164 protein-coding genes and 2 pseudogenes (1 of these 166 running past the window's edge) are annotated in these 186,110 nt (G+C 65.0%); 76 read left to right on the top strand and 90 right to left on the bottom strand.

The genetic code is table 11. From position 1 onward, the window contains the following. Window positions 1–274 (bottom strand): annotated as a pseudogene (locus I6F37_RS20975) (flagellin); the annotation flags it as partial. 320 nt (window positions 275–594) lie between these two features. Between I6F37_RS20975 and flbT the strand changes: the two are divergent. Then, window positions 595–1,035, top strand: a complete 441-nt coding sequence (gene flbT, locus I6F37_RS20970) for a flagellar biosynthesis repressor FlbT (RefSeq protein WP_036015664.1) — start codon at window positions 595–597, stop codon at window positions 1,033–1,035. Window positions 1,036–1,108: 73 nt separating this feature from the next. Here flbT and I6F37_RS20965 read toward each other — a convergent pair whose 3' ends face one another. From I6F37_RS20965 to I6F37_RS20925, 9 genes are all read right to left on the bottom strand, one after another. Then, complete coding sequence (locus tag I6F37_RS20965; RefSeq protein WP_225152509.1) at window positions 1,109–2,605, bottom strand: aspartate aminotransferase family protein; 1,497 nt, start codon at window positions 2,603–2,605, stop codon at window positions 1,109–1,111. Then, window positions 2,602–3,855 (bottom strand): hypothetical protein, encoded by a 1,254-nt coding sequence (locus I6F37_RS20960; RefSeq protein ID WP_225152507.1) that lies wholly within the window; start codon window positions 3,853–3,855, stop codon window positions 2,602–2,604. The genes I6F37_RS20965 and I6F37_RS20960 overlap by 4 nt, the downstream gene beginning before the upstream one ends. Window position 3,856: 1 nt before the next feature. Then, a complete protein-coding gene (locus I6F37_RS20955) occupies window positions 3,857–5,485 on the bottom strand; it encodes a hypothetical protein (RefSeq protein WP_225152506.1) in 1,629 nt (542 codons plus the stop codon). 10 nt (window positions 5,486–5,495) lie between these two features. After that, window positions 5,496–6,278, bottom strand: a complete 783-nt coding sequence (locus I6F37_RS20950) for a hypothetical protein (protein WP_057028786.1) — start codon at window positions 6,276–6,278, stop codon at window positions 5,496–5,498. A gap of 73 nt (window positions 6,279–6,351) precedes the next feature. After that, entirely contained in the window at window positions 6,352–8,235 is a 1,884-nt protein-coding gene (locus I6F37_RS20945) for a flagellar protein (protein ID WP_225152505.1), read from the bottom strand. A gap of 21 nt (window positions 8,236–8,256) precedes the next feature. Continuing rightward, the gene (flgK, locus tag I6F37_RS20940; protein ID WP_036015649.1) at window positions 8,257–10,140 is read right to left on the bottom strand and encodes a flagellar hook-associated protein FlgK; all 1,884 of its coding nucleotides are present in this window, start codon (window positions 10,138–10,140) and stop codon (window positions 8,257–8,259) included. Window positions 10,141–10,174: 34 nt separating this feature from the next. Continuing rightward, window positions 10,175–12,427: a flagellar hook-basal body complex protein gene (locus tag I6F37_RS20935; protein WP_036015646.1), complete on the bottom strand. Its 2,253-nt coding sequence runs from the start codon at window positions 12,425–12,427 to the stop codon at window positions 10,175–10,177. A 223-nt stretch (window positions 12,428–12,650) separates the two neighbouring features. Continuing rightward, a complete protein-coding gene (gene msrB / locus I6F37_RS20930) occupies window positions 12,651–13,163 on the bottom strand; it encodes a peptide-methionine (R)-S-oxide reductase MsrB (protein WP_036015643.1) in 513 nt (170 codons plus the stop codon). A gap of 87 nt (window positions 13,164–13,250) precedes the next feature. After that, a complete protein-coding gene (locus tag I6F37_RS20925) occupies window positions 13,251–14,708 on the bottom strand; it encodes an FAD-binding oxidoreductase (RefSeq protein WP_036015639.1) in 1,458 nt (485 codons plus the stop codon). A gap of 93 nt (window positions 14,709–14,801) precedes the next feature. Between I6F37_RS20925 and I6F37_RS20920 the strand changes: the two genes are divergently transcribed. Next, window positions 14,802–15,338, top strand: a complete 537-nt coding sequence (locus I6F37_RS20920) for a histidine phosphatase family protein (RefSeq protein WP_036015636.1) — start codon at window positions 14,802–14,804, stop codon at window positions 15,336–15,338. A 55-nt stretch (window positions 15,339–15,393) separates the two neighbouring features. Beyond that, window positions 15,394–15,819 carry a universal stress protein gene (locus I6F37_RS20915; protein WP_036015633.1) on the top strand — a complete coding sequence of 142 codons (426 nt, stop codon included), beginning with the start codon at window positions 15,394–15,396 and terminating at the stop codon, window positions 15,817–15,819. A gap of 258 nt (window positions 15,820–16,077) precedes the next feature. Here I6F37_RS20915 and I6F37_RS20910 read toward each other — a convergent pair whose 3' ends face one another. Then, a complete protein-coding gene (locus I6F37_RS20910) occupies window positions 16,078–16,314 on the bottom strand; it encodes a DUF1127 domain-containing protein (protein WP_036015631.1) in 237 nt (78 codons plus the stop codon). Between the two features lie 186 nt (window positions 16,315–16,500). Here I6F37_RS20910 and I6F37_RS20905 point away from each other — a divergent pair, with 186 nt between their 5' ends. Next, window positions 16,501–17,844, top strand: a complete 1,344-nt coding sequence (locus I6F37_RS20905) for a PLP-dependent aminotransferase family protein (RefSeq protein ID WP_036015627.1) — start codon at window positions 16,501–16,503, stop codon at window positions 17,842–17,844. Window positions 17,845–17,903: 59 nt separating this feature from the next. On the opposite strand, the gene I6F37_RS20900 is transcribed toward I6F37_RS20905, so the two are convergent. Further along, window positions 17,904–18,485: a hypothetical protein gene (locus tag I6F37_RS20900; protein ID WP_036015625.1), complete on the bottom strand. Its 582-nt coding sequence runs from the start codon at window positions 18,483–18,485 to the stop codon at window positions 17,904–17,906. A 76-nt stretch (window positions 18,486–18,561) separates the two neighbouring features. Between I6F37_RS20900 and I6F37_RS20895 the strand changes: the two genes are divergently transcribed. Next, window positions 18,562–18,996 carry a hypothetical protein gene (locus I6F37_RS20895; protein ID WP_036015623.1) on the top strand — a complete coding sequence of 145 codons (435 nt, stop codon included), beginning with the start codon at window positions 18,562–18,564 and terminating at the stop codon, window positions 18,994–18,996. Window positions 18,997–19,000: 4 nt separating this feature from the next. Here the strand turns inward: I6F37_RS20895 and I6F37_RS20890 are convergent, their stop codons facing one another. Then, entirely contained in the window at window positions 19,001–21,400 is a 2,400-nt protein-coding gene (locus tag I6F37_RS20890; protein ID WP_036015621.1) for an EAL domain-containing protein, read from the bottom strand. A gap of 213 nt (window positions 21,401–21,613) precedes the next feature. After that, window positions 21,614–22,120, bottom strand: a complete 507-nt coding sequence (locus tag I6F37_RS20885) for a ferritin-like domain-containing protein (RefSeq protein ID WP_225152503.1) — start codon at window positions 22,118–22,120, stop codon at window positions 21,614–21,616. 430 nt (window positions 22,121–22,550) lie between these two features. On the opposite strand from I6F37_RS20885, the gene I6F37_RS20880 reads away from it, so the two are divergent. From I6F37_RS20880 to garD, 7 genes are all read left to right on the top strand, one after another. Next, on the top strand, window positions 22,551–23,633 hold the full coding sequence (locus I6F37_RS20880; protein ID WP_036015615.1) for a YbhN family protein: 1,083 nt from the start codon (window positions 22,551–22,553) through the stop codon (window positions 23,631–23,633). A 99-nt stretch (window positions 23,634–23,732) separates the two neighbouring features. Next, a complete protein-coding gene (locus I6F37_RS20875; RefSeq protein WP_036015612.1) occupies window positions 23,733–25,679 on the top strand; it encodes a hypothetical protein in 1,947 nt (648 codons plus the stop codon). A 462-nt stretch (window positions 25,680–26,141) separates the two neighbouring features. Further along, window positions 26,142–27,047 (top strand): LysR substrate-binding domain-containing protein, encoded by a 906-nt coding sequence (locus I6F37_RS20870; protein ID WP_036015611.1) that lies wholly within the window; start codon window positions 26,142–26,144, stop codon window positions 27,045–27,047. A gap of 123 nt (window positions 27,048–27,170) precedes the next feature. Continuing rightward, complete coding sequence (kdgD, locus tag I6F37_RS20865; RefSeq protein WP_036030198.1) at window positions 27,171–28,115, top strand: 5-dehydro-4-deoxyglucarate dehydratase; 945 nt, start codon at window positions 27,171–27,173, stop codon at window positions 28,113–28,115. Between the two features lie 24 nt (window positions 28,116–28,139). Further along, on the top strand, window positions 28,140–29,498 hold the full coding sequence (gudD, locus tag I6F37_RS20860) for a glucarate dehydratase (protein WP_109143165.1): 1,359 nt from the start codon (window positions 28,140–28,142) through the stop codon (window positions 29,496–29,498). A 23-nt stretch (window positions 29,499–29,521) separates the two neighbouring features. Continuing rightward, complete coding sequence (locus I6F37_RS20855; protein ID WP_036044516.1) at window positions 29,522–30,970, top strand: aldehyde dehydrogenase family protein; 1,449 nt, start codon at window positions 29,522–29,524, stop codon at window positions 30,968–30,970. Between the two features lie 112 nt (window positions 30,971–31,082). Next, window positions 31,083–32,624 carry a galactarate dehydratase gene (gene garD, locus I6F37_RS20850; protein WP_225148302.1) on the top strand — a complete coding sequence of 514 codons (1,542 nt, stop codon included), beginning with the start codon at window positions 31,083–31,085 and terminating at the stop codon, window positions 32,622–32,624. Between the two features lie 60 nt (window positions 32,625–32,684). Here garD and I6F37_RS20845 read toward each other — a convergent pair whose 3' ends face one another. Next, complete coding sequence (locus tag I6F37_RS20845) at window positions 32,685–33,425, bottom strand: hypothetical protein (protein ID WP_225114191.1); 741 nt, start codon at window positions 33,423–33,425, stop codon at window positions 32,685–32,687. A 3-nt stretch (window positions 33,426–33,428) separates the two neighbouring features. Beyond that, the gene (locus I6F37_RS20840) at window positions 33,429–34,316 is read right to left on the bottom strand and encodes a MipA/OmpV family protein (protein ID WP_225114190.1); all 888 of its coding nucleotides are present in this window, start codon (window positions 34,314–34,316) and stop codon (window positions 33,429–33,431) included. 356 nt (window positions 34,317–34,672) lie between these two features. Between I6F37_RS20840 and I6F37_RS20835 the strand changes: the two genes are divergently transcribed. The 3 genes from I6F37_RS20835 (at window position 34,673) to I6F37_RS20825 (ending at window position 37,176) form a co-directional block, all read left to right on the top strand. Further along, window positions 34,673–35,353, top strand: a complete 681-nt coding sequence (locus I6F37_RS20835; protein WP_036015597.1) for a response regulator transcription factor — start codon at window positions 34,673–34,675, stop codon at window positions 35,351–35,353. Further along, window positions 35,350–36,714 (top strand): cell wall metabolism sensor histidine kinase WalK, encoded by a 1,365-nt coding sequence (locus tag I6F37_RS20830; protein WP_225152501.1) that lies wholly within the window; start codon window positions 35,350–35,352, stop codon window positions 36,712–36,714. The genes I6F37_RS20835 and I6F37_RS20830 overlap by 4 nt, the downstream gene beginning before the upstream one ends. Before the next feature lie 192 nt (window positions 36,715–36,906). Beyond that, window positions 36,907–37,176: a hypothetical protein gene (locus I6F37_RS20825; protein WP_225152499.1), complete on the top strand. Its 270-nt coding sequence runs from the start codon at window positions 36,907–36,909 to the stop codon at window positions 37,174–37,176. Window positions 37,177–37,233: 57 nt separating this feature from the next. Here the strand turns inward: I6F37_RS20825 and I6F37_RS20820 are convergent, their stop codons facing one another. The 3 genes from I6F37_RS20820 to I6F37_RS20810 form a co-directional block, all read right to left on the bottom strand. Beyond that, window positions 37,234–37,587: a hypothetical protein gene (locus I6F37_RS20820; RefSeq protein WP_225152498.1), complete on the bottom strand. Its 354-nt coding sequence runs from the start codon at window positions 37,585–37,587 to the stop codon at window positions 37,234–37,236. A 257-nt stretch (window positions 37,588–37,844) separates the two neighbouring features. Further along, window positions 37,845–38,438, bottom strand: a complete 594-nt coding sequence (locus I6F37_RS20815) for a DUF2147 domain-containing protein (RefSeq protein WP_036015584.1) — start codon at window positions 38,436–38,438, stop codon at window positions 37,845–37,847. A 173-nt stretch (window positions 38,439–38,611) separates the two neighbouring features. Beyond that, window positions 38,612–39,640: an NAD(P)/FAD-dependent oxidoreductase gene (locus I6F37_RS20810; protein ID WP_109143158.1), complete on the bottom strand. Its 1,029-nt coding sequence runs from the start codon at window positions 39,638–39,640 to the stop codon at window positions 38,612–38,614. A 182-nt stretch (window positions 39,641–39,822) separates the two neighbouring features. Here I6F37_RS20810 and I6F37_RS20805 point away from each other — a divergent pair, with 182 nt between their 5' ends. Further along, window positions 39,823–40,290, top strand: coding sequence for a thioesterase family protein (locus I6F37_RS20805; RefSeq protein WP_109143157.1), 468 nt, complete (start codon window positions 39,823–39,825; stop codon window positions 40,288–40,290). Window positions 40,291–40,420: 130 nt separating this feature from the next. Here I6F37_RS20805 and I6F37_RS20800 read toward each other — a convergent pair whose 3' ends face one another. Together I6F37_RS20800 and I6F37_RS20795 are read right to left on the bottom strand one after the other, a co-directional pair. Further along, window positions 40,421–40,741 carry a 2Fe-2S iron-sulfur cluster-binding protein gene (locus tag I6F37_RS20800; RefSeq protein WP_008143731.1) on the bottom strand — a complete coding sequence of 107 codons (321 nt, stop codon included), beginning with the start codon at window positions 40,739–40,741 and terminating at the stop codon, window positions 40,421–40,423. Window positions 40,742–40,906: 165 nt separating this feature from the next. Further along, the gene (locus I6F37_RS20795) at window positions 40,907–41,281 is read right to left on the bottom strand and encodes an Hpt domain-containing protein (protein WP_109143156.1); all 375 of its coding nucleotides are present in this window, start codon (window positions 41,279–41,281) and stop codon (window positions 40,907–40,909) included. A 396-nt stretch (window positions 41,282–41,677) separates the two neighbouring features. Between I6F37_RS20795 and I6F37_RS20790 the strand changes: the two genes are divergently transcribed. Continuing rightward, window positions 41,678–47,446: an apolipoprotein A1/A4/E family protein gene (locus I6F37_RS20790; protein ID WP_225152497.1), complete on the top strand. Its 5,769-nt coding sequence runs from the start codon at window positions 41,678–41,680 to the stop codon at window positions 47,444–47,446. Window positions 47,447–47,596: 150 nt separating this feature from the next. Here I6F37_RS20790 and I6F37_RS20785 read toward each other — a convergent pair whose 3' ends face one another. The 3 genes from I6F37_RS20785 to I6F37_RS20775 are packed head-to-tail and all read right to left on the bottom strand — an operon-like array spanning window position 47,597 to window position 50,398. Beyond that, entirely contained in the window at window positions 47,597–48,463 is an 867-nt protein-coding gene (locus tag I6F37_RS20785) for an MlaD family protein (protein WP_225152495.1), read from the bottom strand. Between the two features lie 28 nt (window positions 48,464–48,491). Next, on the bottom strand, window positions 48,492–49,262 hold the full coding sequence (locus tag I6F37_RS20780) for an ABC transporter ATP-binding protein (protein ID WP_036044529.1): 771 nt from the start codon (window positions 49,260–49,262) through the stop codon (window positions 48,492–48,494). A gap of 2 nt (window positions 49,263–49,264) precedes the next feature. Then, entirely contained in the window at window positions 49,265–50,398 is a 1,134-nt protein-coding gene (locus I6F37_RS20775) for an ABC transporter permease (protein WP_225152493.1), read from the bottom strand. Window positions 50,399–50,528: 130 nt separating this feature from the next. Here I6F37_RS20775 and dgcA point away from each other — a divergent pair, with 130 nt between their 5' ends. Next, the gene (gene dgcA, locus I6F37_RS20770; RefSeq protein WP_225152491.1) at window positions 50,529–51,524 is read left to right on the top strand and encodes an N-acetyl-D-Glu racemase DgcA; all 996 of its coding nucleotides are present in this window, start codon (window positions 50,529–50,531) and stop codon (window positions 51,522–51,524) included. On the opposite strand, the gene I6F37_RS20765 is transcribed toward dgcA, so the two are convergent. Next, complete coding sequence (locus I6F37_RS20765) at window positions 51,494–52,690, bottom strand: MFS transporter (RefSeq protein WP_225152490.1); 1,197 nt, start codon at window positions 52,688–52,690, stop codon at window positions 51,494–51,496. The two genes, dgcA and I6F37_RS20765, sit on opposite strands and share 31 nt — an antisense overlap. A 75-nt stretch (window positions 52,691–52,765) precedes the next feature. Here I6F37_RS20765 and I6F37_RS20760 point away from each other — a divergent pair, with 75 nt between their 5' ends. After that, a complete protein-coding gene (locus I6F37_RS20760; protein WP_225152489.1) occupies window positions 52,766–54,202 on the top strand; it encodes a hypothetical protein in 1,437 nt (478 codons plus the stop codon). 180 nt (window positions 54,203–54,382) lie between these two features. Beyond that, window positions 54,383–54,682: a hypothetical protein gene (locus tag I6F37_RS20755; RefSeq protein WP_225152528.1), complete on the top strand. Its 300-nt coding sequence runs from the start codon at window positions 54,383–54,385 to the stop codon at window positions 54,680–54,682. A gap of 11 nt (window positions 54,683–54,693) precedes the next feature. Here I6F37_RS20755 and I6F37_RS20750 read toward each other — a convergent pair whose 3' ends face one another. From I6F37_RS20750 to I6F37_RS20735, 4 genes and pseudogenes are all read right to left on the bottom strand, one after another. Next, the gene (locus I6F37_RS20750; RefSeq protein WP_036044570.1) at window positions 54,694–55,053 is read right to left on the bottom strand and encodes a hypothetical protein; all 360 of its coding nucleotides are present in this window, start codon (window positions 55,051–55,053) and stop codon (window positions 54,694–54,696) included. A gap of 209 nt (window positions 55,054–55,262) precedes the next feature. Further along, window positions 55,263–55,520 carry a hypothetical protein gene (locus tag I6F37_RS45940; RefSeq protein ID WP_225152488.1) on the bottom strand — a complete coding sequence of 86 codons (258 nt, stop codon included), beginning with the start codon at window positions 55,518–55,520 and terminating at the stop codon, window positions 55,263–55,265. Beyond that, the gene (locus I6F37_RS45935; RefSeq protein WP_225152486.1) at window positions 55,489–55,794 is read right to left on the bottom strand and encodes an AAA family ATPase; all 306 of its coding nucleotides are present in this window, start codon (window positions 55,792–55,794) and stop codon (window positions 55,489–55,491) included. The genes I6F37_RS45940 and I6F37_RS45935 overlap by 32 nt, the downstream gene beginning before the upstream one ends. Before the next feature lie 7 nt (window positions 55,795–55,801). Beyond that, window positions 55,802–56,244 (bottom strand): annotated as a pseudogene (locus tag I6F37_RS20735) (RbsD/FucU family protein). A gap of 165 nt (window positions 56,245–56,409) precedes the next feature. Between I6F37_RS20735 and I6F37_RS20730 the strand changes: the two are divergent. Then, window positions 56,410–58,221: a caspase family protein gene (locus I6F37_RS20730; protein ID WP_225152482.1), complete on the top strand. Its 1,812-nt coding sequence runs from the start codon at window positions 56,410–56,412 to the stop codon at window positions 58,219–58,221. 187 nt (window positions 58,222–58,408) lie between these two features. Here I6F37_RS20730 and I6F37_RS20725 read toward each other — a convergent pair whose 3' ends face one another. From I6F37_RS20725 to thiD, 4 genes are all read right to left on the bottom strand, one after another. Continuing rightward, entirely contained in the window at window positions 58,409–59,392 is a 984-nt protein-coding gene (locus I6F37_RS20725; protein WP_225152480.1) for a threonine/serine dehydratase, read from the bottom strand. 63 nt (window positions 59,393–59,455) lie between these two features. Further along, a complete protein-coding gene (locus tag I6F37_RS20720; protein WP_225152478.1) occupies window positions 59,456–60,499 on the bottom strand; it encodes a glycosyltransferase family 1 protein in 1,044 nt (347 codons plus the stop codon). Window positions 60,500–60,512: 13 nt separating this feature from the next. Then, window positions 60,513–61,325: a UDP-2,3-diacylglucosamine diphosphatase gene (locus I6F37_RS20715; RefSeq protein ID WP_036015542.1), complete on the bottom strand. Its 813-nt coding sequence runs from the start codon at window positions 61,323–61,325 to the stop codon at window positions 60,513–60,515. Window positions 61,326–61,664: 339 nt separating this feature from the next. After that, complete coding sequence (gene thiD, locus I6F37_RS20710; protein WP_036015562.1) at window positions 61,665–62,465, bottom strand: bifunctional hydroxymethylpyrimidine kinase/phosphomethylpyrimidine kinase; 801 nt, start codon at window positions 62,463–62,465, stop codon at window positions 61,665–61,667. Window positions 62,466–62,785: 320 nt separating this feature from the next. On the opposite strand from thiD, the gene I6F37_RS20705 reads away from it, so the two are divergent. Continuing rightward, the gene (locus I6F37_RS20705) at window positions 62,786–64,765 is read left to right on the top strand and encodes a PAS domain-containing sensor histidine kinase (RefSeq protein ID WP_225152476.1); all 1,980 of its coding nucleotides are present in this window, start codon (window positions 62,786–62,788) and stop codon (window positions 64,763–64,765) included. A 102-nt stretch (window positions 64,766–64,867) separates the two neighbouring features. Further along, window positions 64,868–65,113 carry an Lrp/AsnC family transcriptional regulator gene (locus tag I6F37_RS20700; RefSeq protein ID WP_018642903.1) on the top strand — a complete coding sequence of 82 codons (246 nt, stop codon included), beginning with the start codon at window positions 64,868–64,870 and terminating at the stop codon, window positions 65,111–65,113. A 137-nt stretch (window positions 65,114–65,250) separates the two neighbouring features. Here the strand turns inward: I6F37_RS20700 and I6F37_RS20695 are convergent, their stop codons facing one another. Beyond that, entirely contained in the window at window positions 65,251–66,174 is a 924-nt protein-coding gene (locus tag I6F37_RS20695) for a cytochrome c (protein WP_225152474.1), read from the bottom strand. 147 nt (window positions 66,175–66,321) lie between these two features. Here I6F37_RS20695 and I6F37_RS20690 point away from each other — a divergent pair, with 147 nt between their 5' ends. Then, window positions 66,322–66,741, top strand: a complete 420-nt coding sequence (locus I6F37_RS20690; protein ID WP_109143143.1) for a CHRD domain-containing protein — start codon at window positions 66,322–66,324, stop codon at window positions 66,739–66,741. 212 nt (window positions 66,742–66,953) lie between these two features. On the opposite strand, the gene I6F37_RS20685 is transcribed toward I6F37_RS20690, so the two are convergent. From I6F37_RS20685 to I6F37_RS20670, 4 genes are all read right to left on the bottom strand, one after another. Next, window positions 66,954–68,237 (bottom strand): cystathionine gamma-synthase family protein, encoded by a 1,284-nt coding sequence (locus I6F37_RS20685; RefSeq protein ID WP_109143142.1) that lies wholly within the window; start codon window positions 68,235–68,237, stop codon window positions 66,954–66,956. A 229-nt stretch (window positions 68,238–68,466) separates the two neighbouring features. Next, window positions 68,467–68,916 carry a cytochrome c gene (locus I6F37_RS20680; RefSeq protein ID WP_057028751.1) on the bottom strand — a complete coding sequence of 150 codons (450 nt, stop codon included), beginning with the start codon at window positions 68,914–68,916 and terminating at the stop codon, window positions 68,467–68,469. Window positions 68,917–69,045: 129 nt separating this feature from the next. After that, complete coding sequence (locus I6F37_RS20675; protein WP_225152472.1) at window positions 69,046–71,355, bottom strand: xanthine dehydrogenase family protein molybdopterin-binding subunit; 2,310 nt, start codon at window positions 71,353–71,355, stop codon at window positions 69,046–69,048. Between the two features lie 199 nt (window positions 71,356–71,554). After that, on the bottom strand, window positions 71,555–71,821 hold the full coding sequence (locus tag I6F37_RS20670) for a hypothetical protein (RefSeq protein ID WP_225144360.1): 267 nt from the start codon (window positions 71,819–71,821) through the stop codon (window positions 71,555–71,557). Between the two features lie 262 nt (window positions 71,822–72,083). Between I6F37_RS20670 and I6F37_RS20665 the strand changes: the two genes are divergently transcribed. Further along, window positions 72,084–72,548 carry a hypothetical protein gene (locus I6F37_RS20665; protein WP_225152470.1) on the top strand — a complete coding sequence of 155 codons (465 nt, stop codon included), beginning with the start codon at window positions 72,084–72,086 and terminating at the stop codon, window positions 72,546–72,548. A gap of 14 nt (window positions 72,549–72,562) precedes the next feature. Here the strand turns inward: I6F37_RS20665 and I6F37_RS20660 are convergent, their stop codons facing one another. From I6F37_RS20660 to I6F37_RS20635, 6 genes are all read right to left on the bottom strand, one after another. Further along, a complete protein-coding gene (locus tag I6F37_RS20660) occupies window positions 72,563–72,958 on the bottom strand; it encodes a DUF1127 domain-containing protein (protein WP_225152468.1) in 396 nt (131 codons plus the stop codon). A gap of 256 nt (window positions 72,959–73,214) precedes the next feature. Beyond that, entirely contained in the window at window positions 73,215–74,741 is a 1,527-nt protein-coding gene (gene murJ, locus I6F37_RS20655; protein WP_225152466.1) for a murein biosynthesis integral membrane protein MurJ, read from the bottom strand. 214 nt (window positions 74,742–74,955) lie between these two features. Beyond that, a complete protein-coding gene (locus tag I6F37_RS20650; RefSeq protein ID WP_225152526.1) occupies window positions 74,956–76,107 on the bottom strand; it encodes a DegT/DnrJ/EryC1/StrS aminotransferase family protein in 1,152 nt (383 codons plus the stop codon). 38 nt (window positions 76,108–76,145) lie between these two features. After that, window positions 76,146–77,150 (bottom strand): Gfo/Idh/MocA family protein, encoded by a 1,005-nt coding sequence (locus tag I6F37_RS20645; protein ID WP_036032059.1) that lies wholly within the window; start codon window positions 77,148–77,150, stop codon window positions 76,146–76,148. A gap of 182 nt (window positions 77,151–77,332) precedes the next feature. Then, window positions 77,333–78,745, bottom strand: coding sequence for a mannose-1-phosphate guanylyltransferase/mannose-6-phosphate isomerase (locus I6F37_RS20640; protein WP_057028743.1), 1,413 nt, complete (start codon window positions 78,743–78,745; stop codon window positions 77,333–77,335). Window positions 78,746–78,752: 7 nt separating this feature from the next. Then, complete coding sequence (locus I6F37_RS20635) at window positions 78,753–79,742, bottom strand: SDR family NAD(P)-dependent oxidoreductase (RefSeq protein WP_036015799.1); 990 nt, start codon at window positions 79,740–79,742, stop codon at window positions 78,753–78,755. Between the two features lie 240 nt (window positions 79,743–79,982). Between I6F37_RS20635 and I6F37_RS20630 the strand changes: the two genes are divergently transcribed. Further along, window positions 79,983–80,942, top strand: coding sequence for a lysylphosphatidylglycerol synthase transmembrane domain-containing protein (locus I6F37_RS20630; protein ID WP_036015797.1), 960 nt, complete (start codon window positions 79,983–79,985; stop codon window positions 80,940–80,942). Then, entirely contained in the window at window positions 80,939–81,958 is a 1,020-nt protein-coding gene (locus I6F37_RS20625; RefSeq protein WP_036015796.1) for a glycosyltransferase family 4 protein, read from the top strand. Before I6F37_RS20630 ends, I6F37_RS20625 begins: the two co-directional genes overlap by 4 nt. Here the strand turns inward: I6F37_RS20625 and I6F37_RS20620 are convergent. The 5 genes from I6F37_RS20620 to rfaD all read right to left on the bottom strand — a co-directional run bounded on the left by I6F37_RS20620 (window position 81,946) and on the right by rfaD (window position 88,688). Beyond that, the gene (locus tag I6F37_RS20620; RefSeq protein ID WP_036015795.1) at window positions 81,946–82,893 is read right to left on the bottom strand and encodes an NAD-dependent epimerase/dehydratase family protein; all 948 of its coding nucleotides are present in this window, start codon (window positions 82,891–82,893) and stop codon (window positions 81,946–81,948) included. The two genes, I6F37_RS20625 and I6F37_RS20620, sit on opposite strands and share 13 nt — an antisense overlap. Window positions 82,894–82,928: 35 nt before the next feature. Next, entirely contained in the window at window positions 82,929–84,842 is a 1,914-nt protein-coding gene (locus I6F37_RS20615) for an SDR family NAD(P)-dependent oxidoreductase (protein ID WP_225152465.1), read from the bottom strand. 84 nt (window positions 84,843–84,926) lie between these two features. Further along, window positions 84,927–86,213 (bottom strand): O-antigen ligase, encoded by a 1,287-nt coding sequence (locus tag I6F37_RS20610; protein WP_036015786.1) that lies wholly within the window; start codon window positions 86,211–86,213, stop codon window positions 84,927–84,929. Continuing rightward, the gene (gene rfaE1 / locus I6F37_RS20605) at window positions 86,210–87,694 is read right to left on the bottom strand and encodes a D-glycero-beta-D-manno-heptose-7-phosphate kinase (protein WP_036015791.1); all 1,485 of its coding nucleotides are present in this window, start codon (window positions 87,692–87,694) and stop codon (window positions 86,210–86,212) included. The genes I6F37_RS20610 and rfaE1 overlap by 4 nt, the downstream gene beginning before the upstream one ends. Window positions 87,695–87,707: 13 nt before the next feature. Continuing rightward, window positions 87,708–88,688 carry an ADP-glyceromanno-heptose 6-epimerase gene (gene rfaD / locus I6F37_RS20600; protein ID WP_036015784.1) on the bottom strand — a complete coding sequence of 327 codons (981 nt, stop codon included), beginning with the start codon at window positions 88,686–88,688 and terminating at the stop codon, window positions 87,708–87,710. Between the two features lie 158 nt (window positions 88,689–88,846). On the opposite strand from rfaD, the gene waaF reads away from it, so the two are divergent. Beyond that, window positions 88,847–89,908 (top strand): lipopolysaccharide heptosyltransferase II, encoded by a 1,062-nt coding sequence (gene waaF, locus I6F37_RS20595; RefSeq protein ID WP_036015783.1) that lies wholly within the window; start codon window positions 88,847–88,849, stop codon window positions 89,906–89,908. Window positions 89,909–90,093: 185 nt separating this feature from the next. On the opposite strand, the gene I6F37_RS20590 is transcribed toward waaF, so the two are convergent. Further along, window positions 90,094–91,131, bottom strand: a complete 1,038-nt coding sequence (locus tag I6F37_RS20590) for a glycosyltransferase family 4 protein (RefSeq protein ID WP_081494651.1) — start codon at window positions 91,129–91,131, stop codon at window positions 90,094–90,096. A 126-nt stretch (window positions 91,132–91,257) separates the two neighbouring features. Here I6F37_RS20590 and galE point away from each other — a divergent pair, with 126 nt between their 5' ends. The 3 genes from galE to I6F37_RS20575 all read left to right on the top strand — a co-directional run bounded on the left by galE (window position 91,258) and on the right by I6F37_RS20575 (window position 94,928). Next, a complete protein-coding gene (galE, locus tag I6F37_RS20585) occupies window positions 91,258–92,271 on the top strand; it encodes a UDP-glucose 4-epimerase GalE (protein WP_036015779.1) in 1,014 nt (337 codons plus the stop codon). Between the two features lie 119 nt (window positions 92,272–92,390). Beyond that, on the top strand, window positions 92,391–94,193 hold the full coding sequence (locus I6F37_RS20580; protein ID WP_036015777.1) for an ABC transporter ATP-binding protein: 1,803 nt from the start codon (window positions 92,391–92,393) through the stop codon (window positions 94,191–94,193). A gap of 33 nt (window positions 94,194–94,226) precedes the next feature. Next, complete coding sequence (locus I6F37_RS20575; protein WP_036015775.1) at window positions 94,227–94,928, top strand: fumarylacetoacetate hydrolase family protein; 702 nt, start codon at window positions 94,227–94,229, stop codon at window positions 94,926–94,928. Window positions 94,929–95,000: 72 nt separating this feature from the next. On the opposite strand, the gene I6F37_RS20570 is transcribed toward I6F37_RS20575, so the two are convergent. Continuing rightward, window positions 95,001–95,459 (bottom strand): nuclear transport factor 2 family protein, encoded by a 459-nt coding sequence (locus I6F37_RS20570; RefSeq protein WP_036015790.1) that lies wholly within the window; start codon window positions 95,457–95,459, stop codon window positions 95,001–95,003. 166 nt (window positions 95,460–95,625) lie between these two features. On the opposite strand from I6F37_RS20570, the gene I6F37_RS20565 reads away from it, so the two are divergent. Continuing rightward, window positions 95,626–96,174 (top strand): Spy/CpxP family protein refolding chaperone, encoded by a 549-nt coding sequence (locus tag I6F37_RS20565; protein ID WP_036015773.1) that lies wholly within the window; start codon window positions 95,626–95,628, stop codon window positions 96,172–96,174. A 93-nt stretch (window positions 96,175–96,267) separates the two neighbouring features. On the opposite strand, the gene I6F37_RS20560 is transcribed toward I6F37_RS20565, so the two are convergent. The 3 genes from I6F37_RS20560 to I6F37_RS20550 all read right to left on the bottom strand — a co-directional run bounded on the left by I6F37_RS20560 (window position 96,268) and on the right by I6F37_RS20550 (window position 98,565). Next, the gene (locus tag I6F37_RS20560; RefSeq protein WP_225152463.1) at window positions 96,268–97,197 is read right to left on the bottom strand and encodes an aspartyl/asparaginyl beta-hydroxylase domain-containing protein; all 930 of its coding nucleotides are present in this window, start codon (window positions 97,195–97,197) and stop codon (window positions 96,268–96,270) included. Window positions 97,198–97,339: 142 nt separating this feature from the next. Beyond that, window positions 97,340–97,495 carry a hypothetical protein gene (locus I6F37_RS20555; protein ID WP_007612486.1) on the bottom strand — a complete coding sequence of 52 codons (156 nt, stop codon included), beginning with the start codon at window positions 97,493–97,495 and terminating at the stop codon, window positions 97,340–97,342. Window positions 97,496–97,641: 146 nt separating this feature from the next. Continuing rightward, window positions 97,642–98,565 (bottom strand): LysR family transcriptional regulator, encoded by a 924-nt coding sequence (locus I6F37_RS20550; protein WP_036015769.1) that lies wholly within the window; start codon window positions 98,563–98,565, stop codon window positions 97,642–97,644. A gap of 212 nt (window positions 98,566–98,777) precedes the next feature. On the opposite strand from I6F37_RS20550, the gene I6F37_RS20545 reads away from it, so the two are divergent. Together I6F37_RS20545 and I6F37_RS20540 are read left to right on the top strand one after the other, a co-directional pair. After that, window positions 98,778–99,488, top strand: a complete 711-nt coding sequence (locus I6F37_RS20545) for an SDR family NAD(P)-dependent oxidoreductase (protein WP_036015767.1) — start codon at window positions 98,778–98,780, stop codon at window positions 99,486–99,488. Between the two features lie 16 nt (window positions 99,489–99,504). Then, window positions 99,505–99,741 (top strand): 4-oxalocrotonate tautomerase family protein, encoded by a 237-nt coding sequence (locus I6F37_RS20540; RefSeq protein WP_193375002.1) that lies wholly within the window; start codon window positions 99,505–99,507, stop codon window positions 99,739–99,741. Between the two features lie 121 nt (window positions 99,742–99,862). On the opposite strand, the gene I6F37_RS20535 is transcribed toward I6F37_RS20540, so the two are convergent. From I6F37_RS20535 to I6F37_RS20510, 6 genes are all read right to left on the bottom strand, one after another. Then, a complete protein-coding gene (locus tag I6F37_RS20535; RefSeq protein ID WP_225152461.1) occupies window positions 99,863–100,486 on the bottom strand; it encodes a phasin family protein in 624 nt (207 codons plus the stop codon). Beyond that, a complete protein-coding gene (locus I6F37_RS20530; RefSeq protein WP_225152459.1) occupies window positions 100,455–101,117 on the bottom strand; it encodes a ParA family protein in 663 nt (220 codons plus the stop codon). Before I6F37_RS20530 ends, I6F37_RS20535 begins: the two co-directional genes overlap by 32 nt. Before the next feature lie 142 nt (window positions 101,118–101,259). After that, entirely contained in the window at window positions 101,260–102,720 is a 1,461-nt protein-coding gene (locus I6F37_RS20525; RefSeq protein WP_036015789.1) for an NAD(P)/FAD-dependent oxidoreductase, read from the bottom strand. 160 nt (window positions 102,721–102,880) lie between these two features. Continuing rightward, the gene (gene ahcY, locus I6F37_RS20520; RefSeq protein ID WP_036015760.1) at window positions 102,881–104,302 is read right to left on the bottom strand and encodes an adenosylhomocysteinase; all 1,422 of its coding nucleotides are present in this window, start codon (window positions 104,300–104,302) and stop codon (window positions 102,881–102,883) included. A 124-nt stretch (window positions 104,303–104,426) separates the two neighbouring features. Then, window positions 104,427–105,623, bottom strand: a complete 1,197-nt coding sequence (gene metK / locus I6F37_RS20515; RefSeq protein ID WP_036015759.1) for a methionine adenosyltransferase — start codon at window positions 105,621–105,623, stop codon at window positions 104,427–104,429. Between the two features lie 60 nt (window positions 105,624–105,683). Next, window positions 105,684–107,039, bottom strand: a complete 1,356-nt coding sequence (locus I6F37_RS20510; protein ID WP_057028724.1) for a hypothetical protein — start codon at window positions 107,037–107,039, stop codon at window positions 105,684–105,686. Between the two features lie 318 nt (window positions 107,040–107,357). Between I6F37_RS20510 and I6F37_RS20505 the strand changes: the two genes are divergently transcribed. Further along, on the top strand, window positions 107,358–107,504 hold the full coding sequence (locus I6F37_RS20505; protein ID WP_157784118.1) for a hypothetical protein: 147 nt from the start codon (window positions 107,358–107,360) through the stop codon (window positions 107,502–107,504). Between the two features lie 160 nt (window positions 107,505–107,664). On the opposite strand, the gene I6F37_RS20500 is transcribed toward I6F37_RS20505, so the two are convergent. The 6 genes from I6F37_RS20500 to I6F37_RS20475 form a co-directional block, all read right to left on the bottom strand. After that, window positions 107,665–108,783 carry a cobalamin-independent methionine synthase II family protein gene (locus I6F37_RS20500; protein WP_036015736.1) on the bottom strand — a complete coding sequence of 373 codons (1,119 nt, stop codon included), beginning with the start codon at window positions 108,781–108,783 and terminating at the stop codon, window positions 107,665–107,667. A 19-nt stretch (window positions 108,784–108,802) separates the two neighbouring features. Then, entirely contained in the window at window positions 108,803–109,519 is a 717-nt protein-coding gene (locus I6F37_RS20495) for an ABC transporter ATP-binding protein (RefSeq protein ID WP_036015735.1), read from the bottom strand. Continuing rightward, a complete protein-coding gene (locus I6F37_RS20490) occupies window positions 109,512–110,267 on the bottom strand; it encodes an ABC transporter ATP-binding protein (protein WP_036015732.1) in 756 nt (251 codons plus the stop codon). The genes I6F37_RS20495 and I6F37_RS20490 overlap by 8 nt, the downstream gene beginning before the upstream one ends. Further along, a complete protein-coding gene (locus tag I6F37_RS20485; RefSeq protein WP_036015729.1) occupies window positions 110,264–111,292 on the bottom strand; it encodes a branched-chain amino acid ABC transporter permease in 1,029 nt (342 codons plus the stop codon). Before I6F37_RS20485 ends, I6F37_RS20490 begins: the two co-directional genes overlap by 4 nt. Window positions 111,293–111,300: 8 nt before the next feature. Next, window positions 111,301–112,170, bottom strand: coding sequence for a branched-chain amino acid ABC transporter permease (locus I6F37_RS20480; RefSeq protein WP_036015727.1), 870 nt, complete (start codon window positions 112,168–112,170; stop codon window positions 111,301–111,303). 203 nt (window positions 112,171–112,373) lie between these two features. Next, window positions 112,374–113,552, bottom strand: a complete 1,179-nt coding sequence (locus tag I6F37_RS20475; RefSeq protein WP_036015725.1) for an ABC transporter substrate-binding protein — start codon at window positions 113,550–113,552, stop codon at window positions 112,374–112,376. A 575-nt stretch (window positions 113,553–114,127) separates the two neighbouring features. Between I6F37_RS20475 and I6F37_RS20470 the strand changes: the two genes are divergently transcribed. Next, window positions 114,128–114,409 carry a hypothetical protein gene (locus I6F37_RS20470; protein ID WP_036015722.1) on the top strand — a complete coding sequence of 94 codons (282 nt, stop codon included), beginning with the start codon at window positions 114,128–114,130 and terminating at the stop codon, window positions 114,407–114,409. A 72-nt stretch (window positions 114,410–114,481) separates the two neighbouring features. On the opposite strand, the gene purU is transcribed toward I6F37_RS20470, so the two are convergent. Continuing rightward, window positions 114,482–115,345, bottom strand: a complete 864-nt coding sequence (gene purU / locus I6F37_RS20465; RefSeq protein ID WP_036015720.1) for a formyltetrahydrofolate deformylase — start codon at window positions 115,343–115,345, stop codon at window positions 114,482–114,484. A 141-nt stretch (window positions 115,346–115,486) separates the two neighbouring features. Here purU and I6F37_RS20460 point away from each other — a divergent pair, with 141 nt between their 5' ends. Continuing rightward, window positions 115,487–116,329, top strand: a complete 843-nt coding sequence (locus I6F37_RS20460; RefSeq protein WP_036029887.1) for a uroporphyrinogen-III synthase — start codon at window positions 115,487–115,489, stop codon at window positions 116,327–116,329. 124 nt (window positions 116,330–116,453) lie between these two features. Further along, entirely contained in the window at window positions 116,454–117,716 is a 1,263-nt protein-coding gene (locus tag I6F37_RS20455; RefSeq protein WP_036015714.1) for an MFS transporter, read from the top strand. 19 nt (window positions 117,717–117,735) lie between these two features. Here the strand turns inward: I6F37_RS20455 and I6F37_RS20450 are convergent, their stop codons facing one another. The 4 genes from I6F37_RS20450 to I6F37_RS20435 form a co-directional block, all read right to left on the bottom strand. Next, complete coding sequence (locus I6F37_RS20450) at window positions 117,736–118,143, bottom strand: DoxX family protein (protein ID WP_036015712.1); 408 nt, start codon at window positions 118,141–118,143, stop codon at window positions 117,736–117,738. 3 nt (window positions 118,144–118,146) lie between these two features. Next, window positions 118,147–118,365 carry a DUF4287 domain-containing protein gene (locus tag I6F37_RS20445; protein ID WP_036015710.1) on the bottom strand — a complete coding sequence of 73 codons (219 nt, stop codon included), beginning with the start codon at window positions 118,363–118,365 and terminating at the stop codon, window positions 118,147–118,149. Window positions 118,366–118,426: 61 nt separating this feature from the next. Beyond that, complete coding sequence (locus I6F37_RS20440) at window positions 118,427–119,041, bottom strand: helix-turn-helix transcriptional regulator (RefSeq protein ID WP_157784117.1); 615 nt, start codon at window positions 119,039–119,041, stop codon at window positions 118,427–118,429. 115 nt (window positions 119,042–119,156) lie between these two features. Next, the gene (locus tag I6F37_RS20435; RefSeq protein ID WP_036015705.1) at window positions 119,157–119,837 is read right to left on the bottom strand and encodes a Crp/Fnr family transcriptional regulator; all 681 of its coding nucleotides are present in this window, start codon (window positions 119,835–119,837) and stop codon (window positions 119,157–119,159) included. A gap of 333 nt (window positions 119,838–120,170) precedes the next feature. Here I6F37_RS20435 and I6F37_RS20430 point away from each other — a divergent pair, with 333 nt between their 5' ends. The 6 genes from I6F37_RS20430 (at window position 120,171) to I6F37_RS20405 (ending at window position 127,336) form a co-directional block, all read left to right on the top strand. After that, window positions 120,171–120,992 (top strand): ABC transporter ATP-binding protein, encoded by an 822-nt coding sequence (locus I6F37_RS20430; RefSeq protein WP_036015750.1) that lies wholly within the window; start codon window positions 120,171–120,173, stop codon window positions 120,990–120,992. Then, complete coding sequence (locus tag I6F37_RS20425) at window positions 120,989–122,920, top strand: long-chain fatty acid--CoA ligase (protein ID WP_036015702.1); 1,932 nt, start codon at window positions 120,989–120,991, stop codon at window positions 122,918–122,920. The genes I6F37_RS20430 and I6F37_RS20425 overlap by 4 nt, the downstream gene beginning before the upstream one ends. Window positions 122,921–123,038: 118 nt before the next feature. Further along, window positions 123,039–123,932 (top strand): branched-chain amino acid ABC transporter permease, encoded by an 894-nt coding sequence (locus tag I6F37_RS20420; protein ID WP_018643253.1) that lies wholly within the window; start codon window positions 123,039–123,041, stop codon window positions 123,930–123,932. 3 nt (window positions 123,933–123,935) lie between these two features. Beyond that, window positions 123,936–125,009, top strand: a complete 1,074-nt coding sequence (locus I6F37_RS20415) for a branched-chain amino acid ABC transporter permease (protein ID WP_036015700.1) — start codon at window positions 123,936–123,938, stop codon at window positions 125,007–125,009. Between the two features lie 42 nt (window positions 125,010–125,051). Then, window positions 125,052–126,335, top strand: a complete 1,284-nt coding sequence (locus I6F37_RS20410) for an ABC transporter substrate-binding protein (RefSeq protein WP_036015698.1) — start codon at window positions 125,052–125,054, stop codon at window positions 126,333–126,335. 161 nt (window positions 126,336–126,496) lie between these two features. Next, window positions 126,497–127,336: an ABC transporter ATP-binding protein gene (locus I6F37_RS20405; protein WP_036015696.1), complete on the top strand. Its 840-nt coding sequence runs from the start codon at window positions 126,497–126,499 to the stop codon at window positions 127,334–127,336. A gap of 12 nt (window positions 127,337–127,348) precedes the next feature. Here the strand turns inward: I6F37_RS20405 and I6F37_RS20400 are convergent, their stop codons facing one another. Further along, complete coding sequence (locus I6F37_RS20400; RefSeq protein WP_225152457.1) at window positions 127,349–128,500, bottom strand: AGE family epimerase/isomerase; 1,152 nt, start codon at window positions 128,498–128,500, stop codon at window positions 127,349–127,351. Between the two features lie 86 nt (window positions 128,501–128,586). Between I6F37_RS20400 and I6F37_RS20395 the strand changes: the two genes are divergently transcribed. From I6F37_RS20395 to I6F37_RS20360, 8 genes are all read left to right on the top strand, one after another. Further along, the gene (locus I6F37_RS20395) at window positions 128,587–129,810 is read left to right on the top strand and encodes a phenylacetate--CoA ligase family protein (protein ID WP_036007382.1); all 1,224 of its coding nucleotides are present in this window, start codon (window positions 128,587–128,589) and stop codon (window positions 129,808–129,810) included. 231 nt (window positions 129,811–130,041) lie between these two features. Further along, the gene (locus tag I6F37_RS20390; protein WP_051056915.1) at window positions 130,042–131,418 is read left to right on the top strand and encodes a CBS domain-containing protein; all 1,377 of its coding nucleotides are present in this window, start codon (window positions 130,042–130,044) and stop codon (window positions 131,416–131,418) included. Between the two features lie 22 nt (window positions 131,419–131,440). After that, window positions 131,441–133,360, top strand: a complete 1,920-nt coding sequence (locus I6F37_RS20385) for an N-acetylneuraminate synthase family protein (RefSeq protein ID WP_225152455.1) — start codon at window positions 131,441–131,443, stop codon at window positions 133,358–133,360. Beyond that, entirely contained in the window at window positions 133,360–134,049 is a 690-nt protein-coding gene (locus tag I6F37_RS20380) for an acylneuraminate cytidylyltransferase family protein (protein WP_036007390.1), read from the top strand. The genes I6F37_RS20385 and I6F37_RS20380 overlap by 1 nt, the downstream gene beginning before the upstream one ends. After that, entirely contained in the window at window positions 134,042–134,806 is a 765-nt protein-coding gene (locus tag I6F37_RS20375) for an SDR family oxidoreductase (RefSeq protein ID WP_036007392.1), read from the top strand. Before I6F37_RS20380 ends, I6F37_RS20375 begins: the two co-directional genes overlap by 8 nt. After that, window positions 134,803–135,651 carry a sugar phosphate isomerase/epimerase gene (locus I6F37_RS20370; protein ID WP_085968984.1) on the top strand — a complete coding sequence of 283 codons (849 nt, stop codon included), beginning with the start codon at window positions 134,803–134,805 and terminating at the stop codon, window positions 135,649–135,651. The genes I6F37_RS20375 and I6F37_RS20370 overlap by 4 nt, the downstream gene beginning before the upstream one ends. After that, complete coding sequence (locus tag I6F37_RS20365; protein ID WP_036007395.1) at window positions 135,648–136,409, top strand: SDR family NAD(P)-dependent oxidoreductase; 762 nt, start codon at window positions 135,648–135,650, stop codon at window positions 136,407–136,409. Before I6F37_RS20370 ends, I6F37_RS20365 begins: the two co-directional genes overlap by 4 nt. A 13-nt stretch (window positions 136,410–136,422) precedes the next feature. Next, the gene (locus I6F37_RS20360) at window positions 136,423–137,262 is read left to right on the top strand and encodes an SDR family oxidoreductase (RefSeq protein ID WP_036007397.1); all 840 of its coding nucleotides are present in this window, start codon (window positions 136,423–136,425) and stop codon (window positions 137,260–137,262) included. A 61-nt stretch (window positions 137,263–137,323) separates the two neighbouring features. Here I6F37_RS20360 and I6F37_RS20355 read toward each other — a convergent pair whose 3' ends face one another. Both I6F37_RS20355 and I6F37_RS20350 read right to left on the bottom strand, forming a co-directional pair. Beyond that, entirely contained in the window at window positions 137,324–138,739 is a 1,416-nt protein-coding gene (locus tag I6F37_RS20355) for a DUF6418 domain-containing protein (RefSeq protein ID WP_036007399.1), read from the bottom strand. A gap of 8 nt (window positions 138,740–138,747) precedes the next feature. Continuing rightward, window positions 138,748–139,605 carry a hypothetical protein gene (locus I6F37_RS20350; protein ID WP_157784013.1) on the bottom strand — a complete coding sequence of 286 codons (858 nt, stop codon included), beginning with the start codon at window positions 139,603–139,605 and terminating at the stop codon, window positions 138,748–138,750. A 444-nt stretch (window positions 139,606–140,049) separates the two neighbouring features. Here I6F37_RS20350 and I6F37_RS20345 point away from each other — a divergent pair, with 444 nt between their 5' ends. The 7 genes from I6F37_RS20345 (at window position 140,050) to neuB (ending at window position 147,113) form a co-directional block, all read left to right on the top strand. Continuing rightward, complete coding sequence (locus I6F37_RS20345) at window positions 140,050–140,934, top strand: class I SAM-dependent methyltransferase (RefSeq protein WP_051056913.1); 885 nt, start codon at window positions 140,050–140,052, stop codon at window positions 140,932–140,934. 51 nt (window positions 140,935–140,985) lie between these two features. Further along, window positions 140,986–141,306, top strand: coding sequence for a hypothetical protein (locus I6F37_RS20340; protein WP_036007403.1), 321 nt, complete (start codon window positions 140,986–140,988; stop codon window positions 141,304–141,306). Further along, a complete protein-coding gene (locus I6F37_RS20335; protein ID WP_036007405.1) occupies window positions 141,300–142,502 on the top strand; it encodes an HAD-IIIA family hydrolase in 1,203 nt (400 codons plus the stop codon). The genes I6F37_RS20340 and I6F37_RS20335 overlap by 7 nt, the downstream gene beginning before the upstream one ends. A 134-nt stretch (window positions 142,503–142,636) precedes the next feature. After that, window positions 142,637–143,656 (top strand): NAD-dependent 4,6-dehydratase LegB, encoded by a 1,020-nt coding sequence (locus I6F37_RS20330; protein WP_036007407.1) that lies wholly within the window; start codon window positions 142,637–142,639, stop codon window positions 143,654–143,656. Next, on the top strand, window positions 143,649–144,875 hold the full coding sequence (locus I6F37_RS20325; RefSeq protein ID WP_036007409.1) for a LegC family aminotransferase: 1,227 nt from the start codon (window positions 143,649–143,651) through the stop codon (window positions 144,873–144,875). Before I6F37_RS20330 ends, I6F37_RS20325 begins: the two co-directional genes overlap by 8 nt. Then, the gene (gene neuC, locus I6F37_RS20320) at window positions 144,868–146,046 is read left to right on the top strand and encodes a UDP-N-acetylglucosamine 2-epimerase (RefSeq protein WP_036007411.1); all 1,179 of its coding nucleotides are present in this window, start codon (window positions 144,868–144,870) and stop codon (window positions 146,044–146,046) included. Before I6F37_RS20325 ends, neuC begins: the two co-directional genes overlap by 8 nt. After that, a complete protein-coding gene (gene neuB / locus I6F37_RS20315; protein WP_036007413.1) occupies window positions 146,043–147,113 on the top strand; it encodes an N-acetylneuraminate synthase in 1,071 nt (356 codons plus the stop codon). The genes neuC and neuB overlap by 4 nt, the downstream gene beginning before the upstream one ends. On the opposite strand, the gene I6F37_RS20310 is transcribed toward neuB, so the two are convergent. Then, entirely contained in the window at window positions 147,110–147,721 is a 612-nt protein-coding gene (locus I6F37_RS20310) for an acetyltransferase (RefSeq protein WP_036029839.1), read from the bottom strand. The two genes, neuB and I6F37_RS20310, sit on opposite strands and share 4 nt — an antisense overlap. A gap of 198 nt (window positions 147,722–147,919) precedes the next feature. Here I6F37_RS20310 and I6F37_RS20305 point away from each other — a divergent pair, with 198 nt between their 5' ends. From I6F37_RS20305 to I6F37_RS20255, 11 genes are all read left to right on the top strand, one after another. Continuing rightward, window positions 147,920–148,969: a nucleotidyltransferase family protein gene (locus I6F37_RS20305; protein ID WP_036007417.1), complete on the top strand. Its 1,050-nt coding sequence runs from the start codon at window positions 147,920–147,922 to the stop codon at window positions 148,967–148,969. Further along, complete coding sequence (locus I6F37_RS20300) at window positions 148,966–149,874, top strand: Gfo/Idh/MocA family protein (RefSeq protein WP_225152453.1); 909 nt, start codon at window positions 148,966–148,968, stop codon at window positions 149,872–149,874. The genes I6F37_RS20305 and I6F37_RS20300 overlap by 4 nt, the downstream gene beginning before the upstream one ends. Then, entirely contained in the window at window positions 149,871–150,572 is a 702-nt protein-coding gene (locus tag I6F37_RS20295; protein ID WP_225152451.1) for an acylneuraminate cytidylyltransferase family protein, read from the top strand. The genes I6F37_RS20300 and I6F37_RS20295 overlap by 4 nt, the downstream gene beginning before the upstream one ends. Before the next feature lie 13 nt (window positions 150,573–150,585). Further along, window positions 150,586–151,407 (top strand): SDR family oxidoreductase, encoded by an 822-nt coding sequence (locus I6F37_RS20290; protein WP_036029832.1) that lies wholly within the window; start codon window positions 150,586–150,588, stop codon window positions 151,405–151,407. A gap of 10 nt (window positions 151,408–151,417) precedes the next feature. Further along, on the top strand, window positions 151,418–152,941 hold the full coding sequence (locus I6F37_RS20285; protein ID WP_036029831.1) for a hypothetical protein: 1,524 nt from the start codon (window positions 151,418–151,420) through the stop codon (window positions 152,939–152,941). Beyond that, window positions 152,942–153,832, top strand: a complete 891-nt coding sequence (locus I6F37_RS20280; RefSeq protein WP_036029829.1) for a class I SAM-dependent methyltransferase — start codon at window positions 152,942–152,944, stop codon at window positions 153,830–153,832. Further along, window positions 153,829–154,761, top strand: a complete 933-nt coding sequence (locus I6F37_RS20275) for a hypothetical protein (RefSeq protein ID WP_050996163.1) — start codon at window positions 153,829–153,831, stop codon at window positions 154,759–154,761. The genes I6F37_RS20280 and I6F37_RS20275 overlap by 4 nt, the downstream gene beginning before the upstream one ends. Window positions 154,762–154,784: 23 nt before the next feature. Then, window positions 154,785–156,173, top strand: a complete 1,389-nt coding sequence (locus I6F37_RS20270; protein WP_036029826.1) for a surface carbohydrate biosynthesis protein — start codon at window positions 154,785–154,787, stop codon at window positions 156,171–156,173. Window positions 156,174–156,177: 4 nt separating this feature from the next. Then, on the top strand, window positions 156,178–157,581 hold the full coding sequence (locus tag I6F37_RS20265; RefSeq protein ID WP_225152449.1) for a capsule biosynthesis protein: 1,404 nt from the start codon (window positions 156,178–156,180) through the stop codon (window positions 157,579–157,581). Between the two features lie 11 nt (window positions 157,582–157,592). Then, window positions 157,593–158,342 (top strand): glycosyltransferase family 2 protein, encoded by a 750-nt coding sequence (locus tag I6F37_RS20260; RefSeq protein WP_036007432.1) that lies wholly within the window; start codon window positions 157,593–157,595, stop codon window positions 158,340–158,342. Between the two features lie 156 nt (window positions 158,343–158,498). Then, the gene (locus I6F37_RS20255; protein ID WP_036007439.1) at window positions 158,499–159,461 is read left to right on the top strand and encodes a UDP-glucuronic acid decarboxylase family protein; all 963 of its coding nucleotides are present in this window, start codon (window positions 158,499–158,501) and stop codon (window positions 159,459–159,461) included. Window positions 159,462–159,580: 119 nt separating this feature from the next. On the opposite strand, the gene I6F37_RS20250 is transcribed toward I6F37_RS20255, so the two are convergent. Further along, complete coding sequence (locus tag I6F37_RS20250) at window positions 159,581–162,526, bottom strand: M10 family metallopeptidase C-terminal domain-containing protein (RefSeq protein WP_225152447.1); 2,946 nt, start codon at window positions 162,524–162,526, stop codon at window positions 159,581–159,583. Window positions 162,527–162,813: 287 nt separating this feature from the next. Here I6F37_RS20250 and I6F37_RS20245 point away from each other — a divergent pair, with 287 nt between their 5' ends. Together I6F37_RS20245 and I6F37_RS20240 are read left to right on the top strand one after the other, a co-directional pair. Continuing rightward, a complete protein-coding gene (locus I6F37_RS20245; RefSeq protein ID WP_306469137.1) occupies window positions 162,814–163,026 on the top strand; it encodes a hypothetical protein in 213 nt (70 codons plus the stop codon). Window positions 163,027–163,144: 118 nt separating this feature from the next. Next, window positions 163,145–164,338: a CaiB/BaiF CoA-transferase family protein gene (locus I6F37_RS20240; protein ID WP_225152443.1), complete on the top strand. Its 1,194-nt coding sequence runs from the start codon at window positions 163,145–163,147 to the stop codon at window positions 164,336–164,338. 87 nt (window positions 164,339–164,425) lie between these two features. Here the strand turns inward: I6F37_RS20240 and I6F37_RS20235 are convergent, their stop codons facing one another. The 7 genes from I6F37_RS20235 to I6F37_RS20205 form a co-directional block, all read right to left on the bottom strand. Further along, complete coding sequence (locus I6F37_RS20235) at window positions 164,426–165,292, bottom strand: outer membrane protein (RefSeq protein ID WP_036007452.1); 867 nt, start codon at window positions 165,290–165,292, stop codon at window positions 164,426–164,428. Window positions 165,293–165,461: 169 nt separating this feature from the next. After that, a complete protein-coding gene (locus tag I6F37_RS20230; protein WP_036007455.1) occupies window positions 165,462–166,979 on the bottom strand; it encodes a tripartite tricarboxylate transporter permease in 1,518 nt (505 codons plus the stop codon). Between the two features lie 15 nt (window positions 166,980–166,994). Beyond that, window positions 166,995–167,537, bottom strand: a complete 543-nt coding sequence (locus tag I6F37_RS20225) for a tripartite tricarboxylate transporter TctB family protein (protein ID WP_225152441.1) — start codon at window positions 167,535–167,537, stop codon at window positions 166,995–166,997. Window positions 167,538–167,753: 216 nt separating this feature from the next. Next, window positions 167,754–168,728, bottom strand: coding sequence for a tripartite tricarboxylate transporter substrate binding protein (locus I6F37_RS20220; RefSeq protein ID WP_225152439.1), 975 nt, complete (start codon window positions 168,726–168,728; stop codon window positions 167,754–167,756). A gap of 155 nt (window positions 168,729–168,883) precedes the next feature. Beyond that, window positions 168,884–169,681, bottom strand: coding sequence for an enoyl-CoA hydratase/isomerase family protein (locus I6F37_RS20215; RefSeq protein ID WP_225152437.1), 798 nt, complete (start codon window positions 169,679–169,681; stop codon window positions 168,884–168,886). 55 nt (window positions 169,682–169,736) lie between these two features. Next, window positions 169,737–170,936, bottom strand: a complete 1,200-nt coding sequence (locus I6F37_RS20210; RefSeq protein ID WP_225152435.1) for an alanine--glyoxylate aminotransferase family protein — start codon at window positions 170,934–170,936, stop codon at window positions 169,737–169,739. Between the two features lie 147 nt (window positions 170,937–171,083). Then, window positions 171,084–172,286, bottom strand: a complete 1,203-nt coding sequence (locus I6F37_RS20205; RefSeq protein WP_036007465.1) for an alanine--glyoxylate aminotransferase family protein — start codon at window positions 172,284–172,286, stop codon at window positions 171,084–171,086. Window positions 172,287–172,419: 133 nt separating this feature from the next. On the opposite strand from I6F37_RS20205, the gene I6F37_RS20200 reads away from it, so the two are divergent. The 3 genes from I6F37_RS20200 to I6F37_RS20190 all read left to right on the top strand — a co-directional run bounded on the left by I6F37_RS20200 (window position 172,420) and on the right by I6F37_RS20190 (window position 176,665). Beyond that, window positions 172,420–173,166 carry a GntR family transcriptional regulator gene (locus tag I6F37_RS20200; protein WP_225152434.1) on the top strand — a complete coding sequence of 249 codons (747 nt, stop codon included), beginning with the start codon at window positions 172,420–172,422 and terminating at the stop codon, window positions 173,164–173,166. Between the two features lie 102 nt (window positions 173,167–173,268). Then, window positions 173,269–176,244: an FAD-binding and (Fe-S)-binding domain-containing protein gene (locus tag I6F37_RS20195; protein ID WP_225152432.1), complete on the top strand. Its 2,976-nt coding sequence runs from the start codon at window positions 173,269–173,271 to the stop codon at window positions 176,242–176,244. Further along, window positions 176,237–176,665: a heme-binding protein gene (locus tag I6F37_RS20190; RefSeq protein WP_109143030.1), complete on the top strand. Its 429-nt coding sequence runs from the start codon at window positions 176,237–176,239 to the stop codon at window positions 176,663–176,665. The genes I6F37_RS20195 and I6F37_RS20190 overlap by 8 nt, the downstream gene beginning before the upstream one ends. A gap of 212 nt (window positions 176,666–176,877) precedes the next feature. On the opposite strand, the gene I6F37_RS20185 is transcribed toward I6F37_RS20190, so the two are convergent. Next, window positions 176,878–177,660, bottom strand: coding sequence for an enoyl-CoA hydratase/isomerase family protein (locus I6F37_RS20185; RefSeq protein ID WP_036007523.1), 783 nt, complete (start codon window positions 177,658–177,660; stop codon window positions 176,878–176,880). A 166-nt stretch (window positions 177,661–177,826) separates the two neighbouring features. Here I6F37_RS20185 and I6F37_RS20180 point away from each other — a divergent pair, with 166 nt between their 5' ends. Further along, entirely contained in the window at window positions 177,827–179,206 is a 1,380-nt protein-coding gene (locus I6F37_RS20180; protein ID WP_225152430.1) for a caspase family protein, read from the top strand. Here I6F37_RS20180 and I6F37_RS20175 read toward each other — a convergent pair. From I6F37_RS20175 to I6F37_RS20150, 6 genes are all read right to left on the bottom strand, one after another. After that, window positions 179,179–181,305, bottom strand: a complete 2,127-nt coding sequence (locus tag I6F37_RS20175) for a molybdopterin oxidoreductase family protein (protein ID WP_225152428.1) — start codon at window positions 181,303–181,305, stop codon at window positions 179,179–179,181. The two genes, I6F37_RS20180 and I6F37_RS20175, sit on opposite strands and share 28 nt — an antisense overlap. A gap of 165 nt (window positions 181,306–181,470) precedes the next feature. Next, complete coding sequence (locus I6F37_RS20170; protein WP_225142924.1) at window positions 181,471–182,277, bottom strand: SDR family oxidoreductase; 807 nt, start codon at window positions 182,275–182,277, stop codon at window positions 181,471–181,473. A gap of 22 nt (window positions 182,278–182,299) precedes the next feature. Beyond that, the gene (locus tag I6F37_RS20165; protein WP_036043893.1) at window positions 182,300–183,592 is read right to left on the bottom strand and encodes a TRAP transporter large permease; all 1,293 of its coding nucleotides are present in this window, start codon (window positions 183,590–183,592) and stop codon (window positions 182,300–182,302) included. After that, window positions 183,583–184,134 (bottom strand): TRAP transporter small permease, encoded by a 552-nt coding sequence (locus I6F37_RS20160; RefSeq protein WP_225148167.1) that lies wholly within the window; start codon window positions 184,132–184,134, stop codon window positions 183,583–183,585. The genes I6F37_RS20165 and I6F37_RS20160 overlap by 10 nt, the downstream gene beginning before the upstream one ends. Before the next feature lie 63 nt (window positions 184,135–184,197). Next, on the bottom strand, window positions 184,198–185,169 hold the full coding sequence (locus I6F37_RS20155) for a TRAP transporter substrate-binding protein (RefSeq protein WP_225152426.1): 972 nt from the start codon (window positions 185,167–185,169) through the stop codon (window positions 184,198–184,200). Window positions 185,170–185,469: 300 nt separating this feature from the next. Beyond that, window positions 185,470–186,110 carry the 3' portion of a Crp/Fnr family transcriptional regulator gene (locus I6F37_RS20150; protein WP_036007486.1) on the bottom strand. It continues 88 nt past the right edge of the window, so 641 of the gene's 729 nt are visible here — the last part of the coding sequence; the start codon falls outside the window, past its right edge — the gene reads right to left on this strand; its stop codon occupies window positions 185,470–185,472.

The raw sequence follows: 186,110 nt of genomic DNA, 5'->3' as shown, positions 1-186,110 counted from the left end.
TCGCAGAGTCGATCAGCTTCTGCAGCGAGGTGATGCCGGTGTTGGCAGCCTGCAGCACCTGCACGCCGTTGGCGATGCCGTCGAGCAGGTTGTTGATGTCGCTGGCGCGGTTGTCGAGCGACTGGGCGGTGAAGAAGTTGGTGGGATTGTCCAGGGCCGAGTTGACGCTCTTGCCGGTCGACAGACGGTTCTGCGTGGTGGCGAGAAGATCAGCGGTGGACTGGAGGGAGAGCAGGTTCTGACGAACCGATGCGGAGAGGACGATGCCTGACATGACTCTGTTACCTTTCTGGTAAACGACGCTACTGTTACACGTCTGCTTGGATCGCGATGGACCCAGCGACGGCGGACCGTGCCGCCGAGACCTCTAACGAAACATGAAATGAAACCCGCGCTTTTGCCCGGTCACACGTGATTCGGCCTCGGAAGCGACGCGCCTAGCAGCACCACCGCGCCAATCCTGTCCTTGAAAGCATTGAGCTTTTTGGCGGGGATGGCTCAAATTTACAGCTCGTTAACTAGTTGCGAGCGAGAATCAGGTCCTGATAGGCCGCAACGAACGCTCGGTTACGAAAGCGTTGATGGAGAACAGGAATGGCCCTCAAGGTCGAGCTCAAACCGCACGAACGCATCATCGTCGGCAATTCCGTGATCACCAACACGGACCAGCGGGCCCGCCTCCTGATCGATGGCGAGAACGTGCCGATCCTGCGCGAGCGCGACATCCTCACGCCGGAGACCGCCGACACACCCGCCAAGCTCGTCTATCTGGCGGTCCAGCTCATGTACATCTCCCCGGATCCGCAGACCCAGCACGGCACCTATTTCAACCTGGTGCGGGACATCGTCACCGCGGTGCCGAGCTCCTGGCCGATCATCGAAGGCATCAACAACAACATCCTGAACGGCGACCTCTATCGGGCGCTGAAGGAAGCCCGCAAGCTGATCGCCTATGAAGAGAAGCTGCGCAACCAGTTCGAGGCCACTCATCCCAAGGCGGCAGCCGACAAGGACGACGTCAGCACCGCCGCCTGATACAGGCGTTCGCGCCAACGACAACGGCCCCGGATCGCCTCCGGGGCCGTTGTCGTTTCAGACGTTCGTCAAGTTATTGCGCTACGAGCGGTGGCGCGTCGACCTCGATCACTCCGCCGCTCCGCTGTCCACCGAACTGCAGCACGGCTGCGATCAGCGCATCGATGTCCGCCTCCTCGGTGCGGTGATTGACGATCGCGGCGCGGATCGCGAACTTTCCGTCCAGTGTCGTGCTCGATGGCGCAGCGATGCCGGACTCCTGGACGTCGGCGACGATCTCGCGATTGACCGCATCGCCGCTGCGATAGCGGAAGCAGACGATGTTGAGATTGACCGGTGCCAGCAATTCCAGCCGTGGTTCGGCCAGCACACGCGCCTCCAGATATTTGGCGAGCGCGCAGCTTCGTGCGATTGCCCGGCCCAGCCGGTCGGTGCCGAACGTCTTCAGCGTGAACCACGTCTTCAGCGCACGAAAGCCGCGCGACAGATCAGGGCCGAGATCGCAGGGCCAGACCGCGCCCGTCGCAAGCCCCCTCGCCTCGCGGCTCAGATAGGCCGCCGGCTGCGCGAAGGCCTGCCGATGCTGCTCGCCGTCGCGCACCAGCAGGAAGCCAGCGTCATACGGCACCTGCCCCCATTTGTGGAAGTCGAGTGCGATTGAATCCGCAAGCTCGATGCCGCCGAGCAGCGGCGCAAGCTCCGGCGACAGGATTGCGAGCGCACCGAAAGCGCCGTCGACGTGAAACCACATTCCTTCCTCGCGGCACAACGCAGCGATCGCCCTGAGGTCGTCGATCGCCCCGATATCGACCGTACCGGCGGATGCGACCACCAGGAAAGGCTTGAAGCCGACCTCGCGATCGACGGCGATCTGTGCGCGCAATGCGGCAACGTCGATGCGATGATCGGCATCGACTGCGATCTTGCGCAGTGCATCGGTGCCGAGCCCGGCGATGTCCATCGCCCTCGAGATGCAGCCATGCGCTGCCTGCGACGTATAGGCCGTGAGCAGCGCACCGTCATTGCCGATGCCGTGCTGCCGCGCCAGCGTGCCGAGCGCGGTGGTGCGCGCCACCAGCACGGCCATCAGATTGGCCATCGACGTGCCGGTGACGAAGATGCCGCTCGCGCTCTCGGGAAAGAGGAACAGGCGGCGCATCCAGTCGACGATCTGGCGCTCCACCTCGATCGGCATGTGGTCGCGTCCGCCGAGATTGGCGTTGAGGCCGGCGGCGAGCATCTCCGCGAGCATGCCGACCGCGGTGCCGCCGCCATGCACCCAGCCCATGAAGCCGGGATGGACGTTGCCGGTCGCATAGGGCGCAACATGCTCGGAGAATTCGCGATAGACCTCGGCGAGGTCGCTCGCCTCGCGCGGCACGTCCGTCCTGAAGGCCGCGCGCACGTCATCGGGAATCGGCCGCCAGACGGGGCGCGCCCGAACGTTGGCGATGCCGTCGATCGTCTCGTCCAGCATGCGGTGGGCCAACGCGCGAAACTCGCTCCAGTCCTGCGGATCTAGCGGGGTATTCGCGACGGAGCTTTGCGTATTGCGGATGATCTCGTTCATGCTGCGCTCTCCGCGCCCGTCTTCGCATGCCGCAACAGCATCGCCGTGAACGCGGAAAAGATCTTGCGCATCTGCGGCGGCTTGTACGGAAACACGACCGGCGAATCCATGTTGTGCACGACGGCGGTGTTGTCGGCCTCGAACACAAGAAGCTCGCCGTTCGCGTTCTCGGCGCAATCGACGATGAAATAATCGAGGCCGACGCGCCGGCTCATCTCCTCGATCGCGTTTCTGTGGCGCTCGCCGAAAGCATGATCGAAGTCGCGCATGAAGACGGCTTCCTCGGCCCGCTTCTCTTCGCTGAAGGCCATGTAGGCGTTGAGATACCAGATGTCCCAACGGTCGGCGATCGCCATGTGGCACGCGTACGGTTTGCCGTCGACCATGGCGAGGCGATACTTGCGGTAGAGCCCATCGGGGCTCACATAATCGACGAAGCGTGCGACGAAGAAGTCCTGCTCTTTCCGTTCGGCGAGATAGGCCGCCAGAGCCGCCGCATCGTCGAGCTTCGCGAGCCCGACGCCGGCATGCGAACCGCGCGGCCGTGCGATCATCGGAAAGTGCAATTCGCCTGCGATGTCCTCGCATGCGATCCGCGCCTGCGCGAGGTCCGACAATTGCGCGCGCGTTGCATGGATGGTCGCGGGAATGTCGAGGCCGGGCACGTCCGTTAGCAGCCGATACAGCTTGTCGCGATCGAGATTGCCGATGCGATCGGGTCGATTAAGCAGCGGCCGCGGCCAGTGCGGCGCGGCCCCTTCGATCAGCGCGAGCGCCTCACGGCATTCCTCGGAATCGGACGCGACCACGATGGCCACGTCGTGCTCCGGCAAGGTCTCGGGCAAACCGACGCCCTTGATCACGTAGAGAGTCAACAGCTCGACATCGGAGCCCTCGAGCAGGAAATCAATCGGCGTGTTACCGCCCATGTCGATGTCGGCTGCAAGCGCGAGCAGGCGCAAGCCCGGCTTCGGGCCTGCGCCGGGCGTTCGGAACAATTGATGGAAGGCCAGCACCTCGGACTGGATCGCAAGCCCCCGATCCTTGTCACCCAGCAGCTGGGTGATCAACGACAGGTCCAGCCCCTCGCCCGCCAGCGCGGTCCCCGCCGCGATGCGCGCGACGAGCTGATCGCGCAACGGATGCAGATCGACGCCTTCGAAGGCCCGGCGCGTCAGCTGCGCAAAGCCGATGCGGTCGGCATAGTTCGCCGCGGTCAAGCCGATCGGCGCGGAAACCGGATGCTGCATCTCACACCTCGAACGCGGGCTTTACCGACACGGCCGCCGCTGCGCCACCGGCGAGCAGCAGCTCGATCTTCACCAGGACGTGGGCGATCTGGTCGAGAAGGTGCTGCACGTTGCGCTGCGCCTCCGCCCTGTCCGGCGACCAGGCCTCAGTCACGAGCCGCGCGCCGACGCAGAGGCGCAGCACGGCCTGCGGCGTCTCGTCCTGCCACTCCAGCCGCACCGGCTGGCCAATCAGGCAGCGCTGCGCGGCGACCTGACGGTCCTCCGTGCTGCCGTTGATCTCTTGGCTGACATCACGCGCCAACGCGCGATGAACAGAAGCGGTCTCGGCAACACAAACCGGCTTGCCGTCGCGCAGCAGCGTGAACGGAAAGATGGTCGGCTGCACGAATTCCTCGTCGTCGATGCCGGCCGCGTGGGTCGCGGCCGAAGCAGCGCGCAACGACGGCGACAATGCGATCATGCTGTCGATGCCGGCAGCGAGCTCGGCGAGCATCCCGGCGCGGAAGGCCCCGGGCACGCCGTAGTAGCTGCCGATCTCGGCCAGCGCCGCCTCCCAGCGCAGCCATTGACCGAAATTCGGACGGCGCTCGAAGCGCGAACGCAGCGCCGTCCAGGTCATCGGCCAATCGCAGCGGCCGGCGTAGTCACGGATTCCAGATGCGATCCCCTCGACGCGATCGAGCGACCGCGACAGGCCCTTCGGCACCAGCAGCGCACCGCTGAAGGCAGGTCCGCCGAAGAATTTGGAGCCGGTGATCAGCACCATATAGCCGCGGTCGAGATAGGAGCGCAGCCGCCGGCGGCCGAGCCGGGCCTGGCAGGCGTCGACGACGATCTGGACTTTGCGCGGCCAGCGCCGCGCGATCTCGTCGAGGCAGGCCGCGCTCGGTGCACGCCATCCGAGCTTCGAGGAATCCATGATCTGGAGCAGCACGGGCGCGCCTTGCGCGATCGTGGCCTCGACCGCATGCAGCACCGCTTCATCGGCATCCGTGCGCATCGCGATCCCGGCCCCCGGCGCGCGCAACGGCAGCGAGATGCTGGCGCCGGCCAGCCCCGCGACCTCGCCGTCCTTGCGAACCGCAAAGCCGCTCGCCGTCAGGGTGCTGAAATGATGTCCACGCGCAGTATGGGCCGTGCCGCTGCCGGTCTGGTCGGCGCCGACCACGATTGTCACCGGCCGCGCGCCGAGCATCGTGCGCGCCAGGAACAGAGCGTGGAGCTGGGAGTCCGTGCCGGACGGCGAGAACACCACGTCGACGCGCGGCGAGAGCTGGAGATGACCGCGCAGCTCGTGGCGCATGTCCTCGCAGCGTGCATCGAAAGCGAGCTCGACCTCGTCGAGCAGGCATTTGTGCATCAGCTCTTCACGCGCCAGCGCGGCGCGGTCATAGGCCGCCTGCGAGATCGTCGACGCGGTCGAGGAGGCGAAATTCCACACCTCCGGCTCCGGCGAAGCCGGGCAGCCATAGGCGTTGGCGCGGCCGGTGGGATCGAGCGCCAGGCGCGGATCTCCGCCGGAAACGAGCAGCGTGTCGAGCGGCGTGAAGAGGTCGCGCAGGCGATAACGCGAGCCGCCGTCGGCGGCGCGTTGCATCTCGGGCCGAGGGGATGGGCCGCCGCTCATCCCGAAAGGCTCACGCCGCGGCATCGGCCGCCGCAGGCGCAGCTGCGAATTGCGAGGCGATGTCGCCATGGAACACCGACGGCCCGACGTGGTCGAGCGGGCTCTGGATGTCGGCCCAGATCTCGCCGCCGATGTCGGTCCAGCGCTTGCAGAAGGCGAAGTCCTCGGACAGATAGGTGCCGGTCGCCGGATCGATCATGCATTCGAACAGCGCGAACCGGTTCCGGCTCGCCGCCAGCGCATCATGGGAATGCTCGCGGAAGAACTGGAGGTTCGCGTAGTCGGGGTGGCGGCACATCGCCTCCAACACGTGACGCCGGATCATCAGGAAGCCGGTGCCGGCATAGCGCACGCGGGTGAATCCGTTGACCACCACGATGCGGTCGGGATCCTCGATCTCGAGTACGTAGTCGAGCGAGGCGGCCGGCACGTCGGCCCGACCCGACTGGATCGCCCGCGCGGCCTTGTCCCAGTTGACCCGCTTGATCGGATAGCAGCCGGCGACGACGTCCGCGCCGCATTCGATCAGGCGGAACACCTGCTCCGGCTTGAAGCCGATATCGGCATCGATGAACAGGAAATGCGTCGCCTTCGGATCGTCCAGGAACATCGCGGCCAGGTTGGCCCGCGCACGGGTGATCAGCGCGTCGCCGTCGCGCAAGAGCACCTTGAGCTCGAGATTGGACATGCCGTGCACGGCCCGCTGCAGCGCGAAGATCGAGCTCGCATAGATGCTCGACACCTGCCCGCCGAAGCAAGGCGTCGCCACCACCAGCTGCAACTTGTCCGACATCGACCGCTCCGCCCCCGCTTGCAATCCTCACCAAGAGGTAAACAGGCATGGTTAACGGCGTGTTAACGCCTCCTTACAGGAACTTGACGAGCGAGAGCTGCGCCAGGTTCGAGGTCACCTGGTAGGACGCCTGCAGGGCGTTCTGCAACGCCAGGATCTCGCTCGCGACCTGGTCGGGCGAAGCCGATTCCGCCTGGTCAATGATGGTCTGGAGCTGCGCCTTGGCCTGGGTCTGGCGCGTGCTCGCGTCCTTCATCGTGTTCTGGGCCATCGCGATGTCGGTCTGGATGTCCTCGATGCGCTGCTGTCCGGGCTGCTGGGTCAGCGCCTGGGTCACCCGCAGGCTGAGCGCCGAGACCTGCCCGCCCGAATATTGCCCGGTCGGCGAGGTCGAGAAGGTGCCGAACACCGCGATCGCCTGCAGTTGCCGGCGGATCGCATCCTCATTCGCCTGGGCGCCGTACTGCACCGTCACGGCATCGTCGACCCGCGCCATCGCGGTCGAGCGCGCCGAGCCGGGCCCGTCATTGCCCAAATACCATTTCACCGTATTGGCCGAGCCGTTCACCAGCGTGGTCGCCGAGCTCGCAGGCGAGGAGCCGACGCGCAGCGGCGGCTGCGTGGCGGTCACCGGCGTCGAACTGAACCCGAGCGCGCTCAGCGCGCCGGTGTTCGACGTCGTGATGTTGAGGCTCGCCGCATCGTCGGTGTTGATCGTGATCGAGCCGCCATGGACCGTCGAAGGCTTCGAGGTCCCGGTGATCGCGTCGACCTTGCTCAGCAGGGTCTGGATGCTGTCGGTGACATTGAGCTGGTTGCCGGTCGCGCCCGAGGCCACGAAGGTCAGCGTAGTCCCGTTGACGGTGATGGTATCGCCTGCGACGAAGCCCGGCGAGATCGAGTCCGAGGGGCTCGCGCCCGACAGCGCCGTCGCGCCGGTGACTGGGGCCGTCGGCGCCGCCTGGTTGTTGACGGGGGTGCCGATCGCAGAGCTCGCGGTGTTGAAGAAGTTGTCGCCCGCAACGATCGCCGATGCCGCCACCAGCGAGGTGTTGGCGAGCTTCTGAATCGCGGTGTTCAGCGCCGTGTTGAGATTCGCAGCAGTATTGTTCGGGTTGACGGGCGTGCTCGCATCGATCGCGAAGCTGCCGAGCGGCGTCGGCGTTGCCGAGGACGCCGTCAGGTCGATCTGCTCGGTCGTGCCGTCCGGCAGGGTGAACTGAATGCTGAGCTTGTCGCCGTTGTTCGGATTGACGCCGTTGAGATCGACCGAGAACGACACCGGCGAGCCGCTCGGGCCGGTGACGGTCGCGCCTGTCAGCGTCGAGGACACCGCCTTGATCTTGAGGCCGAACGGCGATCCGGCGACGTCCTCCGACACCTGCACGGAGCTTGCCGTCGGCTGCGTCTGCACCAGGCGGCCCATGCCGCTGGTCCCTAGGTCCGCGGCCTGGCGCTCGGCCATGACGGTCTTGAAGCCGGCCTGTGTCGTGGTGCCGTTAATGATGTCGCCGGCATCGGCGACCGACTGGGTATTGACTGCCGTTCCGGAGAACAGATAGCGGCTGCCGGTCTGCGTGTTGAGGACACCGACCATCGAGCCGAACTGGGCGGCGGCGGTGTTCTGGGCAATCGTCTGGCCGTTGACGTTGAGGTCCTGCGCGGTAGAGGCCGAGCCGGTCTGCACCGTGCTGCGGATCTTGGTCAGCGATTGCAGCGCGGTGTTGGCGAGGTTGATGCTGACGTTGACGTTGGTGATCGTGTCGGTATAGCCGGCGATGTTGGAGAGCTGCGCGCGCCCGGCGATCGCAAAGCCCTCGTTCGTCCCCATGCCGGCATAGTTCTGCGACAGCTTGCCGGTCGAGAGCTGCGTCGAGAGGTCGGTGAGCTGCTGATTGATGTTGCGGATCTGCGCGCCGAGGATCGACGAAGAATAGTTGATGCTGCTGATCGCCATCTTTCGGAGCCCTGTTACTGTTTACAATTGAGCCTGGATCAACGTGTTCATCATGGTCTGCACCACCGACATGACATGGGCGTTGGCGGCATAGGCATTCTGAAGCTGGATCAGGTTCGACATCTCCGAGTCCAGGTTGACCTTGGAGGTCGAGTCGAACTTGGCCTGGAGCGTCGAGACCACGACGCTCTGGCCTTGCTGGAGCTGGGTCGCCTGGGTCGCGGCGTTGGCCTGCACGCTCAAGAACTGCTGGAGGAAGTTCGAGACGCTGCCGGTGAAAGGCTGGCTCGCCGAGCCGAGGCCGCTCTGCGGCGAATAGGAAAACACTGCACTGGTGAGCTGCGAGTAGAGATAGTCCGAACGCGTGGTGTCGCCTGCGGGCGTCACCGGCGAGGTATTGTAGACCGACATCCGGGTCGGATCGGTCACGAGCTGCGTGTTCACGGCGATGCGCCCGGCAAGACCGGTCATCTGCGAGCCCGACGCCGTGATTGCGCCGGTGTAGAGCGCCTGCCCGCCGTCGGTGAACAGCGGCAGCTGCGGATTGCCCGAGGTCAGCGACGAGATCGTCTTGGTGGTCGAGGCCGAACCGACCTTGGCAAGCCCGGTGTTGTCGTCGGTCACCCGCAGCGTCGTGGCGGTCGCCGGCGACGGGGCGGCGGAGAACGACAGATGCGTGCCCGACAGCGCGGTGTTCAGCGCAGAGGCGATCGCGCCCATGCCGCCGGCGAAGTCGACGCCGATCCGCATCGGGTTGGCGTTGGTCGCGTTCTGGAGCGGCAGCGCAGCGGGGTCGGTCACGTTGACGAGCGTGATCTGGCGCTGCGTGTTGGTCGCCGTGTCCGTATAGGTGATGTTGACCGTGTTGCCCGGCAGCGCACCGGCGAGCTCGAGATCGAAGCCGGCCGGCGGGCCGGTGACCGTGCTGCCCGTCGTGGTCTTATCGGACAGCGCGCTCGCCATCGTGGCGGCGAGCTGGTCGATCTGGTTCTGCGCTTGCACCAAAATGTCGTCGCGCAGCTTCAGGTCGGCCGCGATCTGGCCGGACGACACCACGTTGTTGGCGACGACGTCGACTTGCGAGCCGTTCGGGAGCTTGATGTTGAACGCGCCGACGCCGGACTTGGCAGGGTCGATGTTGTAGAGCGACGTTGCCGACAGCGCGCCGGCGGAGGCAAAGGAGAATTCCGAGGCGAGCCCGGCGCCGACCAGCTGGATGCCGGTCGTGGTGTAGATGTTGGCCTGGTTCGAATTGTCGGTGGTGACGCGGACGTCGACATATTTCGACAGCGTGTTGATGGCTTGGTCGCGCTGGTCCATCAGCGTTGCGGCCGAGGGATCGTTGGCCGATAGGCCCTGGAGCCTGGTGTTGATGTCGGCGATCTGCTTCATGGCCGCATTGGCGGCCTGCGCCGAATTGCTGAGATCCTGCTCGACGTTGGAGCGCAGCGACTGGATGCCCTTGGTGGTGACGTTGAGCTGCGTCGCGAGCGCCTGGGCCGCCCCGAGCGCGACGGTCTGCGCCGACGACGCACCCGAGCTGGTCGACAGCGCCTGCAGCGCCGTCGTGAACTTGTTCAGCGCGCTTTCGAGCGTGCCGGAATTGCCGGGCGTGCCGTAGACATTCTGAAGCTGCTTCAGGATGTTGGCCATCTGGTCGGCGTAGCCGCCGCCGCCGGTCTCGGTCCGTAGCTGGTTCTGCACATAGGTGTCGAGCAGGCGGCTGACGCCGGTCGTCATCGCCGTCGCGCCGAACTCGCCGGTGGTGACCTCGATCTGGTTCGGCGTCTGGACGACGTAACCCGGCGTCTGCGCATTGGCGACGTTCGAGGAGACGATCGAGAGCGCGGCCTGGTTGGCACGCAGACCGCTCATCGCGCTGGCGAGGGCTGAACTCAAACCCATATCACTGGCCCGCCTTTGTTACGTCACGCGCCGATCAGCGCAACACGTTGAGGAGATCCTGCACCATCGAGTTTGCCGTCGTGATCACCTTGGTGTTGGCCGAATAGGCCTGCTGGGTCACGATCAGCTTGGTGAATTCGTCGGCGATGTCGGTGTTGGATCCCTCCAGCGACGAGCCGCTGATGGTGCCCGAAGCGCCGTCGATGGCGTCACCCGATTGTTCGGTCGCGGCATAGGCGCCGCCGTCCATCGCCTTCAGATAATTGGTGCCGTTGAAATGCGACAGCTGCACCTGCGCGAGGTTGAGGTTCTGGCCGTTGGAGAAGGTGCCGACCACCACGCCGTTGTTGTTGACGGCGACCGATCGGAGCTGACCGGCGGCGTAGCCGTTCTGGGTGATGGTGTTGATCGTCACCGCGCCGCTGGTGCTGGCATATTGCGTCAGCCCTCCGGAGGAGATGTTGAAGGCGACGGAGCCGAGCGACTGGCCGCTGACGGTGACATTGTTGATGGTGATGCCCGAGCCGCTCGGCGAGGTCAGCGAGCCGTCGGCGGCAAAGGTGAAGGTCTGGCCGGTGTTGACCCAGCCGACCGTCGTGCCGGTCGCGTTCGGGTCGGTCTGGTAGAACAGGTTCCAGCTGTCGGAATGACCCGCGCCCAGCGAGGCGCTGTCGGTCTTGGCCCAACGCAGTTGCAGGTTCACCGGCGTACCGGCGGCGTTGTAGGCGGTCACCGCGCCGCCGCTGATCGATTCCTTGGTGAAGGTGGCGATGTCGTTGCCGATCACGCCGCCGGTGCCGGCCGTGCCGCCACCCTCGCGATTCCTAGTGATGGTCGAGGTGAAGCCGAGCGCGGAGAAGGCCGCGCTGTTTGAGCTCGAGACCGTCAGGTTGGAGACGGTGCCGGTGTTCAGCGTGATCACGCCGCCGCTGCTGACCGACGATCCCGAGGCGCCGGAGAGCGCGTCGATCTTGCCGAGCAGGGTCGTGATGTTGTCGGTGACGTTGATCTGGTTCGCACCCGAGGCGCCCGAGGCCATGAAGGTCAGCGTCTGGCCGTTGACGGTGATGGTGTCGCCGGGGGAAAAGCCCGACGTGAGCACCTGGGCACCGCCGGCGGTGGCCGAGCCGCTCAGCACCGTCGCGCCGGAGATTGCAGGCGAGGACAGCACGTTGCCGCCGCGCGTCACACTGCTGATGCCGAGCGCGGTGGCGGCCGTGCCGCTGCCGATCGCGACGTCGGTGCCGGTGCCGGTCGCGATCTGGATATTGCCGCTGACCGAGAGCGAAGCGGTGACGCCGGCGCCGCCGGCCGTCTGGATCGCGTTCAGGATGTCGGCCACAGTCGCCGTCGTACCCGCACCGAGACCGATCGTGGTGTTGTTGCCGACGGTCGAGACCGTGGTGCCGCCGTTGAAGGTGATGGTGTTGCCGTTGATTGTGAGCGTCTGGCCGCTTAGCGCGGTCAGAATGCTGGAGGCGAGATGCGTGCCGGCGGTATTGTCGAGCGACGTGGTCGTCGAAACCACCGCCGAGGAATTGTTCTGAAGCGCAACCGTGCCGGTGGCCGTCGTTGACGAATAGGCCGAGCGGATGTTGCCGGTTGCGGCCGCGCCTGACACGGTCGCATTGGCATAGGGTGCCGGCGGGGTGCCGACCGGCAGCGGGTTGGCGGCGAAATCGGACGGGTTGAGACCGCCGGCCGCGAGCAATGTGCCGGTCGAGGCCGTGGTTTTCGCCACTGTGTTCGGCTGGGTCGGCAGGTTCGCCGCGTACTGGATTGAGGTCGTCGCCTGCGCCGGAATGAAGTTGTTCTGGAATTGCAGCACGTTCGCCACGCTGCCGGTCGGGTTGCCGGTCTTCGGGTCGACGGTGACGCCCATCAGGTAATAGCCGGCGCCGTTGACCAGGTTGCCGTTGGCATTGAGCTGGAAGTCGCCGCGCCGCGTGTAGTAGGTCACCCCGGTGAAGACAGGCACGTTGTCGACGACGCCGCTCGCCTTCTGGATCGAGAAGAAGCCGTCGCCGGTGATCGCCATGTTGGTGGCGACGCTGGAGGACGAGATCGTGCCCTGCGTCGTGATGGTGGCCTTGGCGTTGGCCTGCACGCCGCCTGCCACCTGCTTGCTCGGGACCGAGGAGTCCGGAATGAGGTCGACGAAGCTGGTGCCGATGCCCTTGTAACCGGTGGTGGATGAGTTCGCGATGTTGCCGGAAATGTTCTGCAGCGCGAAGGACTGCGCCTGCAGGCCACCCACCGAGGTGTTCATTGCATCGAAGATACCCATAACTTTGTCTCCAAATCCGATCTCGGCGGCCGGTCGACCATGGCCGCAATCGGAAAGAGACGTCGCAAGGCCTATGCCAATGCGAGTATCTTCAGGAAATCAATGACTTAATGAAAAAGCCCCGGTCTGACGACCGGGGCACATTTGCCGGGACCGGCAACAATTGCCGGGGCATCCTGTCGTTCCGGAGCCGTCCGCAGGACCGGAATGACTCCCGCGAAACCTACGTCGCCGACGCCGCCGCGGGGTGGAAGACCAAGCCGAAACCGTCGATGCAATAGCGCAATCCGGTTGGCTTCGGGCCGTCGTCGAAGACATGGCCGAGATGGCCGCCGCAGCGCCGGCAATGCACCTCGGTGCGGACCATGCCGTAGCTGCGGTCCTCGGTCTTGCCGACATTGCCTTCGATCGGCGCATAGAAGCTCGGCCAGCCCGTGCCGCTCTCGAACTTGGTCTCCGACGTAAACAGCGGCAGGTCGCAGCCGGCGCAGGCGAAGATGCCCTTGCGCTTCTCCTTCAGCAGCGGGCTGGAGCCGGGCCGCTCGGTGCCGTGATTGCGCAGGATCTCATATTGCTGCGGCGTGAGCTGGGCGCGCCATTCGGCTTCCGTCTTCGTGATCTCGAACTTTTGCGCGGCCTTCTCGCCGGCCTCGGCAGGTGTTCCTCTCAGCCAGCGCAAGGCCGAAAGGCCGAACAGGCCGGCGACAGTCGTGAGCAGGATGCGGCGGTCAAGCATGTCATTCTCCGTGCGCGGGAAGTCCACGCCCTGAGATACGGGCTTCTGCCGGCCGAAGTTACACGTCGGAGCGGAATTTCGCTCAACTTATTGCGAGACGCGATCCTCGTGCACGACCGGTTCCGCAGCGCCGACCGCGGCTTTCGGCGGTGGCGCCGGTCGGGGTCGCACGCCGGGCGGCGCTCGGCGCGGACCGGTGCCGGCGGCGCGGTTGGCTTCGGCGAGGCGGGCCTCGCGTTGCCTGTCCTTGACCCTCGCGCGCTCGCGATAGCGGGCGAGCGCACCTGCGGCGGCGGAGCTCGCCCTGCCCCAGATCCCGACCAGCTGGCCGGCGACGCGCCCCGTGGCGCCGCCCGCCCAGACCAGTTCGAACGGCGAGAACAGCTTCCAGCGCTCATCGCCCCGCAAAATGCTGCGCGCGATCATCTGTCCGGCCATGGCGGAGGTGTTCATGCCCTGGCGGCCGAACCCGCTCGCCACCCACAAGCCTTTGCGCAGCTGGCCGATCTGCGGCATGCCGTGCACGGTCTGGCCGGTGGCGCCGCCGAAGATGTCGGTGATCTCGACATTGCCGAGCTCGGGAAAGATCGTTCGGATCCGCCGCTTGATGGCGCCGGCGAAGCGCTGCGGACGCGCGGCCCAGGTGGTCTCCGGGCTCTCCCACATCAGCCGGTCGCCGTCGACAAGCCGGAAATGATCGACACCGTCGGAATCCATCACCGATCCCTTGAAGGCGATGATCTCGTGCAGGCGCTCGCCGAGCGGCGCGGTCACGCCGGCATAGCGCCAGACCGGCAGCAACGTCTCCGACAGGCGCTTGGAGGGGGCGCCGAGATGAATGTTGCCGGCGAGCACGATGTGGCTCGCCCGCAGCCGCGCCGAGGGCGTGACGATGCGCTTGCGGATGCCGGAATGATCGATGCTGACGACCGGCGTGTCCTCGAAGATGCGGGCGCCTGCCCGCCGTGCCAGCGCCGCAAGGCCGTGCACGTATTTCCGGCCGTCGACCTGGAACGCTTTCGGATAATACACGCCGTGGAAGTAATGATCGGACTTGAGCGCCTCGCGCACGCGGTCGACCTGCCAGCCTTCGACCTCGGTATCGAAATCCTCGTTCAGCATCTGCAGCCGGCTGATCAGCCGGTCGCCGGCATCGACGTTGGAGACCTCCAGCACGCCGTCGCTGACGCCGATCCCCGGCATGCTCTCTTCGCTGGCGTTGGCCCGGACGAACTCGGCGCCCTGCTTCGACAGGGTCCACAATTCGCGGGCGTCCTCCAAGCCGATGCGCTCGATCAGGTCCGTGAGCGGCAGCGCAAAGCCCGGCATCACGGTGCCGAGCTGGTTGCCGGAGGCGTTCCAGCCGATATGCCGGCCCTCGAGCACCGCGACGCTGGCCCCGAGCCGGGCCGCCTCCAGCGCCACGGTAAGCCCGGCCAGGCCCGCCCCGATCACACAAATGTCGGCATCGAGATCGAACGACAGCCGCACGCGGTCGCGAAAGCCGGCTTCTTCCTGGGACACGCTTGTGAAAGTCTCGCTCATGCAGTTTTCTTAGAGGACTGTGCGGGCCCTTGTCACCTTGTCCTCAACCGGCGCCTGTAGATTATCCTGGACGTGGAACGATTCGAGAATGCCATGCGCCGTTTGATGCTGCTGCGTCACGCCAAGACCGAGACCGACGCACCGAGCGGCCGTGACCAGGACCGCCGGCTCGACGACCGCGGCCACAAGGATGCCGCGCGGATGGGAGACTGGATCGCGGCCCATCCGCCCTTCCCCGATACCGTATTGGTCTCCCACGCCGTGCGGGCCCGTCAGACCTGGGACATCGCCTGGGAGGCGATGAAGGACCGCGTCCCGGCGCCGCAGGTCGAGGTCCTGCCGGAACTCTATGGCGCCGATCCCGCGCAGATCCTGGACACCATTCGCACCGCAACCGCCCCGGCCGATCCGAAGCGGCTGCTGCTGATCGGCCACAATCCCGGCATGCACGAGGTCGCGCTCATGCTGATCGGCGGCGGCGATCCCGATGGCGCCAAGACCCTCGGCGACAACCTGCCCACAGCGGGGCTTGCGATCTTCGACTTTGACGTCAAGGATTGGGATGACGTGGCCTACCGCCGCGGCAAGCTGGTGCTGTTCGTCAGCCCCAAGCTGCTTCGATCGGGCTAGACGCGCGGGCGCCGTCTCGACCGGTTGGTTCAGCCTGGTTCACAGGGAGGCGCAGATGTTCAAGTCCATCCTCGTGCCCATCGACCTCGCCGACACCGATCTCGCCAAGCCGGCGATCGCGACCGCGGCGACTTTGTCGCAGACCTGGAGCGGCACCGTGCGCCTGCTCAACGTGCTGCCGATGACGCCGGTGATGCTGGCCGAGTACGTCCCGGCCGATTTCGACGAGCAGCAGCGCCAGACCTCGGAAGAGGCGCTTGCCATCGTCGCGCGCGAATCCGGCATCGAGCCGTCCCGCATCTCCAGCGTGGTGCGCCAGGGCGGCATCTATCACGAGATCCTGGAGGAAGCCGTGCACGTGAAGGCCGATTTGATTGTGATGACCTCGCATCGGCCGGCGATGCGCACCTATTTCCTCGGCTCCAATGCCGGCCACGTCGTGCGCTACGCCAAGTGCTCGGTGCTGGTGGTCAGGCATTGAGGGGCGGCAGACTCCATCATTGCGAGCGCAGCGGAGCAATCCAGAGTCTTTCCGCGGCAACAGCCTGGATTGCTTCGCTGCGCTCGCAATGACGTAGAGGCAGCTGCGTGCCACACTCGCGCTTCCGTGCCCCGGACGCTGCGCAGCACGAAGTGATGCGCTGCAGAGCCGGGGCCATGCGTCAGCGAGTGCGATCCGCTGGGTCCCGGCTCTGCGCAGCAGCGTTTCCCGCTGCAGCGCGTCCGGGACAGGCGAGTATCACAGATACCGCGACAGCTCGGTCTTGAACTGTCCGTACACGGCATCCTCGATCTGGCTGCGCGTGATGCCGATGTCGCGCAGGGCGCGGTCGTCGAGCTCGTTCAGGGTCTTGACGGCGGAGCGGCGCTCCAGGCGGTCGAACAGCGCGGTGAGGCGCAGGGCTAGGGCACTGAAAAATCCGCCCGATGAGGATGGGCGTAAGGTCCGCCCGGCAGTTTGCGAGATCGTGGTCATTCTTCTTCTCCGGCCTATCGTCCCGCGCGGCGAAGCAGGTGCCGTTGGCGTGGACGCTTGTTGGCGCCTGCACCTCATTTGCCGTCGGATTGCTCTCGCTCTCCTCGGCCCAATCGCGGAACTTGATGGAACTTAAATGCTCCAGTACACTCCTCGGAGCAAGCAAAACATTGCTCTCGGTGCAATATGTCTAAGTTCGAGTACGTGAAGCTCGCCGATGCCATTGCGGCCGATATCACTAACGGCACGTTAAGACCCGGCGACCGGCTGCCGCCGCAGCGCAATTTTGCCTATGACCGCGGCATCGCGGTCTCGACCGCGAGCCGGGTTTATACGGAATTGCTCCGCCGCGGCCTCGTGGTCGGCGAGGTCGGGCGCGGCACGTTCATCTCCGGCGACGTCAGGCGTGAAGTCGAGACCATGCGCGAGCCGGCCGACGCGCGCATCAATCTCGAGGTCAATTACCCGCTATTGCCGCAGCAATGGGCGATGATCGCCAAGAGCCTCGCGGGGCTCGAACGCATGGACGCGCTGGAATCCGCGCTGCGCGTTTCGACCAGCACCGGCACCAAGAGCGCCCGCGTTGCCGCCGCTGCCTATCTCGCACGCAAGGATTTTTCGCCGCAGCCCGAGCAGATCTTCTTCACCGCCAACGGCAAGCAATCGCTCGCGGCCGCGCTTGCCGCGCTGGTGCCCAACGGCGGCCGCTGCGGCGTCGAGGCGCTGACCTACCCTTACGTCAAGAGCATCGCCGCGCGGCTCGGTGTGACGCTGGTCCCGATCCCCATGGACGAGTTCGGCGCGCGGCCCGACGCCATCCAGAAGGCCCATCGCGAGGCGCATCTGTCGGCGCTGTATCTGCAGCCCATCATCCAGAACCCGCTCGGCGTCACCATGAACGCAACGCGGCGCGCCGACATCATGCGCGTCGCCGAGAAGCTCGATCTCACCATCATCGAGGACGCCGTCTACGGCTTCCTCGCCGACGACACGCCACTGGCGGCGCTCGGGCCTGACCGCTGCATCGTGCTCGACAGCCTGTCCAAGAAGGTCGCACCGGGGCTCGCGCTCGGCATCCTCGTCGCGCCGCCGCATCTGCGCGAGAGTGTGATGAGCGCGGTGCGGACCGGCGGCTGGATCGCCTCCGGCCATGCGCTCGCGGCCGGGCAGCGGCTGATGGCCGACGGCACCGTCGCCGAGCTGACCCGGCTGAAACGCATCGATGCCGCGCGCCGACAGCAGACCGCCGCTAGGCTGCTCTCCGGCTACCAGCTCGCCGCCGATCCGCGCTCCTATCATCTCTGGCTGACGCTGCCACCGCACTGGCGCTCGCAGACCTTCGTCGCCGCAGCAGCAAGGCGCGGCATCGCGCTGACGCCGTCCTCGACATTTGCGATCGCGCACGGTCATGCGCCGAATGCGGTGCGGCTCGCGCTGGCCCCGCCCTCGCCCGAGCAGCTCGATTCCGGCCTGCGCACCATCGCCTCGCTGCTCGGCACCAAGGAGGACGATTTCGATTCGACGGAGTAGGGCTCTCATCTGACGCGTTTTCTTCACGCGAACCGGACCCCACTTCGCTCGCAAACGCTTTAGGGCAGCAGGGCCTTCGGCACGCGATCGAAACTGTAGCTCTGCGGCCGGTTGCGCCGCACGAAGCCGCCGACCTGCCAGGCGAACAGCGCGGCGAAGCCGAGGATGAACAGCACGCCCGCGAGCTCGCCGGTCAGAAGCGCGCGGATCAACAGCCCCGCCATTGCCACAGCGAGCACGGCCAGGAACGCCAGCACCGCCGCATAGGTCTTGCGGCCGAGGCCCGCGGTCAATTCGGCGCGGCTGCCGGCTTTGGCCATCCGCGCATGCAGCTCGATCAGGAAATCGCGAAAACCGTTGTCCTGCGGCGCCATCAGCGCCGCGGTCTGCCAGCTCGTCGACAGGATCGCGATGCGGCCGCCGCCCGTGCGGCTGATATCGGCGCGGAAGCGGTGCTGCTGCATCGACACCGGGCGGAACGACAGCCGGATCGCCGAAATCTCGTCATAGCGCCACAGGCCGGAGCGGCCGGCGATGTGCCAGGACAGCCCCTGCTCCGTCAACTCGAAGCGATGCGCCGAGCCGATCAGCGAGGCCTTGTAGGCATAGCTCGTGGTCGAACCCGCTTCCGCTCCCGGCATGTCGTCAACGAACCCATGGGCGATCGCTTGGGCGATCGGCTTGCGCGATCGCCCCCGGCCATCCTACAAGCGAGGCATGGCTGAGACGACCTTTTTTCCGCGCCGCCTGATTCTCGGCGCCGCGATGATCTCCGGTGTGTTACTGGCGCTCGCGGTGCACATGCTGGGCGCGCGCTACGGTCTCGATCTCGGCCGCCTCTGGCGCTCCGACACGCATGAGTTCATTCCGGCGGGCGCCGCCATCGCCTGGTGGCTGATCGCCACCGTCGGCTTCTCCGGCGGCTATTTCACGGCGAGCCTGATGCAGAGCGCCGTCTCCGGACAGATCCCGCAGCGGATGCGGCAATTCCTGATCGCGGTCGGCGTGCTGCTGCTTGCGGGAGCGGGTCAGGCGGCGTCGGCGCCGAGCCCGATCCCGACCGTCTCGGGCGTGCTCGCCGGGCTTGCCGCCCTTTGTCTCGGCGCCGTGATGGCGTTCTGCGGCGCGCATTTTGCGCTGCGCCGAAGCTGACCTCTCAAGCCGACGCGCGCAGCCGCGGCCGTTCCAGCATGATCGCGACATCCGAGGCGGGCCGCGGCTTGCTGAACAGATAACCCTGCGCCTGGGTGCAGCCCTCGCGCCGGAGCAGCTCGAGCTGCGCGTCGTTCTCGACGCCCTCCGCCGTGGTGACGATGCCGAGGCTGCGGCCGAGGCCGGTCACGGCGCGAATGATCGCCATGGAATCCTCGCGCGTCGCCAGCTCCGACACGAAGGAACGGTCGATCTTGATTTTGTCGAACGGGAAGCTGCGCAGATAGCTCAGCGACGAATAGCCGGTGCCGAAATCATCGAGCGAGATCCGCACGCCCATGGCGCGCAGCTCGTGCAAGGTCGTCAGCGTCGCCTCGCTGTTCTGGAGCAGGACGGATTCGGTGATCTCGAGCTCGAGGCGGCGCGCACCAAGTCCCGAGGCGGCCAACGCCTCGGTCACACCCGCGATCAGGTTCGGGCTCTTGAACTGCACAGGCGACAAATTGACGGCGACATCGACATCGTCGGGCCAGGTGGCCGCGTCGGCACAGGCGGAGCGCAGCACGAACTCGCCGAGCTGAACGATGAGCCCGGTCTCCTCGGCCAGCGGGATGAAGCTGATGGGCGCGATCAGCCCGCGTTGCGGATGGTTCCAGCGCAGCAGCGCCTCGAAGGCGACGACGCGACCGCTGGCGACCTCGCGGATCGGCTGGTAATAGACCTCAAACTCGTCGCGTTGCAGCGCCGCGCGCAGATCCATTTCCAGAAGGCGCCGCGCCTGCGCACGCGCATCCATGCCGGTCTCGAAGAAGCGGTAGGTGCCGCGGCCATCCGCCTTGGCGCGATAGAGCGCAAGGTCCGCGTTCTTGAGCAGCTCGTCCGGATGGCTGCCGTCCTGCGGCGACAGCGAGATGCCGATCGAGACGCCGATCACGATCTGATGGTCGTCGATCTGGTAAGGCGCCGAGATCACCTCGACGAGGCGTCCGGCAAGCGATCGCGCGGCGATCTCCTCGGAGCGTCCGATCTGGACCACCGCGAACTCGTCGCCGCCGAGCCGCGCCACGGTGTCCTGTTCGCCGACGGTGGCCTCGAGCCGGCGGCCGACTTCCTTGAGCAGCGCATCGCCGATGGGATGGCCGAGCGAGTCGTTGATGTCCTTGAAGTGATCGAGATCGAGGCAAAGCACAGCGAGCTGGTCGCCCGACTTGGTCTGGCGCAGCCCCTGCTCGAGCTGTTCGTGGAACAGCACCCGGTTCGGCAGGCTGGTCAGCGCGTCATGTCGCGCCATGTGCGAGATCTTGGCCTGCGCCTCCAGCCATTCGGTGATGTCCTCGAAGGTCGCGACCCAGCCGCCGCCCTGCATCGGCTGGTTGACGACCCGGATGGAGCGGCCGAACCGGTTGACGACGTCGGTCGTGGTGCGGCCCTCGCGCGCATCGGCGACGAGGCGGGCGAAGAATTCATCCGCATCGCCCTGCCACTGGCCCTTGGCCTGCTCTTCCCTGAGCACGTCGACCAGCAAGCGGCCGGTGAGCGGCACGTCGGTTCGACGGAGCATCGCGGCATAGCGCTCGTTGAACAGGATGATCTTGCCGTCGGCGTCGAACATGCACAGCCCCTGCGACATGTTCTCCAGCGCGCTGTCGAGCACGATCTGCTGGCGGCCCAGTTCGCCCTTGGCGCGGCGGTCGAGCAGCGCGGCCACGAGCGCAATCGCGATGATCGCGACGGCGGCGCCGGCAGTCAGGAACGACAGCGAGGCCGGCGGGACCGAGAGCCCGCTGATCGCGATCGTCGGGTCCGGCGTCAGCAGCACCGCGCCCATCGCGGTGAAATGATGGGCAACGATCGCGAGCGTCAACAGAGCAGTCGCGCTCAGCGCATGCCGAATGCCTTCACCTCGCGCGGCGACGAACAGCGCGAGCGCTGCGAAGACGACGCCGAACAGCACCGAGGCGGCAACCGTGCTCCCGATCCAATCCAGCCGTGCCGGCATCTCCAGCGCCGCCATGCCGGTGTAATGCATCGCCGCGACACCCAGGCCGACGATGGCGCCGCCGACGACGATCCACACCGGGCGCGAGGACGCCACGGCGATGCTCAGGCCCACGAAGGTCAAGGAGATCGCAAGCATCAGCGACAGAATTGTCACCGGGATGTTGTAGGCGCCGGCGCTCCCGGGGCCATAGGCAAGCATCGCGATGAAATGCGTCGCCCAGATGCCGCATCCGCTCACGGCCGCATCCAGGGCGATCCAGGCCAGACGCCCGGCTCCGTGCGTCGCGCGTGCGCGCTGAAACAGGCTGATCGCCGCGGCGCTGGCGAGCAGGCACACCGCGCCCCCAAGGGCCACCAGTCGCCAGTCATGCTCGTCGGTGAGACAGTAGAGAACTTGATACATTGCCGGCCCCTATCGACCCGCACTTGAGCCGACAGTGGTGGACGATCGGTAACCGGCTACAAACCTGCTCCGGAAGTGGTGAATGGAAGATGAGCGAGTTCGCTCACATTGCTGATCCTCGCGACGGCGCACCGAAGCAGCACCACGGCAGCGGGAAGCGAACAAGCACAAGCGCCGCGCGGACCGTCGCGCGGCGCTCGTAGTTTCCTCTACTCAGTTCGCCGCGCGCAGATTCACCTTGCTCTCGGCGAGTGTCGTCAGCTTCTGGTCGGTCGCCTTCTCCTCCTCGAGCGTCTTGGCAAGCACCGCCGCACAATCGTTGCGGCCGAGCTGCTTGGCCCAGGCGATCAGGCTGCCGTAACGAACGATCTCGTAATGCTCCGCGGCCTGCGCCGCATTGATCAGGGCCGCGTCGAGCACCGCCTTGTCGGCGACTTCGCCGGCGGTCTCGTCGGCTTCCTCGATGATGCCATCGATCGCCGGGCAGTCGACCGCCTTCACGGGGACGCCGTGCATCTTGAAGACCTCCTCGAGCCGCGCAACGTGCTGCTTGGTTTCCTCGAGGTGCGTCAAAAAGCCCTGTTTCAGCTGCGGATCAGTGGCCTTGGTCGCCATCTTCGGCAGCGCCTTGGTGAGCTGCTGCTCCGCGTAATAGATGTCCTGGAGCTGATGTACGAACAGGTCGTTCATGGTCTTGATGTCTTTTGTGAACAGTCCCATCGTTCCGATCCTCTCGGGTCTTGGGAACACGGAGGCGCCGGCTTGCACGAAAAAGCCGCGTATTCCGCCATGTTCGATTGCTGATGAAGGCTAACGACCACGCGGCATCGACGTTCCAAAAACGCCGATACGGCTCTGCGTTGGAACAATGCGGACGGCGCCGGGATCTGAGATCGTATCGGCACGGTGAGCGCGCGGATGGAGCCTGGTTTCGCGACTCATATGCTTAACGCGCCGCCGATATGAACCGCGTATGACAAAGTTGCCCGCCGAACGCAGAACCTATTGTTGTCAAGGGCTGCACAAGCCGCTGATTTTGCCTTAAATGAGCTGGATCATGCCTAGCGATCGATGCCTGCCTTTTGGCCGTGATCGCACCCGACCGGCCAATGTCTGGCCCGGTCGGTCTTGCCCCCCGCCGGGAGGATGAATGCACGGACTGCTGCCCGCGTTGAAACGCGGCTTCAATAGATGGATCGGCTGGCGACGGCTCGGCGTCGCCGCGAGCATCTTCATCATCGCGTTTGCGATCACCACGCTGGTGCGGACGCTCAAGGGCATCGATACCGGGGTCATCCTGACCGCGTTGACGGAGATTCCCCGCGGCAACATCGGGCTGGCGGCGATCTGCGTCTTCTTCGCGTTCTGTACGCTGACCTTCTACGACTATTTTGCGCTGCGAACGATCGGCAAGAAGCACGTGCCCTATCGCATCGCGGCGCTGTCCAGCTTCACGTCCTATTCGATCGGGCACAACATCGGCGCCACGGTCTTCACCGGCGGCGCGATCCGTTTCCGGATCTATTCGGACTACGGACTGAACGCGATCGACGTCGCGAAGATCTGCTTCCTGTCGGGCCTGACCTTCTGGCTCGGTAACATCTTCGTGCTCTCGATCGGCATGGCCATCCATCCGGATGCGGCCTCCTCGATGGATCAGCTGCCCTCCTCGCTCAACCGGTTGATCGCCCTCGGCGGTCTCGCATCGATCGGCGCGTATCTGGTCTGGCTCTGCATGGGCGAGAAGCGCCGTGAGCTCGGCCAGAAGGGCTGGAAGGTGGTGCTGCCCTCGGCGCCGCTGACCTTGGTGCAGATCCTGATCGGCGTCGTCGATCTCGGCTTCTGCGCCACGGCAATGTACCTCTTGATGCCGGCCAACCCGCCGATCGACTTCATGTCGCTCGCGGTCGTGTTCATCCTGGCGACCCTGATCGGCTTTGCCAGCCACGCGCCGGGCTCGATCGGCGTGTTCGATGCCGCCATGCTCGTGGCGCTGCCCCAGTTCGGCCGCGAGGAGCTTCTGGCCACGCTGCTGGTGTTCCGTATTCTCTATTTCGTGATCCCGTTCGGCCTTGCCATCTCCATCATGGGCACGCGCGAGCTTTGGACGAATGTGGTCGCGCCGTGGCAGGAGCGGCGGCGGCTGGCGGAAGCCTGCGCGCAGGCCAACCTGCCCAAGGAGGTGACGCCGATGGAGCGCGAACGGCTGCTACGGCGGGCCAGCAAGCGCTGAGCCGCCGACGCCACCTCCGCAATCGTCGGGCAAGGGTTGCAGGCCGCGGCACAATCCTCTCTTATTTCCGCCTCAACTTTGCCGTTGAAGACGCGGGCCATGATTTCCGTATTCCTTCGCACCCTCTCGGCCGGCGCCGTGCTGCTTGCCGGCATCCTTGCTTTGCCCGAGCGCGCCGCCGCGCAGGACGCCGGCACCATGCAGATCAGCTGGGAGGTGCGTAACCGCTTCCGGCTCTTCCGCGAGGAGCGCGACTTCCTGCTCCATGTCGAGAACGCGCGTAACCGCAGCATTCTAGCCGCCGAACAGTCCCTCGAGCTCCAGAGCGAGGGCCGCGGCTGGGCCCGCAACATGGTCAACCGGCTCTGCATCGACCTGCAGGGCCGGGTCAACCAGCCCTGCACCCGCGACAACGTCAAAGAGAACTACATCACGCCGATCGACCATCCCGTGACGGTGCGCCTGACCGGCGCGGTGCCGGTCGGCGCCACCTGCGCCTGGTCGTTCGATGACGGCGATGGCCCGCAGAGCTCGACCTTCGACTGCGCCGAGCCGATCAATTTGCGTGTCCGCTACGGCAAGCCGACGGTTGCGACCGTCGATGTCTCGGCCGGCTCCGATCCGACCCAGCGGATCCAGACCGAGATCCAGGTCCGCGACATCTTCATCGCAGGTCTCGGCGACAGCATCGCCTCCGGCGAAGGCAATCCGGACCGGCCGCTGGCGCTGTCGGACGAAGGCTTCTGCTTCCGCTCCTATCTCGGCACCGCCGGCGCGCAGTACTACCGGCCGAGCCGCCACGGCTTCAAGGGCGGCCGCGCCTGCGAGGCGCCGGATACGCTCGCCAACTGGCAGCGCTACAGCGCGCTCTGGTTCAATGCGCCGTGCCATCGATCGCTCTACAGCTATCAGGCGCGCACCGCGCTGGCGCTCGCGGTGCGCTACACCCACATCGCCGTGACCTTCCTGCCGCTCGCCTGCACCGGCGCGAGCATCGGCGACGGGCTGCTCGGCTCGCAGCGCGCCCGCGAATGCCCGCCCGGCAAGACCGGCGTCTGCAACACCAGCGTGAACGCGCAGGTCGCCGAGCTGCGGGAAGCCGTCACCGCGGCGAAGAAGCGCCAGCCCGATCGCACGCTCGATCTCGTGCTGCTCTCGGTCGGTGCCAACGACGTCTATTTCTCCGGCCTCGTCGCCGACGTCATCGTCGAAACCGCGACCGAGCGCGCGCTGTTCCGCCGCTCCGGCGTGTTGGCGAGCGTCGACGATTCCCGCGATGCGCTCCAGCGCGAGCTGCCGCAGAATTTCGTCAAGCTGCGCGAGGCGCTGAAGCCGCTGGTCGGCGGCGACCTCTCGCACGTGGTCTATGTCTCCTATGCCAACCCTGCGCTCGCCGACGGCGGCGCGCCCTGCCGCGGCGGCCGGGCCGGCTTCGACATCCACCCGTCCTTCAATGCCGATCCGCAGCGCCTTTCCCGCGTCTCCGCCTTCGTCGACAGCGAATTCCTGCCGCAGCTGAAGGGGCTCGCCACCTGCACCCGCGGTGCGCTGTGCCGCGATCCCGAAGCCGACCGCATGACCTTCGTCGATGCGCACCAGGCCGCGTTCGCCGAGCACGGCTTCTGCGCCCGTTCCGGCAACGATCCCGAATTCGACCGCAGCTGCTTTGCCGCGAACGGCCAGAGCTTCGATCCCGACATCGTCAGCGCGGCGAGCCAGCCGATGCTGTGCGGCCGCGGCGCCTCGGAGTACCGCGCCTACCTGCCCCGCGCGCGCTGGATCCGCGACGCCAATGACAGCTATTTCGCCGCGATGACCTATCCGCAGGGCCTGCCGGCGGCGAGCCAGCCGACCGACATCCACGATGCGGCCTGGGGCGTGCTCTCCGCCGTCTATGGCGGCGCGGTGCATCCGAGCGCCGAGGGCCATGCCGCGATGGCCGACGCGGCGCTGCCGGCGGCGAGCGCCGTGCTCGGACTCGACGCCGTGCCGCCGAACGTGACGCGCGGACTATTGCCGCAGCTGTTGCCCAGCGCGCAGCAATAGCGTGCTGTCTCCACACACTCACTGTCATCGCCCGGCTTGACCGGGCGATCCAGTACTCCGTGACAGCAAATGATTTAATCGAGAAGCCGCGGCGTACTGGATTCCCCGCCTTCGCGGGGAATGACAGCGGTGTGGGTCGTATCGTCTCGCGCCCCAACCTGCCGTTCCATCGATCCAAAAACAGCATCGATCGATACTGCCTTAAACTTGGACACTTCGCCGCGCGCACCTCTAGGACTCGTGTCGGGCAAACGGCCGAGGCCTAAGAGTGGCGCGTGATGAGCGCAGTGGCGTCCGCAGCGGACGTGAGGCGGTCTCGCGTCAGCCTGTTCCTCCTGAGGGCTCCCATGGGAGCTTGACCAGGCAACTCAACGGCGGCCCACAAGGCCGCCGTCTTTGTTTTGGGGGTGATCGATGCTAGAAGTGCCGGGGAAACGCCTTATTCATCTAAGGCATGTATCGATGTTCGACCTCAACCAGCTCCGCTGTTTCGTCACGGTGGCGGAGGAATTGCACTTCGGCCGCGCCGCCGTGCGGCTCAACATGACGCAGCCGCCGCTGTCCCGGCAGATCCAGGTGCTCGAGCACATCATCGACGCGCCGCTCTTGGAGCGCACCAGCCGCTCGGTGCGCCTCACCCCGGCCGGGCGCAGCTTCCTGCCGGAGGCGCGACGCATCCTCAAGCTTGCCGAAAGCGCTTCGCAGGTGGCCCGCCGCATCGCGCTCGGCAAGACCGGCTCGCTGAAGGTCGGCTTCACCGCGGCCGCGGCCTATGGATTCCTGCCCGAACTCATCGCCGCCTGCCGCGCCAAGCTGCCGGAGGTCGATTTCTCTCTGAAGGAGATGGTATCGGGCGATCAGTTCGAGGCTCTGACTTCTGGCCAGATCGATGCCGGCCTGCTGCGGCCGCCGATCGCACGGCCCGAGCTTGCCAGCCGCCGCGTCGTCGCCGAGCCGCTGCTCGCGGCGATCCCGAAGAAGCATCCGCTGGCGAATGCCGACGGCATCACCATCAAGGATTTCGACGACCAGCCCTTCGTGATGTACTCGCCCTATGAGAGCCGCTACTTCCACGATCTCCTGGTGGCGCTGTTCACCCGCGCCGACGTGCTGCCGCGCTACGTCCAGCATCTCAGCCAGATCCACTCGATCCTCGCGATGGTGCGCGCCGGCCTCGGCCTCGCCATCGTACCGGCGGCAGCGGCGAGCCTGAAGATCTCCGACGTCCGCCTGCGCCCGCTGAAGCTGCGCACGCGCGTTCCGGTCGAGCTGTTCATGGTGTGGCGGCGCGAGGACGAGAACCCGCTGCTGTCGGCGCTCGTCAAGATCGCCGGCGAATTGTCCTCCGCGGAGGTGGCGGAGGATTGATGCTCAATCCGCATCGGTCGATATAGGCTTTGGCTTGGACGCGCATCGAACGGTCTCCTAAACCACGGCGCATGGACGTGCGGCCTCTGCTTGCGTCCTCCGCAACACGAGAAGGGAGCGCCCATGAGCAAGATGACCCCGCAGGAAATGGCCCAGAAGATCGGATCGGGCCTCCTGTCCTTCCCCGTCACGCCGTTCAGGGCGGACTACTCCTTCGACGAGGCGACCTATCGCGCCAACATGGACTGGCTGTGCGGTTATGACGTCGCAGGCCTGTTCGCCGCGGGCGGCACCGGCGAGTTCTTCTCGCTGACGCCATCAGAAGTTCCGCAGGTCGTGAAGGTCGCCGTCGACGAGACCAAGGGCCGCGTGCCCGTGCTCGCCGGCACCGGCTACGGCACCGCGATCGCCCGCGAGATCGCGATCGGTGCGGAAAAGGCGGGCGCCGACGGCCTCCTGCTGCTGCCGCCCTATCTCACCCATTCCGAGCAGGAAGGCCTTGCCGCCCATGTCGAGGCGGTCTGCGCCGCCGTGAAGATCGGCGTCATCGTCTACAACCGTGACAACGCCATCCTGCAGCCCGACACGCTCGCGCGCCTTGCCGAGCGCTGCCCGAACCTCGTCGGCTACAAGGACGGCATCGGCGACATCGAGCTGATGACCCGCGTCTACACCAAGCTCGGCGATCGTCTCACCTATGTCGGCGGTTTGCCGACCGCCGAGACCTTCGCGCTGCCCTATCTCGACATGGGCGTGACGACCTATTCCTCGGCCGTGTTCAACTTCGTGCCGGAATTCGCCACCAACTTCTACGCCGCGGTGCGCAAGCGCGACCACGCCACGATCCAGGCCGGCCTGAAGGATTTCATCCTGCCGCTGATCGCGATCCGCAACCGCAAGAAGGGTTACGCGGTCTCGATCATCAAGGCCGGCATGAAGGTGATCGGCCGCGATTCCGGCCCGGTCCGTCCGCCGCTGACTGATCTCACCGAGCAGGAGATGGCGGAGCTGACCGCACTGGTGCAGAAGCTGCCCGCCGCACGATCGTCACAACAGGCTGCAGAATAGCAAGACGACAGGGAGGAGCCTGCGATGGCCCAGACTGAGATTTCCGGCGCGTCAGTCGCCGGAGCACCTGTTATCACGGCGATGCAGGTGATCCCGGTCGCTGGCCGCGACAGCATGCTCCTCAACCTGAGCGGCGCGCATGCGCCGTTCTTCACCCGCAACATCGTCATCCTCACCGACAATGCCGGCCACACCGGCGTCGGCGAGGTGCCGGGCGGGCAGAAGATCTGGCAGACGCTCCAGGACGCGCGCGACCTCGTGATCGGAAAGACGGTCGGCGCGATGAACAACATCCTCGCCGATATCCGTACCGCCTTCGCCGACCGCGACGTCGGCGGACGCGGCAAGCAGACCTTTGATCTTCGCGTGATGATCCATGCGGTCACCGCGATCGAATCCGCGCTGCTCGACCTGCTCGGCCAGCATCTCGGACTGCCCGTCGCAGCACTGCTTGGCGAAGGCCAGCAGCGCACCAGCGTCGAGACGCTCGGCTATCTCTTCTTCGTTGGCGACCGCCGTAAGTCGAAGCTCGACTACGTCACTGGCGAGACCGCCAAGCCCGACTGGTTCAACCTCCGCCACCAGGAGGCGATGACGCCAGAGGCCGTGGTGCGGCTTGCGGAGGCGACCCACGACCATTACGGCTTCGCCGACTTCAAGCTCAAGGGCGGCGTGCTCCGCGGCGAGCAGGAGATCGAGGCGGTTACCGCAATCGCAAAACGCTTCCCCAGCGCGCGCGTCACGCTGGACCCCAACGGCGCCTGGTCGCTCGATGAGGCGATCAGCCTCTGCAAGGGCATGCATGGCATCCTCGCTTATGCCGAGGACCCCTGCGGCGCCGAGGCCGGCTTCTCCGGCCGCGAGATCATGGCCGAGTTCCGCCGCGCCACCGGCCTGCCGACCGCCACCAACATGATCGCCACGGACTGGCGGCAGCTCTCCCATGCGCTGCGGCTCGGGGCCGTGGACATCCCTTTGGCCGATCCCCATTTCTGGACCATGCAAGGCTCGGTGCGCGTGGCCCAGACCTGCCGTGACAACGGCCTGACCTGGGGCTCGCACTCCAACAACCATTTCGACATTTCGCTTGCCATGTTCACCCATGTCGGCGCCGCCGCCCCCGGCAAGGTCACCGCGATCGACACCCACTGGATCTGGCAGGACGGTCAAGCGCTGACGAAGGAGCCGCTCCAGATCAAGGGTGGCAAGATCGCCGTCCCGGACCGCCCGGGCCTCGGCATCGAGATCGACCGCCCCGCCATCGAGGCCGCGCACGAGCTCTACAAGAAGCATGGACTTGGGGGGCGGGATGACGCTATGGCCATGCAGGACTTGATCCCCGGCTGGACGTTTGACGACAAGCGTCCCTGCCTCGTGCGTTAGAAACGTTCCCCTGGAGGAAAAAGATGACAGCGATCCTGAAGAACTTCATCGGCGGCGAATGGGTCGACGGCTCCGGCGTCACCAGGAACATCAATCCCTCCAACACCAACGATCTCGTCGGCGAATACGCCAAGGCCGACAAGGCGCAGACCGAGAAGGCGATCGCCGCCGCGAAGGCCGCCTTCCCCGCCTGGGCGCAGTCGACCCCGCAGGCGCGCTACGACGCGCTCAACAAGATCTCGACTGAAATCCTCGCCCGTAAGGAAGAGCTCGGCCGCCTACTCGCGCGCGAGGAAGGCAAGACCCTCCCCGAAGGCATCGGCGAGGTCGCCCGCGCCGGCCAGATCTTCGCGTTCTTCGCCGGCGAAGCGCTGCGCCTGATCGGCGAGAAGGGCGCCTCGGTGCGTCCCGGCCTCGACGTCGAGCTCACCCGTGAGCCGGTCGGCGTCGTCGGCATGATCACGCCCTGGAATTTCCCGATCGCAATCCCCGCCTGGAAGATCGCGCCGGCGCTGTGCTACGGCAACACCGTGGTGTTCAAGCCGGCTGAGCTGGTGCCCGGCTCGGCGCATGCGCTGTCCGAGATCATCACCCGCTCCGGCATTCCCGCTGGCGTGTTCAACCTCGTCGTCGGCTCCGGCTCGGTGGTCGGCCAGACCCTGCTCGAGCATCCGGACGTCGCCGCGATCTCCTTCACCGGCTCGGTGCAGACGGGACGCAAGATCGCGCAGGCCTGCGTGCTCTCGAACCCCATGAAGAAGTTCCAGCTCGAGATGGGCGGCAAGAATCCACTGGTCGTGCTCGACGACGCCGACCTCAAGACTGCCGTCGAGGTCGCCGTCAACGGCGCTTATTTCTCGACCGGCCAGCGCTGCACCGCCTCGTCCCGCCTGATCGTCACCGAGGGCATCCACGACCGCTTCGTCGCCGCCATGGCCGAGCGCCTGAACAGCCTGTCGGTCGACGATGCGCTCAAGGCCGGCGTGCATATCGGCCCCGTGGTGGACCAGAACCAGCTCGACCAGGACCTCCGCTACATCAAGATCGGCCAGGACGAAGGCGCCAAGCTCGCCTTCGGCGGCGAGCTGCTAAAGCGCGAGAATCCCGGCCACTATCTCCAGCCGGCGCTGTTCACCGAAGCCAACAACAACATGCGCATCGCGCGTGAGGAGATTTTTGGCCCGGTCGCCGCCGTCATTCGTGCGAAGAATTACGAAGAGGCGCTCGCCATCTCCAACGACACCGAGTTCGGCCTCGCCTCCGGCATCTGCACCACCAGCCTGAAATACGCCTCGCACTATAAGCGCAATAGCGAGTCCGGCATGGTGATGGTCAATCTGCCGACCGCCGGCGTCGACTATCACGTGCCGTTCGGCGGCCGCAAGGGCTCGAGCTACGGCGCCCGTGAGCAGGGCTCCTACGCGCGCGAGTTCTACACCACGGTGAAGACGGCTTACACCAATCCGGGCTGAGATATCGTAGGGTGGGCAAAGCGAAGCGTGCCCACCACTTACGCTCGGTGTGAGGACGGTGGGCACGGCGCGTTGCGCCTTTGCCCACCCTACGACTTCTGAGGCAGCGCAGATGGACCAGGACGTCGCAGCGAAAGAGCAGCCCCGCTACATCAAGCTCAACGAGCGCGACAATGTCGCGATCGTGGTCAATGATTTCGGGCTCCCCGCCGGCGCGCGCTTTGCCAGCGGCCTGACGTTGCGCGCCTTCGTGCCGCAGGGACACAAGACCGCGCTGGTCGACATCGCGGAAGGCGAACCGATCGTCCGCTATGGCGAGATCATCGGCTACGCGCTGTCGCCGATCCTGGCCGGCGAATGGGTGGACGAGGCGCGCATCCGCATGCCGGAGGCCCCTGCCCTCGACAAGCTCGAAATCTCGACCGCCGTCCCCGCACCGCTGCCGCCGCTCGAAGGCTTCACCTTCGAGGGCTACCGCAATCCGGATGGTTCGGTCGGCACCAAGAACATCCTCGGCATCTCCTCCTCCGTGCAATGCGTCAAGGGCACGATGGAATATGCGGTGAAGCGCATCCGCGCCGAGCTGCTGCCGAAATATCCGAACGTGGATGACGTCGTGCCGCTGACGCACGCCTATGGCTGCGGCGTCGCCATCACCGCGCCCGACGCGGTGGTGCCGATCCGCACCCTGCAGAACCTCGCGCTCAACCCGAATTTCGGCGGCGAGATCCTCGTTGTCGGCCTCGGCTGCGAGAAGCTCGCGCCCGAACGCCTGGTGCCGGAAGGCGTCGGTGACGCCATCGTGCGAATGCAGGACGAGGCTTTCGACGGCTTCGGCGCCATCGTTGAGGCGATCATGATCCAGGCCGAGGCGCGGCTGAAGGTGCTCAACACGCGCAAGCGCGAGACCTGCCCGGCATCTGATCTTGTCATCGGGCTGCAATGCGGCGGCAGCGATGCCTTCTCTGGCGTCACTGCCAATCCCGCCGTCGGCTTCGCCGCGGACCTCCTGGTGCGCGCCGGCGCGACCGTGATGTTCTCGGAAGTGACTGAAGTGCGCGACGCGATCCAGCTGCTCACCCGCCGCGCCATCAACGAGGACGTCGGCCGCGCGCTGGTGCGCGAGATGGCCTGGTACGATTCCTATCTCGCCCGCGGCGGCGCCGACCGCAGCGCCAACACCACGCCCGGCAACAAGAAGGGCGGCCTTGCCAACATCGTGGAGAAATCGCTCGGCTCGATCGTCAAGTCCGGCTCGAGCGCGATCACCGGCGTGCTCTCGCCCGGCGAGAAGGCGACGCAGAAGGGCATGCTGTTCGCCGCGACGCCGGCCTCCGACTTCATCTGCGGCACGCTGCAGCTCGCCTCGGGCATGACGTTGCAAGTTTTCACCACCGGCCGTGGCACGCCCTATGGCCTTGCGGCAGCACCGGTGATCAAGGTCGCGACGCGCAGCGAGCTCGCGCGGCGCTGGAAAGACCTGATCGACTTCGACGCCGGCAAGATCGCAACCGGCGAGAAGACCATCGAGGAGACCGGCTGGGACCTGTTCCGCCTGATCCTCGACGTCGCCAGCGGCCGAACCAAACCCTGGTCGGACCGCTGGGGCATCCACAACGACCTCACGCTGTTCAATCCCGCGCCGGTGACCTAAAGCGTTTCCGAGCGAAGTGGGTCCCGGTTCGCGTCAAGAAAACGCGTCAAAACAGAACCGTCACTGTCCCTCGATCAAGTGCATGTCGCCCAGCGTGAGCGGCAGGCTTCGGACGATGAGGTTCGCGATCGCCGCACGCAGCCGTTCGCTCGAACCCGCGTCCTCGAACGTCGCTTCGATCGGTCCGCTCGGGCCGGCGATCCGTACCGTTCCAGTGTTGTCGAGCGGCGCGGCCGCCCTCTTCTCGATCACGTCGAACGACTTGCCCTCGATGATGCGAACCTCGTACAAGGCGTGGATCAGTCCGTAATCCGCAAGCAGCGTCCGATATTCGGCGAACCCGACGCCCTCGACGTTGCGGCCGTTTCCAAGCTTCGATCTCGCCCGGGTGATGACGATATATGCGTCCAGTCCCTGCGGCGTGACATCGCTGCGAACCAGCTCCTTGAACGGGTCGCTCCGCAGCAGATTGACCGGCGCGACCGCCGAATCCCTGATTGCGGCGAAGGCCGCGCGCCGGTAGCTCACCGGCTGCACATGAAACCGTCCGCTCAGCAGCTTCGTCGCCTGCTGGACGATCAGCTCGTCCAGCCCCCATGCGCCGATCGAGGCGGTCTGCGCGGCGTTGTCGAGCCCGGTCAGGCCGGCTCGCGTCAGGCTGATCTCCTCGCCGATCGCCGAGATGATGCCGACGGTCTTGATCGCCTGGAGCCGGCTGGCACGCGTCTCGAACGCCGCGGCAGCGCCGAGCGCGACGCTAGCGATCGCGCAAGCGAGAGTTAGGATGATCTTACCGCGCATGGTCTATCGGATCCTGAAATCGAATGAATAGGACGCACCGAGACCGACGGTGGTCTGGTTCGAGGATCCCCGCAGCTTCACCAGCGGGCTGTCCGCGACATCGCCGAGCAGCTTCTGGTACTCGACATAGGCGTGGACCTCCCACTGCGGGTTGATGCGGTAGGAGATCTGGCTGCCGAAACCGACCGAGTGCGCACCGCCTCTGGCATCGTATCTTGGAAGCCCCGATGCCAGCGCCTGCACGGCATCGACGCCGAAATACGGCGCAGTGGCATTGGTGCTCTTCCAGGTGAAGCGCGGGCCGGCCGAGATCGTCAGCCTTTGAATCAGCGGCACGATGACGTCGGCAGATACATCCGCGACGGTGCCGGTATGGCCGCCCATGCCCTGGCGCAACTCGCTGCGCAGGCGCAGCCAGTCGACCGGATAATACTCCACGAAGCCGCCGAGCTCATAGGCGGCGTCGACATTGCCAAGGCCGGTCAGCTCGGCATATTTGTCGGCCTTCCTTGAGGCGACGTATTTGAACGCGGGGCCGGCGCGAAAATGGCCGATGTCGAGCAGCGCGATGCTGGTGCTGTCGCGCGGTCCGCGAAACTGGTCGACTGATCCGGCGCGGCGGATGGAGAAGATCGGGACCGGAGCAAACCTTCCGTTGTTCGATCCGACGAACTCGGGCTTGTATTCGCCGCCGATGCCGACCATGACGGTCCAGTTGCCCGACGGCGAGGGCAGCATCGGCAGCTCCAATGGCGGCGCTGGCAGCGTGAAGGCGGTCTGCGCCGAGACTGATGGCGCAGTCGCCATGATCGCACCGAGTGCGGCGAGACAGGCGGTCGTCCGCCGCACAATCGCCGTGAGGCGGAGAGCGGCTTCTTCGAAATCATTCATTGCGGGGCCCCGGACCGGCCTTTGCAGGCCGAGTCGACTGTTGTGGTTAGGAGCCACAGCATCTGGTCCGGCAAAATTGCCCCAAGATTGCAAGGTGCGATCGGATGCTCCCCAGGGCCATGTCCGCCGCTGGCAGGCACGCCCGCCGGATCAACATTGCCCCCACATTGCACCGCCGCGATCACGCCCTCAAAAACGTGACGAGCCATACCCGCGAACTCACTCGGTCCTGCCTTTTATTCGCCAAGCTCGCCGCCTTTATGGGAACCCTCGCGCACGAGCCGAAGCGCCAGAATTCGGCCAGGGAGCGTCACGGTCAGGGTTTTGTTGCCCCAGCAGAGTCAAGGACGACCCGCGTGCGCTCCCTCGTGATCGAAGACGAACCACAGATCGGCGCCTATGTCAGCCGGCTGCTCGGGCAATTGCACGGCATCGTCGACCTCGTCGGCTCGATCGCCGATGCCCGCCAGGCACTGAACAATTTCAAGTATGATCTGGCGATCGTCGACCGGATGCTACCCGACGGAGATGCGCTCCAGGTGGTCACGGCGCTGAGCCAATCGGCGGAGCGGCCCGCAATCATCATGCTGACGTCCAAGGACGCCAAGGAGGATGTCGTCGAAGGGCTCAATGGCGGGGCCGACGATTATCTCGGCAAGCCGTTCGAGCCGCAGGAGCTGCTTGCGCGCGTGCGCGCGGTGCTGCGCCGGCCTCGGCTGCTGGCCCCATCGGTGCTGTCGCTCGGCAACGTCGAGTTGCACCTCGGCAGCAACGAGGCGGTAGTCGCCGACACCAGGATCCTGCTGCGCCGGCGCGAGGCGCTGATCCTGGGGGCGCTGCTGATGCGGCGCGACCGCGTCATCACCCGCGCCGCCCTGATCGAGGAGATCTACGGCTTCGACGACGAGATCGAGTCCAACACGCTCGAGGCGCAGGTCTCGCGCTTGCGCAAGAAACTGGCCGAACTCGGCGGCGACGTCGAGATCCGCAGCATGCGGGGCATCGGCTACATCCTGCGGCTGGCAACGCCGCGATGAAGTCAATCGCCCGAACCTTTGCGTTCTCGCTCGGTATCGCCGCCACCACGATCTTCCTGATCATGCTTGGCCTCTTCATATGGCGTTACCCGACGGAGGAGCGCGAGTTCAGGGCGTGCCAGGTCGTAGCGGCCGTTCTCGATCGCGCGACGGTGATCGAAGGGCAAAGACTGATAATACGCTCGACTCCTGCGCTCGAGGAATTGAAGCTGGACAGCCCAAACCTCTGGTACGTGGTGTCCGCGGGCGACCTGCTCAGCGAGTACGGCAGCGAACACCGGCCTCCCCTTCCCTTCGTGCTGCCCTACCACGGGCCCATCGGCTCGTCCGTTTTCAGCACGCTCGACCAGAAGAGCACCTTCTGTCTTTCCGCCGTACAACGGGGCCCGTTGCGGCTCGCGATGATGGTCGGCGAGCCTCAGGTTCGCTTTGGCCGGATTGCAAGGACTTTTCTCCTCCGCAGGGTCTTTTCGATCGCCTTGGTGGCGCTGGCCTTTGCCGCGACCGTCGCCATCGGTTCAGCGCTTGCCGCACGTTTCGTCTCTCGTAGCATCGAGCGGGTGGCGCGTCGCGCGCTCGCGATCGACCCCTCGGCGCCGCAAGGTTTGATATCGCTGTCCGAGGTCCCTCGCGAGTTGAAGCCGCTGGTCGAGGCGCTGAACCGCGCTTTCGGCGAGATCGACGCCTATATCAGGATGCAGCGCCGCTTCCTCGGCAATGCCGCCCATCAGCTTCGCACGCCGCTGACGCTGCTGCGCGCCAAGATCGAGGACGTGCCCGAGCCGGCCCTGAAGGCCGAGCTGGTGCGCGACGTCCGCCGGCTGACCTCGCTGGTCTCCGCGATGCTGGACCTGGCGCGATTGCAAAATCATGCGATCGAGAAGCGGCCGATCGATCTTGCCCAGATCACGCTGGACGTGCTGGCCGATTTCAGCCCGTCGGCGCTGGACGCCGGCATCGAGCTTGCGCTCGAGCACGAGGGAAGAGGTCCCTTCGTGGTGCAGGGCGTAGACGCTGCGATCCGAAGTGCACTTGCCAATCTCGTCGGCAAGGCGCTCATCCACGCCCATGGCGCGCGGCGCATCGTCGCCACGATCGGCTGCGATGGCGTGGCTATTCACGATGATGGCGCGGGCCTGCCCGACGGCGCCGAACACAGGCTGACCGAGCCGTTTCAGACCGGCAACGCCGCAGGTGCAGGCGCCGGTCTCGGCCTGTCGATCGTCCGCGAGATCATGGCGGCGCATGGCGGGGAGCTGGTCGTCGCTTCCGCGCCCGGCTACGGTACGACGATGCGCCTGCGCTTTGCCGCGGCCGCCGCGCCGGCGAGATCTGCGCAGTTCGATCTGCAAGAGCATTGAGCGGGCGCATCGGCGCTTTTCGCGAAACCGTCCGGAAACATTGGCGCGGAAAACGTCTTCCGCGTTTCGTCCCTTCGCATCACGCAATCAATATCTGCGCCGAAGACAACGGGAATGTTCGCGCACGGGCGAACCTGTTCTGCCATCGCGGCGACCAAACCTCCGATTGACATCTTCCACGGAGATTCTCCCATGCGTGTTCTCTCGATGATTGCCGTTGCCAGCGCCATGATTGCGAGCTCGGCCGCCGCGTTCGCCAGCGAACTTCCCTCCTATGAAGTGACGTCGTTTCCGATCACGACAACGCAAGTGCAGGTGCTCGGCGGCGCCGGCGTCCAGGAGCAGTCTGCTAGCCCCGCAATGATCGTCGCCGGCATGCCGGCCTCGCCCGTGCAGGTGTCCGTACTGTCGCCGCGGATCAAGCAGCTCGCGAGCGCGGGTTCGAACAACCAGGCGCGCTAAGCTTGGCGTTGTCGCTCCGGTTCGGCGCTCCGCGCCGGCCGGAATGGCCACGCGCCTCTACGTCATGCTGCCCGGCATGAAGCAGCGCACGCGCGGATGGCCGTCGATATAGTGCTTCCACACCATGGTGCGGCCGATCTTGTTCGGCACGGTGATCACGGCGCCGTCGGGCACCACGACCCACTCGTCGTCGATGCGCACGCGGTAGCGACCGCGATCGGACTCCCAATCGACGTCGGCGATGACGTAGCCGTCGGCATCCGAGCAGCATTGCCCGAACTCGCTACGCAGACTCTCGAACCAGGGTTTCAGGGGCGAGTTGGCGAAGCGGCCGTCGTCGCGCGCCAGCGCCGCATGCGTCAGAACCGCCAGCCCCAGCAGCACGGCGGCACACTGTCTTGCACGTTTCATGTGGTCTCCGCGGTCGAAGTGATCACCGCGGGGCAAACGCTGCCGTCCGCCTTCCGCATGGTGCGCGGCAGGCGTGGAGACGGCGACTCGCTCCCCCAGCAGCTTTGCCGACAGCTATGCAAATCCAGCGCCAGCGCGCATTCCGGGGAACTACTGGAGGGCGCCCGAGGCACGTTCGCCCTTCGGCGAAGGTGGCCGCACAGGCTGGAGACCCTGCGCTAGGGCCATTGAGACCGCGCAGCGCGCGGCTTGCGCCCTTACTGCTTTGCCGGCGCCATCATCGCGCCGCCCTTCTTCGCCGCGGGCGCCGGTTGCTTGGCGGCTGCAGCCTGCGCGGGCAAGTATTTTGCGACGATGGCCGGATCGACCTGCGCGATGTTGGCATCGGGCAGGCGCGTCCAGGTCTCGTCCTTGCCGAGCAGCGCGATGCCGAGATAGCCGCGCAACGTCAGGGTCTGACCGTCGGGGCTGACCCGCATGTTGGCCTTCCAGATCTGGCCGTCGCGCGGATTGAGCACGTTGCCGCCCTCGTACTTCAATCCTTCGCGCTTCATGTCGCGGACGAAGGAGATGCCGAGCACCCGAGCGTTCTTGCGATCGTCGGTGCACTTGGAGCAGACCTCATTCGGGTCGTCGGTTGGCCGCGGGAAGGTCTTGGCGATCACACCTTCGAAGACGCCGTTGCGATCGACGAAGAGGAACCATCCGACCGTCCTGCCGTCTTCGACCTTCTGCCAGAGGCCCGCCGCCGTGGGCTCGGCGGTCTGCGCCGCGCACGGCGTCACGATCGCGAGCGACAATGCGAGCGCCAGGAAGGAGGGCAGCCGAAAGCTGGAAACGAGAGTCCGCATTATGATCACCTTGCTGAGCCAATCACCTTTGCTGAGCCAAGACTTCGCAGAGCCAAACTGTGCTAAGCCAAAAACCTGGCCAAGCCTATGACCGGAATGGCCGCAGACTACGGCGATTTCACGAACGGTTCCAGCACCAGAAACATGGGGCATCGCCGCCCCGAACGCTTCCGTCAGTTGACACCGAGCTTCTTTTGCAGGCTGGAGGACGAGGTCGTGTACTGGAACACGAGCCGCTTCTCCGGATAGACATAACGATGGGCTTTTTGCGACATCAGCGCGCCCTCGTGGAAGCCGCACAGGATCAACTTGATCTTGCCGGGATAGGTGTTGATGTCGCCGATCGCGAAGATGCCCGGCACATTGGTCTCGAACGCGGACGTCTCCACCGGCACCAGATTGTTCTCCAGCGCGATGCCCCAATTCGCGACCGGGCCGAGCTTCATGGTCAGCCCGAAGAACGGCAGCATGGTGTCGCAAGCGATTTCGGTGACGCTGTTGTCGTTGCCCTTGACGGTCGCGCCGGTGAGCTTTCCGTCAGCGCCGGAGAGCGCGGTGACCTGGCCGAGCCGCAGATCCATCTTGCCGCCGGCAACCAGCGCGCGCATCTGCTCGACACTATGGGGCGCGGCGCGAAACTCGTCGCGCCGATGCAGCAGTGTGATGCGCTTCGCAATCGGATGCAGATTGAGCGTCCAGTCGAGCGCGGAATCGCCGCCGCCGACGATCAGCACGCTCTTGTCGCGGAACGTCTCCATCTTGCGCACGGCGTAATGCACCGAGGTGCCTTCATAGGCCTCGATACCCGGTACCGGCGGGCGCTTGGGCTGGAACGAGCCGCCGCCGGCCGCGATCACCACCACCTTGCATTCGAACACCTTGCCGGCATCCGTGGTGCAGCGAAACAAGGGATCGCCGATCTTCTCCACGGTCTCGACCATCTCGCCGAGATGGAAGGTCGGATGAAACGGCTTGATCTGCTCCATCAGCGCGTCGGTCAGCCCCTGCCCCGAAACCTGGGGAACGCCGGGAATGTCGTAAATCGGCTTTTCCGGATAGAGCTCGGCGCACTGGCCGCCGACCTTGTCGAGGATGTCGACGAAATGCGCCTTCATGTCGAGAAGGCCGAGTTCGAAGGCGGCGAACAGACCACACGGCCCGGCCCCAATAATCAGCACATCGGTTTTGATCACGTCGCTCATGTCGTCTCTTTATCGATCGTTATCGGTTGGACGGCGCCCGTTGGGCAGAGGTGACCCTGCCTGTCTAGCCAACGGGGATGGAACAGGAAAGGCATAAAAGCGGGATCGCCCCGCAGCCGCGCCCACTTGCCGGGGCAAAATAACTGGGCTGTAACGAGAATGGATATGACGGAGATCAATCGGTGAACGCGCCAGCCCGCCTCGACACGACCCCGCGCCTTGAGGACTTTCCGTTTCGCCTCAGCGACAACGTCCGGTTCGGCGACCTAGACCCGAACCAGCACGTCAACAACGCGGTCTATGCCACATATTTCGAGACCGGCCGTGTCACGCTGATGAAGCTTCCCGAATACGGGCTGACCCCGCCGGGGCTCGCCTGGATCATGGTGCGGCTCGACATGCATTTTCGCGCCGAGCTGCACTGGCCCGGCTCGATCGAGCTCGGCCTCGGCGTGGTCAAGCTCGGGCGAACGTCGGTGACATTCGAGCAGGTCGTGTTCTCGAACGGCACGTGCATTGCGTCGGCGATGTCGGTCGGCGTCCTGCTCGACGAGGCGACGCGCCGACCGGCGCCGCTGACCGCAGAGGTGATCGAGAAGCTCAGACCCTGGCACAAGCGCGGCATCGAGGTCGCGCCGCCGAGCATTTAGAGCATGATCCGGAAAAGTGTGTAGCGGTTTTCCGAAAAGATCATGCTCAAACAATAACCTAAAGCGCGATGACGATTCATCCTAATCGCATCGCGCTTTAGTCGACTTGGACAGTCTGCTTGGAGACGGATCAGGCCTGGCGCTCGGGCGTCGCCACGACGAGGCCGTCGAGCTCGTCGGAGACCTTGATCTGGCAAGACAGGCGCGAATTCGGGCGCACGTCGAAGCCGAAGTCGAGCATGTCCTCTTCCATCGGCGTCGGGCTGCCGACCTTCTCGCGCCAGGCTTCGTCGACATAGACATGGCAGGTTGCGCAGGCGCAGGCGCCGCCGCATTCGGCCTCGATGCCGGGAATGCTGTTGCGGATCGCAGCTTCCATCACGGTTGCGCCGTTCTCGATTTCCACCGTGCGGGTTTCGCCCTTGTGGTCGACAAAGTGAATCTTGGCCATGTGTGCTCGTGCTGCCGCGGTGCTTTGAATGAAGGAGGGTCCCGGCTGTCCTATAACGGGTCGGTCAGCCCGGCGCCATAGCGTTTTGAAGCCAAATGATTCCCGCTTTGCGGGAAGAAAACGCGTCAAAACAAGCGACTAGAGCCCAGCTCCGGCCGCCTCGGCTCAACGCTTCAGCATCGCCGCGATGGCAGCGCGGGCCTCGGCCACCGCCTCTTTCAGCGCGGCGAAGGCGTGGGGCCGGCCATGGCCGGTCCGGATCGCAGTCTCCAGGCTGGCAGCGGCATCGGCCACCGCGAAGGCGCCGATCCCGCGCGCCGAGCCCTTGAGCTTGTGCGCGAGAGCGCCGGTCTCGGCCGGCAATGCGGTCATCGCCGCGAGCAGACGGGCCGCCTGCTCCGCGAACATGGCCAGCACTTCCTGCTCCAGCTCAGCGTCGCCGAGCGTCATTCGAGAGAGGTGATCGAGGTCGAGCGGGCTGTCGATGGGCGCAAGCGGGGGCGAAGGCATCCAGTCCATCCCTTGCAGTTCAGGCGTCATGGCGCAGGCCCCGGCTTCGCGCGACGGCCGCCGGTCCGGCGGTCAGATTCCCCTCACCCAAGCATGGAAATGGTTAACGAAATGTTTGGGGGATTTGACGCAGATCCGCCGGTTTATTGACGAAAAGTTGCCGCAATTGGCCGAGTCTGGTTGAGAATTGCGTTGATTGCTAAGGCGTTACGGCGCGATCCTGTTAACGATGATTAAGAATGTCTTAATTGCGGGCATTTCATTCGCGACGCTCTGCCAATAGGATGTTGCAGAAATTGGCGGACAAGCCGTCCGGGTGGGGACGGCTCGGAGATCCGCGCAAGCGGCATGATCCGGTCTGTGGGCTTGCGTCGCGCGCAGGGCTCGCGGGGGGACGCGTACAAGTAACGAGGGCTCGGACTGAACATGGCGAACACTCCGAAAAAGGTCAAAGACCCTACAGAAGTTGCGCTTTCTGCAATCCAGGAAGCTCTGAACATCAGCGACACCGCGGCCGATACCAGCCGCAACGCCGCAATGCGCAACGAAACGGCGCCCCCGGTGCCGCCGGCCGCGCCTCCGGTCTTCGACGAGCCGAGCTTCGAGCCGCGCCCCGCCGCCAACGAGCGCTCGACCGTGTTCGACCCGGTCGAGGAGCCGCGCACCGCGCGCCGCGCCGCCAACGACGATCGCGAGACCATCGGCCAGCTGCTCCAGGCGCTGCAGAAGGGCCGCCCTGCCCGCAGCGTCTACACCTTCGCCACCATCTTCGCCGGCATCTGGCTCGCCGCCTGCGCCGCGCTGACCGTCGGCTTCCTGCCCTCGATCCAGGCCGCCATGGGCCAGAGCGGCGGCGTGCTCGTGATCGCTGGCCTTGTCGCGATGTTCTTCGCGCCGGTCATGCTGTTCTACTTCCTCGCGAGCCTCGTCTGGCGCGGCCAGGAAATGCGCATGATCGCGCAGGCGATGGCGCAGGTCGCGATCCGCTTCTCCGAGCCGGAAGGCTCGGCCTCCGATTCCATGGTCACCGTCGGCCAGGCCATCCGCCGCGAGGTCGCGGCGATGGGCGACGGCATCGAGCGTGCGATCGCGCGCGCCGGTGAGCTCGAGACGCTGGTCGCCAATGAGGTCGCCGCGCTCGAACGCGCCTATTCCGACAACGAGGTGCGCATCCGCGCTTTGCTCCAGGACATCGCGCATCAGCGCGACAACCTGGTCGGCCAAGCCGAGCAGGTTCGCAGCGCCATTTCCGGCGTGCAGATCGACCTGCGCCACGACATCGCGCTGATCTCGGACGCGATCGCCTCCCGCGTCGACGAGGTCGCCAAGTCCATCACCGGCGCTCTGGAAGAGCGCGGCGCCCACATCACCCAGGCGCTGAGCAATGCCGGCGACAACATGATCCTGGCGCTCGGCGAGCGCGGCGGCGACCTGCTCGACCGTCTCGAGGAGGCCAGCAACGAGACCACGCGCGCCGTGCTCGACGCCAGCGAGCGGCTGACCACGAGCCTCAACTTCAAGACCGGCCACGTCCACGACGAGTTCGTCGACCTCGCCGACCGCGTCCACGAGATGCTGAACGAGCGCATCGACCGCATCACCGGCGAGTTCGAGCAGCGTTCCGCCGCGATCGTCGACGGCATCTCCGAGCGTACCGAGCAGGTGCACGATTCCTTGAAGAACTCATCGGACTCGCTGCTGCTCGAGCTCGAGCTGCGTTCCAACGACATCTCCGCCAAGATCGACGACGCCGGCAACCGCCTCGCCGGCCAGATCATGACGAGCGGCGACAAGGCCAGCGAAGCGCTCGACGCCACCGTCAACGCCCTGGTCGCCAAGGTCGTCAGCCAGACCGAGACCGCGCACGATTCGCTGTCGCTGCAGATGAGCGCGTTCGACGAGCTGGTGCGGAACCAGGGCACCGAGCTGGTCGAGAAGTTCGCCCGCGATTCCGGCACGCTGGGCGCGCTGATCACCCGCCACATCTCCGAATTCGACCGCACCGTGAAGACCTTCGGCGGCGAGATCGTCGAGCGCATGGGCCAGCGCACGCAGGACATCGCCGAGACACTGAAGACCTATGTCGACGATTTCGACACCCGCTTCACGTCGAACGGCGGCCAGATCACGGCGGTGCTCGACCAGCGCCTCGTGCAGTTCGAGACCACGATCGGCGAACGCGTCGGCAATATCGACGCCTCGCTGAACGGCAAGATCGCCAGCCTCGACGGCACCATCCAAGGCCACATCAGGACCTTCGACGAGCAGCTCGTCGGCCGCGTCGCCGCGCTCGAGCTGTCGTTCGACAGCCGCGCGAAGTCGATGACCGAGACCATCGACGGACGCATCAACACGCTGGCGACGTCGCTGAGCGACGGTGCCGCGCAGGCGATCCAGTCTATCGACTCCCGCCTCACCTACCTCACGACGTCGCTGACCGGCGGGGCGTCGCAGGCCATCGAAACAATCGATGCACGGCTCAATCACCTCACGAGCTCGCTCACCGACGGTGCCTCGCAGGCCATTGAAACCATCGATGCGCGCCTCAACCACCTCACGAGCTCGCTGACCGACGGCGCATCGCAGACCATCCAGTCGATCGACACCCGCCTGACCCACCTCACGACCACGCTCACGGGTGGCGCGACGCAGGCGCTCGAATCCATCGACTCCCGCCTCACCTACCTGACCACCGCCGTGACCAACGGCGCATCGCAGGCCGTGCAGTCGATCGACACGCGTCTGACGCTGCTGACCTCCACGCTCACCGACGGCACCGCGCAGGCGATCGAGGCGGTCGACCGCCGCATCACCGGCGTCACCGAGATCATCGACGGCCGCAGCACGCATCTGACCGACACGGTCACGGCACGCTTCCAGGAGATCCAGCAGGCCATCGAGACCAAGGTCGGCTCGGTCGCCAGCGACATCGACGTGCGCGTGGCTCAGTTCGAGGATCTGCTCGGCTCCCGCGTCGAGGCCGTGGCCGGCCGCATCGAAAGCAGCGGACGCCAGGCCAGCGAGGACATGATGTCCCGCGCCGAGATGATCTCGACCGCGATCCGCTCGCATGTCGAGGACGCCGAGCGCTCGCTCACCAACCTCGTCGTCAACACCAGCGAGACCATCCAGACCGGCGCGCGCACCGCCCAGCAGTCGCTGCTGACGGTCTCCTCCGATGTCAACGCCCAGCTCAAGATGACCTCGGCCGAGGTCGAGCAGGCGCTGACCGCAGTCGGCACCGGTGCGGCGAACTCGATCCTGACCAGCGCGCGCGAAGCGCAGTCGACGCTGGTCGCGGCCTCGGGCGAAGCCTCCACCCAGATCAAGGGGCTCGCGGCCGACGTCGAGCGCACGCTGTCGGCGGCGGGCTCCGCCACCGCGGCCTCGATCCTGGCCGGCGCCCGCGAGGTGCAGACCACCCTCGTCACCGCGTCCTCGGATGCGGCGAGCCAGGTCAAGACGCTCACCGCCGACGTGCAGCGCTCGCTGTCGATGGCCGGCACCGCCACGGCGGAGTCGATCACCGCCGGCGCCCGCGATGCGCAGAGCACGCTGATCGCGGCCTCGACCGAGACCGCAAACCAGATCAAGGCGCTGTCCTCGGACGTGCAGCGCTCGCTGACGATGGCGGGCACCTCGACGGCCGAGACCATCATGAGCGGCGCCCGCGAGGCCCAGAGCACGCTGGTGACGGCGTCCTCGGACGCGGCGAGCCAGGTCAAGTCGCTCGCAGCCGAAGTGCATCGCTCGCTCTCTCAGGTCGGCCAGACCACCGCCGAGACGATCACCACCAGCGCCCGCGACGCCCAGAGCACCCTTCTTGCTGTCTCCGCAGAACAAACCAGCCAGGTCCGTTCGCTCGCGGCCGAGATGCAGCGCGCGCTGGCGACAGCCGGCGGCGCCACCATCGAGGCGCTCACCAGCGGCGTGCGCGAGGCCCAGGGCACGCTGATCTCCGCCTCGACCGATGCGGCGGGCCAGATCAAGTCGCTGACGACGGACATCGAGCGCACGCTGACCGCGGTCGGCGCCGACACCGCCTCGACCATCCTCAACAGCGCGCGTGAAGCCCAGATCTCGCTGACCTCTACCTCGGCCGACGCCGCGAGCCAGATCCGCACGATCTCGACCGAGATCGAGCGCACGCTGAGCGCAGCCGCCGCCAACGCGACCAACGACATCCAGACCAGCGCGCTCAACGCCCAGAACGCGCTGATCTCCGCCTCCAACGAGGCGAGCTCGCGCGTCAAGTCGAGCTCGGCCGACGTCGAGCGCTCGGTGCTCGCCGCCAGCTCCAGCTTCGGTCAGGCCATGACCGGCAAGACCGACGAGATCGTCACCTACGTGCAGCAGCAGGCCGACCGCCTGTCGAACATGATCGACGCCAAGCGCGGCGCACTGGTCGACGCGATTGGCTCGAAGACCAGCCAGCTCACGCTCGACATCGACCGCGTCACCTCCGACGCGCTGAAGTCGATCGAGACGCGCGGCCAGGCCTTCTCGCAGACCATGATGGGCAACGGCTCGGAAGTCGCCCGCACCATCAACGCGGCGAGCGAGGTCGCCACCAGCGCCGTCGGCAAGTCGCTCAAGGACCTCGAGCAGGCCTCGCGTTCGGCGATCGACCAGTCGCGCCAGGTCTCGATCGCGGCCGTCACGGAGATGCAGGAGACCAGCAAGATCCTGCGCACCGACACGGTCGCCCTGTTCGAGCGCCTGCGCGAAGGCAACATCCTGCTCCAGGAGGTGCTGACCGGTGCGCACGACAACCTCAACTCGCTCGAGCGGGCGCTGGTGACCCGCGTTGCCGACTTCGTCTCGGCGATGAACGACGTCACCTCGCGCAACGGCACGGCGACGCAGAACCTGGAAGAGCAGCTCAACGTCTTCAACAGCAAGACCACGAAGGCGCTGCAGGATCTCGGCGAGCTGTCGGTCCAGTTCGACAAGCACGGCCAGGCGCTGGTCGAGGCCGCGCAGGTCGTCGAGCAGAGCAACAGGAACACCACCGCCTCGCTCGCCGAGCGCAAGCAGGCGCTGGAATCGCTCGTCACCACGATCGACCTGCGCACGGCCGATCTCGACCAGCGGCTGTCGCGCTTCACCGGCCTGCTCGATGAATCGCTTGCCGCGGCCGAGGAGCGCGCCCGCGACATCGCCCGCGTCGTCGCCGAGACCGCCGGCGCCGGCTCGGCCGCGATCACCCGCCAGTTCGAGGCGGTGCGCGCGGCCTCCGAAGAGGAGCACCGGCAGACCATCGAGGCCATGCACGACATCTACCGCCAGACCACCGACGAGGCGGATACGATGTTCAAGCAGTCGACCGAGAAGTTCACCAACCTCGTCGCCAGCATGAAGCAGATGGCTTTCGAGATGCACAACGAGCTCGAAGCCACGCGCAACGAGCTGCGCCGCGGCGTGCTCGAGATGCCGCAGGAGGCCGCCGAGAGCACGGCGCAGATGCGCAAGGTGATCGTCGACCAGATCGAGGCGCTCGCCGAGCTCAACCGCATCGTGGCCCAGCACGGCCGCGGGCTCGACGTCACCACGGCGGGCCGCGCCAGCGTGCAGCGCCAGGAAGAGCCGGTGCTGGCCGCCGTCGGCGGCCGCGCTCCCGACACCCGCATGCGCGACATCGGCAGCGCCTCGACGCTGCCGCCGCCGGACCTCGGCATGCCGGCCGCGCGCCGCACCGAAGCGCCGCCGGTCGCCCCCGGTGGCAGCGACCAGGGCCGTGACGGCTGGCTGTCGGACCTGCTCAACCGCACCGACGCCAACCAGGGCGCGCCGGCCGGTCAGGCTCCGCGCGGCCGCGCCGCACCGGCGCCGCAGCCGCAGGCGCCGCAGGCAAGCAGCAATCCGCTGGAATCGCTGTCGCTTGACATCGGCCGGCTGATGGACCGCAACCTCGCCGCCGAGATGTGGGACCGCTATCAGCGCGGCGAGAACAAGGCCTTCACCAAGCGCCTGTACACGCCCGCCGGCCAGAAGGCCTTCGACGAGGTCGCCCGCAAGTACCGCGCCGACCGCAACTTCAAGGGCACGGTCGACCGCTACGTCGCCGAGTTCGAGCGCCTGCTCGACGAAGTCGCCCGCGACGGCCGCGGCCCGCAGGAGCTGCGCAGCCACCTGATCTCGGAGACGGGCCTGGTGTACACCCTGCTCGCGCATGCGGCGGGCCGGCTGGGGTGAGCGGAAGCTCGCGAATTGCGAATAGCGAATAGCGAATAGCGAATGAAAACGGAGCCCTCGCGGGCTCCGTTTTTGTTTGGAATCGATCCGTGAGGAAGGCTGTATACGTTACTCGCTATTCGCCACTCCCCATTCGCGCTTTCCTACCGCCTACCGCCTCGGCGCTGCCGCCGGCTTCGGCGGCTCCGGCGGCGGGGCAGGCTGCGACGAATTGCTGGCGCCGAACAGGACGCGGGTCGGGTTGCGATCGAAATTGTTCACGGCGCGGCTGATGTCGCCGAGGGTGCGGCGGCCGTCGGCCATCAATGCACCCGAGCGCTTGTCGAAATCTTCGGCGAGCTCGCGGATCGACTTCACCGCCTGGAACAGCTCGCCGCCATCCTTGCCGCCGGCCAAGGTGTTGAGGCCGAGCATGAGACTGTCGGCCTTGAGCATGACGCCGTCGACCTTGGCCATCACGGCGTCGATCTTTTCGGAATTGCGCGCCAGCGAGTTGGTAAAGGTCTCGAGGTTCTTCAGCGAGTTCTTCACCGATTCCTGATTGTCGGCGACGATCTTGTTGACGTTCTGCAGCGTGGCGCGGATCGCCTCGGTGACATCCTGGAGCTTGTTGGGGTCGGCCGTGAGCGTCGGGATGCCGTCCTGGTCGAGCGGCGGAGCCGGCGCGGCCTCCTCGCCGCCCTTCAGCGAGATCGCCGCAACGCCGGTGAGACCCTGGAATTCGAGGCCGACCAGGGTGTCCTTGCGGATCGGGGCGTTATTCTCGATCATGGCGAGTGCGACAACCCGCCGCGGGTTGTCCAGCTTCACCGAGACCACCTCGCCCACCCTGATACCGTTGAAATTGACGCTGCCGCCGTTGCGCAGGCCCGCCGCCGGGCCCTCGAACACGACGCGCAAGGGGCTGCGCTGCTTGGTCGTGTGCAGCGACTGAAACCACAGCACGAAGCCGATCGCGGCGGCGATCACCGCCAGCGTGAACGAGCCGATCAAAATGTAGTTCGCCCGCGTTTCCATCAGGTGCTCCGGCTACTCAACCCAGCTCTCAACCCATGACCGCGCGGGCGCGCTTGCCATGAAAATACTGCCTCAGCCAGGGATGCTGCGAGGCCTGCATGTCGGCGATCGACCCTGCCGCAATGATCTTACCGTTCCCTAAAACGGCGATGCGGTCACATGCTGTGTATAGGCTGTCGAGGTCGTGGGTTACCATGAAAACCGTCAGCCCCAAAGTGCGCTGCAGGGTCCGAACCAGCTCGTCGAAGTCGCCCGCGCCGATCGGATCGAGGCCGGAGGTCGGCTCGTCCAGGAAGACGAGGTCGGGATCGAGCGACAGCGCACGCGCCAGCGCCACGCGCTTGATCATGCCGCCGGAGAGTTCGGACGGGAAACGCTCGGCGACCTCGGGCTTGAGGCCGACCATGGTGAGCTTGGCCATGGTGATCTCGTCCATCAGCCGCTGCGAGACGCGCAGATATTCGCGCATCGGAAACTGGATGTTCTGCCGCACGGTCAGCGAGGAGAACAGCGCGCCCTGCTGGAACAGGACGCCCCAGCGCCGCTCGACATTGCGCCGTTGCGACGCGCTCGAGGAATCGAGGTCAACGCCGAACACTTCGATTGAGCCCGCGACCTTCGGCACCAGGCCGATGATGGTGCGCGTCAGCACCGACTTGCCCGCGCCCGAGGGGCCGACAAATCCCAAAATCTCGCCGCGCTTGACGTCGAGGTTGAGCCCGTCCAGCACGCGCGTGGCGCCGAACTGCACGGTGATGTCGCGGACGCGGATGATCGGATCCTGAATCTCGCCTGCCATCGTCACATCCCGATCGAGGCGAAGAAGATGGCGAAGATGCCGTCCATGACGATGACGAAGAAGATGCCCTTCACCACCGACGCGGTGGTGTGCTGACCCAGCGATTCCGCGCTGCCCTGCACGGCGAGCCCTTCGACGCAGGCGACGATGCCGATCACGGCGGCCATCACCGGCGCCTTGACGATGCCGACGATGAAATGGTCGATCGAGATGGCGTCGCGCAGGCGCAGCAGGAAGGCCTCGGGCTGAACGCCGCCATAGAGCCAGGCCACCAGACCGCCGCCATAGAGCGCAGCCATGGCGCCGAGGAATGCGAGGATCGGCAGCGCCAGCACCAGCGCCATCATGCGCGGCAGCACCAGGACCTCGATCGGATCGAACCCCATGGTGCGCAACGCGTCGATCTCCTCGCGCATCTTCATCGAGCCGAGTTCTGCGGTGTAGGCGCTGCCCGAACGGCCCGCGACCATGATCGCGACCAGCAGCACGCCGATCTCGCGCAGCACCAGCACGCCGAGCATGTCGACGACGAAGATGTCGGCGCCGAAGCGGCGGAAATGGAAAATGCCCTGCTGCGCGATGATGCAGCCGATCAGGAAGGTGATCAGCACGATGATCGGCACCGCGCGCCAGCAGACCTGCTCCATGTGATGCACGGTCGAGGTCAGGCGGAACGAGCGCGGATGAATCAGGACGCGAAACCACGCCGCGAGCACGGCGCCCAGCATGTCGACGAGGCTTGCCACCGTACCGGCGACGCCGGCCACGGTCCGGCCGATCTGCTCCAGCATGCCGGAGATGGTGATCGGGTCGCTGTCGACCACCGCCGCCCCCCTGACCCGCCGCACCTCGTCCACGAGGCTGGAATAATTGGCGGAGAGCCCCGCGATCTGGGCCTCGACAGGTCCCTTGGTCAGGCTGCGGCGCAGCCGCTCGATCAGCCAGGCGCCGAACGTGTCGAGCTTGGCGACCTCGGAGACGTCGATGAAGATGCTTTGCGGGGTGTCTGCAAGCTTCTCGGCGTCGGCGACCATCCGCTCCAGGACCGGCGCAAAGCTCGCGGTCCAGGTGCCGGTGGCGCACAGTGCCAGGGCGTTGCCCTTGGCAATCCGTTCCAGCTTCGGATCGCCACTCATGTCCGCTCCCGCGCCGGGGCGGAGAAAATCAGATGGTTGCGCACGCGCCCTTACCCAGAGAAGGTATCCCCAAGGGTTAATGTTAGTTGCTAGAGGTAACTAGCAGGTTCAGATTTCGCCAGAGTTCAAAATGACTTCCATGAAATTTGCAGCTCTGGCGACGCGAATCGAGCGCTTCCCGATCGCCGGCAGCTTTACCATCAGCCGGGGCGCCAAAACCGAGGCCGTCACGGTCGTGGCGGAGGTCAGCCGGGGCGGCCTGACCGGACGCGGCGAGTGCGTGCCCTATCCCCGCTACGGCGAGACGCCGGAGGCGACGCTGGCTGCGATCCAGGCCATGCAGGAGGCCGTCGCGGGCGGGCTGACGCGAGAGACCCTCCAGGCCGCAATGCCATCAGGTGCGGCCCGCAACGCCCTGGATTGCGCCCTGATCGACCTCGAGGCCAAGGCGGCCGGCTTGCGCGCCTGGAACCTGCTGGGCCGCCCGGCCCCGGAAGAGCGCACCACGGCTTACACGATCTCGTTAGCGACCCCAGAGGCCATGGCAGCCGCGACCGCCAAAGCGGCGCACCGTCCGCTGCTCAAGATCAAGCTCGGCGGCGACGGCGATCCGGAGCGCATCGCGGCCGTGCGCAAGGCCGCCCCTGAGGCCGAGCTGATCGTCGATGCCAACGAGGCATGGACCGAGGCCGATCTGGAGGCCAATCTCGCCGCCTGCGCCGCTTCGGGCGTCACCCTGGTGGAGCAGCCGCTGCCGGCAGGCCGCGACGAAGCGCTGGCGCGCATCAAGCGCCCCCTCGCCGTCTGCGCCGACGAGAGCGTGCATGACCGCTCTTCGCTTGCGCCCTTGCGCGAACGCTACGACGCCGTGAACATCAAGCTCGACAAGACGGGCGGCCTCACCGAGGCGCTGGCCATGGCCGATGCTGCCCGGGCGCTCGGCTTCGAGATCATGATCGGCTGCATGGTCGCGACCTCGCTGTCGATGGCGCCTGCAATGCTGGTGACGCCGCAGGCGCGCTTCGTCGATCTCGACGGCCCCTTGCTGCTGGCGCGCGACCGCGACCACGGCCTGCGTTATGACGGCAGCCTGGTCTACCCGCCGGACGCTTCGCTCTGGGGCTGAGCCGTGAGGCGATGCCGCGCCGACCAGATCAGAATGGCACCGGCAGCGGCCATCGCCGCCATGACGTAATAGACATTGTCGCCGATGCGGGCGTAGATCGCGCCTGATGCGATCGACGTCGCCGCCCCCAGGAGCCCGTTGCAGGCGGCGTAATAGCCCTGCCCGCGCGCGATCTGATGCGAAGGCACGCGCTGCACCAAAAGGTTCATGGTGCCGACGATGGTCAGGCCGAAGCTGAAGCCGTGGCCGAGCTGGGCGATCGCGAGCAGCACGAGCGGCGGCTCGCTCGCGGTGACGATCCAGCGCAGCACGGCGATCACGCCGCCGATCGCCATCAGCGTGGACGGCTGCAGCGAGAAGCGCGGCGACAGCGCGAACACGACGATCTCTGCCATGATGCCGAGCGTCCACAGCACCGCGATGGTCAGCCCGCTGATGCCTTGCAGCTGCCAGTTGATGGCCGAGAAGGTGTAGAAGGCGATGTGGCTGCTCTGGATCAGCGCCGCCGACCCGATCACGGCCCAGAAGTCTGCATCGCGCAGCAGCGGCTTGCCGGCATGCCGCTCCGGCGTCCTCCGCCTGAGATCGTCGAGCGGCTGCAGCAGCAGGCTGGCTGCGACCGCGACGACGGCCCAGGCGACGATGACCCAGATCAGGTCGCGCGGAGCGACGACGTCGACGAGATAGCCGCAGGCGAGCGAGCCGGCGGCAAACGCCGCCGACCCCCACAGCCGCAGGGGTCCGTAATCGAGCCCGTAGCGAGCGACACCGCGCAACGCATAGGCATCGGTCAGCGGCATCGTCGGCGTCCACACCATGCAGGTCAGCGCATAGATCAGGAACAGCGCCAGCGGCTGCTGCTGCAGGCCGACCATCGTAAATCCGATCGCGGTGGCCAGCGCCGACACCATGATGGCGGCGCGAATGGCCTGCCGCTTTTCGGCAAAAGCGGTCACTTGCGGCAGCGTGGTGAAGCGCGTGATCGCCGGCAGCGCGGCGATGATGCCGATCCAGACAGCGTCGATGCCGATCGCCTTCAGCCAGACCGGGAAGAACGGCACATGCGTGCCCAGAACCGCAAAGAAGGCCGAATAGAACACGGCGAGGCTCACGGCGAATCGCCGCTTCGTCGCTGCCGCGATGGGGATTTGTGATTCGGATTGCATCAAACCAATTGCGATTCGGTCGATATCGTGGTGATCGTTACAGTAACGCGCACTGATTTGCGCGACGAGATTGTCATGGCCAACGAAGCATTCGCCCTCTCGCCCATGTCTGCCCGCGCGGCCGCGCCGAACGAGCAGGATTACGACGCGATCCGCGAAGCCTTCATGGAGACCGCGCGCGGCCGCTGGTTCCTCGGCGAATATGCCAAGCGCAACCGCAATGCCGACACGCGCATGGTGCTGGATGCGGTTGCCAAAATCGAGGAAACCCTTGCGGCACAGCGGCAACCAGTCGTCGAAGACCGCCTGCCCGAGGCGCTGGTCGATATCCGCCGCGCCATCCGCGAGGCCGAGACGATCGCGCTCGCCGCGTTCGATCCCGGCGCGATCGAGGCGAGTCTCGCGCCGATCCCGCGCGGGGTGCGCATCATCAAGGAGATCTCCTGGCGCTGGCGCGAGATCGGCGCCGACGGGCGAATCTGCGACCTCATTGATTCGCAGCTCGCCTCGATCGAGGCCGCCTGCGGGCAGATCTCGACTCTCGATCCCCGGATCGAGCTCAAGGCTGCGTTCGATCTGCTGAAGGACCGCGTCGAGCAGCTCGACGGCGACGCAACGCCACAGGCCGCTCCGGCTCCGACGCAGGAGGCGCCGTCATCAGTCGCAGCAGCCTCGCCCGTCGAGACGGCGGCGATGGCGGGCGATGCACCCGTGGCTTTTACGGAGACGCGCGAAGAGATCGCAGCAGCTCCGGAACTCGATGCGGCCGTCGAAGCAGCGGCCGTCGCTGAAACCGCCGCCATGGCCGGGCAGGCGATGGACGCGGCTGCCGCACAGGAGATCGCGGCCGAAAGCCAGATCCCTGCCGAAATCGCGGCGCTCGAAAACGGCGCGCCTGATGATGCCGAGCTCGAAGCCGTCGCGTTTGAAGAGCCGGCCGCTCAGCCGGAGGTCTTGACGGAAGCAAGCGAGGAGTTCGCACGCGAGGAGTTCGCACTCGACGCCGCAGCCGAGGCCGAGGACGAAGCCATCCTCGAGGCCATCGCGATGGAGATGGCCGCGCCCGATCCCGACTTCGACGAGATCATCGAGCCGGTGGAGATGGCAGCCGCGACGCCGGAGCCGGCGCTCTCGGATGTCGTGGCGCCCATTGCCACCGAACAGCCGGAGCCGGTCGCAGCTGAGCCTGTCCTCGCAGCCATCGCCGAAGAGCCCGCGGACGCGCCGATCGCGCTGGACTCGCTCGCGCGCCTCACCGACGCCATCGCGGAAGCCGCCGCCGAGGTGATGGAGCAGCAGGCGCCGGCCATGGCGGCTACCGCATCAATGGCGGCAGCCCCGACCGCGACGCTGCCGATGCCCTCGCCCCTGCCCGCGTCCATGTCCGACGCCTCGCTCGGCGCCACCATCCTCGCCAGCGGCATCTTGCAAAAACCCCGCGCATCGGCCAACGACCCCCTCGCCCCGATCCGCCGCATGACCCAGGCCGAGAAGATCGCGTTCTTTTCGTAAGGGGCGCGCACTCCCCCCACACCGTCATTGCGAGCGCAGCGAAGCAATCCAGGCTGTCTCCGCGGAGGATTCTGGATTGCTTCGCTGCGCTCGCGACGACGACGCTCGATCTTGGACCTCACGCCCATGTCCCCCACCGAAGACACCCTCACCCTCTAGCGGCCCGTCGGTCCAAAAGAGCTGGAATTGATCCAGCAATCCGGCATGCGCGCGTTTCCGCCGCGCCTGCCCGACCAGCCGATCTTCTATCCGGTGCTGACCGAAGACTACGCCATCAAGATCGCGCGGGACTGGAATGTCCCGGCGAGCGGATCGGGCTTCGTGACCCGTTTTGCAATCAAGCGCAGCTTCATCGAAAAATACGATGCGCAGGAAGCGGGCGGACGCTCACATCTGGAGTATTGGATTCCGGCCGAGGACCTCGATGCGTTCAATGCCGCAATCGTCGGCTTGATCGAGGTCGTCCGCAGCTTTCCCTGACTGTCAGCGCCTCACCCGCAATTCCAGATCGGACCGATCGGCGTGCGCGTCCAGCACGGGCCAAAGCTGCCGCCGTTGTAGCGGCCGCCGTTGAATCCGGGGCGGCCGAAATAGTGCCACTCGCCGTCCCAGCGGTAATATTGCGGAACCGGATCGATGTACCAATGGCGCCGGTCGGCGCGCGACAGGCGGCGCATGGCGTCTTTCTGCTTGTAGAGCGGGATGCTGTTGCTGAGCGGCTGCCGATAGCCCGGCAGAAAGCCGTAGCCCTTCCAGACCGGCTTGGGGCGCTTTTGCACGGGCTCGGCGGGTGCGACGGCGGGCAGCAGCGACAGGACGACAGCAACGAAGAGACACAGAAGGCGAGACATGAATCGACGATAGACAGGCGGATGAAAGAAGGCCACTCAAATTCGAGTGCGAGGTGCACTCCCTCTCCCGCTTGCGGGAGAGGGCTGGGGAGAGGGTGTTTCCGCAATGGGATAGCCCCCTAGAGGAGAAAGCCCTCACCCGCGCCTTCGGCGCGACCTCTCCCGCAAGCGGGAGAGGTTGCACCGAGCCCGTGGCAATCGATTCAACCTTAAGCCATTCTGCTGTAGCCGATCTTGTCGCGCACATGCGCTTCAACGCGGTCCAGAACATGATCGAGCGAACTCTCGGCCGTATCGAGCACCAAGTGCTCCCGATCCCACGGCTCGTAAGTCAGGCTCACGACGTCATCCCAGGTTGGAACCTTGTGACCGTCAATGTCGGGCAGCCGGTTTTCCAAGCGCTGCCGGTGTAACGCCGGTTCGCTGCAAATCAGTTCAATCTCGACGATGCCTGCGCCGGTTCGCAAGGCAGTCTGCCGCCATCCGGCGCGGCTTGCCAGCACGGGATTGACGCAGTCCGCGATGACGATGCGCCCGAGCTTGAGGTTTTCGGCGGCGAGCGTGTTGGCAACGGCATAGCCGGCTGCGCCGACGATGAAACCCTGCGTCCCGCAATGGCTGCTCGATCGCATCGATACGAAGATAGGTCGCCGCCAGCCTGGCGGTGAGTTCGCGAGCGATCGTCGTCTTACCGGTACCTGGAAGGCCGCCGAACACGATCAGTGAGGATGGATGCTTCATGATATTCCTAACCGATCACGCCCTTCCTGATCAGGAAGCAGCCATAGCCCCTGCTGTCACCGACCTGCACGACGCCAAAGCCTGCCGCTGCCGCGCGATAGAAGTCGGGACGCGCGAGCTTGCCGGGGTGACCGGCCGGCCAGCGGCACGTGCGATCTCCGCGAGCACCGCGCGCTGCACCTCGGGCACGCGGTCGGGATCGTCGACCGGCATCATCACACGCACCGGATCGGGATCGAAATCGTCGAGCGGATAGACCGACATGATGGCTCGGATGGCAGTTTCCATCGTCATGCCCGGCAATTGGATCAGGCGCTGCGACGAGGTGCTCTGCGCGATCCGGGTGGCGGGGTGATTGGCGTCGACGAACACGAGGTCGTCGCCATGGCCCATCGCGGCGAGCAGCCAGAGCAAATCGGGGGTCAGGATCGGATCGATCGATTTCAGCATGTGGCGGACGTCCTCCCAATCGATTGCTAACCATAACAGGTTCCGAGCGTGATTCAGATCACGGAGGCGAGCATGGTGACAGGGATCACGGACCGCAACGCTCGAACGCGGCCAAGCTTGCGCGCAACCAATCTCGCATCGAGATGAGTGCCAAAGGAGCACGCCATGTTCCGCCTAAAGCCCTTTTTCATGACGGCGAGCCTGTTGGGAAGCCTGTTCGGCTTCGCCTGCGGGCCCGTTTCCGCGCAAGTCGCCCCGGTGCAGCCCGCCCCAACCGCGCTGCAAGGCCCGGAGCAGCGGGTGGCGCTGGTGATCGGCAATGCCAACTACCAGAACGCGCCGCAGCTTGCGAACCCCGACGATGACGCCCAGTCGATGGCGCAGTTCCTGAACTCCGCCGGCTTCGAAGTGGTCGCCGCGACCGACTTGACCCAGAACGACATGCTTCGCGTCGTCCAGGACTTCTCCGCCAAGGTCGCCTCGCGCGGTCCGAACACGGTGGCGATGGTCTATTACGCCGGTCACGGCGTGCAGCTCGCCGGCGAGAACTATCTCGTTCCGGTCGACGCCAAGGTTTCCAGCCCGACCGAGCTGGTCAACAATTCGCTGCGCCTCGTCGACGTGATGTCGACGCTGGAGACGATCCCGAGCCGCATGCGCATCGTCATCCTCGATGCCTGCCGCAACAACCCTTTCCCTGAAATCAACGACGCCGGCCGTGGCTTGGCAATCGTCGATGCGCCGAACGGCTCGATCGTCGGCTACTCGACCGCGCCAGGTGCCGAGGCGCTCGACGGCACCAATGGCCACAGCCCGTACACACAGGCGTTCCTGAACGTCGCGCGCGAGCCCAACGTGCCGATCGAGCAGCTGTTCAAGCGCGTGCGCCTGCAGGTCAACCAGACCACCAGCGGCGCGCAGATTCCGTGGGAGAGCTCGTCATTGACGAGCGACTTCACCTTCTTCGGTGACACCGCCGTTGCCGCCAACCGCGCGCCGGTGAAAGCGCCGGTCGTGCAGATGGCCTCCAACCTGCCGAGCCGCTCCACCCGCCAGGCCTATGACTACGTCGTGTCCGAGGGCCGGCCGGAGTACTATCAGGAGTTCATCCGGATGTACCCGCACGACCCGCTGTGCGACCACATCCGCTGGCTGCTCAACAACATCCTGATCTCGCAGGCCTGGCACAAGGCGGTGCTCGCCAACTCGCCGCTCGCCTACAAGAGCTTCTATGACAGCTACGGCAACAGCCCCTATGCGCAGGTCGCGCTGAAGCTGCAGACGCAGCCGAAGCAGATCCCCCTGATGCAGGCGACCAAGTTCCTGGCGCCGCAGACCATTGCTCCGACGATCAAGATCGGCAATCTCGGCCAGCCCAAATACATGCCGCTGATGCAGCAGGGCAATGGCGCGCAGGTGAACGGCAATCTGCCGGTCGTGCAGAAGCCGCTCGACGGCAATGTCGTCGGCAAGCTCGGCAATGGCGGACAGATCGTCACCCTGCCTGCCGGCAACAACCAGCCGAACCCGCAGAACGGCACGCCGCCGCAGACCCCGAGCAAGATCGTCACGCTGCCTGCGCCGACCAACACGATCAACGGCAAGGTCGGCATCGGCAAGATCGTGACCCTGCCTGCGACCAGCACCATGCCGAATGGCGGCACCGTCAAGCCGGGCAAGATCGTGACCATGCCGGTGAATGTCGGCAAGGGTGGCCCGAACATCGAGTCGAAGCCGGTCAACGTGCAGACTCCGAACCGCCCGATCCGGCTCAACAACGGCAACACCGGCATCGTTAAGCTCAACAATAACCCGTTGAATAAGGGGCAGGTGCAGACCAACGTGCAGAACACCCGCCCGCAGATCAACACGATGCCGAGCCGCATGGTCAGCAGCAACAACAACTTCCGGCAGTCGATGAACCAAGCGCCGAGCATGAACAATGGCGGCAACCGTCGCGGCGGCTTCACGCACTGATTGCGGCGAGCGAGACGACAAAGGGGCAGAGCGAAAACGCTCTGCCCCTTCTTCATGTCTGTTCTTGGTCATTCCGGGATGCGCCGTAAGGCGCAGGCCCGGAATCCATACTCCCGATCGTGGTTATGGATTCTCAGATGCGCAATTGCGCATCATAGCTCTCGCTGCGCGAGCCCCGGAATGACGATCAGGCCACCAGCTCCGCGAATAGATCCGCATCGACATTGCCGCCTGACAGCACGATGACGACGTTCTTGCCGGCCACATCAAGGCGGCCCGCGAGTAGCGCAGCAAGCCCCACCGCGCCGCCGGGCTCCACCACCAGCTTCAGCTCGCGATAGGCAAAGGCGACCGCCGCGCCGACTTCCTTGTCCGACGCCGTGACGCCGCGCGCCAAGAGCTTGCTGTTGATCGCAAACGTCATCTCGCCCGGCATCAGGGCCATTAGCGCATCGCAGATGGTGCGGCCGGCCGGCGGATGCGGCTCGCGATGGCCTGCGCTGAGTGAAATGCCGTGATCGTCGAAGGCCTCGGGCTCGGCGACCACGATCTCGGCTTGCGGATAGCGCGCCTTCACGGCGGTCGCGACACCCGCGATCAAGCCGCCGCCGGAGGCCGGCGCCACCACGATGTCGGGGCCGAGGCCGAGCGTTGCCATGTCCTCGCCGATCTCGCGGCCGGCGGTGCCCTGCCCTGCGATCACGAACGGATCGTCGTAGGGTTTGACCAGCGTCGCGCCGCGCTTCTCGGCAATGCCGCGCGAGATCGCCTCGCGGTCGTCCTTGTCGCGGTCGTACAGCACGACCTCGGCGCCGTAGGATTTGGTGCGCTCGCGCTTCGACAGCGGGGCGTCCGCTGGCATCACGATGGTGGCCTGCATGTCGAGGATCTTTGCCGCCGCCGCCACGCCTTGGGCGTGGTTGCCGGAGGAGAACGCGACGACGCCGCCGGCGCGCTTGTCCTGCGGGATCGAGAACACCTTGTTGAACGCACCGCGGAACTTGAACGAGCCGGTGCGCTGAAGCATCTCCGGCTTCAGGAACACTTTCGCACCGACGCGCTCGTTGAGCACGGGGAAGGACAACAGCGGGGTGCGGATGGCGTAAGGCGCGATCACGCGCGCTGCGGCATCGATGTCGGCAGGGCCGACCGGAAGGGCCTGTTCGGTCATGGCGGAATGCTATCGCGGCCAATCAGGCCCGGGCAAGACACCTCCGCGAGAGGATTTCTTGCCTCAAGCCACGAAACGCGGCTGTTCCGCGCCGGTCCGGCCGGGCAGCACCGCCCCGACCGCCAAAATGCTGTCGATAAAGACCGTTGCCGAGGCCTCCCAGGTGTAGTTGGCGGCGAACGCGACGCAGTCCTGCCGGGAGATATCGAGCGCCGCGAAGCAGGCATTGCGCAGATCGTGATCGAGCGCGCCGACCGGCGCATCGCCGATCACGTCGCGGGGACCCTTCACGGGGAAGGCCGCGACCGGCAGGCCGCTCGCGAGCGCCTCCAGCAGGACCAGGCCGAAGGTGTCGGTCTTGCTCGGGAACACGAACACGTCGGCGGCCGCGTAGATATCCGCCAGTTCCTCGCCGTGCTTCTCGCCGAGGAAGATCGCATCGGGGTAGACCTCTTCCAGCGAGGCGCGCGCCGGGCCGTCGCCGACGACCACCTTGGTGCCGGGTAGGTCGAGGTCGAGGAACGCCTCGAGATTCTTCTCGACTGCGACGCGGCCGACCGACAGGAACACGGGTGCCGGCAGGCAGAGATCGATGACGCGCGGGTGGAACAACGTGGTGTCCACGCCGCGCGGCCACAGCACGACATTGTCGAAGCCGCGCTCGGTCAGTTCGCGCGCGAGCGCCGGCGTCGCCGCCATCACGGCGCGGCTGGCGCTGTGGAAGCGCCGCAGCGCCCGCCAGATCAGCGAGCCCGGCACTGGCACGCGGGCGCGGACATATTCGGGAAGGCGGGTATGGAAGCTGGTCGTGAACGGCAGCTTGCGCTGGCGGCAATAGCGGCGGACCATCAGGCCGATCGGCCCTTCGGTCGCGATGTGGATGCTGTCGGGACGTGCCTCCTCGATCAGCCTTGCGATCCGGGCCGGGCGCGGCATGGCGAGGCGCACGTCGCGATAGCTCGGCATCGCGAAGGTGCGGAACGATTGCGGCGTCAGGAACGTGAACTCGACGCCGAGCGCTTTTGCAGCGTCAGCGAGCTTGGTCAGCGTCCGAACCACACCGTTGACTTGCGGGTGCCAGGCGTCGGTCGCGACCAGGATGCGCATCAAGTGGTCCTTGTTATGCAGCTCTGGCTGCGACCTGTGGCACCTGCTCCGGCTTCCGCAACTGATCCGCCCAGGTGATGATCTCGAAATGGCCGTCGTCATGCTCGACCAGGGCGGTGCAGCTCTCCACCCAGTCGCCGCAATTCATGTAGCGGATGCCGGCCTCGTCGCGGATCACGGCGTAGTGGATGTGGCCGCAGATCACGCCGTCGGCCTGGTGACGCCGCGCCTCGGCGGCGAGCGCCTGCTCGAAGGCGCCGATATAGTTGACGGCGTTCTTGACCTTCTGCTTCGCCCATTGCGACAGCGACCAATAGGGCACGCCGAACATGCGGCGGAAGAAGTTGACCAGGCGGTTCATCTGGATCGCGAAGTCGTAGGCCTTGTCTCCGAGATGGGCGAGCCAGCGCGCGTTCTGCACCACGAGATCGAAGATGTCGCCGTGAATGACGAGATAGCGCTTGCCGTCGGCGCCGGTGTGAACCGTGTTCTCGACCACGTCGATGCCGCCGAAATGCGTACCGTAATAGTTGCGCAGGAACTCGTCGTGATTGCCGGGAATGTAGATGACCTTGGCGCCCTTGCGCGCCTTGCGCAAAAGCTTCTGGACGAGGTCGTTATGCGATTGCGGCCAGTGCCAGCTCGATTTCAGCGCCCAGCCGTCGACGATGTCGCCGACGAGATAGATCGTATCGGCATCATGGTAGCGCAGGAAGTCGAGCAGAAGATCGGCTTGTGAACCGCGGGCCCCGAGATGGACGTCGGAGATGAACAACGTGCGAAAGCGCCGCTCCGGGCTCTCGTCACTCACATCGTAACTTCCCATGCGCCAGCCTGTAACAATGTCCCGTGACAGGGGGATGACCGATTGAACCCTTGAGGCACCTTCAAATACGAATCACGCCTTGCCTCGCCCTCCCCGCGAATATCAGTCGCATGCGACAATCAGGCGACATGGCGCCGCAGGGGCGCAAGCCCCCGCTCTTCTCTGAGGCAAACCTCCCCGCGGCACATCCTTCGAGACGCCCGCCCTTGGCGGGCCCTCAGGATGAGGACCGAGTGTGCGGCCCTAGCTTCAACGGGCACAGTGCTGCTTAGCCTCATCCTGAGGAGACCGCTGGAAGCGGTCGTCTCGAAGGATGGGGCGCGCGTTCAGGTGCCCGCCTCAGTAGAACTTGTGGAAATGATGGATCGGCCCGTGGCCGTGGCCGACGCTGAAGCGGTCGGCGGCGGCGATCGCGGCGCTGATCCAGGCCTTGGCGTTGCGCACGGCGGCCTCGAGGTCCTCGCCCCTGGCCAGCCCGGCCGCGATGGCGGAGGACAGCGAGCAGCCGGTGCCATGGGTGTTACGGGTGGCCACACGCGGCGCGGCGAGCGCGATCGCGGTCTCGGCAGTGACGAGATAGTCGGTGCTCTCGGCGCCCTCCCCGTGCCCGCCCTTGATCAGGACGGCGCGGCAGCCCAGCGCCAGCAGGCGGCGTCCCTGGCTTTCGATGTCGGCCTCGCTCGCCGCCACCGGCGCATCGAGCAGGGCCGCAGCCTCCGGCAGGTTCGGCGTGATCACGGCAGCCAGCGGCATCAGCCTGGTGCGCAGGGCGTCGACGGCTTCAGCGGCGAGCAGGCGGTCGCCGGAGGTCGCCACCATGACGGGATCGAGCACGACATGCCGCGGCGCCCAGCGCGAAAGCGCGGCCGCGATGGCATCGATGCTGGCGGCTTGGGCCACCATGCCGATCTTCACCGCACCGATGTCGAGGTCGGAGAACACCGCGTCGATCTGCTCGGTGACGAACCCGGCCGGCACCGCGTGAATGCCGGTCACGCCGCGCGTGTTCTGCGCCGTCAACGCCGTGATCACGGAGGCGCCATAGACGCCGAGCGCGGCAAAGGTCTTCAGGTCCGCCTGGATGCCGGCGCCGCCGCTCGAATCGGAACCGGCGATGGTGAGTGCGACCGGGGTCGTCATCGCGGGAGACATGTGCTTGAGGAGGCCACCATGGCCTCTCGTAGCGCGACCGTGGAACGTCAGCAAGCGCGCCGGGCCGCCGCCAGGCGTGATTCGCGAATCGATTGCGCGCCTTGCGAATCAGTCGGACACCGCGCGGACCAAGGCCCGCAATGATGCGGGCTTGAAAATGCAACGGCGCCGGACCCTTGCTATAGTCGCGTACCTTAGCGTGCTTCGCCGGTTACGCGAGACGTCAGGTGGTGGAACCGTCCAGCGCCCCCATGTTGCGGGCCGCCGGCCCTGCAAGCCACCTGAACAAGACTCCTTGGGGTGGAACGATGTGGGCCTTCTTCGAACGTCTCCTCGACTCGTCCATGCTGTCGCCGCACGGCATCTGCCTGTTGTGGGAGCCTCAGCTGATCTGGCTTCACGTCGTTTCCGACGCCAGCATTGCCGCCGCCTATTTCTCGATCCCGTTCGCCCTCGCTATCCTCGTCACCAAGCGGCGCGACCTCAAGTTCGGCTGGGTCTACTGGGCGTTCGCGATCTTCATCATGGCGTGCGGCCTGACCCACGTGCTGTCGATCTATACGCTCTGGGTTCCGATCTACGGCATCGAGGGCATGCTCAAGGCCGCCACGGCGGTCGCGTCGGTCTTCACCGCCGCCGCGCTCTGGCCGCTGCTGCCGAAGATCCTCACGATCCCCTCGCCGTTCGAGCTGCGCCAGGTCCAGGCCGCGCTCGAGGAGGAGGAAATCAAGAGCCGCGACGCCACGCTGCTGCTGCAGCAGGTCCGCGACGCCCAGCGCGCGATGCGCGAGAGCGTGGCGCGCCTCACCGCGATCGTCGAGACCGCGGTCGACGGCGTCATCCTGCTCGATGCGCAGGACCGCATCCTGCTGTTCAATCCGGCCTGCGAGCGCTTGTTCGGCTACCGTGCCGACGAGGTGATGAACCGCAACGTCGGCATGCTGATGCCCGAGGCGGATGCAGCATCCGAGCGCCAGGCGCGGCATTTCGCGACCGGCGGCGAGGCCGTCGGCCTGCGCAAGGACGGCACGACGTTTCCGATGGAGCTGTCGGTCGGCCAGGCGCGGCAGGACGGCGAATTGATCTTCGTCGGCATCGTCCACGACCTCACCGCGCGCAAGCTGACCGAGCAGCAGCTTCAGCAGGCGCAGAAGATGGAGACGGTCGGTCAGCTCTCCGGCGGCATCGCGCACGACTTCAACAATCTGCTGACCGTCATCATCGGCAATGCCGAGCACCTGAGCGAGCAGCTAAAGGCGAGGCCCGACCTCGGGCGCTTTGCCGACGACATCTGCCAATCGGGCGAACGGGGTGCCGAGCTGACGCAGCGCCTGCTCGCCTTCAGCCGCCGCCAATTGCTGCGGCCTCAGACGATCGATTGCCGGAGCCTGCTCGATTCCATGTTCAAGCTGCTCAAGCGCACCTTGCGCGAAGACATCGAGATCAGGACGACCTCCGGGCCCGGCACGATCCTGGCCTTTGCCGACCGCGCCCAGCTCGAATCCGCCGTGCTCAATCTCGCGCTCAACGCGCAGGATGCCATGCCATCGGGAGGCCACCTCACGCTGGCCACGGAGCTGGTCACGATCGAGGATGATGACGGTGCCGTTCACCGGGAGGTCGCACCCGGCAGCTACGCCCTGATCGTGGTTACCGATGACGGCGAAGGCATGACGCCCGAGGTCGCCGCACGCGCGTTCGAGCCGTTCTTCACCACCAAGGAGGTCGGCAAGGGCTCGGGCCTCGGCCTCAGCATGGTCTACGGCTTTGCCAAGCAATCAGGCGGCCATGTCTCGATCTACAGCGAGGCTGGCCTTGGGACCACGGCCAGGATCTACCTGCCGCGCGCGAGCACCGGTAGGTCGCAAGCCGATCTTCCCGACGGCGAGGACACGGCGCCGCGAGGCTACGAGACGGTCCTGATCGTCGAGGACGATCCGTTCGTCCGCTCCTCCGTCATTCGCAGGGTGGAAGCGCTCGGATATCGCGTCGTCGCCGCGGTCAACGGCAAGGATGCCTTGCAGCAGCTGCAGGGCGATCCCGGCATCGACTTGCTGTTCACCGATATCGTGATGCCGGGCGGCATGAGCGGCTGGGAGCTCGCCGATCAGGCGCGGCGGGTGCGTCCCGGCCTGCCGGTCCTGTTCACCTCGGGCTACGCGCTGGAGACCTTGGTCGAGCAGGGCCGCGCGCAGGCGCGAGCGGTCGTGCTGACCAAGCCCTACCGCAAGGTCGAGCTCGCCCAGCGCCTGAGGGATGCATTGGCCGCCGCAGTGGTCCCATCCTAGCATCGCGCCCGAATGCACCTCGGATGATCCAGCAAGTTCGCTTGCTAAATCCAGCCGGTTTTGGCCTATTAGCCGGAAGAATACGCTTTCGGAGTGCCCGCGATGGTTCCTTTTTTCGTTCAGATCAAGTGCAAGCTCGGCCAGTCCTATACGGTGGCCAATGCGCTTGCCGAAGCCGAGATCGCCTCCGAGATCTACTCCACGGCCGGCCAATACGACCTCCTGGTGAAGTTCTACGTCGACAAGGATACCGACATCGGCCACTTCGTGAATGAGAAGGTGCAGGTGCTGCCGGGCATCCAGGACACTCTCACCATCATCACCTTCAAGGCGTTCGGCACCGGCTAAAGCATGATCCGGAAAAGTGCGAAGCGGTTTTCCGGAAAGATCATGCGTAAACAACAACCTAAAGCGCGATGATGATTCATCCCAATCTCATCGCGCTTTAGATCACGCGCAAAACAACGGCCGAAGCGCCGGCAGCGCTAGCCGCCCTCCTTGCGCTTGGGCGGTGTCGGTCCCTGCACCGGCGGCAGCGACTTCAGATAGGCGGCCATCGCGGCGCGGTCTTCCGCGGTAAGTTGCGCCAGATTCTTGATCACCGCCCGCATCGCGCCCGAAGCGCTGTCGCCCTCGGGCAGGTCGCCGGTCTCGAGAAAATCCGCGATATCCTTCTCGCTCCAGTTGCCGATGCCCTGCTGCGTGATGTTGGGCACCCAGCCCTTCCCTTCGGGATTGGGCCCACCGGCAAAGCGCTGGCTGGCGATGATGCCGCCGAGCGCATTGCGCGGGCTGTGGCATTCGGCGCAATGGCCGAAAGCGTTCACGAGATAGGCTCCGCGATTCCATTGCGGCGAGCGCGCGGCGTCCGCGACGAACGGCGCGGTGTCCATGAACAGCAGCTTCCAGATGCCGACATTGCGGCGGATGTTGAACGGAAACGGCAGCGCGTGGTCGCCCACTGTGCCGGACACCGGCGGAAGCGTCTTCAGATAGGCAAAGAGATCGCGGACGTCGTCGACACTGGCCAGATGATAGGACGTGTAGGGAAAGGCGGGGAAATAGTGCGTGCCCGTGGGCGAGATGCCGCGCATCACGGCGTTGACGAAATCGGCCTCGCTCCAGCGGCCGATCCCGTAGGCGGGATCGGGGGAAATATTGGGGACGTAGAACGTCCCGAACGGCGAGCCCAGCGCCAGCCCGCCGCCGAGCCGCAGGCGATCGGGCTGATTGGGGGTGGCATGACAGGACGAGCAGCCGCCGGCGTTGAACAGCTCCTGCCCGTTGGCGAGATCGGCGTTGCGTGTCGGCGCCGGCAAGGCCAGCACGGCCGGGGCGGTCAACCACCAATAGAGTGCGAACGCCGCGGCGGCGGCGATCAGGGCGGCAAGGAGCGTTCGTCGCAACATTCGATCATTCCATCGTGAACGCGCGAACTTAAGGGTCATGCCGCGCTCGATCCAACCACGAATATTTTAGACGGCCCGGATGTAATGCCGGAATAAACCGCATGACGCACTGTTTGAAAAGCAATCAGGCGTCAACAGGAGAAAGCCATGACCAAAGCCGTTTTTGCCACACTGGTATTCGGAGCCGCCGTTGCATTCGCCGCCCCGGCCAGCGCGGAGAAACTGAAGGCGACGCTGGACGGCAAATCCGAAGTCCCCGCCAACACCAGCAGCGCGACCGGAACGGCCGATCTGGACTACGACGCTGCCAGCAAGAAGCTGTCCTGGACCGTCACCTATTCCGGCCTCTCGGGCCCCGCCACCGCCGCGCATTTCCACGGGCCTGCCGAAGCCGGCAAGAACGCCGGCGTCGCGGTCCCGATCCCGAATGCAGCCTCGAGCCCGGTCAAGGGCGAAGCCACGCTCACCGACGCGCAGGCCGCCGATCTGCTCGGCGGCAAGTACTACATCAACATCCATACCGCGGCGAACCCGGCCGGCGAGATCCGCGGTCAGGTGACGAAGTAAAGCGAAAACGCGGGCTTCGTCGCGGAAAGGCCGGACGCAAGGAGGGAGCGTCCGGCCTTTTCGATTCCAAGCAACTTCGTAGCCCGGATGGAGCCAACGGTCGGCGCGAAGCGCCGCCCGTTGGTGCAATCCGGGAGCCCTGCGCGTTGCGGACAGGTCCCCGGATTTCGCTGCGCCCCATCCGGGCTACGACGCTACGACTCTGACCGTGCTCAAGCCGCGTTCAGCGCCTGCGCGAGGTCGGCGATCAGGTCCGACGGGTTCTCGATGCCGATCGACAGCCGGATCGTGGAATCGAGCACGCCGATCTTTTGGCGGATGTCGGCGGGAACGCCGGAATGGGTCATCGTCGCCGGCAGGCTTGCGAGCGATTCCGTGCCGCCAAGGCTCACCGCCAGCTTGAGGATCTGCAGCGCGTTGAGGAATTTCACCGCCGCCTCCTTGCCGCCGACGATGTCGAACGAGAACGTCGAGCCCGCGCCCAGGCATTGCCGCGCGAACACACGGCCGGACAGCGAGCCCTGCTCGTGGTGACCGAGGTAGTGCACCCTGGCGACCTTCGGATGGTCGCGCAGGAAGTCTGCCACGAGCCGCGCATTCGCATCGGCCTTCTCCATCCGCAGGCTGAGCGTCTCGAGCGAGCGGTTGATCATCCAGCACGAATGCGGATCGAGCTGGGTGCCGATGGCGCCGCGCAGCGCCTTGATGCCTTTCATGATCGCCTTCGATCCGAGCGCGGCGCCCGCGATCAGGTCGGAATGACCGCCGACATACTTTGTCAGCGAATACAGCGACAGATCCGCGCCGTGCTCGATCGGCCGCTGAAACACCGGCCCGAGCAGCGTGTTGTCGCAGGCGATGACCGGCGTATGTCCCTGGGCCTTGCCGATGGAATCGGCGATGCGGCGGATCATTGCGATGTCGACGAGGCCGTTGGTCGGATTGGCCGGCGTCTCGATCAGGATCATCGAAACCCGCCCCTTGCCCATGGCCTCCTCCGAGGCCTGCTTGACCGCCGTCTCGTCGATGCCGTCGGCAAAGCCGACGGCGCCGATCGACAGGCGCGCGAGCGTGTTCGTCAGCAGCGTCTCCGTCCCGCCATAGAGCGGCTGCGAGTGCAGGATGACATCGCCCGGGCGAACAAAGGCCAGAATCGTGGTTGCGATCGCTGCCATGCCGGACGAGAACAGCGCGCAACTCTCCGTGCGCTCGTAGATCGCGAGCCGATCCTCGACGATCTCGCTGTTGGGATGATTGAAGCGCGAATAGACCAGGCCCGCGCCCATGCCTTCCGGCGGCTCGCGCCGTCCGGCGACGTAGTCGAAGAAGTCCTGGCCATCCTCGGCGGTCTTGAACACGAAGGTGGAGGTCAGGAACACCGGCGGCTTGATGGCGCCCTCCGACAATTGCGGATCATAGCCATAGGTCAGCATCAGGGTTTCCGGATGCAGCATATGATTGCCGATATGGGTCTTGGAGGGGAACGGTTTTGCCATGGCCTGTCTCGCGGTTGATCGAGGTGCTCGCCGCGCGCTGGGAATCCCGACGTGAGGATGCCGGGAGGAGACTCGTGTGAGCGCACGGCCGTTGGCGCAAGGATAGCCGCTCTCGCGGCAATCCGTCAGGCCTTGCGGACGGAAGTTCCTGCGGGCCGCGGTCAAGAGAAAGGCGGTTGCTTTCGCAACCGCCCTTCTGAAGTCCTTGGTAGCCCGTTAACTGCGCCCGCTATTTCAATTTCACGCGATAGGTTTCGTGACAATCATTGCAGCGGTCGTTGATCGCCGTGTAGGCCGCCTTCAGGCCCGCGACATTGGTGATCTTGCCTTTGGCGTCGGCGATCGCCTTCTGCACCGGCGGGATCTTGGCATCGAAATCGGCCTTGTTCTGCCAGACCTTCGGCGAGGAACCATAGGTCGCGTTGACGACATCCTGCTTGGGATTGATCTCGAAGGTCTTGGCGATCTTGGCAACATCGGCCTCGATGCTGGCGATGGCCTCATCGGCAGCCTTCTTGTCGAAGGGAATATCGCCCTTGCTCATCTTCTGAAGCACGCCATACTGATTCTTGGCGATCGCTCGCATCAGATTGTCCTGCTGGACGGCAATCTCCTGTTGCGCCATGACGGCGCCCGCGCCCAGCACGAGGGCGCCCGCGACAATCATCGTCCGTTTCATTGGTTCGTTTCTCCGGCTCTCGAGACGTTCGGGGAATGAGACTGTCACCGGCTTCGCGCGAAGCCGGGACCCATCATGGGTAGAACCCCGCGCGGCGGGTTTATTCCCGTGCGCGCGGGAAGCGCGGCTTCACAAGCTGTGACGGCGGTGATGCTCGCTGATCGCAACCCACACCCGCTCGGGCGTTGCCGGCATGTCGATGTGGTCGATCTTGTACTCGCGCCAGAGCGCATCGACGATGGCGTTGACCACGGCCGGACAGGAGCCGATCGCGCCGGCCTCGCCGGCCCCCTTCACGCCCATCGGATTGGTCTTGCAGGGCACGTTGTGGGTCTCGAAAACGAAGGCCGGCCCGTCCGCCGCGCGCGGCAGCGCATAGTCCATGAAGGTCGCGGTGATGAGCTGGCCGTCGGTCGGTCCATACACCACCTGCTCCATCAAGGCCTGGCCGATGCCCTGCATGGCGCCGCCATGCACCTGGCCGGCCAAGAGCAGCGGATTGAGCGTCTTGCCGAAATCGTCGACGATCACGTAGTTGACGATTTTGATGATGCCGGTCGCCGGATCGATCTCGACCTCCGCAACATGGGTGCCGTTGGGATAAGTGCCGTCGGCGCTGGCAAAGGTCGCGCTACCGTTCAGCTTCGATGGATCGACGCCGGGCCGCTTGGCCAGGTCGGCAAACGAGATCGAGCGGTCGGTGCCGGCGATCCGCACCACGCCTTCGGAGATTTCGAGGTCGCCCGCGCTGGCTTCCAGCGCCTGTGCCGCGATCTCCTTCAGCCTCGAACCGAGCTCGCGCGTGGCGCGCTCGACGCTGACGCCGCCGGAGGGGATCGAGGCCGAGCCGCCGGTGCCGAGGCCGGTCGCGATCTCGTCTGTGTCGCCCTGGCGAACATGCACGCGCTCGGGCGCCACGCCGAACTGTTCGGCGACGATCTGCGCATAGGCGGTCTGATGGCCCTGCCCGCTCGATTGCGTGCCGATCAGCACGGTGACGTCGCCATTGGCATCGAGGCGGACGTTGGCCGTCTCTTCACCCATCACGCCGCAAATCTCGACATAGCTCGCAAGCCCGATGCCGCGGATCAGGCCGCCCTTCTTGGCCGCCTTGGCGCGCTTGGGGAATTCCTTCCATTCCGCGATCTCCATCGCGCGCTTCAGGTGCGCGGCGAAGTCGCCGGAATCGTAGACCTTGCCGGTCGCGGTCTTGTAGGGCAGCGCCTTCGGAGGGATGAAATTCTTGCGGCGGATGGCATCCGGCGTCATGTCGAGCTTTCGCGCGCAGGCATCGACGAGGCGCTCGATGACATAGGCGGCTTCGGGCCGGCCCGCGCCGCGATAGGCATCGACCGGCACGCTGTGGGTGAAGATCGTGCGCACCCGGCAATGGAAGGCCTGGATGTCGTAGAGGCCGGGCAGCATGCCGGCGCCGCCATGCGGGATGTAGGGCCCGAAGGTCGACAGATACGCGCCCATGTCGCCCATGAGGTCGCAATCCATCGCGAGGAACTTGCCGTCTTCAGCCAGCGCCATCTTGGCAGTGGTGACGTTGTCGCGGCCCTGCGCATCGCCCATGAAATGCTCGGAGCGGTCGGCCGCCCACTTCACCGCCTTCTTCAGTTTGCGCGCAGCGACGGCCATCAGGGCATATTCCCGATACGGAAACAGCTTTGTGCCGAACCCGCCGCCGACGTCGGGGCAGATCACCCGCATCTTGTCGGTGGGGATGTTGAGCACGTTCTGGCAGAGGATGTCGCGCAGACGGTGGCTGCCCTGGCTGCCGACCGTCAGCGTCAGATGGTCGCGCTTGGAATCGTATTCGCAGACCGCCGCACGGGTCTCCAAGAAGCTTGCAACCACGCGCGGATTGACGATGGAGATCTCGGCCACTGCATGCGCTTTCGCGAAGGCAGCTTCCGTCGCCGCCTTGTCGCCGATCGAGACGTCGAACAGCACGTTGCCGGGCTTGTCGGGCCAGACCAAGGCTGCGCCTTTCTTCACGGCGTTGACGACGCCGGTCACCGCGGGCAGCGGCGACCATTTGACCTCGATCGCCTCGATCGCGTCGCGAGCCTGGTCGATGGTCTCGGCGACCACGAAGGCGATGGCGTCGCCGACGTGGCGCACCTCGTCCTTGGCCAGGATCGGGTAAGGCGGGCCGGTGAACGGATCGGTCTCGAGGTTGAACAGGCAGGGCAGATTGCCGAGATCCCCGACGTCGTCGGCCGTCAGGATCAGCGCAACGCCCGGCAGGCCGCGCGCGCGGCTCGCATCGATGCTGTATTTGGCATGCGCATGCGGCGAGCGCAGCACCAGGCAGCGGAGCGCGGCCTGCGGCGCGTAATCGTCGGTATAGCGGCCCTTGCCGCGGATGAGCGCGTCATCCTCCTTGCGCAGCACGCTTTGGCCAACGCCGAACTTGATGGGAGCCGCCATTTTATCTTCCCGTTCTCATGGTTGTTTTGTGGGCATATTGCCGTGGAAAAACTGGCAAGGCAAACGGGTTTAGGCGGGCGCAGGGGTCGCAGGTTCAATCGCGCCACGCGTGCCTCACGGGAATGCTCGGCAAGGTCCCAGCGTGATCGTGTGACGTTGACCGCGAGAGCCAAGCGCTCCCACTTAGCTGTTCTCGTGCTCACCCCCGAGCTTCAAATAGCTGATGAGCATCGGAGGCCGTGAGCGTCAGCCCGTACAAATCTTTCAGCGTCGAAATGCGTTGCAGCGTCGCAGGCTCGAACGGAGTCTTGCCTTCGAACGAATGCAGGAGAACGCCCTCCAGCAAATCACCGAGGCTCATATCCAGGTATTCGGCGAGGCCCTTCGCGACCTTGAGAATGCGCTTCTCGATCCGAACTCCCGTCTGTACGCGTTGGACTGAATGCTTGTGAGCTTCTGAGTTCATAATGTGTGACCTCGAAGACGGGGGTTTAGTCGCATCATGCCATTGCCGGACTTGCTCGGGCATCGGTCTCCAGCCCTGCAACTCACGTCCTCAGAGACCAGGTGAATCTTGGATTCGTTCGGACGCCTGCGGGGGTCGACGCTCTGACCAGGAACGATTGTTGTCACACAGGCAGAGCCTGGGCGGCCGAGTTGACCGATCCCAATTTGCCTTTTCCGTTCTAGAATGTTACCTTGGTACCACGGTAACATAGGACGCCGCCATGAGCAACAGACGTAGCTGCACGGATGCTGCAGAGGTCGCCGAACTGAGCGAGGGCTTCCTCGCGCGTACACTTCCGGGGGCACGTTTCAGCCATCGTGAACATCTGATCGTGACGAGCTACTTGCTCGCCACTGATCCGGCTCGGGACTGGCGGGTCGAACTCCCCGAGATGATCCGCGCCTACAATGTTGCCGCTGGCGGCGTGAACGACGATGTGCGTGGCTATCACCACACGATGACGATGGCTTTCTTGATGATCATCGAAGGAATTCTTGCGGAGGTCGGCCGCCGCGACATTGTCGCCGCCTGCAACGCGGTGCTGGCGTCCCCGGCAACCGAAAAGGATGTACTCTTACGTTTCTGGAGCCGCGAAGCGCTGTTCTCGCGGGAGGCCCGGCACGGCTGGATTGAGCCAGACCTTGCCGAGTTCAAGCTGCGCGCGTCAGGTCATATGCCAGCGTGAGGATCGTCGATTACTCACATCCCGCGGCTGAACAGATACCTCGTACTATCTCTGAGCGCATCGATCGCCCGCCCAAGTGCGAGATAGTTGATCTCGGCGCGCGTCAGGCCGATGTCCATCAGTTCCCTGTCGCTCAGATCCAGCAAACTGACCCGCGGGTGCAGGCGCCACTTCCCAAAAGCAGACCAATATCGCTTGAGCAGGCCCAGGAGGCGTTGCGCCGGCGCGGCTGCGGCAGCTTCTCTCCCCGACAAGGCTTGGCCCGGCGTTGCAACGGACACATTGAGGCGAGCCGCTGCCGCCAGAACCTCGTCCATGGCCTGCTTCGCGAGCGCAATGGATCGGTCGAGGCGAAGCACCGCGGCGTCGTGCTCGGCCTCGGATGAGATGTTCGTCAGTTGTGGTGGCATCGGACGCTCCTGCTGTTGAGCCGGCAGGGAGCGTGGCCAATGAAAAGGCCCCGTCCGATGCCGGCGGGGCCTGGTGGAAAAGATGTCGTCGAAATCCTAGCGCACGACTCCTCCCACCGCCCAGCCGAAGCGGGTGATGTGGTTGCGGGAGACTTTGCGCGACGATTTGATCATGACGCGCTGATATCACGGCAACCGCGCAAAATCAAGAGATGTAGGAATACCGGTTGCAGCCTGGAGGCGAACGCCGTGCTTACTAGCCGCGCAGCAGCGAGACCAGCCACTTGCGGCCGAACAGCACGAGGATCGCGAGCGCGTAGACGATCGTGCCTCCGACGGCGAGCAGGACAAGTGTCAACTCGTCGTGGAAGTGCATCGCGCCAAGCCAAGGGCCGCTGAAACGTGCAATCAGCCAGAACGCGGCGGCGAGGATGAGGCCGCTTAGCAAGAACTTGGCGAGCGACAGCAGCCAGGCACGGTCGAGCACGAGAAAGCCGCGCCGCACAGCGAAGAACAGCACCAGCAAGAGATTGGTCCAGACGCCGACGGCGGTCGCCAGCGCGAGACCGATCTGGGCGAGCGATCCCATCAAGGCAACCTTCAGCGCGACGTTGACGGCGATGCCGGTCAGCGACGCGCGGACCGGCGTTGCGGTATCCTTGCGGGCATAGAAGGTCGCGACCGCACTGCGGATCAGCACGAACGGGATGAGGCCGATGGCATAGGCCGCGAGCGTCGCACCGGCGGCGGCGGCATCGGCCTTGGAGAACGCACCGCGGGCGAACAGTGCGCGCATGATCGCATCGGGCACGGTGAGGAAGGCCGCGACGAACGGGATCGAGAATAGCAGCGTGAAATCGAAGGCACGGCGCTGCGCGCTCAGCGCACCGTCGTGGTCGTTTGCGGTGATCCGCCGCGACATCTCCGGCAGCAGCACCGTGCCGATGGCGATGCCGATGACGCCGATCGGCAGCTGGTTGAGCCGGTCGGCATAATAGAGCGCCGACAGCGCACCGGCGGGCAGGAACGTCGCAATGATGGTGTCGGCGAACAGCGCGAGCTGCGTGCCCATCGAGCCCAGCGTCGCAGGTCCGAGCGCTTTGAAGAAGCCGCGAACGTCCTCATCAAGCTTCAAGGGCGCAAAGCGCGGCAGGCCGCCATGGCGGGCGAGATCGCCCGCGAGCAGGAAATATTGCAGGAAGCCGGAGATCAGCACGCCCCAGGCCGCGGCATGGCCTGCGGTCGGAAACCAGACGGCAACCGCCAGCGTCATCATCATCGCGACGTTGAGGAAGATCGAAGCGGCCGCGGCGCTGGCAAAGCGCTGCATCACGTTGAGCATGCCGCCATAGAGCGTCACCAGCGTGATCAAGAGCAGATAGGGAAAGGTGATGCGGGTCAACTCGATCGCGAGCTTGCGCTGCTCGGCATCCTCACCGAAGCCTGGCGCCAGGATGCTCATGGCCTGCGGCATGAACAGCCAGGCGGCGATCAGCAGCACCACCTGCGAGGCCAGGAGCAGCGTGAAGATGCGGTCGGCGAACAAATGTGCGGCCGCCTCCCCCTTCTCGCCATGGACATGGGCATAGGCCGGCACCCAGGCGGCGTTGAAGGCGCCCTCGGCGAAGATCGCGCGGAAATGGTTGGGAAGCCGCAGCGCCACGAAAAAGGCGTCGGCCACCGGCCCGGCACCGAGGATCGCCGCGAGCATGATGTCGCGGGCAAACCCCGTCAGCCGCGACAGCAGCGTGTAACCACCGACCGTGAAGATGCGTCCGAGCATGCGGATTGTTGTAGAGACTTATCGGACGGAGGTCGATGCATCTTGCGATGCGCATTACTGCGCCCTCTCCCCTTGCGGGAGAGGGCAGCACCGCAGGCAGATACAGACTCAATCGGGTGAGGGGTATCTCTCAGCGCATGCCGTACGGAGGGAGACCCCTCACCCGGCTTCGCTTCGCGAAGCCAACCTCTCCCGCAAGGGGAGAGGGAAGAACTCAGCCCGCCAGCGCGCCGCGGACGGCGGCGATGATTCGCTCCTGATCGGCCTCGGTCAGGTAGGCATGCATCGGCAGGCTGACGACGTCCTGCGACAGGCTCTCGCAACCCGGCAATCCGCCCTCGGCGACCGGGTACTGTTTGTAGGCGGTCTGCTGGTGCATCGACTTGCCGTAATAGATCGCGGTCGGCACTCCCTGGGCTTTTAGCGCGGCAGCGAAGCCGTCGCGGTCGATACCCTTGGGAAGACGAATGGTGTACTGCGCCCAGACCGAGGTGTTGCCGGGCGCAAGCCGCGGCACGGTGACGACATTGGACAGGCCGCGCGCATAGCGCTCCGCGACCTTGTTGCGGGCGGCGATCTCGTCGTCAAAGATCTTCAGCTTCTCGATCAGAACCGCGGCCTGCATCGTGTCGAGCCGGCCGGTGAGACCGAGGCGGACGTTGTCGTACTTGTCGACGCCCTGCCCGTGCACGCGGATGCTGCGCAAGGTGGCGGCGAGCTCGTCGTCATCGGTGAAGATCGCGCCGCCGTCGCCGAAGCAGCCGAGCGGCTTTGCCGGGAAGAAGCTGGTCGCAGTGGCGTGGCCGAGGGTGCCGAGCTTGCGGCCCTTGTAGCTCGCGCCAAAGGCTTGCGCGGCGTCGTCGAGCACGAACAGGCCTTCGGCCCTGGCGATCTCGGCGATGGCGTCGTGATCGGCGGGCTGGCCGAACAAATCGACCGGAATCACCGCGACGGGCTTGAGACCGGCCTTGCGGGCGGTGGCGATGCCGCGCTTGAGCGATTCCGGGCTCATGTTGAAGGTGGTCTCGTCGACGTCGACATAGACCGGCGTCGCGCCGGTCCGCGCCACCGGCGAAGCGGTCGCGATGAAGGTGAAGGACGGACACAGCACGGCATCGCCGGGCCCGACATTCCTGGCCATCATCACCATCAGGATGGCGTCGGTGCCGCTGGCGCAGCCGATCACGTGCTTGGCGCCTGAGTAGGCCGCAAGCTGCTTCTCGAGCTCGAAGACCTCCGGCCCGTTGACGAACTGGCAATGGTCCATCACGCGCTTCACGGCCGCATCGAGCGAGGCGCCGAGCCGGCGGCGCTGCGAGGCGACGTCGATGAAGGGAATGGGTTCGGAACGTAAGTGCTGGTTCATGACGCCTTGTGACGTTTGAGCGGTCGACATGGAAGGGATCAGCCGGCGACGCGGCGCGGCCCCTTGCGCGCGGGTGACGTCGCCGCAGGACGCGAGGGCCTCTCCAGGCATTGCGTGGCGATCTCGAGGCTGGCGACGCCCTCGTCGCCCGTCACTGCCGGCGTCTCGCCGTTGCGCACCGCCTTGAGGAACGCGATCAGCTCGGCGCGAAGCGGCTCGTCATGGCCGACCGGCAGATGCCGCATCGAGTAGCTGCCGTCCGGCTTGAAGCCGAAGCATTCGGTGACCTGGCGCGTCAAGAGATCGCCCATCACGTATTTGCCGCGCGTTGCGACCGTGACGCTGCGCGCCTTGAACGGCGTCAGCCAGTTGGTGTTGATGTGGGCGAGCACGCCGCTCTCGGTCCGGAACTGCAAGAGCGCGATGTCCTCGCGCTCGGCGACCGCGCTCGACAATTGCGGCTGCACCTCGACGATGTCGGATTCGGTGAACCAGCGGATCAAATCGATGTCGTGCACGGCAAGATCGATGACGACGCCGACATTGGACATGCGCGGCGGGAACGGGCCGACGCGGGTGATCGCGATGGAGAGAATGTCCTCGCCCGCGATCGCCTGCTTGACCGCGGCGACCGCCGGATTGAAGCGCTCGACATGGCCGATCATCAGCGTGACGCCCGCCTTGTGCGCGGCGGCGACGATCTCGCGGCCCTCTTCCACCGTGGATGCGATCGGCTTCTCGACCAGCACGTGGATGTTCTTGGCGATGCATGCGAGCGCGACCTCGTGATGCAGATGGGTCGGTGCCGCGATGGTGACGGCATCGACGCCTTCGGCGAACAGCTGGTCGAGCGTCTCGAAGCTTTCGCAATTGGCGAGCTCCGTGGCCCGCGCACGATGTGCCGGCGAGGGATCGACGACGCCGACGAGGCTGACGCCGGGCAGGCCGCTGAGCACGCGCGCATGGTTGCTGCCCATCACGCCGGCGCCAATGACACCGACGCGCAAGCCGGCCTTTGCCGGTGCAGATCCCCTGGAAGTCATCTGAGCAAACCCCGATTCAACGCAAATCCCCGGGCCGCTTCTAGCACGGACGCCACATTTGTGGCGAATGCCGCCCTGGCGGGCCGGACACGATTTGATTCAAAAAGTTACACGTTCCCCGGGCCTTAGGCCGAAAAAGATACCGCTTCTCGGCCCGGGTCGCGTGATTCGGAGTTTGCTGGTTACGACCTTTGATAGTCGTCTTCAATCCGGATGATGTCGTCTTCCCCCAGATAGCTTCCAGTCTGGACCTCGATCAGCTCCAGCTGGATCTTGCCGGGATTCTCCATCCGGTGGACGGCGCCCATCGGGATGTAGATCGACTCGTTCTCGTGCACCGTCTTCACGGTCTCGTTGACGGTCACCTGCGCCGTGCCGCGGACCACGATCCAGTGCTCGGCACGATGATGGTGCTTCTGCAGCGACAGCCGCCCGCCCGGCTTCACCACGATGCGCTTGACCTGGTGGCGCTCGCCATTGTCGACGGATTGATAGCTGCCCCAGGGCCGGTGCACCTTGAGATGCTCTTCGGTGACTTTCGGCGCGACCGACTTCAATTTCGTCACGAGGCGCTTCAGCCCGTTGGCATCCTTCTGCCGCGAGACCAGCACCGCGTCCGCGGTCGCGACCACGACGAGATCGTCGACGCCTTCGAGCGCGACCAGCGCGGAATCCGTGGTGACGTTGCAATTGCGGGAATCCTCGAACACGGCGGTGCCGTGCGCGGCATTGCCCTGCGCGTCCTTCTCCGACAGCTCCCATACCGCATGCCAGGAGCCGACGTCGGACCAGCCGCACGACACCGGCACCACGGCGGCGCGCGAGGTCTTCTCCATCACTGCATAGTCGATCGAGATCGCCTTGGCCGCGCCGAACGCCTCGGGCTCCAGCGTGACGAAGCCGAGATCGCGGCCGGCATTGTTGACGGCATTGGTGACGGCCTCGACGCTTGCCGCATCGACCCTGCGATATTCGTCGAGCAGCACGCTCGCCGGGAACATGAAGTTGCCGCTGTTCCAGAGATAGCCCGAATTGACGTAGTCGGAGGCCTTCACCGCGTCCGGCTTCTCGACGAAGCGCGCAACCGCCTGCACCTCGCCCGCGATCACGTCGCCCGGATTGATGTAGCCATATTCCGTTGCCGGCCGCTCCGGCTTGACGCCGAAGGTGACGATGCGCCCGGCATTCGCGGCGGTGAGGCCCTCGCGACAGGCGGCGACGAAGGCGGCATTATTCTGCACGACGTGATCGGCGGCGAGCGCGAGCACGATCGCCTCGCTGGCGCGGTTCTGCGCAAACACCGCGCCGGCTGCGATGGCAGGGCCGGAATCGCGCCGCATCGGCTCGAGGATCACGTCGGCCTCAATGCCGATCTCGGCGAGCTGCTCCAGCACCATGAAGCGGTAGGAGGCGTTGGTGATGACGATCGGCCGGTCGAACAAAGAGGGATCGGACACGCGCAGCAGCGTGTCCTGGAACGTCGAGCGCGTGCCGAACAGCGGCAGGAACTGCTTGGGCCGAACCTCGCGCGAAGCGGGCCACAGCCGCGTGCCGGCACCGCCGCACATGATCAGGGGGATTATGCGTTTGTCCATCGTGATCTCAAACCTTGAAATGGTCCCGATACCAGGTGACGAAGTTATGAACCCCATGCTCGATCGGCGTTGACGGTGCAAAGCCGGTGTCGCGCGAGAGATCCTCGACATCCGCGAACGTTTCCAGCACATCTCCCGGCTGCATCGGCAGCAATTCTTTGATCGCCGTCCGGCCCAGCTCCCGCTCCAGAAGACCGACGACGTGCATCAGTTCCTCCGGATGATGATTGCCGACATTGTAGAGCTTTGACGGCGCATTTGCGGCAGCCGGATCGTCCGCAGGCACGAGATCGATTAGCTTGGACACGACGCGCGTCACATCGTCGATATAGGTGAAATCGCGGCGCATTTTGCCATGGTTGAAGAGCCGGATCGGCTTGCCGGCCATGATGGCGCTCGCGAACAGAAACATGGCCATGTCGGGGCGGCCCCATGGCCCGTAGATGGTGAAGAACCGCAGCCCCGTGACCGGCAGGCGATAAAGATGGCTGTAGGACTGCGCCATCACCTCGTTCGCCTTCTTGGTCGCGGCGTAGAAGCTGACCGGATGGTCGGTGCGGTCCGCAACCGCAAATGGCAGTTTTGTGTTGGCGCCGTAAACGGAGGATGACGAGGCGTAGACCAGATGACCGCAGCCATTGTTGCGGCAGCCCTCCAGCACGTTGAGAAAGCCGACGAGATTGGAATCGGCGTAGGTCTGCGGCTGCTCGATCGAGTAGCGCACGCCGGCCTGCGCGGCCAGATGCACGACTTTGGCAAAACGATGTTGCGCGAACAGCGTCGCCATGGTCTCGCGGTCGGCGAGATCGGCCTCGATGAACGAGAAGCGCGGCTGGTCCCGGAGCAGAGCAAGGCGCGCTTTCTTCAGCGCCGGATCGTAATAGCTGTTGAGATTGTCGAGCCCGACGACGGCGCGACCTTCGCCCAGGAGCTGCCGGGCGACGTGGAAGCCGATGAAGCCGGCCGCACCCGTGACCAAAATCGCCCGATCCGTCATCCTGTTCCCTGGGTGATCCCTCGCCCGATCCTGTCTAGCCGCCACCTCGACGGGGTCGCAATAGGCTCCCCGCTCCTTCACGCGATCTCCTCATGGCGTCCTTAACGACGCCTCCTTAACGACGCCTCCTTAACGACGGCTATTGCAAGATCGGCGCCAAAACCATACCAAAGCGGCCGAATTCGGCGCCTCGCGTCGGGTTGCCTCCAAATCTTAGCAAACCCTGTTCATGCGGACGAGATGCGCCGAATCCTGTTGTCGACGGCCAAGATCCTGATTTCCGCGGCGCTGCTCTATCTGGCGCTGCGCAAGGTCGACCTATCCGAGCTGTTTTCCCGATTCACCCTGACCAGCCTGTTCTGGCTCGGTGTCGCGATCGCGGTCACGTTCCTGCAGATCTTCGTCGGCGTGCTGCGCTGGCGCGAGATCAGCGCCGCCTGCGGCGCGCCGCTCGAGCTCGGCCGCGCCATGCGATACAACGTGATCGGCTCGTTCTTCAACCAGACGCTGCCGTCGGCGATCGGCGGCGATGCGGTGCGCCTGTGGCTCGTCGCCCGCGCCGGCGCCGGCTGGCGCACGGCGACCTACTCGATCTTTGTCGACCGCGCCATTGGCCTGGTCGCGCTCGCGATCTTGATCGTCGCCAGCCTGCCCTGGAGCTACACCCTCATCACCGATCCGCACGGTCGCTCGGCGCTGCTGCTCATCGACCTCCTGGCGCTCGCCGGCGGCCTCGGCTTCCTGATCTTCGGCGCGCTGAAATGGCGCTGGCTGAAGACCTGGTGGGCAACGCATCACATCCACGCCTGCGCCGTCATCGCCAATCGCGTGATCTTCAGCGGCACCCGCGGCCCCGTCGTCGCGATCCTGTCGGTCCTCGTTCACGTGCTCGCCGTCGTCATCGCCTGGTGCGTCGTGCAGTCGATTGGGGCCCCGGTTCGCTTCAGCGACGTCTTTCTGCTCGTGCCGCCGGTGATGCTGATCACGATGATGCCGATCTCGATCGCCGGCTGGGGCGTGCGTGAGGCCACGATGAGCCTTGCGTTCGGCTTCGCGGGACTTTCCGCCAACGAGGGCGTCAACGTCTCGCTGCTGTTCGGCGCCGTGTTCTTCCTGGTCGGGGCAGTCGGCGGCCTGGTCTGGATCCTCAGCGCCGAGAAAGCCGCGCAAGGGTCGGCCGCGATCGGAGTGCCGGAGTGAATTCGGCTGCCGATGCGCTCGCCGGCGCGGCCCTGCTGCTTGCCGTTGCGGCGGCCGTGCTGATCTCGGCGCTCGTGACCTGGACCAGCCGCCCCCTGCTGCAGCGCTACGCGCTGGCGCGGCCGAATGCGCGGTCCTCCCATCGCGTGCCGACCCCGCAGGGCGCCGGCATCGCGGTGATCGCCGCGACGCTGATCGTTGCCTCGCTGTGGGGGGTCTCCGCCAATGTCGCGATCCCGCCGGCGCTGGTCGCTGCGACAATCGTGATCGCGCTGGTCGGCTTCGTCGACGACATCGTATCGCTGCCCGTGCTGGTGCGCCTGGTGCTGCAGGCCGCCTGCGTCGGCGCCGTGGTGTTCACCGCCCCCGACACCGCGCGCATCGTGCCGGCGCTGCCGCTCGCGCTGGAGCGCGGCCTCATCGTCCTTGCCGGCGTCTGGTTCGTGAACCTCGTCAACTTCATGGACGGGCTCGACCTGATGACGGTGGCGGAAGTCGTTCCGGTCACCGCTGCGCTGCTGCTGCTGGGAATGCTCGGGGATCTCCCATGGCCGGCCGTGCTGATCGCCACCGCGCTGTGCGGCGCCATGCTCGGCTTCGCGCCGTTCAACCGTCCTGTCGCAAAAGTCTTCCTGGGCGATGTCGGCAGCCTGCCGATCGGCCTCCTGCTCGGCTGGTGCCTGCTCGAGCTCGCCTTGCACGGACAAGCGGCTGCGGCGCTGCTGCTGCCGGCCTACTACCTCGCCGATGCCACCATCACGCTGTTTCGGCGCATCGCGCGCCGCGAGCCGTTCTGGTCGGCGCACCGTTCGCATTTCTATCAGCGCGCGACCGACAACGGTTTCTCGGTGTCCCGGGTGAGCGGCGAAGTCTTCCTGCTTAACCTCGTGCTCGCAGGGCTGGCGATCCTCGCCGTTCGCGCCGCGACGGTGGCCGTCACGCTGCCCGCGCTGATCGCCGGCGCCATCGCGGTCGCCCTCCTGCTGCGCCGCTTCTCCCGGCCTCAGGCGTCCTGAGCCGACACGGCGAGCCGCAGCCCCTCGTCGAGCGAAACCTCCGGCCGCCAGCCGGTCGCGAGCGCCTTGGAGACGTCGAGCTCGAGCGAGCCGATCAGGCTGTCATGCATGTCCTGCCGGCCGATCATTCGGAAAAGCGCGCTGAGCAAGCCCGGCGGCAAGCCGAATAGTCGTGGGCTCTTGCCGGACGCCTTCGCCAGACGCGCGATGAATTCGGGCGTCGAGAACTGCTCGCTGTCGGCGAGCAGGAATATCTCGAAATGGCCGGCCGCATCTGGATGAGCGAGCCGGTGCAGGATGAAGGACGACAGGTTCTGCACGGCAAGGAAGGCGCGGCGATTGCGGATCGCGGCGAACGGCAACGGCACCCCAAGGTTCATCGCGCGCGTCAACAGAGCGAAACTTCCCTTGGCGCTCGCGCCATAGACCATGGGCGGCCTGATCACGGAGATCTTCATGTCGCTCTCGCCCGCGAGCGTCCTCAGGCCTGCCTCGGCCGCCGCCTTGGACGTCCCGTAGAGGCCGCGCGGCGTCGGGACGTCGTTCTCGTTGAACGGGGCCCTGCCCTCGTTGCTGCGGCCATGCACCAGCACGGTGCTGATGAAGATGAAATGGCGCACGCCCGCCTTCGCCGCAGCGCGCGCCAGGTGCACCGTGCCGGCGGTGTTGACGTCCTGGTAGAGCTGGGCTGCATGCTCCTCGCGCCTGTGATGCACGCGCGCGGCAAGGTGGACGACCGCCTCCACCCCCTCGAGCGCGGCCCGCCAGTCGGTGTCGGGGCCGATCGATTCGACCACGACCTCGCCGTCGATGCCCTGCCGCTTGCGGACGACGGGGCGGACCGACCATCCCTTGCGCACCAGCGCCTGCCCGAGGTGACGGCCGATGAAGCCGCTCGCTCCCGTCACCAGCACGACCGGTTTGCGTTCGCTCATCGTCGCTCCCCGAGCGCTGGATTGCGCAACAATGGTCAGGCCGCCGTGGATCCAAATTCCGGCACGGCATCCTTCAGGATGGTCCTGATGGTGGCGCGATCGTCGCGCGCGATCGCCTGCTCAAGCGCCGCATTCCATTTGCGCAGCGTCTGCATCGGAGGCTCGTTCGGCTGCGCGGCCATGATGCCGGGCACGCCGATCTCGCGGGTCGGCTCCTCCGAGGCAAACAGGATCTCGTGCAGGCGCTCGCCCGGCCGCATGCCGGTGAACACGATTTCGATGTCGTAGCCCGGCTGCAGCCCGGACAGGCGGATCATGCGCTCGGCGAGATCGACGATCTTCACCGGCTGGCCCATGTTGAGCACGTAGACCGAGACGTCGGGACGCTGCGTCCCAAGCGCATGCGTCGCCGCGGTGATGACGAGATCGCAGGCCTCGCGGATGGTCATGAAGTAACGGACCATGTCGGGATGAGTTACCGTCACCGGCCCGCCGGCCTCGATCTGGGCCTTGAACTTCGGCACCACCGACCCGTTCGAGGCCAGCACGTTGCCAAACCGGACCGAGATCAGCCGCATCGGCGGCTTGCTGCCGCTCGCTCCGGCTGCGAGGTCGCGATCGAGCGCCTGGCAGTACATTTCGGCAAAGCGCTTGGTGAGGCCGAGCATCGACACCGGCTCGATTGCCTTGTCGGTAGAGATCATCACCATCGCCTCGGCGCCGGCGGCAACGGCGGCGTCCGCGACGTTGATGGAACCGAAGATGTTGGTTTTGACGCCCTCACTCCAATCGCGCTCGAGGATCGGCACGTGCTTGAGCGCCGCGGCATGGAAGACGATGTCGGGCTTGAACTCGGCCATCAGGCGCATGACGCGCTCGCGGTCGCGAATGTCGGCAATCCGGCCTTCGATCTGTGCGGTGGCACCACGCGCGGCCAGCGCCTCGGTGACCGCGTAGAGAGCCGGCTCGGAATTTTCCACGATCAAGAGACGTGCCGCGCCGAAGGCGACGACACGCTCGCAGATCTCGGATCCGATCGAGCCGCCGCCGCCGGTGATGATCACGGCCTTGCTCCTGATCAAGGCCTCCAGGCGCGCATAGTCGATCTTCTCGCTCGGACGCAGCAGGAGGTCCTCGACCGCAACCGCCGTGAGCCTTGGCGTATCGCCGCTCTCCAGCGAGGGCATCCGGCTCACGATCACACCCAGTTTGCGCGCCCGCATCAGGATCGATTCCGGATGCGACTCCGGCTCGAAAGCCGATGGTGTCATGATGAGGCGCGCGATGGGCTTGTCGCGCTTGGCGAAATCCGAGATCACATCCTCGACGTCGTCGATGCCGCCCAGCACCGGCACGTTGCGAATGAGCTGGCCCCGATCGGCAGGCGATGGTGACAAGACGCCGATCGGCCAGATGCGCTTGATCGCTCCGCTCTCAATGCCGCGCAGCAGCACTTCGGCATCCGCGGCGCGGCCGATCAGCAGCGTCGGCGCGGCCTCCCCGCCCCTCGCGTGACGCCGCACCCGCGTATAGCGGAAGTAGCGGTACGCCATGCGCAGCGCGCTGAGGAAGAAGATCTCGAGAAACCAGTAGAGGACGATCGTCACCTTGCCGAGAAAGAAGGCGCCGCGAACGTTGGGGGCAACGAGGATGTAGTCGAGCACGAGCAGCGCAACCGTGAGCACGGTCGCCGCGCGAATGATGTTCAGCGCGTCAGGCAGCGAGATGAAACGCCATTTCGTCGTGGTCAGATTGCAGAGGAAGAACACGACCACGCTGAAGGCGAGGAAGTAGGGCAGGATCTGGAACAGCAGCGGCAATCGAGCGTAGAAATCGTCGCCACCCTCGAATCGCAGATAGAAGGCGGCAAAAAGCGCCGCCGTGGTTGCCAGCAGGTCGTGGAGCGCGATCAGGAAATTGCGCGAGGTGAGATGCGAAAGTCGCGTCATCCGCCGACCGATGAAAACCCAGTTAAATGCAACTTGACCGCGCTGATAGCCCATCTCGACAAGACTTGCCAGCCGCGTGGCCCCTCAGGAACCGGCTTCCCTCATCTTCGCCCCGAGCTGTTGTTCCCGGATCACCATTCCGCCGGCGACGCCGACGCCAATGACGTACATCCAGCCCTCGTGGAAGTCGAACAAATGCGAGTTGAACAGCGAGGTGAAGACGTTCTGCACCACGACTAGGAGTCCGATCCAATTGGCAAGCCCGTCGCCGCGAAACAACCGCAGATGCAATATCCAAATCGCGTAGAGAATGGCGACGCCGATCGCGCCCCATTGCACCGCAACGTTCAGCGTCTGGTTGTGCGGGTTGCCGATCACCTCGGCTGACGCCCGCCCCTGACCGGCGGGCGTCGCGACGCGTTCGAACAACCCGCGGGTCGAACCGGTGCCGTGCCCCAGGATCGGCGCCTCCGCGAAGAAGCCGAGCGACTTCCGCCAGAACTCGAGCCGCATGCCCATGGAGGTTGCCTCGCCCCGTTCCACATAGCCGGTGTAATCGGTGGTAAACCTCTCGGCGGTGTGGCGCAATTGCGGCGAGGCCTGCCAGGCGAGAACGGCGCCGACGAGCAGCGCGCCGGAGATGATCGCGATGCTGCGCCATTTGAGGTGAAGCAGTGCAAACACGCCGAACATGATCGGAATGGTGACGAGCGCGGTGCGCGACACCACCACGAAGGTCATATTGATGAAGAAGCTAAGCGCCAGCGCCGTCAGCAACGCGGCGAACCAGTATCGCTTCTCGCGCAACAGCATCACGATCGGATAGGCGAGCGCCACCGCGCAAAGCGCGAATTCCTGGCTCTGGTCAATGTAGTTCTTGACGAAGATGCCGCGCTCGGGCGGATCGGTCTTGAGCGCGAGGTTCGGGTAGAAGGCGACCAGCCAGGACATCACCGACAGCAAGGCGCAGGACACCAGGAAGGCGATGAATATCCAGTGGCCACGCGGCGAGCGCTCGAAATGATAGAGCAGGACCGGCAGCACGAGCAGCTTGACGGTCGGATTAACCGCATAGAAGCGCGCGCCCCACGGGGCATCCGACCACAGCGTCCCCAGCAGCGCGAGAACGACCAGCGCGATCGGCGCAATGCAGATCGGACGCTTCAAGGACTGCAGGAAATCGCGTAGATCGAGGAACGGCACCATGCAGATCAGCATCAGCGCGTTGAATATCCCCGCAAGCGATGTCGACCAGGGCAGCGAGGCCGCGGTCAGGATCGCAAACAGATCGACGGTCTCGCGCCAGGCAGCGGGGCTGCGCAGACGGCGATGCAACATCTCGCTGGTCGTTTCGCGGGCGAGCGCCGTCACTTGCTCCCTCCCCTGGCGCGATGCACCAGCGCCGTCGTGCTGAAGCCCTGGAGAATGTCGACCAGCACGACCGCCCCGCCCGCGGCCTCGACCACCTCATGGCCGACGACCTGTTCGCGTGTGTAATCGCCGCCCTTCACCAGCACGCCGGGCTTGATCCTGGTGATCAGGTCGATCGGCGTGTCCTCAGTGAAGATGACGACGAGATCGACGGCCTCCAGTGCGGCGAGCACCTCGGCACGCGCGCGCTCGTCCTGGACCGGACGATCGGCACCTTTCAGCCGCCGCACCGAGGCGTCGCTGTTGAGCCCCACGATCAGGCGGTCGCAGGCGGCGCGCGCCGCGGTCAGCACCTTGACGTGGCCGGGATGAAGGATGTCGAAACAGCCGTTGGTGAAGCCGACGCGCAGGCCCTGCCTTTTCCATTCGGCGAGCTGCGCGTCGAGTGCTGCCGGGTCGAGCACGATCTTCTCTTCGGCCGCGAGCGTGGCATGCGGCAGGATCTTGCGTCGCAGCTCGGCCGCGCTGACGCTGGCGGTGCCCTGCTTGCCGACCGCGACGGCGGCGGCGGCGTTGGCCATGCGCAGTGCCGTGTCCCAGTCCGCGCCGGCCGCGAGCGACACCGCAACCGCAGCGGCGACGGTGTCACCGGCGCCCGAGACGTCGCGCACCTTCACCGGGACGGCCGGCACGTGGACGGCCCCGCCATTCCGCGGCACCATGGTCATGCCGTGCTCGCCCTGGGTGACCAGGATCGCCTCGCAGTCGGCGAGCCGCATCACGTCCTCGCTGGCCTCGACGATGCTCTGCACCGTGTCGGCGCGGCTGCGGGTCGCTTCCGAAAATTCCTTGCGGTTGGGCGTGAGCAGCGTGGCGCCGCGATAGATCGCCCAGTTCAGGCTCTTGGGATCGACGATGACGGGCTTGCCTAGCTTGCGCGCGGCATCGATGGTGTGGCGGATCACGCGCGCCGTCAGCACGCCCTTGGCATAATCGGACAGCAGCACGATATCGGCGCGCGCGATCTGCGGCAGGATCGCGTCGATCAACTTCGTTTCGATCTCGTCGGACGCAGCCAGCGCCTGCTCCCAATCCGCGCGCAGCATGTGCGTGGAAAAATGTTCGGAGACGAAGCGGACCTTTCGCGTGGTCGGCCGCGAGGCGTCGCGCACCAGCACGCTCTCGATGCCGGCTTGATCATTGAGCGCGGCCTCGAGCCGCGCACCGGCGTCGTCCTCGCCGACGAGGCCGACGAAGATGCAGCGCGCGCCCAGCGAAGCGACGTTGCGCGCGACGTTGCCGGCGCCGCCGACGTGGATCTCGCTGCGCTGGGCGGCGATGACGGGCGCCGGCGCTTCCGGCGAGATCCGCGACACCTCGCCGTAGACGAACTCGTCCAGCATGATGTCGCCGATGCACAGCACCGTACGGCCTGAGATGGCTTGCGCGAGGGCATCGAAATCGAGAATGGGCGTCGGCATGGTCGAAAGGGCCTCAGCGAAAGCGGTCGGGCCGGTCGAGATAATCCCCGACATAGGCCTTCACCGCGTCCTCGAGCGTCGTGAAGCCGCCGTTATAGCCGGCGCGGAGCAGACGATCGACCTCGCTCTGGGTGAAATACTGGTAAGCGCCGCGGATCTGCTCGGGCATGTCGATATATTCGATGTTGGGCTTGGCGCCGAGCGCGGCATAGGCAGCCAGCATCAGGTCCTTGAAGCTGCGCGCCTTGCCGGTGCCGACGTTGAACAGGCCGGACACCGACGGCGTCGCGAGCAGCCACAGGACGACGCGCACGACGTCGTCGACATAGATGAAATCACGGCGCTGGTCGCCGTCGGCGATGCCCTCGCGATGCGACTTGAACAGCTGCACGACGCGGCCTGCCCTCACGTCGTCAAAGCGCCGCGCGAGCACGCTCATCATCGAGCCCTTGTGATATTCGTTGGGGCCGAACACGTTGAAGAATTTCAGGCCGGCCCATTGCGGCGGGAGCCGATCGCCGCGCGCCACACGTTCGGCGACAGCGAGATCGAACAGGTGCTTGCTCCAGCCGTAGAGATTCATCGGCCGCAACTTCTTCAGCGCCGGCAGCGAGGAATCGTCGTCGAAGCCTTCCGTGCCGTCGCCATAGGTCGCCGCCGAGGACGCGTAGATGAACGGCACGGCATTCATCGTGCACCAGTCCAGCAGGCGCATCGACAGGCGGAAATTGGTCTCGACGACGAGATCACCGTCGGTCGCCGTGGTCGCGGAAATCGCCCCGAGATGGATCATGGCCTCCAGCTTGCGGCAATTCAGCCAGTCAATCAGCTCGGTCGGGGGAACGATATCCACAAGCTGCCGCTTGGCGAGATTGCGCCACTTGCCTTCGGCTCCGAGGAGATCACAGATCACGACGTCGCTGCGACCGGCCTCGTTCAGCGCGGCGACGACGTTCGATCCGATAAAACCGGCCCCGCCGGTCACCAGCAACATTCCACCTACCTGCCCGATTTTAGGTGCCCGATCCTGCCCTAGCGCATGATCCGCCAAAGTGTAAGCTGTTTTGGGATTGCTCTTCTGCCGCCTTTACCTGCCGGCCCGGAGCGGCTAACCGAGCCGCCATATCGGCACGTGTTCGGCCCTCATAACGAATGAATATTGATTCGCAACTTGGCAGTGATGCAGATCGGAGCGACACACGCCCGATCCTGATCGTCCCCTACATGTGGATCGGCGATTTCGTGCGGAATCACACCGTCGTGCGGGTCCTTAAGGAGCGCTGGCCGAACCGGCCGGTCGATCTCCTCACCACCTCCCTGTGCGCCCCGCTGGTCGATTACATGCCCGGGGTCCGCGCCGGCATCGTGTGGGACATGCCGCGCAGCCGGCTCGCCGTCGCACGCCAGTTCGGTCTGGCGGGGCTGCTGCGGAAGCGGAACTACGGCACTGCCCTGGTGCTGCCCCGGACCTGGAAGGCGGCCATCGCGCCGGCACTCGCCGGTATTCCTGAACGGATCGGCTTCGTCGGCGAGCTCCGGTTCGGCCTGCTCAACCGCTGGCGCTGGGGTGAGAAGAAGCTGCCCCGCTTCATCGACAAGAACGCCGCCCTAGCCCAGCCAGACGGCGCGCCCTTGCCGGCGGAATGGCCGGTGCCGCAACTGCGCGTCCCGGCCGAACAGATCGCCCGCTGGCGCGAGGCCAATGGTCTCGGCGCCGGCGCTGCGGTGGCGCTCGCCCCGGGCTCGGTCGGCGTCTCCAAGCGCTGGACCTCTTATCCCGAAGCCGCTCGCCTGCTGGTCGAGCGCGGCCTCGAGGTCTGGGTGGTCGGCGGTCCCGCCGAAAAGGAGCTCGCCCAGGAGATCGTCGCCGCCGGCGGCCCGGGCGTCCGCGATCTCACCGGCTCGGACTTGCGCAATGGCATCCTCGCCATGGCCGCCGCCGGCGTTGCCATCTCCAACGATTCCGGCCTGATGCACATCGCAGCCGCCCTGGGCACGCCGACCATGGGCATCTTCGGTCCCACCAGCCCCTATCTCTGGGCCCCGCTGAACGGCCTCGCCGCGACACTGGTGCAGGACAAGGAAAAGCTGTCCTGCCAGCCCTGCCAGAGCACGGTCTGCAAGGTGAACGACCACCGCTGCATGCGGAATATTGCGGCAAGCGAGGTGGTGGGGATTGCGGAGAGGGTGCTGGGGGAAGCGGGAAGCGGGTGACGAACTGAGGCGATCGTGGCTCGCGCCGATGATGACATCCTGCCACTGTTTTGCCCGACGAGTCAAAATTCGTTCGAAAAATCCGCAATGTCTCGAACTCTCCGCCAACTCCTTGATTTTGCTGACCCCGGCTACTGTGCATGGGGTTGTTTTCGCGGTTTTGTTTGCGACAGGCGAAAACGGCCTCAGAGCAGCGGCCGATAGACCGCGCCGATCCGCGCCGCCTCGGCATCGAGGCTGAACTTCTTGAGCACCCGCGCCCGCCCGCGCTCGCCCATCGCGGTCGCCACGGCCACATCGCGCATCAGCGGCTCCAGCGCTGCCGCCAGTGCGTCGGCATCTCCCGTCGGGATGAGCACTCCGGTGACACCATCCTCGACGACGAGCTCGGCCGCGCCGGCGCGCGCGGCCACGAGCGCGCTGCCCGCCGCCATCGCCTCGATCAGCGTCAGCCCAAAGCCTTCGTTGCGCGAGGTGAAGGCGTAGATGGTCAGGCGCTGATACCAGCGCTGCACTGCTTCGATCGGCAGCTCGCCGGTGATGACGACGCGCGATTGCAGGTTTGCTGCTTCGATGCGCTTCTTCAGGTCGTTGGCAAAGGGCGTCTGCTCGGCCGTGACCTGCCCGACGATGACAGCAGTGAAATCCGGATAACGCGGCAGCAGACGGCACATCGCATCGACGAACAGATCGGTGCCCTTCTGCGCACGGACGCGACCGAAGCAGCCGATGGCGTAACGGCCGGGCAGCGCGGCTTCCGCGAAAGCCGCAGCGCGATCGGCGGGCGGCGCGTAGACGTCGGTGTCGACGCCGTGCGGGATCACCGTCGCCTTCACCTTCAGGAACGAGGCCGAGAGATCTGACGTTGCGATGATCGCGTCCATGCGCCGGATCAGCCAGCGCGTGATCCAGCTGTGATGCCGCTGCGCCGCCGAGGTGAACACGAGCTTGAGCGGCCAGCCGAGCGCGCGCAAGCCAACGCCCGCGATCATCTCGTTGTTGCGGCGCGCATGCCAGATCACAGGCCGCTTGCGGCGCCAGAGCTTGAGGAGATCTCCGATGCTCAGGCGCGCGATCCCCGCCGGCGCGTCCGAGCCGAACCAGGCGGCGCGGTACAGCTTTGCCAGCCGCGGCGCCACCATCCGGTTGGTCGCGGTGACCCCGGAATAGCGCCTGTGCAGATTTGGCACGATCAATTCGAGATCGCCGGGGAAACCCGCCACGTCACACTCCATTTCGCAAAGTCCCTATACGCAACATTAAGCATAGTGACCAGTTCAGCCGCTCCGATACCCCCTCTTCACCACGCAAGCGCTAGCCTTGCGCGTTGATCGAAGACGGGTGAGATCATGACTGTGCTAGTCACCGGCGGCGCCGGCTATATCGGAAGTCATACGGTTCTCGCGCTGGCGGAAGCCGGCGAGGACGTCGTCGTGATCGACGATCTCTCCACCGGTTTCTCGGCCTACCTGCCCGAAGGCGTGCCGCTGTTCATCGGCGATGCCGGCGACGAGAACCTGCTCGAAGGCGTGATCGCCCAGCACGACATCGAGAGCATCATCCATTTCGCAGGCTCGGTCGTCGTGCCGGATTCGATGCGCGATCCGCTCGGCTATTACCGCAACAACTTCACCACTGCGCGTAACCTGCTCAACGTGGCGGTCAAGCGCGGCATCGGCCGCTTCATCTTTTCCTCGACCGCTGCGGTCTACGGCAATCCGGATCAGGTGCCGGTGCCCGAGCATGCGCCGACGCGGCCGCTGTCGCCTTACGGCTCCTCGAAGCTGATGACCGAGATCATGCTGCACGACGTCGCTGCCGCCTACGGCATGCAATACGTGACCTTGCGTTACTTCAACGTCGCCGGCGCCGATCCCCAGGCGCGCATTGGGCTAGCCACCGTCGGCGCCACGCACCTGCTCAAGATTGCGGTTGAGGCCGCCACCGGCCAGCGCGCCAAGATTGACGTGTTCGGCACCGACTATCCGACCCCGGACGGCAGCTGCATCCGCGACTTCATCCACGTCACCGACCTGTCGCAGGCCCATCGCTCGGCACTCGCTTATCTGCGCAATGGCGGCGCCTCGTCCACGCTCAATTGCGGCTATGGCCGCGGCTATTCGGTGCTGGAGACCATCGACGCGGTGCGCCGGGTTTCGGGCCGCAGCTTCGCCGTGCAATACGCCCCGCGCCGGCCCGGCGACATCATGACCATGGTCGCCGACACCAGCCGCATCCGCAGCCTGCTCGACTGGCGGCCGCAATACGACGACCTCGAGACCATCGCAGCCCATGCGCTGGCCTGGGAGGACAAGTTGTTCCGCGAGCGCCACGGCGAGCTCCGCCACGCCGCCTCCGCCTAGAATCATCCCAAGCGCAAGCCCTTAATTGGGCTTGAAAAACCCGGCTTGAGCGGGCACAGAGGCCCATCGATCCCTGACGCGCGGGCAGGCTTTTGTCCTGCGCCGTCAATGGACACCGGATGGCCCAGTTTCCAAAGAAAATCACCGACGATCCCTACGCGGCAGCGGTCCTGATTCGCCGCCTGATCACGGAACAGGGAATCATCTACTGGCGGCGCTACCTCGTGGCCTTCGCGCTGATGGCGCTGGCGGCCGGTGCGACCGCAGGCGCGACCTACGTGCTCGGCCAGGTCATCAACCAGGCCTATGTCGACAAGAACATCCCGGGCATCGCGATGTTTTCGGGGATCACGGTCGTTCTGCTCTTCATCAAAGGCGTGGCGACCTACGGCCACATGGTGATCCTGACCAAGATCAGCAACGCCATCCTCGCCACCAACCAGCGCCAGCTGTTCGCCAAGCTGATGCGCGAGAGCGTCGGCTTCTTTTCCGAGCGGCACTCCTCCGAATTCCTGGCGCGGCTGACCGCCGGCGCCAAGTCGATCACCGACGTCCTCAACATGCTGGTCAACGCCGTCGGGCGCGACCTCCTGATGCTGCTCGCCATGATCGGCGTGATGGTGTGGCAGGATCCGCTGATGTCGTTCATCGGCCTCGTCGCAGTGCCCCCGGCGATGCTGGTGCTGCGCAAGCTGGTCAAGCGCATCAAGGGCCTCGCCTTCAACCAGTTCACCGGCACCGCCGACATCATGGAGACGATGCAGGAATCGCTTCAGGGCATCCGCACCGTCAAGGCGTTCACGCTCGAAGAGACCATGCAGAGGCGCATCGACGAGAACATCGCGGTCGTCGAGCGCAACGCCAACAAGATGGCCCGCGTCGCCAACCGCTCCAACCCGCTGATGGAGATGCTGGGCGGCTTCGCCGTCGCGGGCTGCCTGATGTATGGCGGCTATGCCGTGGTCGCGCTGAACGCCACGCCCGGCGCGTTCTTCTCCTTCATGACCGCATTCCTGATGGCGACCGAGCCGGCCAAGCGGCTGGCCCGGCTCAACATCGATCTCAACAGCCAGCTCGTCGGCGCCCGTATGCTGCTCGAGGTCGTCGACAGCCCCGCGAGCGAGCAGTCCGACGATGACAAGCCGGCGCTGAAGCTGACAGATGCCCGTATCGAGCTGCGCGATGTCAGTTTCTCCTATCGCTCGGGCGAGACGGTGCTCAACCGGATGAGCTTCGTCGCGGAGCCCGGCAAGGTGACTGCGCTGGTCGGCCCCTCCGGCGGCGGCAAGTCGACCGTGCTGGGCCTGCTCCTGCGCTTCTACGAGGTGACGCAGGGCGACATCGTGATCGACGGCCAGCCGATCTCGTCGGTCTCGCGCAAATCGCTGCGCGCCCAGACCGCCTATGTCGGCCAGGACGTCTATCTGTTCCGCGACACCATCCGCAACAACATCGCCTTCGGCAAGCCGGACGCCAGCGAGGACGAGATCGTCGAGGCGGCGAAGGCGGCCTGCGCGCACGACTTCATCACGGGCTTTCCGCTCGGCTACGACACGCCCGTCGGCGAGCACGGCACCCAGCTCTCGGGCGGACAGCGCCAGCGCATTGCGGTCGCGCGCGCGCTGCTCAAGAACGCGCCGATCATCCTCCTGGACGAAGCCACTGCCGCGCTCGATTCCGAATCCGAGCGGCAGGTGCAGGAGGCGATCGAGCATCTCTGCCAGAACCGCACCACCATCGTGATCGCGCACCGCCTGCACACCATCATGCACGCAGACAGCATCCTGGTGGTCGAAGGCGGCGAGATCGTCGAGCAGGGCCGCCATGACGAGCTGCTCCGTCGCGGCGGCCGCTATGCCTCGTTCTTCCGCCTGCAGCATCACGACGCCGGCGCTCTGGCGCCGATCAGCGCAACCGCATAGAGTTCGTTCCACCTCAAGAGCAGCGAGACCCGCATGAACGCCGCCTCCTACGTCATCCCGCTTCCGCCCCAGGCTTCGCTTCCCGTCGTCGGCGAGAGCGGCCGTTATCCGGTACGCCGCATCTGGTGCGTCGGCCGCAACTATCTCGAGCACATCCGCGAGATGGGCAATGACGAGCGCGCCCCGCCGTTCTTCTTCGCCAAGCATGCCGACATGCTGGTGCCCGACGGCGCCACCATTCCCTATCCGCCTCTGACCAAGGATCTGCATCACGAGGTCGAGCTGGTCGTCGCGATGAAGAGCGGTGGACTGAACATTCCCGCCGACAAGGCTCTGGACCACGTCTACGGCTACGCCGTCGGCATCGACCTCACCCGGCGCGATCTCCAGATCGCCTCGCGCAAGAAGGAGCGCCCGTGGGAGATCGGCAAGTCGTTCGACTATTCGGCGCCCTGCTCCGCGCTGCAGCCGGCCTCGAAGATCGGCCATCCCTCCAAGGGCAAGATCTGGCTGACGGTCGACGGCAAGGAAGCGCAGAAGGGCGACCTCACCGAGTTGATCTGGAACGTGCCCGAGATCATCTGGCAGCTCTCCCAGCAGGTGAAGCTCGCCGCCGGCGACATCATCATGACCGGCACGCCCGCCGGCGTGTCGCAGCTCCAGCCTGGCGACAAGCTCGAATGCGGCGTCGACGGCATCGGCACGCTGAAGGTCAGCATCGGCCAGCCGGAATAAGGCTCGCTGCAGCTCGAACTCAAAAGGCCCCGGAATGGGGCCTTTTGCATGTCGATCGTGCACGCGGTCGAGCTACCAGGCCTTTACCGGCCGATTGGCGTGGCTCGCCTGCGGCACACCGCGATTGAGCGACATATGCGAATGCACGCACAGCCAGCCATCGCCGTTCCTCGAAAACACCATCGTCGCGCGGCCTGGGCGCGCGAACGTGCTGCCATCGGGATGATAGCCCGTGCTCGTCCACGGCGCGACGACGGTTGCCATCATACCGTCCGGTGATGCCAGAACGGAGGTCTGATCGAGGACGAAACGGAAGTCGGTCGTCTTCGGCCAGACATTGTCCCATTGGGTTTTGACCCATTGATCGAGGCCGGGGATGACGTCGCTATGGGTGCCGAAGGCGAGCACGTCCGGATCGAAGAGCGGCCGCGCCGAGGCGTAATCGACCTCTCGGACATAACCCGCGAAGGTGTCCAGCCATCGGCGGAAGAACTGCGTGATCTCAGTATTCGCGGTCGGCAAAGAGGCCATCACCTGCTCCACATTCGGCAACTCAATCACGACGATCTTTGTTGCCATGGGCCGGACGATCCAGCAAGATTTGTGCTCCGGGATCACTCGATCGCGACAGGTGTCACGTCACAGCCGGGTTCGATGCTTCGACATCGGCCGGCTCCATTTTGTGGGAGCCAGATTCATGAACCGCGTCCTTCTGCTTGCAGCCTCCCTCCTCCTCACGGGCAGCACAGCCGGCGCGCAGTCCAGTCAACCCTATGCCGGCCTTGAGAAGCGCCCCATCAAGGCGCTGTCACAGCAACAGATCGACGATCTCCGCGCCGGACGCGGTATGGGCCTGGCTCTCGCTGCGGAGCTCAATGGATATCCCGGTCCCAGCCACGTCCTCGAGCTCAGTGATCGTCTCGGCCTGACCGCCGATCAGCGCGCCGAGGTTCAACGGCTGTTCGATGCCATGAAACAGGAAGCCGTTCCGCTGGGTAACAAGCTCGTCGAGCAAGAGAGAGCGCTGGAAGACCTCTTCTCTTCCCGTAGGGTCACATCGGAAGCGCTCAAGACCAGCATTGGCGCCATTGCCGAAACTCAGGGGCAGCTCCGCGAGAGCCACCTCAAATACCACCTCTCAACCGCTGCCGTGCTCGATCAGAGCCAGATGCAGCGATATGCAGAGTTACGGGGCTATCAGCGTCCCGACGGCTCCGCAGGGCACAAGCACAAGCACCATCACTAGACAATGCCGACCGAGATCAGACGATCGCGCTAGGGCGGATCGAGATGAGGCAACGGCCGACCAAGCTTCGCTGATCCGCCCCGCGCATTTGCCTCAGTTCAGTGCCGAATACACGATGAGGCCGAGGATCAGCGCCGCCAGCGCGTATTTCAGCGTGTAGTAGACGTTGCGGTTCCACTCCTTCACCTTGCGGCTGGCGAGGTGGATCTCGTAGAGCTTGCCGAACACCTTGTTGAGCACGCCGACGTGCTCACCGTCGACATTCTGGGTCGCCGACGCCTTGACGATGTGATGGCTGACCCAGCGGTTGATCGCGGTCATGAAGCCGTACTTCATCGGGCGCTCGACGTCGCAGAACAGGATGATGCGGTTGACGTCGGTCGCATTCTCGGCGCTGTGGATGAAGGTCTCGTCGAACATGAAGGCCTCGCCATCACGCCAGACGCATTCGACGCCATCGACGAGGATCCGGCACTTGTTCGAGTTCGGCGTGACCAGGCCGAGGTGATAGCGCAGAGACCCGGCGAAGGGATCACGGTGAGCGCCGAGCTTGCCGCCGGGCGGCAGCATCGCGAACATCGCGCCATGCACGCTCGGGATCGATTTGAGTAGCTCCACCGTCTTCGGGCACAGCGTGTTCGCCGACGGCAGGAAGTCGTCGTACCATTTCAGGTAGAACCGCTTCCAGCCGCTCTTGAAGAACGAGTAGAAGCCCCAATCGTTGTTCTTCGCCGCCGCGCGGATAAAACCTTCATCGAACAGGCGCACAGCTTCGTCGCGGATGGTCTCCCAGTTCTCGCGGAGGGGCTTCAGCTCCGGAAACTGATCGACCGAGATCACCGGCTTGTTCGGCACCGCCGAGCCCGCATACATCAGCACATTGTAAGGTGCGAGATAGGTCGAGTGATCGCCGAGCTGGCGCGCGAAGCGCAGCCGCTGCTTGCCGCGGAAGTGGACGTAAATCGTCGAAGCCGCAAGCACGTACAAAATGACGAGCTGCGGCGCAAAAAGCTGTTTCAACATTTCCCCAATCCCCAAGTGACCCAGCCGGGGTGTCGTGTAGCCCGACCCGGCCGGAGCGGCAAGATATTCACCGCTGGGTTGCAATCACGCCGGGGAGAGCAAGGGGATGGACTGGGGTCCAAACCGGCCGAAACGAGCCGAATCAAGCCCGCGACAGCGCCTGCAGCCCCTTGAAGGTCAGGCGCTTGGGGTCGGTGACGCCGGCGAGATAGAGGCGGCGGATGAAGGCGATGACGGCGTCGCGGTCGCAATCGGTCAGCGCGACGACGGCGTCGACCGCTATTCTCTGGGCTTCCATTGGGCTCACCTCGGCCTTGCGAGTAACCCCGGCCGAGACAGGGTAGGACTCATCCGTTAAATCGGCGTTAACCGTTCAGGAACCATCGCCGATTCAGCCGCCCCGCCGTATACGCGAAAACGCGCATTGCGGGGGCATGAAGCGGCTCAACGCGCCTTGGTGCTCTGCTTCAGCAGCGCAAACTGCTTCTTCAGCCGGGGCACGGCGAAGTCGGTGAAGGCGCGCACCTTGGGCACCGAAAGCCGGCCCTGCGGGCAGATCAGATGCGCCGGCATCTCCGGATCCTCGTCGTCCGCCAGCACGATCTCGAGCTCGCGGCGCGCGACCTGCTCGGCCACTTGGTACGAATACATCCGCGCCACGCCGCGCCCGGCCACAGTGGAGGCCACTGCCGCATAGGTGCTGTTGACGACGAGCCGCGGGGTGAACTGCACGGTGCGCGGCGCCGATGAGCCCGGCTGCGGCGCAAAGGTCCAGGAATTGGGCAGATGCGCCATCGCGACGATCTGGTGTTTGGCGAGATCGCCCGGCTCGGCGATGCGCGGATGTTGTTTCAGGTAGCGGGGAGCTGCCACCACGACGCGGCTGATCCCGCCGACCCGCATCGCCACCATCGCCGAATCCGCCAGCGGACCGATGCGAAGCGCGATATCGACGCCTTCCTCGATCAGATTGACCGCACGGTCGAACAGCAGGAGTTTTGCCGATACGGTCGGATAGGCGTCGAGAAACGCGTCGAGGATCGGCCGCAGTACCATCTCGCCGGAGACCACCGGAGCGGTGATCGTGAGCAGACCACGCGGAGCCGTGCGCGGTCCGGCCGCGATGTCCTCGGCCTCCTCCAGATCGGTGAGCACGCGGCGGCAGATCGCGACATAACGCTCGCCTTCCTCGCTCAGCTTGATCGAGCGTGTCGTCCGGTGCAGCAGCTCGGCGCCGACCCGCTGCTCCAGAAAGGCGATGGCGCGGCTCACCGCAGCCGGCGATCGGCCGAGCTTGCGTCCTGCGGCAGCCAAGCTGCCCTCGTCCACCGCAAGGACAAACACCTTCATCGCGTCCAGACGATCCATGCGCTCGCCGCAGCCCCCTGAGATTTCGGCTGAAAGCTAGGCGTTTGCGCCGGCTGCGACAACCTCCGCAAGGATCGATCCGGCATTCGTTCGCGTCGCGAAAGAGTGTCTGCCGGGCAGCGGATATTCGCAAGCAAGCCGCCGCAGCGTACCTCAACGCCCAAGCCAGCCGCCGCTGGCGCAGGTTTTCAAGCCAACAACAGGAGCCCGTCATGGGTATCGAGCAGAAGGTCGCCATCATCACCGGTGCATCGCAGGGTATCGGCGCCGCCCTGGTCCAGGGTTTTCGCGATCGCAACTATCGCGTCGTCGCAACGGCGCGCTCCATCAAGCCGTCGGGTGACGACGACGTCCTCGCCGTTGCAGGCGACATCGCCGAGCGGTCCACCGCAGAGCGCGTGGTGTCGCAAGCGATCGCCCGCTTCGGCCGAGTCGACACGCTGGTCAACAACGCGGGCATCTTCGTCGCAAAACCGTTCACCCAGTACACGGCCGAGGACTATGCCGCAGTTATGGGCACCAATGTCGCGGGCTTCTTCAACATCACGCAGCTTGCCATCGCCGAAATGGAGAAGCAGGGGTCTGGCCACGTCGTCCAAATCACGACGACGCTGGTCGATCAGGCCAATTCGAATGTGCCCTCGGTGCTGGCCTCGCTGAGCAAGGGTGGGCTGAACGCCGCGACCAAGTCGCTCGCGATCGAATACGCCAGGCGCGGCATCCGCGTGAATGCGGTGTCGCCCGGCATCATCAAGTCGCCGATGCACCCGGTCGCGACGCATGCCCAGCTCGACGCACTGCACCCGGTCGGCCATATGGGGGAGATGTCTGACATCGTCGATGCCGTGCTCTATCTCGAGGGCGCCTCCTTTGTCACCGGCGAAATTCTGCATGTCGACGGCGGCCAGAGCGCCGGCCACTGAGAGGAGGAGAACCACGATGCCCATCGTCACCATTAAAGTGACCCGCGAGGGAACGGCGCCGGGTGCGGCGTCGCTCACGGCGGAGGAGAAGGCCGCACTGATCAAGGGGTCGAGCGAGCTGCTGCGCGACGTGCTCGGCAAGCCGCTCGAGTCCACCTTCGTCGTGATCGAGGAAGTCGACACCGACAATTGGGGCTGGGGCGGCGTGCCCGTGCAGGAATTCCGCCGCCGCCGCGCCACGCAGACAGGATGATCTGCACGCCATCGCGCGCAAGAGGATGACATGACCTCGGCACGATCGTCGGCCCGCTCGTCGCCGACCATCTCGGCGACCGCTCGGGTTTTGGTCCCGCCCTTCGCGCAGGCGAGCTGCATCACCTGGCACTGGGCTTTGTCATGCTTTGAGCAAGCGACCTCAGCAACTCGGTTTGCTTCAGGACCAACTCACATTGCTTTCGCGCATGCGTGCCCGACAGCTCAACCAACTCTGCCAGAGTCTTTGCACGCCCTAGCTCCCGCGCATACTCCAAGGTCGCGCCCGCATTAACCTTCATCAGTTCGAGCACGACGGTGCGACACTCGGCTGCAGTCCCAATCGCGTCGATGAGATCGCTTTCCACGACGACGGTTTCATTGGCCTCTGATGTCACACTGGCCAGCCGTGATTTTGCGAGGTCGTTGGCGAAGTTGAGCGTAGCGCTCATGCCGTCCAAAGCGCAGGCTTGATATCCCTTAGCCATGGCCACGATGAGATCAGTGCTGCTCGAACGTTCAGGTCTTGCAACGATGACGCTGGCCGCTTCTTGTACCGGAACAGTCATCGGAGCAGGCGCTTCTTGCGCAATATGCGGCGCATCTTGGGGGAAGACGGCGACTGAGCCCTGCGGCATGGCCAAGCCCTCGTCGACCGCACGGCTCACTTCCTCCGCCAGTTCCAGCAGCGAGCGACGCCTGGTGCGTGCAACGTCAGCAGGCAGCTTTGAGCGCGCCTTTCCCATAATCATCCGACTCCTCGGCCAAGTGCGCCGCGATCCAACCCCACAAACTTACAATTTCGTCCGAAGCTTTGCCCGCCGGTGCGAACTCCGTCACGCCCAACCCTGCTCCGAGTGCATCCTGGTGATCGTTACGCTGCGCAATAAACGGGAGTGCAAGCACGCCGAGCGAGCTTAGCGATGTGGCAGCTTCGCTCAGCCGGCACCCTCGCGTCGGTGTCTGATTGAGGATAAAGGCAAATCGGCGGTTGAGCCTGCGAATGGCGATCAGTGTAGGAATTGCGGCTTCGATATCGGCCGGGCTCGGGCGCGCCGGGATGAGACAGAGATCGGCGCAGGCGATGACGCGCATCGCCAAGCCGTTGGTCGTGGCAGCTGTGTCGATGATGGCAAGCGAGACGCCTTCGGCCTTCAGCCGCGCGATCAACGGTTCGATCTCGGCAGGATCGGCAACGCGCTCGACGCGGGGATAGGGAAGATCGCGGCGCTCTTTCCATTTCGAGATCGTACCTTGCGCGTCCGCCTCAATGAGAACGACACGCTCAGCGCGCTCCATTGCTGCCACCGCCAGTCCAACGGACAGCGTACTCTTGCCGCTTCCGCCTTTTTGCGTGACCAGGGCAAGGACGTGCATGTCCTGCGCTCCCCTTAAGACGGCGACTACGCGAAACTCAGACGTTGTCGGAACTAAACTTCTTGCAGCGCAAAAATACTACCGCAAGTCGCGATTCGTCTCAAGCGAACGCGGGGCTATCCCGGTATCCTACGTAGCAAGATCAGGAATACTGCATCACGCCATCATCGATCCGACCGAAGCGCAACGAGACGATGTCGAGCGCGTAGTTCTGGTGGAGCCGCCAGGGCCGCTTCGAGCCCTGCTTCGGCATCTTGGCGATCGAGCGCTGCACGTAGCCCGAGGTGAAATCGAGCGAAGGCTGCGCGGTGATAGTGGGATCATCGTTGTGCGGCATGCACTGGCGGAAATTGTGCCGGTCCATGTAATTGATGAGGCGACAGACATATTCGCAGGTGAGGTCGCATTTCAGCGTCCAGGACGCGTTGGTGTAGCCGAAGGCCGAGGCCATGTTCGGCACGTCGGCATACATCATGCCCTTGTAGGTCAGCGTGTTGGCGAAATCGACGGAGCGGCCGTCGACGCTGACCTCGAGGCCACCGGCGACCTGGAGCACCAGCCCGGTCGCCGTCACGATGATGTCGGCCGCCAGCTCGCGGCCGTCCTTCAGACGGATGCCATCATGCGTGAAGGTCTCGATCTCGCTGGTGACGACGCTGGCGCGCTGCTCGCGGATCGCCTTGAAGAGGTCGCCATCGGGCACGAGGCACAGCCGCTGGTCCCACGGATTGTAGCGCGGCGTGAAGTGGGTCGCGACGTCGTAGTCCGGGCCGAGCGCCATCTGCACGCCCTTGAGGATCAGATCCTTCACCTTCGCCGGCCTGCGCCGGCTGAGCTGGAAGAAGAACATCCCCCACATCACGTTGCGCCAGCGGATCAGGTGATAGGCGAACTTCGCCGGCAGGTTGCGGCGCAGCTTGTTGGCGAGGATATCCTGCGCCGGCCGCGACACCACATAGGTCGGCGAGCGCTGCAGCATGGTGACCTGCTCCGCCTGCTTGGCGAGCTCCGGCACCAGCGTTACCGCTGTCGCGCCCGAGCCGATCACGACGACACGCTTGCCCGCGTAGTCGATGTCCTCAGTCCATTTCTGCGGATGCACGATGCGGCCGGCGAAATCAGCGGCGCCCTTGAACTCCGGCGTATAGCCCGCTTCGTATTTGTAATAGCCTGAGCACATGAATAGAAAGTTGCAGGTGAAGCGCACCAGCTCGGTCGCGCCCTCGCCCGTGATGCGCTCGGCCTCGACGGTCCAGCGCGCATCCGGCGTCGACCACGCCGCGCGCTTGACGCGGTGGTGGAAGCGGATGTGCTTGTCGATGCCGTTCTCGCTAGCAGTCTCGCGCACGTAGTTCAGGATCTGCGGCCCGTCGGCGATCGCCTTCGGATCGGTCCACGGCTTGAACGAATAGCCGAGCGTGAACATGTCGCTGTCAGAGCGGATGCCGGGATAGCGGAAGAGGTCCCAGGTGCCGCCGATGCAATCGCGTCCCTCGAGGATGACGTAGCTCTTGGCCGGACACTTGGTCTGCAGATGATAGCCGGCGCCGATGCCTGATAGCCCGGCGCCGACGATCAGCACGTCGAAATGTTCTTGTTGCATGGTTTCCTCCGCCGGGGGCGGATTGTCCGCCTGCCGCTGCTGGCCGTCAATCGGCAATCAACGGGCCGCAACTGCAAAGCGAGTTGAATTCCATGCCCCGAAACAACAAAGCCCCGGATCGCTCCGGGGCTTTGCGTCGATGGTTTGTCGAACCGGTGGCTTAGTAGCGGTAGTGGTCCGATTTGTACGGGCCTTCCTGCTTCACGCCGATATAGTCGGCCTGGTCCTTGCGGAGCTCGGTGAGCTTGACGCCGATCTTGGAGAGGTGCAGGCGGGCGACCTTCTCGTCGAGCGTCTTGGGCAGCACGTAGACCTTCTTCTCGTACTTGCCGTCCTTGTTGTTGGCGAACAGCTCGATCTGCGCCAGCGTCTGGTTGGTGAAGGACGCCGACATCACGAAGGACGGATGGCCCATCGCGTTGCCGAGGTTCACGAGGCGGCCCTCCGACAGCAGGATGATGCGGTGCTTGTCGGGGAACTCGATCTCGTCGACCTGCGGCTTGATGTTGGTCCACTTCAGATTGCGCAGAGACGCGATCTGGATCTCGTTGTCAAAGTGGCCGATGTTGCAGACGATGGCGCGATCCTTCATCGCGCGCATGTGCTCGATGGTGATGATGTCCTTGTTGCCGGTGGCGGTGACGAAGATGTCGGCCCGCGGCGCGGCGTCTTCCATGGTCACGACCTCGTAGCCTTCCATCGCCGCCTGCAGCGCGCAGATCGGATCAACCTCGGAGACCATAACGCGGCAGCCGGCCTGGCGCAGCGAGGCGGCCGAGCCCTTGCCGACGTCGCCGAAGCCGGCGACCATCGCGACCTTGCCCGACAGCATCACGTCGGTGCCGCGGCGGATGCCGTCGACCAGCGATTCACGGCAGCCATAGAGGTTGTCGAACTTCGACTTGGTGACGCTGTCGTTGACGTTGATGGCCGGCCACAGCAGCGTGCCCGCTTTCTGCATGTCATAGAGACGATGCACGCCGGTGGTGGTCTCTTCGGAGACGCCCTTGATGCTGTTGGCGATCCCCGCGAAGTAGCCCTTCGGCTTTTCCTTGAGCTGCTTCTTCAGAAGCGCGAAGAATACTTCCTCCTCCTCGGAGCCGGGCTTGTCGAGGAAGGCGGTGTCGCCGTTCTCCGCGCGCAGACCGAGATGGACATACATGGTGGCGTCACCGCCGTCATCGAGGATCATGTTCGGGTGACCGCCGCCGTGCCAGTCGAACAGCTTGGCGGTGTAGTCCCAGTACTCGGTCAGCGTCTCGCCCTTGACGGCGAAGACGGGAATGCCGGCGGCGGCGATCGCAGCGGCAGCGTGATCCTGCGTCGAATAGATGTTGCAGGAGACCCAGCGGATGTCGGCGCCGAGCGCGGCGAGCGTCTCGATCAACACGCCGGTCTGGATCGTCATGTGCAGCGAGCCGGCGATGCGTGCGCCCTTCAGCGGCTGCTTCGGGCCGTACTCCTCGCGGGTGGCCATCAGGCCGGGCATCTCGGTCTCGGCGAGCGAGAGCTCCTTGCGGCCGAAATCGGCGAGCGAAATGTCCTTGACGATGTAATCGGTGAAGCCGGGCTTCGCGTTCATAGGGGGTTCCTGTCTGTTTGGTTCGTCATTCCGGGGCGCTCGTGGAACGAGCGAACCCGGAATCCGCAAGGTGCGAAATTCCGGGTTCGCCGCTGTTGCGGCGCCCCGGAATGAGGCAAGAGAGCTAGAGCGCGCGCTTGAGCTGCTCGACGAGGTCGGTCTTCTCCCAGGAGAAGCCGCCCTCGTTGTCGGGCGTGCGGCCGAAATGGCCGTAGGCCGAGGTGCGCGCGTAGATCGGCCGGTTGAGGTCGAGATGAGTGCGGATGCCGCGCGGGGTGAGGTCCATCGCCTTGGCGGCGGCCTTCTCGAGCTGATCTTCCGAAACCTTACCGGTGCCGTGGGTGTCGATGTAGATCGACAGCGGACGCGCCACGCCGATGGCGTAGGCGAGCTGCAGCGTGCAGCGGTCGGCAAGACCGGCGGCGACGATGTTCTTGGCGACGTAGCGCGCAGCATAGGCCGCGGAGCGGTCGACCTTGGTCGGATCCTTGCCGGAGAACGCGCCGCCGCCATGCGGGGCGGCGCCGCCATAGGTGTCGACGATGATCTTGCGGCCGGTCAGGCCGGAATCGCCGTCGGGACCGCCGATGTAGAACTTGCCGGTGGGGTTGATGTGCCAGATTGTCTTCGCGGTGATCCAGTCCTTCGGCAGCGCCTCGCGCACATAGGGCTCGACGATCTCGCGAACCTGGTTCGAGCTGAGGTCGGGAACCAGATGCTGGTGCGACACGACGATCTCGCGCACGCCGACCGGCTTGCCGTTCTCGTACTGCACGGTGACCTGGCTCTTGGAGTCCGGACCCAGCACCTTCTCCTTGCCGGAGTGGCGGGCTTCCGAGATCAGGCGCAGGATCTTGTGGGCGTAGAAGATCGGCGCCGGCATCAGATCGGGCGTCTCGTTGGTGGCGTAGCCGAACATGATGCCCTGGTCGCCCGCGCCTTCTTCCTTGACCTCGCCCGGCTGCAGCGCATCGACGCCCTGGGCGATGTCGGCCGATTGCGGATGCAGGAGGATCTCGATGTCGCAGGTCTTCCAGTGGAAGCCTTCCTGCTCGTAGCCGATGTCCTTGATCGCGCCGCGGACGACGCCCTCGATCTGCTCGTTGGTCACCGACTTCGGGCCGCGGGTCTCGCCGGCGATCACCACCTTGTTGGTGGTCGCGAGCGTCTCGCAGGCGGCGCGGATTTGCCAGGGGTCGATGCCCGCCTTAGGCCCTTCACGGTAGAACAGGTCGACGATCTCATCGGAGATCCGGTCACAGACCTTGTCCGGATGGCCCTCGGACACGGACTCGCTGGTGAAGAGATAGGACGCGCGCATCAGTAACCCCTTGTTCCGCCGCTAGCCGGCGGGCGTTTGCGATGTTTACTTTTGATGATGTCAATCACGCCGGCGCGAGATGACGTAGGATTCGTCGAGAAACCAGAGCCCGTTGTACTTCCGCAGCACATCCCTGGCGGCATCCAGAGTGCGGCCGTTTTGAGTCATTTCTGTCAATCGGTCGTCCTCAATCTGAGCGACATACACCGCCGCATTCCACGCTGCAAAGGCCGTCGAGGTTCCGATGGTGCCGGTGACCTCGTTGGGCAGAGCTTCCATATCATACCTGAAGATCGAACGATTGTCCGCGTATGCATTAAAATTTAAGTCGCGGCCCACCGATCCAAGTTCATACTTAACGGCACGCAGTAGCTCATGACGGCTGACTGAGAAAGGATTTTCTCCCGGCCAGATCGCCTGGATCATTTCCATGCCCGGATCCTGCCCATGGGAGTGGATACCGATCAGCCTGCCGCCCGGCCGCAGCGCCCGCGCCAGAGGTGCAATGATCCGCTTGGCCCGGAAATTGACCGATGACAGGGCCCGGTACGGCTGGGATGCGATGACGAGGTCGAAATTGGCCTCAGTCTGACCTGGCCGCGGAATGGTCGAATCCAGCAGGAACCTGTGGTCCTCGCGATAGAGCACGAGGACGACCGGCCGCTCGTAGAGCGGCATGGCTGTGCGTGGGCTGATCGCAGCGCGCCAGTTCTGCTCCAGAAACGGCCTCAGCTCCGCGATCTGCTGCTCGAACTCGCCCGACGAAGCGCCGCGGAGCGGCACCTCGTGCCAGACGGTGGCGGCCGCCGCGGCGGGCGACGCTGGCGTCAGCCAGGGCGCCTCGGCGTAGAACATGTTGGTGAACACGAACACCGATGCCGGGTGCTCGAAAATGCGGTCCGGCACCTTCTCCAGCGTCAGGCGCAAATCCTCCAGGCTGAGTTCCTTGCCCGCGACGTAGAACGGCATGTGCGGAAAGCGCTGGTGCGTGGCGCGCAGCACCCGCGCCAGCACCGTTCCGTCGCCGACGCCGGCGTCGAACAGGCGCAGCGCCGGCGGGCGCGGATGGATGGAGGCAAGCTCCAGCGCGACGCGGTCCGCGATCACCCGCTTTTCGCTGCAGGTGTGGACGAACAGCAGATATTTCTGGCGGTTCTCGAAGAAGCGGAAATTGCCGCGCGGATCGCGCTTCTCGGGGGGCACCTGAAGTCCCCGCGGCGGCGGCACGCCGCCGGCCATCGAGGCCGCCATATAGGCCTGGATCCGCTCCAGCGTGTCGATGGTGATGCGCTTTCCCTCGCGCAGGCGATGCACCAGCTTCCCATCGTTCACTGCGCGCCGGCCGAACGTCGATTCCGCCATGTCCGCCTTGCGGCAGAAGTCGGTGATCTGGCTCAGGATTTCGTCGTTCTTCATGAGTGGGAAATCGGTGGGCAGACGGATTGGGACCAATCTCCTAGCAAAATCTGCCCACTGAGGGAATAGCGGATCCAAGCGCCTCCTTCACAGTTTGCTCCGGCCGCGAGCCGCGCCCCACTCTGGCCCCGCCGAGCAACAACTGGCGCTTCTCCTCTGATCGCCTCCTGACCGTGCGCGCCTGCCCGGTCGCCCTGCTCGCCGCGCTCCTGTGGTCCGCCCGCGGTCGCGCAGGCACGCGCAATCAGCTCGAGCCGAGCTGCACGGCGGACACGACGCCGCAGACAAGATGATCAATGCCTGCGAAGGAATCATCGCGTGGGAGGTGCAGGGGCACGGCCCGCCGAGCGGCACGAGCTCAATCGCGGCAAGGCCAGGCGCGGCAAGGTGATCTCGACCCCGAAGAACAAGCATGTGCCCATGGTCGAACTCCTCTCTGTGGGGGTCTATCTGGCGGAGAAGTGACTCGTGCCCGGACGCAGCGCAGCGCTTCTCAGCGGTGCTCTGCAGAGCTGAGGCCTATAGCTCCGCGCAGCAAGTCGAGCAGCATGGGTCCCGGCTCTGCGCAGCAACGCTGGAGCGTTGCTGCGCGTCCGGGACACGGGTGAGCCTTAACGGCGGAGCCTTACTGCCCCCACACTTCCTTCGCGATCTCGACCGCGAGGCTGAGCTTGGCCCACTGCTCCTCCTCGGAGAGGATGTTGCCCTCTTCCGTCGAGGCAAAGCCACATTGCGGCGACAGCGCGAGCTGCTCCAAGGGCGCGAACTTGGCGGCTTCTTCCAGGCGGCGCTTGATGTCGTCCTTCTTCTCGAGCTCGCCGAACTTCGAGGTGATGACGCCGACCACGACGACCTTGTTGCCCTTGGGCAGGAAGCGCAGCGGCTCGAAACCGCCGGCGCGGTCGCTGTCGTACTCCAGGAAGTAGCCGTCGTAATTGGTGCCGGCGAGCATGGTCTCGGCCACCGGCTCGTAGCCACCCGAGGAAATCCAGGTCGAGCGGAAATTACCGCGGCAGACGTGGGTCGTCACCACCATGTCGGCCGGCTTCTCCGCCAGCGCGTAGTTGATGATGCGCGCATAGATCTGTTGCAGCCCATCCGGATTATCGCCGCGCTCGCGTGCCTTCTGCAATTCGTCCTGCGAGCAGAGATAGGCCCAGACGGTGTCGTCGAACTGGAGATAGCGGCAGCCGGCGTCGTAGAACGCCTTCACGGCCTTGCGGTAGGTCTTGCCGAGATCTTCGTAGAAGGCGTCGAGATCGGGATAGACGTCCTTGGAGATCGACTTGCGTCCGCCGCGGAAGTGGAGCACTGCCGGCGAAGGGATCGTCATCTTGGCGGTGACGTGAGCCTGGTCGGCGACCTTCTTCAGGAAGCGGAAGTGGTCCAGCATCGGGTGGCTGTCTGGAAAGTCGAGCTTGCCGATGACGCGGACCGCATCGTGACGGGTCTGCACGCCCGTGAACTGGATGCCGGTGTCGGGGTGAAACAGCTCGCAGCCGGTGAGCTTGGCCAGGAAGTCGAAATGCCACCAGGAGCGGCGGAATTCGCCGTCGGTCGCGAGCTTCAGCCCGATCGAGGCCTGCTTGTGCACGACCTTCTCGATCTCCATGTCCTCGATCTTGCGCAGATCGTCGGCCGAGATCTCGCCCTTCTCCAGCCGGCTACGGGCTTCCTTGATCTTGAGCGGACGCAGGAGGCTGCCGACCTCGTCGGCGCGGAAGGGGGCTGTGGTTCGCTGCATGTGTTACTCCCTGGACATCTTAGTGGGCCGCCGCCCCGGCGACGCCGAGATGGCGCTCCAGGACAGAGGGGTCGGTCTTCAGCGCGGCGCTCGGAGCGTCGTGGACGATCGTTCCGCGCTCCAATATCACAACGCGATCGGCGAGCCCCAGAATCTTTTGGGCATTCTGCTCTACGATGATCGAGCAGATACCTCCGGACCGGGTGATGATCCCGATCGCCTTCAAGAGTTCCTCGACGATGATGGGCGCAAGGCCCTCCATCGGCTCGTCCAGCAGCAGGACTTTCGGATTGAGGGTAAGTGCGCGACCGATCGCCAGCATCTGCTGCTCGCCGCCGGAGAGCTGGTTGCCGAAATTGCTCCGCCGCTCCTTCAGCCGCGGAAACATCTCGTACACCTTCTCGACCGTCCAGGGACCGGGCTGCGCTACGGCGGTCATGTTCTCTTCCACCGTCAGCGAGCGGAAGATGTTGCGCTCCTGCGGCACCCAGCCGATGCCGGCGCGCGCCCGCTGGTCGGGCCGCATCGCCGTCACATCGGTGCCGGCCAGCGCAATGGAGCCTGCGAAGCGGCGCGTGACGCCGACGATGGAGTTGATCAGCGTGGTCTTGCCGGTGCCGTTGCGCCCGAGCAGCGCCAGCACCTGTCCTTCGGCGAGGCGGAGCGTCATCTTCGGCAGCACCACCGCCTCGCCGTAGCCGGCGCGAAGCGAATCGATCGCGAGCAGGTCAGACATCGACCGCCTCCTCGCCGAGATAGACCGCCTTCACCTGCGGATCGCGCGCGACCTCTTCGGGCGGGCCTTCGGTCAGCAGCGCGCCCGAGACCAGCACCGAGATGCGATCAGCAAAGGAGAACACGAGGTCCATGTCGTGCTCGATCAGGAGCACGGTGACGTCCCGCGGCAGGCTGCCCACGACGGCGAGAATGTCGTGGCGCTCGCTCTCGGGCACGCCGGCGGCGGGCTCGTCGAGCAGCAGCACACGCGGCTTGGCCGCAATGGCCACCGCGATCTCGAGCAGGCGCTGCTTACCGTAGGGCAGCGTCACGGTCTCTTCGTTCATGACGTCGAGCAGATGGAAGCGGGAGAGCAGATCGGCGGTCTCGCCATTGACGTCACTGCGCGTGCCCATCCGTCGCCACCAGTCGCCGCCATGGCCGAGGCGCTCGGAGACCGCGAGCCCGATGGTCTCCAGGGGAGTCAGGTCCGGGTAGAGCTGGTTGATCTGGAACGTGCGCGACAACCCGCGCAGCACGCGCTTGTGCACCGGCAGATCGGTGATGTCCTGGCCTTCGAGCAGGATGCGGCCCGAGTTCGGCTTCAGCACGCCCGTGAGCTGGTTGATGACCGTGGTCTTGCCGGCACCGTTCGGACCGATCAGCGCGTGGCGGGCGCCCTGCTCGACCTTCAAGGACAGATCGCGGGTGACGCGCAGGCCGCCGAACTGCTTTTCGAGATTCTGGGTTTCGAGCGCGATGGTCATGAATCGCTCTCCGGCACGGCAACGATCGCCTTGCGCCCCGCAATCCGCCTGATGATCAGGTTCGGCACATACAGCACCCAGCGATGCAGGCGCTGGCGGCCGACCAGCACGATCACGACCAGCACGAGGCCGATCCAGAACTGCCAGTATTGCGGCGTGATGGTCGAGAACAATTCCTGGAGCAGGCGGAAGATCACCGCGCCGACCAGCCCGCCGTAGAGATAGCCGGTACCGCCGATCACCAGCACCAGCATCAGGTCCGCGGAGCGCTCGAAGGCGAACACGTCGAGCGAGGCGATCGCGGTCGTCTGGGTGAACAGCGCGCCCGCAATGCCGGAATAGAACGCAGCCAGCGTATAGATCGCGATCAGGCGGCGGTTGACCGGAATGCCAATGGCGGCGGCGCGGAGGGGATTGTTCTTGATGGCGCGCAGCGACAGGCCGAACGGGGAATGCACGACGCGGCGGGCGAACAGGAACAGCAGGAACAACACGGCCAGCGAATAGAAGAAGCCGGCCTTGCCGAACATGTCGAACGGGATCTCGCCGAAGATCGGCTGCATCTCGATGCCCTGCAGGCCGTCGGTCCCACCGGTGATATTGGAGAAGCGCTCGGCGAGCGCTTCCAGCAGCAACGCAATGCCGAGCGTCACCATCAGGCGCGTCAGGTCGACGCCGCGGATCACCAGAAAGCTGGTGGCAAAGCCGAGCACCATGGCGGCAAGGCCGGCGACGATCAGCGCCAGCACGGGCTCCTTGACGATGCCGTGCAGCGCCAGCAGCCCCGCGGCATAGGCGCCGACGCCGAAGAAGGCGGCATGGCCCAGCGAAACGATGCCGGCATAGCCGAGGATGAGATCGAGCGACATCGCGAACAGCGCGAGGCGCAGGATGTCGGTCATGATCAGATAGCGCGACGGAAATGCGAAGCCGCAGGCCAGCACGATCAGCCAGAAGGCGATTTCGCCGTAGTGCCAGCGCGCCTGGCGCTGGGCATGGTAGCCGACGTCGGAAGCAGCGCTCATCGGTGAACTCAACGCGCGGCCGTGCGGCCGAACAGGCCGTTCGGACGCCAGATCAGGATCACGATCATGATGGTGTAGATCACGAAGGGGCCCATCTTCGGCACGTAATATTTGCCGGCGACGTCGCCGATGCCGAGCAGCAGCGAGGCGAGGAACGGGCCCGTTATCGAGGAGGAGCCGCCGACGGTGACCACGATCAGGAAGTAGATCATGAACTTCAGCGGGAAATACGGATCGAGGCCGAGGATCTCGGCGCTGAGCGCGCCGCCGAGGCCGGCGAGCCCGCAACCGAAGGCAAATGTGAAGGCGAATACCTGCGGCACGTTGATGCCGAGACCGCTCGCGGCGCGGGGGTCATCGACCGCCGCCCGCAGGCGGCTGCCGAAACGCGTCTTCGCCAGCACCATTTGAAGCGCGATGGTCAGCAGGCCGCAGATCACGATGATCATCAGCCGGTAGCGGCCGATGCCGACGCCGAACAGATCGAACTGGCCTTGGAGCGCGGCGGGCAAATTGATGAAGACGCGCGAGGATCCCTGGATGTAATCGACGGCTGCCACCGACATGAAGGTCAGGCCGATCGTGAACAGCACCTGGTCGAGATGGCTGCGGGCGTAGAGATGACGGTACAGCGTCCGTTCGAGCGCGATGCCGATTGCAGCCGAGGATACGAAAGCGAGCGGCAAAGCGGCGAAGAACGGCCAACCCATCCGGTTGACCAGCACCATGCAGATATAGCCCCCCGCCATCGCGAAGGCGCCGTGGGCGAGATTGACGAAGTTCATCAGGCCCAGCGTGACCGCGAGCCCGCAGGCGAGCACGAACAGCAGCATGCCGTAAGCGACGCCATCGAACAGGTTGGTGAGGATTGCGGTCATCAGCAGTCGAGGGTCATCTCAAGTGTGGCCAAGGGCCGTGCTGCACTCCCTCTCCCGCTTGCGGGAGAGGGTTGGGGAGAGGGTCTTTCCACTTGGAGGATTCCCGACGACGAGAGAACCCTCACCCGGCGCTCCGCGTCGACCTCTCCCGCAGGGCAGGCGGGAGAGGTGAGGAGAGCCCCGGGATGACGCGCTTTCGCGCGTCACTTCTTGGTCTTGCCGAGATCTTTGACAGCCTCGAAGGTCGCGAACTCGACATTGTAGAGTTCGCCATCCACTTTCTCGACCTTGCGGATGTAGATGTTCTGCACGATGTCGCGGGTCTCGGGGTCGATCGAGATCGGACCGCGCGGGCTCTCCCACTTCTGGCCCTTCATGGCCTCGATCAGCTTGTCGCCGTTGGTGTCGCCACCTGTCTTCTTCAGCGCCTCGTAGATCAGGTGGATGCCGTCATAGCCGCCCACGGCCATGAAGCCCGGACGGTTGCCGAAGGCCTTCTTGTAGGCCGCGACGAAATCCTTGTTCATCTGCGAGGGGTGCGCCGCGGAATAGAGATGCGCGGTGACCGTGCCGAGCACGGCGTCGCCCATGTTGTTGAGCAGATCGTCGTCGGTGACGTCGCCCGGCCCGATCACCTTGATGCCGGCCTTGTCGAGGCCACGCTCGGCATATTGCTTCATGAAGTTGCCGCCCTGGCCCGCCGGCACGAACACGAAGATCGCGTCCGGCTTTGCGTCCTTCATGCGCTGCAGGAACGGAGCAAAGTCGGGGTTCTGCAGCGGCACCTTGACTTCTTCGACCACCTCACCGCCGCCGGCCGTAAAATGTTGCTTGAAGAAGTTGAGGGCGTCATTGCCCGGCGCGTAGTCCGAGGTCAGCGTCGCGACCTTCTTGATGCCGTTCTTCACCGCCCAATCGCCGATGATGGTCGAGGACTGCGCCAGCGTGAAGCTGGTGCGCACGATATAGGGCGAACGTTCGGTGATAATGGAGGTGCCGGCCGCCATCACGACTTCAGGAATCTTGGCCTGGGTAGCCAGCGGCGCGGCGGCGAGCGCGGCCGGCGTCACGCCGAAGCCGGCGATGAAGTTGACCTTGTCGTTGACGATCAGCTCCTGCGCGGCAGTCTTGGTCTTATCCGGGATCGCCGCGTCGTCCTTGACGATGATTTCGATCTTCTTGCCGGCGACGGTGTCGCCCTTCTGCTGCATGTAGAGCTTGATCGCGTTCTCGATCTGCTTGCCGGTCGAGGCCTGGCCGCCGGTCATCGGCAGGATCAGCCCGATCTTGACCGTGTCTTGCGCCTTGGCAGGCGCGACGGCCGCGAGGCCCGCGATCGCAACGACCGCTGCGGTGCGTAAAAAAATCCTGCGTTCGAACATCAGATGTCCCTCCCCTTCATTCCTCACCTCTTGTGCGGCGGACCGAGTACCCGGTCCTTGCCGCGCTTCACTCACGGACAAGCCATGCCGTGCGGCCACATGGCGTCCTCTGTAACCCCGTTGTCAATCGAACGTTGGGCGACCATTCGGCGCAAGCCGCGCAATCTGCCTCAACAACGGCGGAGAGCTATTTGTACGATTGTACAAATGAAATGGTCCTGTCAACGAAAAAGCCCTGTGACACTGGGCCGGAGGGCGATGGCTTTGCCACCCTACGAGGCCGCACCACACCGGGGATGGAGGATTCAGTCTCTCATTTGCAGAATCCGGACATCTTAAGTGCGTCCGTGGCATGCCCCGTCCTACGATCCGTCCAATGACAAATACCCGGTGTATACCGTACCAACAGCGGCGACCTCATCAAGTGCAAAATATGCCTATTATAATACCTTCTCTGTATACAGCTTTGCCCTCCCTCGAATAGGCCAATTTTACCTATTGAGAGATATGGTTGCCGCTAACGCCTATGGCGCTCCACCATCCGCGCCCCGTCGGGGGCACGACCAGAGATATTCATGCGTTCTCGCTCGCTTTCGATCGCCGCCGCACTCGCCCTGCTCAATCTCGCAGGCTGCGGGACGGTCAACGAGAAGCTCTCCGCCGGGATGGGCGACTACGTCCCGCAATGGGCCGGCGGCCTGCCCGCTGATGCGCCGCCGCGGCCCGGCACGCCGCAATACGATGCCTACATGAAGGAGCGCGAGCGCAAGCGGCTGATGCCGGCGACCGATCGCGAGAAGGAAGAACAGGCCCAGAAGGGCGCGACGGGGACGACGTCGGCTGGCGCGGGGCGCTGAGGAAGCGAATGGCGAACAGGGAGTAGCGAATAGGGCGCGCTCCCCCTCCACTCACCATTCGTCCCCCATTCGCTAATCCACGAACACCACGGTCTTGCGGCCGTTGAGGATGACGCGGTCGTCGAGATGGTAGCGGATGGCCCGGGCCAACACGCGGCGCTCGATGTCACGGCCTTTGCGGACCAGATCTTCCGGCGTGTCGCGATGGCTGATGCGCTCGACGTCCTGGTCGATGATCGGGCCCTCGTCGAGGTCGCGCGTGACGTAATGCGCGGTGGCGCCGATCAGCTTGACGCCGCGCTCATGGGCCTGGTGATAGGGCTTGGCACCCTTGAAGCCCGGCAGGAATGAGTGGTGGATGTTGATGCAGCGCCCCGACAGCTTTGCCGAGAGATCGTCGGACAGGATCTGCATGTAACGGGCGAGCACCACCAGATCGGTCTTCGTCTTGCCGACGAGGTCCATGATCTGTGTCTCCTGCTCGCGCTTGGTCTCCTTGGTGACGGGCAAATGGTGGAAGGGGATGCCGCCGAAATCGAGCCCGGCATAGACCTCGCGCGGGTGATTGGAGACGATCGCGGTCGGAATCATCGGCAATTCGCCGGTTCGCCAGCGATAGAGGATGTCGACCAGGCAGTGATCGGACTTCGAGACCAGCAGCATCACCTTGCGATGCGCAGCGCGGTCGCGCATCTGCCATTCCATGCCGAAACGCTCGGCGATCGCGGCGAAGCCGGTCTGCAGTGCCGCGAGTTCCACGGCAAGATCGGCCGCTGTGAACACCACCCGCATGAAGAACTTCTTGGTCTCGACGTCGTCGAACTGCTGGGCGTCGAGGATGTTCTGTCCGTTATGAGCGAGAAACGTCGAGACCGCCGAGACGATGCCTGGGCGATCCGGACAGGACAGGGTCAGGACGTATTGATGGTCGGGCAAGGCTCGGCTCTTGATGAAGGTTTGTGCAGCGGAACGATCCAGCGGATTGCGCCCTGCTCTAGCACCGACCCGCCCTTGCGCCAATCCCAACCGCGGAGTCAGGATGAACGGACAATTGCGAATTCTCAACGGAGCATACCCATGGCCGACCGCTTGAACGGCTACCGCATCCTGATCCTGGAAACGCGCGAGGAGGCGCAGTTTTCCAAGCTTCTGGCCGAGCAAGGCGCCGAGGTCGTGCAATGCCCGATGTTCACCATCCATGATGCGCCGGACCCGGCTCCAGTCGAGGCCTGGATCCGCCGCGCCATCGACAAGCCCTTCGACGATCTCGTGCTGATGACCGGCGAAGGCCTGCGCCGCATCATGAAGCTCGCCCGTGCCCGCGGCCTCGACGCTGCCCTTGTCGCGGCGCTCGCCCAGGCGCGCAAGTTCACCCGAGGCCCGAAGCCGGGCAAGGCGTTGCGCGAGATCGGCCTCGAGACGCAGCAGACCACGGAGAAGCCGACCACCGAAGGCGTGATCGAGATGCTGGCCAGACTCGACCTGAAGGGGCGGCGCCTCGGTCTGCAGCTCTATCCCGACAAGGATCATAGCGCGCTGACCGGCGCGCTGGCCGCGCAAGGCGCCGACGTCGATACGGTGCTGCCCTACGTCTACGATTCCAAGGCTGCCGATGCCAACATCGTCGCCGCCATTGACGACATGGCAGAGGGACGCATCGACTCGATCGCCCTGACCAATCTCGGCCAGGTCCGCCGGCTGATCGAGGTTGCCAAGGCGCGCGGCAGCGAGACGAAGCTGCGCGCAGGTCTCGAACGCACGCTGATCGCATCGGTCGGCCCGGCCGTTTCCGGCGAGCTCGCAGCGCATGGCTTGCGCACGGACGTCTCGCCCGCCGACGAAGCCTATTTCATGCGTCCTCTGATCTCGGCCATGGCAAGTGCGTTGGCCGACAGGAAAGCGGCCAGCGCGGCGAGGTAAGAGCCGAGCGCGGGGGCGGCCTGCGGCGACTGCGATTGACACCGGCATCGCCAGCGTTAGGTTGCGCCACAGCAAGAAGAAACAACAAGGTTAAGGAAATCGCCGTGACACGCGTCATCGCGTCGTGAGCGCCACTGCACGACCTTCGGCGCTCGCGCCATTCCGCATCCGCAACTACCGCTTCCAGTGGCCGTCCGATCTGCTCACCTCCTGGGCCTTCGAGGTCGAGACGCTGGTGCTCGGCTGGTACGTCATCGTCGAGACCGGCTCGGTGCTGCTGCTCACGCTGCTGGCTTCACTCCAGTTCGTCGGAACATTGGTCGCGCCCGTGTTCGGCATGATCGGCGACCGGATCGGTCATCGCGATCTCCTGGTCGTCATGCGCCTTGCGTATACGGCGCTGTCGTCGACCATCATGGTCCTCGCGCTGAGCGGTCATCTGTCGCCGCTGAGCGTCATGATCATCGTCACGATCATGGGCTTGATCCGCCCCTCCGATCTCGGCGTTCGCGGCGCGCTGCTCGCCGATATCATGCCGGCCGAGCAGCTGGTGGGCGCCATCAGTGTTGCGCGCACGACCCAGGACAGCGCGCGCATTGCCGGAGCGTTGACGGGGGCCGGGCTGTTCGCCGTGCTCGGTATCGGCCTCGTTTATGTGGCGATCGCCTGCCTTTACTTCACGGCAGCGCTTCTCATGCTCTGCCTGACCCAGCCGAAAAGGACCGTCACCACGAGCGATCTTCCCGCAAGCAGCCACACCGTTTCGCGGCTGCTTGGCGACCTCAAAGAGGGGATCGTCTATGCCTGGAACGGGCCGGCAATGCGCGCGGCGCTGTGCGTCGCTTTTCTGGCGAATCTCACCGCATTTCCTTTCACGGGCGGATTGTTGCCCTACATCGCGCGGGAGATCTTTCACACTGATCAGACCGGCCTCGGATATCTCTCGGCGAGCTTCGCCGTCGGCTCGCTAATCGGCTCCATCACGCTCAGCCTGGTCAGTGGCGTACGCATTGCCCGGCTCCTGATCGGCGCAACGCTGGCCTGGTACGCCATGCTGCTGGTGTTCGTCGAGGTCAGGACGATGCCGGTGGCGATGGCCTGCCTCGTCCTCGCCGGTATCGCCCAGAGCATGTCGATGATCTCGGCTGCCGTCATCCTGATGCGCACCGCGAGCGCACATCTGCGCGGCCGTGTCATGGGCGTGCGCATGATGGTGATCTATGGCTTGCCGATCGGACTGCTCGCGGCCGGCAGCCTGATCGACGTCATCGGCTATTCCGCGACGGGCTCGCTTTATGCCGGCGCAGGATTCGTCGCGATGGTGGCAATCGCGATCCGCTGGCGCGCCGATCTGTGGCCGGCGCACGCGCCGGCCAATGCGCGATGACGGCGTCGCCGTAACGACGTCAGACCTCCACCGGCGGCGATCTCAGAGGAAGCAACGCCGCCACCCGCGAATCGCGCAAATAGAGACCGCCCCAGGCAAGACCAGCAAGATAGACGCCGAACAGCATATGGCTGAAGAGCGGGTTGCCGACCCGCAAGTGAACAGCCACCGTGCCGCCCATATAGGCGGTCAGCAGGATCGCACCGAGCACGGCCGTTCGCGGGAGGCCGTAGAGCGCGGTGCAGGCCAGCGCCACCACGCCCAGCGCGCGGGCCAGATCGGCCGACGGGGGATAGCCGAGCTCGGCGGTCGCGTTGATCACGACGTCCAGCGGGACGAGCTTCATCCCGGCATCAAACAGCATGAAGGCAATCACGAGCCCGCTCATGACGGAGCCGGCCACATGTCTCGACTTGGACATCGTCATCACCTACGACGCCTTCCCCTTGAGAAGCGCGACGATGGCCATCGCATGGCCATGGCCAAGGCCGAACTCGTCCTTGAGCGCGGCCACGATGGCACCCGCTTTCACGCCGGCCGCCAGTCCCGCTCCGGTCGAAAAACCCCGGTCCTTGCCCCATTTGCGAAATTGGTCCGGGCTTTTGCCGGTCTTGGCCTGGATATTGTCGAGATAGGCCTTGAAACTCACCGCAGCGCTCCTCCGATGTTCGCTCCACCAGCGCGGCCGGAGCGATCCAGGCATATTGCGGTCAGGACGTGGTCGTCTTGTATGAAAACGACAATTGCGGCCGCTCGCGCGAGAGGCGCGCAGGCGTCATGCCGATCAGTTGCCTGACCGAGCGGGTAAGATGGGCCTGATCGAAATAGCCGGCGCCCGATGTCGCGTCGAGAACGGAGCTGCCGCTCACCAGCAAGGCCGCGGCGCGACGCGCCCGCTGGATCTGCTGATGGCTGCTGAACGTCATGCCCGTAACGCGGCGAAAGTGGCGCTGAACCGAACGCCGGCTCATCCAGTCGACGTCGCCGTCGATCGCCGCATCGGTCGCGTGGCTGCGTGCGATGACACCCGCGCGCGCCATGCGAGCGACGAGACTCTCCGCATCGTCGTAGCCTGGAATGTCCCAGCTTAGACCCGAAAACAGAAAACGGCCGTTGAGCAGCACCGGCAACTGCATGTTTTGATGGTCGATCAGTGCGCTCGTCGGTATCTCCGGCAGGTAGGTTCCCAGCCGAAACCGGATCGCGAGCCATTCGCCGTTCGCGGGACATTCGACGAGTGTCCCGCGGGTGACCGGCCCTCGGAGCGTCACCGCCAGAAACTCCGGGAGCCTAGTGACCACAAGCTCGATATTTCCCTCGGCCATCGACAGGAACGAGCCGCCACGCCGGCTCCGGCTGCGCCATACCCGCTCGACGTAAGGCGAGTCCGACGCGCGATGGTCGAACTCTATGAGCACGGAAGCACCGGGAATGCGCAGATCATCGCTCCTCCCCGTAGCTCCCGAGCCGCGCGATATCGAGGATCGTGACCCCGCCATATTCCAGCCGCAGCAGCCCCTCCTTCTCCAGCCGGTTCAGCGCGCGGTTGGCGTTCTGGCGGGACATGCCGGAGAGCGCGCCGATCTCCTCTTGGGTGATCTCCAGATGCGCGGTCGATTCCGGATAGAGGATCGGGTTGAACAGCGAGGCGATGCTGCGGGCGAGGCGCGCGGTGGCATCGAGCGTGCGGTTGACCTCGAGCATGCCGATGAACTGGCCCAGCCGCTCGTTGAGCTGGCGCACCAGGAAGCGGTTGAAGCCGACGCTGTTCTCGAACAGCCACATGAAGGCGCTGCGTTCCATCAGCGCGATGCGGCTGTCGCGCAGCGCGACCACGTCGTAGCGGCGCGGCTCGTTCTTGAGCACGCTGCCCTCGCCGAACCAGGCCCCTGCCGTCAGCCCGGCAAGGCTGGTCTCCTTGCCGTCGCGCGAGACCCCGCCCATACGGGCAAGGCCGCCCACCATGCCGGCCCAATAGGCAAAAATATCACCGCGCATGAACACGCTCTCGCCGGTGCCGTAGGACCGTTCCGTGATTCCGGCGCGCGCAACCTCGATCTCGGCTGGTGTGAGCTCACGCGACCAGGCGGCAATGCGCTTCAGATGATCCTCTGAAATCATGATCTCGAAGCCAGCCGCACCGTTCTGTCACCCCATGCTCCTGTTGCACTGCAACAGAATCGCTTCGGTCATCCATCCGACGAAAGATGAAGACCCGCTCGGCCCGACAACTTTGTCGCAGAATTGTCAGGCCGGAGACATTTCAAAATAGCGCTTTCCCCTATTGAGGACCACCTCGGGCGATGCGGCTTTTGATCCCTCACGGGAACGAAGGTGGCGCCGGTGCGGTCGAGACCAATAGCTGCATGGTCTGGCCGGCACGACCGTACTAGGATCGCCTGACAGGAACGGAAGAGCGCCAATCAAGCGCCATCACCGGGAGGGATTCGTTTGGTGGCTACCAGTCTCGAAGTGCGCGGCGTGTCCTTACGATTCGGCGGCGTCCGCGCGCTGACCGACGTCAGCTTCGCCATCAGGGAAGGCGAGCTGTTCTCGATCATCGGCCCCAACGGCGCCGGCAAGACCTCGATCGTGAACTGTATTTCCGGTCGCTATAAGCCGACCGAAGGCCAGCTGTTCTATCAGGACCGCGACATCACCGGCTTGACGCCGAATGCCCGCGCCTCACTCGGCGTCGGCCGCACCTTCCAGAATCTCGCGCTATTCCACCACATGAGCGTGCTCGACAACATCATGGTCGGCCGCCATCACCTCTTGAAGAACAATTTCCTCACGGGCTCGCTGTACTGGCTCACCGGCGCGCGCAAGGAGGAGCTCGAGCACCGTCGCAAGGTGGAAGAGATCATCGACTTCCTCGATCTGCAGCCGGTGCGCAAGGCCACCGCCGGCACCCTCCCCTACGGCCTGCGCAAGCGCGTGGAGCTCGCCCGCGCTATGGCGCTGGAGCCGCGCCTGATCCTCCTCGACGAACCGATGGCCGGCATGAATTTCGAGGAGAAGGAAGACATGGCCCGCTACATCGTCGATCTCAACGAGGAGTTCGGGATGACGGTGGTGATGATCGAGCACGACATGGGCGTGGTGATGGATATCTCGCATCGCGTCATGGTGCTGGATTTCGGCAAGAAGATCGCCGAGGGCGATCCGGCGACAGTGCTCGCCGATCCTCACGTCAGGCGCGCCTATCTCGGCGAGGAGGACGAGGTGCTGGTCGATGCGGATGATGCGTCTCCGGCGCAGGAGAGCGCGGCATGATGGATTATGCAGGCCGCGTCGCGCAGGCCGACACCTATCCGAAGATGCTCCGGCTCAATGCCAGGGAGCACGGCAACGAGATCGCGATGCGCGAGAAGGATCTCGGGCTCTGGCGCATCTTCACCTGGAACGACTATCAGTCGCGCGTGCGCGACTTCGCGCTCGGGCTCGTCGAACTCGGGCTCGGCCGTGGCGATGTTATCGGCATTATCGGCGACAATCGGCCAGACTGGGTCGCGGCGGAAGTGGCGACACACGCCATTGGCGGCCTCAGCCTCGGGCTCTATCGCGACGTGCTGGACGAGGAAGCCTCCTATCTCCTCAACTATGGCGAGGCGCAGCTGGTCTTCGCCGAGGACGAGGAGCAAGTCGACAAGCTGCTCATCCTCGCCGAGCGCGTGCCGAAGCTGAAGCACATCATCTATTCCGATCCGCGCGGGATGCGAAAATACGACGACCCGCGCCTGATGTCGGCGGAGAAGCTTGCCGCGCTCGGCCGTGCCCGCGCCGCGCGCGAGCCGGAGCTCTACGACAAGCTGGTCGATGCCACCCAGGGCGAGGACGTCGCGATCCTCTGCACCACGTCCGGCACCACCTCGCATCCGAAACTCGCGATGCTCGCCGCCGGCCGCGTGCTCGGCCATTGCGCGACCTATCTCGCCTTCGACCCTAAGGGTCCCGACGACGAATATGTCTCGGTGCTGCCGCTGCCCTGGATCATGGAACAGGTCTACGTGCTCGGCAAAGGTCTGCTCTGCCGGATGAAGATCAATTTCGTCGAAGAGCCCGACACGATGATGAATGATCTGCGCGAGATCGCACCGACCTTCGTACTGTTCGCCCCTCGGGTCTGGGAATCCATTGCCGCCGACGTCCGTGCCAGGGTGATGGACGCAACGCCCTTCAAGCAGCGCCTGTTCGACATCGGCATGAAGTCGGGCCTCGCCGCGCTGGAACAGGGCAAACGCTCCGGCTTTGCCGATGCGATCCTGTTTCGCGCGCTGCGCGATCGCCTCGGCTTCACCCGGTTGCGCTCGGCCGCGACCGGCGGTGCGGCGCTCGGGCCTGACACCTTCAAGTTCTTCCAGGCCATGGGCGTGCCGCTGCGCACGCTCTACGGTCAGACCGAGCTGCTCGGGGCCTACACGCTGCATCCCGAGGGCAAGGTCGATCCTGATACCACCGGCGTACCGATGGCCGACAATGTCGAGATCCGTATCGACAATGCCGACGTCCACGGCGTCGGCGAGATCGTCGTGCGGCACCCCAACATGTTCCTCGGCTACTACAAGAACCCCGAGGCCAGCGTCGCCGACATCAAGGACGGCTGGATGTGCTCGGGCGACGCCGGCTATTTCAACGCCAACCACCAGCTCGTCGTGATCGACCGCATCAAGGATCTCGCCGAGACCTCCCGCGGCGAGCGCTTCTCGCCGCAATTCATCGAGAACAAGCTGAAATTCTCGCCCTATATCGCCGAAGCTGTGGTGCTTGGGGCCGGCCGCGACGCGCTCGCGGCAATGATCTGCATCCGCTACTCCATCATCTCGAAATGGGCGGAAAAGAACCGCCTCTCCTTCACGACCTACAGCGACCTCGCCTCACGGCCGGAGGTCTACGCGCTGCTGCAGAAGGAGGTCGAGACCGTCAACGCCACGCTGCCGCCGGCCCAGCGCATCTCGCGCTTCCTGCTGCTCTACAAGGAGCTCGACGCCGACGACGGCGAGCTCACCCGGACGCGAAAGGTGCGCCGCGGCGTCATCAACGAGAAATACGCCGGCATCATCGATGCCATCTACCGCGGCGATTCCGACATCCCCGTCGACACCGTGATCCGCTTCCAGGACGGCACCACGCAGCGGGTGCGAACGACGCTGCGCGTGGTGGACCTCGGCGGGCACGGGCACATGGCGGAGGCTGCGGAGTGATACAGATCCTCGTCATGCGCGGGCTTGACCCGCACATCCATCCTCTTCCGAACAGTCTTCCTTCCTCATCGATGGATTGCCGGGTCAAGCCCGGCAATGACGGGCTGAGTCACCCAACATGAACACCGCCTTCCTCATCCAGCTCCTGGTCAACGGCCTCGTGGTCGGCACGCTCTATGGCGTAGTCGCGATGTCGTTCGTGCTGATCTACAAGGCGACGCAGGTCGTCAACTTCGCGCAAGGTGAATTGCTGCTGGTCGGCGCCTGGGTGTGCTGGGCCTTGCTGGCGAAATACCAGGTGCCGTTCTGGATCGGCATGCCGATCACGCTGGTGTTCATGTTCGTGTTCGGCATCGCGGTGCAGGTGCTGATCCTGCGGCCGATGATCGGCGAGCCCATCATCTCGGTGATCATGGTGACGATCGGCCTCTCCACCGTGCTGCAGGCGACGCTGAAATGGATGTTCGGCGTCAATCCGCAGCCGTTCCCGCGCGTGTTCGAGAGCCAGTCGGTCAGCCTGTTCGGACTGCAGATCCAGACCGTCTACGTCATGAGCCTCGTGGTGTCGGTCGCGATGATGATCGGCATGGCCTGGTTCTTCCGCGCGTCGAAGTACGGCCTTGCGATGCGCGCCACCGCGTTCAACCAGCAGGTGGCGCAGTCGCTCGGCATTTCCGTCAAGAGCGTGTTCGCGATGGCCTGGGCGATCTCGGCGACCGTCTCGGCGGTCGCCGGCGTCGTCGTCGCCGTCGTCAATGGCGTGTCCTCGGGCCTTGCTGCCTACGGCATCAAGGTGTTTCCGGCGGCGATCCTCGGCGGGCTCGATTCCGTCGGCGGCGCGGTGCTCGGCGGCATCATCATCGGGCTTTTGGAGAACGTCGCCCAATATGTCGACAGCGAGTATCTGCACTGGGGCAATCTCTACGAGATCGCGCCGTTCTACGTTCTCATCATCGTGCTGATGATCAAGCCCTACGGCCTGTTCGGCACCCACGACATCGAGCGGATCTGATCCATGGCCGGCCCTGCCCTCATTCCCGCTGGTGATTTCCGCACCACTTACGCCGCGGACACCACGATCTTCCCGACCACCACCAGCCGCAACTTCGCGATTCTGGGCGTCGCGCTGCTCTGCCTCGCGCCGCAACTCTTCAGCGGCTACTGGCTCAGCATTCTGATCCAGATCGGCATCTTCTCGATCGCGGCGCTCGGCCTCAATATCCTGGTCGGCTTCACCGGCCAGATCTCGATCGGACACGCGGCCTTCTTCCTGCTCGGCGCCTTCACCTCGGCCTACATCTCCAATAATGCGCCGATCCCGGTGTTCTTCGCGATCCCGCTCGCGGGACTCGTGACGGCGCTGGTTGGGTTGATCTTCGGCATCCCCGCGGCGCGGCTGAAGGGACTCTACCTCGTCATTGCAACGCTGGCCGCTCAATACATCCTGCTCGACTTCTTCTCGCGCGCCGAGTGGTTCTCCGGCGGCTCGGTGCCGGCGAGCGCCGAGCCGTTCTCGATCTTCGGCTACACGCTGCGGGGCGACAGGCAATATTTCTACGTCGTGCTGGCCTATGTGCTCTTGAGCTACATCCTCGTCACCAACCTGATGCGCACGCGCGATGGCCGCGCGCTGGTGGCGATCCGCGACCATTATCTCTCCGCCGAGATCATGGGCATCAACCTCACCAGGTACCGCACGCTGTCGTTCGGTCTCGCCGCCTTCTTCGCCGGCATCGCGGGCGCGCTCTACGCGCACTATCAGCTCGTGGTCTCCCAGGAAGGCTTCGGCATCGAGCGCTCAATACTGTTCCTGGCCATGATCATCATCGGCGGCACCGGCTCGATCATGGGCACGCTGATGGGCACCGCCTTCGTGGTGCTGCTGCCCGAGGCGATGGAGTTCATCAGCCATCATTTGAAGGGCGGCGCGATCGACAAGGCGCTCTCGCTTAACACCAACATCACCTTTCTGCGCGAGATCGCGATCGGGGTGATCATCATCGCATTCCTGATGTTCGAGCCCGATGGGCTCGCGCATCGCTGGCGACAGATCAAGGCGTATTGGAAACTCTACCCGTTCTCGCATTGAGCACGGCTACTTCACTTAAACGATAACAGGAGGAACCAACCCATGAAGACCAAATCGCTTTTAAGCACCGCGTCGCTCGCGTTTGCGATCGCTGGTTTTGCGGCCAGTGCGCAGGCCCAGATCGCCGTCGGCCATCTCGCCGACTACTCCGGTGCGACGTCGGACGTTGGCACGCCCTACGGCCAAGCCGTCGCCGACACCTTTGCCTGGATCAACAAGAACGGCGGTATCGGCGGCAAGCAGGTCAACCTCGATACCAACGACTACGGCTATCAGGTGCCGCGCGCGATCGCGCTCTACAAGAAGTGGTCGGCGCCGGATGGCAAGGTTGCAACGATCATGGGCTGGGGTACCGCAGATACCGAAGCGCTGACCGGCTTTGTTGCGCAGGACAAGATTCCCTATATCTCCGCCTCCTACGCGGCGGCGCTGACCGATCCGGAAGGCGTGAGCGGCAAGGCCAAACCCGCGCCCTACAACTTCTTCTACGGCCCGAGCTATTCGGACGCGATGCGGGCATTGGTGACCTGGGCGGCGGAAGACTGGAAGGCCAAGGGCAAGAGCGGTAAGCCGAAATTCGTCCATATGGGCGGCAATCATCCGTACCCGAACGCGCCGAAGGCCGCCGGCGAGGCGATCGCCAATGAGCTCGGCTTCGAAGTGCTGCCGCCGATCGTGTTCGCGCTGACGCCCGGCGATTACTCCGCGCAATGCCTCAGCCTGAAGAGCTCCGGCGCCAACTATGCCTATCTCGGCAACACCGCAGCCTCGAACATCTCCGTGCTCAAGGCCTGCAAGACCGCCGGCGTGGACGTGCAGTTCCTCGGCAATGTCTGGGGCATGGACGAGAACGCCGCCAAGACCGCGGCTGACGCCGCCGACGGCGTCGTCTTCCCGCTACGCACGGCCGTAACCTGGGGCGGCAACGCGCCAGGCATGAAGACGGTGATGGAAATCTCGAAAATATCGGATGCAAGCGGCAAGGCCTATCGCCCGGTGCACTATATCGCAGGCGTCTGTAGCGCTCTCTACGCCAGGGAAGCGCTCGACTGGGCCGCCAAGAACGGAGGTGCCACCGGTGAGAACGTCGCCAAGGGCTTCTACCAGAAGAAGGACTGGGTGCCGGCCGGCATGGACGGCGTCTGCAATCCCTCGACCTGGACCAACAAGGACCATCGCGGCACCCTCAAGGTCGATCTCTATCGCACCAAGGTCTCCGGTTCGACCAATGCCGACCTGAACGACCTGATGGCCAACGGCACGATCAAGCTCGAGAAGGTCAAGACCGTCGAGCTGCCGCGCAAGCCGGAATGGCTGGGGTGGTGAGCCCTGCTTTCACCACGCGAACACTGTCATCCCTCGCGTCGTGCGCAATTGCGCACCCGGGCGGGGGATCCAGTACGCTGCGGCTTCTCGATGAATCTCAGGCGCCTCTGGAATACTGGGTCGCCCGGTCAAGCCGGGCGACGACAGCGGAGTTTTGAAGCATGACCGACACCCTCGAAGCATCCCGCGCCAAGCCAACCGCCATGGCACCCGCTCCCCTCCTCGCCGTGCGCAACATCGAGGTCGTCTATGACGATGTGATCCTGGTGCTGCGCGGCCTCAGCCTCGACGTGCCCAAGGGCGCGATCGTGGCGCTGCTCGGGGCCAACGGCGCCGGCAAGTCGACGACGCTCAAGGCAATCTCGGGGCTGCTCAAGACCGAGGACGGCGAGGTGACGCGCGGCGAGATCCTGTTCGAGGGCGAGCGGATCAACGGCATCGATCCCGACAAGATCGTCCGCCGCGGCATCTTCCAGGTGATGGAGGGCCGGCGCATCGTCGCCGACATGACCTCGCTCGAGAATCTCAAGCTCGGCGCCTTCACGCGCCGGGACCGCGAGGTCGACGCCGACCTCGACATGGTCTTCAGCTATTTCCCGCGCTTGAAGGAGCGCACCGGCCTTGCCGGTTATCTCTCCGGCGGAGAGCAGCAGATGCTCGCAATCGGCCGCGCGCTGATGGCGCGCCCGAAAATGATCCTGATGGACGAGCCTTCGATGGGCCTCTCGCCGCTGCTGGTGAAAGAGGTGTTCTCGATCATCCAGAAGATCAACCGCGATCTCGGCGTCACCATCCTCCTGGTCGAGCAGAATGCGCGCGCGGCGCTCTCCGTGGCGAGCCACGGCTACATCATGGAGCAGGGCAAGGTCGTGCTCGACGGCAGCGCCGACGCATTGCGTGACAATGAGGACGTCAAGGAATTCTACCTCGGCGGCGCCGGCGACCAGCGCAAGAGCTTCAAGAACCTCAAGAGCTTCAAGCGGCGCAAGCGCTGGCTGTGATCCACAAGGAGCCTAGCCGAGCACCTGCTCGGCTTCCGTGACCGCGCAGAGAACATGATAGAACGACGACGCAGGAATGGTGTCGATCAGCGATTTGCCGTCGCGATCGAACTGGTCGTACCAGCCGCCCTTGACGGGATGGCTGAGATAATGCCGTTCGAGCCGCACCAGCGCCGCGCGCGCCTCGTCCGCCGCACCCGCCTCGCCGGATTCGGCCTGCGCGATCCACGCCTTCGCGATCTCGGTTTGCGGCCACAGCCGGCGCGTGCTGCGGCGGATGCTGCCGCTTGCATCGCCCTCGTCGACGAGGCAGCCCGTCGCCTCGTCACGATAGCGCAGCGAGGTCTCCAGCAATTCCGCACGCCGCTGGCTGGTCGGGCATCCCGTGATGCGTTCAAAACTCTTCAGCAGCCAGACCCATTCCGCCTGGTGACCCGGCTCGACGCTGACCGGCTCGATCTTCGACCAGTCCTCCTCGAAATATTCCGACAATACGTGCCTCTGCTTGTCGTAGAGGTTGGCGAGGAACAATGCGAAGAATTCTCCGGCACGGTTCTGGAACGACAGATCGTGGGTCGCCTCGAAGCACGCGATCATCGCCTCGAACAGATGCATATGCGGGTTCTGCCGGCGCGGCAGCGAGACCGGAAGGCCTTCGTGAACGCCGCCATGCGGCGAGCGCAGGTGTCCGTCGAGGAAGGCGAGCAGCGCATCGATCTCGGCGCGGACCTGCGTATCCTGGTCGAGCGCATAGACGCTGGCGAGCGCAAACAGGATGAAGGCGTGGTCATAAGCATCACGCCGGGCATCCAGCACCGATCCGTCCGGCGTCAGCCGGTGCACATAGCCAGGCCGGCCATCGGGCGCCTTCGCTTTGGCCAGCAGGTGCTCCAGCCCCTTCAGCGCAATCGCGCGCCCCTCGGGATACCAGCCCATCTGTGCCGCCTTGGCGTAGCACCAGATCTGGCGGGCCTGCACGAACACGCGCCGGGGCGCGGCGGCATCCGCCGCACCGTCGCGGTGCAGCCGGTCGATGAAGCCGCCTGCGGCGTGATCCCAGCCGACCGTCGACCACAGCGGCAGCGCCTCGTCGATCATACGGCGCTTCAGGCGCGCAACGACGTTCGACGCCTCGTCCGCCGCAATGATTCCTTCGTCCGCCATCGGGTCCCTTTCAAGCCTCGCCACTGGCGGTCTGATAGCCATGCCGGTGGCGGCGCGCAACGGATGCCAACACGGAAAGAACAGCCATGACCGCCCATTACGACGCCCGCGAGACGCGTGAGCAAGCCGCGCGCGAGGCCGACCTGTTCGCCCGCCTGCCGGAGGTGCTGCGAGCCGCGATGGCCGCCCCGGCCTATGCCGAGCGGCTGAAAGGCTTCGATCCCGCCGCCGTGACCTCCAGGGCGGCTCTGGCGGATTTGCCGGTGTTGCGCAAGTCGGAACTGCCCGCCCTGCACAAGGCCTCCGCGCCCTTCGGAGGCTTCGTGGCGGCGGCGCCTGGCTCGTTCGCCCGCCTGTTCACCTCCCCCGGTCCGATCTTCGAGCCGGAAGGGCGACAAGCCGATCCCTGGCGCGGCGCAAGGGCGCTGTTCGCAGCCGGGTTCCGCCCCGACGACATCGTCCTCAATACCTTCAGCTACCATCTCACCCCCGGGGGATTCATCTTCGATGCGTCGGCGCGGGCGCTAGGGTGCGCGGTGATCCCCGCCGGCCCCGGCAACACAGAGCAGCAGTTCGAGCTGATCGAGGCCTACCGGCCGGTCGGCTACAGCGGCACGCCGGACTTCTTGAAGATCCTGCTCGATGCCGCCGCAAGCTCGGGGCGTGACGTTTCCTCGATCAAGCGCGCGCTGGTCTCGGGCGCAGCGTTTCCGCCCTCGCTGCAGGCCGAGATCAAGGGGCGCGGCATCGATGCCTACCAGGCCTTCGGTACCGCCGATCTCGGCCTCATCGCCTTCGAGACCGAGGCCCGCGAAGGCATGGTCGTGAACGAGGACCTGATCCTGGAGATCGTCAAGCCCGGCACTGGCGATCCGGTCGCACCAGGTGACGTCGGCGAGATTGTCGTGACTTCGCTCGACCCGCACCATCCCTGGATCCGGCTCGCGCTCGGCGACCTCACCGCGGCCCTGCCCGGCACGAGCCCGTGCGGGCGCACCAACATGCGCATCAAGGGCTGGATGGGCCGCGCCGACCAGACCACCAAGATCAAGGGCATGTTCGTCCGTCCCGAGCAGATCGCCGAGATCGGCAAGCGCCACGCGGGGCTCGGAAGACTTCGCCTCATCGTCACGCGCCAAGGCGAGACCGACGCCATGACGTTGAGAGCGGAAGCCACGACTGCTGGCGACTCGCTCCGCGACGAGATCGCGGCGAGCTTGCGCGCCGTCACGAAGCTCGGCGGAGCCGTCGAGCTGGTCGGTCCCGGCACGCTGCCGAATGACGGCAAGATCATCGTGGACGAGCGCTAACGTCCGTTCGATTTCGACAGCAGGTCATTGCCGGGGCTGAGCACATCCCTCCGCGAATGCGGGAGCGCGGAACGAACTCGCGGCACGACGAAGATGACGAGCGTAGAGCCCGACCTTCGGGCCATGGCTGCGATGCCGCCGGGCGCAGGAACCTTGCATCGTCCGGGCTGCTCCCGTATTACCAGACCACGCTGCGATATGGCCGGAATCGGCCCTTTCTGGACCCCAAACGTGCTTGACCGAACCCTCGTCACGATCGCCGAGACGGAGACCATTGAGGAAGCCTTCCGGCGCCTGAACGCGAACATGCTCGGCATCCTGTTCGCGCAAGACGCGAGCGGGCGAATCGTCGGCGCCGTAACGGACGGCGACATCCGCAGGCGCATGCTCACCGGTATCACGATCCAAGACCGGGTTGTGTCCTGCATCAACCGCAAATTCGTCTGGGCACCGACCGGCGGGCCACGCGAGCAGATCCTCAAGCTGCTCGACCAGCGCGTCCACGTCGTGCCGATCCTCGATGGCGAGGGACGGCTGGTCGACGTGTTCAGCCGCGAACTGTTCAACCTGTCGGAAGAGAGCGAGGTGTTCGCGCGCGCCCGCTCGCCGGTGCGGATCAGCTTCTCCGGCGGCGGCACCGACCTGACGCACTACTTCGTGGCGAATGACGGCGGCGCGGTCATCAGCGCCACGATCAAGATGTACGCTCACGCGACGCTGCGGCGCCGGAGCGATCCCGGCATCCGGATCTACTCGCACGACTTCCGCCGCACGGTCGAGGCCGACAATCTCACCGAGCTCGGAACGGGCGGAGATCTCGCACTGATCAAGTCGGTCGTGCGCCTGATCAAGCCGACTTACGGCTTCGAGCTCGAAGTGTCCGCCGACTTCCCGGTCGGTTCCGGCCTCGGCGGCTCCGCGGTGGTTTCGTCGGCGATCATCGGCTGCTTCAACGAATTTCGCAGCGACCAGTGGGACCGCCACGAGATCGCGGAGATGGCCTTCCAGGCCGAGCGGCTGATGCTCAACATCCCCGGCGGCTGGCAGGATCAGTACGCCACCGTGTTCGGCGGATTCAATCACATGGAATTCTTCTCCGACCAGAACACCATCGTGCCGCTTCGCCTCGATCCCAACATCATCGCCGAGCTCGAGGAGAGCCTGGTGCTCTGCTACGTCGGCTCGGGGCGCGATTCCGGCGCCATTCATCGCGACCAGAAGGCTCAGCACGAGACCAGCGACGCGGTGGCCGCAGCTGCCAAGCAGAAGGAAGTGACGCGCGACATCAGGCGGCATCTGCTGCGCGGTCAACTGCTGGAATGCGGCCGGCTGATCGACGAGGCCTGGCACGCCAAGCGGAAGCTGAGCTCCAAGATCTCGTCGGACGCGATCGACGCGATCTATGATTTTGCCAAGCAGCATGGCGCGGTCGGCGGCAAGTTGCTTGGCGCGGGCGGCGGCGGTTACTTCATGTTCTTCGTCCGCCCGTTCGAGCGCTATCAGCTGATCGCGGCGCTGGAACAGCAGGGGCACAGCTGTTCGCGCATCATGTTCGAGGAGAACGGGCTGCGGACGTGGAAGTCCCGTGTTCCCGCCCAGCTAGCATGACGCATATGAGACGAGAATGTTGATGACATCGCCCAAACAGCCTGCTCCGGTCCGCATCGGCAACCGTCTTCTGGGCGATGGCGAACCCTGCTACGTCATCGCCGAGATCGGCAACAACCATAATGGCGACTTCGACCGCGCCATTGCGCTGGTCGATGCCGCGGTCGCCGCCGGAGCTGATTGCGCCAAATTCCAGATGCGCAAGCTCGACGAGGTCTATCGCGCCTCGAGCCTGTCCGGGAAAGACGACGACCTCGCCGTCGAATATACGCTCGATCTTCTGCGCCGCTTCGAGCTGCCGACCGCACAGCAGAAGAAGATCGCCGAATATTGCGCAGCCAAGGGCATCGAGTACCTCTGCACGCCCTGGGACGCCAAGAGCGTCGCCGTGCTCGAAGGCTTCGGCGTGGAGGCCTACAAGGTCGCGTCCGCCGACCTCACCAATCTGCCGCTGCTCGCCCGCCTCACCGCCACCGACAAGACGTTGATCGTCTCGACCGGCATGAGCACGACGGACGAGATCAAGGCCGCGGCGAAGTTCCTCGACGACCGGAATGCCAGCTACGTGCTGCTGCATTGCCAGAGCACCTACCCGGCCGCGCTCCACAACATTCATTTGCGTTTCATGGAAACGCTGCGCGAGATCCATCCGGTCGTCGGCTATTCCGGCCACGAGCGCGGCATTGCCGTTTCGACGGCCGCCGTCGCGCTCGGCGCCGTCGTCATCGAACGCCACATCACGCTCGATCGCGAGATGGAAGGTCCCGACCATGCCGCAAGTCTCGAGCCGGAGGAATTCAAGGCACTCGTCTCCGGCATTCGCGAGGTGGAAGCGGCCCGCGGCGAGGAGCTCGCCGAGCGCGCGCTGAGCCAGGGTGAGCTGATCAACCGCGAAAACCTCGCCAAGAGCCTGGTGGCCGCGCGCGACCTGTCGGCCGGCACCGTGATCTCCGAAAGCGACATCGCCGTGAAGAGCCCGGGACAGGGCCTGTCGCCGCTCAAGATGCCGGCGCTGCTCGGCCGCAAGCTGACGCGAACGATGGCGGCCGACGACTATTTCTTCCAGAGCGACCTCAATGAAGGCGCCGCGAAGGCGCGGCGCTACCGCTTCGACCGCCCCTGGGGCGTGCCGGTGCGCTATCACGATACCGAACGCTTCTTGGAAATCTGCGAGCCCGACATCATCGAATTCCATCTCAGCTACAGCGACATGGAGCGCGATCCGGCGGCCTATCTGTCGGGCCCCTATGATCTCGGTTTCGTGGTGCATGCGCCGGAGCTGTTTGCCGGCTCCAAGCTGATGGACCTCGCAACGCCCGACGAGGCGCTGCGGCGCTACTCGCTGGAGCAGACTCAGGCGGTGATCGACATCACCCGCGGCCTGAAGAAATTCTTCCCCAAGACCAAGCGTCCGCCCATCGTCGCCAATATCGGCGGCTTCACCATGGACGAGCCGCTGCCGCCGGAGGACAAAGCCGAGCGCTACCGCATCTTTGCGCAGAGCTTGACCGAGCTCGACATGGAGGGTGTCGAGCTGACGCCGCAGACCATGGCGCCGTTTCCCTGGCATTTCGGCGGCCAGCGCCACCAGAACATCTTCATCTTCCCGGAGGAATCGGCCGCGTTCTGCGCCAAGCATGATTTGCGCATGTGCGTCGATATCTCCCACACCAAGCTCGCCGCCAATCATTTCGGCTTCGACTTCGCGCAGGGCCTCGCCCAGCTCGGGCCGCACACCGCGCATCTGCATTTCGGCGACGCCAAGGGCCTCGACGGCGAAGGTCTTCAGATCGGCGAAGGCGAGATCGATTTCGACGAGATCGGACAGGTGTTGCGCAAGCATGCACCGACGGCATCGTTCATTCCCGAAATATGGCAGGGTCACAAGAACATGGGCGAAGGCTTCTGGACCGCGCTCGAGCGTCTGGAGGGACACATCTGATGGCGCGCAAGACCCTGGCCGTGATCGCCGCGCGCGGCGGCTCCAAGGGCATCCCGCACAAGAACCTGCTCGATCTCTGCGGCAAGCCCCTGATCGCCTGGACGGTCGAACAGGCCCGCGCGGCGCGCGGCGTCGACGTCGTGGCGGTCTCGTCGGACAGCGAGGCGATCCTCGCCGCGGCCGAGGCCGCCGGCGCCGTCGGCGTGCGGCGTCCGGACGACATTTCGGGCGACCTCGCCTCCTCCGAATCCGCCTGGCTCCATGCCCTCGATGCGACCGAGGCGCGACTGGGCCGGTTCGAGCGCGTGGTCGCGCTTCAGGCCACATCGCCGATCCGCGAGCCCGGCGACATCGAGAACGCACTTGAGACCTTCGATCGCGACCATCTCGACAGCCTGCTGTCGGTCTGCGAGGTCGAGGACTACTTCAACTGGCGGATCGGCGCGAACGGCCCGGAGCCGATCAATTACGACTATCGCAACCGCCGCATGCGCCAGCAGATCGAGAAGCGCTACCTCGAGAACGGCTCGTTCTACGTCCTGATCCCATCCCTCCTGCGCGAGCAGAACAATCGTCTCGGCGGCAAGATCGGCTTCCACGTCATGGATCGTCACAAGATGTTCCAGATCGACCGCCCCGAGGACGTCAAGCTTTGCGCCGCCATCATGCGCAGTTACGGCTATGCCTGATCTCAGCGCCTTCTCGCTCGCAGGCAAGATCGCGGTGGTCACCGGCGCCTCGCGCGGCATTGGCGCGGCGATCGCGAGCGGCCTCAAGGTTGCCGGAGCCACCGTGTTCGGCCTCAGCCGGTCCGGAACCGCGCCGCAGGGCGTCACCGCCATGGCCTGCGACCTCTCCGACGACAGCGCGATCGAAGGCGCATTCCGCGCCATTGCGGCAAAAGGCAATCGCATCGACGCACTCGTGAACGCCGCCGGCATCAGTCTTCCGGCCCAAGGCGGCGAAAGCGAGCTCGCACGCTTCCGTGCCACGGTCGCAACCGATCTCACCGGCGTCTACGCCACCATCCTCGCCGCCTATCCGCTCCTGAAGAACGCGGGCTCGGCGGCGATCGTCAACGTCACCAGCATCAATTCGGTGCGCGGCTTCCCCGGCAATCCCGGCTACGTCGCGGCAAAGGCGGGGCTTGCCGGGCTGACGCGGGCACTCGCCGCCGACTACGCACCGGACGGCATCCGCGTCAACGCACTTGCGCCGGGCTACGTCGCGACCGAGATGACCGCGAAGAGCTATGCCGACCCCGTCATGCACGAGGATCGGCGCCGCCACACCATGCTCGGCCGCTGGGGGCAACCCGCCGACATGGTGGGTGCCGCCGTCTTTCTCGCGTCGGAAGCCTCCGCCTATGTGACCGGCCAGGAGATCTTTGTCGACGGCGGCTGGATCGCCAAGGGCCTCGCCATCAGTTCGGATAGCACATCGTGACCGCAACGCTCGAACGCATCGGCTTCATGCAGGGACGCCTGTCGGCCCTGGTCGACGGCAAGATCCAGGCGTTCCCGTGGAACGAATGGCGCGAGGAATTTCCCCGCGCCAAGGCGCTCGGCCTGACGCGGATGGAATGGACCATCGACCAGGAGCGGCTGCGCGAGAACCCGCTGATGACCGAGCCGGGACAACAGGAGATTCTGACGCTGGCACGCGAAAATGGCGTGCGCATCCCGAGCCTGACCGGCGATTGCTTCATGCAAGCGCCGTTCTGGAAGGTCGATGCGGTCGTGCGCGATGCCCTCGTCAACGATCTCGATCTCCTGATTGCCGCCTGCAGCCGCATCGGCATCGCGTTCATCGTGGTCCCGCTGGTCGACAACGGCAAGATCGAGCGCGAGAGCGAGAGCGACACGCTCAAGCGGGTGCTGATCGCCCGCCGCGAGCAGCTCATAAGACAGAACGTCAAGATCGTCTTCGAGTCCGATCTGCCGCCGCGCGACCTCGCCCGCTTCATGGAGGCGTTTCCGGCGGAGGTCTTCGGCATCAACTACGACAGCGGCAACAGCGCCTCGCTGGGCTACGACAGCGCCGAGGAGATCGAGGCCTACGCGCCCCGCATTCTCAACGTCCATGTCAAGGACCGCGTGCGCGGCGGCACCACCGTGCCGCTCGGCACCGGCAACGCTGATCTCGCGAAGACGATCCGGCTGATCGAGCGCTCCGGCTATAGGGGACAATACATCCTGCAAACCGCGCGGGCCGGCGACGGCGATCACGCCGGCGCGCTGGCGACATATCGCGACATGACGGTTCGCTGGATCGAGGATGCCGCGCGATGAAGCTCGAGCTGGATGATCGCGTCGCGCTCGTCACCGGCGCCAGCCGCGGCATCGGGCTCGCGATCGCGACGACGCTCGCCGCAGAAGGCGCCAGAGTCGCGCTCGCGGCGCGCGGCGCAGATGCGCTCGATGCCGCGCGGGCTACGGTCGGCGGCAGCACATCGGTTCACGTGGCCGATGTCACCGATCCGGCTGCGGCAGCGAGGCTGCTGAACGAGGTCGAACGGCAGTGGGGGCGCCTCGACATCCTCGTCTGCAACGTCGGCAGCGGCGCTTCCGTGCCGCCCGGGCAGGAGAATGCAGCGGAATGGTCGCGGGTGATGGATCTCAATTTCTTCGCCACGACCAACATGATCGAGGCCGCACGGCCGCTGATGGCGCGCGGCAGCGGCGACCGGTCGATCGTCTGTATCTCCTCGATCGCCGGCATGGCGGCGCTGGGCGCACCCGTCACCTACTATGCCGCGAAGGCGGCGCTGAACGCCACCGTGCGCGGGCTGGCACGCCCGCTGGCGCTCGAGGGCATCCGCATCAATGCGGTCGCGCCCGGCAACATCCTCGCCGCCGACGGCACCTGGGCACGCAAGCTCGCCGAGAACAGGGCCGCGGTCGAGGACATGCTTGTGCGCGAGGTGGCGCTGCGCCGGCTCGGCAAGCCGGAAGAGGTCGCCGACCTCGTCGCATTCCTCGCCTCGCCGCGCGCGGCGTTCATTACCGGCAGCGTCATGGTCGCCGACGGCGGCCAATTGCGCGGCTGAACAGGAGCTCCCGATGGCAAGCCCGTCCTCACGCTATGACCTGACCGGCCGTACCGCTCTCGTGACCGGTGCAGGCGGCCTGCTCGGCCGGCAGCATGTCGCCGCGCTCTCCGAGGCGGGGGCGCGCGTCGTCGTGACCGACGTCGGGCTTGCGCAGGCCGAAGCCGCCGTTGCCGCGCTCAAGCAGAATGCGCCGTCCGCCGACCTGATCGCGCTTGCGATCGACGTCACCACACTCGATTCGGTGCGCGCTGCGCACGAGCAGCTTTCCGGCCGCGGCGTCTCCGTCGACATCCTCGTCAACAACGCGGCCATCGATCCCAAGGTGACCTCCGCACCCGGCGTGATGCATTCCTCCCGCTTCGAGGCGTTTCCGGTGCCGCAATGGCAGACCGAGATCGCCGTGGGCCTGACCGGCGCGATGCTATGCGCTCAGGTGTTCGGCGGTGCAATGGCATCGCGGGGCCGCGGTGTGATCCTCAACATCGCCTCCGATCTCGGCGTGATCGCGCCGGACCAGCGGCTCTATCGCCAACCGCAGGTGACGCGCGAGGAGGAGCAGCCGGTGAAGCCGGTGACCTACTCCGTGATCAAGCACGGCTTGATCGGGCTGACGAAATATCTGGCGACGTACTGGGCCGATCACGGCGTCCGCGTCAACGCGATCTCGCCGGGCGGGGTCTTCAACAACCAGGATCCCGCCTTCGTCGAGCGACTGACGCGCCTGATCCCGATGGGCCGCATGGCCGAGGTCGACGAGTACCGCGCCGCGGTGCAGTTCCTGTGCTCGGATGCCTCGAGCTACATGACCGGGCAGAACCTGGTGATGGATGGCGGTCGAAGCGTGTGGTAGCCGCGGCGCGCCGCTCACGACGAGAGCGACACCGCTCTGCGCTGCTCGCCGGACGTAGCTCCTAAACTTTGGAAACCGCAGAGCGGCGAAACAAGCGAGTTTTGTCGGCGAGCACCCACGGGAGAACGGGACGGCCCAACATCTGCCAACGCTCCTCCAGAATGATCGCGGCGAACAGCGCGGCAATTTTGATCCAATATGTCGGCGTCGCCGCAAAGTTCAGCATGCCCCCGATGTACATGACGTAGAAGCCATACAGCACATAGAACGACAGCATTGCCGTCAGATATCGCCCGGCAACGATTGAGCGGATCATGATCGCGGAAATGAGCGCCGTGAGCCAGCCGGCACCCAGCAGAAAGAACCAGCTCAAATAGGGACCAAACAGCTCGAAAAAGATTTCAGGAAATCCACCTGCGAATTGAAACCCGCCCGTGATGTGCTCCGTCGTCCGTGGCTCACCGATCGTTTCGGACATCAGGAACTGCGGTGTCGTGTTTCGTCCCGCAACGATGGGACGCCCGAACAGGGCATCGAAGGCACGGCGTGCATCCCAATCTCCGTTGACCAGAACACGCTGATAGGACGCCCATCCTATCTCTGACGGCTGCACGAGAGCGCGCTCCACGAAAGCGCCCCGCGCGGCCTCTCCTTCGTATCCTCTGACCCTGGTCAGATTCCAGTAGAGCGCGAATGCAATCATCGCGACCGTCGCCGCTATGATGCCGGTGCCCGCCAGCACGATGCGGCGATCGGCGATCCGAGGCAGCAAGCTTAACGAACGTCCGCCTGCAAAGCCTCGCGCCTGAACGAGCAAAGCCGCCGAGAACGGTATGATAAAGAATCCACAATATCGGTAGAAGGGCGAGAAGCGCCCGCCTACGAGAAACATGTAGAAGATCATTGCAGCCAGCAAAACCAGAAAGCGATAATCGTATCGCCGCCGTCGCAACCACTCAGCGACGAACATGGTCCCCCACCAGAAGCAGACCATGTCGCCTCGCTCGATCACAAAGCGATGAAGAAAATTGGCCTGCTCGTTGAAGGTCCAACGCTCGATCTTGGCGAACAGTGGAATGACGCCCCCCTGGATCAGAGCGCCGAAAAGCAGGATCAAGAAAAGGACCGACACGTAGAATGTGACGTCCGACAGAGTCAGTTGAGATTGGCTCGGATGCGGCTCGGGAACTGGAGCCGACCGAGCCCAATCATCCAGCGCCTGCGCATTGAAAACCCAGAGGAATGGAAGAAGCGTCAGAAAATAGGCGATCGACTGGAACACAGTCATGACGCCGGGACCAATGAACATCTGAAGCTGGGACGAAAGGATTGGCCCCGAGAGATCGATGTAGAACGAGGAGATCGTCCGCCACACAAAGGTAAACAAAAGAAAGGCGAGGCACAGGAAAATTGTCGATCTGAAGCGCAACAACCAAACGATGAAGAGCAGTATCGAGACACCAGCCAAAAGGGTCATGGCCAGCTCTACCCGACGCGGACCGATCGCTTCAGAAGGAAAGTCAAAAGGCCAATGAAGAGGACGATGCCCAAGCCCGCCAGAATGGCTCTTTGCACGAGATTGACCTCCCTGGGGCCTTCCATCACAGGAGATGATCCATCCTGCAGGCCTGTCATCCTCACGGTGCGCTCGCTATAGGTCAGTAACGCAATGCGCGTTTCGACGTTGAGAATTCCATCAACTGAGCCCCCGGGGCTCGACATCAAGGCCGTGCCATCCGGCCGAGCCGGCGTAACGTATATGTCGCCCTTCTTGAGCGAATCGCTCAGGCGCACCTTTGCATCTTGAAGGCTGTCGCGCACGGAACGCAACAATTCCATTCTGGGTTCAAGCAATTTCTGATGAACGGCCTGGATTGCGGCAACGGCCTGTTGAAGCAGGATCAGCGCCTCCTCCTTCGAGGCGGAACTTGCCTCCAGACGGATGATGGAATCGTCTATGACGATCCCGCGCAACGAAGCTCCGGCGAACGCCCCCCGGCGGTCGTGAAGTGCCTTGCGAGCATCGGCAAGTACGCTGTCTTGGAACTGAATCCCTCCGATCCGTGTCACCAGCTCACGGGCACTCTCTACGCGTTCGACGGTCATCGCAGACCGGCCGAGAAGGCCGTCAAGGCTGGGCATTGTACCAAGTGCAATCGTCGCGCTTGCGGTCCAGGATTCCACCTTTCGGCCGACGTCCAGGGAACCGAGAGCAGCCAACAACATGGCTCCGATGGCGAGCGAAAGAACCCAATGCTTCCGTACTGTTCGGATAGCGACATCGGACCACCTCGCAAGCTGCGGACGAACTGAAGCTTGGGGCGCACGCTCGATCATGGGCATGTACTCTTGTCCCGGACACAATATGAACGGAAAGCTCCATACCGTGAATGGGGCGCCCGGTCGACATCATACTAAGCAATCTATGGTTGATTAATCGGCTCCTGTGCCAAATTCTCGAGGAACCATTGTGGCCCTGGCCGCCCTCGGTCCGTCCTGCCGTCTGATCCACCAAAGGTGACCCGCGACTTTCGTCAGGCTCAAGCCTTGGTCGCCCAAGCGGCCGCTGGACATGAGGGCGCTCTTGCTACCGGAACGAGTGCCGCCATCTCTGTGCTCCAGTCCTTGCATTGGGGCTGCGGCTCCCGTATGACCGAAACTAGCTATGTGAGTTGGTATCTGCCTCAAACAGGCAGAACATCGGCCTTTCTTGGACCTACACCGTGCTTCAACCACCGCTCGTCAGCATCACTCCGATCGTGGCCATTCCGGCGAGGAAATGCTGACGTGCGCTGGCAAACAAAGGCGCGGGCGTTCTCCGTATTGTCGAACATTCCCTGGGGCGAAGACCTGCATTACGCCCTGCAGCGCTACGTCACACGACGGCTGCCGCGCCCCGAACGACAGGTCAGGTCCATCTATACGCTTGCGCAGCGGCTGCTGGGCGTCCACGACAGGTACAGCATCCGACCGTTACAGGATTCGACTTTTTACGAGTTCGGCGCCGGGCGGGATCTGATCATTCCTCTCGCCTTCAGTGCACATGGGGCGCGACGTTTCATCACCGTCGACATCGAGCGCTTGGCCAAGCTGGAACTGATCCGCGCCAACGCAGCCGTGATTTCTCGACTGAGCGGGACCGACCACCCCGACTTGAAGTCCGTAGAGGACCTCGAACGTTACTGGCACATCGACTACCGCGCACCGGCCGATGCCCGAACGACAGGCCTGCCAGCCGGTTCGATCGACTGCGCGGTCTCGGTCGAAACGCTCGAGCACATTCCCAAGAGCGACATCGCGGCGATCCTGAAGGAGTTGCGACGCATCATGCGCCCTGACGGGCTTATCCTCATGCAAATCGACTACGGCGACCACTTCAAAGGCTTCGATCCGTCCATCAGCTCATTCAATTTCCTGACCTATTCCGACGAGGATTGGGCGCCCTTCCAGTCTCGCTTCCAATACGTCAATCGTTTGCGCCATAGCGAATATCTGCAGCTGTTCAGAGAGGCCGGGTTTGAACTTCTCAGCGACCAACCAGACCGCCGGCCACCTGAGCAGCAGATCCTGGAACGGTTGGCACCGCGCTTTCGAAATTTCTCTCCGGAGGATCTGTTCACGCTAGGCTCCCTGATCGTTGGCCGCCCGACTGACCTGCCGAAAGGAAATTGAAGATCGCCAATTCTCGGCTGCTGCGACGGGCCCCATCCAAGAGATCTCGCGATGTGCACGATCACATTTGTCCTGACCTTGCTGTTCTTCCTGATCCAGCTCGGCACAGTTGGCTCCGCCAGAACCTACATCCTCTCGGACCCGTATACGATCGGCATCGTCCGGGCGACCAACGGCGCGCCGGCCGCCCATCTGTTCTCCAGTCTGGACACCGTGAACGAAATGATCGCAACAGGTGCAAAATCGGTCGTACGCACGACTCTGCAGCCGGCCGAAGGAGATCAGCGGCTTGCAGATACTTGCAGCCTGATCGCCCCTCTGATGCGCGTCGTGTTGCATCACTCATGCCATCGGAGGGACAAATCATGCTGAGACAAGCCGTCATCCTCGTCGGTGGGCTCGGCACCCGCCTTGGCGAACGCACCAAATCCGTGCCGAAGCCGATGCTCGAGATCGGCGGCCGGCCGTTTCTCGACACGCTGATCGATGAACTCGCCCGCTATCAGGCCTTCGATGAGATCCTGTTGCTTGCCGGCCACAAGGCCGACATCGTCGAGAGCCACTACGCCGGAGCGGCGCGGGGCCGGGCAAAGATCGTCGTGTCGCGCGAAACCGAGCCGCTCGGTACCGGCGGCGCGCTCGTGAACGCGCGCGATCTGCTGCACGACCGTTTCCTGCTGCTCAACGGCGACTCGCTGTTCGACTTCAACCTGCTTGATCTGATCGCGCGTGCGCGGGACGGTCGGATTCACATGGCATTGCGCGACGGCGTCGTCGGGGACCGCTACGGGCGCGTCGCGCTCGAGGGCAGCGTGGTGCGCGATTTCATCGCCCCGGGTGCGGGCGCCACGGGGCCGGTCAATGCCGGGATCTACGTCGTCGACAAGTCCGTTCTCGCCGATATCGCGAAGCTTCCCGCCTCCCTCGAACAGGACGTGTTTCCCGACCTTGCCGCGCGCGGCGAGCTGCGCGGCACCGCCTATCGCGGCTATTTCATCGACATCGGCATTCCCGACGATTTCGCGCGCGCCGATCGCGAGCTGCGCGAGAAGCTGCGGCGTCCCGCCGTGTTCTTCGATCGCGACGGCGTGCTCAACCATGATTCCGGCTACACATTCGAGACGCACAAGCTCGAATGGATCGACGGGGCACGCGAGGCCGTGAAGACCGTCAACGACGCCGGCTATTTCGCCTTCGTCATCACCAATCAATCCGGCGTCGCGCGCGGCTATTACGAGGAGCATCACGTCGTCACCCTGCACCGCTGGATGGCGGAGCAGATGGCGCTGGTCGGCGCGCATATCGACGCCTTCGAATATTGCCCCGATCATCCCGAGGGAACCGTGGCCCGCTATTGCCGCGTCAGCGACCGTCGCAAGCCGGCGCCGGGCATGATCGCCGACCTGGCGCAGCGTTTCCCCATCGACATGGCGCGCAGCATGGTGATCGGCGACAAGCCGAGCGACCTCGAGGCCGCGCAGGCTGCCGGACTTCCCGGCCATTTGTTCCAGGGCGGCAATCTCGAGGCGTTCGTAAGAGCGCGCCTGAACGCGGCCGGCAAGACTTAGATCGCCGGTCAAAAACTGCTGCATCCCCGGGCATTTGACAGCTTTCACACCGCTGCTCTGTTGCGCGCGACCGCCAGTATGCTATAGCGCCATCTTGTTGCGAAGACTGGCTTAATCGCCTTTTGGGGTCCGGCATGGCAGATCTGAGGGACGCCCGCGTCCTCGTTACCGGCAGCGACGGCTTCATCGGTTCGCATGTCGTCGAGGAGCTGGTGAAAGCCGGGGCCCGCGTCAAGGCGATCGTCTACTACAACTCCTTCAACTCCTGGGGCTGGCTGGACACCGTTCCCGCCGACATCATGACGTCCGTGGAGGTGGTTGCCGGCGACATCCGCGATCCGCATTTCATGATCGCAGCCGCCAGCGGCTGCACCGACGTTCTGCACCTGGCGGCGTTGATCGCGATCCCCTTCTCCTATGTCGCGCCCGATTCCTATGTCGAGACCAATGTGCGCGGCACCGTGAACGTGCTCCAGGCCGCGCGCATGGCCGGCGTGCGGCGCTTCGTGCAGACCTCGACCAGCGAGGTCTATGGCACGGCGCAGACCGTTCCGATCAAGGAGAGTCATCCGCTGGTCGGCCAGTCGCCCTACTCGGCCTCGAAGATCGCCTCCGATCAGATGGCGCTATCGTTCCACGCCTCGTTCGACCTGCCGGTCGTGGTGATCAGGCCGTTCAACACCTATGGACCGCGGCAATCGGCGCGCGCGGTGATCCCCACGATCATCAGCCAGATCGCGACCGGCAAGCGAAGGATTCGTCTCGGCGCCGTCAGCCCGACGCGTGACTTCTCCTTCGTCACCGACACCGCGCGCGGCCTGATTGCGGGACTCACCGCACCGGCCGAGCAGACCGTCGGCCAGACCATCAATCTCGGCAGCGGCTTCGAGATTTCGGTCGGCGCCACCGCGCAGATGATCGCCGACGTGATGGGGATCACGATCGAGATCGAGACCGACGAGGCGCGGCTGCGCCCCGCCAATAGCGAGGTCGAGCGGCTCTGGGCCGACAATTCCAGGGCGCGCCAGCAGCTTGGCTGGGCCCCGGAATTCGGCGGGATCGAAGGCATGCGCCAGGGCATCGTGAAGACGGTGAAGTGGTTCACCAATCCCGTCAATCTCGGCCGCTACAAGGCGGACGTCTACAATGTCTGAGGCAATTGTGGGAACGGCCGCGACCAGATCCGACATCTCTACGCGCACCTTCGATCCGAAGGCCGTGGTCGATGCCGTCCGGCGCGCCGCAGGCACGCCCAACGGCATCCTCGGTCTGCACGAGCCGGTGTTCGCCGGAAACGAGGTCGCCTATCTCGAAGAATGCATCAAGAGCACCTTCGTCTCCTCGGTCGGCCCGTTCGTCGACCGCTTCGAGCGGATGCTGGAGGAGGTGACCGGCGCCAGGCGGGCGGTCGCCGTCGTCAACGGCACGGCGGCACTGCACGCCTGCTTCCGCCTGGCCGGCGTCGAGCCCGGCGACGAGGTCATCTCGCCGGCGCTGACCTTCATCGCGACCACCAACGCGATCGCCTACTGCGGGGCGGTGCCGCATTTCGTCGATAGCTCCTTCGTCACGCTCGGCATGGATCCGCGCGCCCTCGCCGCGCGGCTCGAGAGGATTGCCGAGCGGACGCCGAAGGGCACGATCAATCGCGAGACCGGGCGCCGCATCGCCGCGATCTCGCCGATGCACACGTTCGGGCATCCCGTCGAGCTCGACGAGATCGCCGCGATCGCCCGCGACTGGGGCATCGCGCTGGTGGAGGACGCCGCGGAATCCTTGGGCTCGACCTACAAGGGCCACGCCGTCGGATCGCAGGCGCGGCTGGCGGCGCTGAGCTTCAACGGCAACAAGATCGTCACCACAGGCGGCGGCGGCGCTATCCTCACCAACGACGAGGAGCTGGGACGCCGCGCCAAGCATCTCACCACCACCGCGAAGCTGCCACACAAATGGGCCTTCGTGCACGACGAGATCGGCTTCAACTACCGCCTGCCCAACCTGAACGCCGCGCTCGGCTGTGCCCAGCTCGAGCAGCTCGACGGCTTCCTGGCGAGCAAGCGCCGGCTGGCTGCAGCCTATGAGCGCGTCTTTGCGGACGTTCCCGGCGTGAGCTTCTCGCGCGAGCCCGAGGGCACCACGAGCAATTACTGGCTGAACGCGATCCTGCTCGACGAGGCCCATGCCGGACGGCGGGACGACCTGCTGACGGCGCTGAACGAAGCCGGCTTCGGCGCGCGGCCGGCCTGGACCCTGATGCACCGCCTGCCGATGTTCTCGGACAGCCCGCGCGGCGATCTCGCCACCGCCGAGTCGATCGAGCGCCGCCTGATCAACCTGCCGAGCAGCGCCAGCATCAGAGCCCGCGATGAATAGCGGAACGCGAAAGATCTGCTTCGTCACCGGCAGCCGGGCCGATTTCGGGCTGCTGGTCTGGCCGATGCGCGCGATCCGCGAGACGTCAGGCTTGAGGCTCCAGCTCATCGCCACCGGTATGCATCTCGCGCCCGAGTTCGGCTACACCTTCAACGCCATCCGCGACGAGGGCTTCGAGGTCGACGAGCGCGTCGAGACGCTGCTTGCCAGCGACACCGGCGCGGGCGTTGCAAAATCGGTCGGGCTCGGCGTGATCGGCTTTGCCGACGCGTTCACGCGGCTGCAACCGGATCTCGTCGTCGTGCTCGGCGACCGCTTCGAGATGTTCGCGGCCGCCCAGGCCGCGATGTTCATGCGGCTGCCGATGGCGCATCTGTTCGGCGGCGACGTCACCGAAGGCGCGGTCGACGAATCCGTCCGCCACGCCATCAGCAAGATGTCGCATCTGCATTTCACCAGCAATCAGGACTCGACGCGGCGCTTGATGCAGCTTGGCGAGCACCCAACCCGTGTCCACACCATCGGCTCGGTCGGCATCGACGCCATCAAGCATCTCGATCTGATGAACCGCAACGACATCGGCAACGCGATCGGGATGCCGCTCGGCGAGCGCAATGCGCTCGTGACGTTCCATCCGGTGACGGTCGAGGCCGGACGCTCGGTGGCCGAGCTGGATGAGCTGTTCGCGGCGCTGTCGAGGCTCGATCCCGGCTTTCGCCTCATCTTCACGCTCGCCAATGCCGATGCCGAAGGGCGCGCGCTGAACGACCGGACCAAGGCCTTCGCGACCGGCCGGCCGAACACGATCGCGGTCGCCTCGCTCGGGCAGCTCCGCTATCTCAGCCTGATGAGCCAGGTGGACGTCGTGATCGGCAATTCGTCGAGCGGCATCCTCGAAGCGCCGTCATTCGGTGTTCCGACGGTGGATATCGGCGACCGTCAGAAGGGGCGCGAGCGCGCCGACTCGGTATTTCACGCCACGCCCGAGCGCGGCGCGATCGCCGCGGCGATCTCGCAAGCGCTTGAGCGGGGCCGCAAGGACACCGTCAATCCCTATGGCGACGGCGATTCCAGCCGGCGCTTTGCCGACATCATCGCGGCCATCCCGGATTTCGGCCAGCTCCTGAAGAAGGGCTTCTACGAAGCTCCCGCAAACGGAGCGCGGCCATGACGAGACACACGCTGATCATCGCGGAGGCCGGCGTCAATCACGACGGCAGCCTGGACAAGGCATTGGCCCTCGTCGATGCTGCGGCCGATGCTGGTGCCGACATCGTCAAGTTCCAGACCTTCAATGCAAAGGCGCTGGCGGGCGGAGCGGCGAAGAAGGCCGGCTACCAGCAGCGCACGACGGACGCCGCCGAGAGCCAGCTCGCCATGCTGGAACGTCTCGAGCTGCCGCAGGCTGCACATCACACACTGATCGCGCGCGCCGAGGAGCGCGGTATCGAGTTCCTGTCGACACCCTTCGACGACGCTTCACTCGCCTTTCTGCTGTCGCTCGAACTGCCGCGCATCAAGATCGGATCGGGCGATCTCACCAATGCCCCGCTGCTGCACGCTGCAGCGAGGGCCGGTGCGACGCTGATCCTCTCGACCGGCATGGCGACGCTCAGCGAGATCGAGGAAGCCCTCGGCGTATTGGCGCACGGCTACGCGCAGCGCAACGATGCTGCGGGCCTCGCATCTTTCCGCGCGGCGTGGCGCGATCCGGCAGCGCGCGCCGCGCTGGCGCGGCACGTCAGCCTGCTCCATTGCACGACCGAATATCCCTGCCCCATCGCCGATGTGAACCTCGCTGCGATGGCGACGATGCGGTCGGCGTTCCAGCTTCCGGTCGGCTATTCCGATCACACTGACGGTTTCGAGGTTTCGGTCGCCGCGGTCGCGCTCGGCGCGGCGGTCATCGAGAAGCACCTGACGCTGGATCGCAGCGCGCCCGGTCCCGACCACGCGGCCTCGCTCGAACCTGATGATTTCAAGCGGATGGTCGGCGCCATCCGCAATGTTGAGGCCGCGCTCGGCGACGGCGTTAAGGCACCGAGGGAGTCCGAGGTCGGCAATGTGCCGGTCGCGCGCAAGAGCATCGTGGCGGCACGCGCACTGAAGGCCGGCGAGATCATCGGCCCGGCCGACATCACCGCCAAGCGGCCGGGCACGGGGCGGTCGCCGATCGAGTACTGGTCCCTGATCGGGACCGCGGCACCGCGGGCGCTCGAGCCGGATGATCCGGTCTAGCGGCGAGGCTTGGCAGGAACCCCGCGCAGCACCGAGCCGGACGGCCATGAGCCGGTGACGACAGAGCCCATCGCGACCAGCGTATCGTTGCCGATGGAAATGTGATCGCGGACACGGCTGCCGAGCCCGACGAAGCAATTGTCGCCGATCTCGGCGCCACCGCCGACCACCGTTCCCGGCGAGAGATGGGTGTAGTGTCCAATGCGCACGTCGTGCTCGACGACCGCGCCCGAATTGATGATGCAGTGATGGCCGATCATGCTTCGCGCATTGACGATCGCGCCCGGCATGATGACGCAGCCCAGACCGATCGTTGCCGACGGCGAGACGAACGCGCGCGGATGGATCACCGACGCCCAGCGCGTCAGCTGCAGCCGGCCGATCATCTGCCGGCGCGCGGGCCCCGCCTGCATCGTTCCGACCCCGACCACGAAGGCGGCATCGGGATAGTTCGGCGCAACATCATCGGTTCCGAGATAGCGCGCATCGCCCAACGTTCCCGGCTGGCGATCGAGGAAACCGATGACGTTGAACTGGCCCGACAGAAGCGCTGCCTCGTAGACCATGAAGGCATGTTCGCCGCCGCCGATGATGATCAGATCGTCCATCGCGATTCCCCTGAGCTGCACCGATCTTAGCGGCCGGGCCCGGGCGCTTCAAACCGACCGATTGCGCCTGAAAACGCTTGAATTAACAAGGACAAGCCCGGGTCCCCTGACGGGGTTGACGCCGCCTCTCGCAGCCGCGATATAGCAGGCTCAGCCGTGGGCTGCCCACAAATCCGGCGTGTACGAGGCAGAATTGCCATGAAATCCTGGCGCAAGGCCATCGTCGGTACCCAGGCCAGTGTGGGCGAGGCCATTGCCGCGATCGAGAGCGGAAGCATCCAGATTGCGCTGGTGCTCGACGACCAGAACCGGCTGCTCGGCGTGGTCACCGACGGCGACGTCAGACGCGGACTGCTGCGCGGCATCGCCCTCACCGGGCTTGCGACCGACATCATGAACCGGACGCCGGTGTCGGCCCCTGCGACCTTGCCCCGTGAGGATCGCCTGCATTTGATGCGGCAGAGGTCGATCAAGCAGCTCCCGCTCGTCGACGAGGGCGGCCATCTCGTCGTGGTCGAGACGCTCGATGAGCTGCTCGAGCCGCGCCAGTATCAGAATCCGGTGCTGATCATGGCCGGCGGCCTCGGCGAGCGCCTGGGTGCGCTGACGCGCGACGTTCCGAAGCCGATGCTCAATGTCGGCGGCCGCCCGCTGCTCGAGACGATCGTCCGCAACGTCGTCCAGCAAGGCTTCGGCAACATCTTCATTTCGGTGAACTACAAGGCCCAGACGATCAAGGATTACTTTGCCGATGGCGTCGCCTTTGGCGCCAACATCCAGTACGTGCACGAGACCGAGCGCCTCGGCACTGCCGGTGCGCTCGGGCTGTTTGCAACACCGCCGGATCTGCCGATGATCGTCACCAACGGCGACATCCTCACCACGATCAACTACGGAGCGCTTCTCGACTTCCACAACGGAGCGCCGGCAGAAGCGACGATGGCTGTCCGCGAGCACAAGGTGCACGTCCCCTATGGGGTGGTGTCCACCACGGACGGATTTCTCCAGACCATTCGCGAGAAGCCGACCGAGAGCTGGTTCGTCAGTGCGGGCATCTATGTGATCGGCAGGTCGGTCTTCCGCCACGTCACGCGGGGCGTCAGCATCGATATGCCGACCGTGCTCGAGCGCGTGATCGCCGACAAGGGACGCGTCGCGGTCTATCCAATTCGCGAGTACTGGCTCGACATCGGCCGGCTGGAGGATTTCGAGCAGGCGCATGCGGAGTTTCACGAGGTCTTCCCGTGATCTCGACAACAGCCGTCGTGGTTGGCCTCGGCTCGATCGGCACAAGGCATGCGCGCGTCCTGCGCGAGCTCGGCCTTCGGGTCGCAACGGTCAGCCGGCGCGAAGGTGGCGACTACGGTTCGATCGCGCAGGCCGTTGCGGCGGCGCATCCGGACTACGTGGTGATTGCCACCGAGACGGCGCGCCATGCGGACAATCTGCAAGAGCTGGCGCAAACCGGCTTCCGTGGCAATGTCCTCGTCGAAAAGCCGCTTTTCGCAACGCCGGCACCGGCCCCGAAATATCCGTTTGCCCATGTCAGCGTCGGATACAATCTGCGCTTTCACCCAGTGATGACGGCGCTGGCGGACATGCTGCGCGGACGCGACGTGATCACGGTCGGCGCCTATGTCGGCCAGGACATCAGGGACTGGCGACCGGACCGCGATCACCGCACAACCGCCTCCGCCACGGCTGATGCCGGGGGCGGCGTGCTGCGGGATCTCAGCCACGAGCTGGACTATCTGCTCTGGCTGTTCGGGCCATGGCATCGCGTCGCTGCGCTTGGCGGCGCCTCCGGTGCGCGCGACATCGACGTCGACGACCACCTTGACCTGCTGCTCGATATGCAGCGGGCGCCGTCCGTCCACGTCCACATGGACTATCTCGACCGTCAGGGCGTCCGCCGCATTCGCGTCAATGTCGAGGACGACACCATCGAGGCCGATCTCGTCGGCGGCCGCCTCGCCGTCAACGGCAAGGCAAGGGAGATTCCCAGCGAGCGCGACCAGACCTACCGCGACATGCATGTCGCCGCGATGCAAGGCGCCAGTCCGGCCTGCTCCCTGCCGGAGGCCCTCGGCGTCATGCATCTGATCGACGCCAGCGAGCGCGCGTTGCGCAGCAAGACCTGGGTGTCGCCATGAGCCTTGTCTGTACCATCTGCGCGCGAGGCGGCTCGAAAGGTGTCGTCGGCAAGAACGCGCGCGATCTCCTGGGTAGGCCCGTGCTCGCGTGGAGCATCGAGCAGGCGCGCGAGACCGGCCTGTTCGACGCGATCGCGTTCAGCAGCGATTCGGACGCCTTGCTCGATGCGGCGGTGAAGGCCGGCGCCGATATCGCGGTCAAACGCCCCGACGAGATGGCGACCGACACCGCGCCGAAGCTGCCGGCGATCCGGCACTGCCTCGAGCAGGCCATAGCGCAAATGGGTCGGACGCCGGAAATTTTCGTCGATCTCGACGTCACTTCCCCGCTCAGGCTGGCCTCGGACATCACCGGTGCAGTGGCGTTGCTGCGCGAGAGCGGCGCGCGCAATGTCATCACCGGTGCGCCGGCGCGGCGCTCGCCGTATTTCAACCTCGTCGAGCAGCGCGCCGACGGCAGCGTCGGCCTCTCGAAATCCGCCAATCCGCCCATCACCCGACGGCAGGACGCCCCGCGCTGCTTCGACATGAACGCGTCGATCTATGTCTGGCGGGTCGCACCGTTCCTGGAGCACCCCGCGGTGTTCTATCCGGATACGCGCCTGTTCGAGATGCCGGAAGAGCGTTCGATCGACATCGATTCGGATCTCGATTTTGCATTGGTGGAACTATTGCTCCGCCAGCGGCTGCCGGCCTGAGGAGGCGCAAGCGATGACCGCGAGCTTCAAGGCTCTGTTCGATCTGACTGGGCGGACGGCCGTCGTCACCGGCGGCTGCGGCATTCTCGGACGTCGATTTGCCGAGGGGCTTGCCGAGTTCGGCGCCAATGTCGCGATCGTGGATCTCGATCAGGCTGCGACCGACGCGGCGGCGGCCGACGTCGCCTCACGCCATGCCGTCCGGGCCAAGGGCTACGGTTGCGACATCACCAATCCCGATGCGGTGCGCAAGACGGCCGATGCAATCGAATCCGACCTCGGAGTGGTCTCGATCCTGCTCAACAACGCCGCCAGCAAGACCCGCGATGTGGACGCCTTCTTCGCCCCGGTCGAGACGTTCTCGCAGGATACCTGGCGCGAGATCATGTCGGTCAATCTCGACGGTATGTTCACCGTCGCGCAGGTGCTCGGCGGCCGGATGGCCGAGCGCGGCTATGGTGCGATCGTGCAGACCGCCTCGATCTACGGCCTGATGGCACCCGACCAGCGCATCTACGACGGCTCCGAATATCTCGGCCGCGCCATCAACACGCCGGCGGTCTATACGGCGTCCAAAGCCGGCGTCATCGGCCTGACCAAGCACCTCGCGACTTACTGGGCTGCGAAGGGCGTTCGGGTCAACACGCTCACCCCGGGCGGGGTGGAGAGCGGCCAGAACGAGACCTTCAAGGCGCGCTACGGTGCTCGCGTCCCGCTTGGCCGCATGGCGCGGGCGGATGAGATGGTGGGGACAATGCTGTTCCTGGTGTCCGACGCGGCCTCCTATGTGACCGGGCAGAACATCGCCGTCGATGGCGGATTGAGCGCCTGGTAACCAAACACCGATGATCAAGCGCCTAATCCAGAACACGGTGATTTCGGCGTTTGCCTTCGGCGTGGCCGCCTTGCTGGGCCTCGCAGTCATTCCGCTGATCATCGGTACCTGGGGGGTGACCGAGTTCGGCCTCATCGTCATCTCGCGACTGCTGCTTCCCAGTGGCATGATGGCGGTGCTGGACCTCGGCCTGTCCGAAGTCGCCACCCAGGTCGTCGCGCGCGCGCGCGAGCACCGTAACTGGACCCAGGCCAGCCGCCAGATCGCCTTCCTGGCCGCGGCCTCCATCGCTCTTGCCTTGATCCTCAGCGCCGCGATCTGGCTCGCGACGCCGCTGTTCGTCATCGCGATGAAAGTTGACGCCGCACACCTCGATACGTTCGCCCGCATCATGCATTACACGGCCCTCGCGAATCTGATCTTCGTTCCGGCGCTGGTGTGGGAAGGCATTGTCAAAGGCTTCGAGCGCTACAACCTGCTCCGCGCCGCCGAGGTCACGTCGACGGCGGCCTATGTCGGCCTGACATTCGCAGCATCGTGGGCGGCGGCAGGCTTCGAGGTGGTCGCCTACATCTATCTCGCCACCCTGGTGGCCCGCGCCGTCGTCATCGGTATTGCCGCCTTCGTCGCCCTGCGGCACAAGCACGTGCGATTGCTGCCCTGGACCCGGGACATCCGAAAGGACATTCTGCATCGTTGCCTGCTGCTGCTGCAAGGCAAGCTGATGGGCGGCATTTCCGGACCGTTTCAACCGTTCCTGATCGGATTGCTGTTCGGCCCCAGGGCCGTCGGCACCTACGACGCGCTGGTACGATTGTCGCGGCTCTCCAAGGTTGTGGTCAGTCTCCTGACTTCCGCTCTGCTTCCGGTTGCCAGTCGGCTCGACGAGCGCGGCAGCGCCGCGTCGTTCCAGCGCCTCGGCGACCTCGGCGTCGTCATGATGCCGATGTTCGTCGTACCGCCGCTCGCCAGCACCGCTATCCTTTCGCCTCAAATCATGGAGATCTGGATCGGCCCGCTTCTTGCGCCCTACGCGTTCTGGATGGGCCTCAGCTTCCTGGTTCCGATCTGCGCGCAATATGTGGCAACCGGCAGCCTGATCTTCCTGACGCGGCCCGAGGTGCAGGCCAAGCTCAACCGGCTGGTGGCCGTTCAGCTTCTGATCTGGGCGGCGATCTCCGCCGCGACACTGCATTTGTTCGCGGAACGCGCCCTGATACTTGGCCAGGTCATCGGCAGTATCGCCGTGCTTCCCTTGCAGTTGAGAGAGTTGCGCAGTGCACTCGAGCTCGATCGCAATCAGTTCGCGAAGATGATCGGAACCCAGTTCGCAATCCTCCTCCTGGCAAGCGTTTTTCTAGCAACAATTGCAGGTTACATTCGGTTCGACAGCGTGCTAAAGCTCGCGCTCGGTTCCATGGTTTTCTGTCTGGTGACCTGGGTGCTCCAATACTTCCTGGTGCTGGAGAAGCGGCACCGGAGTGTATTTCCCGCCGTCGGGCAATTGATGGGACTGACATCCAAAAGCAGTTGAATGAACATCCACGCGACAGATACGAAAGCGGTCACTCCAGGGTTCGCTCCGGCGTCTTTGTCGGACAAGGCCATGAGCTATGCTATCGACGCAGCAAGGAGCATTGGCCGTCTTGCCTTGCGCCGCGTGAAGCGCACGGCCGACATCGTCGATTCCGAGTATAATCTGACGCATTGGCAGCGGATGCTGTCAGAAAAGAAATGGACCAAGGCTGCCAACGTCGACGAGTTCCTGATACAGAAGAACCCCGCGCTGGGTCTTCGCAAGGTGGACAATCAGATTTGCAGGACCGCGGCTGACGACTACTATCGCTATCGCGCCAGAGCCCTCGCCGACCTGCTGGCACGGCATACTGGTGGCGCCACGGAGGTCATCGAACTCGGCGCGGGCTGCGGCATCAATCTGCTGTCGCTTCACCTCAGTCATCCCGACTGGAGGCTCCGCGGGTTCGACATCGCGCCGAACGGCATTGCTGCGGGCCGGGAGATCGCAGCACATTTTGGCCTTTCGGACCGGATATCGCTCGACAAAATCGACCTGACCGACAGCAACGACCCGAACTATTCCGCCATCAAGGATCAGGTCGTCTTCACGTACTTCTGCATCGAGCAAATCCCTTATGACGTGCGCAAGGTGGTGGACAACATCATTGCTGCGAGGCCAAAGCGCGTCATCAACATCGAGCCGACGACGGAGCTACTGAATCTCTCGAGCCCCCGAGATATCGTCAGCTTCCTCTACATCCGTTCGGTCGACTACCAGACGCAGCTGTTCTCGACGCTCGACGATTACGAGCGGCAGGGCCGCCTCCGCGTCCTGGCGCGCGAACGAATGCCGTTCGCGCCGACGATCCACAATGATGGTTTTTTGTATTGCTGGGAGCCCACATGACAGCCATCGACACGACGACTGATCGGCCCGCCCCGAGCAAGCCAAAGGTCAGCCAATTCCGTCGCCTCCTGTGGCATGTCAATCGCACTGATCTTGGATGGGCGATAAAGGCAGCTCTGACCACCTTGCAGTTGCCAGCGCGCGCCAAACGCATCGAGCTCCTCAATCGGCTTCCCTCGAAGCCCGAATGGTCCGAGGCGAGCCGCAAGCTGGCGGCGGACGGGTATGTCGACGTGTCCGAGCTCGTGGACCGCAGCCTCGCTGAAGCGGTCGCTGCGGTGGGCGAGGCCAAGGTGAGCCGGCTGAACGAACTTACCGGCAAGCAGCAGCTCGGGCATAAGTCCTTCTGGGTCAGTCTGCTGGACGAAGACCTCGTCAACGGCGCATTCGCGACCGACCATCCTTTCGTGCGCTACGCCCTACAACCGGCTGCACTGCGCATCATCGGCGACTTCATGCACGATCTGCCACAATTGTCGGACGTATTGCTGACGCTGTCGCAACCCACTCCGAACCAAGCACTGAGTTACTCTCAGCTGTGGCATCTGGATCACGACGACAAGCGCGTGTGCAAGCTCTTCATCTATCTCACCGATGTAAGGGACACGGCCGACGGTCCGTTCACGTTCATCCCGGCCGGCCCGTCGAGGCCTTTCCGCAACACGCTGAAGAGCCACATGAGCGACGCACAGGTGTTCGCCAAGACCGGTCCTGACGCGGTCAAGGAAATGATCGCGCCGCGCCTGTCTTCCTTCATTGTGAACACGGCCCGCTGCCTGCACATGGGAAGCCGAATTCAGTCGGATCACAACCGCCTCCTCTACACGGCAACCTACATCCAACAGCCGCGCATCTTCCCCGAGCCGCCGCCGCGCTTCCGAGCGGCCGGCGCGCTGACGGAGCTCGAGCGCGCAGTAATGCGGCTCTGACGCGGCCGGCCGGGAGTCACATCTTGCGCATAGGCCTGGTGGTCGATCACCCCAAGCGTGACTTGCCGGGGGCGGTCATGCTCGGTTATCAACTCGCGCGACGCGGGGTCTCGGTCGTGCTGGTGCCGATGTACGAGCAGGCCGTCGATGTCCCACGGCTCGGGCTGGACGCACTGGTCGTCAACTACGCGCGTGCCGTCAATCTCGACCTGATGCGCAGCTTCGCCAAGGCGGGCCTCGCGCTTTACGTGCTCGATACCGAGGGCGGCGTGCTCGCCGAGAAAGGCGGCAATTCGCCACCGGCTATGGCGGCCCACATCAAGGGCAGCGGCTACGCGGACATCCTGACGGGCTATTTCTTCTGGGGCAGCCGGCTGCACGACGCCTTTCTCGCCGCCGAAACGATGAAGCCGGAGCAGCTTCACCTCACCGGATGCCCGCGCTTCGACTTTGCAGCCCCACGCTGGCGCACGCTGCTCGACGGCGAGCCGCGCGGCTACCTGCTCGTCAACGCCAACTTTCCGCTGGTCAATTCACGCTTCACCGGCAGGCCGGGCGGCGAGCGCGAAGCGATGGTGCGGGCCGGCTGGGACGGCACCTATGTCGATCGCTTCATCGCGGACCTGAAGCAGGTCTTCGCGAGCTATCTCGGCGAGATCGACCGGCTTGCCGCAGCGCGCCCCGACCGCAACATTCTCGTGCGACCGCACCCCTTCGAGAGAGAAGACGTCTACCGCAGCGCGCTCTCGCGCCACGCCAACGTCCTGATCGACGGCACCGGCAGCGTGCTCGACCGCATCCGCAATGCGGCCGCCGTCATTCATCTCAATTGTGGAACGGCCGTGGAATCGGTCCTGCTCGGCAAGCTCCCGCTCCAGCTCGAATACCTGAACACGCCAACGACCGCCGGCCATGCCGCGCTGCCCGCACGCGTGAGCCGGCCGGTCGCCTCGTTCGACGAGCTGCTTAGCGCCATCGACCATATCGAGCGCGAGACCGAGGCCTTCGATTTCGCCCGCGTTCACGCCGCCGATATCGAGGCATTCTTTCACCTGAACGACGGGCAAGCCGCCGAACGCGTCGCCGACGTCCTGACGCGCGCGCTGAACGCGCGCCGGCCCTACGTATCGCTGCTTGCCACCATGAAGGGCACGCGCGACAAGCCGAGCATCGGCCAGATCATCAAGGGCGCCGCCAGCGCCGCGCTCGGCTCGGCCGTCACCGAGCGGCTTCGCAGCCAATTCAATCCGGCCCGTCGCGACAAGCGGATCGCACCGTCCATCGTCCAGCCCCTGCTTCAGCGCATTGCCGCGCACGATCAGGCGAGCCCGTCGCAATATACGGCAAGGCGCGCACATTGCGCGATGACGGGCTTGCCGCTCGCGAGCATTGCGATCGAACACGCCCAATAGAGCCATGACAGCATCTGCGAAGACCATTCTCATCACCACGCTTGCCGAATACCAGACGCGGTTCTGGATTCCGGTGGCGCAACGCTTGCGCGCGGCAGGCCATGACGTGGAGCTGCTTGCCTTCGACGATCGCAGTGCCGAGATGTCGGTAGCCGAGGGCGTGCCGGTCACAAACATGTATCGCGAAGGCCTCAAGGCCGGCTCCTCGCCCGACGATCGCGGCGCCTTCGATACGCGCGTCGCATCTTACGGGTTGGACGGAACGAACTTCCTGTTCAGCCATGAGCGCTTCACCTTCGGGATCCGCGATAGCGCCGCCTTGCGCCGCCGCTTCATGATCTACGCCAACGCGATGGAGACGGTGCTCGACCGGCTGGAGCGGCAAGGCAAGCACGCGGAGCTGGTGCAGGAGCTCGGCGGCTTTCTCTCGGTGATCGCGAGCTTCTACGCCGCAAGGCGCCGCAACATCCGCAACTGGTTCATCGAGCCGTCGTTCTTTCGCGGCCGCATGTATTTCACGCCCGACACGCTCGGCGCGCCCGACGTGATGCCGACGCCGGCGGACACGGTTTCATCAGAGGTCCGCGCCTATCTCGACGACACGCTGACGCAGCGCGCGATCGTCATTCCCAAGAAGGACCAGCATCATTATTCGGCGGCCTTCAAGAAGATCGTCAATTTGCGCAACGCCAATCGTCTCGTCGAAAAGCTCTGGGACCAGTTCGCGCTCGGCAAGCACCAGGAATTCGGGCACAATCTGCGTCACGCTCAGGTGCATGCCGCGATGGCGCTTAACGCGATGCGGTTGCGCAAGCTCTACCAGCCGCTTCCCCAAACGCCCTTCGTCTACTATCCGTTCCACGTTCCGGCAGATATGGCGCTGACGCTTCGCTCGCCGGACTATCTCGACCAGGTCGCGACCGTCGACTTCCTGCTGCGCACGATCCCGGATTCGCATGTGCTGGTGGTGAAGGAGCATCCTGCCCAGATCGGGGCAATCTCGGCCGCCCGCCTGTTCGAGCTCGCGCACCGGTTCGACAATTTCGTGCTGTTGCCGCCGCAGACCAACAATTACACGGTGCTCGATCGCGCCGCTGCCGTCGTCTCCGTCAACAGCAAGTCGGGCGCCGAAGCGCTACTGCTCGGCAAGCCGGTGGTGGTGATGGGCGACGCATTCTACCGCTCCTGTCCGCTGGTCTATGCGGTCGATCGTCTGGCCGACGTACCCGCACGGTTGCGCGCGGCGCTCGCCGCCGGGCCGTTCGATCCCGCCAAGGGCGCGCCCTATTTCGAGTCGGCCTGGCGACGGTCTTATCCGGGCGAGCTCTATGTCAGCGACACCAAGCTGCTCGACACCTTTGCGGCCTCCTTGCGTACCGCAATCGCCGCGCCTGACCGCGCGAACTGAACGGACCCGTCATGCCGCTCGTTTCGATCATCACTCCATCCTGGAACGTCGAAGGCCTGATCGAGGAGACGATCCGCTCGGTGCAGAGCCAGACATTCACAGATTGGGAGCTCTTGATCGCCGACGACTGCTCGACGGACAAGACCCCGCAAATCATCGCCGGCATCGGCGAGCGCGATCCGCGCGTCAAGCTGATCCGGCAGGCGAAGAATGGCGGCCCGGCGCTGGCGCGACAGGCCGCGATCGACCAGGCGAAGGGCCGCTATCTCGCCTTCCTCGACAGCGACGATCTGTGGCTGCCCGAGAAGCTCGAGCGGCAGCTCGCCTTCGCGAAGGCAAAGCAGGCCGCACTCAGCTACACCGCCTTTCGCCGCATCAACGACACCAACACGGTGACTGGCCGGCTGATCGAGGTGCCGGCCTCGCTCGCCTATGGGCAGCTCCTGAAGAACACTGCGATCGCGACGCTGACCGCGATGGTCGACCGCGAGATCGCAGGTCCCGTCGCTATGAAGAACGAGGGCTACGACGATTTCTGCCTGTGGCTCTCGATCCTCAAGCGCGGCCATACCGCACACGGCCTCAACGAGGATCTGGCCCGTTACCGGGTCAGAGGCTCCTCGGTCTCCAGTCGTCCGCTGCGTTCGGCCAAATGGGTCTGGCAGATCTATCGCAACGTCGAGCAGCTCTCCTTGCCCCGGTCCGCCTGGTGCTTTGCCCATTGGGGGGCGCGGGCCTGGCTGAAACGGCGGGAATTCTAGAGGTATGGCGGGACCCGGCTGGAAAGAAATGCCAAAACAACCCCATGCACAGTAGGGATACTATAACACCTCCATCCAAACCCATTTGGCTATTGGCGAGTCCGGCCGTTGCCGATACCACTCAGCCTGCTCCCCGCGGACAATCTGGAACCGATCATGCCGTTTGAAAACTACAGGAACAGCCGCATCCTCGTGACCGGGGGCGCCGGGTTCATCGGTTCGCACCTCTGCGAGCGGCTGCTGGATGCCGGCGCCGAGGTGGTGTCCGCGGACAATTATTTCACCGGCAGCCGACGCAACATCGCCCATCTGATCGCAAATCCGCTGTTCGAGGCGGTCCGGCACGACGTCACCTTCCCGCTCTACATCGAGGTCGATGCGATCTTCAACCTGGCCTGTCCGGCCTCACCGATCCACTACCAGCGCGATCCCGTGCAGACCACCAAGACCTCGGTGCACGGCGCCATCAACATGCTGGGACTCGCCAAGCGCCTCAAGGCGCGCATCTTCCAGGCTTCGACCAGCGAGGTCTATGGCGATCCGCTGATCCACCCGCAGACCGAGGATTACTGGGGCAACGTCAACCCGATCGGCATCCGTTCCTGCTACGACGAGGGCAAGCGCTGCGCCGAAACGCTGTTCTTCGACTACTGGCGCCAGCACAGCCTGCCGATCAAGGTCGCGCGCATCTTTAACACCTACGGCCCGCGCATGCAGCCAAATGACGGTCGCGTGGTCTCGTCCTTCATCGTCCAGGCGCTGAAGGGCGAGCCGATCAGCGTGTTCGGCGACGGCGGCCAGACCCGCTCGTTCTGCTATGTCGACGATCTCGTCGAGGCCATCATGCGGTTGATGGTGACTGGGGAAGACGTCACCGGCCCGATCAATCTCGGCAACAATTCCGAGTTCACGATTCGCGAGCTCGCCGAAAAGGTCATCGAGCTCACCGGCTCGCGCTCCAAGCTCGAGTTCAAGCCGCTGCCGCAGGACGACCCGCGTCAGCGCCAGCCCGACCTCGCCAAGGCGAAGGCCGTGCTGAACTGGGAGCCGAAGGTTGCGCTCGAAGACGGGCTGAAGGAGACGATCGCTTACTTCAAGCACTCGCTCGAAATCGCCTGATCCCGCTCGCGGGCCATTCCCGTCACTGCGGATAGCTGCAATTTAGTCGCCAGGATGGGACATCGGCGAACCAAGACAGAGATGTTTGCCGGAGAAGCCTCACGGAAACGACATCGCCTTCAGGTCAGCTGGAAATCGAAATCGTGACGGGCCTGGAGAAAGTCGGCCAGAATGTCGATTGCAGCCGTACCGTGACTGTCCGCCGGTGAAGTCCACTGATCCGACGCGGTCCACGGATCGGCTGGTGCCGGGATAAAGTCCGGCGGCTCGGATGGAGCAGTCAGCGACGCCCCGCTTTGGGTGAAATCGAACGCGAAACCATCACCGGATGTCGGCGCAGCGCCCACCGTGCCGTCGCCGTTGAGGTCCTGCTGGAGCGTCGGCTCCAACGCTTTCAGAGACGGATCGGACCCGAGCACTTCCGGAGCCGCGGCAAGGGTGGTCAGGAAGTTGCCGTTCGCGTCCGTGCTCCAGACGGAATAATGGGCGTTCGCCGAATTCTTCCAGACCACGTCGTAGCCACCGCCCGACACCTTCTCGGCGCCGATCACCGACCAGGTGCCCCAGTTCGCTGTGATCACCGCAGAGCCTGCATACTTCAAGGTCGGCCCGGTACCCGTCGCGATGCTCTCGAGATGGTAGTTGCCGGTGGATGAAACAACGCGGGTCGATCCAAGCGCCTCGATCGTGGTGCTGACGGCAGCAGCGACGCCGATCGTCCCGTCACCGTTCAGATCTTGCTGCAGCGTCGGCTCCAGCGTCATCAGCGATGGATCGGTTCCCAGCATTTGGGGGGCCGAACCCAGCGTGGTCAGGAAGTTGCCGTTGCTGTCCGTGCTCCAGACGGAATATTGCCCGCCTGCCGAATCCTTCCAGACCACGTCATAGCTGCCGCCCGACACCTGCTCGGCGCCGATCACCGACCAGGTGCCCCAGTTCGCTGCGATTACCGCAGAGCCGGCATATTTCAAGGTCGGCCCCGTACCCGTGGCGATGCTCTCGAGATGGTAGTTGCCGCCGGATGAAACCAGACGCGTCGATCCAAGCGCCTCGATCGTGGCGGTGACGGCAGCAGGGACGCCGATCAGACCGTCACCGTTCAGATCTTGCTGCAGCGACGGCTCGAGCGTCTTCAGGGACGGATCGGTTCCCGACATTTGGGGGGCCGAACCCAGCGTGGTCAGGAAGTTGCCGTTGCTGTCCGTGCTCCACACGGAATATTGCCCGCTCGCTGAATCCTTCCAGACCACGTCATAGCCGCCGCCCGACACCTGCTCGGCGCCGATCACCGACCAGGTGCCCCAGTTCGCTGCGATCACCGCAGCGCCCGCATATTTCAAGGTCGGTCCGGTACCCGTCGCGATGCTCTCGAGATGGTAGTTGCCGCCAGATGAAACGAGGCGCGTCGATCCAAGCGCCTCGATCGTGACGGCAACAGGGAAGCCGATCAGACCGTCACCGTTCAGATCTTGCTGCAGCGTCGGCTCGAGCGCCTTCAGGGATGGATCCGTTCCCAGCATTTGGGAGGCCGAACCCAGCGTGGTCACGAAGTTGCCGTTGCTGTCCGTGCTCCACACGGAGTATTGCCCGGTGGCCCCTTCCTTCCAGACCACGTCATAGCCGCCGCCCGACACCTGCTCGGCGCCGATCACCGACCAGGTGCCCCAATTCGCTGCGATCACCGCAGAGCCCGCATATTTCAAGGTCGGTCCGGTACCCGTCGCGATGCTCTCGAGATGATAGTTGCCGCCGGAGAGAACGAGACGCGTCGATCCAAGCGCCTCGATCGTGGTTGTCACCAAGCCGGAGCTTGCGAAGGTACCATCGGTGAATTGGAAGTACTCCACACCCACGGCAGTGTCGGTGCCGTCGGACAAGCCGGAACGTTGATCGACGATCGTGAATGTCTGCGTCGCCACGTCGTACGAAATCAGGTAGTTGGCCCGGCTGCCCGAATATACCGCCGTGTCCGTGCCGGTGCCGCCATTGATACTATCGTTGCCCGCACCGCCCGTTATGGTGTCGTTGCCGCCGGCGCCGTTCAGCGTGTTGGCGACGACGTTGCCGATGATCGCGTCGTTGCCGGACCCGCCGATGGAGTTGTCGATGTAGGAGCGCGCGTCGCCGTTGTAGAGATAGGCGTTGTAGACGTTGCCCGATGCATAATGGCCATTGCCGAGATAGGCCAGCTGCACGGAGGAGAACACCGACGAGGCGCCGGGATTGAGGTTGATGCTCAGGTTGGTCGTGTAGTTCGACAGGTCGTAGGTATCGACGCCGCCGCCGTCCCAGACGGTCTCGTAGATGCGATTGGCCGAGCCGCCGACGCCGCCGCCCGGCGCGAGCTGCCCGACGCCATTGATGAACTGCTGCCCCGTGGTCGGATTCCAGGTGTAGACGGTGTTGCTGCTCTGCGTCGTGTAATCGGCGCCGTACATCGTCTGGAGCGCGAGGATATCGTTCGCCATGTAGGTCTGCGAATATCCGTAGGCTTCGTTGGTGTAGCCGCCCGTGGTCGAAGCGCCGACATAGCTGCGATAGCTCATGACGGTGTATTCGCTGCTGTCATGCGCGCTCGGCACCGCAACGTTACCGGGGCCGCCGGCCTCCTGGCTGTGCTTGAGGCCGATCGCGTGTCCGAGCTCGTGCAGCGCAGTGGTGAAGTAGTAATTGCCGAGCTTGGCCAGCGAGAAATTGTATTGAGTCCCGAACCAGATGTCGCCGCCGGGCGCATAATTGCCGGGATAGTAGGCGTAGGCAGTCGGATTGGCGGCCGGCGACTGCGCAATCATGAGGTCGGCGCCGTTCGTGCCCGCATATTGGATGTTGGCGTTGGTGTAGCTCAGGATCAATCCGACGGCGTAGTTGATCGCCGCCTGGATCTGCGTGGGCACCGAGGCAAAGCCCGAGGTGGTTGGCTCCCCGCTGCCGCCGGAATAAGGATTCGAATAGTCGCTCGGCGCGTCAGGAAAGCTGTAGGTGATCGTGCCCGACCATTTGACGCCGGACAGCAGGCCGTCAATCTCGGCATTGTTGGTGGCACTGACATAAACGGCGGTGGCCAATGGACTCTCCAAGCAACGCGTCGTGTGATTCGCCGCGGGGGCACATGATTCTAGCTAGAGAGTTAAACGTTTGGTTTAAATGGGGCAGCGGCGTTTGCGCTGCTCCCATAAGGCCGTGTTAGCCATTAAATCCCGTAGTCATACGGAACGGCAGCATAGAGTTTCGTTCCCGGAACACCCGTGATTTGCAGGGTTTAATGAAACGACGCACACTCCCGGCCGGCCTGCTGGGCGCCTTGATTGCGCTTGCTGGACTGTCCCATCAACCTCTCGGAGGACTGCCCGTGATGGTGGAGAAGGCCAAGGCAGACGACAGCAGCAAGCGAGGGCGCGCGCCCTCCATGCCGATGGCGCGAGATCCTGCCGCTGCGGTGGCAGAGGAATATGAAGCTGCCCGCCGGAAGGGAACGCGGGAGGCCCTTGAACTCTTCATTGCGCGCCATGGCGATGATCCCCTTGCCGCGCAGGCGCGGGCCGAATTGAAGCGCCTGTCGCGCTGATCTCGCAGACAGCGCCTCAGGCAAGGCATTTCAGCAGGCGGCATCGGCGCCGGCCCGGCTTGTCGCGTGATCTCTGGGCACTATGGTAGGCGCCCAATCTGTCCCGGAGCCTTTCACGATGCCCTTCCCGCATGCCTCGGAAGCCCTGTCGCGCTTCACCGTGCTCGATCTGACCCGTGTTCGCTCCGGGCCGACCTGCGTGCGGCAGCTCGCCGACTGGGGCGCCAACGTCGTCAAGATCGACGCGCTGACCGAGGATGCCGGCGGCGAGCAGCCGGGCGGGCCGCGGCGCGGTTCCGACTTTCAGAATTTGCACCGCAACAAGCGGGCAATGACGCTGAACCTGAAGGACGAGCGCGGGCTCGCGGTGTTCAAGCGCCTCGCCGTCAAGGCCGACGTCGTGGTCGAGAATTTCCGGCCCGACGTGAAGAAGAAGCTCGGCATCGACTACGACAGCCTCGCCGCGATCAACCCGCGCATCGTCTATGGCAGCATCTCCGGCTTCGGCCAGGACGGCCCCTACCACAAGCGGCCGGGCTTCGATCAGATCGCGCAAGGCATGGGCGGGCTGATGTCGATCACCGGCGCGCCGGGCGAAGGCCCGATGCGGGTCGGCATCCCCGTCGCCGACCTCAGTGCCGGTCTGTTTTGCGCGATGGGCATCCTCACCGCCCTGCTCGAGCGCGAGGTCTCGGGCAAGGGCCAGTGGGTGCAGACCTCGCTGCTGCAGGCCCAGATCTTCATGCTCGACTTCCAGGCCGCGCGCTGGCTGATGGAGAAGGAGGTCGCCAAACAGGCCGGCAACAACCATCCGACCAGCATTCCGACCGGCGTGTTCAAGACCTCCGACGGCTACATCAACATTGCCACCACGGGCGGACGGATCTGGGAGCGCTGTGCGCAGGCGATCGGCGCGCCCGAGCTCTACACTCATCCCGACTATGCGACGGCTCCCGCCCGCTCCAGGAATCGCGATGCGCTCAACGCCGAGATCGAGAAGCGCACCGTGACGAAGTCGACCGAGACCTGGGTCCGCGAGCTCAACGAGGCCGGCGTGCCCTGCGGGCCGATCTACGCCATCGACCAGATGTTCGAGGACGCGCAGGTCAGGCATCTCGGCATTGCGCAGGACGTGCCGAACGATGAAGGCCGGGATATCCGCCTGGTCGGCCAGCCCGTGACGCTGTCGCGCACGCCGAGCAGGATGGTGGCGCGGCCGCCGGAATTCGGCGAGCAGACCGACGAAGTGCTGAAGGAGTTCGGCTTCGGCGCGGACGAGATCGCAGGGCTCAGAGACGCGAAGGTGGTGTGAATCTCGCGCGCCCCGTCTGCAACGACAAAGCCCGGCGCGAGCCGGGCTTTGCTTCTTATTGACGCCTTCTTGATCTCAGTACTTCGCTTAGTACTTCGCGACCACCGGGCCACCAAATTGATAGTTGATGCCGGCGCGCAGGATGTGGTCGGTGAAGCGGGAGGAAGCACTGGCCGCAATCGTGGGCAACGGCGCCAGCGAGAACGGACCTGACGAGAACCGGCCGAGATCCACATAGAGATATTCGAGCTTGGCGCTCCAGTTCTGAGTGATCTTGCCTTCCACACCCGCACCCACGGTCCAGCCGACGCGGGTATCCGACGAAGAGCTGGTCGAGGCGACCGCGACACCAGCCGGCGTGAAGCCGGAGATGGTGCCCGTGGTCTTGATCTCGCCGAAGGCCACGCCGCCGGTGCCATAGAACAGCACTTTCGGTGTCGCCAGAAAGCCGACGCGGCCGCGCACCGTGCCGAACCATTGCAGATGCTGGTCGAGCGTCAGAGTGGTGCCGACAGCAGCGCCGGGGGGCAGAAAGGTCAGGCCCGGAAGACAGGCGCCGCCTGCAATGCTGGTGGGGGCGCAGTTGAAGCCGGCGCGGCCCTTCTCGTCCGACCAATTCAGGTCGCCCTCGATGCCGAACACCCAATTCGTGCTCTGCCAGTTGTAGCCGGCCTGGCCACCGGCGACGGCACCGTTCATGTCGAACGAGGCGCTGGTGACGGATCCGGCCGGCGGCACGATCACCGCACCGGTCGCCGTGTTGGTGTAGGTGACGTCGGTGCGCGAACGGCCCCAGCTGTAGCCGCCGTTGGCGCCGACATAGAAGCCCGTCCAGCTCCAGACCGGATCGACCATAGGCGCCTTGACATACGGCTTTGCCGCGAGATCGGCGGCTAGCGCGCCCGTGGCAAACAGCGACATCGCAGCCGCCATTCCAATCACTATCCGCTTCATGGAGAATTCCCCCTTGCACGATCTTGTGATCGGAATATACGCGCATCCTCACCCAAGAGCTGTGCCGCCGCGGCAACATTCGGAAACAATCGGAGGTCGCGCTGGCATCCCGACTAGAAAGCTACCTTCGACATAAGCTATTGATTTCATAGAAAATTTCTCCACCATCCTAAGGCGATGTCGCCCTGGTCCCATGCGTCAACCCGACACGGGCGAGGAGATTGTCGATCACCGGCCAGAACAGCAGCAGAATCGCCAGGGTCGTGATCGAGCCGACCAGGCCGTTCGACCAGAACACCTTCAGGGTGCCGCCGGAGCCGATCATCGACAGCCGGAAGGCATCCTCGGCACGGTTGCCGAGCACGAGCGCCAGGGTGAACGGCGCCAGCGGAATGCCGATCTTCTTGAAGACGTAACCGACCACGCCGAAGCCCAGCATCAGCCAGATGTCGAACATCGCGTTCTGGATGGCATAGGCGCCGATCGCGCAGGACACCACGATCATCGGCGCCACCGCCGCGAACGGCACGCGCAGGATCGAGGCGAAGATCGGCACCGTCGTCAGCACCAGCACGAGGCCGACGACGTTGCCGAGATACATCGAGGCGATCAGGCCCCAGACGAAATCCTTGTGCTCGACGAACAGCAGCGGCCCCGGATTGAGACCCCACACCATCAGCCCGCCGAGCAGAATCGCGGCCGTGCCCGAGCCGGGAATGCCGAGCGCCAGCATCGGCAGCAGCGCCGAGGTGCCGGAGGCATGCGCCGCCGTCTCCGGCGCGAACACGCCTTCGATGCGGCCCTTGCCGAAGCCCTCGGGCTCCTTGGCGAAGCGCTTTGCCAGATTGTAGCCCATGAAGGAGGCCGCGATCGCACCGCCAGGGGTGATGCCGAGCCAGCAACCGATGAAAGAGGAGCGCAGCAGCGTCACCCAGTATTTCGGCAGATCCTTCCAGACGCCGAGCACGACGCGCAGCGAGATGCTAGCCGCATGCCCGCGCAGCGCAAGGCGCTCCTCCATCGTCAGCAGGATCTCGCTGATGCCGAACAGGCCGATGACGGCGACCAGGAAGTTGATGCCGCGCAAGAGCTCCGGCGAGCCGAAGGTCATGCGCAGACTGCCGGACACCGTATCCATGCCGATGCCGGCCAGCAGCAGGCCCAGCGACATCGAGATGACGGTCTTGTGCTTGGCTTCGCGCCCGAGGCCGACGAAGGAGCAGAAGGTGAGGAGATACACCGCGAAGAACTCGGGCGGGCCGAATTTCAGCGCAAAGGACGAGATCATCGGCGCGAGGAAGGTGATCAGGAGCACCGCGACCAGCGAGCCGACGAAGGAGGAGGTGAACGCCGCAGTCAGCGCCTCCGCCGCCCTGCCCTGCTGCGCCATCGGATAGCCGTCGAACGTGGTCGCGACCGACCAGGCTTCGCCCGGGATGTTGAACAGGATCGAGGTGATGGCACCGCCGAACAACGCGCCCCAATAGATGCAGGACAGCATCACGATGGCCGAGGTCGGGTCCATCGTGAAGGTCAGCGGCAACAGGATCGCAACGCCGTTGGGACCGCCGAGCCCGGGCAGCACGCCGACGAAGATGCCGAGCACCAGCCCGACCATCATCAGCACGAGCGTCTTCCACGTCAGCAGGACGGCAAAGCCGTGGAGCAGGAGACCGAGAGCTTCCATCGCGCGCGGCTCCGCCTAGCGGCCGAGGGCCGCTTCGAGCGGCCCCTTCGGCATGATGACGTCGAACGCGACATCGAAGGTAATGAACATGATGGCCGTGAACGCAAACGCAGTGAGCAGCGACTTCCACAGCGCGATCCGGCCGACCAGCCGCATGAAGCCCGCGATCAGGAGAAAGCTCGCGACATACAGGCCGAGGAACTGCGTCGCCAGACAGAACAGCGACGTCGGCACGAACACCGCCAGCACGCGCCGGCCTTGCGCACGCGTGACGAAGGTTCCGGGCGAGACGCGCCGCGCCAGCAGCGCGGCGATCAGACCGTAGAGGCTGCCGCCGGCGAGAATGACGGACAGATAGAATGGGAAATAGCCGGGCTCCGGCCCGGTCGCATCCCAGGACGCGCCGGTGCGCCAATTGTCGTAGCCGAGCGTGACCGCGAGCGCGAGCAGCAGCAGGCAGACGACGATCTCGATCGTGCCGGAAGAGACGACGGAAGGGGAATCGTCTTCGGGCGCGGTGGGATCCTCGACGACGATTTCGATATCGGTTTGGGACATGGGCTCAGATGCGAGGCTGGAGATTGTGCATCTCTCCCCGTGCTTACGGGGAGAGGCAGAGGCCGAATCTGTGGCCGTTTTCTAGAACGCCGAAGCGAAGCTTTGGCTACGGCAAAGCGCCGGGTGAGAGGCTCTCTCCACGAGCTCAACTCGTGGAGAGAGCCCCTCACCCTGCCCTCTCCCCGTCAGAACAGGGCGAGGGAGAAGAAGAGAGAGCTACTTCGCGACGAAGCCGGCTTCCGTCATCAGCGACTTGTTCAGCGCATCGTCCTCCTCGAGGAACTGCACCATGTCCTTGCCGGAGAGGAAGATCGGCTTCAAGGCCTGCTTCTCCATGTAGTCCTTGTACTCCGCGGTCTGCGTCACCTTGTGGAACAGATCGACGTAGAACGCCTGCTGCTCCGGCGTGACCTTGCCGGGCAGGAACATCGCGCGCAGCATCAGATATTGCACGTCGACGCCCTCCTCCTTGCAGGTCGGGATGTCGGCCCAGGACTGGGTGTCGGTCACCTTGGTCGTATAGGCAATGCGCTCCCTGTCGAACACGCAGAGCGGACGCACCTGGCCGGCGCGCCAGACCTCGAGATTTTCGGATGGGTTGTTGACGTTGGCTTCGGTGTGGTTGCCGACCAGCTGGGTCGCGGCCTCGCCGCCGGATTTGTAGGGCAGATAGGAGAATTTCGCGCCGGTCTTCTGCTCCAGGAACACGGTGAGCACGTGGTCCTCGCGCTTGGAGCCGGTGCCGCCCATCTTGAACGGCGCGCTCGCAGCCTTGGCGGCCGCGACGAAGTCCTTCAACGTCTTGGGGCCCGCGCTGTTGTCCCACAGCACGAACTGGTCGAGCGCCACCACGGAGACCGGCGTCAGCTCGCGCCAGTTGAACGGGATCTTCGCCGACAGCGGCAGCATGTAGATCAGCGAATAGGCGATCAGCACCTTGTTGGGGTCGCCCTCGCTGGACTTCATGTACATCAGCGCTTCCGCGCCGGAGGCGCCGCCCTTGAGCGAGACCACCATCGGCTGCTTCATCAGATTGTTCTTCTGGATCGCGGCCTGCATCATCCGCGCCATCTGGTCGGAGGCGCCACCCGCGCCCGCCGCCACCACGATCTCCACCGGTTTCGTCGGCTCCCAGGCCGCAACGGCCGGCGTGCTCAACAACAGCGCCGTCGCAGCGCCGAGGGCTTTCACTGGAATTCGCACGAGTTTCGTCCCCTGATGTTTTTTGAGTTGTAGTTGCGGAAAATTCTATCCCTGCATAGTGCGGATTAATCCTGTAGAGTTCAAGCAGACGGGCAATTGCGCGCATATGACTTTCGACTGACGGAGCCGAAAGCCCGTGAGACTTATTTGCCCTTCCAGACCGGCGCCCGCTTGTTGAGGAAGGCATCCATGCCCTCGCGGAAATCCTCGCTCATATAGGCTTTCAGGATCAGGTCCTCGCCTTCCTCGCGCGAGAGCGTGCGGCGGATGCGGCGCACCGCTTCCTTGGTCGCTTCCAGCGTCAGCGGCGCGTGGCTGGCGACGAGCTTTGCAGTCTCGTCGGCACGGCGCTGCAGCGTCTCGACGTCAGGCACGACCTCGTTGAGCAGGCCGAGCGCCAGCGCCTCCGGCGCGTCGACCAGACGCGCCTTGAAGATCATGTCCTTGGTGCGGGCGGGACCGACCAGCGCGACGACGCGGCTGATGTTCGACATCGACAGGCAGTTGCCGAGCGTGCGCGCAATCGGAAAGCCCATCCGCGTCGTCTCGGTGCCGATGCGAAGATCGCAGCAGGCCGCGATCCCCGCGCCGCCGCCGGTGCAGGCGCCGGCGATCGCCGCGATCACCGGCACGCGGCACTGCTCGAGCGTGCCGAGCACGCGATCGATGCGCGCCTCGTAGTCGAGCGCATCCTGCGCGGTCTTGAAGGCACGGAATTGCGAGATGTCCGTGCCGGAGGCGAACGCCTTGTCGCCCGCGCCGGTCAGGATCAGCGCCTTGATCGAACGGTCGACGTTGATCTCCTGGCATATCTCCGCCATGCGGTCATACATGGCGAAGGTCATGGCGTTGCGCGCCTGCGGGCGGTTGAAGGTGATCCGCGCGATGCCGTCCGTGACGGAGTAGAGCAGGTCTTCGTTGGCAGTCGTCGGTGCGTTCATCGCGCGCTCACTTTCTTCACTACAGTTCAGTCAGGCCGCCCCGGCAACCTGAGCCTTAGGCGACTTGAGCCTTGGTCATCGGCACCACGTCGCGTCCCTTCAGCACATCCATCGCCGCGAGCACGCCGCCGCTCCGGTGCGGGATCTTTGCGAGGTCGAGGCCCATCTCGACGCCTGCAAGCGTGCCCATCAGCATCAGATCGTTGAAGTGGCCGATATGACCGATGCGGAACACCTTGCCCTTGACCTTGTTCAGGCCGGTGCCGAGCGACATGTCGAAGTTTTCCAGCACGACCTTGCGGAAGGCGTCGGCATCAAAGCCCTCGGGCACGCGCACGCCGGTCAGCGCCGGCGAATGCGCGGCGGGATCGGCACACTGCGTCTCGAGGCCCCAGACCTTGACCGCAGCACGCGTCGCGGCGCTGTGGCGCTTGTGGCGGGTCCAGACGTTCTCCAGCCCCTCCTCCTCCAGCATCTTCACCGCTTCGCGCAGGCCGTAGAGCAGGTTCGTTGCGGGCGTGTAGGGGAAGGTGCCGAGCTTGTTGAAGCTGATGACCTCCTGCCAGTCCCAGTATGAGCGCATGCCGGGGTTGGCCTTGGCGACCGCGAGCGCCTTCTCCGAGACCGCGTTGAAGCCGAGGCCCGGCGGCAGCATCAGGCCCTTCTGCGAGCCGGCGACCGAAACGTCGATGCCCCAGGCGTCGTGCTCATATTCCATCGAGCCGAGGCCGGAGATGGTGTCGACCATCAGCAGCGCCGGATGCTTGGTGCGGTCGAGGATCTTGCGCACCTCCAGCGGCGGCGTCACGCAGCCGGTCGAGGTCTCGTTGTGCACGACGCAGACCGCCTTGATGGCGTGCTGCTTGTCGGCGGCAAGACGCTTCTCGATCTCGCCAAGATCGGCGCCATGGCGCCAGTCGCTCGGGATGAAGTCGACATCGAGCTTGAACTTGTCGGCGATGCCGCGCCAGAGCACGGCGAACTGGCCGGTCTCGCACATCAAGACCTTGTCGCCGGGCGCGAACACGTTGACCATCGCCGCTTCCCAGGCGCCGGTACCGGACGAGGGGAAGATGATCACGGGCTGCTTGGTGCGGAATACGCGCTGCATTGCGGCAAGCACGGCAAAACCGAGCTCGGCGAACTCCGGACCGCGATGGTCCAAAGTCGGCATATCCATCGCCCGCAGCACCCGATCGGGCACGTTGGTCGGTCCTGGAATCTGTAAGAAATGCCTTCCAGTATGCACGGTCATCGGCGTCCTTCCCGGTCTTGCCTTGGTTTGGTGGGCGCCGAATAGCACCATTTGACCGGCTTGTCCTCTCCTCCAAAGGGCCCCTCGCGCATAGCGGGCCGGCCTGCCCTCGGCCGCTCCGTCGCGACCATCTTCGCGGGCCGACCTTTACGTGCCGACGATCTTCAGATGCGGCGCGGCATTGCCCTGAGGGCGCTGCTCCAGCAGCTTCATCGCGACGTCCACGCCGCCGGCGCGGTGCGGCACGCCGGCCACCGACAGACCCATCTCGATGCCGGTGAGCGCGCCGAGCAGCGTCAGCGCGTTGCATTCGCCGAGATGGCCGATGCGGAAAACCTTGCCGGCGACCTTCGACAGGCCCGAGCCGAGCGACATGTTGTAATTGTCGAGCACGACTTTCCGGAACTGATCGGCATCATGGCCCGGAGGCATCAGCACAGCAGTGAGCACCGGCGAGAACTCCGAAGGCTCCTGGCACAGCACTTCGAGACCCCAATGGTTGACCGCGGCCCGCGTCGCGGCCGCCAAGCGCTGATGCCGCGCAAAAACATTGTCGAGCCCCTCCTCGAGCAGCATCGCGATCGCCTCGCGCAGGCCGTAGAGCAGATTGGTCGCGGGCGTATAGGGGAAGAAGCCCTTGGCGTTGGGCTTGAGCATCTCCTCCCAGTCGAAATAGGAGCGCGGCATCTTGTTGGTCCTGGACGCAGCCAGCGCCTTCTCCGAGATCGCGTTGAAGCCGAGACCGGGCGGCAGCATGAAACCCTTCTGCGAGCAGCTGACGCTGACATCGACCTTCCACGCGTCGTGACGATAGTCGACCGAGCCGAGCGAGGAGATGGTGTCGACCATCAAGAGTGCCGGATGCGAGGCGCGGTCGATCGCGGCGCGGATCTCGGCGATGCGGCTGGTCGCGCCGGTCGAGGTCTCGTTGTGCACGACCATCACCGCCTTGATGGTGCGCGCGGCGTCTTCGGAGAGCTTGGCCTCGATCACCGTGGGATCGGCGCCGCGGCGCCAGTCGCCCGGGACGAAATCGACCTCGATGCCGAAGCGGGCGGCCATCTGCCGCCACATCGTGGCGAAGTGGCCGGTCTCGACCATCAGCACCTTGTCGCCCGGCGACAGCGTGTTGACGATCGCGGCTTCCCAGGCGCCGGTCCCCGACGAGGGGAAGATCACGACCGGCCCCCTGGTCTGGAAGATCTGCTGGCTGCCTTCGAGCACGGTGCGGCCGAGCTCGCCGAATTCGGCGCTGCGGTGGTCGATGACAGGCATGTCCATCGCGCGCAGGACGCGCTCGGGGACCGGGCTCGGGCCCGGAATCTGTAGGAAATGGCGTCCCTGAGGCATGCAAAGCTCCCTTTCGGCGGGTTATGGCCGGCTGTGCCGGCTATTTTGCATTCATTTTTTGTCCTTTCAATCGAAATCTGGTATTCGATTGCGAGCGTCGACGCGATCAACCGGGCAAACTACTGTGCTGCAAATGAAATCCACGATTCCCGACACCGGGGTTCCGATCACCCCGTCCCCCGGCAATGGCGATCGCCAGGAAAACCGTCACGAGGCCTCGCTGCATGGCGAGATCCTGCTGCGGCTGCGCGATTACGTGGTCGAAGGCAATATTCCCGAAGGCGCGCGCATTCCCGAGCGGCAACTCTGCGAGATGCTCGGCATCTCCCGCACGCCGTTGCGCGAGGCGCTCAAGGTGCTCGCCGCCGAGGGCCTGATCGAGCTACTGCCCAACCGCGGCGCTCGGGTGCGCCAGCTCAGCCAGCGCGATCTCGAGGAACTGTTCGACGTCATGGCAGGCCTGGAAAGCCTGGCAGGGCGCCTCGCCTGCGAAGCCATAACGGATGCGGAAATCACGGCGATCGAGCAGCTGCACTACGAGATGTACGGCCATTACCTGCATCGCGACATGCACGGCTATTTCCAGGCCAACCAGCGCATCCACGAGAGCATCGTCGATGCCGCGCGCAACGATACGCTGAAGATTGCCTACGCCAATTTCGCCGGCCGGATCCGACGCGTCCGCTACTCCGCCAATTTCGCCCGCAAGCGGCAGCGCTGGGCCGAGGCCATGCGCGAGCATGAGGCCATGCTGGATGCGCTACGCCGCCGCGCCGGCAGCGAACTCAGCGACATCCTGTTCCAGCATCTGCGCAACAAGCGCACGGCCGCGATCGAGCACCTGACCGAACCCCAAGAGGGCGCGCCGGCATCGCCTTAAAGGCGCCAGGCTTGCTCATTTTGCATTCACAATATAGCGGTCAGGAACCACAATGAATATCCCAGCAAGGCTGAGCCTCGCCGGGTCAGTCCGGGATCAGGGATGACGAACGCCTCCTCGCTCGAACGGCGCCTGCGGTCGGAATTGACCGGCGACGTGCTGTTCGACGGCTTCAGCCGCGGCCGCTACGCCACCGACGCCTCGTTCTACCAGATCATGCCGGCTGGCGTGGTGGTCCCCAAGACCATGGACGAGGCCTTGCGGGCGCTGGCGATTGCGCACGACGAGGGGCTGAAGGTCACCCCGCGCGGCGGCGGCACCTCGCAATGCGGCCAGACCGTCAATGACGGCCTCGTGGTCGATCTCTCCAAGCACCTCAACCGGATCCTGTCGCTCGATGTCGAAGGCCGCACCTGCGTAGTCGAGCCCGGCATCGTGCTCGACGACCTCAACCGTCAGCTTAGGAAGCACGGCTTGTGGTTTCCTGTCGACGTCTCCACGGCCTCCCGCGCCACCATCGGCGGCATGGCCGGCAACAATTCCTGCGGCGGCCGCTCGCTGCGCTACGGCACCATGCGCGACAACACGCTGTCGATGGAGGCCTCGCTCGCCGACGGCACGCTGAGCCGTTTTGGCGAGGTCGCGCGCGATCTCTCCGACCTCGAGGCCGGCGACAGCACCCGCGCCCTGTTCCGCGACATGCTCGACCTCGGCACCCGCGAGGCCGACGAGATCGCCGCGCGCTTCCCAAAAGTGCAGCGCCGCGTCGGCGGCTACAATCTCGATGCGCTCGTGCCGCGCAATGCGCCGAACAACATGGCGCATCTGTTGGTCGGCTCCGAAGGCACCCTCGCCTTCACCACCAAGGTCGAGCTGAAGCTGTGGCCCGTGATCCGCAACAAGGCGCTCGGCGTCTGCCATTTCGGCAGCTTCTACGAGGCCATGGATGCGGCCCAGCACCTCGTCAAGCTCAAGCCGATTGCGGTCGAGCTGGTCGACCGCACCATGATCGCGCTCGGCCGCGACATTGCGATGTTCGCACCCGTCATCTCCGCGGCCATCAAGGGCGATCCGGACGCCGTGCTGGTGGTCGAATTCGCCGAAGAGGACCAAGCCGACAACCTCGTGCGCCTCAAGCAGCTCGGTGAGCTGATGGCGGATCTCGGCTTCGGCTGGAACAACGACACGCGCAAATGGGGCGGCGTGGTCGAGATCACCGAACCCGCGCTGCAGAGCGGCATCGCCGATTTCCGCGCGGCCGGCCTCAACGTGATGATGTCGATGAAGCAGGAGGGCAAGCCGGTCTCCTTCGTCGAAGACTGCGCGGTGCCGCTGCCGCACCTCGCCGACTACACCGCGCGGCTGAACGAAGTCTTCGCCAAGCACGGCACCAGCGGCACGATGTACGCGCACGCCTCCGAAGGCTGCCTGCATGTGCGCCCCGTTCTGAACCTGAAGCTGGAGAAGGACGTCAAGGCGATGCGCGCCATCGCCGAAGAGGCCTTCGCCCTGGTGCGCGAGTACAAGGGCTCGCATTCCGGCGAGCACGGCGACGGGCTGGTGCGCTCCGAATTCCACGAGGCCATGTTCGGCGAGCGCCTCGTCGCCGACTTCAGGGAGGTGAAGCAGCGCTTCGATCCTGCCGGCCTGCTCAATCCCGGCAAGATCGTCGATGCGCCCAGGATGGACGACCGCTCGCTGTTCCGCTTCAAGCCCGACTATCGGGTCGGCGAGCTGAAGACGAAGCTCGACTGGTCGGCTTATCCCGGCGCCGGCGGCGGTTTCCAGGGCGCGGTCGAGATGTGCAACAACAACGGCGCCTGCCGCAAGCTCGAGGGCGGTGTGATGTGCCCGTCCTATCGCGCCACGCGCGACGAGAAGGACGTTACCCGCGGCCGCGCCAATACGCTGCGGCTTGCGATCTCCGGCCAGCTCGGCCCGGATGCGCTCTCTTCCGACGAGATGATGGAGACGCTCAAACTCTGCGTCTCCTGCAAGGCCTGCCGCCATGAATGCCCGACCGGCGTCGACATGGCCAAGATGAAGATCGAGGTGCTCGCGGCGCGCGCCGCCAGCCGCGGCCTGACGCTGCGCGACCGGCTGGTTGCATATCTGCCGCGCTATGCCGGTCTTGCGTCGCGCTTGGCGCCGCTGGCGAATTTGCGCAACGGCAGCCCGCTGCTGCGAAGGCTGTTCGAGCGGTTTGCCGGCATCAGCGCGCGCCGGGCCCTCCCCGCCTTTCGCCGCGATGTGTTCGTGCCGCCGTCCGAAAGCGTCGGGCCTACGGACGGTCGCGAGGTCGTGCTGTTCACTGATACCTTCAACCGCATCTATGAGCGCGAGAATCTCGACGCCGCGCTGCGCGTGCTCACGGCCGGCGGCTATCGCGTGCATCTGCCGAAGCCGGTGAGCGGGTGCCGTCCGCTGTGCTGCGGCCGCACATTCCTGTCAGCTGGCCTCGTCGACGAAGCCAAGGTCGAGCTCGACCGGCTGGTCTCGGCCTTCGCGCCATACGCGGCGCGCGGCGTGCCGATCGTCGGCCTTGAGCCGAGCTGCCTCCTGACGCTGCGCGACGAGCTCGCTTCACTGCGCAAGGACGACGAAGCCAAGGCGGTGGGCGCCCACGCGCTGACCTTCGAGGAGTTTCTGGCGCGCGAGGCAGAGGCCGGAAGGCTGCAACTGCCGCTCGGCATCGTCGCGGACAAGGCCGTGGTGCACGGCCATTGCCATCAAAAATCCTTCGGCGCCTTCAAGCCTGTCGAGCAGGTGCTGCGCCTCATCCCAGGCCTTGAGGTTAAGACCATCGAGTCGAGCTGCTGCGGCATGGCCGGCGCCTTCGGCTATGGCGCGGACACCTATGATGCCTCGATCGAGATGGCCGAGCTGTCACTGCTGCCGGCCGTGCGGAAGGCTGACCGGAATACGCTCGTCGTCGCCGACGGCACCTCATGCCGGCACCAGATCCACGACGGCGCCCAGCGCGAAGCACTTCACGTCGCCCGCGTGCTGGCCATGAGCCTCGATCGCGCCAAATCCAACGCCACCTCTCCAGCTGCAAAGGAAACCAGCCATGGCTGATCTCACCCTCGACACCGCCCGAAAAATCCTCGAAGCCGCCTTCGCGAAAGCCGGCGAGCTCAAGCTGAAGCCGCTGGTCGTCACCATCCTGGACGCGCGCGGCGTGCTCAAGCTCGCGGCGGCGCAGGACGGAACCAGCCTGATGCGCGCCGAGATCGCGCATGGCAAGGCCTATGGCGCGCTCGCCATGGGCATGGGCTCGCGTGCTCTGTTCCAGCGCGCGCAGGAGCAGGCCTATTTCGTCGATGCCGTGAACACGATCGCGAAGGGCGCGCTGGTACCGGTCCCCGGCGGCGTGCTGATCATGGATGGCACCACCCTGCTCGGCGCGGTCGGCGTCTCCGGCGATACGTCCGACAATGACGAAGCCTGCGCGGTGGCGGGGATTCAGGCGGCGGGACTGAAGGCGAACGCGGGGTGAGATTGTCTTTCCGGGGCGCGCCCCTTGGCGCGAGCCCGGAATCCATTTCTCCGCATCACTTGCTGCACGATGGATTCCGGGCTCGCGCTACGCGCGCCCCGGAATGACGGCGGAGGATGCGGCTACATTCTCGTTCGTGCCGCCCTGGGTCCCGGCTCTGCGCAGCGACGCCGACGCGTTGCGGCGCGTCCGGGATGCGAGAGCGGATCCCCTCACCTCCCCGTCCAGACCGGCTTCCGCTTCTCGCTGAACGCCTTCAACCCTTCCTTGGCGTCCTCGGTCATCGCGAGCAGTGCGATCTGGCTTTCGGTATAGGCGATGCTCTCGTCGAACGACATCGAGGCGATCGCGCGCATGGCGTATTTGCCGCGGCGGATCGCGGTCGGGGATTTGTCGACGATGCGGGCGATCAGCCAGTCAACCTTGGCATCTAACTCAGCGGCCGGCACGATGTAGTTGAGCAGGCCAGCGGCCTGCGCGGCCCTGGCGTCGAACGGCTCGCCCGTGAGCGCCCATTCGTTGACGAGACGGGGCGGAGCGATGCGCTGCAGCAGGCTCAGCACCTGCATCGGGAACACGCCGACCTTCACCTCCGGCAGGCCGAAGACGACGTGATCGGCCGCAACCGCCATGTCGGTCATGCACAGAAGGCCCATGCCGCCGGCCATGCAGACGCCACTGAGGCGCGCAATCGCCGGCTTCGTGGCGTTCTGTGACAAACGTAACAGATCGGCATAGTCGACATTTGGTTTGGAATGATCCATCGCGAAAGCCGCGCCGGAATTCTGCAAGTCGGCGCCCGCGCAGAACGCCTTGTCGCCCGCGCCCGTCAGCACGATGACGCGGACGTCCTTGTCCTCATGCGCGTCGCGATAGGCTCTTGTGATCCCGGCGATGACCTCGCCGTTCAGCGCGTTGCGTTTCTCCGGCCGGTTGATGGTGATCCAGAACGCCTGCCCGCGCTTCTCGGTGATGACGGCTGTGGTGTCGGTCATGACATGCTCGCTCGCTTGGTCCCGTTTTGCAGCCATTTGCGGCAGGACCGGCGGCGCGCGCAAGGGCAATCTGCAGGGTCGCCTCACCATAGCGTGTGGGCGCAACTTCGCTTCGCGATTGAACTGGGGCTTGCGCGCGCTATCCTGACCGGAGATTTGATCACCGATGAGCCATTTCATGCGCGCCGCATTGATGTTGTTGCTGGCAGGATTGGTCGTGCTGAGCGGCGGCGCCGCATGCCGTGCGGCCGACGCCGCGAAGATCGCGCTGGTGATCGGCAACGCGAAATATCCCGACAATGAGTTCGTCCTGAGCGAGGTCGCCAACGATGCCCAGGACGTCGCCGAGGAATTGAAGCGCGGCGGCTTCGTCGTCGACAGGCAGAGCAATCTCACCGGCGATGCCATGCGGCAGGTGCTGGGCCGCTTCTACGACCGCATCGAGCGCGGCGCGGTGGCGCTGATCTTCTTCGACGGCTTTGCCATCCAGTCCAACCGTCAGACCTATCTGCTGCCGGTCGACGCCCAGATCTGGACCGAGCCGGACGTCTCGCGCGACGGCTTCGGCCTCGACGCCATCCTCGCCGAGATGAACACGCGCGGTGCCGCGATCAAGATCGCGCTGATCGACGCCTCCCGCCGCAACCCGTTCGAGCGGCGCTTCCGCCGCTATTCGGCCGGCCTGGCACCGGCGATCGCACCGAGCAATACGCTGGTGCTCTACTCCGCCGCGCTCGGCGCGGTCACGGCGACCGGCAAGACCGATCGCAGCCTCTTTGTCGCCGAGCTGCTGCGCGAAATGCGCGCGCCGAACATCAGCGCCGAGCAGGCCCTGACCAACACCAAGAACGGCGTGGTTGCCGCCACCAACCGCGAACAGGTGCCCTGGCTGTCCTCCTCGCTGACGACGGAGTTCTCGTTCGCAAGCCCGGCGACGCGGCCGCGGGACGACGCGGCCAAGCCACAGGTGCAGACACCCGAGCCGCAAAAGCCGGTCTGCGAGGTACCGCAGGCGGAGCCCGCCCCGAATGCGGACGAGCTGGCACGAGATCCTGTCATCGCCGATCTCAGCCGCAAGATCACCGCAAACGCCAACGATGTCACCTCGCGCTACAAACGCGGCCAGGTCTACGCGATCAAGCGCGCCTATGCGCTCGCGATACAGGAATTCGACGCAGTGCTCCGCCGCGCGCCCAAGGACGCGGAAGCCCTGAACAACCGCTGCTGGAGCCGGGCTGCGACGAGCGACCCGCAAGGCGCGCTGGCCGACTGCAATCTGGCGCTCCAGATCAACCCGGGCTTGAGCGATGCACTCGACAGCCGCGGGCTCGTCAACCTCAAGCTCGGGCGCAATGGCGAGGCAATCAAGGATTATACCGACGCGATCCAGCGCAACCCGCGCTCCTCATCTTCGCTGTTCGGCCGCGGTATCGCCGCGCGCAGAAGCGGCGGCGACGGCGCCACCGATATCGCGCAAGCGAAGTCGATGAACCCAAACATTGCGAAGGAATTCGCAGGCTACGGCGTCACGGAATGCACGCCTTGAGCTGAGGCGGCCTTCCTGATCCAAACCTTGTTGTCGTGGAACGCCGCGCCGCCGATCGGCGCGATCGTGTCTGCGCCCGTCAGCGTGTTGATACCGCGGCCGCCGATATGGTTGCTGTTGGGATGAACGGATTCGGCGATCAGGACACCGCGCCGCACGCCCTCGAACAGCGTCGCGATCAGCGTGGTCTCGCCGCGGCCGTTGCCGAGCGTCACCGCATCGCCATCGGCGATGCCGAGCGCGGCGGCATCTAACGGGTGGATCATCACGCTGGCCCGGCCCTCACGCGCCTGCGAGGACGGCGTCTCGTTGAAAGTGGTGTTGAGGAAGCTGCGCGACGGGCTGGTCGCTAGCCGGAACGGATGGGCCCGGTCGGCGTGCTCGATCACTGCCCAATGATCCGGCAGACCAGGCATCTTGTCGTAGTCGCCCATGGTGACGCCGAACGGCGGATGCGCCCAATCGGCTTTGAAATGGAACTTGCCGTCGGCGTGAGCGAAGCCGTCGAGATAATGCGAGGTGCGGAAATCCGGCTGCAGGTCGCGCCAGATGTCGGCTTCGAGGCCCGCGATGTCGCCGTGATTGCTCAGCCTCAAGGTCGCGTCGATCAATTCGCGCGGGCTCATCTCGAAGCCCGGATGCCTGGCGCCCAGCCGCGGCGCCAGCGCCTGCAACACCTCGTGGTTGGAGCGGCACTCGCCCGGCGGGTCGATCAGCTTCGGCCCGACCGAGATGTGCTGATGACCGCCGCCGTAATAGAGGTCGTCATGCTCCATGAACATGGTCGCCGGCAGCACGATGTCAGCCATCTGCGCCGTCTCGGTCATGAACTGCTCGTGCACCGCCACGAACAGATCCTCGCGCGCGAAGCCCTGCCGGACCAGCGCCTGCTCCGGCGCCACCGTCATCGGATTGGTGTTCTGGATCAGCATCGCCTTGACCGGACCCCTACCCTGCAGAGCTTCGGCATCGCCGGTGAGGATGCGTCCGATCTGCGACTGGTCGAGCGCGCGGGTGGCCTTGTCGATCGCGTCGTGGCCTTCGATGATGGATTCGTTGAAGTGCCACAGCGCGTAATTGTTGAAGAAGGCGCCGCCGCCTTCATACTGCCAAGCGCCGGTCACCGCGGGAATGCACAGCGCCGCATGCATCTGCGTCGCGCCGTTGCGCGAGCGGGTGAAGCCATAGCCGAGACGGAAGAAGGTCCGCTTGGTCTCGCCGACGACCTTGGCGAAAGCCTCGATTTCCGACACCGGAACGCCGCAAATCGCCGAGGCCCATTCCGGCGTGCGCGACTTCAGATGCGCCTCGAGCTCGGCGGGGCAATCGGTATACTTGTCCATGTAGGCTCGGTCGGCGTAGCCGTCGCGGAACAGGACATGCATGACGCCGCAGGCGAAGGCGCCGTCCGTGCCGGGCCGCAGGATGATCCTGATGTCGGCCTGCTTCATGGTCTCGTTGTCGTAGATGTCGACCGCCGCGATCTTCGCGCCGCGCTCCTTGCGGGCGCGCGAGGCGTGCGTCATCACGTTGACCTGAGTGTTGACGGGATTGGTGCCCCAGATCACGACGAGATCGGACAGCGCCATCTCGCGCGGGTCGACGCCGGCGATCTTGCCGGTGCCGATTGCAAAGCCGATGCGCGCAACATTGGCACAGATGGTCTGGTAGAAGCGCGAATATTTCTTCACATGCGTGAGACGGTTGAGCCCGTCGCGCATCACGAGCCCCATCGTCCCCGCGTAGTAATAGGGCCAGATCGATTCCGCACCGAACTCGCGCTCGGCCGCATTGAATCGGTGCCCGATCTCGTCCAGCGCCTCGTCCCAGGAGATCCGCGCGAACTGACCTGAACCCTTGGGGCCGGTGCGGCGCAGCGGATAGATCAGCCGCTCGGGATGATGGATGCGCTCGGCATAGCGGGCGACCTTGGCGCAGACGACGCCGGCGGTGTAGGTCTGCTTCTTCGAACCGCGGACGCGGCCGATGCTGCGGCCTTCGACCACCTCGACATCGAGGGCGCAGGCCGAGGGGCAATCATGCGGACAGGTCGAATGGCGGATCTCGATCTTCGCGTTGATCTTGGCGTGCTGGTTCATGTCCCAGTTCGTAACACCAAAATACCGGCCAGCCGAGCGCATTTATCCGGCAAGCCCCATGCGATTTGCTCAAGCCGCGCGGGCCGGAGCTTCCTGCTGCGGTTGCGAAGGAGGCCTGCCAGTGAGCCGCGCGACGTGCAAGCGCAACCCGAGCTACATCCTTTGCTATTTGTGCAACTGGGTGAGACCGGTCGGCGGGCCGTCGACGGCGGTCCAGCCGCCGTCGACGAACAGCGTGCTGCCGCTGACATAGCTTGCGGCATCCGAGGCGAGATAGGCGACGGCGGTCGCGACCTCGTCGGCGCTGCTCCAGCGGTTGAACACGGTGTGGCCGGCGTAGAGATTGTAGATGTCGGGGCGCTGCTTGAAAGGGCCGGTCAGCGCGGTCTCGGCGATGCTCGGGGCGATCGCATTGACGCGCACGCCGGCGTGCCCGACCTCTGAGGCAAAGCCCTTCACCAGCAGGCCGATCGCCGCCTTGGTCGAGCCGTAGATGCCGAGGCCGGGCTCGATGGTCACCGCGCGAACCGAGGAGCAGGCGATGATGCTGCCGCCCTTCTGCGCGACCATGATGCGGCCGAAGGCCTGGAAGAAAAAGACCGTGCCCTTGACGTTGAGGTTGAGGACGCGGTCGAGATCCTCCTCGGTGTAGTCGAGGATGGTCTTGCGGATGTTGAGGCCGGGCGTCGTCACGGCGATGTCGAGCCGCGGAAACTTCTGCATCACGGTTTTCGCGAGTGCATTGACATCCGCGGCGCTTGCGGCGTCGCAGCCAGCTGCTTCCGCCCAGCCGCCCTTGTCGCGAATGCCGGCGGCGGTCGCCTCCGCTGCGTCGAGCGCGCGATCGGCGCAGACGACACGGGCGCCGAGATCCGCAAGCGCTTCGGCCGACGACTTGCCGATGCCGGACGCGGCGCCGAGCACGAGCGCGGTCTTGCCGGTGAGATCGAAGAGCTTGCGATAGTCCGTCACTGACAATGTCTCCCTGGTGCTGCTAGCCCTTGTAGCCCATCAGGAGGCGCGGCAGCCACAGCGAGAATGCAGGGACATAGGTCACGAACATCAGTGCTGCGATGAGCGCAGCATAGAACGGCAGGATGGTGCGCATCACCGCGCCGACCGAGATGCCGCCGATGGCGCAGCCGACGAATTGCGTCGTTCCGACCGGCGGCGTGTTGAGCCCGAGGGCGCAATTGATCAGCATCAGCATGCCGAACTGCACCGGGTCCATGCCCGCCTTCATCGCGATCGGCAGGAAGATCGGGGTGCAGATCAGGATCGTCGCCGCCATGTCCATGAACGTGCCGAGCACGAACAGGATGATATTGATGAGCAGGAAGATCACCCAGGGCTGCGTCGACAACTTGTTCATCATCGCGCCGGCGAGATCAGCCACCTCGTAAAGTCCCATCAGGTACTGGAACATGGTGGAGACGCCGATCAGCAGCAGCACCACGCCGGTCGTCTTCACCGCCTTGGCGGCGGCGCGCAGGAAGTTGCCCCAAGTCATGGTGCGATAGATGAAGAACGTCAGCAGGATCGAGTAGGTGACGGCGATGGCCGCCGATTCGGTTGCCGTGAAGACGCCGGACAGGATGCCGGCCAGGATGATGCCGACGATCAGAAGCCCCGGCAGCGCGGCCGCCAGCGAGCGGACCACCTCGGCCCAGCCCGGGAACTTGCCGGCGGGATAACCGCGCCTCACCGCGACCGCGTAGGCGGCAACCAGCATACAGACCATCAGCACCAGCGCCGGCAGGAGACCGGCGGCAATCAGCGCGCCGATCGAGACCTTGCCGCCGGCCGCCAGCGCATAGATGATCATGTTGTGGCTGGTCGGCATCAGGGCTCCGACCAGCGAGGCATGGGTGGTGACGTTGACGGCGTAGTCGGTGTCGTATCCCTCCTTCTTCATCATCGGGATCATCACCGCGCCCATCGCCGACACGTCGGCCACGGGTGAGCCGGAGACGCCGCCGAACAGCGTGCACGCGACCACGTTCGACATGCCGAGCCCGCCGCGGATGTGCCCGACGAGATTCTTGGCGAGTTGCACGATCTTGTCGGCCACGCCGCCATGCAGCATCAACTCACCGCTGAAGACGAAGAACGGAATGGCGAGGAAGGAGAAGATGTTCATCCCCGACATCATCTGCTGGAAGATGACGGCGACCGGCAGGCCTTCGTAGAGGATGGTGCAGATGGCCGACAGGCCGATCGCGAAGGCGACCGGTACGCCGAGGATCAGAAAGCCGAAAAAGGTGGCGCCGAGGATGATCAGTTCCATGAGGGGACGACCTCTTCGCCGCGCAGGAGAGCAATGATGTGCTCGATGGAAAACGAAACGATCAGGACGCCGGAGGCGAACAGCGGCACGTAGCGGATCACCTCGGGCAGGCCGAGATTGGGGATCTTCACGGTGCCCACCGACGCGCCGAGGACCCAGCCATTATAGGCCATGGCGAGGCCGAACACGGCGACCAGAACGTGGATCACGATCTCGATCTTCTCCCGCGCGTGATCGGGGAGCATGACCAGCAGGCTGTCCATGCCGATATGCCCGGCATCACGTACGCCGACGGCGGCGCCGATCAGCGTGACGTAGAGGATCAGGACCAGCGCCAAATTCTCCGTCCAGGTCGGGCTGGAGTTGAGCACGTAGCGTCCGAATACCTGGTAGAAGACGATGGCCACGATGACGAGCAGGCCCGTCACCGACAGGTACATGCCGAGGCGCGCAATGGGGGCATTGACCCGCGACAGCAAGCCGGTGGACGGGCGTGCTGCTACGGCCCCCTGTTCGTGACTTGCGACGTGTGGGTCTGTCATCCCGCGCCTCCTCACGGGATCCGGTGCCGCCTGGCGGCGACGCCGGACCCGGCTTCGAATTGTCTACTTCGTGTCCTGGATGCGCTTGACGAGGCTCTGCAGCTTCTCGTTACCGGCGAACTTCTGGTAGACCGGCTTCATTGCATCGACGAACTCCGCCTTGTTGCCGATCGTGACCACCTGAACGCCGGCGGCCTCGACGGTCTTGCGGGCGGCCTGCTCGCGCGCGTCCCAGAGCTTGCGCATGACGGGCACCGATTCCTTGGCTGCCTTGCGGACCATCGCCTGGTCCTCCTTGCTCAGCGCGTCCCAGACCTTTTTCGAGATCACGAGAACTTCGGGCGCGAGGGAGTGCTCGGTGATGTTGTAGAACTTGGCGGCTTCGAAGTGCCGGGAGGATTCGTAGGACGGCCAGTTGTTCTCGGCAGCGTCGACGAGGCCGGTCTTGAGCGCGGTGTAGACCTCGCCATAGGGCATCGGCGTCGGGTTGGCCCCCAAGCTCTGGATCATGCCGACCCACAGGTCGGATTGCTGGACGCGGATCTTCAGGCCCTTCAGATCGGCCAGCGATTTGACCGGTCCCTTGACGGTATAGACCGAGCGCGCGCCGCTGTCGTAATAGGCAAGGCCGACCAGGCCCGCGGGCTCCATGGCTGCCAGGATCTCATCGCCGATCGGACCGTCGAGGACGGTGCGCATGTGCTGCGTGTCCCTGAAGACGAAGGGCAGACACAACGCGATAGTCTCGGGCACGAAATTGTTCAGCGGCGATGCATTAATCCGCATCATGTCGAGCGCGCCGATCTTGAGTTGCTCGATCGTGTCCTTCTCCGAGCCTAGGGCGCCGTTCGGAAACACCTTCACGCCACGCTTGCCGCCGCTCGCCGCCGCGAGTTGCTGGCCCATGAACTTGACCGCCTCGACGGTCGGATAATCGGCGGGGTGAACGTCAGCCGAGCGGAAATCGCGTGCAGTGGCCAGGGGTGCTGAGACCGCCAGTGCAACGGCTGTGATGATACCGGTGAGCGTCTTCATGTGGGCTTCCTCCTGGGTTGATTGAGATCGATTATATCGTTGTCGGCCCGGCTGCAGGCCGCCTTGGGTCGCTCCGCTTCAGGTATGAAGTCAAGCGCCAATGTCGTCCCTAGGGCGGGCGGCATTCTCTGTCCAAGCCAAATCCGGCATCGATCGATGCAAGACTTGCATCGATCGATTTCTGGCGCAATTCGCACTATGGTGGGTATGGCGGCCTGGCTCGACGTCGCTAGCCCGTGACTTGACGCCTCCAATCGAGGCCCCGCGCGGTCGCCAGCATCGACTGTTAGGCCGACGGCGTCACTCGCCGCCGAGGCCACTCTCGGCGAGCTCGCGCAGCGCGTCCGTATCGAGCACGACGATGGCGCCGTGCTCGAGGCGGACCCAGTTGCGGCCGGCCCAGGCGCGCAATTGCTTGTTGATGCTCTCGCGCGTCATCCCGACCATCTCGCTGATCTCCTGTTGCGTGATGGCGAGCGTGCCGCTGCCGGAATCCAGCTTGCGCTCTTCGGTGAGACCGAGCAGTGCACTGGCAAGCCGGCCCGGCAGATTCTGCAGGATCACCTGCTCGACCTGCTGACTGGTCCAGCGCAGACGCGCGCACAGCAGCTCGATGAACTTCATCGCCAGCGCCGGCTGGCTCTTCACGAACGGCAGGAAGTCCCGGCGATCGATGACGTAGAGCTCGCAATTGGTATTTGCGGTCGCATCCGCCGACCTGGGCGCGCCGTCGAGCACGGCGATCTCGCCGAAGATTTCTCCGGGGCCGATCAGATTGAGAATAGCGTTCCGCCCATCAGGCGATGAGGAGGAAATCTTGACTGTCCCCGCGATCACCGCGAACAGACTGTTGCCGGGATCGCCCTTGGCGGCGATCGTCGCGCCACGCTTGACGGTGGTGTGCTTGGCGTAGCGGCAGAGTTGATCGAGCGCTTCCGGCT

The sequence above is a fragment of the Bradyrhizobium sp. NBAIM08 genome, from assembly GCF_020193935.1.
Lineage (GTDB): Bacteria > Pseudomonadota > Alphaproteobacteria > Rhizobiales > Xanthobacteraceae > Bradyrhizobium > Bradyrhizobium yuanmingense.
The sequence above is the reverse complement of the archived record's forward strand: the minus strand, read 5'-3'. Positions and strand labels throughout refer to the sequence as shown.

Bases quoted from the DNA above. Each gene is read 5' to 3' on its own strand.
- flbT (WP_036015664.1), top strand. From the start codon at position 595: ATGGCCCTCAAGGTCGAGCTCAAACCGCACGAACGCATCATCGTCGGC.
- I6F37_RS20965 (WP_225152509.1), bottom strand. From the start codon at position 2,605: ATGAACGAGATCATCCGCAATACGCAAAGCTCCGTCGCGAATACCCCG.
- I6F37_RS20960 (WP_225152507.1), bottom strand. From the start codon at position 3,855: ATGCAGCATCCGGTTTCCGCGCCGATCGGCTTGACCGCGGCGAACTAT.
- I6F37_RS20955 (WP_225152506.1), bottom strand. From the start codon at position 5,485: ATGAGCGGCGGCCCATCCCCTCGGCCCGAGATGCAACGCGCCGCCGAC.
- I6F37_RS20950 (WP_057028786.1), bottom strand. From the start codon at position 6,278: ATGTCGGACAAGTTGCAGCTGGTGGTGGCGACGCCTTGCTTCGGCGGG.
- I6F37_RS20945 (WP_225152505.1), bottom strand. From the start codon at position 8,235: ATGGCGATCAGCAGCATCAACTATTCTTCGTCGATCCTCGGCGCGCAG.
- flgK (WP_036015649.1), bottom strand. From the start codon at position 10,140: ATGGGTTTGAGTTCAGCCCTCGCCAGCGCGATGAGCGGTCTGCGTGCC.
- I6F37_RS20935 (WP_036015646.1), bottom strand. From the start codon at position 12,427: ATGGGTATCTTCGATGCAATGAACACCTCGGTGGGTGGCCTGCAGGCG.
- msrB (WP_036015643.1), bottom strand. From the start codon at position 13,163: ATGCTTGACCGCCGCATCCTGCTCACGACTGTCGCCGGCCTGTTCGGC.
- I6F37_RS20925 (WP_036015639.1), bottom strand. From the start codon at position 14,708: ATGAGCGAGACTTTCACAAGCGTGTCCCAGGAAGAAGCCGGCTTTCGC.
- I6F37_RS20920 (WP_036015636.1), top strand. From the start codon at position 14,802: ATGCGCCGTTTGATGCTGCTGCGTCACGCCAAGACCGAGACCGACGCA.
- I6F37_RS20915 (WP_036015633.1), top strand. From the start codon at position 15,394: ATGTTCAAGTCCATCCTCGTGCCCATCGACCTCGCCGACACCGATCTC.
- I6F37_RS20910 (WP_036015631.1), bottom strand. From the start codon at position 16,314: ATGACCACGATCTCGCAAACTGCCGGGCGGACCTTACGCCCATCCTCA.
- I6F37_RS20905 (WP_036015627.1), top strand. From the start codon at position 16,501: ATGTCTAAGTTCGAGTACGTGAAGCTCGCCGATGCCATTGCGGCCGAT.
- I6F37_RS20900 (WP_036015625.1), bottom strand. From the start codon at position 18,485: ATGCCGGGAGCGGAAGCGGGTTCGACCACGAGCTATGCCTACAAGGCC.
- I6F37_RS20895 (WP_036015623.1), top strand. From the start codon at position 18,562: ATGGCTGAGACGACCTTTTTTCCGCGCCGCCTGATTCTCGGCGCCGCG.
- I6F37_RS20890 (WP_036015621.1), bottom strand. From the start codon at position 21,400: ATGTATCAAGTTCTCTACTGTCTCACCGACGAGCATGACTGGCGACTG.
- I6F37_RS20885 (WP_225152503.1), bottom strand. From the start codon at position 22,120: ATGGGACTGTTCACAAAAGACATCAAGACCATGAACGACCTGTTCGTA.
- I6F37_RS20880 (WP_036015615.1), top strand. From the start codon at position 22,551: ATGCACGGACTGCTGCCCGCGTTGAAACGCGGCTTCAATAGATGGATC.
- I6F37_RS20875 (WP_036015612.1), top strand. From the start codon at position 23,733: ATGATTTCCGTATTCCTTCGCACCCTCTCGGCCGGCGCCGTGCTGCTT.
- I6F37_RS20870 (WP_036015611.1), top strand. From the start codon at position 26,142: ATGTTCGACCTCAACCAGCTCCGCTGTTTCGTCACGGTGGCGGAGGAA.
- kdgD (WP_036030198.1), top strand. From the start codon at position 27,171: ATGAGCAAGATGACCCCGCAGGAAATGGCCCAGAAGATCGGATCGGGC.
- gudD (WP_109143165.1), top strand. From the start codon at position 28,140: ATGGCCCAGACTGAGATTTCCGGCGCGTCAGTCGCCGGAGCACCTGTT.
- I6F37_RS20855 (WP_036044516.1), top strand. From the start codon at position 29,522: ATGACAGCGATCCTGAAGAACTTCATCGGCGGCGAATGGGTCGACGGC.
- garD (WP_225148302.1), top strand. From the start codon at position 31,083: ATGGACCAGGACGTCGCAGCGAAAGAGCAGCCCCGCTACATCAAGCTC.
- I6F37_RS20845 (WP_225114191.1), bottom strand. From the start codon at position 33,425: ATGCGCGGTAAGATCATCCTAACTCTCGCTTGCGCGATCGCTAGCGTC.
- I6F37_RS20840 (WP_225114190.1), bottom strand. From the start codon at position 34,316: ATGAATGATTTCGAAGAAGCCGCTCTCCGCCTCACGGCGATTGTGCGG.
- I6F37_RS20830 (WP_225152501.1), top strand. From the start codon at position 35,350: ATGAAGTCAATCGCCCGAACCTTTGCGTTCTCGCTCGGTATCGCCGCC.
- I6F37_RS20825 (WP_225152499.1), top strand. From the start codon at position 36,907: ATGCGTGTTCTCTCGATGATTGCCGTTGCCAGCGCCATGATTGCGAGC.
- I6F37_RS20820 (WP_225152498.1), bottom strand. From the start codon at position 37,587: ATGAAACGTGCAAGACAGTGTGCCGCCGTGCTGCTGGGGCTGGCGGTT.
- I6F37_RS20815 (WP_036015584.1), bottom strand. From the start codon at position 38,438: ATGCGGACTCTCGTTTCCAGCTTTCGGCTGCCCTCCTTCCTGGCGCTC.
- I6F37_RS20810 (WP_109143158.1), bottom strand. From the start codon at position 39,640: ATGAGCGACGTGATCAAAACCGATGTGCTGATTATTGGGGCCGGGCCG.
- I6F37_RS20800 (WP_008143731.1), bottom strand. From the start codon at position 40,741: ATGGCCAAGATTCACTTTGTCGACCACAAGGGCGAAACCCGCACGGTG.
- I6F37_RS20795 (WP_109143156.1), bottom strand. From the start codon at position 41,281: ATGACGCCTGAACTGCAAGGGATGGACTGGATGCCTTCGCCCCCGCTT.
- I6F37_RS20790 (WP_225152497.1), top strand. From the start codon at position 41,678: ATGGCGAACACTCCGAAAAAGGTCAAAGACCCTACAGAAGTTGCGCTT.
- I6F37_RS20785 (WP_225152495.1), bottom strand. From the start codon at position 48,463: ATGGAAACGCGGGCGAACTACATTTTGATCGGCTCGTTCACGCTGGCG.
- I6F37_RS20780 (WP_036044529.1), bottom strand. From the start codon at position 49,262: ATGGCAGGCGAGATTCAGGATCCGATCATCCGCGTCCGCGACATCACC.
- I6F37_RS20775 (WP_225152493.1), bottom strand. From the start codon at position 50,398: ATGAGTGGCGATCCGAAGCTGGAACGGATTGCCAAGGGCAACGCCCTG.
- dgcA (WP_225152491.1), top strand. From the start codon at position 50,529: ATGACTTCCATGAAATTTGCAGCTCTGGCGACGCGAATCGAGCGCTTC.
- I6F37_RS20765 (WP_225152490.1), bottom strand. From the start codon at position 52,690: ATGCAATCCGAATCACAAATCCCCATCGCGGCAGCGACGAAGCGGCGA.
- I6F37_RS20760 (WP_225152489.1), top strand. From the start codon at position 52,766: ATGGCCAACGAAGCATTCGCCCTCTCGCCCATGTCTGCCCGCGCGGCC.
- I6F37_RS20750 (WP_036044570.1), bottom strand. From the start codon at position 55,053: ATGTCTCGCCTTCTGTGTCTCTTCGTTGCTGTCGTCCTGTCGCTGCTG.
- I6F37_RS45935 (WP_225152486.1), bottom strand. From the start codon at position 55,794: ATGAAGCATCCATCCTCACTGATCGTGTTCGGCGGCCTTCCAGGTACC.
- I6F37_RS20730 (WP_225152482.1), top strand. From the start codon at position 56,410: ATGTTCCGCCTAAAGCCCTTTTTCATGACGGCGAGCCTGTTGGGAAGC.
- I6F37_RS20725 (WP_225152480.1), bottom strand. From the start codon at position 59,392: ATGACCGAACAGGCCCTTCCGGTCGGCCCTGCCGACATCGATGCCGCA.
- I6F37_RS20720 (WP_225152478.1), bottom strand. From the start codon at position 60,499: ATGCGCATCCTGGTCGCGACCGACGCCTGGCACCCGCAAGTCAACGGT.
- I6F37_RS20715 (WP_036015542.1), bottom strand. From the start codon at position 61,325: ATGGGAAGTTACGATGTGAGTGACGAGAGCCCGGAGCGGCGCTTTCGC.
- thiD (WP_036015562.1), bottom strand. From the start codon at position 62,465: ATGACGACCCCGGTCGCACTCACCATCGCCGGTTCCGATTCGAGCGGC.
- I6F37_RS20705 (WP_225152476.1), top strand. From the start codon at position 62,786: ATGTGGGCCTTCTTCGAACGTCTCCTCGACTCGTCCATGCTGTCGCCG.
- I6F37_RS20700 (WP_018642903.1), top strand. From the start codon at position 64,868: ATGGTTCCTTTTTTCGTTCAGATCAAGTGCAAGCTCGGCCAGTCCTAT.
- I6F37_RS20695 (WP_225152474.1), bottom strand. From the start codon at position 66,174: ATGTTGCGACGAACGCTCCTTGCCGCCCTGATCGCCGCCGCCGCGGCG.
- I6F37_RS20690 (WP_109143143.1), top strand. From the start codon at position 66,322: ATGACCAAAGCCGTTTTTGCCACACTGGTATTCGGAGCCGCCGTTGCA.
- I6F37_RS20685 (WP_109143142.1), bottom strand. From the start codon at position 68,237: ATGGCAAAACCGTTCCCCTCCAAGACCCATATCGGCAATCATATGCTG.
- I6F37_RS20680 (WP_057028751.1), bottom strand. From the start codon at position 68,916: ATGAAACGGACGATGATTGTCGCGGGCGCCCTCGTGCTGGGCGCGGGC.
- I6F37_RS20675 (WP_225152472.1), bottom strand. From the start codon at position 71,355: ATGGCGGCTCCCATCAAGTTCGGCGTTGGCCAAAGCGTGCTGCGCAAG.
- I6F37_RS20670 (WP_225144360.1), bottom strand. From the start codon at position 71,821: ATGAACTCAGAAGCTCACAAGCATTCAGTCCAACGCGTACAGACGGGA.
- I6F37_RS20665 (WP_225152470.1), top strand. From the start codon at position 72,084: ATGAGCAACAGACGTAGCTGCACGGATGCTGCAGAGGTCGCCGAACTG.
- I6F37_RS20660 (WP_225152468.1), bottom strand. From the start codon at position 72,958: ATGCCACCACAACTGACGAACATCTCATCCGAGGCCGAGCACGACGCC.
- murJ (WP_225152466.1), bottom strand. From the start codon at position 74,741: ATGCTCGGACGCATCTTCACGGTCGGTGGTTACACGCTGCTGTCGCGG.
- I6F37_RS20650 (WP_225152526.1), bottom strand. From the start codon at position 76,107: ATGAACCAGCACTTACGTTCCGAACCCATTCCCTTCATCGACGTCGCC.
- I6F37_RS20645 (WP_036032059.1), bottom strand. From the start codon at position 77,150: ATGACTTCCAGGGGATCTGCACCGGCAAAGGCCGGCTTGCGCGTCGGT.
- I6F37_RS20640 (WP_057028743.1), bottom strand. From the start codon at position 78,745: ATGGACAAACGCATAATCCCCCTGATCATGTGCGGCGGTGCCGGCACG.
- I6F37_RS20635 (WP_036015799.1), bottom strand. From the start codon at position 79,742: ATGACGGATCGGGCGATTTTGGTCACGGGTGCGGCCGGCTTCATCGGC.
- I6F37_RS20630 (WP_036015797.1), top strand. From the start codon at position 79,983: ATGCGCCGAATCCTGTTGTCGACGGCCAAGATCCTGATTTCCGCGGCG.
- I6F37_RS20620 (WP_036015795.1), bottom strand. From the start codon at position 82,893: ATGAGCGAACGCAAACCGGTCGTGCTGGTGACGGGAGCGAGCGGCTTC.
- I6F37_RS20615 (WP_225152465.1), bottom strand. From the start codon at position 84,842: ATGACGCGACTTTCGCATCTCACCTCGCGCAATTTCCTGATCGCGCTC.
- rfaE1 (WP_036015791.1), bottom strand. From the start codon at position 87,694: ATGCCGACGCCCATTCTCGATTTCGATGCCCTCGCGCAAGCCATCTCA.
- rfaD (WP_036015784.1), bottom strand. From the start codon at position 88,688: ATGTTGCTGGTGACCGGCGGGGCCGGTTTTATCGGATCGAACGTCGTC.
- waaF (WP_036015783.1), top strand. From the start codon at position 88,847: ATGAATATTGATTCGCAACTTGGCAGTGATGCAGATCGGAGCGACACA.
- galE (WP_036015779.1), top strand. From the start codon at position 91,258: ATGACTGTGCTAGTCACCGGCGGCGCCGGCTATATCGGAAGTCATACG.
- I6F37_RS20580 (WP_036015777.1), top strand. From the start codon at position 92,391: ATGGCCCAGTTTCCAAAGAAAATCACCGACGATCCCTACGCGGCAGCG.
- I6F37_RS20575 (WP_036015775.1), top strand. From the start codon at position 94,227: ATGAACGCCGCCTCCTACGTCATCCCGCTTCCGCCCCAGGCTTCGCTT.
- I6F37_RS20570 (WP_036015790.1), bottom strand. From the start codon at position 95,459: ATGGCCTCTTTGCCGACCGCGAATACTGAGATCACGCAGTTCTTCCGC.
- I6F37_RS20565 (WP_036015773.1), top strand. From the start codon at position 95,626: ATGAACCGCGTCCTTCTGCTTGCAGCCTCCCTCCTCCTCACGGGCAGC.
- I6F37_RS20560 (WP_225152463.1), bottom strand. From the start codon at position 97,197: ATGTTGAAACAGCTTTTTGCGCCGCAGCTCGTCATTTTGTACGTGCTT.
- I6F37_RS20555 (WP_007612486.1), bottom strand. From the start codon at position 97,495: ATGGAAGCCCAGAGAATAGCGGTCGACGCCGTCGTCGCGCTGACCGAT.
- I6F37_RS20550 (WP_036015769.1), bottom strand. From the start codon at position 98,565: ATGGATCGTCTGGACGCGATGAAGGTGTTTGTCCTTGCGGTGGACGAG.
- I6F37_RS20545 (WP_036015767.1), top strand. From the start codon at position 98,778: ATGGGTATCGAGCAGAAGGTCGCCATCATCACCGGTGCATCGCAGGGT.
- I6F37_RS20540 (WP_193375002.1), top strand. From the start codon at position 99,505: ATGCCCATCGTCACCATTAAAGTGACCCGCGAGGGAACGGCGCCGGGT.
- I6F37_RS20535 (WP_225152461.1), bottom strand. From the start codon at position 100,486: ATGGGAAAGGCGCGCTCAAAGCTGCCTGCTGACGTTGCACGCACCAGG.
- I6F37_RS20530 (WP_225152459.1), bottom strand. From the start codon at position 101,117: ATGCACGTCCTTGCCCTGGTCACGCAAAAAGGCGGAAGCGGCAAGAGT.
- I6F37_RS20525 (WP_036015789.1), bottom strand. From the start codon at position 102,720: ATGCAACAAGAACATTTCGACGTGCTGATCGTCGGCGCCGGGCTATCA.
- ahcY (WP_036015760.1), bottom strand. From the start codon at position 104,302: ATGAACGCGAAGCCCGGCTTCACCGATTACATCGTCAAGGACATTTCG.
- metK (WP_036015759.1), bottom strand. From the start codon at position 105,623: ATGCGCGCGTCCTATCTCTTCACCAGCGAGTCCGTGTCCGAGGGCCAT.
- I6F37_RS20510 (WP_057028724.1), bottom strand. From the start codon at position 107,039: ATGAAGAACGACGAAATCCTGAGCCAGATCACCGACTTCTGCCGCAAG.
- I6F37_RS20500 (WP_036015736.1), bottom strand. From the start codon at position 108,783: ATGCAGCGAACCACAGCCCCCTTCCGCGCCGACGAGGTCGGCAGCCTC.
- I6F37_RS20495 (WP_036015735.1), bottom strand. From the start codon at position 109,519: ATGTCTGACCTGCTCGCGATCGATTCGCTTCGCGCCGGCTACGGCGAG.
- I6F37_RS20490 (WP_036015732.1), bottom strand. From the start codon at position 110,267: ATGACCATCGCGCTCGAAACCCAGAATCTCGAAAAGCAGTTCGGCGGC.
- I6F37_RS20485 (WP_036015729.1), bottom strand. From the start codon at position 111,292: ATGAGCGCTGCTTCCGACGTCGGCTACCATGCCCAGCGCCAGGCGCGC.
- I6F37_RS20480 (WP_036015727.1), bottom strand. From the start codon at position 112,170: ATGACCGCAATCCTCACCAACCTGTTCGATGGCGTCGCTTACGGCATG.
- I6F37_RS20475 (WP_036015725.1), bottom strand. From the start codon at position 113,552: ATGTTCGAACGCAGGATTTTTTTACGCACCGCAGCGGTCGTTGCGATC.
- I6F37_RS20470 (WP_036015722.1), top strand. From the start codon at position 114,128: ATGCGTTCTCGCTCGCTTTCGATCGCCGCCGCACTCGCCCTGCTCAAT.
- I6F37_RS20460 (WP_036029887.1), top strand. From the start codon at position 115,487: ATGGCCGACCGCTTGAACGGCTACCGCATCCTGATCCTGGAAACGCGC.
- I6F37_RS20450 (WP_036015712.1), bottom strand. From the start codon at position 118,143: ATGACGATGTCCAAGTCGAGACATGTGGCCGGCTCCGTCATGAGCGGG.
- I6F37_RS20440 (WP_157784117.1), bottom strand. From the start codon at position 119,041: ATGGCCGAGGGAAATATCGAGCTTGTGGTCACTAGGCTCCCGGAGTTT.
- I6F37_RS20435 (WP_036015705.1), bottom strand. From the start codon at position 119,837: ATGATTTCAGAGGATCATCTGAAGCGCATTGCCGCCTGGTCGCGTGAG.
- I6F37_RS20425 (WP_036015702.1), top strand. From the start codon at position 120,989: ATGATGGATTATGCAGGCCGCGTCGCGCAGGCCGACACCTATCCGAAG.
- I6F37_RS20420 (WP_018643253.1), top strand. From the start codon at position 123,039: ATGAACACCGCCTTCCTCATCCAGCTCCTGGTCAACGGCCTCGTGGTC.
- I6F37_RS20415 (WP_036015700.1), top strand. From the start codon at position 123,936: ATGGCCGGCCCTGCCCTCATTCCCGCTGGTGATTTCCGCACCACTTAC.
- I6F37_RS20410 (WP_036015698.1), top strand. From the start codon at position 125,052: ATGAAGACCAAATCGCTTTTAAGCACCGCGTCGCTCGCGTTTGCGATC.
- I6F37_RS20405 (WP_036015696.1), top strand. From the start codon at position 126,497: ATGACCGACACCCTCGAAGCATCCCGCGCCAAGCCAACCGCCATGGCA.
- I6F37_RS20400 (WP_225152457.1), bottom strand. From the start codon at position 128,500: ATGGCGGACGAAGGAATCATTGCGGCGGACGAGGCGTCGAACGTCGTT.
- I6F37_RS20395 (WP_036007382.1), top strand. From the start codon at position 128,587: ATGACCGCCCATTACGACGCCCGCGAGACGCGTGAGCAAGCCGCGCGC.
- I6F37_RS20385 (WP_225152455.1), top strand. From the start codon at position 131,441: ATGACATCGCCCAAACAGCCTGCTCCGGTCCGCATCGGCAACCGTCTT.
- I6F37_RS20380 (WP_036007390.1), top strand. From the start codon at position 133,360: ATGGCGCGCAAGACCCTGGCCGTGATCGCCGCGCGCGGCGGCTCCAAG.
- I6F37_RS20375 (WP_036007392.1), top strand. From the start codon at position 134,042: ATGCCTGATCTCAGCGCCTTCTCGCTCGCAGGCAAGATCGCGGTGGTC.
- I6F37_RS20365 (WP_036007395.1), top strand. From the start codon at position 135,648: ATGAAGCTCGAGCTGGATGATCGCGTCGCGCTCGTCACCGGCGCCAGC.
- I6F37_RS20360 (WP_036007397.1), top strand. From the start codon at position 136,423: ATGGCAAGCCCGTCCTCACGCTATGACCTGACCGGCCGTACCGCTCTC.
- I6F37_RS20355 (WP_036007399.1), bottom strand. From the start codon at position 138,739: ATGACCCTTTTGGCTGGTGTCTCGATACTGCTCTTCATCGTTTGGTTG.
- I6F37_RS20350 (WP_157784013.1), bottom strand. From the start codon at position 139,605: ATGCCCATGATCGAGCGTGCGCCCCAAGCTTCAGTTCGTCCGCAGCTT.
- I6F37_RS20340 (WP_036007403.1), top strand. From the start codon at position 140,986: ATGTGCACGATCACATTTGTCCTGACCTTGCTGTTCTTCCTGATCCAG.
- I6F37_RS20335 (WP_036007405.1), top strand. From the start codon at position 141,300: ATGCTGAGACAAGCCGTCATCCTCGTCGGTGGGCTCGGCACCCGCCTT.
- I6F37_RS20330 (WP_036007407.1), top strand. From the start codon at position 142,637: ATGGCAGATCTGAGGGACGCCCGCGTCCTCGTTACCGGCAGCGACGGC.
- I6F37_RS20325 (WP_036007409.1), top strand. From the start codon at position 143,649: ATGTCTGAGGCAATTGTGGGAACGGCCGCGACCAGATCCGACATCTCT.
- neuC (WP_036007411.1), top strand. From the start codon at position 144,868: ATGAATAGCGGAACGCGAAAGATCTGCTTCGTCACCGGCAGCCGGGCC.
- neuB (WP_036007413.1), top strand. From the start codon at position 146,043: ATGACGAGACACACGCTGATCATCGCGGAGGCCGGCGTCAATCACGAC.
- I6F37_RS20310 (WP_036029839.1), bottom strand. From the start codon at position 147,721: ATGGACGATCTGATCATCATCGGCGGCGGCGAACATGCCTTCATGGTC.
- I6F37_RS20305 (WP_036007417.1), top strand. From the start codon at position 147,920: ATGAAATCCTGGCGCAAGGCCATCGTCGGTACCCAGGCCAGTGTGGGC.
- I6F37_RS20295 (WP_225152451.1), top strand. From the start codon at position 149,871: ATGAGCCTTGTCTGTACCATCTGCGCGCGAGGCGGCTCGAAAGGTGTC.
- I6F37_RS20290 (WP_036029832.1), top strand. From the start codon at position 150,586: ATGACCGCGAGCTTCAAGGCTCTGTTCGATCTGACTGGGCGGACGGCC.
- I6F37_RS20285 (WP_036029831.1), top strand. From the start codon at position 151,418: ATGATCAAGCGCCTAATCCAGAACACGGTGATTTCGGCGTTTGCCTTC.
- I6F37_RS20280 (WP_036029829.1), top strand. From the start codon at position 152,942: ATGAACATCCACGCGACAGATACGAAAGCGGTCACTCCAGGGTTCGCT.
- I6F37_RS20275 (WP_050996163.1), top strand. From the start codon at position 153,829: ATGACAGCCATCGACACGACGACTGATCGGCCCGCCCCGAGCAAGCCA.
- I6F37_RS20265 (WP_225152449.1), top strand. From the start codon at position 156,178: ATGACAGCATCTGCGAAGACCATTCTCATCACCACGCTTGCCGAATAC.
- I6F37_RS20260 (WP_036007432.1), top strand. From the start codon at position 157,593: ATGCCGCTCGTTTCGATCATCACTCCATCCTGGAACGTCGAAGGCCTG.
- I6F37_RS20255 (WP_036007439.1), top strand. From the start codon at position 158,499: ATGCCGTTTGAAAACTACAGGAACAGCCGCATCCTCGTGACCGGGGGC.
- I6F37_RS20245 (WP_306469137.1), top strand. From the start codon at position 162,814: ATGGTGGAGAAGGCCAAGGCAGACGACAGCAGCAAGCGAGGGCGCGCG.
- I6F37_RS20240 (WP_225152443.1), top strand. From the start codon at position 163,145: ATGCCCTTCCCGCATGCCTCGGAAGCCCTGTCGCGCTTCACCGTGCTC.
- I6F37_RS20235 (WP_036007452.1), bottom strand. From the start codon at position 165,292: ATGAAGCGGATAGTGATTGGAATGGCGGCTGCGATGTCGCTGTTTGCC.
- I6F37_RS20230 (WP_036007455.1), bottom strand. From the start codon at position 166,979: ATGGAAGCTCTCGGTCTCCTGCTCCACGGCTTTGCCGTCCTGCTGACG.
- I6F37_RS20225 (WP_225152441.1), bottom strand. From the start codon at position 167,537: ATGTCCCAAACCGATATCGAAATCGTCGTCGAGGATCCCACCGCGCCC.
- I6F37_RS20215 (WP_225152437.1), bottom strand. From the start codon at position 169,681: ATGAACGCACCGACGACTGCCAACGAAGACCTGCTCTACTCCGTCACG.
- I6F37_RS20210 (WP_225152435.1), bottom strand. From the start codon at position 170,936: ATGACCGTGCATACTGGAAGGCATTTCTTACAGATTCCAGGACCGACC.
- I6F37_RS20205 (WP_036007465.1), bottom strand. From the start codon at position 172,286: ATGCCTCAGGGACGCCATTTCCTACAGATTCCGGGCCCGAGCCCGGTC.
- I6F37_RS20200 (WP_225152434.1), top strand. From the start codon at position 172,420: ATGAAATCCACGATTCCCGACACCGGGGTTCCGATCACCCCGTCCCCC.
- I6F37_RS20195 (WP_225152432.1), top strand. From the start codon at position 173,269: ATGACGAACGCCTCCTCGCTCGAACGGCGCCTGCGGTCGGAATTGACC.
- I6F37_RS20190 (WP_109143030.1), top strand. From the start codon at position 176,237: ATGGCTGATCTCACCCTCGACACCGCCCGAAAAATCCTCGAAGCCGCC.
- I6F37_RS20185 (WP_036007523.1), bottom strand. From the start codon at position 177,660: ATGACCGACACCACAGCCGTCATCACCGAGAAGCGCGGGCAGGCGTTC.
- I6F37_RS20180 (WP_225152430.1), top strand. From the start codon at position 177,827: ATGAGCCATTTCATGCGCGCCGCATTGATGTTGTTGCTGGCAGGATTG.
- I6F37_RS20175 (WP_225152428.1), bottom strand. From the start codon at position 181,305: ATGAACCAGCACGCCAAGATCAACGCGAAGATCGAGATCCGCCATTCG.
- I6F37_RS20165 (WP_036043893.1), bottom strand. From the start codon at position 183,592: ATGGAACTGATCATCCTCGGCGCCACCTTTTTCGGCTTTCTGATCCTC.
- I6F37_RS20160 (WP_225148167.1), bottom strand. From the start codon at position 184,134: ATGACAGACCCACACGTCGCAAGTCACGAACAGGGGGCCGTAGCAGCA.
- I6F37_RS20155 (WP_225152426.1), bottom strand. From the start codon at position 185,169: ATGAAGACGCTCACCGGTATCATCACAGCCGTTGCACTGGCGGTCTCA.